Annotated in this window: 210 protein-coding genes and 2 pseudogenes (1 of these 212 running past the window's edge); 124 read left to right on the top strand and 88 right to left on the bottom strand. The window is 69.3% G+C overall.

Translation table 11 applies throughout. The features are described 5' to 3' along the window. Positions 1-262, bottom strand: the beginning of a protein-coding gene (locus ACFSVL_RS27175) for a hypothetical protein (RefSeq protein WP_378308399.1). The gene continues 1,976 nt to the left of window position 1, outside the view; 262 of the gene's 2,238 nt are visible here — the first part of the coding sequence; the start codon lies at positions 260-262; its stop codon lies off the left edge, out of view. A 128-nt stretch (positions 263-390) separates the two neighbouring features. Here ACFSVL_RS27175 and ahcY point away from each other — a divergent pair, with 128 nt between their 5' ends. Further along, positions 391-1,872, top strand: a complete 1,482-nt coding sequence (ahcY, locus tag ACFSVL_RS27170; protein ID WP_378308382.1) for an adenosylhomocysteinase — start codon at positions 391-393, stop codon at positions 1,870-1,872. Positions 1,873-1,924: 52 nt separating this feature from the next. On the opposite strand, the gene ACFSVL_RS27165 is transcribed toward ahcY, so the two are convergent. Continuing rightward, a complete protein-coding gene (locus ACFSVL_RS27165; RefSeq protein WP_378308381.1) occupies positions 1,925-2,467 on the bottom strand; it encodes a helix-turn-helix domain-containing protein in 543 nt (180 codons plus the stop codon). A gap of 45 nt (positions 2,468-2,512) precedes the next feature. On the opposite strand from ACFSVL_RS27165, the gene ACFSVL_RS27160 reads away from it, so the two are divergent. Further along, on the top strand, positions 2,513-2,977 hold the full coding sequence (locus ACFSVL_RS27160; protein ID WP_378308380.1) for a YbaK/EbsC family protein: 465 nt from the start codon (positions 2,513-2,515) through the stop codon (positions 2,975-2,977). A 3-nt stretch (positions 2,978-2,980) separates the two neighbouring features. Here ACFSVL_RS27160 and ACFSVL_RS27155 read toward each other — a convergent pair whose 3' ends face one another. Both ACFSVL_RS27155 and ACFSVL_RS27150 read right to left on the bottom strand, forming a co-directional pair. After that, a complete protein-coding gene (locus tag ACFSVL_RS27155; protein ID WP_378308379.1) occupies positions 2,981-3,235 on the bottom strand; it encodes a hypothetical protein in 255 nt (84 codons plus the stop codon). Then, positions 3,232-4,005 carry a glucose 1-dehydrogenase gene (locus ACFSVL_RS27150; RefSeq protein ID WP_378308378.1) on the bottom strand — a complete coding sequence of 258 codons (774 nt, stop codon included), beginning with the start codon at positions 4,003-4,005 and terminating at the stop codon, positions 3,232-3,234. The genes ACFSVL_RS27155 and ACFSVL_RS27150 overlap by 4 nt, the downstream gene beginning before the upstream one ends. 105 nt (positions 4,006-4,110) lie before the next feature. On the opposite strand from ACFSVL_RS27150, the gene ACFSVL_RS27145 reads away from it, so the two are divergent. Beyond that, complete coding sequence (locus ACFSVL_RS27145) at positions 4,111-4,743, top strand: TetR/AcrR family transcriptional regulator (protein ID WP_378308377.1); 633 nt, start codon at positions 4,111-4,113, stop codon at positions 4,741-4,743. A gap of 1 nt (position 4,744) precedes the next feature. On the opposite strand, the gene ACFSVL_RS27140 is transcribed toward ACFSVL_RS27145, so the two are convergent. Beyond that, positions 4,745-5,707, bottom strand: a complete 963-nt coding sequence (locus ACFSVL_RS27140) for a hypothetical protein (RefSeq protein WP_378308376.1) — start codon at positions 5,705-5,707, stop codon at positions 4,745-4,747. Between the two features lie 354 nt (positions 5,708-6,061). On the opposite strand from ACFSVL_RS27140, the gene ACFSVL_RS27135 reads away from it, so the two are divergent. Then, a complete protein-coding gene (locus ACFSVL_RS27135; RefSeq protein ID WP_378308375.1) occupies positions 6,062-6,319 on the top strand; it encodes a hypothetical protein in 258 nt (85 codons plus the stop codon). Positions 6,320-6,345: 26 nt separating this feature from the next. Then, on the top strand, positions 6,346-6,987 hold the full coding sequence (locus ACFSVL_RS27130; RefSeq protein WP_378308374.1) for a dTMP kinase: 642 nt from the start codon (positions 6,346-6,348) through the stop codon (positions 6,985-6,987). Here ACFSVL_RS27130 and ACFSVL_RS27125 read toward each other — a convergent pair. Further along, positions 6,984-7,556 (bottom strand): TetR/AcrR family transcriptional regulator, encoded by a 573-nt coding sequence (locus tag ACFSVL_RS27125; RefSeq protein WP_378308373.1) that lies wholly within the window; start codon positions 7,554-7,556, stop codon positions 6,984-6,986. The genes ACFSVL_RS27130 and ACFSVL_RS27125 overlap by 4 nt on opposite strands. 84 nt (positions 7,557-7,640) lie before the next feature. On the opposite strand from ACFSVL_RS27125, the gene ACFSVL_RS27120 reads away from it, so the two are divergent. Further along, entirely contained in the window at positions 7,641-8,543 is a 903-nt protein-coding gene (locus ACFSVL_RS27120) for an SDR family oxidoreductase (RefSeq protein ID WP_378308372.1), read from the top strand. Here ACFSVL_RS27120 and solA read toward each other — a convergent pair. From solA to ACFSVL_RS27105, 3 genes are all read right to left on the bottom strand, one after another. After that, positions 8,533-9,657 carry an N-methyl-L-tryptophan oxidase gene (gene solA, locus ACFSVL_RS27115; RefSeq protein WP_378308371.1) on the bottom strand — a complete coding sequence of 375 codons (1,125 nt, stop codon included), beginning with the start codon at positions 9,655-9,657 and terminating at the stop codon, positions 8,533-8,535. The genes ACFSVL_RS27120 and solA overlap by 11 nt on opposite strands. After that, entirely contained in the window at positions 9,654-11,888 is a 2,235-nt protein-coding gene (locus ACFSVL_RS27110) for an FAD-dependent oxidoreductase (protein ID WP_378308370.1), read from the bottom strand. The genes solA and ACFSVL_RS27110 overlap by 4 nt, the downstream gene beginning before the upstream one ends. A gap of 181 nt (positions 11,889-12,069) precedes the next feature. Next, positions 12,070-12,855 (bottom strand): IclR family transcriptional regulator, encoded by a 786-nt coding sequence (locus ACFSVL_RS27105; RefSeq protein WP_378308369.1) that lies wholly within the window; start codon positions 12,853-12,855, stop codon positions 12,070-12,072. Between the two features lie 173 nt (positions 12,856-13,028). On the opposite strand from ACFSVL_RS27105, the gene mtrA reads away from it, so the two are divergent. The 6 genes and pseudogenes from mtrA to secA form a co-directional block, all read left to right on the top strand. Further along, positions 13,029-13,706 (top strand): MtrAB system response regulator MtrA, encoded by a 678-nt coding sequence (mtrA, locus tag ACFSVL_RS27100; RefSeq protein ID WP_005150760.1) that lies wholly within the window; start codon positions 13,029-13,031, stop codon positions 13,704-13,706. A gap of 7 nt (positions 13,707-13,713) precedes the next feature. Further along, a complete protein-coding gene (gene mtrB, locus ACFSVL_RS27095; protein ID WP_378308368.1) occupies positions 13,714-15,444 on the top strand; it encodes an MtrAB system histidine kinase MtrB in 1,731 nt (576 codons plus the stop codon). Beyond that, on the top strand, positions 15,441-17,210 hold the full coding sequence (locus ACFSVL_RS27090; protein WP_378308367.1) for an LpqB family beta-propeller domain-containing protein: 1,770 nt from the start codon (positions 15,441-15,443) through the stop codon (positions 17,208-17,210). The genes mtrB and ACFSVL_RS27090 overlap by 4 nt, the downstream gene beginning before the upstream one ends. Before the next feature lie 62 nt (positions 17,211-17,272). Beyond that, positions 17,273-17,905: a ComF family protein gene (locus ACFSVL_RS27085; protein WP_378308366.1), complete on the top strand. Its 633-nt coding sequence runs from the start codon at positions 17,273-17,275 to the stop codon at positions 17,903-17,905. Between the two features lie 741 nt (positions 17,906-18,646). Beyond that, entirely contained in the window at positions 18,647-19,330 is a 684-nt protein-coding gene (gene hpf, locus ACFSVL_RS27080) for a ribosome hibernation-promoting factor, HPF/YfiA family (RefSeq protein ID WP_378308365.1), read from the top strand. A 265-nt stretch (positions 19,331-19,595) separates the two neighbouring features. Beyond that, a pseudogene (secA, locus tag ACFSVL_RS27075) lies at positions 19,596-22,167 on the top strand (preprotein translocase subunit SecA); the annotation flags it as partial. Between the two features lie 615 nt (positions 22,168-22,782). Here the strand turns inward: secA and ACFSVL_RS27070 are convergent. Beyond that, positions 22,783-23,262: an Rv3235 family protein gene (locus ACFSVL_RS27070; protein ID WP_378308363.1), complete on the bottom strand. Its 480-nt coding sequence runs from the start codon at positions 23,260-23,262 to the stop codon at positions 22,783-22,785. Positions 23,263-23,555: 293 nt separating this feature from the next. Here ACFSVL_RS27070 and ACFSVL_RS27065 point away from each other — a divergent pair, with 293 nt between their 5' ends. Then, the gene (locus ACFSVL_RS27065; RefSeq protein ID WP_378308362.1) at positions 23,556-23,939 is read left to right on the top strand and encodes an HAD-IA family hydrolase; all 384 of its coding nucleotides are present in this window, start codon (positions 23,556-23,558) and stop codon (positions 23,937-23,939) included. Here the strand turns inward: ACFSVL_RS27065 and ACFSVL_RS27060 are convergent. Then, complete coding sequence (locus ACFSVL_RS27060) at positions 23,932-24,696, bottom strand: TrmH family RNA methyltransferase (protein WP_378308361.1); 765 nt, start codon at positions 24,694-24,696, stop codon at positions 23,932-23,934. The two genes, ACFSVL_RS27065 and ACFSVL_RS27060, sit on opposite strands and share 8 nt — an antisense overlap. Before the next feature lie 34 nt (positions 24,697-24,730). Here ACFSVL_RS27060 and ACFSVL_RS27055 point away from each other — a divergent pair, with 34 nt between their 5' ends. Together ACFSVL_RS27055 and ACFSVL_RS27050 are read left to right on the top strand one after the other, a co-directional pair. After that, positions 24,731-26,128 carry a WS/DGAT/MGAT family O-acyltransferase gene (locus ACFSVL_RS27055; RefSeq protein WP_378308360.1) on the top strand — a complete coding sequence of 466 codons (1,398 nt, stop codon included), beginning with the start codon at positions 24,731-24,733 and terminating at the stop codon, positions 26,126-26,128. Continuing rightward, positions 26,125-26,616 carry a DUF6912 family protein gene (locus ACFSVL_RS27050; RefSeq protein WP_354750345.1) on the top strand — a complete coding sequence of 164 codons (492 nt, stop codon included), beginning with the start codon at positions 26,125-26,127 and terminating at the stop codon, positions 26,614-26,616. The genes ACFSVL_RS27055 and ACFSVL_RS27050 overlap by 4 nt, the downstream gene beginning before the upstream one ends. Positions 26,617-26,675: 59 nt before the next feature. Here ACFSVL_RS27050 and ACFSVL_RS27045 read toward each other — a convergent pair whose 3' ends face one another. The 3 genes from ACFSVL_RS27045 to rsgA all read right to left on the bottom strand — a co-directional run bounded on the left by ACFSVL_RS27045 (position 26,676) and on the right by rsgA (position 29,778). Beyond that, positions 26,676-27,476, bottom strand: coding sequence for a hypothetical protein (locus ACFSVL_RS27045; RefSeq protein WP_378308359.1), 801 nt, complete (start codon positions 27,474-27,476; stop codon positions 26,676-26,678). Positions 27,477-27,627: 151 nt separating this feature from the next. Further along, entirely contained in the window at positions 27,628-28,527 is a 900-nt protein-coding gene (locus tag ACFSVL_RS27040) for a hypothetical protein (protein ID WP_378308358.1), read from the bottom strand. A 231-nt stretch (positions 28,528-28,758) separates the two neighbouring features. Then, positions 28,759-29,778, bottom strand: coding sequence for a ribosome small subunit-dependent GTPase A (rsgA, locus tag ACFSVL_RS27035; RefSeq protein WP_378308398.1), 1,020 nt, complete (start codon positions 29,776-29,778; stop codon positions 28,759-28,761). A 112-nt stretch (positions 29,779-29,890) separates the two neighbouring features. Between rsgA and ACFSVL_RS27030 the strand changes: the two genes are divergently transcribed. The 3 genes from ACFSVL_RS27030 to ACFSVL_RS27020 all read left to right on the top strand — a co-directional run bounded on the left by ACFSVL_RS27030 (position 29,891) and on the right by ACFSVL_RS27020 (position 32,257). Further along, complete coding sequence (locus tag ACFSVL_RS27030) at positions 29,891-30,646, top strand: SOS response-associated peptidase (protein ID WP_378308357.1); 756 nt, start codon at positions 29,891-29,893, stop codon at positions 30,644-30,646. After that, complete coding sequence (locus ACFSVL_RS27025; RefSeq protein WP_378308356.1) at positions 30,643-31,251, top strand: alpha/beta hydrolase family protein; 609 nt, start codon at positions 30,643-30,645, stop codon at positions 31,249-31,251. Before ACFSVL_RS27030 ends, ACFSVL_RS27025 begins: the two co-directional genes overlap by 4 nt. Before the next feature lie 286 nt (positions 31,252-31,537). Then, positions 31,538-32,257, top strand: a complete 720-nt coding sequence (locus ACFSVL_RS27020) for a class I SAM-dependent methyltransferase (RefSeq protein WP_378308355.1) — start codon at positions 31,538-31,540, stop codon at positions 32,255-32,257. Between the two features lie 280 nt (positions 32,258-32,537). Here the strand turns inward: ACFSVL_RS27020 and ybaK are convergent, their stop codons facing one another. After that, positions 32,538-33,017: a Cys-tRNA(Pro) deacylase gene (gene ybaK, locus ACFSVL_RS27015; RefSeq protein ID WP_378308354.1), complete on the bottom strand. Its 480-nt coding sequence runs from the start codon at positions 33,015-33,017 to the stop codon at positions 32,538-32,540. Positions 33,018-33,206: 189 nt separating this feature from the next. Between ybaK and ACFSVL_RS27010 the strand changes: the two genes are divergently transcribed. Further along, the gene (locus ACFSVL_RS27010; protein WP_037355674.1) at positions 33,207-33,833 is read left to right on the top strand and encodes a sigma-70 family RNA polymerase sigma factor; all 627 of its coding nucleotides are present in this window, start codon (positions 33,207-33,209) and stop codon (positions 33,831-33,833) included. Then, on the top strand, positions 33,830-34,153 hold the full coding sequence (gene rsrA, locus ACFSVL_RS27005) for a mycothiol system anti-sigma-R factor (protein WP_378308353.1): 324 nt from the start codon (positions 33,830-33,832) through the stop codon (positions 34,151-34,153). Before ACFSVL_RS27010 ends, rsrA begins: the two co-directional genes overlap by 4 nt. Before the next feature lie 67 nt (positions 34,154-34,220). On the opposite strand, the gene ACFSVL_RS27000 is transcribed toward rsrA, so the two are convergent. Further along, complete coding sequence (locus ACFSVL_RS27000; RefSeq protein WP_098515123.1) at positions 34,221-34,295, bottom strand: 50S ribosomal protein bL37; 75 nt, start codon at positions 34,293-34,295, stop codon at positions 34,221-34,223. A 189-nt stretch (positions 34,296-34,484) separates the two neighbouring features. Between ACFSVL_RS27000 and ACFSVL_RS26995 the strand changes: the two genes are divergently transcribed. Then, positions 34,485-36,005 (top strand): sensor histidine kinase, encoded by a 1,521-nt coding sequence (locus ACFSVL_RS26995; RefSeq protein ID WP_378308352.1) that lies wholly within the window; start codon positions 34,485-34,487, stop codon positions 36,003-36,005. A gap of 44 nt (positions 36,006-36,049) precedes the next feature. Next, on the top strand, positions 36,050-37,009 hold the full coding sequence (locus tag ACFSVL_RS26990; protein WP_378308351.1) for a GNAT family N-acetyltransferase: 960 nt from the start codon (positions 36,050-36,052) through the stop codon (positions 37,007-37,009). A gap of 257 nt (positions 37,010-37,266) precedes the next feature. Here ACFSVL_RS26990 and ACFSVL_RS26985 read toward each other — a convergent pair whose 3' ends face one another. Both ACFSVL_RS26985 and ACFSVL_RS26980 read right to left on the bottom strand, forming a co-directional pair. Next, positions 37,267-37,521, bottom strand: a complete 255-nt coding sequence (locus tag ACFSVL_RS26985; RefSeq protein ID WP_009082948.1) for a WhiB family transcriptional regulator — start codon at positions 37,519-37,521, stop codon at positions 37,267-37,269. A gap of 271 nt (positions 37,522-37,792) precedes the next feature. Next, complete coding sequence (locus ACFSVL_RS26980) at positions 37,793-38,719, bottom strand: diacylglycerol/lipid kinase family protein (RefSeq protein WP_378308350.1); 927 nt, start codon at positions 38,717-38,719, stop codon at positions 37,793-37,795. Between the two features lie 355 nt (positions 38,720-39,074). On the opposite strand from ACFSVL_RS26980, the gene ACFSVL_RS26975 reads away from it, so the two are divergent. Together ACFSVL_RS26975 and ACFSVL_RS26970 are read left to right on the top strand one after the other, a co-directional pair. Further along, positions 39,075-39,557 (top strand): hypothetical protein, encoded by a 483-nt coding sequence (locus ACFSVL_RS26975; protein ID WP_378308349.1) that lies wholly within the window; start codon positions 39,075-39,077, stop codon positions 39,555-39,557. Positions 39,558-39,684: 127 nt separating this feature from the next. Then, positions 39,685-41,265 carry an alpha/beta hydrolase gene (locus ACFSVL_RS26970; protein WP_378308348.1) on the top strand — a complete coding sequence of 527 codons (1,581 nt, stop codon included), beginning with the start codon at positions 39,685-39,687 and terminating at the stop codon, positions 41,263-41,265. Between the two features lie 50 nt (positions 41,266-41,315). Here ACFSVL_RS26970 and ACFSVL_RS26965 read toward each other — a convergent pair whose 3' ends face one another. Then, complete coding sequence (locus ACFSVL_RS26965; RefSeq protein ID WP_378308347.1) at positions 41,316-41,798, bottom strand: GNAT family N-acetyltransferase; 483 nt, start codon at positions 41,796-41,798, stop codon at positions 41,316-41,318. A gap of 1 nt (position 41,799) precedes the next feature. Further along, positions 41,800-42,390, bottom strand: coding sequence for an acid phosphatase (locus tag ACFSVL_RS26960; protein ID WP_378308346.1), 591 nt, complete (start codon positions 42,388-42,390; stop codon positions 41,800-41,802). A gap of 86 nt (positions 42,391-42,476) precedes the next feature. On the opposite strand from ACFSVL_RS26960, the gene ACFSVL_RS26955 reads away from it, so the two are divergent. Next, positions 42,477-42,953: a hotdog fold domain-containing protein gene (locus ACFSVL_RS26955; RefSeq protein ID WP_378308397.1), complete on the top strand. Its 477-nt coding sequence runs from the start codon at positions 42,477-42,479 to the stop codon at positions 42,951-42,953. Between the two features lie 123 nt (positions 42,954-43,076). Next, on the top strand, positions 43,077-44,699 hold the full coding sequence (locus ACFSVL_RS26950) for a GMC oxidoreductase (RefSeq protein ID WP_378308345.1): 1,623 nt from the start codon (positions 43,077-43,079) through the stop codon (positions 44,697-44,699). Here the strand turns inward: ACFSVL_RS26950 and ACFSVL_RS26945 are convergent. Beyond that, positions 44,696-45,304 (bottom strand): dTDP-4-dehydrorhamnose 3,5-epimerase family protein, encoded by a 609-nt coding sequence (locus tag ACFSVL_RS26945; RefSeq protein WP_378308344.1) that lies wholly within the window; start codon positions 45,302-45,304, stop codon positions 44,696-44,698. The two genes, ACFSVL_RS26950 and ACFSVL_RS26945, sit on opposite strands and share 4 nt — an antisense overlap. Positions 45,305-45,676: 372 nt before the next feature. Here ACFSVL_RS26945 and ACFSVL_RS26940 point away from each other — a divergent pair, with 372 nt between their 5' ends. Both ACFSVL_RS26940 and ACFSVL_RS26935 read left to right on the top strand, forming a co-directional pair. Next, on the top strand, positions 45,677-46,858 hold the full coding sequence (locus ACFSVL_RS26940; protein ID WP_378308396.1) for an NAD(P)-dependent malic enzyme: 1,182 nt from the start codon (positions 45,677-45,679) through the stop codon (positions 46,856-46,858). 93 nt (positions 46,859-46,951) lie between these two features. Next, positions 46,952-47,827: a TIGR03620 family F420-dependent LLM class oxidoreductase gene (locus ACFSVL_RS26935; RefSeq protein WP_378308343.1), complete on the top strand. Its 876-nt coding sequence runs from the start codon at positions 46,952-46,954 to the stop codon at positions 47,825-47,827. A 535-nt stretch (positions 47,828-48,362) separates the two neighbouring features. On the opposite strand, the gene ACFSVL_RS26930 is transcribed toward ACFSVL_RS26935, so the two are convergent. Continuing rightward, positions 48,363-49,787: a bis-aminopropyl spermidine synthase family protein gene (locus ACFSVL_RS26930; RefSeq protein ID WP_378308342.1), complete on the bottom strand. Its 1,425-nt coding sequence runs from the start codon at positions 49,785-49,787 to the stop codon at positions 48,363-48,365. A gap of 96 nt (positions 49,788-49,883) precedes the next feature. Here ACFSVL_RS26930 and ACFSVL_RS26925 point away from each other — a divergent pair, with 96 nt between their 5' ends. From ACFSVL_RS26925 to ACFSVL_RS26910, 4 genes are read left to right on the top strand one after another with little or no spacing between them, the layout of a single operon-like run. Continuing rightward, a complete protein-coding gene (locus tag ACFSVL_RS26925) occupies positions 49,884-50,972 on the top strand; it encodes an ABC transporter ATP-binding protein (RefSeq protein WP_378308341.1) in 1,089 nt (362 codons plus the stop codon). After that, a complete protein-coding gene (locus tag ACFSVL_RS26920) occupies positions 50,972-51,664 on the top strand; it encodes an ABC transporter permease (protein WP_378308340.1) in 693 nt (230 codons plus the stop codon). Before ACFSVL_RS26925 ends, ACFSVL_RS26920 begins: the two co-directional genes overlap by 1 nt. After that, positions 51,661-52,365, top strand: a complete 705-nt coding sequence (locus ACFSVL_RS26915; RefSeq protein WP_378308339.1) for an ABC transporter permease — start codon at positions 51,661-51,663, stop codon at positions 52,363-52,365. Before ACFSVL_RS26920 ends, ACFSVL_RS26915 begins: the two co-directional genes overlap by 4 nt. After that, positions 52,362-53,255: an ABC transporter substrate-binding protein gene (locus tag ACFSVL_RS26910; protein ID WP_378308338.1), complete on the top strand. Its 894-nt coding sequence runs from the start codon at positions 52,362-52,364 to the stop codon at positions 53,253-53,255. The genes ACFSVL_RS26915 and ACFSVL_RS26910 overlap by 4 nt, the downstream gene beginning before the upstream one ends. Before the next feature lie 4 nt (positions 53,256-53,259). On the opposite strand, the gene ACFSVL_RS26905 is transcribed toward ACFSVL_RS26910, so the two are convergent. The 4 genes from ACFSVL_RS26905 to ACFSVL_RS26890 all read right to left on the bottom strand — a co-directional run bounded on the left by ACFSVL_RS26905 (position 53,260) and on the right by ACFSVL_RS26890 (position 56,984). Further along, complete coding sequence (locus ACFSVL_RS26905; RefSeq protein ID WP_378308337.1) at positions 53,260-53,856, bottom strand: hypothetical protein; 597 nt, start codon at positions 53,854-53,856, stop codon at positions 53,260-53,262. Between the two features lie 65 nt (positions 53,857-53,921). Continuing rightward, positions 53,922-54,449: a GNAT family N-acetyltransferase gene (locus ACFSVL_RS26900; RefSeq protein WP_378308336.1), complete on the bottom strand. Its 528-nt coding sequence runs from the start codon at positions 54,447-54,449 to the stop codon at positions 53,922-53,924. Between the two features lie 5 nt (positions 54,450-54,454). Then, a complete protein-coding gene (locus tag ACFSVL_RS26895) occupies positions 54,455-55,669 on the bottom strand; it encodes an MFS transporter (protein ID WP_378308335.1) in 1,215 nt (404 codons plus the stop codon). 76 nt (positions 55,670-55,745) lie between these two features. Next, positions 55,746-56,984 carry an FAD-dependent oxidoreductase gene (locus ACFSVL_RS26890; protein WP_378308334.1) on the bottom strand — a complete coding sequence of 413 codons (1,239 nt, stop codon included), beginning with the start codon at positions 56,982-56,984 and terminating at the stop codon, positions 55,746-55,748. 149 nt (positions 56,985-57,133) lie between these two features. Between ACFSVL_RS26890 and ACFSVL_RS26885 the strand changes: the two genes are divergently transcribed. Next, positions 57,134-57,598: a nitroreductase family deazaflavin-dependent oxidoreductase gene (locus tag ACFSVL_RS26885; protein WP_378308333.1), complete on the top strand. Its 465-nt coding sequence runs from the start codon at positions 57,134-57,136 to the stop codon at positions 57,596-57,598. An 81-nt stretch (positions 57,599-57,679) separates the two neighbouring features. Here ACFSVL_RS26885 and ACFSVL_RS26880 read toward each other — a convergent pair whose 3' ends face one another. Together ACFSVL_RS26880 and ACFSVL_RS26875 are read right to left on the bottom strand one after the other, a co-directional pair. Beyond that, a complete protein-coding gene (locus ACFSVL_RS26880) occupies positions 57,680-61,354 on the bottom strand; it encodes a multifunctional oxoglutarate decarboxylase/oxoglutarate dehydrogenase thiamine pyrophosphate-binding subunit/dihydrolipoyllysine-residue succinyltransferase subunit (protein ID WP_378308332.1) in 3,675 nt (1,224 codons plus the stop codon). Between the two features lie 253 nt (positions 61,355-61,607). After that, complete coding sequence (locus tag ACFSVL_RS26875; protein WP_378308331.1) at positions 61,608-63,122, bottom strand: FAD-dependent monooxygenase; 1,515 nt, start codon at positions 63,120-63,122, stop codon at positions 61,608-61,610. Between the two features lie 449 nt (positions 63,123-63,571). Here ACFSVL_RS26875 and ACFSVL_RS26870 point away from each other — a divergent pair, with 449 nt between their 5' ends. The 8 genes from ACFSVL_RS26870 to ACFSVL_RS26835 all read left to right on the top strand — a co-directional run bounded on the left by ACFSVL_RS26870 (position 63,572) and on the right by ACFSVL_RS26835 (position 73,763). After that, positions 63,572-64,594, top strand: coding sequence for a methyltransferase (locus tag ACFSVL_RS26870; protein WP_378308330.1), 1,023 nt, complete (start codon positions 63,572-63,574; stop codon positions 64,592-64,594). Then, complete coding sequence (locus ACFSVL_RS26865) at positions 64,591-66,141, top strand: FAD-dependent oxidoreductase (protein ID WP_378308329.1); 1,551 nt, start codon at positions 64,591-64,593, stop codon at positions 66,139-66,141. Before ACFSVL_RS26870 ends, ACFSVL_RS26865 begins: the two co-directional genes overlap by 4 nt. A gap of 92 nt (positions 66,142-66,233) precedes the next feature. After that, positions 66,234-66,989 carry an SDR family NAD(P)-dependent oxidoreductase gene (locus ACFSVL_RS26860; protein ID WP_378308328.1) on the top strand — a complete coding sequence of 252 codons (756 nt, stop codon included), beginning with the start codon at positions 66,234-66,236 and terminating at the stop codon, positions 66,987-66,989. Between the two features lie 122 nt (positions 66,990-67,111). Further along, positions 67,112-69,199: an AfsR/SARP family transcriptional regulator gene (locus ACFSVL_RS26855; RefSeq protein ID WP_378308327.1), complete on the top strand. Its 2,088-nt coding sequence runs from the start codon at positions 67,112-67,114 to the stop codon at positions 69,197-69,199. Positions 69,200-69,347: 148 nt separating this feature from the next. After that, positions 69,348-70,652 carry a beta-ketoacyl-[acyl-carrier-protein] synthase family protein gene (locus ACFSVL_RS26850; RefSeq protein WP_378308326.1) on the top strand — a complete coding sequence of 435 codons (1,305 nt, stop codon included), beginning with the start codon at positions 69,348-69,350 and terminating at the stop codon, positions 70,650-70,652. After that, positions 70,649-71,854 (top strand): ketosynthase chain-length factor, encoded by a 1,206-nt coding sequence (locus ACFSVL_RS26845; RefSeq protein ID WP_378308325.1) that lies wholly within the window; start codon positions 70,649-70,651, stop codon positions 71,852-71,854. Before ACFSVL_RS26850 ends, ACFSVL_RS26845 begins: the two co-directional genes overlap by 4 nt. An 86-nt stretch (positions 71,855-71,940) precedes the next feature. Continuing rightward, entirely contained in the window at positions 71,941-72,198 is a 258-nt protein-coding gene (locus ACFSVL_RS26840; RefSeq protein ID WP_378308324.1) for an acyl carrier protein, read from the top strand. 35 nt (positions 72,199-72,233) lie between these two features. Continuing rightward, positions 72,234-73,763 (top strand): MFS transporter, encoded by a 1,530-nt coding sequence (locus tag ACFSVL_RS26835; protein WP_378308323.1) that lies wholly within the window; start codon positions 72,234-72,236, stop codon positions 73,761-73,763. A gap of 23 nt (positions 73,764-73,786) precedes the next feature. Here the strand turns inward: ACFSVL_RS26835 and ACFSVL_RS26830 are convergent, their stop codons facing one another. After that, positions 73,787-74,809, bottom strand: a complete 1,023-nt coding sequence (locus ACFSVL_RS26830; RefSeq protein ID WP_378308322.1) for a methyltransferase — start codon at positions 74,807-74,809, stop codon at positions 73,787-73,789. 59 nt (positions 74,810-74,868) lie between these two features. Between ACFSVL_RS26830 and ACFSVL_RS26825 the strand changes: the two genes are divergently transcribed. Beyond that, entirely contained in the window at positions 74,869-75,735 is an 867-nt protein-coding gene (locus ACFSVL_RS26825) for an SDR family NAD(P)-dependent oxidoreductase (protein ID WP_378308321.1), read from the top strand. A gap of 577 nt (positions 75,736-76,312) precedes the next feature. Here the strand turns inward: ACFSVL_RS26825 and ACFSVL_RS26820 are convergent. Together ACFSVL_RS26820 and ACFSVL_RS26815 are read right to left on the bottom strand one after the other, a co-directional pair. After that, positions 76,313-76,735 carry a nuclear transport factor 2 family protein gene (locus tag ACFSVL_RS26820; RefSeq protein ID WP_378308320.1) on the bottom strand — a complete coding sequence of 141 codons (423 nt, stop codon included), beginning with the start codon at positions 76,733-76,735 and terminating at the stop codon, positions 76,313-76,315. Continuing rightward, a complete protein-coding gene (locus ACFSVL_RS26815) occupies positions 76,732-77,181 on the bottom strand; it encodes a nuclear transport factor 2 family protein (RefSeq protein ID WP_378308319.1) in 450 nt (149 codons plus the stop codon). The genes ACFSVL_RS26820 and ACFSVL_RS26815 overlap by 4 nt, the downstream gene beginning before the upstream one ends. Before the next feature lie 160 nt (positions 77,182-77,341). Here ACFSVL_RS26815 and ACFSVL_RS26810 point away from each other — a divergent pair, with 160 nt between their 5' ends. The 6 genes from ACFSVL_RS26810 to ACFSVL_RS26785 are packed head-to-tail and all read left to right on the top strand — an operon-like array spanning position 77,342 to position 83,715. After that, positions 77,342-78,577, top strand: a complete 1,236-nt coding sequence (locus tag ACFSVL_RS26810; RefSeq protein ID WP_378308318.1) for an FAD-dependent monooxygenase — start codon at positions 77,342-77,344, stop codon at positions 78,575-78,577. Continuing rightward, positions 78,574-79,359 (top strand): 3-oxoacyl-ACP reductase FabG, encoded by a 786-nt coding sequence (fabG, locus tag ACFSVL_RS26805; RefSeq protein ID WP_378308317.1) that lies wholly within the window; start codon positions 78,574-78,576, stop codon positions 79,357-79,359. The genes ACFSVL_RS26810 and fabG overlap by 4 nt, the downstream gene beginning before the upstream one ends. A 13-nt stretch (positions 79,360-79,372) precedes the next feature. Beyond that, positions 79,373-80,332 carry an aromatase/cyclase gene (locus tag ACFSVL_RS26800; RefSeq protein WP_378308316.1) on the top strand — a complete coding sequence of 320 codons (960 nt, stop codon included), beginning with the start codon at positions 79,373-79,375 and terminating at the stop codon, positions 80,330-80,332. Beyond that, positions 80,325-82,178 (top strand): AMP-binding protein, encoded by a 1,854-nt coding sequence (locus ACFSVL_RS26795; RefSeq protein ID WP_378308315.1) that lies wholly within the window; start codon positions 80,325-80,327, stop codon positions 82,176-82,178. Before ACFSVL_RS26800 ends, ACFSVL_RS26795 begins: the two co-directional genes overlap by 8 nt. Then, entirely contained in the window at positions 82,175-82,924 is a 750-nt protein-coding gene (locus tag ACFSVL_RS26790) for an SDR family oxidoreductase (protein WP_378308314.1), read from the top strand. Before ACFSVL_RS26795 ends, ACFSVL_RS26790 begins: the two co-directional genes overlap by 4 nt. 17 nt (positions 82,925-82,941) lie before the next feature. Continuing rightward, positions 82,942-83,715 (top strand): cyclase family protein, encoded by a 774-nt coding sequence (locus ACFSVL_RS26785; protein WP_378308313.1) that lies wholly within the window; start codon positions 82,942-82,944, stop codon positions 83,713-83,715. Positions 83,716-83,778: 63 nt separating this feature from the next. On the opposite strand, the gene ACFSVL_RS26780 is transcribed toward ACFSVL_RS26785, so the two are convergent. Beyond that, positions 83,779-84,813 carry a ketoacyl-ACP synthase III family protein gene (locus ACFSVL_RS26780; RefSeq protein WP_378308312.1) on the bottom strand — a complete coding sequence of 345 codons (1,035 nt, stop codon included), beginning with the start codon at positions 84,811-84,813 and terminating at the stop codon, positions 83,779-83,781. Between the two features lie 133 nt (positions 84,814-84,946). On the opposite strand from ACFSVL_RS26780, the gene ACFSVL_RS26775 reads away from it, so the two are divergent. The 6 genes from ACFSVL_RS26775 (at position 84,947) to ACFSVL_RS26750 (ending at position 88,979) form a co-directional block, all read left to right on the top strand. Next, on the top strand, positions 84,947-85,933 hold the full coding sequence (locus ACFSVL_RS26775; protein ID WP_378308311.1) for an acyltransferase domain-containing protein: 987 nt from the start codon (positions 84,947-84,949) through the stop codon (positions 85,931-85,933). Between the two features lie 345 nt (positions 85,934-86,278). Continuing rightward, positions 86,279-86,551 (top strand): hypothetical protein, encoded by a 273-nt coding sequence (locus ACFSVL_RS26770; RefSeq protein ID WP_378308310.1) that lies wholly within the window; start codon positions 86,279-86,281, stop codon positions 86,549-86,551. A gap of 188 nt (positions 86,552-86,739) precedes the next feature. Beyond that, a complete protein-coding gene (locus tag ACFSVL_RS26765; protein ID WP_378308309.1) occupies positions 86,740-87,081 on the top strand; it encodes a PadR family transcriptional regulator in 342 nt (113 codons plus the stop codon). Further along, positions 87,071-87,454, top strand: coding sequence for a DUF1048 domain-containing protein (locus tag ACFSVL_RS26760; protein WP_378308308.1), 384 nt, complete (start codon positions 87,071-87,073; stop codon positions 87,452-87,454). Before ACFSVL_RS26765 ends, ACFSVL_RS26760 begins: the two co-directional genes overlap by 11 nt. Further along, positions 87,451-88,221 carry an ABC transporter ATP-binding protein gene (locus ACFSVL_RS26755; protein ID WP_378308307.1) on the top strand — a complete coding sequence of 257 codons (771 nt, stop codon included), beginning with the start codon at positions 87,451-87,453 and terminating at the stop codon, positions 88,219-88,221. Before ACFSVL_RS26760 ends, ACFSVL_RS26755 begins: the two co-directional genes overlap by 4 nt. Next, the gene (locus ACFSVL_RS26750; RefSeq protein ID WP_378308306.1) at positions 88,218-88,979 is read left to right on the top strand and encodes an ABC transporter permease; all 762 of its coding nucleotides are present in this window, start codon (positions 88,218-88,220) and stop codon (positions 88,977-88,979) included. The genes ACFSVL_RS26755 and ACFSVL_RS26750 overlap by 4 nt, the downstream gene beginning before the upstream one ends. Before the next feature lies 1 nt (position 88,980). Here ACFSVL_RS26750 and ACFSVL_RS26745 read toward each other — a convergent pair whose 3' ends face one another. Together ACFSVL_RS26745 and ald are read right to left on the bottom strand one after the other, a co-directional pair. Continuing rightward, a complete protein-coding gene (locus ACFSVL_RS26745) occupies positions 88,981-92,697 on the bottom strand; it encodes an ABC transporter ATP-binding protein (RefSeq protein WP_449224388.1) in 3,717 nt (1,238 codons plus the stop codon). Between the two features lie 739 nt (positions 92,698-93,436). Beyond that, the gene (ald, locus tag ACFSVL_RS26740) at positions 93,437-94,552 is read right to left on the bottom strand and encodes an alanine dehydrogenase (protein ID WP_378308304.1); all 1,116 of its coding nucleotides are present in this window, start codon (positions 94,550-94,552) and stop codon (positions 93,437-93,439) included. A gap of 189 nt (positions 94,553-94,741) precedes the next feature. Here ald and ACFSVL_RS26735 point away from each other — a divergent pair, with 189 nt between their 5' ends. Next, positions 94,742-95,683 (top strand): zinc-binding dehydrogenase, encoded by a 942-nt coding sequence (locus ACFSVL_RS26735; protein WP_378308303.1) that lies wholly within the window; start codon positions 94,742-94,744, stop codon positions 95,681-95,683. Between the two features lie 366 nt (positions 95,684-96,049). Here the strand turns inward: ACFSVL_RS26735 and ACFSVL_RS26730 are convergent, their stop codons facing one another. Both ACFSVL_RS26730 and ACFSVL_RS26725 read right to left on the bottom strand, forming a co-directional pair. Continuing rightward, a complete protein-coding gene (locus ACFSVL_RS26730; protein ID WP_378308302.1) occupies positions 96,050-97,618 on the bottom strand; it encodes a PucR family transcriptional regulator in 1,569 nt (522 codons plus the stop codon). A 70-nt stretch (positions 97,619-97,688) separates the two neighbouring features. Further along, complete coding sequence (locus ACFSVL_RS26725) at positions 97,689-98,165, bottom strand: hypothetical protein (RefSeq protein WP_378308301.1); 477 nt, start codon at positions 98,163-98,165, stop codon at positions 97,689-97,691. Positions 98,166-98,348: 183 nt separating this feature from the next. Between ACFSVL_RS26725 and ACFSVL_RS26720 the strand changes: the two genes are divergently transcribed. Together ACFSVL_RS26720 and metX are read left to right on the top strand one after the other, a co-directional pair. Beyond that, positions 98,349-99,656 (top strand): bifunctional o-acetylhomoserine/o-acetylserine sulfhydrylase, encoded by a 1,308-nt coding sequence (locus ACFSVL_RS26720; protein WP_378308300.1) that lies wholly within the window; start codon positions 98,349-98,351, stop codon positions 99,654-99,656. Further along, a complete protein-coding gene (metX, locus tag ACFSVL_RS26715) occupies positions 99,653-100,780 on the top strand; it encodes a homoserine O-acetyltransferase MetX (RefSeq protein ID WP_378308299.1) in 1,128 nt (375 codons plus the stop codon). Before ACFSVL_RS26720 ends, metX begins: the two co-directional genes overlap by 4 nt. A 498-nt stretch (positions 100,781-101,278) precedes the next feature. Here the strand turns inward: metX and ACFSVL_RS26710 are convergent, their stop codons facing one another. Next, positions 101,279-102,049, bottom strand: a complete 771-nt coding sequence (locus ACFSVL_RS26710) for an SGNH/GDSL hydrolase family protein (protein ID WP_378308298.1) — start codon at positions 102,047-102,049, stop codon at positions 101,279-101,281. A gap of 192 nt (positions 102,050-102,241) precedes the next feature. On the opposite strand from ACFSVL_RS26710, the gene ACFSVL_RS26705 reads away from it, so the two are divergent. From ACFSVL_RS26705 to ACFSVL_RS26670, 8 genes are all read left to right on the top strand, one after another. Further along, complete coding sequence (locus ACFSVL_RS26705) at positions 102,242-102,832, top strand: SACE_7040 family transcriptional regulator (protein ID WP_378308297.1); 591 nt, start codon at positions 102,242-102,244, stop codon at positions 102,830-102,832. A gap of 52 nt (positions 102,833-102,884) precedes the next feature. Then, positions 102,885-103,382 carry a hypothetical protein gene (locus ACFSVL_RS26700; RefSeq protein WP_378308296.1) on the top strand — a complete coding sequence of 166 codons (498 nt, stop codon included), beginning with the start codon at positions 102,885-102,887 and terminating at the stop codon, positions 103,380-103,382. A 119-nt stretch (positions 103,383-103,501) separates the two neighbouring features. Then, positions 103,502-105,115, top strand: coding sequence for a carboxyl transferase domain-containing protein (locus ACFSVL_RS26695; protein WP_378308295.1), 1,614 nt, complete (start codon positions 103,502-103,504; stop codon positions 105,113-105,115). A gap of 6 nt (positions 105,116-105,121) precedes the next feature. Next, complete coding sequence (locus tag ACFSVL_RS26690; protein WP_378308294.1) at positions 105,122-107,122, top strand: acetyl/propionyl/methylcrotonyl-CoA carboxylase subunit alpha; 2,001 nt, start codon at positions 105,122-105,124, stop codon at positions 107,120-107,122. Beyond that, positions 107,119-108,276, top strand: a complete 1,158-nt coding sequence (locus ACFSVL_RS26685; protein WP_378308293.1) for an acyl-CoA dehydrogenase family protein — start codon at positions 107,119-107,121, stop codon at positions 108,274-108,276. Before ACFSVL_RS26690 ends, ACFSVL_RS26685 begins: the two co-directional genes overlap by 4 nt. 70 nt (positions 108,277-108,346) lie before the next feature. Further along, positions 108,347-108,856, top strand: a complete 510-nt coding sequence (locus tag ACFSVL_RS26680) for a GNAT family N-acetyltransferase (RefSeq protein WP_378308292.1) — start codon at positions 108,347-108,349, stop codon at positions 108,854-108,856. 60 nt (positions 108,857-108,916) lie between these two features. Continuing rightward, positions 108,917-109,780, top strand: a complete 864-nt coding sequence (locus ACFSVL_RS26675; RefSeq protein WP_378308291.1) for an SDR family oxidoreductase — start codon at positions 108,917-108,919, stop codon at positions 109,778-109,780. Between the two features lie 103 nt (positions 109,781-109,883). Continuing rightward, a complete protein-coding gene (locus ACFSVL_RS26670) occupies positions 109,884-110,939 on the top strand; it encodes an alpha/beta hydrolase (RefSeq protein ID WP_378308290.1) in 1,056 nt (351 codons plus the stop codon). Here the strand turns inward: ACFSVL_RS26670 and ACFSVL_RS26665 are convergent. Next, complete coding sequence (locus ACFSVL_RS26665) at positions 110,932-111,327, bottom strand: hypothetical protein (RefSeq protein WP_378308289.1); 396 nt, start codon at positions 111,325-111,327, stop codon at positions 110,932-110,934. The genes ACFSVL_RS26670 and ACFSVL_RS26665 overlap by 8 nt on opposite strands. Before the next feature lie 98 nt (positions 111,328-111,425). Here ACFSVL_RS26665 and ACFSVL_RS26660 point away from each other — a divergent pair, with 98 nt between their 5' ends. Continuing rightward, positions 111,426-112,373, top strand: coding sequence for an NADPH:quinone reductase (locus ACFSVL_RS26660; protein ID WP_378308288.1), 948 nt, complete (start codon positions 111,426-111,428; stop codon positions 112,371-112,373). Here the strand turns inward: ACFSVL_RS26660 and ACFSVL_RS26655 are convergent. Both ACFSVL_RS26655 and ACFSVL_RS26650 read right to left on the bottom strand, forming a co-directional pair. Beyond that, entirely contained in the window at positions 112,370-113,803 is a 1,434-nt protein-coding gene (locus ACFSVL_RS26655) for an alpha/beta hydrolase (RefSeq protein ID WP_378308287.1), read from the bottom strand. The two genes, ACFSVL_RS26660 and ACFSVL_RS26655, sit on opposite strands and share 4 nt — an antisense overlap. Positions 113,804-113,920: 117 nt before the next feature. After that, a pseudogene (locus ACFSVL_RS26650) lies at positions 113,921-114,043 on the bottom strand (zinc-binding dehydrogenase); the annotation flags it as partial. On the opposite strand from ACFSVL_RS26650, the gene ACFSVL_RS26645 reads away from it, so the two are divergent. Beyond that, complete coding sequence (locus ACFSVL_RS26645; RefSeq protein WP_378308395.1) at positions 114,008-114,187, top strand: winged helix-turn-helix transcriptional regulator; 180 nt, start codon at positions 114,008-114,010, stop codon at positions 114,185-114,187. The pseudogene ACFSVL_RS26650 and the gene ACFSVL_RS26645 overlap by 36 nt on opposite strands. A 195-nt stretch (positions 114,188-114,382) precedes the next feature. After that, positions 114,383-115,123, top strand: a complete 741-nt coding sequence (locus tag ACFSVL_RS26640) for a hypothetical protein (protein WP_378308286.1) — start codon at positions 114,383-114,385, stop codon at positions 115,121-115,123. Between the two features lie 40 nt (positions 115,124-115,163). On the opposite strand, the gene ACFSVL_RS26635 is transcribed toward ACFSVL_RS26640, so the two are convergent. From ACFSVL_RS26635 to ACFSVL_RS26625, 3 genes are all read right to left on the bottom strand, one after another. Further along, positions 115,164-116,375 carry an acyl-CoA dehydrogenase family protein gene (locus tag ACFSVL_RS26635; protein ID WP_378308285.1) on the bottom strand — a complete coding sequence of 404 codons (1,212 nt, stop codon included), beginning with the start codon at positions 116,373-116,375 and terminating at the stop codon, positions 115,164-115,166. 28 nt (positions 116,376-116,403) lie between these two features. Beyond that, the gene (locus ACFSVL_RS26630; RefSeq protein ID WP_378308394.1) at positions 116,404-117,699 is read right to left on the bottom strand and encodes an acyl-CoA dehydrogenase family protein; all 1,296 of its coding nucleotides are present in this window, start codon (positions 117,697-117,699) and stop codon (positions 116,404-116,406) included. 445 nt (positions 117,700-118,144) lie between these two features. Next, positions 118,145-119,326 (bottom strand): TetR/AcrR family transcriptional regulator, encoded by a 1,182-nt coding sequence (locus tag ACFSVL_RS26625; RefSeq protein WP_378308284.1) that lies wholly within the window; start codon positions 119,324-119,326, stop codon positions 118,145-118,147. Positions 119,327-119,485: 159 nt separating this feature from the next. Here ACFSVL_RS26625 and ACFSVL_RS26620 point away from each other — a divergent pair, with 159 nt between their 5' ends. Together ACFSVL_RS26620 and ACFSVL_RS26615 are read left to right on the top strand one after the other, a co-directional pair. Continuing rightward, positions 119,486-120,697 (top strand): acetyl-CoA C-acetyltransferase, encoded by a 1,212-nt coding sequence (locus tag ACFSVL_RS26620; protein WP_378308283.1) that lies wholly within the window; start codon positions 119,486-119,488, stop codon positions 120,695-120,697. Positions 120,698-120,705: 8 nt separating this feature from the next. Then, a complete protein-coding gene (locus ACFSVL_RS26615; RefSeq protein ID WP_378308282.1) occupies positions 120,706-122,892 on the top strand; it encodes a 3-hydroxyacyl-CoA dehydrogenase NAD-binding domain-containing protein in 2,187 nt (728 codons plus the stop codon). On the opposite strand, the gene ACFSVL_RS26610 is transcribed toward ACFSVL_RS26615, so the two are convergent. Next, positions 122,883-123,152: a hypothetical protein gene (locus ACFSVL_RS26610; protein ID WP_378308281.1), complete on the bottom strand. Its 270-nt coding sequence runs from the start codon at positions 123,150-123,152 to the stop codon at positions 122,883-122,885. The genes ACFSVL_RS26615 and ACFSVL_RS26610 overlap by 10 nt on opposite strands. Between ACFSVL_RS26610 and ACFSVL_RS26605 the strand changes: the two genes are divergently transcribed. The 3 genes from ACFSVL_RS26605 (at position 123,151) to ACFSVL_RS26595 (ending at position 129,931) form a co-directional block, all read left to right on the top strand. Next, the gene (locus ACFSVL_RS26605) at positions 123,151-125,964 is read left to right on the top strand and encodes a hypothetical protein (RefSeq protein ID WP_378308280.1); all 2,814 of its coding nucleotides are present in this window, start codon (positions 123,151-123,153) and stop codon (positions 125,962-125,964) included. The genes ACFSVL_RS26610 and ACFSVL_RS26605 overlap by 2 nt on opposite strands. Before the next feature lie 61 nt (positions 125,965-126,025). Beyond that, the gene (locus tag ACFSVL_RS26600; protein WP_378308279.1) at positions 126,026-128,377 is read left to right on the top strand and encodes a GH92 family glycosyl hydrolase; all 2,352 of its coding nucleotides are present in this window, start codon (positions 126,026-126,028) and stop codon (positions 128,375-128,377) included. A 75-nt stretch (positions 128,378-128,452) separates the two neighbouring features. Continuing rightward, complete coding sequence (locus ACFSVL_RS26595) at positions 128,453-129,931, top strand: MFS transporter (protein ID WP_378308393.1); 1,479 nt, start codon at positions 128,453-128,455, stop codon at positions 129,929-129,931. 49 nt (positions 129,932-129,980) lie between these two features. On the opposite strand, the gene ACFSVL_RS26590 is transcribed toward ACFSVL_RS26595, so the two are convergent. The 4 genes from ACFSVL_RS26590 to ACFSVL_RS26575 all read right to left on the bottom strand — a co-directional run bounded on the left by ACFSVL_RS26590 (position 129,981) and on the right by ACFSVL_RS26575 (position 135,480). After that, positions 129,981-131,543: an acetolactate synthase large subunit gene (locus tag ACFSVL_RS26590; protein ID WP_378308278.1), complete on the bottom strand. Its 1,563-nt coding sequence runs from the start codon at positions 131,541-131,543 to the stop codon at positions 129,981-129,983. A gap of 5 nt (positions 131,544-131,548) precedes the next feature. Next, positions 131,549-132,934: an FAD-binding oxidoreductase gene (locus ACFSVL_RS26585; protein WP_378308277.1), complete on the bottom strand. Its 1,386-nt coding sequence runs from the start codon at positions 132,932-132,934 to the stop codon at positions 131,549-131,551. A 785-nt stretch (positions 132,935-133,719) separates the two neighbouring features. Further along, positions 133,720-134,220, bottom strand: a complete 501-nt coding sequence (locus ACFSVL_RS26580) for a DUF3830 family protein (protein WP_378308276.1) — start codon at positions 134,218-134,220, stop codon at positions 133,720-133,722. Between the two features lie 3 nt (positions 134,221-134,223). Next, positions 134,224-135,480 carry an aspartate aminotransferase family protein gene (locus tag ACFSVL_RS26575; protein WP_378308275.1) on the bottom strand — a complete coding sequence of 419 codons (1,257 nt, stop codon included), beginning with the start codon at positions 135,478-135,480 and terminating at the stop codon, positions 134,224-134,226. A gap of 94 nt (positions 135,481-135,574) precedes the next feature. Here ACFSVL_RS26575 and ACFSVL_RS26570 point away from each other — a divergent pair, with 94 nt between their 5' ends. The 4 genes from ACFSVL_RS26570 (at position 135,575) to ACFSVL_RS26555 (ending at position 139,197) form a co-directional block, all read left to right on the top strand. Further along, positions 135,575-137,038, top strand: a complete 1,464-nt coding sequence (locus ACFSVL_RS26570) for an NAD-dependent succinate-semialdehyde dehydrogenase (RefSeq protein WP_378308274.1) — start codon at positions 135,575-135,577, stop codon at positions 137,036-137,038. After that, positions 137,035-138,090 (top strand): tartrate dehydrogenase, encoded by a 1,056-nt coding sequence (locus ACFSVL_RS26565; protein WP_378308273.1) that lies wholly within the window; start codon positions 137,035-137,037, stop codon positions 138,088-138,090. The genes ACFSVL_RS26570 and ACFSVL_RS26565 overlap by 4 nt, the downstream gene beginning before the upstream one ends. Before the next feature lie 70 nt (positions 138,091-138,160). After that, positions 138,161-138,646, top strand: a complete 486-nt coding sequence (locus tag ACFSVL_RS26560) for a DUF4262 domain-containing protein (protein WP_378308272.1) — start codon at positions 138,161-138,163, stop codon at positions 138,644-138,646. 53 nt (positions 138,647-138,699) lie between these two features. Beyond that, positions 138,700-139,197: a GNAT family N-acetyltransferase gene (locus ACFSVL_RS26555; protein WP_378308271.1), complete on the top strand. Its 498-nt coding sequence runs from the start codon at positions 138,700-138,702 to the stop codon at positions 139,195-139,197. 86 nt (positions 139,198-139,283) lie between these two features. Here the strand turns inward: ACFSVL_RS26555 and ACFSVL_RS26550 are convergent, their stop codons facing one another. From ACFSVL_RS26550 to ACFSVL_RS26540, 3 genes are read right to left on the bottom strand one after another with little or no spacing between them, the layout of a single operon-like run. After that, positions 139,284-139,970: a GntR family transcriptional regulator gene (locus ACFSVL_RS26550; protein ID WP_378308270.1), complete on the bottom strand. Its 687-nt coding sequence runs from the start codon at positions 139,968-139,970 to the stop codon at positions 139,284-139,286. Positions 139,971-139,973: 3 nt separating this feature from the next. After that, positions 139,974-140,699, bottom strand: a complete 726-nt coding sequence (locus ACFSVL_RS26545; protein ID WP_378308269.1) for a maleate cis-trans isomerase family protein — start codon at positions 140,697-140,699, stop codon at positions 139,974-139,976. A gap of 46 nt (positions 140,700-140,745) precedes the next feature. Beyond that, complete coding sequence (locus tag ACFSVL_RS26540; RefSeq protein WP_378308268.1) at positions 140,746-141,486, bottom strand: maleate cis-trans isomerase family protein; 741 nt, start codon at positions 141,484-141,486, stop codon at positions 140,746-140,748. 162 nt (positions 141,487-141,648) lie between these two features. On the opposite strand from ACFSVL_RS26540, the gene ACFSVL_RS26535 reads away from it, so the two are divergent. From ACFSVL_RS26535 to ACFSVL_RS26525, 3 genes are all read left to right on the top strand, one after another. Next, a complete protein-coding gene (locus ACFSVL_RS26535) occupies positions 141,649-142,596 on the top strand; it encodes a D-2-hydroxyacid dehydrogenase (RefSeq protein ID WP_378308267.1) in 948 nt (315 codons plus the stop codon). After that, positions 142,578-143,960 carry an amidase gene (locus ACFSVL_RS26530; protein WP_378308266.1) on the top strand — a complete coding sequence of 461 codons (1,383 nt, stop codon included), beginning with the start codon at positions 142,578-142,580 and terminating at the stop codon, positions 143,958-143,960. Before ACFSVL_RS26535 ends, ACFSVL_RS26530 begins: the two co-directional genes overlap by 19 nt. 91 nt (positions 143,961-144,051) lie before the next feature. Next, positions 144,052-144,537, top strand: coding sequence for a MaoC family dehydratase (locus ACFSVL_RS26525; RefSeq protein ID WP_378308265.1), 486 nt, complete (start codon positions 144,052-144,054; stop codon positions 144,535-144,537). Here the strand turns inward: ACFSVL_RS26525 and ACFSVL_RS26520 are convergent. Next, positions 144,494-145,723: an MFS transporter gene (locus ACFSVL_RS26520; RefSeq protein ID WP_378308264.1), complete on the bottom strand. Its 1,230-nt coding sequence runs from the start codon at positions 145,721-145,723 to the stop codon at positions 144,494-144,496. The two genes, ACFSVL_RS26525 and ACFSVL_RS26520, sit on opposite strands and share 44 nt — an antisense overlap. 86 nt (positions 145,724-145,809) lie before the next feature. Between ACFSVL_RS26520 and ACFSVL_RS26515 the strand changes: the two genes are divergently transcribed. Continuing rightward, positions 145,810-146,760: an aldo/keto reductase gene (locus ACFSVL_RS26515; RefSeq protein WP_378308263.1), complete on the top strand. Its 951-nt coding sequence runs from the start codon at positions 145,810-145,812 to the stop codon at positions 146,758-146,760. A gap of 16 nt (positions 146,761-146,776) precedes the next feature. Here the strand turns inward: ACFSVL_RS26515 and ACFSVL_RS26510 are convergent, their stop codons facing one another. Next, positions 146,777-148,144 (bottom strand): WS/DGAT/MGAT family O-acyltransferase, encoded by a 1,368-nt coding sequence (locus tag ACFSVL_RS26510; protein WP_378308262.1) that lies wholly within the window; start codon positions 148,142-148,144, stop codon positions 146,777-146,779. A 173-nt stretch (positions 148,145-148,317) separates the two neighbouring features. Here ACFSVL_RS26510 and ACFSVL_RS26505 point away from each other — a divergent pair, with 173 nt between their 5' ends. After that, complete coding sequence (locus ACFSVL_RS26505; protein WP_378308261.1) at positions 148,318-149,964, top strand: thiamine pyrophosphate-binding protein; 1,647 nt, start codon at positions 148,318-148,320, stop codon at positions 149,962-149,964. A gap of 1 nt (position 149,965) precedes the next feature. On the opposite strand, the gene ACFSVL_RS26500 is transcribed toward ACFSVL_RS26505, so the two are convergent. After that, positions 149,966-150,421, bottom strand: a complete 456-nt coding sequence (locus tag ACFSVL_RS26500; RefSeq protein ID WP_378308260.1) for a MarR family winged helix-turn-helix transcriptional regulator — start codon at positions 150,419-150,421, stop codon at positions 149,966-149,968. 62 nt (positions 150,422-150,483) lie between these two features. Here ACFSVL_RS26500 and ACFSVL_RS26495 point away from each other — a divergent pair, with 62 nt between their 5' ends. From ACFSVL_RS26495 to ACFSVL_RS26485, 3 genes are read left to right on the top strand one after another with little or no spacing between them, the layout of a single operon-like run. After that, the gene (locus ACFSVL_RS26495; protein WP_378308259.1) at positions 150,484-150,852 is read left to right on the top strand and encodes a VOC family protein; all 369 of its coding nucleotides are present in this window, start codon (positions 150,484-150,486) and stop codon (positions 150,850-150,852) included. Continuing rightward, entirely contained in the window at positions 150,845-151,702 is an 858-nt protein-coding gene (locus ACFSVL_RS26490; protein WP_378308258.1) for an NAD(P)H-binding protein, read from the top strand. Before ACFSVL_RS26495 ends, ACFSVL_RS26490 begins: the two co-directional genes overlap by 8 nt. After that, positions 151,699-152,127 carry an EVE domain-containing protein gene (locus tag ACFSVL_RS26485; RefSeq protein ID WP_378308257.1) on the top strand — a complete coding sequence of 143 codons (429 nt, stop codon included), beginning with the start codon at positions 151,699-151,701 and terminating at the stop codon, positions 152,125-152,127. The genes ACFSVL_RS26490 and ACFSVL_RS26485 overlap by 4 nt, the downstream gene beginning before the upstream one ends. Positions 152,128-152,134: 7 nt before the next feature. Here ACFSVL_RS26485 and ACFSVL_RS26480 read toward each other — a convergent pair whose 3' ends face one another. Then, complete coding sequence (locus ACFSVL_RS26480; protein ID WP_378308256.1) at positions 152,135-152,815, bottom strand: GntR family transcriptional regulator; 681 nt, start codon at positions 152,813-152,815, stop codon at positions 152,135-152,137. Positions 152,816-153,077: 262 nt separating this feature from the next. Here ACFSVL_RS26480 and ACFSVL_RS26475 point away from each other — a divergent pair, with 262 nt between their 5' ends. The 3 genes from ACFSVL_RS26475 to ACFSVL_RS26465 all read left to right on the top strand — a co-directional run bounded on the left by ACFSVL_RS26475 (position 153,078) and on the right by ACFSVL_RS26465 (position 156,045). Continuing rightward, entirely contained in the window at positions 153,078-154,406 is a 1,329-nt protein-coding gene (locus tag ACFSVL_RS26475; protein WP_378308255.1) for an MFS transporter, read from the top strand. A 13-nt stretch (positions 154,407-154,419) separates the two neighbouring features. Then, positions 154,420-154,704, top strand: coding sequence for a hypothetical protein (locus ACFSVL_RS26470; RefSeq protein WP_378308254.1), 285 nt, complete (start codon positions 154,420-154,422; stop codon positions 154,702-154,704). Between the two features lie 69 nt (positions 154,705-154,773). Next, positions 154,774-156,045 (top strand): aminotransferase family protein, encoded by a 1,272-nt coding sequence (locus tag ACFSVL_RS26465; RefSeq protein ID WP_378308253.1) that lies wholly within the window; start codon positions 154,774-154,776, stop codon positions 156,043-156,045. A 75-nt stretch (positions 156,046-156,120) separates the two neighbouring features. Here the strand turns inward: ACFSVL_RS26465 and ACFSVL_RS26460 are convergent, their stop codons facing one another. Both ACFSVL_RS26460 and ACFSVL_RS26455 read right to left on the bottom strand, forming a co-directional pair. Next, complete coding sequence (locus ACFSVL_RS26460; protein ID WP_378308252.1) at positions 156,121-157,143, bottom strand: esterase-like activity of phytase family protein; 1,023 nt, start codon at positions 157,141-157,143, stop codon at positions 156,121-156,123. 505 nt (positions 157,144-157,648) lie between these two features. Next, entirely contained in the window at positions 157,649-157,846 is a 198-nt protein-coding gene (locus tag ACFSVL_RS26455) for a hypothetical protein (RefSeq protein WP_037361241.1), read from the bottom strand. Between the two features lie 222 nt (positions 157,847-158,068). Between ACFSVL_RS26455 and ACFSVL_RS26450 the strand changes: the two genes are divergently transcribed. Next, positions 158,069-158,641 carry an NADAR family protein gene (locus ACFSVL_RS26450; protein WP_378308251.1) on the top strand — a complete coding sequence of 191 codons (573 nt, stop codon included), beginning with the start codon at positions 158,069-158,071 and terminating at the stop codon, positions 158,639-158,641. A 38-nt stretch (positions 158,642-158,679) separates the two neighbouring features. Here ACFSVL_RS26450 and ACFSVL_RS26445 read toward each other — a convergent pair whose 3' ends face one another. From ACFSVL_RS26445 to ACFSVL_RS26430, 4 genes are all read right to left on the bottom strand, one after another. Further along, positions 158,680-159,177, bottom strand: coding sequence for a GNAT family N-acetyltransferase (locus tag ACFSVL_RS26445; protein WP_378308250.1), 498 nt, complete (start codon positions 159,175-159,177; stop codon positions 158,680-158,682). A gap of 16 nt (positions 159,178-159,193) precedes the next feature. Further along, positions 159,194-159,949, bottom strand: a complete 756-nt coding sequence (locus ACFSVL_RS26440; RefSeq protein ID WP_378308249.1) for an IclR family transcriptional regulator — start codon at positions 159,947-159,949, stop codon at positions 159,194-159,196. Between the two features lie 62 nt (positions 159,950-160,011). Beyond that, on the bottom strand, positions 160,012-161,535 hold the full coding sequence (locus ACFSVL_RS26435) for a PH domain-containing protein (protein ID WP_378308248.1): 1,524 nt from the start codon (positions 161,533-161,535) through the stop codon (positions 160,012-160,014). Further along, positions 161,532-162,044: a PH domain-containing protein gene (locus ACFSVL_RS26430; protein ID WP_378308247.1), complete on the bottom strand. Its 513-nt coding sequence runs from the start codon at positions 162,042-162,044 to the stop codon at positions 161,532-161,534. The genes ACFSVL_RS26435 and ACFSVL_RS26430 overlap by 4 nt, the downstream gene beginning before the upstream one ends. 174 nt (positions 162,045-162,218) lie before the next feature. Here ACFSVL_RS26430 and ACFSVL_RS26425 point away from each other — a divergent pair, with 174 nt between their 5' ends. Beyond that, positions 162,219-163,133 carry a proteasome assembly chaperone family protein gene (locus ACFSVL_RS26425; protein WP_378308246.1) on the top strand — a complete coding sequence of 305 codons (915 nt, stop codon included), beginning with the start codon at positions 162,219-162,221 and terminating at the stop codon, positions 163,131-163,133. A gap of 210 nt (positions 163,134-163,343) precedes the next feature. Here the strand turns inward: ACFSVL_RS26425 and ACFSVL_RS26420 are convergent, their stop codons facing one another. After that, positions 163,344-163,763: a MarR family winged helix-turn-helix transcriptional regulator gene (locus ACFSVL_RS26420; protein WP_378308245.1), complete on the bottom strand. Its 420-nt coding sequence runs from the start codon at positions 163,761-163,763 to the stop codon at positions 163,344-163,346. A gap of 83 nt (positions 163,764-163,846) precedes the next feature. Between ACFSVL_RS26420 and ACFSVL_RS26415 the strand changes: the two genes are divergently transcribed. Then, positions 163,847-164,266, top strand: coding sequence for a PaaI family thioesterase (locus ACFSVL_RS26415; RefSeq protein ID WP_378308244.1), 420 nt, complete (start codon positions 163,847-163,849; stop codon positions 164,264-164,266). 46 nt (positions 164,267-164,312) lie between these two features. Beyond that, positions 164,313-165,182 carry a class I SAM-dependent methyltransferase gene (locus ACFSVL_RS26410; RefSeq protein ID WP_378308243.1) on the top strand — a complete coding sequence of 290 codons (870 nt, stop codon included), beginning with the start codon at positions 164,313-164,315 and terminating at the stop codon, positions 165,180-165,182. Here ACFSVL_RS26410 and ACFSVL_RS26405 read toward each other — a convergent pair. Further along, positions 165,172-166,110: an MCE family protein gene (locus ACFSVL_RS26405; protein WP_378308242.1), complete on the bottom strand. Its 939-nt coding sequence runs from the start codon at positions 166,108-166,110 to the stop codon at positions 165,172-165,174. The genes ACFSVL_RS26410 and ACFSVL_RS26405 overlap by 11 nt on opposite strands. Before the next feature lie 302 nt (positions 166,111-166,412). On the opposite strand from ACFSVL_RS26405, the gene ACFSVL_RS26400 reads away from it, so the two are divergent. Both ACFSVL_RS26400 and ACFSVL_RS26395 read left to right on the top strand, forming a co-directional pair. Next, complete coding sequence (locus ACFSVL_RS26400; protein ID WP_378308241.1) at positions 166,413-166,607, top strand: hypothetical protein; 195 nt, start codon at positions 166,413-166,415, stop codon at positions 166,605-166,607. 1,240 nt (positions 166,608-167,847) lie between these two features. Then, the gene (locus ACFSVL_RS26395) at positions 167,848-168,303 is read left to right on the top strand and encodes a hypothetical protein (RefSeq protein WP_378308240.1); all 456 of its coding nucleotides are present in this window, start codon (positions 167,848-167,850) and stop codon (positions 168,301-168,303) included. Here ACFSVL_RS26395 and ACFSVL_RS26390 read toward each other — a convergent pair. Then, complete coding sequence (locus tag ACFSVL_RS26390) at positions 168,292-169,356, bottom strand: reverse transcriptase family protein (protein ID WP_378308239.1); 1,065 nt, start codon at positions 169,354-169,356, stop codon at positions 168,292-168,294. The genes ACFSVL_RS26395 and ACFSVL_RS26390 overlap by 12 nt on opposite strands. A gap of 228 nt (positions 169,357-169,584) precedes the next feature. On the opposite strand from ACFSVL_RS26390, the gene ACFSVL_RS26385 reads away from it, so the two are divergent. Next, positions 169,585-170,049 (top strand): MarR family winged helix-turn-helix transcriptional regulator, encoded by a 465-nt coding sequence (locus ACFSVL_RS26385; RefSeq protein ID WP_378308238.1) that lies wholly within the window; start codon positions 169,585-169,587, stop codon positions 170,047-170,049. Then, positions 170,046-171,644, top strand: a complete 1,599-nt coding sequence (locus tag ACFSVL_RS26380) for a chloride channel protein (RefSeq protein WP_378308237.1) — start codon at positions 170,046-170,048, stop codon at positions 171,642-171,644. The genes ACFSVL_RS26385 and ACFSVL_RS26380 overlap by 4 nt, the downstream gene beginning before the upstream one ends. Here the strand turns inward: ACFSVL_RS26380 and ACFSVL_RS26375 are convergent. Next, positions 171,634-172,962: a class I adenylate-forming enzyme family protein gene (locus tag ACFSVL_RS26375; protein ID WP_378308236.1), complete on the bottom strand. Its 1,329-nt coding sequence runs from the start codon at positions 172,960-172,962 to the stop codon at positions 171,634-171,636. The genes ACFSVL_RS26380 and ACFSVL_RS26375 overlap by 11 nt on opposite strands. Before the next feature lie 58 nt (positions 172,963-173,020). Between ACFSVL_RS26375 and wzm the strand changes: the two genes are divergently transcribed. The 5 genes from wzm (at position 173,021) to ACFSVL_RS26350 (ending at position 177,331) form a co-directional block, all read left to right on the top strand. Continuing rightward, positions 173,021-173,929, top strand: coding sequence for a galactan export ABC transporter permease subunit Wzm/RfbD (gene wzm / locus ACFSVL_RS26370; RefSeq protein ID WP_378308235.1), 909 nt, complete (start codon positions 173,021-173,023; stop codon positions 173,927-173,929). Between the two features lie 89 nt (positions 173,930-174,018). Then, the gene (locus ACFSVL_RS26365; RefSeq protein ID WP_378308234.1) at positions 174,019-175,098 is read left to right on the top strand and encodes a glycoside hydrolase family 3 N-terminal domain-containing protein; all 1,080 of its coding nucleotides are present in this window, start codon (positions 174,019-174,021) and stop codon (positions 175,096-175,098) included. A gap of 423 nt (positions 175,099-175,521) precedes the next feature. Then, the gene (locus ACFSVL_RS26360) at positions 175,522-175,815 is read left to right on the top strand and encodes a hypothetical protein (protein ID WP_378308233.1); all 294 of its coding nucleotides are present in this window, start codon (positions 175,522-175,524) and stop codon (positions 175,813-175,815) included. A 54-nt stretch (positions 175,816-175,869) separates the two neighbouring features. Next, on the top strand, positions 175,870-176,379 hold the full coding sequence (locus ACFSVL_RS26355) for an isochorismatase family protein (protein ID WP_378308232.1): 510 nt from the start codon (positions 175,870-175,872) through the stop codon (positions 176,377-176,379). Positions 176,380-177,073: 694 nt separating this feature from the next. Further along, positions 177,074-177,331 carry a hypothetical protein gene (locus tag ACFSVL_RS26350; protein ID WP_378308231.1) on the top strand — a complete coding sequence of 86 codons (258 nt, stop codon included), beginning with the start codon at positions 177,074-177,076 and terminating at the stop codon, positions 177,329-177,331. Here ACFSVL_RS26350 and ACFSVL_RS26345 read toward each other — a convergent pair. From ACFSVL_RS26345 to ACFSVL_RS26320, 6 genes are all read right to left on the bottom strand, one after another. Beyond that, positions 177,285-178,142, bottom strand: coding sequence for a LysR family transcriptional regulator (locus ACFSVL_RS26345; protein ID WP_378308230.1), 858 nt, complete (start codon positions 178,140-178,142; stop codon positions 177,285-177,287). The two genes, ACFSVL_RS26350 and ACFSVL_RS26345, sit on opposite strands and share 47 nt — an antisense overlap. 45 nt (positions 178,143-178,187) lie before the next feature. Then, complete coding sequence (locus tag ACFSVL_RS26340) at positions 178,188-178,937, bottom strand: SDR family NAD(P)-dependent oxidoreductase (protein WP_378308229.1); 750 nt, start codon at positions 178,935-178,937, stop codon at positions 178,188-178,190. Positions 178,938-179,037: 100 nt separating this feature from the next. Then, positions 179,038-180,006, bottom strand: coding sequence for a cutinase family protein (locus ACFSVL_RS26335; protein WP_378308228.1), 969 nt, complete (start codon positions 180,004-180,006; stop codon positions 179,038-179,040). Between the two features lie 173 nt (positions 180,007-180,179). Continuing rightward, complete coding sequence (locus ACFSVL_RS26330) at positions 180,180-183,008, bottom strand: AfsR/SARP family transcriptional regulator (RefSeq protein WP_378308227.1); 2,829 nt, start codon at positions 183,006-183,008, stop codon at positions 180,180-180,182. A 41-nt stretch (positions 183,009-183,049) separates the two neighbouring features. After that, entirely contained in the window at positions 183,050-183,334 is a 285-nt protein-coding gene (locus tag ACFSVL_RS26325) for a hypothetical protein (RefSeq protein ID WP_378308226.1), read from the bottom strand. Positions 183,335-183,534: 200 nt separating this feature from the next. Next, positions 183,535-184,776, bottom strand: a complete 1,242-nt coding sequence (locus tag ACFSVL_RS26320) for a PucR family transcriptional regulator (RefSeq protein WP_378308225.1) — start codon at positions 184,774-184,776, stop codon at positions 183,535-183,537. Positions 184,777-184,963: 187 nt separating this feature from the next. On the opposite strand from ACFSVL_RS26320, the gene ACFSVL_RS26315 reads away from it, so the two are divergent. The 3 genes from ACFSVL_RS26315 to ACFSVL_RS26305 all read left to right on the top strand — a co-directional run bounded on the left by ACFSVL_RS26315 (position 184,964) and on the right by ACFSVL_RS26305 (position 189,677). Next, positions 184,964-186,403 carry a class I adenylate-forming enzyme family protein gene (locus ACFSVL_RS26315; RefSeq protein WP_378308224.1) on the top strand — a complete coding sequence of 480 codons (1,440 nt, stop codon included), beginning with the start codon at positions 184,964-184,966 and terminating at the stop codon, positions 186,401-186,403. 77 nt (positions 186,404-186,480) lie between these two features. Further along, a complete protein-coding gene (locus tag ACFSVL_RS26310; protein WP_378308223.1) occupies positions 186,481-188,265 on the top strand; it encodes a DUF3556 domain-containing protein in 1,785 nt (594 codons plus the stop codon). Beyond that, a complete protein-coding gene (locus tag ACFSVL_RS26305) occupies positions 188,262-189,677 on the top strand; it encodes a phytoene desaturase family protein (RefSeq protein ID WP_378308222.1) in 1,416 nt (471 codons plus the stop codon). Before ACFSVL_RS26310 ends, ACFSVL_RS26305 begins: the two co-directional genes overlap by 4 nt. A gap of 4 nt (positions 189,678-189,681) precedes the next feature. On the opposite strand, the gene ACFSVL_RS26300 is transcribed toward ACFSVL_RS26305, so the two are convergent. Then, entirely contained in the window at positions 189,682-191,232 is a 1,551-nt protein-coding gene (locus tag ACFSVL_RS26300; protein ID WP_378308221.1) for an FAD-binding oxidoreductase, read from the bottom strand. Positions 191,233-191,300: 68 nt separating this feature from the next. On the opposite strand from ACFSVL_RS26300, the gene ACFSVL_RS26295 reads away from it, so the two are divergent. Then, positions 191,301-192,371 (top strand): DUF6670 family protein, encoded by a 1,071-nt coding sequence (locus tag ACFSVL_RS26295; RefSeq protein ID WP_378308220.1) that lies wholly within the window; start codon positions 191,301-191,303, stop codon positions 192,369-192,371. On the opposite strand, the gene ACFSVL_RS26290 is transcribed toward ACFSVL_RS26295, so the two are convergent. Beyond that, positions 192,352-192,945: a TetR/AcrR family transcriptional regulator gene (locus ACFSVL_RS26290; RefSeq protein ID WP_378308219.1), complete on the bottom strand. Its 594-nt coding sequence runs from the start codon at positions 192,943-192,945 to the stop codon at positions 192,352-192,354. The genes ACFSVL_RS26295 and ACFSVL_RS26290 overlap by 20 nt on opposite strands. 107 nt (positions 192,946-193,052) lie before the next feature. Between ACFSVL_RS26290 and ACFSVL_RS26285 the strand changes: the two genes are divergently transcribed. Both ACFSVL_RS26285 and ACFSVL_RS26280 read left to right on the top strand, forming a co-directional pair. Further along, the gene (locus tag ACFSVL_RS26285) at positions 193,053-193,919 is read left to right on the top strand and encodes an alpha/beta fold hydrolase (protein ID WP_378308218.1); all 867 of its coding nucleotides are present in this window, start codon (positions 193,053-193,055) and stop codon (positions 193,917-193,919) included. Positions 193,920-194,458: 539 nt separating this feature from the next. Next, positions 194,459-195,889, top strand: a complete 1,431-nt coding sequence (locus tag ACFSVL_RS26280) for an APC family permease (RefSeq protein ID WP_378308217.1) — start codon at positions 194,459-194,461, stop codon at positions 195,887-195,889. Between the two features lie 13 nt (positions 195,890-195,902). On the opposite strand, the gene ACFSVL_RS26275 is transcribed toward ACFSVL_RS26280, so the two are convergent. Further along, positions 195,903-196,133 carry a hypothetical protein gene (locus ACFSVL_RS26275; RefSeq protein ID WP_378308216.1) on the bottom strand — a complete coding sequence of 77 codons (231 nt, stop codon included), beginning with the start codon at positions 196,131-196,133 and terminating at the stop codon, positions 195,903-195,905. Positions 196,134-196,305: 172 nt separating this feature from the next. On the opposite strand from ACFSVL_RS26275, the gene ACFSVL_RS26270 reads away from it, so the two are divergent. The 4 genes from ACFSVL_RS26270 to ACFSVL_RS26255 all read left to right on the top strand — a co-directional run bounded on the left by ACFSVL_RS26270 (position 196,306) and on the right by ACFSVL_RS26255 (position 200,356). Continuing rightward, complete coding sequence (locus ACFSVL_RS26270; protein ID WP_378308215.1) at positions 196,306-197,484, top strand: sensor histidine kinase; 1,179 nt, start codon at positions 196,306-196,308, stop codon at positions 197,482-197,484. Next, entirely contained in the window at positions 197,485-198,150 is a 666-nt protein-coding gene (locus tag ACFSVL_RS26265) for a response regulator transcription factor (RefSeq protein WP_378308214.1), read from the top strand. It abuts the gene before it with no gap. A 320-nt stretch (positions 198,151-198,470) separates the two neighbouring features. Beyond that, on the top strand, positions 198,471-198,893 hold the full coding sequence (locus tag ACFSVL_RS26260) for a Fur family transcriptional regulator (RefSeq protein ID WP_378308213.1): 423 nt from the start codon (positions 198,471-198,473) through the stop codon (positions 198,891-198,893). Next, positions 198,890-200,356: a catalase gene (locus tag ACFSVL_RS26255; RefSeq protein ID WP_378308212.1), complete on the top strand. Its 1,467-nt coding sequence runs from the start codon at positions 198,890-198,892 to the stop codon at positions 200,354-200,356. The genes ACFSVL_RS26260 and ACFSVL_RS26255 overlap by 4 nt, the downstream gene beginning before the upstream one ends. Positions 200,357-200,425: 69 nt before the next feature. On the opposite strand, the gene ACFSVL_RS26250 is transcribed toward ACFSVL_RS26255, so the two are convergent. The 3 genes from ACFSVL_RS26250 to ACFSVL_RS26240 form a co-directional block, all read right to left on the bottom strand. Further along, positions 200,426-201,025, bottom strand: coding sequence for a MarR family winged helix-turn-helix transcriptional regulator (locus ACFSVL_RS26250; protein WP_378308211.1), 600 nt, complete (start codon positions 201,023-201,025; stop codon positions 200,426-200,428). 103 nt (positions 201,026-201,128) lie between these two features. After that, the gene (locus ACFSVL_RS26245) at positions 201,129-202,484 is read right to left on the bottom strand and encodes an aspartate aminotransferase family protein (protein ID WP_378308210.1); all 1,356 of its coding nucleotides are present in this window, start codon (positions 202,482-202,484) and stop codon (positions 201,129-201,131) included. Between the two features lie 13 nt (positions 202,485-202,497). After that, entirely contained in the window at positions 202,498-204,000 is a 1,503-nt protein-coding gene (locus ACFSVL_RS26240; protein ID WP_378308209.1) for a CoA-acylating methylmalonate-semialdehyde dehydrogenase, read from the bottom strand. Positions 204,001-204,121: 121 nt separating this feature from the next. Between ACFSVL_RS26240 and ACFSVL_RS26235 the strand changes: the two genes are divergently transcribed. Further along, a complete protein-coding gene (locus tag ACFSVL_RS26235; RefSeq protein WP_378308208.1) occupies positions 204,122-205,675 on the top strand; it encodes a PucR family transcriptional regulator in 1,554 nt (517 codons plus the stop codon). Here the strand turns inward: ACFSVL_RS26235 and ACFSVL_RS26230 are convergent. From ACFSVL_RS26230 to ACFSVL_RS26215, 4 genes are all read right to left on the bottom strand, one after another. Then, positions 205,649-206,383, bottom strand: coding sequence for a GntR family transcriptional regulator (locus ACFSVL_RS26230; RefSeq protein WP_378308207.1), 735 nt, complete (start codon positions 206,381-206,383; stop codon positions 205,649-205,651). The two genes, ACFSVL_RS26235 and ACFSVL_RS26230, sit on opposite strands and share 27 nt — an antisense overlap. A gap of 40 nt (positions 206,384-206,423) precedes the next feature. Then, the gene (gene trpA / locus ACFSVL_RS26225) at positions 206,424-207,140 is read right to left on the bottom strand and encodes a tryptophan synthase subunit alpha (protein WP_378308206.1); all 717 of its coding nucleotides are present in this window, start codon (positions 207,138-207,140) and stop codon (positions 206,424-206,426) included. Further along, positions 207,137-208,294, bottom strand: a complete 1,158-nt coding sequence (gene trpB / locus ACFSVL_RS26220) for a tryptophan synthase subunit beta (protein WP_378308205.1) — start codon at positions 208,292-208,294, stop codon at positions 207,137-207,139. Before trpB ends, trpA begins: the two co-directional genes overlap by 4 nt. Before the next feature lie 69 nt (positions 208,295-208,363). After that, positions 208,364-208,975: a maleylpyruvate isomerase family mycothiol-dependent enzyme gene (locus ACFSVL_RS26215; protein WP_378308204.1), complete on the bottom strand. Its 612-nt coding sequence runs from the start codon at positions 208,973-208,975 to the stop codon at positions 208,364-208,366. Between the two features lie 61 nt (positions 208,976-209,036). On the opposite strand from ACFSVL_RS26215, the gene ACFSVL_RS26210 reads away from it, so the two are divergent. Continuing rightward, complete coding sequence (locus ACFSVL_RS26210) at positions 209,037-210,002, top strand: sigma-70 family RNA polymerase sigma factor (protein WP_378308203.1); 966 nt, start codon at positions 209,037-209,039, stop codon at positions 210,000-210,002. Here ACFSVL_RS26210 and ACFSVL_RS26205 read toward each other — a convergent pair. Further along, positions 209,992-210,570, bottom strand: a complete 579-nt coding sequence (locus tag ACFSVL_RS26205) for an XRE family transcriptional regulator (protein ID WP_378308202.1) — start codon at positions 210,568-210,570, stop codon at positions 209,992-209,994. The two genes, ACFSVL_RS26210 and ACFSVL_RS26205, sit on opposite strands and share 11 nt — an antisense overlap. Positions 210,571-210,658: 88 nt before the next feature. Here ACFSVL_RS26205 and ACFSVL_RS26200 point away from each other — a divergent pair, with 88 nt between their 5' ends. From ACFSVL_RS26200 to ACFSVL_RS26175, 6 genes are all read left to right on the top strand, one after another. Next, positions 210,659-211,222 (top strand): class I SAM-dependent methyltransferase, encoded by a 564-nt coding sequence (locus ACFSVL_RS26200; protein ID WP_378308201.1) that lies wholly within the window; start codon positions 210,659-210,661, stop codon positions 211,220-211,222. A 40-nt stretch (positions 211,223-211,262) separates the two neighbouring features. Continuing rightward, a complete protein-coding gene (locus tag ACFSVL_RS26195) occupies positions 211,263-211,907 on the top strand; it encodes a class I SAM-dependent methyltransferase (RefSeq protein WP_378308200.1) in 645 nt (214 codons plus the stop codon). A gap of 168 nt (positions 211,908-212,075) precedes the next feature. After that, the gene (locus ACFSVL_RS26190) at positions 212,076-213,656 is read left to right on the top strand and encodes an ABC-F family ATP-binding cassette domain-containing protein (RefSeq protein ID WP_378308199.1); all 1,581 of its coding nucleotides are present in this window, start codon (positions 212,076-212,078) and stop codon (positions 213,654-213,656) included. 113 nt (positions 213,657-213,769) lie between these two features. Then, positions 213,770-214,225 (top strand): GNAT family N-acetyltransferase, encoded by a 456-nt coding sequence (locus ACFSVL_RS26185; RefSeq protein WP_378308198.1) that lies wholly within the window; start codon positions 213,770-213,772, stop codon positions 214,223-214,225. 64 nt (positions 214,226-214,289) lie between these two features. Then, positions 214,290-215,318: an NAD(P)/FAD-dependent oxidoreductase gene (locus ACFSVL_RS26180; protein ID WP_378308197.1), complete on the top strand. Its 1,029-nt coding sequence runs from the start codon at positions 214,290-214,292 to the stop codon at positions 215,316-215,318. Between the two features lie 11 nt (positions 215,319-215,329). Then, positions 215,330-216,187, top strand: a complete 858-nt coding sequence (locus ACFSVL_RS26175) for a sigma factor (protein ID WP_378308196.1) — start codon at positions 215,330-215,332, stop codon at positions 216,185-216,187. Here ACFSVL_RS26175 and ACFSVL_RS26170 read toward each other — a convergent pair. Continuing rightward, positions 216,174-216,824, bottom strand: a complete 651-nt coding sequence (locus ACFSVL_RS26170) for a TetR/AcrR family transcriptional regulator (protein WP_378308195.1) — start codon at positions 216,822-216,824, stop codon at positions 216,174-216,176. The genes ACFSVL_RS26175 and ACFSVL_RS26170 overlap by 14 nt on opposite strands. 80 nt (positions 216,825-216,904) lie before the next feature. On the opposite strand from ACFSVL_RS26170, the gene ACFSVL_RS26165 reads away from it, so the two are divergent. After that, positions 216,905-218,389 (top strand): flavin-containing monooxygenase, encoded by a 1,485-nt coding sequence (locus ACFSVL_RS26165; RefSeq protein WP_378308194.1) that lies wholly within the window; start codon positions 216,905-216,907, stop codon positions 218,387-218,389. Here the strand turns inward: ACFSVL_RS26165 and ACFSVL_RS26160 are convergent. Next, on the bottom strand, positions 218,386-219,138 hold the full coding sequence (locus tag ACFSVL_RS26160; protein ID WP_378308193.1) for an SDR family NAD(P)-dependent oxidoreductase: 753 nt from the start codon (positions 219,136-219,138) through the stop codon (positions 218,386-218,388). The genes ACFSVL_RS26165 and ACFSVL_RS26160 overlap by 4 nt on opposite strands. A 53-nt stretch (positions 219,139-219,191) precedes the next feature. On the opposite strand from ACFSVL_RS26160, the gene ACFSVL_RS26155 reads away from it, so the two are divergent. From ACFSVL_RS26155 to ACFSVL_RS26145, 3 genes are read left to right on the top strand one after another with little or no spacing between them, the layout of a single operon-like run. Further along, positions 219,192-219,536: an ArsR/SmtB family transcription factor gene (locus ACFSVL_RS26155; RefSeq protein ID WP_378308192.1), complete on the top strand. Its 345-nt coding sequence runs from the start codon at positions 219,192-219,194 to the stop codon at positions 219,534-219,536. A 50-nt stretch (positions 219,537-219,586) separates the two neighbouring features. Further along, complete coding sequence (locus tag ACFSVL_RS26150) at positions 219,587-220,120, top strand: hypothetical protein (RefSeq protein WP_378308191.1); 534 nt, start codon at positions 219,587-219,589, stop codon at positions 220,118-220,120. After that, positions 220,117-220,680, top strand: a complete 564-nt coding sequence (locus ACFSVL_RS26145) for a hypothetical protein (RefSeq protein ID WP_378308190.1) — start codon at positions 220,117-220,119, stop codon at positions 220,678-220,680. The genes ACFSVL_RS26150 and ACFSVL_RS26145 overlap by 4 nt, the downstream gene beginning before the upstream one ends. Here ACFSVL_RS26145 and ACFSVL_RS26140 read toward each other — a convergent pair. The 3 genes from ACFSVL_RS26140 to ACFSVL_RS26130 all read right to left on the bottom strand — a co-directional run bounded on the left by ACFSVL_RS26140 (position 220,677) and on the right by ACFSVL_RS26130 (position 222,869). Then, positions 220,677-221,411: an ABC transporter permease gene (locus ACFSVL_RS26140; RefSeq protein ID WP_378308189.1), complete on the bottom strand. Its 735-nt coding sequence runs from the start codon at positions 221,409-221,411 to the stop codon at positions 220,677-220,679. The genes ACFSVL_RS26145 and ACFSVL_RS26140 overlap by 4 nt on opposite strands. Continuing rightward, positions 221,408-222,121, bottom strand: coding sequence for an ABC transporter ATP-binding protein (locus ACFSVL_RS26135; protein WP_378308188.1), 714 nt, complete (start codon positions 222,119-222,121; stop codon positions 221,408-221,410). Before ACFSVL_RS26135 ends, ACFSVL_RS26140 begins: the two co-directional genes overlap by 4 nt. A 172-nt stretch (positions 222,122-222,293) precedes the next feature. After that, on the bottom strand, positions 222,294-222,869 hold the full coding sequence (locus tag ACFSVL_RS26130) for a TetR/AcrR family transcriptional regulator (RefSeq protein WP_378308187.1): 576 nt from the start codon (positions 222,867-222,869) through the stop codon (positions 222,294-222,296). Positions 222,870-223,018: 149 nt separating this feature from the next. On the opposite strand from ACFSVL_RS26130, the gene ACFSVL_RS26125 reads away from it, so the two are divergent. Next, positions 223,019-223,624, top strand: a complete 606-nt coding sequence (locus tag ACFSVL_RS26125) for a response regulator transcription factor (RefSeq protein ID WP_378308186.1) — start codon at positions 223,019-223,021, stop codon at positions 223,622-223,624. Between the two features lie 6 nt (positions 223,625-223,630). On the opposite strand, the gene ACFSVL_RS26120 is transcribed toward ACFSVL_RS26125, so the two are convergent. After that, positions 223,631-224,091, bottom strand: a 461-nt coding sequence (locus tag ACFSVL_RS26120) for a helix-turn-helix transcriptional regulator (RefSeq protein WP_378308185.1), incomplete at its 5' end; no start/stop codon positions are given.

The following is a 224,091-nucleotide window of genomic DNA, read 5'->3' as shown; positions in this document are numbered from 1 at the left end:
CGACGTTCGCCAGCGAGAACGGGAACAGCAGCGCCCACACGGCCTTCGCGACGCCGCCGGACGTCATGCCGCTCCACAGGTAGCCTTCGACGGTGCGCGGGATCGACCGGCCGAGCGCGGGCACCACCGGACCCGGTGCCGGGCGGCGCAGCCGGTCGGCCGGGCGCACCACGCGGCCGAGTCCGTCGCCGGCGACGTCGACGGTCTGGACCGTGTCGAGGAGCGTCTCGCCGCTCGTGCCCACGAGTCCGGACACCCTCATTTCGACGATGCGGGTGTCAGGGCCGGGGAGCGGGGCGGGCACGGTGGTTCTCTCCTCATCCGTTCGAGTCAGGGTCGAGCCGACAACGGTACTGTTCAGGTGCCATCAAACCTTGGAGGAACCGCACTATGACCCCCGAAAGCGTTGTCAAGCGGCACGACACCCGGGGCGGCCTCGAATTCGCCGTCGCCGATCTCGAGGCCGCTGAGTTCGGCCGGAAGGAAATCCGGCTCGCCGAGCACGAGATGCCCGGCCTGATGGCGCTGCGTCGCGAATACTCCGAGGTGTACCCGCTGCGTGGCGCGCGAATCGCCGGTTCGCTGCACATGACCGTGCAGACCGCGGTGCTGATCGAAACGCTGGTGGCGCTGGGCGCGGAGGTGCGCTGGGCTTCGTGCAACATTTTCTCCACGCAGGACCACGCCGCGGCCGCGGTCGTCGTCGGGCCGCACGGCACGGCCGAGGAGCCCAAGGGCGTCCCGGTGTTCGCGTGGAAGGGCGAAACGCTCGAGGAATACTGGTGGTGCACCGAGCGCATGCTCACGTGGGAGGGCGAAGGCCCGAACATGATCCTCGACGACGGCGGCGACGCCACCATGCTGGTGCACAAGGGTGCCGAGTACGAGAAGGCGGGCGTGGTCCCAGCCGCCGACGACGAGGACCCGGAGGAGTGGAAGGTCTTCCTGGAGCTGCTGCGTGCGTCGATTACGAGCACAGGGGCGGACTCCGGCAAGTGGACCGCCATCGGGCAGAGCGTCAAGGGCGTCACCGAGGAGACCACCACCGGCGTGTTGCGGCTGTACCAGCTGGCGGCCGCGGGTGAACTGCTGTTCCCGGCGATCAACGTGAACGACTCGGTGACCAAGTCGAAGTTCGACAACCGCTACGGCATCCGGCACTCGCTGATCGACGGCATCAACCGCGGCACCGACGTGCTGATCGGCGGCAAGGTCGCGGTGGTCTGCGGCTACGGCGACGTCGGCAAGGGCGCCGCGGAATCGCTGCGCGGCCAGGGCGCGCGGGTGATCATCACCGAGATCGACCCGATCTGCGCGCTGCAGGCGATGATGGACGGCTACGAGGTCAAGCGCCTGGAGACGGTGCTGGACGAGGGCGACATCTACGTGACCACGACGGGCAACAAGAACGTCGTGATGGTCGAGCACATGGCGCGGATGAAGCACCAGGCGATCGTCGGCAACATCGGCCACTTCGACAACGAACTGGACATGGCCGGCCTCGCCCGCTATCCCGGCGTGCGGCGGATCAACATCAAGCCGCAGGTCGACGAGTGGGTGTTCCCCGAGGGCAAGAGCATTCTCGTGCTGTCCGAGGGCCGGCTGCTGAACCTGGGCAACGCGACCGGGCATCCGAGCTTCGTGATGTCGAACAGCTTCGCGAACCAGGTCATCGCGCAGGTCGAACTCTTCACCAAGACCGAGGAGTACGACAAGGAGGTCTACCGCCTCCCGAAGAAGCTGGACGAAAAGGTGGCCCGGATCCACCTCGAGGCTTTGGGCGGCGAGCTGACGAAGCTGTCGAAGGAGCAGGCGGAATACATCGACGTGGATGTCGAGGGTCCGTTCAAGTCTGAGCACTACCGTTACTGATCGCTGACGCTTAAGCCGCCCCGGAATGCGTTTCGGGGCGGCTTTGGTGTTTCTAACGCGGATACCGCATCGTCAGCACCGCAGTAGCCGGTCCGCCAATTCCGCGGTAAATATGGTCCGTTTCCGCGATAAACGTATGCGTCCCGGCCGCCGAAACCGTCACCGGCGCGGAAACCGGCCCCACCTCCGCCGTTCCGGTCAGCACCGTCAGGACTTCCCGCACCCCCGCACTGTGCGGATGCGACACCTGCACTCGCTCGTGGATCGTCAGCCGGTAAACCTCGGTGACGCCGTCGGCGTCCTCCCAGCGGCCGAGCAGGGTCGCGGTCACGCTGTCGCCGTGGGCTTCGGCTACGCCGTCGTCGCCGAAGAGCAAGTCGCTCAACGGGATCGACAGCGCGGTGGCGATGGCGAACAGCGTGTCCAGCGTCGGGTTGCGGCGGCCGTTTTCCAGTTCCGACAGCGTTCCCTTGCCGAGGCCGCTGTCCGCGGCGAGCGTGGTCAGGCCGACGCCCGCGCGGGTGCGCAGGGTGCGGATGCGGGCGCCGACCGCGGCGGCGAGCGCGCGGCCGTCCGGGGCGGGTGACGTCGACACCCGGCCTAGTCTAGTGTTCTGTTTACAGAACAGCTGGAGGTGTGTATGTCGGCGATGCGAAATGTGCAGGACGCGCTCGACGAGGCGGGGGTCGCGGGGCAGGCGAGGGCGCTCCCGCAGTCCACGCGGACGGCGGCCGAGGCGGCGGACGCGCTGGGCTGTCCGGTCGGCGCGATCGCGAACAGCCTGGTGTTCATGGCCGACGACGCGCCGTTGCTGGTCTTGACCAGCGGTGCGCACCGGGTGGACGTCGAGGCGCTCGCCGCTCGGCTCGGGCGGGGCCGGATCCGCCGGGCCAAGCCGGACGAGGTGCGTGCGGCGACCGGGCAGGTGATCGGCGGGGTGTCGCCGGTCGGGCATCCGGCGCCGCTGGAGACGGTGGTGGACGAGGCGTTGCGGCAGTACGCCGAGGTGTGGGCCGCCGCGGGCACGCCGAACGCTGTGTTCCCGACGACGTTCGACGAGTTGGTGCGGATCACCAAGGGCACGCCGCGGCGAGTGGACGGGTAACGATCACGGCCGATGGCGGAAGCTGACGCGCATCAGCCGGCTGTCCGCCCAGTCTTCGAGCCGGGTCGGCCGGATGGTGCCGGGGTCGTGGGGCTGATTGAGATCCGCGACGATCTCCGCCAGCACGGCCTGACGTTCCGCTGGGCTGGTCACCGGCGTGGCCCGGGCGGGCAGATCCGCGCGGATCCCGTTCTTGAGGTGGAAGACGATGGCTCGCCGGACGTGGCTGGGCACATGGGTCGTGTCTGGAGTGCTCATGCGGCCTGAAGGGCGGGGCCGAGGAGGAGCCCGCCGTCGATGACGTACTCCGACCCCGTGATGAACGACGCGTCCGAGGACGTGAGGAACAGGAGCAGCCGGGTGACGTCGGCTGGCTCTCCGAGACGGGGGATGGCGAACGGCTCGGGCGAGTAGAAGTCGGCGATCGCCGCAGTGGCACCGGCTGCTGGTTCGTGGATGAAAGGGGTCGCGATCACGCCGGGGTGGATGGTGTTCACGCGGATGTGGTCGCGGCCGAGTTCGAGCGCTGCCGTTTGGGTGAGGCCTCGCACGGCCCACTTGCTGGCGACGTACGGCGCATAGTGCGCAGTGCCGCCCAGGCCCATGATCGAGGCGACATTGACGATGGCTCCCCCTCCTGCGCGGCGCAGGGCGGGGGTCGCGGTCTTGATGCCGAGGAAGATCCCGGTGAGGTTGACGTCGAGGATGCGCGACCACGTGGCCTGGTCCGTGTGCTCGATGGTGGCCGGCGGATTCTGTACGCCCGCGTTGTTGACGAGCACGTTTACGGCGCTGAAGGCACTCTCGGCGGCTAGTACGGCGGCGGACCACGAGCTTTCGTCGGTGACGTCGAGGCGGACGAAGCGAGCGCGGGGTCCGAGTTCATCGGCGAGAGCGGTGCCGCGTCGCGCGTCGATGCCGCCGATCACCACGTTCGCTCCCTCCGCGTGAAAGGCGCGTACGTGGCTTGAGCCCTGGCCGCCGGCTCCACCGGTCACGAGCACGGTCTGGTTGTCGAAGCGGGGCATCGAATGGTCCTTCGGTACATGGGTGGTGAGTCGGTCGACTCACCACCCATGACGCTAGGTCCCCGGCAGTGGCGAGTCAAGCCACTCACCTCGTATGCTCGGCCGATGAGCGGAGCCGTGCCGACGTATCACCAGCGCGTCGCCAAGGAAAAGCGCGCGCTGATCGTGGCGGCCGCGACCGCGCTGTTTCTCGAACTGGGCTACGACCGGACGTCGCTGGCGCGGATCGCGGAGTCCTCGGGCGTTTCTCGGGCCACCTTGTTCAAGCAGTTTCCGAGCAAAGCCGCCCTGTTCGACGCCATCGTGACCGAGTCATGGTCGACCGCCGACGAGGAGGACCCCCCGCCAGCGGGCAACGTCGTCGACGGGCTCGGCATCATCGGCCGCCGTTACGCGCAGCTGCTCGGCCGGGCCCAGATGACCGACCTGTTCCGGATCGTCATCGCGGAGCTGCCGCGGTTTCCCGAGCTGGCCCACGCGCAGTTCGCGCGCGGGAAGATGCCGTACTTCGAGTCCGTGCGCAGTTACCTGCTGGCCGAGCACGAGGCGGGAACGGTGCGGGTCGAGGACGCGGACCTCGCGGCCACCCAGTTCCTGGGCATGATCTCCAACTACGTCTTCTGGCCGACGCTCCTGGTGCCGGGCTGGGAGGTGAGCGCCGAACGCGTCGCTCAGGTAGTCGACGAGGCTGTCCGCACCATCGCCGCCCGGTACGCCGTGCATGGACCGGGGGCGTGAGTCAGTTCCATTCCACCGCGATGCCGGCCAGTCCCGGTCCGGTGTCGCGGAAATACCCGCTCGTGACGCCGCCGGTGTCGCACGGCAATTCCTCCGCCTCGACCGGCAGTGCGTCGTCGCGGGCGCGGACCTCCCGGGTGATCCTCGCGGGCATCGCGGTCGGCGCGAACTGCAGTTGCAGCAAATAGCTCGCGCATTGGTCGCGAAGCATCCGGTAGTACCCGGGGAACGTGACGGCGGAATTGTCGTGGATTTCAAAGCAGAATACGTGGATTTCGCCTTCGGCGAGCTTCCGGTCGAAAAGCAGTTCGGTCGCCATCGTCTCGCGCGCCGGGTGCCTGCGGATCCGGCCGACGCGGCAGCCTTCGGCGGTGATCAGCTCGACGTCGTCGATCCGGCAGCCGGGGTCGCCGTTGTAGACCGCCACGTACCGGTCCGGGCCGTGCCTGCGTGCCCGGGTGACCAGCCTGGTGCGGAATTTAACCTGATGTTTCTGCTCGTCGATGGTGATCTGGTCGTGCACCGACAGCATTTCCAGGTCGGAGTTGGACTGCCGGGACGCCGGTGCCGCGCCGAGGTCGCTCATCAGCTGTTCGACGATCGCGCCCATCTCGCCCGAGCGCAGGTCGTGGAACGACGCCGCCGCCTGGTGTCCGCGCGGACGGGCGGTGCGCGGGCCGATCAGCACCACCAGCGAGTCCGCCGGCAGTTGCAGCACCGACTCCAGCGCGCGGACCGCGGGCAGCGCCTTCGGCACCTCCGGCTGGCGGAGGCCGCGCTGCCAGTAGCTCAGCGTCGACTGTCCGATGTGGACGCCGCGAAGCGCGAGGTGCGCGCGCAGCCGGGCGAGCGACAGTCCGCGATGCGCGATCGCGAGCCGCAGCGCATGGTGGAACTCTCCGGAGCGCAGTGCTTCGCCAAGCTCGGGCGGCAGTTCACCCGCGCCGCGCCGGCCAGGTTCCATGATCAGTGGGCCATCCCCGTCTCGTGCCACCGCTGTCCCTTCAACGCCGCCCGTGCGCTGGGCGTGAATGCCGCGGAACGTTCACGTTAGCAGCGCGCGGTAACAGGTCCCGCCCCCGTTTGGTGTGCTTGGCCACGGAAGGGTAACCGTTCCGTGTTCCACCGCCGACCCGGAACACCCTCGTCGCCGGACAGGCATCTTGCTCCGCGTGATCGACCAGTTCACCGTTGTGACCACCACTGGCCACGTCTAGGCGGGAGGTGCGTCGTGGTGCTGGGGAAACCGAATCACGTGGGGAGCACTGCCGGGCGGGTCCGGCGGTCCTCGACCACTTGCCGAAGGCACGTTGGACGCTTGCTGCTCCTCGTGGCGTTCACGGGCCTGGCGTTGCCGGTGTCGGCTCCGGGCGCGGGCGCGGCGCAGCCCGCCGGCACCGGCAACGCCCACCTTGCGTCCGTGCCGCGCGGCGAGGTGGTGCCGAGGGACGGCCAAAGCACGCCGGCGCAGCCGCACGGCGACGACTGGATTCCGCTGCTCTGCCTCGCGGGGCTGCTGGTCGCGGTGCCGGTCGGCTACTTCGGCTACGTCCGCGCGCGCCGCGAGACGGCCTGAGGATCGCACCAAGTATCTTCGACCGCGTGGCGCGACTGGTCGTAATCGAAGGTCTGGACGGCGCGGGCAAGCGCACGCTGTCCGAGGGGCTCACTGCTGCGCTGGAAGAGGCGGGCGCGAGCGTCGGCAGCCTCGCCTTCCCTCGTTACGGCCGTAGCGTGCACGCCGATCTGGTGCGCGAAACGCTGCATCGCGGGCACGGTGACCTCGCCGATTCCGTGTACGGAATGGCGTTGCTCTACGCCCTCGACCGCAGCGGTGCGGCCGACGAGATCCGCGCGCTGCTCGACGCGAACGACGTCGTCCTGCTGGACCGCTACGTCGCCTCGAACGCCGCGTACGCCGCCGCGCGCCTGCGCGAACACGCCGATGGTGCTGTGGTGCAGTGGGTTTGGGACCTTGAGGTAGAGCGGTTCGGCCTGCCGCGACCGGACGCGCACCTGCTGCTCCGGGTGAGCCCGGAGGTCGCGGCCGAGCGGGCAGTGCGCCGGGCGGAGTCGGACGCGGACCGGGCGCGAGACGCGTTCGAGTCAGACGATTCGCTGCAACAGCGTTGCGCCGCGGTGTACGACGAACTGGCCGCGGCGTCGTGGCTCGCACCGTGGCATGTGCTGGACGGCGTGGCCGGCGTGGATCTGCCGATGCTGGCGAAGTCGCTGCTCGCTTAGCCCAGTGCGGCGGTGGCGGCGCGCAGTTCGTCCAGCGCTTCGACCGCCAGTTCGCCGAACTCCCGCCGGTTTCCTGCCTCGACCCATCGGTTGAACGCGATCCCGAACGCGAGGCAGCCCAATTCCGCCGCGACGGTCGCGGCCGGCTCTTCGACCGCGCGCGCGGCGAGTGCGTCGTGCATGGCCGCGACCAGCTTGGCGCGCTTGAGCAATTCGCGTTCGAGCAGATCGTTGTTCGCCGCCACGATCGGCTGCCGTTGCCGGGCCCGAGCCAGCCGCTCGCCGGTGAAATCCGCCGCCACGGCATCCAATGCCCCGGCGACCGCTTCGAACGGCGTCGCGTCCGCTGGCGTCCCGGCGACGCCTTCGGCGAACAGCTGGGCCAGTTCCTCCTGCCCGCCGAACAGCACCTCGCGTTTGTCGGCGAAATGGCGGAAGAACGTCCGCTTCGTGAGCCCGGCGCGTTCGGCGATTTCGGCGACCGTCGTTTCGTCGTAGCCGCGTTCGGTGAACAGGTCGAGCGCGGCTTCCGCCAAACGGTGGCGTGCGTTCGGTTCCCAGCGGCCCATGCCGTCCAGTCTAGGTGATGACACCCGATGACATCAGGCGTACAGTGATGGCACTAGGTGTCATCAACTGTGAAAGGACCGTCCATGCGGATTTTCGTCACCGGAGCCAGCGGCCACGTCGGCTCGGCGCTCGTCCCCGAACTCCTTTCCGCCGGGCACGAGGTCGTCGGCCTCGCCCGGTCGGACGCCTCCGCCGCGGCGCTCGCCGAACGCGGCGCGCGGGTGTGGCGCGGCGACCTCGACGATCTCGACGGCCTGCGCGCGGCGGCCGCCGAGGCGGACGGGGTCGTGCACCTGGCGTTCAAGCACGACCTGATGGCCAGCGGCCAGTTCGACGGCGCGGTCGAAGCGGATCTCGCCGCGCTGAAAGCGCTCGGCGAAACCCTCGCCGGCACCGGCAAGCCATTGGTCTCGACCTCGGGAACGATGATGTTCGCCGGGCTCGGCCGCACTCTCGCCGAGGACGACCGGCTCCCCGGCGGCGCGCGGGTCGACGCGGAGAACTACGTGTTCGGGCTCGCTGACCACGGGGTCCGGTCGTCAGTCGTGCGGCTGCCGCCGTCGGTGCACAGTTCGCTCGACAAGCACGGCTTCGTCCCGCTCATGATCGGTTTCGCCCGCGCGGCCGGGGTTTCGCCGTATGTCGGGGACGGGGCCAACCGCTGGTCCGCCGGCCACACGCTGGACGCGGCCCGGCTCTACCGGCTGGCGCTGGAGAAGGCTCCGGCTGGCGTCGCGCTGCACGCGGTCGGCGACGAGGGCATCTCGCTCTGGCAAATCGCCGAGACGATCGGCGCGCGGCTTGGTGTCCCGGCGAAGTCCATCACGCCGGAGGAAGCCGCGGCGCACTTCGCGTTCCTCGCACCGATGGTGCAGACCGGCGTCCCGGCCTCCGCCGCGCGCACTCGCGAACTGCTCGACTGGAAGCCGGAACACCCTGGCCTGCTTGAAGACCTGGCACAGGAGCACTACTTCGCTACCGCGTGAACCTCGCTGGATCGAACAGCGAGATCGGATGCCGCGTCGTGCCGTCGACGATCAGATCGGCGAGGATTTCCCCGATCACCGGCACGAACTTGAAGCCGTGTCCGGAAAAACCGCACGCCACCACTGCCCGGGGATGCTTCGGGTGCGGGGCGATGACGAAGTGCTCGTCCGGCGTGTTGGTGTAGAGGCAGGCCACTGCCCGGCGGAAGGTCGCCGGAAGCGTCGGCATCCGGGAGCCGACGACGGCCGCGACCGCGCTCACCTCGGAATCGTGCACGCGCCGGTCGATCGTGTCGGCAGTGCACGGCAGGCCGCCGATGTGTGAAGCGACTTTGACGCCTTGTGCGGTATGCGCGGGGAAACCGTAGAACTGGCCGCCGTCAGCCGTTTCCCAGATATACACGGGATGATCGGCGAACGCCCGGACGTCCGTCGGTTCGAACCAGTACTGGACCTGACGCTGCACCTCGAAGTCCACGCCTAGGTCGGCGAGCAGCACGGGTGCCCACGCGCCGGGACACAGCACGAGCCGTTCGGCGGTGTAGTAGCTCGAAGCGGTGCCGACGCGCACCCCGGTTTCCGTGCTGGTCCAGGTGAAAACCTGCTCCTCGTGGTGCAGTTCGGCGCCGTGGCGCGCGGCGAGTTGCAGATGCGCGGCGACGCTGCCTTCGGGCGACACGAAACCGGCACCTGGTTCCCACAGCGCCACCTCGTCCTCGGCCGGGGTGATGGTGGGGAACCGGTGCCGGATCTCGGGGGCGTCCAGGATTTCGTGCGGGATATCGAACTTCTCCGCGGAAAGCGTGCTGCCGGTGATGGTGCGCGACTCCGGCGGGCCGCCCATCACCGCGCCGCAGCGGGTGAACAGCGACCGTCCGGTGTCGCGTTCGAGTTCGTCCCACATCTCGTGCGCGCGAAGCAGCAGCGGTACGTAATCCGGACCTTCGAGGTAAGCCTGCCTCGTGATCCGCGAACCGCCGTGGCTCGAACCGAGGTTGTGCACCGGCGCGAACTGGTCGATCCCGAGCACCTTCTGGCCCCGTCGCGCCAGCCGGTAGGCAGCCGCGCTGCCCATGCCGCCGAGACCGATCACGATCACGTCGTAATGCGTCATTCACCGCTCCTCAACGGCTCCGCGGCCACCCGCGCCGCGAACCGTTCCCCGAAGTGCTCGATTTCCACCGGCGTGCGCGGCCGGGCGTCCTCGACGGGAAGCCAGGCGTGGGCCAGGTTTTTGTCGACGGTGTAGCCGTACGCGCCGCTCGTGACGTACCCCGCCGGACGGCCGTCGACGTACACCGGTTCCCGGCCCTGCAAGACGGAATGCGTGTCGTCGATGGTCAAACACACCAGTTTCCGGCGCACCGTTGCGCGAGAACGGTGGAGAAGCGTGTCGCGACCGAGGAAGTAGCCCTTGTCCATCCGCACCGCGAACCCGAGACCGGCCTCGTACGGATCGTGTTCAGTGGTCACGTCGATGCCGCATCTTCGGTGGCCTTCCTCCATCCGCAGGCTGCGCAGCGCGTCTTCACCGGCCGCGACGATCCCGTACGGCTGCCCGGCCGTCCAGAGCGCGTCCCACAGCGACCGGCCAAGGTCCGCACTGGTGTGCAGCTCCCAGCCGGGTTCGCCGACCTCCGACACGCGCAGCACCGTCACCGGCACGTCGCCGACGTACGTCCGCCAAGCCCGGGAGTCCGATGTGGACAGTTCGGGCAGCACCTGCGCGGCAAGCGGACCCCACAAGCCGAGACAGCAGGTGCCGCCGGTGGTCTCGCGCAGCTGGACCGACCCGTCGCCAGGCAGGTGCCGACGCAGCCAGGCGACATCCCGATGGTGCCGCGCGGCGACGTGGAACTGCTCCACGCCGAGCCGGGCCACGGTGAGATCGCTGCGGACCCCGCCGTCTTCGCCGAGCAGCAACGTGCCGGCGACCGACCCGGGCGGCCGGTCGAGCTGATTCGTGGTCATCGTCTGCAGGAACGGCAACGCGCCACGACCGGTGATCTCCAGCCGTCGCCGCGGGGTCAAGTCGAACAACGCCACCCGGCTGCGCGCCGCGACGGCCTCCGCGCGGCTGTCGGTGTACTGCTGCGGTCGCGCCCAGCCGTCTTCGTCGCGAAACTCCGCGCCCAGCGCGACTTCGCGTTCGTAGCAGGGCGTGGTCCGCAGCAGCTCCGTCGCTGGCCGCGGATGGCCCGCCGCCGTCAGGCTTCGTTCCCGCACGCGTCCGGGTGCGAGCTGCAGCCGGTCGAACCGTGCGAGGTCGACGGACTGCAGGTCGAGGTGCGCTTGCCCTTCGATCAGCCAACGCGCCAGCTCCCGCGCGACCCCGGCGGACCGCGCGCAGTCCACCGCCTCGGCGACCCAGAACCCGTCGAGGTCCGGGTGTTCGCCCAACAGCGGCAACCCGTCCGGCGTGCCCGGGACCAGCTGCCGGACGCCCTCCTCGACCTTCGCGTCCGCCAGCGCGGGCACCAATCCGAGCGCGGCCGTCCACGATTCCTCGAAGCCGGCTGGAGCGAACGCGGCATCGGTTTCGACCGGGCCCAGCGCGCTGATGCCCAGCCGGTCGACATGCTCGCGCAGCGACAGCCCGGCACCGCGCAAGATCGGTTTGTCCGCCTCGGTGAAGTGGTCGTTGTCCCCGGAGAGCTGCGCCAACGGCGTCGTGCGCGCGTGCTCGACGGCAATCGGCACCACCGGCACGGCGAGATCGACCATCCGGCCGAACTGCGGTCCGCGTACTCCAGCGCACGAGATGACCACGTCGGCACGGAACCGATCGGTCGCGGTTGCCACCGCGGTCACCCGGCCCGCGGTACGCACGATCTCGACAATCTCTTGTCCGGTAAGGAATTTCGCGCCCCGATCCTTGGCACGGCGGGCCTGGGCGAGCGCCGCGCGGACCGGTTTGACCAGTCCATCGCCAGGAATGTGCAGGCCGCCGAACACCTTCGCGGAGTCGAGCAGCGGGTGCAGCTGGGCGCATTCGCCCGGCTCGCGCAGATAGCCGCGCACCCCGGACGACGTCGCCCAGCCAAGCCGTTGCCGCAGCTGGCGAAGCTGCTCCGGCGTGGTCGCGAGTTCCAGGCTCCCGACGGGCTGGAAACACCAGCCGCCGTCGACCGTCAGCCCGCTGTACTTCTCCGCGGTGTACTTCGCGAACTCGGACGCCGTGCGGTCCTCGTGCGTGCGGAAGAGCAGCCCCGGCCCGGCGGAGGCGATCGCCGGTTCCGGTTCGAGCACGGTGACGTCCGTCCACCCGCGTTCGGTCAGCTCGTCGGCGACCGCGCAGCCGAGGAGCCCGGCGCCGATCACGACCACTCGCGGTCGCACTGCCATCGCGAGGTACCTCCTGCCTGCCGGCCGTCGCGCGGACGGCCCGGCTCGGGACGAGACAGGCATGCCGAACGGCCCGCCGGGGACGGGCGCGTTGCGGATGGAGATCGATGTTCCGTCTGCTGCAACTCACAAATTGCGGGATCGCGGGCGCGCTGTCAAGAGAGCCGCCGCGGCCGGGAGGTCACGCGGAAAAGTAGCCGAGCTGAGCGGAAAGCTCCCGCGCCGCGTCGGCCATCGGCGCGACGATCTGCCGGATGCGCTGCTTCGACAACCGGTAGGACGGGCCGGACGCGCTCATCGCCGCGACGACGTCGCCGCCGGGCCCGCGCACCGGCACCGCGACCGCGTGCATGCCGAGCTCCAGCTCCTCGAAGCAAGCCGCGTACCCGTCCTCGGCGACGCGGTCCAGCTCCGCCGCCAGCTCGTCCCGGTCGACCGTGGTGCGCGGCGTGTACTGCTCAAGCTCGTGCGCGAGCGCGCGCTTGCGCCCGGCGTCGTCCATCGCGGCCAGCAGCACCTTGCCACTGGAGGTGGCGTGCAGCGGCGTGCGCTGCCCGGTCCAGTTCTGCGTGGTGATCGCCGCCGACCCGCGGGCCTGGCTGATGTTGATCGCGACGCCGTCGTCGGCGATCGCGATGTTGACCGTCTCGCCCAGCTCCTCGGCGAGCGACTGGCAGGTCTGCCTGCCGAGCTTCGCCAGGTCCATCCGGCCGGTCGCGGCACCGGCCAGCCGGACCACGCCGAACCCGATCGCGTACTTGCCGCGTTCGCCGAGCTGCTCGACCATTCCGTGTGCTTCCAGGACACTGAGCAGCCGGGACGCGGTGGACTTGTGCACGCCCAGCTCGCCGGCGATCTCGGTGATGCCGGTTTCGCCGTTGCGAGCCAGCAGCTCCAGGACGGTGATCGCCCGGTCGACGGACTGCACCGCGCTTCCCGTTGCGTTTCCCGAGTCCTGGTTCCGCATAGCGCAACAGTAACCGCTCGGCTGCGATCTGTTCGGCTGAGCGGGCGAATCGGCCCTCCCCCGGACGCGGGACGCCGCCGGATGGCCCAACCGGGTCGGTGATCTTGATCTTTCCGGTGGTCAAACGCGCGGGTCGTGCGCGCGGGTGCGGGCGGTAGTGCGAACATGTGGTCATGAAGGCACGTGTCTTGGTGGTCGACGACGACCCGGCGCTGGCGGAGATGCTCACCATCGTCCTCCGCGGCGAGGGGTTCGACACCGCGGTGGTCGCGGACGGTTCGCGGGCGCTGCCCGCGCTGCGGGAGCTGAAACCGGACCTGGTCCTGCTCGACCTCATGCTGCCCGGCATGAACGGCATCGACGTGTGCAAGGCGATCCGCGCCGAGTCCGGCGTGCCGATCGTCATGCTCACCGCCAAGAGCGACACCGTCGACATCGTGCTCGGCCTCGAGTCCGGCGCCGACGACTACGTCGTCAAGCCGTTCAAGCCGAAGGAACTGGTCGCCCGCGTGCGCGCCCGGATGCGCCGCACCGAGGCCGAGCCCGCCGAATCGCTCACCATCGGCGATCTCGCGATCGACGTCCCCGGACACGAGGTCACCCGGGAGGGCAAGGCGATCCCGCTGACCCCGCTCGAATTCGACCTGCTCGTGGCGCTGGCCCGCAAGCCGCGCCAGGTGTTCACCCGCGAGGTGCTGCTCGAACAGGTCTGGGGCTACCGGCACGCGGCCGACACCCGGCTGGTGAACGTGCACGTCCAGCGCCTGCGCTCGAAGGTGGAGAAGGACCCGGAGCACCCCGAGGTGGTGCTGACGGTGCGCGGAGTCGGGTACAAGGCCGGCCCGCCGTGAGCGTGCGATGACCGGTTTCGCGGGGCGGCTTCGCGCCGCCGTCCGCGCCGCGGCCCGGCTGTCCGGCCGGGTCGTGGTTTTCGCCCGCCGCCGCGCGGTGGCGTTCAACGAGCTGTGGAAGCACTCGCTGCAGTTCCGCGTCACGATCTCGACGCTCGCGCTGTCCTCGGCCGTGGTGTTCGTGCTGGGCATGGTCCTGCAGAACCAGATCACCGAACGGCTGCTGGACACCAAGCGCCGCGCCGCGATCGAGCAGACCCAGGCGCTGGCCGACACCGCCGCCCGTGAGCTGGTCGGCGTCGGCGGCGAGTCCGCGGACGCGCTGCACACGCGATTGCAGAACGCGCTCAAGAAGATTTCGACCACGTCTTCGTCGCGCGCGGGTTCCACCGCGGGCACCTTCGATCCCGTGCTGGCCAGCGTCGGACGCGGCCAGTCCGACACCGACCCGGTGTTCGTCGGGCCGTTCGGCTCGGTGCCGGAGCGGCTGCGCCAGTTCGTCGAGGCCGATCACCTCGCCCGGCTCGAGCACACCGTCGACGAGAACGGCGCGCGGACCACGTACCTGATCGTCGGCACGCCGCTGCTGTCCGGGACCAGCCCGCTGCAGCTGTACCTGCTGTTCCCGCTCACCAGCGAGCAGACCACCGTCTCGACCGTGCAGAACACCTTGTTCGTGGCCGGCATCGTGCTGCTGCTGTTGCTCGCCGGCATCACGAACCTGGTGGTGCGGCAGGTGGTGCGGCCGGTCCGGCAGGCGGTCGCGGCGGCCGAGCAGTTCGCGGGCGGCGACCTCGACCAGCGGCTCGCCGTCGTGGGCGAGGACGACCTCGCCAAGCTCGCGGTTTCCTACAACAGCATGGCGGCCAGCATCCAGAACCAGATCCGCCAGCTCGAGGAATTCGGCGGGCTGCAGCGCCGGTTCACCTCCGACGTTTCGCACGAGCTGCGCACCCCGCTCACCACCGTGCGGATGGCCGCCGACGTGCTGCACGCGTCGCGCGAGCAGTTCCCGCCCGGCCTTGCCCGCTCTACTGAGCTGCTGGTCGACGAGCTGGACCGGTTCGAGGCGCTGCTCGGCGACCTGCTGGAGATCAGCAGGCTCGACGCGGGCGTCGAGGAGCTGTCGGCCGAGTACATCGACGTGCGGCCGATCGCGACCCGCGCGGTCGAGCAGGTGCGGGTGCTCGCCGGAACCGCGGGCAGCGCGGTCGAACTGGTGCTGCCGGACGAGGACACCTCGGCCGACGTGGACGCCCGCCGGATCGAGCGGATCCTGCGCAATCTGCTGGCCAACGCGGTCGACCACAGCGAGGGCAAACCGGTGGTGCTGACCGTCGCGGTGAACGAGACCGCGGTCGCGATCACCGTCCGGGACTACGGCGTCGGCCTGCGGGCGGGGGAGGCCGAGCTGGTGTTCAACCGGTTCTGGCGCGCCGACCCGTCGCGCAACCGGCGCACCGGCGGCACCGGGCTGGGGCTCGCGATCAGCCAGGAGGACGCGCGGCTGCACGGCGGCGTCCTCGACGCGTGGGGCGAACCGGGCCACGGCGCGTGCTTCCGGCTCGTGGTGCCGCGGCGGCAAGGCGTGCCGATCGCGGACAGCCCGCTGGTGCTGCCGCCGCCGGACGCCGTTTCGGAGATCACGCTGTCGCCGTCGTCGGTCGCCGAACTGCAGCCCGCGCCGGAAGCGATCCTGGCCGATCCGGCCCCGGACCGGGAGGAGGTCGGTCAGTGAGGCGAGTGCTTCTCCTTCTCGCCTGCGCGTTGGTGCTCGTGAGCTGCGCGAATGTGCCGCAGGAATCGCTGCCGGTCGTCGTGTCCGCGGAAAAGGCTCCGCAGCAGGCCAACAACGCGCCGGAGCCGCCGGCCAACGCCGAGCCCCTCGACATCGTGCGGCTGTTCATCAAGGCCAACGCCGATCCGCGGACCTACAACGCGGCCTCGAAGGCGTTCCTCGACGACAAACAGCGGGCCGCCTGGCGGCCGAACCGCTCGTTCACGATCATCGACAAGACGTTCAGCACGGTCTACGACACGGCCGCCACCTCCGGTCCCACCGCCACGCCAGCGCCGTCGTCGACCGCGCCGGATCCGAACGTCCGCACGGTCACCGTGCGCGGTTCGGTGCTCGGCACGCTGAGCGCGGACTCCGCGTTCATCCCCGGCAGCGGCCCGGCCGAGCAGACCTTCCAGGTGCGCAAGCAGGCCGACGGGCAATGGCGGATCTCCAGCCCGCCCCCGCCGGTGCTGCTGGTGACCGACGACGAGTTCGACGGCAACTACAACCAGGTCGCGGTGAGCTTCTACTCGCCGGGCTCCGGCACCTTCGTGCCGGACCTGCGCTATGTCCCGGCGAAACCGCAGTCGGGCATGCCGGGCCGGGTCATGGACCTGATCATGCAGGGCCCTTCGGCCGGGCTCACCGGCGCGGTGAAGAACCTGTTCGGCGACGGCGTGCAGCTTGAGAACAACGTGAAGAACAACGACGACGGCTCGCTCACCGTGCAGTTGAGCGGGCTCAGCGGGGCCAGCCCGGAGACACGGACGCTGATCGCCGCGCAGATCGTGCTGTCGATGCAGACCGTCACGTCCACCCGGATCCGGCTGCTCGCCGACGGCGGGCCGCTCGTGCCCGGCCACGAGTACTGGCGCGGCAGCGATGTGCCCGCGTACAACGCCGCTTCGTCGCCGAGTTCGGACTTGCTGGGCCTGATGACGATCGGCGGCCGCGTCCGTTCGCTCGGCGACGGCGCGCCGGTCGCGGGCGCGGTGGGCAACGGCGCGTACCAGGTGGTGAGCGCGGCCCAGTCGATCGACGGCAAGCGCCTCGCGGTGGTCGAGCAGGACGGCGAGCGGGTCCGGCTGCGCATCGGCGACCTCGGCCGCGACCTGCCGACAGTCGAGCTCGGCGGCGGTTCGCTGAGCCGTCCCACCTGGCGGCCGGCGCAGACCGGGGCCGGGCCGTCGAACGAGGTGTGGACGGTCGTCGACCATTCGATCATCGCGCGGATGGTCCTCGATCCGAACGGCCACTGGCTGCGCCAAAGCGTCAACGCGAACGACCTGCTGGCGCTGGGCCCGATCGGCGTCCTGCGGCTTTCCCGGGACGGTGCCCGCGTGGCCGCGACGGTGAACGGCCAGCTGGTCGTGGCGTCGGTGGTGCGCAGCGGCGACACGGTCACCTTGCGCGAGCCGCGGGTCCTGCAGCCGGGTGTGCTGACGGACGTCTCGGACGTGGACTGGGGTTCGACGCCGGACACCCTCGTCGCCGCGACTGCCTCGCCGTCGCAGCCGGTCCAGCGTCTGTCGGTCGACGGGCGGCGGATGGACGCCTACAACAGCTCGAACCTCACCGCTCCGGTGCGCGCGGTCGCGGCGGCTCCGAGCAGGCCGATCGTGGTCGCGGACGCCGGCGGGCTGTGGACGGCGACGGAGCTGGGCGAGGTGTGGCGGCCGCATTCGCACTCGATGCAGAACGCGGATCCGTTCTATCCGGGGTGATTTCCGGGCTCCCGGTCCGCGGCCGCCCGAAACTGTCGGTGGTCGGGTGCACACTCGGAGTCATGTCGCTGAACCTGATCCTGCCGACCGCTTGTGCCGGCTGTGAAACCCGCGGCGCGCCGGTGTGCGCCGCCTGCTCCTCGGCGTGGGGGTCCCCCACTGAGGTGTTTCGCCCGCCGCTGGCGGCGCTGGCCCCGGCCTATGCGCTGGCCCGCTATACGGGTGTCGCCAAGCGGATCCTGATCGCCTACAAGGAACGTCGTCGCCGCGATCTGGCTCCGTTTTTGGGCTGGGTGCTCGCGGTCGGCCTCATGGCGTTGCCGCTGGGCGGGCTGCTGGGCAGTCCGTGGTGCCTGGTTCCCGCTCCGAGCAGGCGGATTGCTTCGCGGGTTCGCGGCGGTCCGCACGTCCTCCGGATCGCGGCGGAAACCGCTCGGTGGACGGGTGCTTACGTCGCGCCTGCCCTGGTGCTGAAGGGCGGGCGGGACGCGGTCGGGTTGAACCGGGCGGAACGGGTCGCCAATCTGGCGGGCCGCCTCCGCTTCGCCGCGGCCGGGCGTCCGCCGCCGGGGACGCGGGTCGTGGTGGTGGACGACGTGATCACCACAGGGGCCACGTCCGCCGCATGCGTCACGGCGTTGAAAAACGCGGGCGTCCCGGTGGTGGCGGTACTCGCCCTGCTGGCGACAGTCTGAGAGGCAGTCCGTGTCCGAAACCCGAACGTGCCGTCCGCCGCTCGCGAATCCGCCGACATCCGAAACCGAAATCCGGTGCGCGCGTCCCGATCTCTCGCGCTGGCCGCGGCCAAACCGGAACGATTCCAAAAACCGTCCGCCGTACGGCTTTCGCCCACTTCCTTGTCCGGGAGGCAATTGACGCGCCACGCACCACTACCGCCAGGTGTCACCTACACGAGTGATGTCAAGAGGGAACCTCCGACTGCCGTCGCCCGTTGATCGGATATGAGGGCCAAGGCCGGAATCACTCCCGCAGCGGGGCAGTCCACCGAGGTGGCGGCTGTGCCGGGCGGGCCGGTCACCCTCGGCGTCCGAGGTGCCGCCGGGTTGCGCCGTCCGCGTGAAACCAGGGCACGCGCGCTCGGCCTTCCGGGCGGCGATTTCGGGCTGCGCACGCATGATTCACTGCGCCCCGTGACGGGTTCCCGGATCGTGACATCCCCCGGCTCGGGGGCTGTTGCGGACGGCGTGATGAAGCTAACGTGCTCCGCTATCAGCAATACCCGCAGGCAGGGAGGTGTGCAGCCCATGTCCCTGGCGCCGGCGGCCCGCTGAGTCCGCGTTCGCGCTACCGCCACGAGACGTCGTGATCCGGTCGCCGAATTCTTTATCAGCCCGCCGAACCGAGCAGTAACCGCTTCAGTACCGGTGCCGTGAGAACACAACAGCTCGCAGTTTCCTCAGCGAGGGAGGTCGTGTATGGACATCGTCGTTAAGGGCCGCAACGTGGAGGTGCCCGAGCATTACCGGGCGCTTGTCAGCGAAAAGCTGGCCCGCCTTGAGCGCTACGACAAGAAGGTCATCCGCTACGAAGTGGAACTCTTCCACGAACCCAACCGCAGGCAGGCCAAGAGCTGCCAGCGCGTCGAGATCACCGGGAAGGGCCGCGGTCCGGCTGTCCGCTCCGAAGCGAGCGCGGCCGACTTCTACGCAGCGCTCGACTCCGCCGTCACCAAGCTGGAAAACCGGCTCCGGCGGACACACGACCGCAGGCGCGTGCATTACGGACGCAGCCGTCCGGAGTCCGTCGCCGAGGCGACGTCGATGGCCGGCGGATCCGATGCCGTCGCCGGGCCCGCCATGGGCACGGCCGTACTGGACGCACCCGACGCGACCGAACCCATGGTGAACGGTTTCGCGGCGACGAGTGCGGGCGACATTCCCCGGCAGGGGCGCTGGGAAGACGAGGACCTGGGCCATCAGCCCGGCCGCGTCGTCCGCGAGAAGCAACACGCCGCGGACCCCATGACGGTGGACCAGGCTCTCTACGAGATGGAGCTGGTCGGCCACGACTTCTACCTGTTCAACGACTCCGAGGCCGGCCGGCCGAGTGTCGTCTACCGGCGAAAGGGCTTCGACTACGGCGTGATCCGGCTGGGCTGACTCCGGCCTGAGCACAACCTCGCAGGTACGGCCCGCACGCGAACGCGTGCGGGCCGTCCGCGTGCCCGGAGTGCGACCCGCGGCACGACCTTCGTCGGGACCTGTGCGAACCTGTCGTGACCTTCTGCGACGACGTGCGTGCGCGGACCAGCCCGCGTTCCCTACGATGGGGGAGACGGCGGCGGCGCACACGGGCGCCAGCCGCGGCGATTACTGCCCGGGACCGGCCTGGGCGCGATCATGATCAGCTAGTGAGGTCGACCGGATGGTGCTGAACCGCCTGCTCCGCGCGGGCGAGGGCAAGATGGTGAAGCGGCTGCGCAACATCGCCGATCACATCAACACCCTCGAAGACGACGTGAAGGACCTGTCGGACGCCGAACTGCGGGCCAAGACCGACGAGTTCCGCGAGCGGTACGGCAAGGGCGAATCACTGGACGAGCTGCTGCCGGAGGCGTTCGCCGTCGCCAGGGAAGCGGCGCACCGCGTGCTCGGCCAGCGGCCGTACGACGTCCAGCTGATGGGCGGGGCGGCGCTGCACCTCGGCCAGGTCGCCGAAATGAAGACCGGTGAGGGCAAGACGCTCACCTGCGTTCTCGCGGCCTACCTGAACGCGATCCCCGGGGACGGCGTGCACGTCGTCACCACCAACGACTACCTCGCCAAGCGCGACGCGGAGTGGATGGGCCGCATCCACCGCTTCCTCGGGCTCGAGGTCGGCGTCATCATCGCCGAACAGGACCCGCAGGAGCGTCGCAAGCACTACAACGCCGACGTCACCTACGGCACGAACAACGAGTTCGGCTTCGACTACCTGCGCGACAACATGACGTGGTCGCTCGACGAATGCGTGCAGCGCGGGCACAACTTCGCGATCGTCGACGAGGTCGACTCGATCCTCATCGACGAGGCGCGCACCCCGCTGATCATCTCCGGCCCCGCGGACCAGTCGTCGCGGTGGTACGTCGAATTCGCCCGGCTCGCGCCGCTGATGCAGGGCATCGACACCACCACCATGGGCACGCGCGAGCGGGTCGAGAAGGCCAACCTGATCAACTCGAAGTACCACTACGAGGTCGACGTCCGCAAGCGCACCGTCGCGGTCACCGAGAAGGGCGTCCGGTACGTCGAGGACCAGCTCGGCATCGAGAACCTCTACGAGGCGGCGAACACCCCGCTGGTCGGCTACTTGAACAACGCGCTCAAGGTCAAGGAGCTGTACCACAAGGACAAGGACTACATCGTCCGCGACGGCGAGGTCATGATCGTCGACGAGTTCACCGGGCGCATCCTGGTCGGCCGCCGCTACAACGAGGGCATGCACCAGGCGATCGAGGCCAAGGAAGGCGTCGAGATCAAGGCGGAGAACCAGACGCTCGCCACGATCACGTTGCAGAACTACTTCCGGCTGTACTCGAAGCTGTCCGGCATGACCGGTACCGCCGAGACCGAGGCCGCCGAGTTCCACCAGACCTACAAGCTCGGCGTGGTGCCGATTCCCACGAACCGGCCGATGGTCCGCGCCGACCGCGCCGACCTGATCTACAAGAACGAGCAGGCCAAGTTCGAGGCCGTCGCCGAGGACATCGCCGAGCGGCACGAAAAGGGCCAGCCGGTGCTGGTCGGCACCACGAGCGTGGAGAAGTCCGAGCACCTGTCGAAGCTGCTGCTCAAGCTGGGCGTGCCGCACGAGGTGCTGAACGCGAAGTACCACAACAAGGAAGCGCTGATCGTCGCGCGGGCGGGCAAGAAGGGCCAGGTCACGGTCGCCACGAACATGGCGGGCCGCGGTACCGACATCGTGCTCGGCGGCAACCCGGACATCATGGCCGACGAGGTGCTGCGCGAACGCGGTCTCGACCCGGTCGAGCACTCCGAGGAGTACGAGGCCGCGTGGCCGAAGGTGCTCGAGGAGATCAAGGAAGAGGCGCGAGTCGAGGCGGACGCCGTCCGCGAGGCGGGCGGGCTGTACGTGCTCGGCACCGAGCGGCACGAATCGCGGCGCATCGACAACCAGCTGCGCGGCCGTTCCGGACGGCAGGGCGACCCCGGCGAATCGCGGTTCTACCTGTCGCTGGGCGACGACCTGATGCGCCGGTTCAACGCGGTGCTGGTCGAACGCATCATGACCACCATGCGGCTGCCGGACGACGTGCCGATCGAGCACAAGATGGTCTCCAAGGCGATCAAGAGCGCGCAGACCCAGGTCGAGCAGCTCAACATGGAGACCCGCAAGAACGTCCTCAAGTACGACGAGGTCATGAACGAGCAGCGCAAGGTGATCTACGCCGAGCGGCTGCGCGTGCTCGGCGGCGAGGACCTGCGCGAGCAGATCGAGCACATGATCATCGACGTGGTGAAGGCGTACGCCGCGGGCGCGACGGCGCAGGGCTACGCCGAGGACTGGGACCACGAGCAGCTGTGGACCGCGCTGAAGACGCTGTACCCGGTGAGCCTCGACTGGGACGACCTGGTCGAAGACGGCGACCTCGACGCGGAAAGCCTTACCCAGGCACTGGTCGACGACGCACTCGCCGCGTACGCCAAGCGCGAGGCCGAGATCGACGAGCTGGTCGGCGAGGAAGGCTCGATGCGCCGCCTCGAGCGGCAGGTCATGCTCACCGTGCTGGACCGCAAGTGGCGCGAGCACCTCTACGAGATGGACTATCTCAAGGAGGGCATCGGCATGCGGGCGCTCGCCCAGCGCGACCCGCTGATCGAGTACCAGCGCGAGGGCTTCGACATGTTCCGCGCGATGCTCGACTCGCTGAAGGAGGAGGCCGTCGGCTTCCTGTTCAACCTGCAGGTCGAGCGCGCCGAACCGGAACCCGCGCACCAGCCGGAACCGTCGGCGCTCCCGGGCGGCGTCACGTCCGCGACCGCCGCGGCGGCCGGATCCTTCGGCGCCAAGGCCGAGGACGAGGGCAAGCACGCCCGCCCGGCCCCGCCGCAGCCGCCGGCCACCGACTCCGACTCGGTCCCGTCCGCCTTGCGCGGCAAGGGATTGGGCGGCGGTGTCCAATCCGGACTGACCATGTCCGGCCCGTCCGAGGGCGGCGGCGTCGAGTCCCATTCGGACAGCGCGAACGAGTCGGAAACAGGCGGCGCGAGCGGCGGCACCCGGCGGGAACGCCGGGCTGCCGAGCGGGCGCAGTCCAAGAAGGGCAAGAAGGGACCGCGGCGCTGACGCGTCCCTGGCTGTCCATTGTGGACGGCTGAGCACGGCGGAGAACGGCAGCACGGGCAATGCTCGTGCTGCCGTTCCGTCGTTTCCGGGGCGAGCCGGGGCCACAGTGGACTGACGCTCGATCAGGGGACGCTGGCTGGGTGGCAGATGGCCCGCTTGCCTGGCCGAGTTGATTGTCTGGCGCTGCGCTGCCCAAACTCTTGGGCCCGGATTTCCACCGATGCAGGATTGCTGTACCACAAGTCAGGACAGCTGTCCCACTTCGCTAGGCAACCGAAGGCCGATCAGGTCGTGCAGGCTCGGTTCGCGGTGCGAGCACGTGAAACCGGGTGCACACCCAGCCCGTCCGGGTGCGCTCGAACCGGGCCGCCAGTGCCAGCACTCGCGGTCCGGAGTGGATGATCGCGCTGGTTTCCAGCACGGTCTCGGCTGGACGGCAGACGTGCAGATCCCCGGCGACGTGGTGGCGGATGCCCGGCATCAGGGCCTGGCTGCTGAGCCGCGAGAACAGCGCTTCGTCCACGAGCGGCCGGATCTGGCCCGCCGCGCGACGGCCCGCGAGGACTTCGAGGATGGCGTTGAGCCGCTGGGTGAGTCGTCGTCCGGCGGGCGGGTCGGCGAGCCGCAGCAACCGGTGCCCGGCGGGCGGCAGGTCGTACGGCGACGGCCACGCGCCTCGGCGGTGCGTTCGCCTGCCCCTGACCTCCGCGACGGCAGCCAGCGGCCGGAGGCTGTGGTTCGTCATTGAAGTTCCTCCCCGAAACATGGACGTCCACCCGCGGTTTGGTGTGCGTCCGTTTCCAGCGACGGGACGGCGAGCGCCTGATCCGGCGAAAAGGGCGGAACTGGGCGGACCGGCTCCGGCTGATGCGCTAGTGCGCCTTGCCCAGCGGGCTGCGGTGGGCCGGTTACGGTGGGAGTCCGCAGCACGGGACTGCTGACGGGCGGGATGTTTCCGCTGAAGGCGCGGCGTTTGCCGAGATCTTGGGCGTTGTCGAACCGGAGTGCGCCCCGCGGAACAGCGGATACGCTGGCGGAGTGTTGAAAGGCTTGCTCATCGACTACGCCGGAGTGCTCACCGACCCGGACGCGGCGCTGCTCTACGACTACCTCCGCGATGCCCGGGCGAAAGGCACCAGCACCGCGCTGGTGTCGAACGCGCCCGGAGCCGCGCCGGGGGTGAAAACCGAGCTGTCGCAGTACTTTGACGCGCTCGTGTTCTCCGGTGAGGTCGGCGTCGCCAAACCGGATCGCGAGATCTATCTCGTCGCGGCCGAGCGGATCGGGCTGGCCGTGCCTCGGTGTGTCTTCATCGACGACGCCGAGCGGAATGTGCGCGGGGCCGTCGCGGCGGGGATGGTCGGGGTGCACCACCGCACGGTCGCCGGCACCCTCGACGAACTGGCGGCGTTGTTCAGCTGACCCCGCGCCGCACCAGTTCGAACGACAGCACGGCGGCCGCGGCGGAGACGTTCAGCGATTCGACGTCGCCGGGCATCGGGATGGACACCCACTCCGTCACCAGTTCGGCCACCGCCTCGCCCACACCTTCGGTTTCACCGCCCAGCACGAACGCCGACCGTTGCGGCAGTTCGACATCGAAGATCGACGTCGACGCCGAGGCACCGAGTGCGTACAGGCTGTATCCGGCCTCCACCAGCATTTCCGCCGCCTCGCGTGCTGATCCGCAGCGCAGCATCGGTGCCCGGAAGGCAACGCCCGCCGAGGATTTCACCACCATCGGATCCAGCGCGGCGACGCCACGGCGCGGCACGATCACGCCGGACAGCCCGGCGGCCGTCGCGGTGCGCAGGATCATTCCGACGTTGGCGGGGGTGGTGATGCCGTCGAGAAGCAGCAGCCGCGCGGGCGGGCGGCGGTCGTCCAGCGCTGCGGCGAGGGCGCGCATGCGCGGCGCGACGACGTCGGCCAGCACGCCCTGGTCCTGTTTTCCGTTACCGGCCAGTACTTTCACCCGGTGCGCGCTCGCCCGCTGCACCGGCACCCCGGCGGCTTTCGCGGCGCGCTGGATTTCCGCGGCGGCGGGGCCGCGCGCGGTGTCGGCGAGGATCACCTTGTCCACGCGCAGGTCCGGATCGCCCAGCGCCTCCAGCACGGGCTTGCGCCCGTAAACGGTCAGGAAGCGGTCTTTCGGCGAACCCGCCAGCTCATCACCCACACAGGCCAGTCTCGCATTGTGTAAGGATCGGCTCATGCCCGACCGCCTGTCCGCGCTGGACGCCTCGTTCCTGTACGTCGAGGACCAGACGACGCCGATGCACGTCGGGGGCGTGGCGATCTTCGAACGGCCGCCGTCCGGATTCACCTACGAGCAGGTGCTCGACCTCGTCGGCGCGCGGCTGGCGTTCCTGCCCCGCTACCGCCAGCGCGTGCTCGCGGTGCCGGGGCACCTCGCGCGCCCGGTGTGGGTGGACGACGTCGACTTCGACCTGAACTACCACGTCCGCCGCTCCGCGCTGCCCCAGCCGGGCAGCGACGACCAGCTGTTCGACCTGGTCGCGCGGCTGATGTCGCGGCGGCTCGCGCCGGAACGGCCGCTGTGGGAGGCGTATTTCGTCGAGGGGCTGGCCGGTGACCGGGTCGCGATGGTGACGAAAACACACCAGTCCGTTGTGGACGGTGTCGGCACGATCGACCTCGGCCAGCTGATCCTCGACGAGACCCCGGAAGCGCCCGAGCCGTTCGAGGACATGTGGGCGCCGCGGCGCGAGCCGAGCCGTACGCAACTGGTCCTCGACGCGATGAGCGAGACCGTGCAGCGGCCCGGCGAGCTGATCGAAAACGTGCGCTCGATCGCCGGTGACGCGGTGACCACGGTGAGCAAGGCTGTCGAGACGCTCGGTGGCGTCGCGGCGACGATCACGCGGCCCGCGCCGCCCGGGCCGCTGAACGTCCGGGTGTCCGGCGGCCGGGTGTTCTCGGTCGTGCGCACGCGGCTGGAGGATTTCCGCAAGATCCGCGCGGACCACGGCGGCACGGTCAACGACGTAATCCTGGCCGCGATCACCGGTGCGCTGCGGGAATGGCTGCTGTCGCGCGGGGAGAACCTCACCCCGACCGAAACCGTGCGCGCGCTCGTGCCGATGGCGGTCACCGACGTCGAAACCGCCGAGTTCGCCACGCCCGCGCTGGTCGGCAACCAGGTCGCGGCGTATCTGATCGACCTGCCGGTCGGCGAGCCGAGCGCGGGGCTGCGGCTGCAGCACATCGGGCACGCGATGGCCGAGCACCTGAATTCGGGAAGATCGGTGGCCGCGCGCGGGTTGCTGAAGGTGAGCGGGTTCGCGCCGGCGACGCTGCATTCGCTCGGCGCGCGGGCGGGCGGATCGCTGTCCGGGCGGATTTTCAACCTGATGATCACGAATTCGCCGGGGCCGCAGGTGCCGGTGTACGCCGGAGAGGCGAGACTGGTGGAGATGTTCCCCGTGATGCCGCTGATGCGCACGCAGGCGCTGGCGATCGGGGTCACCTCCTACCACGGCGGTGTCTACTTCGGACTCAACGGCGACCGCAAAGCCGCGTTCGACGTCGGGCTGCTCGGCGGGATGATCGAAGAAGCACTGGAAGAGCTGAAGGGTGCGCACTGGTGAGGGTTTATCTGCCTGCGACGATCGCGATGCTGCGCGACCTGGAGGCCAACGGCGAGTTCCGCGCTCGCAGCGGCACCGGGTTCGCGCTGACGCCCGCCCTGCGCGAGGCGTATGCGAGCGGTTCCGACGAGGAACTGGAATACGCGGCTTTACTGGACGCGGCCCGCGCTTCGCTGCGCCTGATCGCGGCTGAGGAAAAGGGCGAACCGCGGCGTGCGGTGGTGTCGGTGGACGTCGACGACGCGACCCTGCGCCCGGATCTCGACGCGGCTGTCGTGCGGCTGGCCGGTCCGGTGCCGAAGTCGCAGATCGCGGCGATCCACGTGGACTCGGCCGAGGCGGAGGACGCCGTGACGGCCGCGGCCGCGGTGATCGACGCAGCCGACCTTGGCGACGAGGACGCCGAGTTCACCCTTGGCGACGCCGAGGACCACGAGCTGGCCTGGTACGCCCTGCAGGAGCTGCCTTTCCTGCTCGAACTGCTCTAGCGGTCCGTGAAGGACTCCTTGAGGGAATCAGATTCCCTCAAGGAGTCCTTCACGGCACGTCAGCTGCCGCCGGTCATGGTGCCGATGTCGGCGGGGGCGGGCGCGTCGATCGTCACGGGGGAGTTCCAGTCCGTGTAGCGCGCTTTGACCGTGGCGGCACCGGTCTGGCCGGTCGCCTGCATGACCGGCGACAGGTCGAGGACCAGCTGCATCGGCCGGTGCTGCGGGTCCAGCCAGAGGTCGAACGGGACCGCCTTGCCCTGGTCGCCGAGTCGGGTCAGCGCTTCGGCGGGCAGGCCGCCGGGCAGCTCGGAGCCGAGTTTCCCCAGGTCGACGGTGAGGTGGTAGTGCTCGGCCGGGGCCCCGTCGAGGGTGGTCGCGTCGCTGGCGGCCACCGTCCCCGCCGTGCGGACCTGCGCCAGGGTGCGCGCCGGGTCGTTCTGCTCGGCCAGTTGCGCCAGGCTGCCGCCCAGCACCTGCGAGAGCGGATCGGTGCCGTCCGGCGACACCTTCACCCACGCTTTGTGGTCGCTGACCTGGTCACGAGCGCTTTCCGGGACCTTCGCGTACAGCGTCTTGGCGACCAGGCGCAGTTCGAGCGGTTCGCCGACGTAGTCCGTCGTCATCGACAGCGACGTTCCGGTGCTGTCGAATTTCGCCTGGCCTTGTCCGTGGGACACGAGGGTGCCGGTGGTGACGTCCGCGGTGAACTTCGCGGTATGGCCGGCCAGGGTCGCGGCCGACGCGGCGTCCGCGAGCGCGCGGGCGTCGGTGAAGCGCTGTGGTTCCGGGGTGCTGGAACAGCCTGCCGAAGCGACCGCCAGCAGCGCGGCGACCCCCGCCACGGCCGTCCTGCGCATCCGAAAACCCTCTCTGACCGGCCGTAAGTCCCTCAAGCCAAGCACAGCGGATTGGGCGGACCCGTTCGGGGGAACGCGTGCTACCGGCAGTAGCGCATAAAAAACGGGCCCCGAGCCGGAGTGGCTCGGGGCCCGCGAAAAGCGGCTGGGATCAGCGCCCCATCTTCTTCATCATCTCGCCGAAGTCGGCGACCTGGTCGGCGGGCGGAGCCGTCACGTCGACCGGCTTGCCCCAGTCGGTGTACTTGACGGTGATCTTGCCTGCGGCCCCGGCGTTCTGGCCCGCCGCGCCGCCGATCTGCTTCATCATCTCCGACTGGTCCATCGTGATCTGCACCGGAAGCTGGTCCTTGTCGATCCAGATCTCGGCCGGGATCTTGATGTTCTTGCCCTCGAGCATCTTCTTCATCTGGCTCTGGACCTCGGCGGGCATGCCCTTGGCGTTGGCCTCCATGGACTTGCTGACGTCCAGCTCAACCTTGTAGTGGTTGACCTTCTCGCCGTTCAGCTCGACCTGGTCGGCCCCGGTGATCTGGCCTGCCTTCGAGACCTGGTCGAGGATCTGGGTCGGGTCGCTCTGCTGGGTCGACTGCGCCATGGTCTTGCTGAACGTCTGGGACAGCGGGTCGGTGGCGTCCGGCGAGATCTTCAGCCACGGCTTGTCGCTGCCGAACTGCTTGGCCTGCGCGGCCGGGACCTTCATGTAGAGGGTCTTGTCGACGTAGCGCATCTCGGTGGCGCCCTGCGGGGAGTCCATCGTCATCGTCATGGCGGAGTTCTCGCCGTCGAAGCGCATCGAGCCTTCGGCCTTGCCCTGGCCCGCCATGTCCATCGACATCTTCGCCGACTTGGCCTTCTCGGCGCCCTGCTTGCTCGCGTCGGCCAGCTTCAGCGCGTCGCTGAACGGCGACGCGAGGCCGCCCGACCCGCCGTCCTTGCCCTGCTGCCCGGCCGGAGCCGCGGTGCCGGTCTCGGTGCTCGAGCCGCAGCCGGTCAGCACCAGTGCCAGCGCCGCACCGGCGGCGACGGCGAACGTCGTGGTCTTGCGCATGCTTCTCCCCCTAGGAAGGAATCGGTCTTTCACCCGCGTCGTCGCCGGTCGACCGTCGTGGTCGGCTCCTTGCGGTCCGGCGAGCGGGCCACTGGCGGGGTGACTCCGCGAGGTCGCTTCTGTGACGCCGCACGGGGGAAAAAGGTTCCCCCGTCCGGACAGAATTTCCTCCGGTTCGTCCCCTGCCGTCTTGCGTATCGCGGACGGCGGCGCGAGGTTACCGCTTTCAGGTCACGATTCGGCGCGAATTTCCCCGCCGCCCGCTCGCGACACCAGCAGCCTGCGCAGCGAGGCCAGCCGCTCCGCCCCGGCGTTGCCGCCGGCGACCACGGCGTCCAGCGCGCAGTCCGGGTCCTCGGGCGGGCCGAGGTGACCGCAGTTGGGCGGGCATTCCTCGGCGGCCTCGGCGAACTCCTCGAAGGCGTTGACGATGTCGTCCGCGGTCACGTGTGCGAGCCCGAACGAGCGGACGCCGGGGGTGTCGACCACCCAGCCCCCGTCGGCCAGCGGCAACGCGACCGCGGCCACCGAGGTGTGCCGTCCCTTGCCGACCGAGCTGACGTCGCCGGTCGCCAGTTCCGCGGCGGGCACCAGGCGGTTGACCAATGTCGATTTGCCGACTCCGGAGTGCCCGACGAGCGCGGTGACCCGGCCGTCGAGGCGTTCGCGCAGACCCTCGGGTTCCTCGTCGTGCCGGGTGACGATGGCCGGGACGTCGAGGCCCGCGTAGCCGGCGAGCAGCGAATCCGGGCTGGCGAGGTCGGATTTCGTGAGGCACAGCACGGGTTCCAGGCCGCCGGCGTAGCACGCGACGAGGCAGCGGTCGATGAATCCGGGCCGGGGAAGGGGATCGGCGAGCGAGGTGACGATCAGCAGCTGCGCGGCGTTCGCGACCACCACGCGTTCGTACGGGTCGGTGTCGTCGGCGGTGCGGCGCAGGACGCTGGTGCGCTCGTCCACGCGGACGATCCTGGCGAGCGTGTCCGGCCGTCCGGACACGTCGCCGACCAGCGCGACCATGTCGCCGACGACCACCGAGACCCGGCCCATTTCGCGGGCCCGCATGGCCGTCACGACCCGGTCCGGATCGGCGTCGACGGCGCAGGTCCAGCGGCCGCGGTCCTTGCCGATCACCATGGCGGTGACCGCGTCGGCGTGCTCGGGCCTGCGCTTGCTGCGTGGCCTGGTGCCTTTGCCTGGACGCACGCGCACGTCGGATTCGTCCAGCCGCCGCCAGTCGCCTCGCGCCAAGCCGCCCACGTCCTCCCGGTCACCCGTTGCCTGGTCGAATGATCCCATGCCAGTCGCGCCGGGCCCGGTTTGCGTGCGACGATGACCGCTGAGGCACCCCGAGGAGGTTGGCATGTGCGGCCGTTACGCCGCGACGAAAGACCCGGCGAAGCTGGTCGAGGAATTCGCCGCGGTCGACCTGACCGAGGGCCGGGCGCGAGCGGACCACAACGTCGCGCCGACCAAGAACGTCGTCACCGTCGTGCAGCGGCATCCCCGCGACGCCGACGGGCTCGTCCTGGAGGACGAACCGGCGGAGCGCTCGCTGCGGATCATGCGGTGGGGCCTGGTTCCGTTCTGGGCCAAGGATCCTTCGGCGGGTTCGCGGATGATCAACACCCGCGCGGAAACCGCGAAGGAGAAGCCCTCGTTCAAACGCGCCCTCGCGGCGCGGCGGTGCCTGGTCCCGGCCGACGGCTGGTTCGAGTGGCGGCGCACGGGAAAGGAGAAGGAGCCGTTCTACATGACGGATCCCTCCGGGGATTCGCTCGCGTTCGGCGGAATCTGGGAAACCTGGCGGCCCAAGGACGACAAGGACGCCGAACCGCTGATCACCTTCTCGATCCTGACCACGGACGCCGAGGGCCAGCTCACTGACGTCCACCACCGGATGCCGCTGATCGTGCCGCGCGACCACTGGGCGGGCTGGCTCGACCCGGACCGGTCCGAAGTGGACGAACTGATGGTGCCGACGTCGCCCGCGGTGGTCGAATCGCTGGAGCTGCGGCCGGTTTCGAGCCTGGTGAACAACGTCCGCAACAACGGCCCGGACCTGCTGCGGCGCGCGGAAACCGAGCAGCCCGTCGACTCGCTGTTCGATCAGCCATGACCACCCTCGAAATCGACACCGAACACGGCCCCGCGCGGGTCGAACTGCACTGCGCGCCCGACGGAGACGCGGTGCTGCTGCTGGGCCACGGGGCGGGCGGCGGCATCGGGGCGAAGGATCTCGTGGCGGTAGCCCAGGCGGCGAAGGCGGCCGGGATGCATGTCGCGCTGGTGGAACAGCCTTACCGAGTGGCTGGCCGCCGGGCTCCGGCACCGGCCAAGCAACTGGATACGGCGTGGCTGACGGTGGCGGACGAGATTTCCGCGCGGTTCGACGATTTGCCGTTGGTATTCGGCGGTCGTTCTTCGGGCGCTCGGGTCGCGTGCCGAACTGCTTCGGCTGGGCAGGCGGTCGCGGTGCTGTGCCTGGCGTTCCCGGAACATCCGCCGGGGCGGCCGGAGAAGTCCCGGCAGGCGGAGCTGGACGCGGTCGAGGTGCCGGCTTTGGTGATCCAGGGGGAGCGGGATCCGTTCGGGCGCCCTTCGGCGGCTCCGCATCATGAGGTCGTGATGGTGGACGGGGATCACACGCTGGCCGCAGATCTGGACTCGGTGGCGCGGGCCGCGGCGGAGTGGCTGGGGCGGGTCGTCCGGCCGCATCTGTGATGGGGACGCGGGCCGGATCGGTTGACTTCGCGGCGCGCTGATTCCGGTTGCTTGCCCAGGTCGGCTGTGGATAGTTCCAGGTAGAGTTTTTGCAGGTCAGCGCCTGTTGTTGCGGGTTATCCACAGCTTGGCGAACCTGTGGGCAACTGGTCGTGCGCCCGCTTTTGGACCGGTGGTGGCGGATAGACTGGGCAGGGGCAGCCCCCCGTGGAGGGCGGGGGTGCGCTCGTCGTGCGGGGTGCTCAGCGGCGGCGAGTTGCGGGGTGCCCGTGCCAGGGTGGATCGCATGACTGCCAACGCTTCCGACGAAGTCCTCGCCAATGACTACGACTCCTTCGGCGAGGCCTACGCGATCGAAACCGAGCACAGTCTCATCAACGCCTACTACACCCGCCCCGCGATTCTCGATCTTGCTGGCGACGTAGCCGGCCGGAGGATACTCGACGCGGGCTGCGGGGCTGGTCCGCTGTTTGCCTCGCTGCGGGACCGCGGCGCGCAGATGGCTGGCTTTGACTTCAGTGCCACCATGATCCGGCTCGCTCGGCAGAGACTTGGCGACGACGCGGATCTCCGGGTCGCCGATATCAGCCAGCCGCTGCCCTACACCGACGGTGCGTTCGACGACGTCATCGCGGCATTGGTGCTCCACTACCTGGAGGACTGGACTGCCCCGCTCGCCGAGTTGCGGCGGATCATCCGGCCTGGCGGGCGGTTGATCCTGGCGGTCAACCATCCGTATGTCTACAAAGCACTGCATCCCGACGGCAGTTACTTCGCTACCGAACAATGGTCTGAGGAGTACACGTTCAACGGCCAGAAGGGCGTGCTCGCGTACTGGCATCGTCCGCTGCACGCGATGACGGATGCCTTCGCCAAAGCCGGGTTCCGTACGTCGGTGATCAGCGAGCCGTATCCGGCAGAAGGGGCGCGGGAGAAGTTTCCCGAGGAGTTCGGGGACAAGGAAGCCTTCCTCTGCTTTCTGTTCTTCGTCCTCGAAGCGGCTTAAGCAGAGCTATGGCACGGGAAGCGGCGGAGTGCCGCTTGCCTTGCTGGAAGGCTAAGTCTGTGAGGGCCACCCTGAGGGAATCAGATTCCCTCAGGGTGCCCCTCACAGACGACACACCCAGCTCCCGCCATCCGCGTCGGCCCCGGCGCAAGCCAACCCGGCCCGTCAGCCGTGCAGGCCCGGGCGGACACGCCTCAGCCGCACCCATAACGCCGCTCGAAGTCCCTGGCGTGGGAATCCAAGGGACTGCTGGGATCACGCCACCACCGGAGACAGGCTGCTAGCCCGCCGCGATCCCGGCCACGACCGCGCCGGTCAGCTCGACCAGTTCGGCCGGGTCCAGTTCCACTTCCAGCCCGCGTCGGCCGCCGGAGCAGAACATCGTCGGGAAGTTCAGCGCGGAACCGTCCAGGACCACGGGCAGGCGGCTGCGGTGGCCGAGCGGCGAGATTCCGCCGAGGACGTAGCCGGTGGCTCGCTGGGCGGCGGCCGGGTCGGCCATTTTCGCTTTTTTGCCTCCGGCCGCCGCGGCGAGGGCCTTCAAGTCCAGTTGGCCGGTGACGGGCACCACGCCGACGACGAGCTTTCCGTCCACGTCCGCGACCAGGGTCTTGAACACCCGCCCGGGCTCCAGGCCCAGTGCTTCGACCGCCTCCAGGCCGAAGGACTCGGCACGGGGATCGTGGTCGTAGGTGTGCACGGTGTGCGCCACTTTCCGCTTCTGCAGCAGTGCCGTCGCCGGAGTGCCCTTGCCCGCCATGTGGGCGAGTCTACGAAACCGGCCGGGAATGCCCGGTCGGCACGCTCTGTTGAAGACAGCGTGACCACCACGCTCGCCACTCCCCGCCCCGGCAGGAGCCGTCCCGGGACCGGCTTCCCGAACCCCCGCGTAAACTCGGTGCTGCCGTATGCGCAGAAGCGCATCGACGCCGAACGGGAAGGGAACGGTTTGCCGAGCACCCCCAACTCCGCGCCGGAGACGGCGGCCGACGAACTGGAGCTCGCGGAGCGCTTCGAGCGCGACGCGATGCCCCTGCTCGACCAGCTTTACGCGGCCGCGATGCGGATGACCCGCAACCCGTCCGACGCCGAGGACCTGGTCCAGGAGACCTACCTGAAGGCGTACGCGGCGTTCGCGTCCTTCAAGGCAGGCACGAACCTCAAGGCGTGGATGTACCGCATCCTCACCAACACCTACATCAACGGCTACCGCAAACGTCAGCGGCAGCCGGTGCAGCAGCCCACGGACGAGATCAGCGACTGGCAGATCGCCAGGGCGGAAAGCCACACCTCGAGCGGCCTCCGCTCGGCCGAGGTCGAGGCGATGGACAATCTCCCCGACACCGACGTCAAGGCGGCCCTGCAGAAGCTCCCGGAGGAGTTCCGGCTCGCGGTCTACCTCGCCGACGTCGAGGGCTTCGCGTACAAGGAGATCGCCGAGATTATGGACACTCCGATCGGCACCGTGATGTCCAGGCTGCACCGCGGCCGCGCCCAGCTGCGCGACCTGCTGGCCGACGTCGCGCGCGAGCGCGGCTTCATCCGGGGGAACCGCGAGGAGGTGGCGAAGCGATGAGTTCGGAAGACGTGCCCGCGGAGAAGATGCCCTGCGAGGACGCGCTCGCGGAGATCTACCTGCTGCTGGACCGCGAATGCAGTCCGGAGCGGGACGCGGAACTGCGCAGGCACATCGAGGACTGCCCGCCGTGCCTCGAGGAGTACGGCATCGACGAGCACATCAAGCATCTGCTCGCCCGCAAATGCGGCGGCGACCTCGCCCCGGCGGAGCTGAAGAGCAGGCTGCGCGCGTCGATCCGGCAGACCGTCGCCACGCAGGGCGGCGTCACCGTGGAGCGCACCGAAATCACCGTGGAACAGCGCACCACCAGCGATTGACCACTCCTACGACAACGGCCCCCGTACCGAATCCGGTACGGGGGCCGTGTCAGGTCCGGGCGCGGACTCAGGCGTTGGGCTTCTTGCCGTGGTTGGCGCCGTTCTTCTTGCGGTCGCGACGCTTGCGGGCGCGCTTCGACATGTTCTCTCCTCGGTGTGCTGAGTGTCCCGGGGCGGGGTTAAACACACCGGCCGGGCACGGGTCAACTGGTCAAGTGTGTCATGCGGGCCCGGCGTGCTTCGGCGGCACCCGCCGTACGCTCTGGTTGGATGAACTCAGGAGGTGCGCAGGCATGAACGAACACACCGCACTCGAGGGCGGCCGGTAGCCGTGTCGACCCTTTCCGACCTGCTCGCCGAGAACACCGGCCTGCCCGGCGAGGCGGCGGACCACCTGCAGACCGTCGTCGCGGAGTGGCAGCTGCTCGCCGACCTTTCGTTCGCTGACTTCCTGCTGTGGGTTCCGGTTTCCGCGGAGCACCAGCCCGACGGCGGCGATTTCGTGTGCGTCGCGCACGCGCGGCCGACTACCGCGCCCACCGCGCATCCCGAGGACGTCGTCGGCACCCGGTTCACCGTGGACGAGCATCCGCAGCTGGCCAAGGCCATGCGCGAGGTGAAGATCTGCCGCGAGGAAGACCCGCATTGGTACCGCGACCTGCCGATGCGCCGCGAAGCGGTGCCGGTGAGCTTCGGCGGCGAGGTGATCGCCGTGCTGAGCCGCGAGACCAACCTCGCCGCGCCGCGCGTGCCGAGCCCGCTGGAGATCGCGTACCTCGGCAGTGCGGGCGACCTCTGCCAGATGATCGTGGACGGCACCTTCCCGCCGGCCGGCGGAAACCAGACCGACACGCACACCAGCCCGCGCGTCGGCGACGGTCTCGTCCGGCTCGACCAGGCGGGCACCGTCGTGTTCGCCAGCCCCAACGGCCTGTCCGCCTACCACCGGATGGGCCACGAATCCGACCTCGTCGGGCAGCGGCTGGCCCCGCTCACCCGGTCGCTGATCCGCGACCCGTTCGACGCCACCGAGGTGTCGCACCGGATCATCGAGGCCCTCGACGGCAAGCCGTCCACCCGCACCGAGGCCGACTCCAAGCGCGGCGCGGTCGTGCTCTTCCGTGCGCTGCCGCTGCGCCCGGCCGGGCAGCCCGCGGGCGCGCTGGTGCTGGTCCGCGACGTCACCGAGGTCAAGCGCCGCGACCGCGCGCTGATGTCGAAGGACGCCACGATCCGCGAGATCCACCACCGCGTGAAGAACAACCTGCAGACCGTCGCCGCGCTGCTGCGGCTGCAGTCGCGGCGCACCACGAGCGACGAGGCCCGGCTGGCGCTGGGCGAATCGGTGCGGCGGGTGTCGTCGATCGCGATGGTGCACGAGGCGCTGTCGATCTCCGTCGACGAGCGCGTGGACCTGGACAAGCTGCTCGACAACGTGCTGCCGATGGTCGGCGAGGTCGCCACCGCGGAATCGCAGGTCGGGCTCACCCGCAAGGGCTCGTTCGGTGTGGTCGTGGCCGAGATCGCGACGCCGCTGGTGATGGTGCTGGCCGAGCTGGTGCAGAACGCGATCGAGCACGCGTTCCCGCAGGGCAGGCCGGGCAAGGTCGAGCTGATCGTGGAGCGTTCCGCGCGCCGGCTGGACATCCTGATCCGCGACAACGGCCGCGGGCTGCCGTCCGGTTTCTCGCTGGAGCGCAGTGACGGGCTCGGGCTGCAGATCGTCCGGACGCTGGTGGAATCGGAGCTGCGCGGGTCGCTTTCGCTGCGCCAGGTCCGGACCGACGCGGCGGGCAACCGGGTGCCGGGCACCGAAGCGGCGCTGCGGATCCCGTTGTCCCGGCGGCTCTAGAAAACCCGGAGACAGCCCGAGTGTGCCGGATTACTGTCCGGCGCATGTCTGAAGTCACGTGGCGGCCGCTCACCAAGGCGGACGCCCAGTCGTCGGCCGATCTGCTCAACGCGATCGAGGCGGTCGACCAGATCGGCGAGAACTACACCGCCGACGACACTCTTCAAGAGCTGAACGACCCGTTCTCCGACCTCGAACGCGCGAGCCTTGCCGCGTTCGACGGCGACCGGATGATCGGCTACATGAAGACCCGGCACAAGCAGTACCCGGAGAAGATCCATCGGGTCTTTCTCGACGGCGGAGTCCATCCGGATTATCGCCGCCGCGGAATCGGCACCAGGCTGGTGGAAGCGGGAATCGCCGGGGCGAAGACGGTGCACGAACTGCACCATCCGACGCTGCGGCTCGCCGTCGACATCCACAAGGCCGAGCACATCGCCGGGACGGCAGAACTCTTTGGCGCGCGGGGTTTTTCGCCTGCGCGCTATTTCCAGCGCATGGAACGTCCACTCGGGACCGTCGAGGAAGCGGCGATTCCGGCGGGATTTCAGGCCGAACCGTGGTCGGCGGAGATCGACGAGGATTTCCGGCTTGTCCGCAACGAGTCCTATCGGGACCGCTGGGGCGCGACCCCGGTGGCGACGAACGCGTGGCAGAACAAATTCGCCAACCACACCCTGCGACCCGAGATCAGTTTTCTCCTGCGGGACAAGGCAACCGGCACTCCGGTGAGCCTCGTGCTGACCATGTCCTGGGAAGCCGACACCGCGACAACCGGCATTCTTGACGCGCATTTCATGCTGATCGGCACGATTCCCGGCTATCGGAAACGCGGCCTCGGCAGCACTGTTCTCGCGCACGCTTTGCGCGCGGCCGCGGAGCACGGCTACGACCAGGCCAGCCTGTCCGTTGATTCGGGTGGCCCGGCGGATTCGGCCGGGATTTTCGCGCGCGCCGGATTCACGCCGAAGCTGCGCTGCGTCCGCTGGGTGCGCGAAGCCTGAGGCGTCCACTTCGGACCCTGGACGCGTCGAAGGGCCGGTACCCGTGCAGCGGTACCGGCCCGTTCAACGTTCCGCGGGAGGACTTGGATAGTCCTGGGTGAGGCGGCACCCGGGTGCGGGGGAGCCAGCCTCGGTTGTTACGCTCAAACCGGGTATGTGTCGCCATGTGCGGCGCGGGCACGCGAGTGCCCGCCGGGCGAAAGTCCGGTCCGAGGTGGTGCTGGTGATGCTGGGTGCTGCAGCTGAGTCGTACCGACTCAGGCGGTGGTACGCGTGCCGATGTGCGTACGGCGGCGCTTGAGCGCGCGTCGCTCGTCTTCGCTCATTCCGCCCCAGACGCCGGCGTCCTGGCCGCTGGCCAGAGCCCAGGCCAGGCAGTCGGAAGCCGCGGGGCAGCGGTGGCACACGGCCTTCGCCTCGGAGACCTGCAACAGAGCCGGACCGCTGGTTCCCACCGGGAAGAACAGCTCGGGGTCCTCGTCTCGGCAGGCCGCGTCGTGGCGCCAGTCCATGTTCGTGAGCTCCTTCACAGTGACGCGGGGGGGCCGCGCCACAGTAGTGGCGGTCGTGTTTTTGGGTGCTTGTGAATGCTTTCACGAAGCACCGCGTTCGACAAGGGTTTCGACAAGATCGGTGAGTCAGCTCACCCGGCCGAGCTATGCCTCTGACCTGCGGTTTCGTTCGGAAAAGGTCCGCTCGCCGGAAGGCCGGTGCGGTGAACGGAGGGTTTGCGTCGCCGAGCGGCAGCACGCACTTTGCCGCGGGCGATCAGTGGTCAGCCGGTTACGCGACTACGGTGAGTGCATCCGGAACGCTCTGGAACTCGACCCGGGTGCGTTGCCCGACGAGGTCCCCGTCGACCTGGAAGTTGACCGGTTCAGCTGCGTCGATGCGGATCAGAGGCACATCGTCGCGGCGGAGCAGACGGCGGCCGTGCTGATCGCTCTCCGTGAGGAGAGCTTGCCGTACATGCGTGAACACGGTGGGCAATCGCAGACCGTTCAACGCGAACAGGCCCAATCCGGTCTCGAACGAGCAGCCGGGGTTGAGATGGACCGGACGTTCCCCGAGGTAAGTCCACGGATCGGTGTTGGACACGAACGCCGTCACCGCCTCGGCCGGTTCCTCGCCCGGGATCCGGACGGTCAGCGCGGGCCGCCCGAGCGGAGGGCGGAAGTAGGAGCGCACCGCGGCTCGGAGATAGAGGCTCGCGCTGGTTTGCTTGCCGCGCCGTTTCGCGACGCGGCCGACGACGTCGGCGTCCCAGCCGAGCCCGGCGTTGAAGGTGAACCAGTGCCCGTCGGCCAGCCCGAGGCCGATCCGCCGGGTCCGTTCGGTTTCCAGCGCGGTGAGCACCTGGTGGGTCGCCTCGACCGGATCGGCGGGAAGGCCGATCGCGCGCGCGAACACGTTGGCCGAGCCGCCCGGCACGACGCCGAGCATCGGCACGGACCCGGAGCGCCCGGGAGCGCCCGCGGAATCGGCGAGGAGACCGTTGACGACCTCGTTGACCGTGCCGTCGCCGCCGTGCGCCACGACCAGGTCGTAGCCGTCCCTCGCGGCCGAACGGGCCACCGCGAGCGCGTGCCCGCGGTAGTCGGTTTCGACGACGTCGAGCTTCACCTGGCTGGCCAGTGCGTGCGCCAGCACGTCCCGGCCACCCGCGGTGGTCGAGGTGGCCTGGGGGTTCACGACGAGGATGGCGCGCACTACCGCAGAGTAAGTGCTTTTCGCCCGGCGGGCGTACCTCCAGCGCCACATGGTGACGCGAAGCTCAGCCGCTTGCGCACGCCGTCCCGGCTCGGTGACCTGTGGCAACCCTGTGGCGGGCGGTCCTCCTCTGCAGACGGCGAAAACTCCGCGCGTCGTGACAAGTGCACCCGGGCCGACCGCCCGCTCATCCACGACTGCCCCGATTTTCTCGGGGCCGCCGCCCCGGGAAAACGGCCGACCGGGTGGCATACGATCGGTAGTGCTCACACACGGTCACTCGCGCTGGTCGGGCGGCCCGTGTCCCGGCAAGTTTCCCGCCAGGTTCCGCACCGCAGCTGAAAGGGCCGCGCCCGTGTCGCATCCCGAGAACCCGCCGCCCACCCCGTTCGAGGTCCGGCTCGCCGGCGTCCTGACCGGACTGCCCGGACTGGGCCTGCTGGTCTTCGGCGTGGTGGTGCTGGTGCACGGGCTGCAGCATCAGCCGATCCCCGGCAACAACGTCTGGGCCGAGTTCGGCACCTACGCGGTGCTGGCGCTGATCTTCCTGGCCGCCTCGGTGGGGCTGCTGCTCGGCCAGACCTGGGCCCGCTCGCCCGGCGTGGTCGTGGCGCTGCTGCTGATCGGGGTCGGCTGGTATCTGCTCGGGCCGTCCGCGCAGCCGGTGTGGGGCGTGCCGATCGGGCTGTGCGGGCTGGCGGCGCTGGTGCTGCTGTTCCGCCGTCCGTCGCGGGCCTGGGCGCTGGGGATGCACGACGACGAGACCGAAGAGGAGGCGGCCGAGCGCGGCGGCCTCGCGGGGCGGCGTGCCGAGCGGGAGCGCAACGAACAGGACTAGCACGCAATGACCGTCGAGCGGCAGTGACACCGTGTCATAGCGGCAGCTGACGCGGCGGCACTGGTCGAGGTACCCCTCTGCCGATGGAATCGGGACTGCGCAACCGAATTCCGAAGAGGGGAATCCCATGAGGAGACTGCGTCTCGTCGTGACCAGCTCAGCGGTTCTGTGCGGGGTGCTGGCCGGGGCGGTGCCCGCGGTGGCGAGTCCCGATGCCGCCACGGTCCCGGCCCGCTACACCGGGCAGGCACTGGACTGGCACGCCTGCGCCCCGGGCGAGCTGGCCGATCTGCCACCGGGCACCGACATCTCGGGGCTCGAATGCTCCGCCTATCGCACGCCCCGGGACTGGGACCGCCCGGCCGACGGGCAGTACCTGACCATCGCGATCAGCAGGCTCAAGTCCACCGGCCCGGCGACCGCGTCGGTGCTCACCAACCCGGGTGGCCCCGGCGGAGCCGGCCGCTGGTTCCCGGTCACGCTGCGCGGCCAGGAAAAGCTGCGCGAGCACCAGGAAATCATCGGCATCGACACCCGCGGCACCGGCCGCAGCACCAACGTCACCTGCGGCGGGGCGTTCGGCACCGGCGCGGACCTCGACCCGCGTGATCGCGATCCGCGCAACCTGAACCAGATCGTCGACGCGACCCGGTACATCGCGACGGCTTGCCACCAGGCCGCGGGCGAGCTGGGGGAGCTGATCAGCACCTTCCAGAACGTCCGGGACCTCGACCTGCTGCGGACGCTGCTCGGCCGGGAGCGGATCAACTGGATCGGGTACTCGGCGGGCACCTGGCTCGGCGCGCACTACGCGCAGCAGTTCCCGCAGCACACCGGCCGGTTCGTGCTGGACTCCTCGACCCAGTTCACCGGCAGTTGGCAGCAGTCGTTCGACTTCCAGCCGGCGGGTTACGAACGCCGGTGGCGGCAGGACTTCCTGCCGTGGATGGCGCGCTACGACGCCAAGTACCACTTCGGCACCAGCGGTGAGGCGGCCCGGCAGACCTACGAGAGCGTCCGGTACGCGCTGACCCGCGAGCCGGTCGAGGCCAACGGCACGAAGATCGGCGCGGTCGCGCTGGACTCCTTCATCGTCGGCGCGCTCAAGGCCAAGAGCCAGTTCCCGACGATCGCTTCGACGCTGGTCAAGGTCAAGACGCTGACCGACGCGCGGGCTTCGGCGGAAGCGAAGGGCGACGCTCGGGCGGCGCTCGGCAAGACGTTGTCGGAGGCGAAGAACGCCGATCCGCTGCGGACGGCCGGGGCGGACGACGCGATGGCGTCGACGTTGATCACGACCCTGTGCAACGACGGGCCGTGGACGGGCAATCGCCAGTCGATGATCCGCCGGTCGCAGGAGTACCTCGACCGGGGCGTGACTCTGCACAGTTCGTTGTGGATGGGGTTGCAGGTCTGCGCGTTCTGGCCGGGCCAGACCCGGCCGATGCCGGTGCTGGACGGCAAGGGGGTGCCGCCGGTGGTGATCGTCCAGTCCGAGCACGACCCGGCCACGCCGATCGAAGGGGCGCGGAAGGCGCACGCCGCGTTCCAGAACTCGCGGTTGCTGACTGTTGCCGGGGAGGGTGACCACGGGATTTACGGGATCGGCGGTAACCAGGCGGTGGATCGGGTGGTCGACGGGTATCTGGTGGACGGGGTGGTGCCGGAGGACCAGAGTCTGCCGGGGATGCCGTTGCCTAAGCCGTAAAGACCTCGTGAGTGCTGATCACGGTTCTAACCGTGATCAGCACTCACGACTCACGCTTCCTTGGCCAGCACCTTCAACGGCTCGTCCGTCAGCCGGTACACCGACCACTCGTCCTGCGGCAGTGCGCCCAGCGCCCGGTAGAACCCGACCGCCGGGTTCCAGTTGAGCACCGACCACTCCAGCCGGTGGTAGCCCTTGTCCACGCACTCCGCGGCCAGCGTCGCCAGCAGCACCTTGCCGAGGCCCGAGCCGCGCTGTTCCTCGCGGACGTACAGGTCTTCCAGGTAGATCCCGTGCGTGCCGCGCCAGGTGGAGAAGTTCAGGAACCACAAGGTGAATCCGGCGATCTCGCCGTCCACTTCGGCCACGTGGCCGAACAGCGCCGGCGCTTCGCCGAACAGCGCGCCGTGCAGCTGCTCGGAGGTGAGATGGCATTCCTGCGGGGCGCGTTCGTACTCGGCCAGCGCGTAGACGAGTGCCACGACGGCGTCGACGTCATCCGGCCGGATCCGCCGTACGCGGGGGTCGGTCACTTCATCCCTCCAGCGCGGGCAGCAGGTTCAGGTGCTCGATCTGCGGTTCGCCGCGTTCGTCGCCGAGCACCGCGAGACCGGCCGGGTCCAGTCCGAAGTGGACGCCCGAGGTGCCGGGAAGGCCGAGCCAGCGCGCGACGAGCACGCGGCTGAAGTGCCCGTGCCCGACCAGGACGACGTCGCCGTTCTCGATTTCGCGCCGGGCCCGGTCGAGGACCTTGTCCGCGCGCGCCTGCACGTCCTCCGCGCTTTCGCCGCCGGGGATCGGGCGGGTCCAGACGGTCCAATCCGGAACCGTTTCGCGGATCGTCGGCGTGGTGACGCCTTCGTAGTCGCCGTAGTCCCATTCGGCGAGGTCCTCGGTGACCTCGTCCACGCGCAGGCCGGCGAGCTCCGCGGTGCGCAGCGCGCGGCCGCGCGGGCTGGACAGGACCAGCCCTGGCCCGCCGAGCAGGGTCCGCAGGGTGCCGCCCGCCGCGCGCGCCTGGTCCTCGCCCGCCGGGGTCAGCGGGATGTCGGTGCGTCCGGTGTGCTTGCCGTTCGACGACCATTCGGTCTGGCCGTGCCGGAGAAGAAAGAGCCGATGTGCCACGCGGCCGAATATAGCCGGGGCGGGTTTGCCCGGCAGGCTCGTCGTGTGCTTCGCTACTCATGAGTAACTTCACCTGGGAGGTGCTGATGGGTTCGCCGTCGACGTACGGGCTGTGGCGCAAGCTGGCCGCCAAACCCGGCGGCAAGCAGCTGTTTTCCGCCGCGATGTGCCTGCGCGTGCCCTACTTCGGCACCGTGCTGCCGACCATCCGGGACATCCGTCCGGGCCACTGTTCGGTGACCGCGCCGAAGTGGTGGGGTGTGCACAACCACATCCGGACTTTCCACGCGATCGCCGCCTGCAACCTCGCCGAGATCGCGATGGGCATGCTGGCCGAGGCCACTGTCCCGGCCACGCACCGGTGGCTGCCCAAGGGCATGGAAGTGAGTTACGTCGCGAAAGCCGAAACCGGGTTGCGCGCGATCGCCGAATTGCCGGAGATTCCGGAGTTCGGCGACAAGGGATTCGATCTTCCGGTTCCGGTGCGGATCGTGGACGCGCGCGGGACCGAGGTGGTGACCGCGACGATCACGGTGTGGGTCACGCCCCGGAAAGCCGCCTGACCGGGAAACCTGTACTTCGCGTTACCCCGGCCGAGTGAAACTTAACACCGTTTACTGGGCAAATGCGAATAGCGTTCGTTTTGGCCTTGCCAGGGCGCTCGGGGGCAGGTCAGCATGCCGGGCATGGCCTCCCTCAACCGTCGCCGATTCCTCGGCCTCGCCGCGCTGAACTCCGCCGCGGCCCTCGGACTGACCAGCATTTCGGCGACGACCGCGCGTGCCGCGACCGTTGCGCCGCTGCCGGAGTACTCGCCCGCGGTGGTGATCGGCACCGGGTACGGCGCCGCGGTGACCGCGTTGCGGCTCGGCGAGGCGGGCGTGCCCACGGTGATGCTCGAAATGGGCCAGCTGTGGAACGAGCCGGGGCCGGACGGCAAGGTCTTCTGCGACATGCTGAAGCCGGACCGGCGGTCGATGTGGTTCAAGAAGCGCACGGAGGCGCCACTCGCGTCGTTCCTCTGGCTGGATATCGCGAACCACGACATCGATCCGTACGCCGGGGTGCTGGACCGGGTGAACTACGGCGGGATGTCGGTGTACGTCGGGCGTGGCGTCGGCGGCGGCTCGCTGGTGAACGGCGCGATGGCGGTGCAGCCGAAGCGGTCGTACTTCGAGGAAATCCTGCCGCGGGTGGACGCCGACGAGATGTACGGCAAGTACTACCCGCGCGCCAACGCGGGCCTCGGCGTGAACCACATCGACGAGGACTGGTTCGAGACCTGCAAGTCCTACCAGTTCGCCCGGGTTTCGCGGAAAGCCGCGCAGAAGACCGGGCTGAAGACCACATTCGTGCCGAGCGTCTACGACTTCGAGTACATGAAGAAGGAAGAGGCGGGCACAGTCGAGCGCTCGGCGCTGGCGTCCGAGGTCATCTACGGCAACAACGCCGGCAAGCGCTCGCTGGACAAGACGTATCTGGCCGCCGCGCTCGGCACCGGGCACGTGACGATCCAGACGCTGCACGAGGTCCGCGAGATCATCCAGCAGCAGGACGGCACGTACACGCTCGTCGTGCGCGAGTCCGACGCTCTCGGCAACGTGCTCGCCACCAAGCACCTCTCCACGAAGTACCTCTTCCTCGGCGCGGGCAGCCTCGGCTCCACTGAGCTGCTGGTGCGCGCCCGCGAGACCGGACGGCTGCCGCGGCTGTCCGAGGCGGTCGGGCAGGGCTGGGGCACCAACGGCAACGTGATGCTCGGCCGCGCTAACCACGTGTGGGACACGACCGGCAGCCTGGAGGCCGGGATGCCCGCGCTCGGCATCGACGACTGGGACAACCCCGCGAATCCGGTGTTCGCCGAGATCGCGCCGGTGCCCGCCGGGCTCGAAACGTGGGCGAGCCTCTATCTGGCGATCACCAAGAACCCCGAGCGCGGCCACTTCACCTACGACGCGGCCAGCGATTCGGCGAAACTGCAGTGGGCACCGGAGCAGGGGCAGCGCTCGATCGACGCGGCGAAGTCGTTGTTCGACCGGATCAACGAGGCGAACTCCACGATCTACCGCTACGACCTCTTCGGCGACACGCGGGCGTTCGAGAACCGGTTCACGTACCACCCGCTTGGCGGATTGGTGCTCGGCGAGGCGACCGACGACTACGGGCGCGTGAAGGGGTACCGGAACCTGTACGTGATGGACGGTTCGCTGATCCCGGGAAGCACCGGCGTGAACCCGTTCGTGACGATCACCGCGCTGGCCGAGCGCAATATCGAACGGGTCATCGCCGAGGACGGCGTGCGCGCCTAGCGGTGCGCTGACCGCAGCTTTTCGTAGTACGACACGCAATCCGCGTAGGACGGAAGCAGACCCTGGCCGAGCGCTTCGGCCAGGGTCGGCGCGGCTTTGTCCTTTTCGGACACAATGGGTGCCAGATCGGCGGGCCAGGGCAGGTCCAGTTCCGGGTCGAGCGGGTTGACGCCGTGCTCGCCTGCCGGGTTGTACGGCTCCGAGCAGAGGTACGCCATCACGGTGTTGTCTTCCAGCGCGATGAAGGCGTGCCCGATTCCCTCGGCCACGTAGACCGCGCGGAATTCGGTCGAATCGAGCCGTACCGAGTCCCATTCGCCGAACGTCGGCGAGCCGACGCGCAGGTCCACGACCACGTCCAGCAGCGAACCGCTCGGGCAGTAGACGTACTTCGCCTGCCCGGGCGGGGTGTCGGCGAAGTGCACGCCGCGAATCGAGCCCGCGCGGGAAACGCTGTGGTTCGTCTGCGCGACCCGCAGCGGATGCCCGGCCGCGCGGACGAGCGCCTCCTCCTGGAACGGCGCGACGAACAGCCCGCGTTCGTCGGGGAACACGCGCGGGACGAACTCGAAAGCGTCGGGGACCTTGAGCGGGCGGAAGTCCATGGCCGTCACCATATCGAGTGCGATTTCCGGACCCGGAACGGAACTGCTTCCGAAACCGGACGGACGTCTTGGGAATCGGGAATCTGTGACATGAACCGCACCGAGGGGTCGGGTGCGACCGGGGGCCTGTCATGATTGGCGGACCGCAGCGTCCGCGGCCATCGCCACACCCCACGGATCGGATGGCCGCCGAGACGCCTCGCCGACAGGCCGGCGCTACCGCGCTGGGCTGCCGTCCGGAGGACGAGTCCCACTCTCGACGGGTGCGTCTTCGCCCGTCGACAAGGTGGTCCCCCGCTCGCAGTCCCAGGAGTACGTTCGATGACCCAGACCCATCCGCCCGCTTCCGTCATCCGCACGACAGGAACCCCGATGACCGACCAGGCCAGCACCGTCGCGGCCGTGACCGACGCCGAGATCTTCACCGGGCACGAGGGCGGCAAGCTCTCCGTGGCGGCGACCCGGCCGATCTCCGACCCGCGCGACCTTTCGATCGCCTACACGCCCGGCGTGGCGAAGGTGAGCCGCGCGATCGCCGAGGACGCGGCCAAGGCGAAGCGGTACACCTGGGCGGACCGGCTCGTGGCAGTGGTCAGCGACGGCACCGCGGTGCTCGGCCTCGGCGACATCGGCGCGAGCGCCTCGCTGCCGGTCATGGAGGGCAAGTCGGTCCTGTTCAAGACCTTCGGCGGGCTGGACTCGATCCCGCTGGTGCTCGACACCACCGACGTCGACGAGATCGTCGAGACCCTGGTGCGGCTGCGCCCGTCGTTCGGCGCGGTCAACCTCGAGGACATTTCCGCGCCGCGCTGCTTCGAGCTGGAGGACAAGCTCAAGGAGGCGCTGGACTGCCCGGTCATGCACGACGACCAGCACGGCACCGCGATCGTCACGCTCGCCGCGCTGCGCGGGGCGAACCTGGTGCTCGACCGCGACATCGCCGGCGAGCGGGTCGTGGTGTCCGGGGCGGGCGCGGCCGGGGTGGCCTGCGCGAAGATCCTGCTCGCGGCGGGCGTCGCGGACGTGACGGTGCTCGACTCGCGCGGCATCGTGCACGCCGGGCGCGAGGACCTGAACCCGATCAAGCGGCAGCTGGTGGAGACCACGAACAAGGCCGGGCTCACCGGCGGTCTCGCCGAGGCGCTGCGCGGGGCGGACGTGTTCCTCGGGCTGTCCGGGGCGACGATTGACCCCTCGTTGCTGTCCACGATGGCGGATGACTCGATCGTGTTCGCGCTGTCCAATCCGGACCCGGAGGTGCACCCGGAGGTCGCGGCGCGGCACGCCGCGATCGTCGCGACCGGGCGGAGCGACTTCCCGAACCAGATCAACAACGTGCTGGCGTTCCCCGGGGTGTTCCGGGGCGCGCTGGACGCCGGGGCCCGGGCGATCACGGAGAACATGAAGCTGGCTGCCGCGGAGGCGATCGTGGCGGTGGCTTCGGACGACCTGGGGCGCGACCGGATCGTGCCGAGCCCGCTGGATCCGCGGGTGGCGCCTGAGGTGGCTGCCGCGGTCGCGAAGGCGGCTGAGCAGGACGGCGTGACCGGCTGACGGTTTTCGTTCGGATGGGCTCCCCGGCTTTGCTGCCGGGGAGCCTTTCTTTTTGGACTTGCTGGTCCATTTTTTGCGCGCCACGGTGGTCTGATGAAGATCGGATTGCGCGGGTACGGCGTGTGGCAGGTCGGGGCGTTTACTACCCCGGCGATGGCGGCGGAGATCGAGGAGCTGGGGTATTCCGGGCTGTGGCTCGGTGGGCCGGGGGTTGATCTGGCTGGGATTGACGAGCTTTTGGCGGCTACCGAGTCGTTGGTGGTGGGGTCGAGTGTCGTCAATGTGTGGCGGGGTGATCCTTCGGTGTTGGCGGCCTCGTATCAGCGGGTGACTTCGAGGTTTCCTGGGCGGTTTGTGCTCGGGATTGGAGCTGGGCATCGGGAGCAGTCGGTCGGGTATGAGCGGCCGATGGATGCGGTTCGGCGGTTCCTTGATGGGCTGGATGCGGGTGAGGTGCCGGTTTCGGGGCGGGTGTTGGCTGCGTTGGGGCCGAAGATGCTGGAGTTGGCTTCGGAGCGGGCTGGTGGGGTGGTGCCGTATTTGGTGCCGCCTGCGCATACGCGGGTTGCTCGGGAGGCGTTGGGGGCTTCGGGGTTTGTGGCGCCGGAGCAGAAGGTGGTGCTGGATGCGGATGTGGAGCGGGCTCGGGAGGTGGCTCGGCCTCGGGTGGAGCATCCGTATTTGGGGTTGGTGAATTACACGAGCAATTTGCGGCGGTTGGGGTATTCGGAGGCTGATCTGGCTGGGGCTGGGTCTGATCGGTTGATTGACGATCTGGTGGCGTTGGGGGATGTCGCTTCGGTTGTCCGGCGGCTGGGGGAGCATGCGACGGCTGGGGCGGATCATGTTGTGGTGCAGGTGGTTACGGGGAAGTACCAGATGCATCCTGCGTTGCCGGGGGTGCGGTTGCAGGTCTATGACGATGAGGTGAGGCGGGTTTACCGGGAGTTGGCTGGGGGGTTGTTTTAGGTCGGGCTCGTCGCCTGGCGGCGACATTGCGCCTCGTTTGGCGTGGGGGCACCCCGAAGCCAATTGTGATGACGGTCTGAGGGTGCTTGTCAAGGCGGGAAAGATGCCTTGACAAGCACCCTCAGACCGCATTGGGGCTTCGTATCGGGGTGCGGGGGTGGTGTGGGTGCACGGCTGGTTGGGTGCCTTGGCTGCCGGGTGCCTTGGCTGCCGGGTGGTCTGTGAGGGGAACCCTGGGGGAATCTGGGGCCAATGCCAGGGGCTTAAGCTGCGTGGCCGCACGCTGGCCGATGTGCCCGTTTTATGCCTGCATGACCATATCTGGAGGTCCGTGAGGGGAACCCTGAGGGAATCTGGGGCTGTGAGGGTTCCCCTCACGGACTCTGGCTGGCAGTGGAAGCTGTGCGTGGGGCTGTGTTGCGGGTAGGCGGGAGCGATTGCGCTGGTCGGGGGCGGTGACTGCGATTTGGCCGCTAGGGGGACTGCAATCTGGCCGCTCAGTGAGCTTCAATCTGGCCGCTCACCCGCTTGGGGGTTAGCCGGGGAGTAGTTCTGGCAGGCGGTGTCGGGGTACGTCCACCAGGCGCAGGTCTGCCAGGTCCGACGGGACGTTCAGTGCGGCGTTCGCCAGTCTTGCGTGGGCTCGGGTCAGCAGGTCGGACGGGTGGTCTACCAGGTCGGCGGCGACGATGGCGTGGCGGTTGTCGGGGGTGCTGCGGAGGAGGCGCAGGCGGTATTTGTCCGCTACCAGCGACGTCAGGGACGCTTGTGCGGCCGCGTCCGCTAGGTCGGGGTGGTTGTTCGGCAGCAGCAGCGCTAGGCGGCGGGCGTTGGTGCCCAGCAGGGTGCGCAGGAGCCAGGGGCCGGGGTCTGCGGTGAGGTCCATGGCGACCGCGTCGCCTTCTGGGGCGGAGGTGGCCCAGCCGACTGGGCGGGTTTCCAGGGCTAGGCCGCCTTCGGAGGCGATTTCCCGGGCGGCGGCCAGCAGGCCTGGTTTGGTGCCTGCCGACTCCACCGACTGTGGGCCGTGCGTGTAGATCGCCGAGCTTCCCTTGCGGGCGAAGGACTTTTTCGCTTTCGCGGTCGGCTGGCAGACATACAGGTCTGCTGCGCTGCCGATGGCTTGCGCGCCGGTGTAGCGGTTGAAGTCCGGGAGGATTGCCTCGTAGGTCAGGCCCAGGGTGGCGAGGGAGCGTTGCACCTGCGCGCCTAGGGCAGGGTGGCGTGGGCTGTAGCCGTAGGCCAGGAGGATTCGGCCTTCGGTGGGTTCGCGCAAGGCTTGCACGGCGCGTGCGGCGAAGAGGCCCATGCCTTCGGGGGTGTAGGGCGGATCGCTGAACACCAGGTCTGCCTTGCCGGTCAGGGCGGGTGGCAGGCCTACACGCAGGTCGGCGTGTGCGGTGAAGATGCTGCGTTCGCCGGTTGTGTCCAGGTAGGACAGAACGCGTTCGTCCAGGTCCACTACGGACAGTTCGGCTTCTGGGCACACGGCGCGCACGGCCAGGGACGTCAGGTCGTGGTCGCCTAGGAAGAGGACTTTGCTGCGGCGGAGGTCGTAGCGAGAGTTCAGCCACAATGCGCGGCGCAGCACGGTCTCCGGGGTTGCCTGCACGTGGTCCAGTGCGGCCAGCGGCGGCGGGACGGCGGCGATTCGTTCGGCCAGCATGGTGAGGAGGGCGGGCTGGGCGGCGACTGCGGCGTCTAGCGGGTCGGGCAGTGGGGGCAAGGAGTATGACGCGTAGGTGGCGCGTGATGCGGGGGCGATTCGGACGCCGGCCGGGGAGCGTTCTAGGTCTGGTTCCAGCGCCGCCAGTAGGTCTTCGACGCTTCGGCGCGGGGCAGCGGTGAGCCGTACTAGGTCGGCCAATTCATACGAGCCGTTGCGCAGCAGGACGAGCACTTCGTAGAGCGGGCGGACGGCGGCGCCGTGTGCGGCGAGGACGTCGTCTAGGGCGGTCACGGGGTCCGAGAGTAGTAGGCCACCCTGCGGGACGGGCTGCCAAGGCCGCGCGAGTGGGCTACCGTCGGACTCTGCACCGGACGTGGGGAGAAGTCTGTGACCATCGAATTCCGAGACGTCGTCAAACGCTATCCGGACGGCACGGTCGCGGTCGACGGCCTCTCGCTCACCGTGGAAGACGGCACGATCACGGTGTTCGTCGGTCCGTCCGGCTGCGGCAAGACGACCTCGCTGCGGATGATCAACCGGATGGTCGAGCCCACCTCCGGCGCGGTGCTGCTGGACGGCAAGGATGTCAGCGAAGGCGACCCGGCGGTGCTGCGCCGCGGCATCGGTTATGTGATCCAGCACGCCGGTCTCTTTCCGCACCGGACAGTGCTCGACAACATCGCCACCGTGCCGCTGCTGTCCGGATGGGACAAACGCAAAGCGCGCGCCCGGGCGAGTGAGCTGCTCGAAACGGTTGGCCTGCCGTCGGAGCTGGGCAAGCGGTATCCGGCACAGCTGTCGGGCGGGCAGCAGCAGCGCGTCGGGGTGGCGCGGGCGCTCGCCGCGGACTCGCCGGTATTGCTGATGGACGAACCGTTTTCCGCGGTCGACCCGGTGGTCCGGGAGGGGCTGCAGGACGAGCTGCTGCGGCTGCAATCCCAGCTGGGCAAGACAATCGTGTTCGTCACGCACGACATTGACGAGGCCGTGCGGCTCGGTGACAAGGTCGCGGTGCTGCGCGTCGGCGGGAAGCTGGCGCAGTACGGCACGCCGGCCGAGGTGCTGCGGCATCCGGTGGACGATTTCGTCGCGTCGTTCGTCGGCCGTGATCGCGGGTATCGCGGGCTTTCCTTCCTGCCGGCCAGCGGTGTCGAGGTGTCGCCTGCTCGGACGGTCGACCTCGGCAGCAAGATCGACGGTCCGTCGGAGGGCTGGCTGCTCGCGGTGAATGGCGAGAAACAACCGCGCGGCTGGCTGCCCCCGGGTTCCACTGTGGACGGTCCGCTGGCGGAAACCGACCTCGTGGCGGGCGGATCGCTGTACGTGCAGGGCACGCCGATCCGCGGGGCGCTCGACGCGGCGCTGTCGTCGCCGGCCAGCCTCGGAGTCGTGGTGGACGACGAGAACCGCGTGCTCGGGACGGTGGTCGCGCACCAGGTCTTGGATGTAATCGAGGCCTCCCCGCAGGCGTCCTGATGGGCGACTTCTTCGGCGAACTCGGCCGCTATCTGTCGAGCGCGAACAATCGCGGCGAAATCCTCGCCAACCTTCTCGACAACATTTATCTCGCGCTGGTGCCGCTGGTCGCGGGCATTGTGCTGGCGATCCTGTTCGGCTGGCTCGGACATCGCTGGCGGCCCGCGCGCAGTGTGCTGCTGGTGGTCGGGAATCTGCTGTACACGATTCCGTCGCTGGCGCTTTTCGTGGTGATTCCCGGCATTATCGGGACGAAGATTCTCGACAGCGTCAACGTGATCGTCGCGCTGACCATCTACACCACCGCGTTGCTGGTGCGGCCGGTGCTGGACGCGCTCGAAGCGGTGCCGCCGCACATCGTCGCTGCTGCCACGGCGATTGGATACCGTGCGCCGCGACGGTTCTTCAGCGTCGAACTGCCCCTCGCGGTGCCGGTGCTGGCGGCTGGGGTGCGGGTGGCGTCGGTGAGCAATATCAGCCTGGTCAGTGTCGGTGCGCTGATCGGTACCGGCGCGCTGGGCGTGTTGTTCACCGACGGATTCCAGCGGGAGTATTTCTCGCCGATCGTGGTCGGAATCGTGCTGACGATGCTGCTCGCGCTGATTGTCGATCTGCTGCTGGTGGTGCTGCGGAATCTGCTGACGCCCTGGGAGAGAGCGGGCCGCGCGCCCGTCGCGGAGGTGGCGGGATGATCGGCGACGTTTTCACCTGGTTCACCACCGCCGCGAACTGGCAGGGTTCGGGCGGCATTCTCGCCCGGCTGGCGCAGCACGTCGGCTACATCGCGCTGGCGCTGGTCATCGCGCTGGTGATCGCGATCCCGATTGGACTGTTCGTGGGCCACACCGGCCGCGGCGGCGTCGTGCTGGTGGGCGTCGGCAACGCGATCCGCGCGTTGCCGACGCTCGGGCTCGTGACGTTCCTGTTCCTGCTCTTCACCGAAAGCACGACGGCGACGATCATCGGCCTGGTGGTGCTGGCGATCCCGCCGGTGCTGGCGGGCACTTACGCCGGTCTGCAGGCAGCCGAGCACGATGTCGTCGACGCTGCCCAGGGCATCGGGATGACCGGCTGGCAGCGACTGTGGAAAGTGGAGGTGCCGATCGCGCTCCCCTTGGTGCTGGGCGGAGTTCGCAATGCGGTGCTGCAGCTGATCGCGACCGCCGCGGTGGCCGCGTACGTCGGTCTTGGCGGTCTCGGCCGGTTCCTGCTCGACGGACTGGCCATTTTGGACTACACCGAGGTCGTCGCGGGCGCGATTCTGACCGCACTGCTGGCGATCGTGGTCGACCTGCTGCTCGCCACGGTGCAGCGGGCCTTGGTGCCTAAGGGAGTACGGCTGGCGGCGCAGGCAGCGTCCGGCCGGGCGGTGGCTGCGGGAGGAACGGCGTGAAGCGGTGGGGGATCCTGGTGGCCGGTTTGGCGCTGCTGGCTTCGGCATGCGGAAACCCGCTGTCCGGCGGTGGTGAGGGCGGCAATACCGGCGACATCATCATCGGCGCGTCCGATGTCGGGGAAAGTTCTTTGCTGGCCCAGATTTATGCCGGGGCGTTGCGGAATGTCGGCGCGCACAACGTCACGGTGCGGCCGCCGGTCGGCAGTCGCGAAGTCGTGGTGAAGGCGTTGCAGGACAAGTCGTTGTCGGTGGTTCCGGATTACTCGGGGAACCTGCTGCGGTACTTCGACAAGAATACCGCGGCGACCACTTCGGAAGACGTTTACGCCCAGCTCAAGCAGAAGATTCCGGCCGGGTTCACCGTGCTCGACCAGTCGCCCGCGCAGGACAAGGATCTGCTCGTGGTGGGCAAGGAACTCGCGGCCACCGGGGTGAAGACGTTCTCCGATCTCGGGCCGCGCTGCAAGGACCTGGTGATGGGCGGGCCGGGGCAGTGGAGCAGCCGGTGGAAGGACCGGATCAAGCAGTTGTACGGGTGCGAGTTCAAGGAAATCCGCACGACGGACACCGGCGGGCCGGTGACGGTGGCGGCGTTGAAGTCGGGTGACGTGCAGGTGGCGGATTTGTTCAGCACGTCGGCGACTATCGCGTCCAATGGGTTTGTGCCGTTGGATGACGACAAGCATATGTTCCCGGCGCAGAATATCGTTCCGTTGGTGGCTAAGGGGACGTTGAACGATGCCGAGACCGCGGCGTTGAACCGGGTCTCGGCAGCGTTGACCACAGAGCAGTTAACCGAGTTGAATGTGCAATACACGGATGAGAAGCGGAATGCTAAGGACATCGCTGGGGAATTTTTGCAGCGGAATGGATTGCTGACGTCGTAAGCGGTCAGGCACCTGGACGCGGCGCGGAGCCTTCGATCCGTTCGACCAGCTCGTCGCGGTACTCCCGCACCGCCGGAAGCTCCGGCTCGTCGCCGTTCGCCCGCTTCAGCGCGCCTTCCAGGATCTTCAGCCCCTGGCGTTCGTCGCCGCGCGCATCCGCCTGCCGTGCGGCGTTTTCCAGTGCTTTCGCGAGCTTGGTCTGCGCTTCGGGTTCCTTGGCGGCCTTGTGGATCCGGATCCAGTTGCCGCCCGGATCGATGACGGTGAACCCGGTGTACCGGTCGTTGCGCAGCCGCGGCCGGGTCATCCGCGGGATGCCGGAGACGAGCACTTTCCCGTGCACGGACCGCATCCCCGCCGCGAAGGCCTCGAACAGTTCGCCGATGTCCGGCACGATGACCAGGCACGTGCTGTACGACTGCGCCGGGTCGTAGTCGTCCATTCCGAAGAAGTGCAGGTTGATGTCTTCCCGCCGCAGCGCGACGTGCGGGTTCGGCCGCGTCTGCCGGTAGGTGATCTCGAAGCCGAGCATCTCGTAGAACGACGCGATCTCGTCGATGGAGGGGCAGGGGAGGAGCGGGATGGTCAGTTCGTTCGCCATTGCCTGAACGTAAGCCCGGATCGGCTGAAACGACACGGAGGTATTTGCTTGTGTGAACGGAAAGTTCAGAGCCGGTCGAACGCCGCTGCGTAACGGAACGCGCCTCGGTTCGCCGGGTCGTACGCGGCTAGCCGCAGCGCCTGGAAGTGCGGGGCCCATTCCGGTACCGGCGGGGTGATGCCGAGCGTGTCGGCCAGTGCGAAGCCGAAGCGGGAGTAGTAGCCGGGGTCGCCTAGCAGGATGATCAGGCCGTAGCCCAGTGCGTTGGCCGCGCCGATCGTCGCGTGGACCAGGGCGGAGCCTGCGCCGCTGCGCTGGTGGTCGGGGTGCACGCCTAGCGGGCCGAAGCCGATGGCGGAATTGGGGTCGTCGCCGAGGCGGCCGGGGCTGGCGCAGGCGTGGCCGATGACCTCGCCGTCCTGGAGTGCGACTAGCGAGAGGGCGGGGAGCAGATCGCCGTCGGCGGTGAGTTCGGTGACTAGTTTCGCTTCGGGCATTTCGCCGGTGACGTTCGGGTTGTGGACGCGGAACGCGGCGGTGTGCACGGCGTGGATCGCGGGGGCGTCGTCCGCGGTGGACTGGCGAATCTGCATGGTGCTCAGTTTCCCTGAGGGGCGGGCTGTGCGGAAATTGATTTCGGGGCCGGGCGGTCGTCGCGCATGAAGAGGAGGACTGCCGCGCCTAGGACGGGGCCCGCGGCGAGGGTGAGGAACGCTGAGTAGAACGAGCCGGTCGCGTGGAAGACCGGGCCTACTACGGCGGGCACGATGACGCTGCCTAGTTGCCAGAACGCGTTCACCGCGCCCGCGGCGGAGCCGGCTAGGCCTGCGCCGGTCAGGGCGGGGATCATGGCGGCGGTGAGCGGGCTGTAGGCGTAGGCGCCGATGCCCAGGATCGGGGCTACCACTAGGAAAGCGCTGTAGCTGCTGAGAGATCCGAAGGTCAGCAGGGCGGCACCGAAGAGAATGAGGACGGCGATGATGGGGATTCGCCTGCCTAGGCCGATTTTGTCGGTGAGCCAGCCGATCAAGGGTTTGATGACTACTGCGGTGCCGGAGAAGATCACCAGGACTACGCCAGCGCGTACCGGGTCGATGTGTTCGCCGCGGATCATCAGGGTGTTGGACCACGTGACGAAGCCGTAGGTGCCCCACAGGCCGCCGAAACCGGCTAATCCCAGCAGCAGTAGGTCTCGGTTGCGGAAGAGCGGGCGTGGGTTGGGCAGGGAGCGTCGGGCGGGGGCGGTGGAGGGAGCGCCGTTGCGGATGAAGGCCAGGCACAGCAGGCCGAGGGCGATGGTGACGCCGCCGAAGAGGTGGTAGGAAACCGGCCAGCCGCTGGTTTTCACCAGGGTGGGGACGACGGCGTTCGCTACTACCGTGCCCAGTGAGGTCGCAGTCATGAAGATGCCGCTCGCCAGTCCATGCTCTGCTGGGCGGAACCACGAGGTGATCAGCTTCAAGCCCGCGGAGAAGTCGACGCCGGCGAACAGGCCCAGCAGGGCTTGCAGAGTCAGGCCCCAGGCGATGGACGTGGTGGAGCCGAAGAGAACCATCAGGACGCCGGCGACCAGTGAACTGACGCCCAGGACCGCGCGGCTGCCGATCCAGTCAGAGAGGAAGCCGCCCGCGGTGTTGGAGACGACGTAGCCGATGTAGTAGCAGGTGGCGAAGATCCCTAGTGCGGCGAGCGGGACGCCAAGGGAGTCGCTGACCGCTGACGACGCTGGGCCCCACGTCGACCGGTCGACCGAGGTCATCGTGAACACCGCCCAGCAGAGCAGCAGGACAACCCAGCGATAGCGGCTCGGCATGGGGGCTCCTTCCGGGGAATGGTTCCGGAAGGTTCTCGTTACCGGGCGTGGCGGGTCAAGCCGGGAGGGTGGCGGATCAGGCCAGTGCGTCCTGGCGGTGTAGTTCGGCGCGGATCGCGCGGATGTCGTGGGCTCGGCCGTCGACGTACTGTGCGGCGGCGATCCCGGCGGCGTGGCCGGTCGCGAAGGCGGTGCCCATGACCCGGACGGAGGCGTATGCGTCGTCGTCTGAGCTGGTCAGGCGGCCGGCGGCCCAGAGGTTCGAGGTGTCGGCGGAGCAGATCGCGCCATAAGGCAGGTCGTACCAGCCTCGGTTGGCGATCGGTTCGTAGCGGGTGATGCCGGGTCCCGCGTGGTCCTCGATCGGCCAGCCGCAGCGGCCGATGGACGCGTCTGGACGTTTGCGGGCGGTCAGGACGTCGCGGCCGGTGAGTTGTTCGCGGCCGACCAGGTGGCGTCCTTCGCGGATGCCTAGTTGCGGGCCGGTTTCCTCTAGGCGCGCTGACGACCAGCCGCGGAGGTGTTTGCGCAGTGCGTCGAGGTATCGCCAGGCTTGCTGGCGCGCGTTGGCTTCGTCGCGGCTGAGTGCGGCGGCGTCCAGGACGTCGGTCTGCTCGTCCACCAGGAGTGCGATTACGTTGCGGGTCAAGGGTAAGTGCACGGCGATGCCGTAGTCGCGGGCCAGCTGGACGCCGGTTTCCCGGTGGTACGCGGCGATCGCGGCGCGCAGGCCCTCGCGCGAAAGGTCGGCGTCGTCGGGGACGCCGGAGAACCGGCAGACCAGGGTGCAGGTCTGCCGGTCGCTCAGCGGGGTGATGCGGACGGCGGCGCCAGCGGCGGCCAGGAGTGCGCCGTCGCCGCTGGCGTCGATGAACGCGCCCGCGGTGACGCGTTCCAGGCCGCCGCGGTGGTGCAGTTCGACCTCGGTGACCACGCCGTGCGTCCGCTTCGCGCCGATGAGCTTGGTGTGCAGCAGGACGTCCACGCCGGCGTCGGCGACGAGTTCGTCGTAGACCACCTTGGTGGTTTCCAGGTCGAGCAAGACGATCTTGTTGCCGGTCCAGCCCATCGTCTTTTCCTCGTAGGCGCCGCGGTGCCGCAGCCGTCGCAGGACGTCCTCGCCGACGCCCGCGACGACCTGTTCCCCGGTTTGGTCGAAGAACCCGCACAGCGTCAGCACCGAGCTGATCGTCGCCGCGCCGCCCAGGTACGGGTACTGCTCGACCAGCAGCACCCGTGCCCCGGTTCGCGCCGCCCCGGCCGCGGAGGCGATACCCCCAGCACCGCCTCCGACCACGACGACGTCGTAGTGCACTTCTGCCCTCCTCAGGGTTTGTCAACCAGTGAACGCGGTCCGGCGGGGGTGTCGCCACTGCCGTTCTGGTACCCCGGGCATAACCAGAAGGTATGTCTATGAGTTCGAGAAAGTATGAAACTCGTATGAGTTGGCGTACGCTTGCGGCCATGGACACGAAGGCAGCCGGATACCGGCGCAAGGTCAACACGATCAACCGGTTCATCACCGCCCTGCAGCGCGCGGGGGTCGCGTTCGGGCCGATGGAACTGCTCACCGTTCCCGGGCGGCGCAGCGGCGAGCCGAGGACGTTTCCGTTGGCGGTATTGAAGATCCGGGGCGAGCAGTACCTGATTCAGGCGTTCCCGAAGGCGGCGTGGGTGGCGAATGTGCGGGCGGCCGGGGAAGGGACGTTGTCTCGCGGGCGGCGGTCGCGGCGGGTGCGGTTCGTTGAGTTGCCAGTCGCGGAGCGGGGGCCGGTGTTGCGCGAGGCGGTGGCGGCTGGGGCGGCGAGTGTGGGGAGGCGTTACGTGACCACGGGGCTGGCGGAGTCGCCTACGCCGGACGGGGTGGCGGCGGCCGCGGCTGCGGGGAGGATCGCGGTGTTTCGGGTCGTGAGTGGCGATGCCGGTTAGAACCGGGATCGCCACTCACGACCCCGCAACGCAAAAGGCCGCCGCGGAACGCTCCCGCGGCGGCCTTCAGCTAACCGAGACTCAGTCGAACGCCTTGGCGATCAGCGCCTTCTGCTCGACGTCGTGCACCTTGGACGAACCGGCCGACGGGGCGGCCATCGGGCGGCGCGCCGCCACGTCCAGCCCGGTGAAGAACTCCGGGAACTTCCGGGGCAGGTTGAGGCCGAAGAACGGCCACGCGCCCTGGTTTTCCGGCTCCTCCTGGACCCACATGATCTTCTGCGCGTTCGAGTAGCGCTCCACCGCGGCCAGCAGCTTCTTCTTCGGCAGCGGGTAGTACTGCTCGATCCGCACGATCGCGACGTCGTCCGCGCCGCGCTTCTCGCGCTCGGCCACCAGCTCCCAGTAGAGCTTGCCCGAGGTGAGCAGCACCTTGCGGATCTTCGCCGGGTCCTGCGTGGCGTCGTCGATCACCGACATGAACCGGCTCTGGCCGGTGAAGTCCTCGACCGTCGACGTGGCCGCCTTGTTCCGCAGCATCGACTTCGGGGTGAAGACGATCAGCGGACGCTGGATGCCGTCGAGGGCGTGCCGGCGCAGCAGGTGGAAGTAGTTCGCCGGGGTGGACGGCACCGCGACGGTCATCGACGCTTCCGCGCACAGCGACAGGAACCGCTCGATCCGGCCGGACGTGTGGTCCGGGCCCTGGCCCTCGTGGCCGTGCGGCAGCAGCAGCACGACGTCCGAGCGCTGGCCCCACTTGGCCTCGCCGGAGGAGATGTACTCGTCGATCACGGTCTGCGCGCCGTTGACGAAGTCGCCGAACTGCGCTTCCCACATCACCAGCGCGTCGGAGTTCGCCACCGAGTAGCCGTACTCGAAGCCGACGGCCGCGTACTCCGACAGCGCCGAGTCGTAGATCATCACGCGGCCCTGGCCGTCGGCCAGGTGCTGCAGCGGCGAGTACTCCTGGCCGTTCTTGCGGTCGATGAACACCGAGTGCCGCTGGGTGAAGGTGCCGCGCCGGGAGTCCTGGCCGGACAGCCGCACGAGACGGCCTTCCAGCGCCAGCGACCCGAACGCGAGCAGTTCGCCGAACGCCCAGTCGACGCCGCCCTCGCGGGACATCTTGTGCCGCCGCTCCATGACCGGCTTGACCCGCGGGTGCGGGGTGAAGCCCTCGGGCAGGTTGACGAACGCGTCGCCGATCTGCTGCACGACCTCGGGCGACACGGCGGTGGTGACCTTCGCCGGGATCTGCTGCTCGCCCTCGACCGACGGGCTCGCCTTCGCCGGGTGCTTCTCCAGTTCGCGCACCTCGTTGAAGACGTGCTCGAGCTGGCTGGAGAAGTCGCGCAGCGCGGCCTCGGCCTCCTCGACGGAGATGTCGCCGCGGCCGATCAGCGATTCGGTGTAGATCTTCCGGACCGAGCGCTTCGTGTCGATGATGTCGTACATCGCCGGCTGGGTCATCGAGGGGTCGTCGCCCTCGTTGTGGCCGCGGCGGCGGTAGCAGATCAGGTCGATCACGACGTCCTTGTGGAACGCCTGGCGGTAGTCGACCGCCAGCTTCGCGACCCAGTGCGCGGCCTCGGGGTCGTCGCCGTTCACGTGGAAGACCGGCGCGCCGATCATCTTCGCGACGTCGGTGGCGTACTGCGAGGAGCGCGAGTGCTCCGGCGCGGTGGTGAAGCCGACCTGGTTGTTGACGACGATGTGCACGGTGCCGCCGGTGCGGTAGCCGCGCAGCAGCGCCAGGTTCAGGGTTTCGGCCACGACGCCTTGGCCCGCGAAGGCCGCGTCGCCGTGCATCAGGACTGGCAGCACGGTGTAGCCCTCGCCGCCCTTGTCGAGGACGTCCTGCTTGGCGCGGACGATGCCCTCGAGCACCGGGTCGACGGTCTCCAGGTGCGACGGGTTGGACGCCAGCGACACCCGGGTCTCGCCGTCGCCGAACATCCGGAAGTACTTGCCCTCGGCGCCGAGGTGGTACTTCACGTCGCCGGAGCCGTGCGCCTGTCCCGGGTCGAGGTTGCCCTCGAACTCCTGGAAGATCTGGCTGATCGGCTTGCCGACGATGTTCGCCAGCACGTTCAGGCGGCCGCGGTGCGGCATGCCGATGACGACCTCGTCGAGTTCGGCCTCGGCGGCCTTGTCGAGCACCGTGTCCAGCAGCGGGACCAGGGTCTCGCCGCCTTCCAGCGAGAACCGCCGCTGGCCGACGTACTTGGTCTGCAGGAAGGTCTCGAACGCCTCGGCGGCGTTGAGCTTCGACAGGATGTACTTCTGCGCGGACGGCTCCGGCTTGCTGTGCCGGACCTCGACGCGCTCCTGGATCCAGCGCCGCTCCTCGGGGTCGAGGATGTGCGTGTACTCCACGCCGACCGTGCGGCAGTAGGAGTCGCGCAGCACGCCGAGGATGTCGCGCAGCTTCATCCGCTCGCGGCTGGAGAAGTCGCCGACGGCGAACTCGCGGTCCAGGTCCCACAGGGTCAGGCCGTGGCTGAGCACGTCGAGGTCGTGGTGGCTGCGCTGGCGGTAGTTCAGCGGGTCGGTGTCGGCCATCAGGTGGCCGCGCATCCGGAACGCCTCGATCAGCTCCATGACGCGCGCGGTCTTGTCGACCGGGCCGTCCGGGATGTCGGCGACCCAGCGGATCGGCTCGTACGGCAGCCGCAGGCTGGTGAAGACGTCGTCGTAGAAGCCGTCCTCGCCGAGCAGCAGCTCGTGGATCCGCTTCAGGAACTCGCCGGACTCCGCGCCCTGGATGATGCGGTGGTCGTAAGTCGAGGTCAGCGTCATGATCTTGCTGACCGCGAGGTCGACCAGGGTCTTCTCGCTGGTGCCTTCGAACGACGCCGGGTACTGCATCGCGCCGACGCCGATGATCGCGCCCTGCCCCGCCTGCAGCCGCGGCACCGAGTGGTTCGTGCCGATGCCGCCCGGGTTGGTGAGCGAGATGGTGGTGCCCGCGAAGTCGTCCGCGGTGAGCTTGTTCGTGCGGGCCTTCTTGACGATTTCCTCGTAGGCCTGCCAGAACTGCATGAACGTCATGTTCTCGGTGGCCTTGATGGAGGCCACGACGAGAGTGCGGGAGTCGTCCTTGCCCTTCATGTCGATGGCGAGGCCGAAGTTCACGTGTTCCGGCGTGATCGCGAACGGCTTCCCGTCGATCAGCTGGTAGTGCCGGTTCATGTTCGGGAAGTCCTTCAGCGCCCGCACCATGGCGTAGCCGATGAGGTGCGTGAAGGAGATCTTGCCGCCGCGGGTGCGCTTGAGGTGGTTGTTGATGACGATGCGGTTGTCCGCCATCAGCTTCGCCGGGACCGCGCGCACGCTGGTCGCGGTGGGCACGGACAGCGAGGCGTCCATGTTCTTGGCGATCGCCGCCGCGGCGCCGCGGAGCTGCTTGGACTCCGGCTCGGCGTCCTTCGCGGCGGGAGCGGACTTGGCCGGCGCGGGCTTCGCCGCCGGGGCGGGCTTGGCGGCCGGGGCCTTGGCCGCCGGGGCCGGAGCGGCCGGGGACTTGGCGGCGGGCGCGGGGGCGGGCTTCGCGGCGGGAGCCGGCGCGGCGGCCTTGGCTTCCCCGTTCCCTTCCGCCAGCGCGGAGTTGCCGCCCGGAGTGGGCTTGTAGTCGGCGAAGAAATCGTGCCAGGCGGCGTCTACCGACTGGGGGTCCGCGAGAAACCGCTCGTACATTTCTTCGACGAGCCACTCATTGGCACCGAACTGCGATGCGGGACTGCTGCTGGCCACGGCTGGCTCTCGCCTCTATCCATTCTCGATCCGATATCACAAGCATCTGCTGACCGCCAGGCTAGTCCTCTGCCGGTGGCCCGAAACACGCCACCTGGACGCTCGTGAGACAGGTCATTGTCTGGATCGGTTGAGAGGCCCGGCCGGACAGACAGCAGGGCCCACCGTACGCGTCGCAAGGGCCAAATGCCCTCACCTCGGCCGGTTTGAGGTGATCCCGGCCACAGGGCCTGCCCCTGCGACGCGGACCCGGTCAGCTCGCCGCGGCGGGCAGCGAGCGCACCGGCGCCGGTCCGAACCACGCGCGCAAAGCTTCGCGCAGGTCGGCGGGGTCGGTGTCGGGGCTTTCGGCGAGCCAGGCGACGTGCCCGTCCGGGCGGAGCAGGAACGCGGCGGGGACGTCGCTGGTGCACGGGGAGCCGGAAACGAGGTCGAGCCGGTCGAGCCACGGGGCGGCGGTGCGGGCCACCGCGGGCCCGTCGGTGAGGTCGACCAGCACGCCGCGGCCGGAGTGCAGCAGCTTCATCGTGGTGGTCGACTGGCCGTCCACGACGATCGACCACTCCGGCACCCGGGTGCCTGCCAGCGGGTGGTCCGAGGCGGGCTGGGTCGGGTAGCGCACGTCGAGTGCGGTGATCATCTCCGCGAGGTAGCGGTTGACCTCGTCGAACTCCATCAGCGTTCCGAACAGCTCGCGCAGCGGGCCGATCTCCGGACGCGGGTCCATCAGGGCCAGCTGGGCCTGGGTGTTGAAGCAGACGCGCGCACCGACCGGATGGCGTTCGTCGTGATAGGTGTCGAGCAGCGCGTCCGGGCCGCCGTTGACGACCGCGGCGAGCTTCCAGCCGAGGTTCACCACGTCCTGGATGCCGGTGTTGAGGCCCTGCCCGCCCGCCGGGAAGTGCACGTGCGCCGCGTCGCCGGCGAGCATGACGCGGCCCTTGCGGTACTGCGCGGCCTGGCGGGTCGCGTCGCCGAAGCGCGACAGCCACACCGGGTCGCGCATCTGGAGCTCTTGGTCGGTGACCCGCTTGACCGAGGCGGCGAGCTCCTCGAGGTCGACCGGGTCGTCGCGGTGCGCGGTCGGCGGGCGGAACTCGACCGACACGACGCGGTAGAGGTCGCCGCCGAGCGGCACGGTGCCGAAGACGCCGCCCTTGCAGCGGGCCAGGTGCGGTCCGTCGGGCACCTGGTCGAGGTGGACGTCGGCGAGCATCGCGTCGATGTTGGAGGCGGTGCCGGGGAAGTCGATGCCGGCCAGCTTGCGGATCAGGCTGCTGCCGCCGTCGCAGCCGACGAGGTAGCGGGACCGGATCTGGTACTCGCCGTCCGGGCCGTCGACGGTGGCGACCACGGCGTCGGGGCCGTTCTCCAGTTCGGTGAGCCGGTGCCCGCGGCGGATCTCGACGTTCAGTTCCCGTGCGCGCTCTTCGAGGATCGCCTCGGTGCGTGACTGCGGGACCATCAGCGCGTAGGTGTGCCGTCCGTTGAGCTTGCTGAGATCGAGCAGGCGCATGCCGGCGAAGTGGCCCTTCGGCCACACCGGCGCGCCTTCGCTGAAGCGCGGCAGCAGACCGCGCTGGTCGAGCACCTCGACGGTGCGCGAGTGCAGCCCGAGCGCACGGGACTGCCCGCTCGGTTCGGCGAGCCGTTCCAGCACCAGCACGCGGCCCGGTTGCAGCCCCAGCTCGCTCGCGAGCATCAGCCCGACCGGGCCGCCGCCCACGATCACCACGTCGAAGTCGACATCCATCCCGGTGCTCCCCATGTGTCCGTCCCTGTTGTCGGTCCGTCAAGCCTGGAGCACGGCTCCGGTTCGCGGCCATACGCGTTGTGCTGGGGATTCAGCGCTCGACGAGCGGTTTTGGACGGTGTGGCGGCGCTTGAGGCGGGTCTGCCCAGGCCGAAGGGGAAGGCGGGACTCAGGTTGGCGCGGTGTCGTCGCCGAGGCGCGGGGTTCTCGTCCGTGAGGGGAACCTTCACGGACTCTGATTCCCTCAGGGTTCCCTTCACGGACCTTCAGAAATGGTCATGCGGACATCAATCGGGCATTTCGGCGCTTCTGGCGTCCTTTGTGGACTGCCGGGAGCCCTGGCACGGGGGTCGAGAGCGCATCGAGGGGCCTTCGAGACCCGGGCGGAAGCATCGCCGAAAACGAGGGTTTCCGCGGCGGTCCTGCCCGCGGCCCACCGAAACGGAAGGCAGGTACGACCCGGGATGACTGCCCACACCACAGTGGACGCACAGGCGATCGCCCGCCTCAACATGCTGTTCACCCAGTCGAAGATCCTGCACAGCGCGGTCGAGCTGGGGGTGTTCGAACTGCTCGCCGCCGCGCCGCGGACGGCCGACGAGATCCGTGGGGAACTCGGCCTGCACGAACGGTTTACCGGCGATTTCCTCCACGCGCTGGCCGCGCTCGGCCTGCTGGAGCGCGACGGCGAGAAGTTCAGCAACGCGCCGGCGGCCGCGGAGGTGCTGGTTCCGGGCGCGCCCGGCGGCGGCTACCTCGGCGCGCGGGTCCGTACGACCGCGCAGCGGCACTACGCGATGTGGGGCAAGTTGTCCGAGGCCCTGCGCGACGGCGAGCCGAAGGCGGACATCGGCGGGCACGGCGCGTTCGCGAAGCTGTACGAGGATCCGGTGCGCGCCAAGGCTTTCCTGGTGCACATGGACGCGAACAACGCATTGGTCGCGCCGCAGCTGGCTGAGCACGTGGACTGGTCTGCGTACAAGAGCTTCGTCGACGTCGGCGGCGCGCGCGGCAACGTCGCGGCGCAGTTGTGCGTCGCGCACCCGCATCTGCACGGCGGCGTGTTCGAGTTGCCGCCGATCGAGCCGCACTTCGACGAGCTGATGACGGAGCTGGGCGTCGCGGACCGGGTCACGTTCCACCCCGGGGACTTCTTCGAGACGCCGCTGCCGGAGACCGACGTGGTCGTGTTCGGCCACGTGCTGCACGACTGGGACCCGCAACGCCGGGTGGAACTGTTGGTGCGGGCCAAGAACGCGATTCCGAGCGGGGGCGCGGTCGTGGTGTACGACCAGATCCTCGACGCCGAGAACCCGGACCTGCGCAGCCTGATCGGCAGCATCAACGTCGGCCTGATCACCGACGGCGGTTCCGAGTACACCGTGCCGCAGCTGCGGAAGTGGCTGGACGAGGCAGGGCTGGAGTTCCGGGCTGCCACGACTCTGCCGCGAGGCAACGACACCGTTGTGGTCGCGGTGAAACCGTGAGTGCGCAAGCCCTGGTGGTCGGCGCCGGGCCGGTCGGGCTGACCGCGGCGCACGAACTGGCCCGGCGCGGCGTGCGGGTGCGGATCGTGGACCGGGCGGCCGGGCCCGCGGTGACCAGCCGGGCGCTGGCCACGCATCCGCGTTCGCTGGAGATCTACGACCAGATGGGCGTGCTCGACGACCTGCTGCCGCGCGGGCAGCAGGTGCGCGCGTTCACGATTCACATGCGCGGCAAGCGAATGGTCGGCCTGCGGGCGGACTACTCGCGGCTGCCGACGCGGCTGCCGTTCACGTTGATGGTCGACCAGGTCATCACCGAGGAGGTGCTGCGGACCGCGCTGGCCAAGCAGGGCGTCGAGGTCGAATGGGGCGTCGCGCTGGCCGACTTCACCGATACCGGGGACGGGGTCAAGGTCCGGCTCGAACGCGACGGACAGGTCGAGGAGACCTCGGCGGACTGGCTGGTCGGCTGCGACGGCGGGCACAGCGTGGTGCGCAAGAAGCTGGGGCTGAAGCTCGAAGGCGATTCGTCGGAGACCTGGCTGATCGCCGACGCGCAGGCGGACACCGCGTTGCCGCGCGACAGCATCCATCTCATCCGGACCCCGGGCGGGTCGGTGATGATGGTGCCATTCCCGGACGAGGGCAAGTGGCGGCTGCTCGACACTCGAGACGTCGCGTACTCGGGCACCGGCGACGATGCGGCGGTGGCGCGGCGGTTCTCGGAGAAGGTGTCCGCGGCGACCGGCGTGCCGACCGTGGTTTCGCCGCCGACGTGGGTCTCGGTGTTCTCCATCCAGCAGCGGATGGTGCCGACCATGCGGTCCGGCCGCTGTCTGGTCGCCGGCGACGCCGCGCACGTGCACAGCCCGGCGTCCGGCCAGGGCATGAACACCGGGGTGCAGGACGCGTACAACCTCGCGTGGAAGCTGGCGATGGTCCTCGACGGCCACGCCGACGAGCAGCTGCTCGACACGTACTCGCGCGAGCGGGTGCCGGTGGGCGCGGAGCTGCTGCGCACCACGAAGAAGGCGACTTTCCTGGTACAGCTGAAAAACCCGTACGTCGCCGCGGTGCTGCCGGTGGCGTTCGGCGTGATGCGCAACGTTTCGGCGCTGCGCGGCAAGCTGGAGCGCAAGATCATGGGCGGGATGTCCGCGCTGGGACTGTCCTATGCGGACGGTGCCGCGGAAGCCGGTCCTGGACCGCGGGTGGGCGAACGGCTGTCGGTCGTCGCCGGTGCGGATGCGGAAACCCCGGCGTGGCAAGCGTTGCTGGCGCAGTTGCGCGAACCGGGTTGGACGCTGGTGCTCGGTCCGGAGGCGGCGCGCGACGACCTGCCGTCCGTGGGCGGGTGGGTGGTGCCGCAGGTGGCGGGTCCGGGCGGCGACCTGCCGGACGCCGACGGCGCGTTGCGGCGGGCGCTCGGTCTTTCGACGACGGGCTGGATCCTGGCGCGCCCGGACGGCTACGTGGCCGACCGCGGCGACCAGATGTCGGCCGCCGTCGTGCGCGCGGTGCTGCGGCACGCGCACATTTCTGTCTGAGGGCACGTGAGGTCCGTGAGGGGAACCCTGAGGGAATCAGAGTCCCTCAGGGTTCCCTTCACGGACGTGAAGACACGAGGTAAGGAGCGAAGGTGGATCTGGGGCTGACCGGCAAGGTCGTGCTGGTGACCGGTGGCAGCGGCGGGATCGGGGCCGAACTCGCGCGCACGTTCGCCGCGGAAGGGGCCAAGGTCGCGGTCACCTACCGGACCAACCGCGAGGCGGCCGAGGAGGTCGCGCGCGAGTGCGGTCCGGGCCAGGGGCTGGCCGTGCACTACGACCTGACGGATCTGGCCAGTGTGGACGCGGCGGTCGAGCGCGTCGAGGAGCACTGGGGCCCGGTGGACGTGCTGGTCGCGAATGCGATCAGTCCCGGTGCGCTGCGCAAACCGGGAAAATTGTTCGAGGAACTACCTACGGAGGATTGCGTTTCGTTCATCAATGTGAATATTGCTCCGGTACTGCATACCGTGGCGAAGGTGTTACCCGGGATGCGCGCGAAGAAATGGGGACGGATCGCATTTATCTCGTCGCGCGCCGCAACCGCGGGCAAGCCGGGGCGGGAGGCATATGGTGCGGTTAAGTCCGCATTGCACGGTTTTGCCACGAGTCTCGCCTGGGACGTCGGCCGTGACGGAGTGCTGGTCAACACCGTTCTCCCTGGCCTGACCGTTACTCCGCGTGTTGCGGAGGCGGTCCCGGAGGCGGTGCTGGAGCGCGAGCGAGCCATCACGCCCAGTGGCCGATTGAGCTGTCCGGGTGATGTCGCGCAACTCGCGGTGTTCCTCTGTTCGGCCGCCAACGGCAATACGAACGGGCAGTTCGCAGAAGTATCAGGTGGACGTTAAGTTTTTCCGGTCCGGGATCAGGAAGCCGTTTCTCTGCTAGCGTCGCTGGCGTCTCACTGGGGGAAAGCGAAGCACGCCGGCCGCTGCCTGGCGTGCTCTTTCGGCAGGTATCTGGGGGTCGGATGCAGATCGCAATATTGGGACCGCTGTCCGTGCGCGCGGACGGGGTGGGAAAGACGCCGTCCGCGCCCAAACTTCGTACGGTGCTGGCGATGCTGGCGCTCAATGCCAACCGGGCAGTGCACTTCGAGCAGTTCGTCGAGGAGTTGTGGGAGAACAACCCGCCGGCGAGCGCGGCGACGACGTTGCAGACTTACGTCTACCAGCTGCGCAAGTCGTTGCGGCTGGCCGGTTCGGCCGAGGACGGCGCGACGGTCCTGCTGACCCGCCCGCACGGCTACGAACTGCAGGTGCCGCGGGCGGACGTGGTCGACGCGGTGCGTTATTCGGCGCTGCTCGACCAGGCCCGCGACCGGCACGACGCGGGCGACCTCGAAGCGTGTGCCGAACTGGCCAGACAGGCGCTCGCGCTGTGGCGCGGGGCCGCGCTTTCCGATCTTCCGCTCGGCCCGACGCTGGCCGCGCGCGCGACACAGCTGGAAGAGAGCCGCAAAGCGGCGCTGGACCTGCGGTTCGAGGCTGAGCTGGCACTGGGACGGCACCGCCGCGTGGTCGACGAACTGGCCGGTGTGGTCAAGGCGAATCCCACGCACGAGGCGTACTCGGCGAAGCTGATGGTCGCGCTCTACCGCTGCGGCCGCCGGGTCGAGGCGCTCGACGTCTACCACCGGGTGCGCAGCGATTTCATCGCGCAGCTGGGCATCGAGCCGTCGGCGACGCTGCGTTCGGTGCATCAGCAGGTCCTGGTGGACGACCCCGCGCTCACCCTTCCGGCCCCGCGCGGCGGTGGTGTGAGTGAAACCACAATTGGTCTAGACAACGGGCAAATCGACCAGAACGGGCAAAACGCGCGAGCTACGGAAGCAGTCGTCCGGAGTATCGACGACAACGGCACCGTGACTGAGAGCAGTGCCATCGAAGTGGTTTCCGTCGTGCGCGCGGATGCGGAGGGTGACCTGGTTCCGCTGCGGCCCGCCGCGGCGGAGGCGCTCGGGCCGAACCACCTCCCGTCCGACGTGCCCGACTTCGTCGGCCGGGACGAGGAGATCCGCGAGCTGGTGCGGCGGTGCTGTGCGGCGCGCACCAAGCTGACCGGCGGCAGTGCCGTCGTGGAGATCACCGGCGGGCCGGGCGCGGGCAAGACCTCGCTGCTCGTGCACGTCGCGCACCGGGTCCGCGCGTCGTTCCCGGACGGGCAGATCTTCGTGCCGCTGGCTCCGGTGCAGCGCGGCGAGGAGACGATGGCCGACGTGCTGGCCGGCTGTCTGCGCGCGTGCGGCGTTCCGCTGTCGCCCGCGCCGTCGATGTCCGAGCTGGTGAACGTCTACCGGGACTACACCGCGACCCGGCGGCTGCTGGTGGTGGTGGACGACGCGGCCCGGTCGGCCGAAGTGGATCTGTTGCGCCCCAGCGGTTCCGGCAGTCTGCTGCTGGTCGCGAGCAGGCGGCGGCTGTACCTGCGCGGCGTGTGCGCCCCGGTGAGCCTGGCACCGCTGACGGTCAACGAATCGCTGGAGCTGCTCGGCCAGTTCATCGGGCGGCGGCGGATGCTGGAGGACCTCGACTGCGCCAGCGCGCTGGTCCGGATGTGCGGCAGGCTGCCGCTGGCGGTCGCGGCCGTGGGCGGGTACCTCTCGTACCGGCCGAACTGGTCGCTGCGCCGGATGCACGACCGGCTGTCCCGTGACCCGGGAGCAGTGCTCCGTCTGCCGTGCGGGGAAGGCACGGTGGACGCGAGCGTCCGGGCGAGTTACGGGACGCTGCGCGGGCCGGCGCAGGAGGCGTTCCGCAGGCTGGCGAGCATCGACGAGTTCACCGTGCCGGACGCGGTCAAGCTCCTCGGCAGGCCGGGGGAGCTGGTCCGAGAGGTGCTCGAGGACCTCGAATCCGCCGGGCTGGCCGAGGAAATCGGCGAACGCGGCGGCTCGGGACCGCACCGGTACCGGGACGTGGAGTCCAATGTAGACGTTCTGCGGCCGTCCACCTCGGACGTGGTGTATTGCGTACCCCGGCTTCCGTCGTTCGCGGGCCGCTTGCTGGCGAGGGAAGCCGAGCCCGCCGCGCGCGAGGCCGCGGTCGCCACCGGCTGAGCACCGGGCGGGGTCGAGCCGCTGTGGTGCCGGTCGAATCCGGCTGGAGCGCGTTCGACCCCGCTTCGATCCGTCTTGGACACCCCGGGCCCAGACTCGAAATCAGCGACGTCGGGCGCTCGGAGCGCGAAGGGCAGGTGCAGACGGAGTGAGTACGAGTGCAGGGCACCCCGGGGCGGCGGGAGGGCCGCGCCGCGCGGTGATCACCGGGATAGGTGTTGTCGCGCCGGGGAAACCGGGGCGCGAACCGTTCTGGGAGATGGTGTCGGGCGGGCGGACCGCCACCCGGCCGGTGTCGTTTTTCGACGCCTCCCAGTTCCGCTCGCGGATTGCCGCCGAATGCGACTTCGACCCGGAGGCGGCCGGGCTCGGCCCGCAGCAGGTGCGGCGGATGGACCGGGTCGCGCAGTTCGCGGTGGCGTGCACGCGGGAGGCGCTGGCCGACGCGGGTCTCACGCCGTCCGATGTGGACCCGTACCGGACTGGCGTGTCGATCGGCAGCGCGGTCGGGGCCACGATGAGCCTCGAACGCGAGTACGTCGTGGTGAGCGACGGCGGCCGGAAGTGGGAAGTGGACGCGGATTACGCGGTGCCGCATCTGTTCGACCAGTTCGTGCCGAGTTCGATGGCCAAGGAAGTGGCCTGGGAAGCGGGCGCGGAAGGTTCGGTTCAGGTCATCTCGACCGGCTGCACGTCCGGACTGGACTCGGTCGGGCACGCACGGGACCTGATCGCCGAGGGCAGCGCGGACGTGGTGCTCGCCGGCGGCTCGGACGCGCCGATCTCGCCGATCACCGTGGCGTGCTTCGACGCGATCAAAGCCACTTCGCCGCGCAATGACGAGGCGGCGACGGCTTCGCGGCCGTTCGACAACACTCGCAACGGGTTTGTGCTCGGCGAAGGCGCGGCGGTGTTCGTGGTGGAGGAACTGGGCCGGGCGCTCGCCCGCGGTGCCCGGATCTACGGCGAGATCGCCGGTTTCGCCACGCGGTGCAACGCCTACCACATGACCGGTCTGCGCGCGGACGGCGTGGAGATGACCGAGGCGATCCGCCAGGCGATGGGCCAGGCGCGGGTGACGCCGGAGGCGATCGGCTACGTCAACGCGCACGGCTCGGGCACGAAGCAGAACGACCGGCACGAGACGCAAGCGTTCAAGAACTCGTTGGGAGAACACGCCTATCGCGTGCCGGTGAGTTCGATCAAGTCGATGGTCGGGCATTCGCTCGGCGCGATCGGCTCGATCGAGATCGCCGCCAGCCTGCTCGCCATGCGCGACGGGCTGCTGCCGCCGACGGCCAATCTCACCGAACCGGACCCGGAGCTGGACTTGGACTACATTCCTTTGGTGGCACGAGAAGCCGCGACGGACACGGTGCTCACGGTGGGCAGCGGATTCGGCGGGTTCCAGAGCGCCATGGTGCTCACCAGCAACGTCGGCGGGGCGGCATGAACGCGGTGATCACCGGGCTCGGCGTGCTCGCGCCGACCGGCAGCGGCGTCAAGCAGTTCTGGGAGGCGACGCTCGAAGGGGCCAGCGGAATCGGCCCGGTGACCCGGTTCGACGCTTCGGGCTACCCGAGCACGCTCGCCGGCGAGGTCGTCGGCTTCAGCGCGAAGGGCATCCTGCCCAGCCGGTTGCTGCCGCAGACCGACCATTCCACCCGGATGTCGCTCGTGGGCGCGGAGTGGGCGCTTGCCGACGCGGGCGTCGACCCGGAGACGCACGACGGGTTCGACCTCGCGGTGATCACCGCCAGTTCGGCGGGCGGCTACGAGTTCGGGCAGCGCGAGCTGCAGAACATGTGGAGCAAGGGCGGCAAGTACGTCAGCGCGTACCAGTCCTTCGCGTGGTTCTACGCGGTCAACACCGGGCAGATCTCCATCCGGCACGGCATGCGCGGGCCGGGCGCGGTGGTGGTGTCCGAACAAGCCGGCGGGCTCGACGCGATCGGGAAGGCCCGGCGCGCGGTGCGTTCCGGGACCGCGGTCACGCTGACCGGCGGCATCGACAGCGCGCTGTGCCCGTGGGGCTGGGCGGCGATGCTGACGTCCGGCCGGATGAGCCGGGGCAGCGAGCCGGAGTCCGCGTATCTGCCGTTCGACCGGTCCGCCGCCGGGTATGTGCCCGGCGAGGGCGGGGCGGTGCTCGTGCTGGAATCGGCGGAGTCGTCGCGGGACCGGCAGCCGCCGTACGCGGAGATCGCCGGGTATGCGTCCACTTTCGACCCGAAGCCGGGCAGCGGCCGTCCGCCGGGACTGCGGCGGGCGATCGAACTCGCCTTGACGGATGCGGGCATTTCGGCCGCCGAGGTCGACGTTGTTTTTGCCGACGCGGCCGGAGATCTGACCCTCGACCGCGAGGAAGCCGAGGCGATCAGCGCGGTCTTTGGCGCCCGCGGGGTCCCGGTCACCGCGCCCAAGGCCGGGGTCGGCCGGTTGTCCGCGGGCGGTGCCGCGCTGGACGTCGCGTGTGCGGCTCTGGCGATCCGGCACGGCGTGGTGCCGCCGACGCCGAACGTCTCGGATCTGCTGCCGGAGCACGGGATCGACCTGGTCACCGGTGCCGCGCGGGAAACGCCGGTGCGGGTCGCGGTCGTGCTCGCCCGCGGCATCGGCGGGCACAACGCCGCACTGGTGTTGCGGGCTGTTTGAAGATCACCCGAACGGCCGAGTCAAAAAGCCTTGTCCAGCAAGAAGAACCCACCGATGGCCGCTTTCGCGCGGCAGGAGGAGCGATCATGCGCGAGCTGACCTACGACGACCTGATGGAGATCATCCGCCGCTGTGCCGGCGAGAGCGACGAAATGGCACAAACCACCGACGCGCGCGACATTCCGTTCGCCGAATTGGGCTATGACTCGCTCGCGCTGATGGAGACCGCGAGTATGCTCCAGCGCGACTACGGGGTCGAGCTGCCGGACGAAACGGTGGTCGACATCGACACGCCGCGCGCTCTGGTCGAGCTGGTGAACAGCAGGCTCGGTTCCGCGGTGTAAGGGGAAATCCGCTAAAGCCTTCCGAAGGAGGACAGGTGTCCGAGCCTGCCCTGAACCCGCGCCGCTGGGCGATCCTCGCGGTGCTGTTGACGTCCTTTTTGCTCACCGTGCTGGACGCGACGATCGTGACGGTCGCCTTCCGCGCCCTCGCCGATCCGGTCGACGGGCTCGGCGCGTCCGCGGACGAACTGCAGTGGGTGGTCAACGGGTTCACGCTCGTGTACGCCGGTTTGCTGCTGGCGTGGGGCGTACTGGGGGACCGGCTCGGGCACCGGAAGGTGCTCCTGGTCGGGCTCGTGGTGTTCGGCGTCTCCAGCGTGCTGGCGGCGTTCGCGCATTCGCCCGGCGAACTGGTGCTGTGGCGCGTCGTGATGGGCGCGGGCGGCGCGGCGATCCCGCCGACCACGCTCGCGACCATCTCGCACGTGTTCGGCGACAAGGAGCGCCCGCGCGCCATCGGGTACTGGGTGTCCGCCGCCGGCATCGCGGCGGTCATCGCGCCGGTGCTCGGCGGCGTGCTCATCCAGTTCGCTTGGTGGGGCTCGATTTTCCTGGTGAACGGCCCGATCGTGCTCGCCGCGATCGTGCTGACCGTGCTGATGGTCCCGGAGTCCACCTCGACCGCGCGCAAGCTCGACATCCCCGGGGTGGTGCTGTCGGTCGCGTGGAGTACGGCGCTGGTGTACGGCATCATCCAGGCGGGCAACCTCGCCACGGTCGCCGATCCCCGGGTGTATATCCCGCTGGTGCTCGGGGTGGTGCTGCTGGTCGTGTTCATCCTGGTGGAACTGCGGTCCGCGGCTCCCGCGCTGGACCTGCGGCTGGTGTCGGATCGCCGGGTCGCGGGCGCGACCAGCGCGGTGACGCTGGCGTTCTTCGTGAACTTCGGCGTGCCGTTCTTCCTGATCTTCTATCTGCAGAGCGTGCTCGGCATCAGCCCGCTGATGACCGGGGTGGCGATCCTCCCGCTGGCGCTGGCCCTGGCGGTGTTCTCGCCGCGCTCGGCGACGCTGTCGGCGAAGTTCGGGGCCAAGAACGTGCTCATCGGCGGCTTGCTGCTGCTGGCGGTCGGCGTGGCGGTTTTCGCGCTGCTGGACCAGAACAGCCCGCTGTGGCCGGTGTTCGTCGCGGACTTCCTGGTCGGCCTTGCGATGGCCAACGTGATGCCGCCCGCGACCACCACGATCATGTCGGCGGTCCCACGCGAGCGCGCGGGCGTCGGGTCGGCGCTTACGAACATGGGCCGAAGCATCGGCGGCGCGATCGGTATCGCGGTGCTGGGTTCGCTGCTGACTGTGGTGTACCGCAACGGGGTTGAGCCCGCGTTGTCAGTGCTGCCTGCTTCGTCGCGCGTCGCGGCGGGTGACTCGATCGAAGCCACGAAGGCCGCTGCAGACACCCTCGGCGGTAGCCAGGGAACCGACTTGTTCGCCGCGGGCGCGGATGCGTTCTCCGTCGCGATGCGGACGACTGCCCTGACTGCGGCCGGTGCCGCGGTGCTGGCGGCGATCGTGGTGCTCGTAGTGGTGCCGGCCCGGGAACGGCGGACGGCTGAGGTTTCCTGACACGTCCCCGGGCCTTTGCGCGGTTAGCTTCGGCGGATGGCGGAGATCAGCGAGAACTCCTGCGGCAGCGGAGTAATCGAGTCCAGCGCGAACCCGGCTTCCTCAAGGAGCCGGGTCACTTCCGCGCTGGAACGGATCCCGCCCCCGCCGAAGAGCACGTACATCAGGGTGTCGTGGGACAGCAGCAGTGCGTTGTCCACGCCGGGTCCAGACACCCGTTCCACCAGCAGTAACCGCGCACCCGGAGCGGCCGCCTCGGCGCAGTTCGCGAGGATCCGGGCACAGTCCTCGTCCGGCCAGTTCACCAGCACCCGGGCGAGCAGGTAGACGTCGCCGCCCTCAGGAACGGAATCCAGGAAGTCCCCGGACGCCACCTCGCACCGGTCGGCCACGCCAGCGTCCGCGATCGCCTTTTTCGCTGTCTCAGCGGACTGTTCGGCGTCGTAGACCACGCCGTGCAGCTCCTGGTGCGCGGCGAGCAGCCGGACTGCCAGTTCACCACTGCCGCCTCCGACGTCGACAAATCGCTCGTGCGCGCCGAAGCCGTACGCGTCCGGGATCGCGTCGAACAACGCCGTGTTGCCCGCCATCGCCCGGTCGAATAATTTTCCGCGTTCGGGGTTTGCGGAGAGGTACTCGAAGAAGCTAGACTGGAATGCGCCTTCGAAAGCATTTTGTCCGGTTCTCACGGCGGAGGCGATCCCGGTCCAGGCGCGATGGAATTCGGAGCCCGCGATGAGCGTGTACGGCCGCAGCGAGTCTTCCCGGTCGCTGCGCAACAGCTCGCCAAGCTCGGTCAGTGCGAAGGTGCCGTCCTCCTCGCGAAACACTCCGAGGGCGGACAGGTATTGCAGGAACCGTTGGGTGGCAACGGGATCGGTGTCAGAGTCGGCGGCCACCTGAGCCGCCGTACGCGGTCCGCTGGCGAGCCGGTCGGGCCAGCCAAGCTCGGCGGCCGCGTACACGGCGCGGGCTTTCCAATCGCCGATGATGAGGTTCATCAGTTCCAGCTGCGGCGTTTTAGCGCGCACGGGATCGTCGGACATCCGGGGTGTCTCCTCAGCCGAGTTGGGTAGTTTCCCGATGCTCGCTGCCGTCGTTCAAAATGTTCTCGAAGATCTCTGAAGGCGGTGTCGCGGCGGCCGTTTCAGCCGATAGATTGGCGGAAACGGCTGTCCGGGGAAGCCGGCGGCCCGGACTCGAGGAGCAGCGGGTGGAAGATCAGGTGCGCCGCGTCGCGGTGGTGACCGGGGCGGCACGCGGAATCGGCCGCGCGATCGCGGAACGGCTGGCCGCACGAGGCGACCGGGTGGTGATCAACTACCTGACGTCAAAGGAAGCCGCGGACGAGGCCGTCGCAGCCATCACCACGGCAGGCGGCGAGGCCATCGCAGTCAGCGCGGACATCCGCAACGAGGAGGGCGCGCGGTCGCTGGTGGCCGCCACCGTCGAGGCGTATGGCCGGGTGGACGCGCTGGTATGCAACGCGAACGTCGGCCTCGCACAGGGGCCGGTGGCGGAGATCCCCTGGGAAACGTTCTCCGCCAAGGTAAACGACGAACTGGCCGCGGCCTTCCACCCGACCCGAGCGGTGTGGCAGCACATGACGGACCAGGGCTACGGCCGAATCGTGTACCTGGGCGCGGAAGCGAGCAAGGGCCCGGTAGGCGCGGACGTGGTCGCACACGCGGCGGCGAAGAGCGCGCTGATCTCGTACGCGAAGTTCACCGCTCGTGAAGGTGCTCCGCAAGGCGTGGTGGCGAATGTGGTGTCCCCCGGCTTGACCCGGACGGACGCCCTGGGCGAAGCGCCGCCGGACTGGTTCTCGGCCTTCGAAAAGCGCATTCCCGCCGGCCGCGCTGCGGAACCGACCGACGTAGCAGCGATGGTGGCCTTCTTCACCAGCGAAGAAGCAGGCTACATCGCAGGCACGGTGGTCTCCGTCAACGGCGGCTCAGACATGACCCGCTAACACCCCCGTGAGGGGAACCCTCACAGCCCCAGATTCCAATGCCAGGGACTTAAGCCGGGTGCCGACCATCCATAAAGGACACCCGGGCCAGCGAAATACCCGATTAACACCTAAATGTCCGTTTCTTCAAGTCCGTGAGGGGAACCCTGAGGGACTCTGATTCCCTCAGGGTTCCCCTCACGACCCTCGGCTGCCCCGTGGCACCCCCGGCGTTCCATGAGGGGCCCCTTCACGGAATTAGATTCCCTCAAGGAGTCCTTCACGGACCGCCCCGCCCGCCGAAACGCCCCAATGTGGCATTGGGTGCATGCGATGCACCCAATGTGGCGTTGGTTGCGTCAGATGCATCCAATGCCACATTGGGGCGCTAGCCCCCACCCCGCCGAGAACCGCCACCGACGCACCCAACCAGCGGTGCACCCACACCACCCCCGCACCCCGATACGAAGCCAAAACGCGGTCTGGGGTGGCTTGTCAAGGCATCTTTCCCGCCTTGACAAGCCACCCCAGACCGTCGTCACAATCGGGCTTCGGGGTGCCCCACCGCAACCTTCTTCCCGGCCGAAGGCCGGACACCTCAACGAATATCGTCCCGGGAAACAGTCCGATATTCGACCTGCCAGCTATCCCCAACCCGCACAAGAACATCCTCGCAGAGCGTGCTGCAGTGAATCCGCGGCTCCCCACCCTTACGAGTAGCGATGATCAACGCATAACACCGGGTATGCAGCTTGTCCGCAGTCTCCCCAGGCTCAACAGTCAACATCCCCAGCCAATGCCGCCGCAACTCATGCACCTCAGCCAACTGCCGATGGGTCGCAGCCGACGCAGCAGCAATAGCCGACCGCCCCTTCACCGGCGCGGGCGCGGCATTAGCCTCAAAAACCCCATCCTCAGTAAATGTCTCCGCCCACTCATCAGTACGAGCCTGGTCGAGCAGCTGCATCTGCCACGCGTAATACTGCTGAATCTCCTGATACAACTCGCCCGACACAGTCATGCGCTCTCCTCCACGTCAACATCCTGAATATCGTCATGAGTCACCACACGCCGGGAGACCTGCCACCCATCAACCCCACGCACGAGCGTGTCCCGGCAAAACGTAGACCGCCACAGCCGCGCCTCGCCGCCAGCGGGAATCTCCGCGACCATCGCGTACAGCTGGGTCCGCACCCGATCGGCACTTTCCGAGTCCACCACCAGCATCCCCGTCCAATGCCGATGCTGAACCCCGCGCGATTCGACATCAGCAGCGAGCTTCCGAGCCACCTTCAAAATCAGCTCTCGCCCCGAAGCCGGTGCCGGATTGGCGTTGTTCGCGATAGTGGCGTCCGAAGTGAAGGTCTGCGCCCAAGGCTCCACTTCGCCGTCATCCATCAGCTGCATCTGCTTGGCGTAGAACGCCTGCACCTCTTGGTACAGCTGCATTCCCACGGTTGTCGCCACCGTGTCCTCCTCGTCGGCCGCGTGTTGTCCGACCGTCGCGTGCCCGGCTCAAAGTCCCCTCGTGGACCACTCGCGCGGGACGGCCGACTGGGCGTTGAGCCGTTTTGGACCGGCCCGCTAGAGGCTGTGGCGAAGCGGTGCGACGGGCGGGAGGAAGCGAGTGCGCGAGATCGAAGCGGACGTGTGCGTGTCCGGTGGCGGACCGGCGGGTCTGGTGCTGGCGCTGCTGCTCGCCCGGTCCGGGGTCGACGTCGTCGTCGCGGAGCGCAGTGCGTCGCTGGACCGCGAGTACCGCGGCGAGATCATCCAGCCCGGTGCGTTGCGCGCGCTTGACCAGCTCGGCGTCCTCGACGGGATCGGCGGCTACCCGATGCGCCATTTCCAGCTGGTACAGGGTGAGCGCACGCTGCTGGACATCGACTACGAGACGCTTCCCGCGCCGTACGACCATTTGCTCAGCCTTCCGCAGCGGCTCCTGCTGGAGCGCCTGCTCGACGAATGCAAGGCGACCCCGGGGTTCCGGCTCCTGAGCGGATGCTCGACCCGGGCGCTGCTCACCGAAAACGGCGCGGTGACCGGCATCCGCTGCGGCTCCGGCGACGGCGAGACCGAGGTACACGCCCGCTGGGTGGTCGCCGCGGACGGCCGTTACTCGAAGACGCGTTCGCTCGCCGGGATCGGCTACGACAAGTTCGAGAAGTTCGAGCACGACGTCGTGTGGTTCAAGCTCGTTGCTCCCGACCGGCGAACGGGCGCGGTCCGGATCCACCGGACCGCCGCCGATCCGGTGCTGGTGCACGATTCCTATCCCGACCGGGTCCAGATCGGCTGGACCCTGGCGAAGGGCAGCTACAAGACGGTGGCCGCCAAGGGCATCGAGTACGTCCGGGAGCAGCTGGCCGCCGCCGTCCCGCAGCACGCGGACCTGATCCGCGACCAGGTGACCGCGCTGTCCGAACTGTCGCCGCTGGACGTGTTTTCCGGCCGGGCGCAAGAATGGGTCCGGCCGGGCCTGGTGCTGATCGGCGACGCCTCGCACACGCACAGCCCGATCGGCGCGCAGGGCATCAACCTGGCCATCGCCGACGCCGTCGCGCTGCACCCCGAACTCGTCGCCGCGGTGACCGCCGGCGACAACCGAACCGCGGCGCTCGCCGGCTTTGAGGCCGAGCGGCGCGCGGCGGTGGACACCGTGTTCACGCTCCAGTCGAGGCAGAACAAGGGAATGCTGTCGTCCGGCCGGATCGTGGACGCCGTGCGGCCGGTGGTCGCGAAGCTGCTGCCGCACACCCCGATCTTCCGCAAGATCCTCAATCTCGTCGCGTTCGGCGCTCGTCCGCGCGACGTGCGCGTGGACCTGTTCCGTGCGCCGAGCAACCCAGGAGGGACACGATGACCGAACAGAGCCGGGGCGTAGCGCTGGTCACCGGCGGCACCAGCGGGATCGGGCTCGCGGTGACCCGAACGCTGGCCGGGCAGGGCTACCAGGTGTATTTCTGCGCCCGCACCAAGGAATCCGTCGACGAGACGGTGCGGGACCTGCGTGCCGAGGGACTGGACGTGGACGGCACCACCTGCGACGTCCGGGAGAAGGGCGACATCCAGGCGCTGGTCGCGGCCGCGGTGGACCGGTACGGCCCGCTCGACGTCCTGGTCAACAACGCCGGCCGCAGCGGCGGCGGGCCGACCGCGGAGATCGCCGACGAGCTGTGGTTCGACGTGATCAACACGAACCTCAACAGCGTCTTCCTGATGACCCGCGAGGCACTCACCAAGGGCGGCATGCTGGCCAAGGACAAGGGCCGGGTCATCAACATCGCCTCTACTGCGGGCAAACAGGGCGTGGTGCTCGGCGCGCCGTACTCGGCGTCGAAGCACGGCGTCGTCGGCTTCACCAAGGCGCTCGGGTTCGAGCTGGGCAAGACCGGCGTCACGGTCAACGCGGTGTGCCCCGGCTACGTGGAAACCCCGATGGCGCAGGCGATCCGCGGCCGGTACGCCGAGGCCTGGAACACCACCGAGGAAGCCATCCTGGAGAAGTTCACCGCGAAGATCCCGCTCGGCCGGTACTCCACCCCGGAGGAGGTGGCGGGCCTCGTCGGCTACCTCGTCACCGACACCGCGGCGTCCATGACCGGGCAGGCGATCAACGTCTGCGGCGGGCTTGGCAACTACTGAGAGGACCGAGCACGTGGCTGCACCACTGCGGATCTACGAGACCGAACACAAGATCGACGTCGCCGCGCCCGCCTCGGCCGTGTACGCGCTGCTCGCCGACGTCACCCGCTGGCCGGTCTACTTCGGACCGACGGTCCACGCGCGCCAGCTCGAACGCGACGGCACCACCGAGCGGATCCGCTTGTGGGCCACCGCGAACGACGAGCCCAAGACCTGGACCTCGCGCCGGGACCTGGACGAGGACGGCCTGCGCATCGACTTCCGCCAGGAGATTTCGCAGCATCCGGTCGCGTCGATGACCGGGGCGTGGAACATCCAGGCCGGCGGACCGGACTCGTGCACCGTCGTCCTGGAACACGCGTTCAGCGCGGTGCGCGACCTGCCGGAGAACGTCGAGTGGGTGAGCAAGGCAGTCGACCGCAACAGCGAGCACGAGCTGGAGAACCTCCGCGGCATCGCGGAAGGCCTTGCGGAGACTGAAGAACTCACCACGGTGTTCGCTGACAGCGTCGACATCAACGCGGACGCGGCATCGGTGTACGAGTTCCTCTACCGGTCGGACCTCTGGCCGGAACGGCTGCCGCACGTCCAGCGTCTCGACCTGACCGAGGAGACGCCCGGCCTGCAGGTCATGGAGATGGACACCAAGACCGCGACCGGGGCCGTGCACACCACGAAGTCGGTGCGCGTGTGCTTCGACGACGAGCACGCCATCGCGTACAAGCAGCAGGTGCTGCCCGCGCTGATGACCGTCCACAACGGACTTTGGACGATCGTGCCGAACGAGGACGGTGGCGTACGCGCGACCTCGGAGCACACCGTCGTGATCAAGCGCGCTGCGGTGGAGCAGATCCTCGGCGAAGGCAAGACCGTCGAGGACGCGAAGGCGTTCGTCCGGAATGCGTTGGGCACCAACAGCACCGCGACGCTGAACCTCGCCAAGGCTTGGGCGGAGGAGCGCGCCAATGGCTGACGGTGTCCTCCCGGTCGCTTCGCTGAACGACACTCCGTTGCTGCCGGACGCACTGCGCATCCTCGCGGAGAACAGTCCCAACCAGGTCGCGGTGCGGCTCGGCGAGACGGCTTTGACGTTCGCCGAACTCGACCGCGCCGCGTCCGGGTTCGCCGCCGCGCTGGCGGAGCGGATCGGTACCGCGGGTGCGGTCGTCGCGATGTCCTCGGTGCTGCACCCGGAATTCGCGGTCGCCTACTACGGCACTTTGCGCAGCGGAAACGTCGTGCTGCCGTTGAGCCCGTTGCTGCGGGAAGGCGATCTCGGGCGGGTGCTGACCGAGTCGTCCGCCGCTGCCGCGGTGCTGAACGACTCGATGACCACCGCGGTCGCCCGTGCTTCGGCGACGCCGGAACACCTGCTGTGCTTCGGAAATCCGGACCGGGCGAATTCGGTCGCCACGCTGGCGGCGGGCCCGGTCGGCGAGCCGGTGGCGCTGGAGCCGGACGCGGTCGCGTGCATCCACTTCACCAGCGGCACCACCGGACAGTCGAAGGGCGTGCGGCTTACCCACCGCAACGTCGCGATCAACGCGGTGCAGGTCGCCGAGGCTCATGGGGTCACCGGAAAGTCGGTGACGTTCAACCACCTTCCGAGCTACCACCCGATGCACCTGAACTCCGCGCTGATCGCTGGTGCCACCCAGGTGCTCTGCCTGGTGCCCGATCCGGTCGCCTCGATCGCCATCGCCGCCGGGGTGACGCACTACTACTCGATGCCGTTCCGCCTGGCCCGGCTCGCCACCGACGCCCGGCTCGCGGACCTGAAGCTGCCCGGCTGCGAGATCATCCTGTCCGGTGGCTCGGCGCTGTCGCCGGTGCACGCGGAAACCCTGCGCGCGCAGTTCGGCATCCCGGTCGTGCAGGGTTACGGCCTCGCCGAAACCGCGCCGCTGGTGCTGTCCGACGGCCCGGCCGCGCCGCGTCCCGGTTCGGTCGGCCAGGTCGTGCGCGACACCGAGGTGCGCGTTGTCGATCTGACGACCCGGCAACCGCTCCCGGAGGGCGAACGCGGCGAGGTCGAGGTGCGCGGCCCGCAGGTGATGCGCGGCTACCTCGGCCGCCAGGACGGTGATGGCATCGGCGCGGACGGCTGGCTGCCGACCGGCGACGTCGGCTGTCTCGACGAGGACGGGTACCTGTTCCTGGTCGACCGCATCAAGGACGTCTTCAAACGCGACAACTGGCTGGTCTCGCCCACCGAAATCGAGGCGGAGCTGCTGCGCCACCCCGGCGTGGCGGACTGCGCGGTGGTCGACCAGCCGGACGAGTTCGCCGGCGCGGTGGCGGCCGCGCTGATCGTCCCGGCAGGCGACGAGTGGGTGCCGCGCGCGGGCGAGATCGCGGCGGACGTCAACGCCGCCCAGCCGTATTACAAGCACCTCGAGCACGTCGAGCTGACCAGGGCGATCCCGCGGTCGCCCAACGGCAAGCTCGTCCGCCGCGAATTGCGTGAGGCGCTGTCCTCCGTGCGCGGCAGCCAGAATCCCGGAACCGCACTGCTAGGAGCCGATACCGTGGTCACGTTCATCAGCAAGTTCACCGTCAAGGGCGAGCCGGAAGAGTTCGAGAAGGTCTTCACCGAGCACGCGCAGTACATGGCCGAGCAGCCCGGCTTCGTCGCCTACCAGATGGTGCGGTCGCTGCGCGATCCCAAGGTGTACCTCAACATCGGCCAGTGGGTCGACGCGAACGCGCACAAGGCCGTCGTGACCAGCCCGGAGTTCCAGGCGCACGTGAAGAAGTTCGTCGAACTGGTCGACGTCGAGGCGGACCTGTACTCGACGGTGTCCGAGGCATCGGCATGAGCGATCTCGGCCTGGCCGGCCGCAGCGTCTTGGTGGTCGGCGCCACCAAGGGGCTGGGGCTGGCCATCGCGCACAAGTTCTGTGCGAGCGGCGCGCACGTGCTGCTCAACTACGCGCACGACGACGAAGCCGCCAAAGCCGCCCTCGCGAGCCTCGAAGGACTGCCCGGCTCGGCGTCCGTGGTCCGGGCCGATCCGTCGACCGAAGACGGCGCGGCACAGCTGATCGCCGCTGTCTCGGCGGCCGGTCGCGGGCTGGATATCTTGGTGCACAACGCCGCGTCATGGCATCCGATGCCCGCAGCCGGGGCTTCGGTCGCCGACTTGCACACCGACGTGACCGCCGCGCTGGATCCGTTGCTGCGCTTGGTGCCCGGGCTTCTCGAACACCTCAAGCCGGGGAGCCGGGTGCTCGCGGTGTCCAGCTCCGGCGCGCAGCGGGTCATCCCGCGTTACGTCGCGCTGGGCGTCGCCAAAGCCGCGCTCGAATCCTTGGTGCGCTACCTGGCGGTCGAGCTGGCTCCGCGCGGGATCACGGTCAACGCCGTCACGACCGCGAAGCTGGACAAGGGCGCGGAGACCACGCAGCCCGAGATGGTGCAGGTGCTGGCGGCCCGCACCCCGGCTGGCCGGCTGAGCACGCCCGCCGATGTCGCCGATGTCGTCGCGCTGCTGAGCGCGCCGGAAGCGGGCTGGATCCACGGCCAGGTCATCACCGCCGACGGCGGGCTCAGCCTGCGGTCTTGAGGATAAGGAGAAACTTCGTGCAGCTGATTGACCTGTCGTCCCCGATCGACCCGCAGGGGTGGGAGCCGGAGCCGCTGTCGCTGGTCACCATGTCCGCCCAGGACGGCGCCAAGCACCTGGTCTCGGAGATGCGCGAGCACTTCGGCATGGAGCTGGACCCGGAAGTCCTGCGGGACGCCGAATTCCTCACCAATGACACGGTGTCGCTGACCACGCACACCGGCACGCACATCGACGCACCCGCGCACTACGGCGACGCCACGTCGTACGGTTCGGCCCCGCGCACGATCGACCAGATGCCGGTCGAGTGGTTCCACCGCCCCGCCGTGGTCTTGGACTTCACCGGCCGCGAGCCGGGGGTCATCACGGCGGACGACGTGCGCGCTGAACTGTCCCGAGTGGACTATCAGCCGAAGGAGCTGGACATCGTCCTGCTTCACACCGGCGCCGACCAGCACGCCGGTACGCCGAAGTACTTCACCGAGTTCGTCGGCCTCGACCAGTCGGGGCTGGACCTGCTGCTGGACTTCGGGGTCCGCGTGATCGGCACGGACGCGTTCAGCCTCGACGCGCCGTTCACGCACATCATCGAGACCTACCAGCGCACCGGGGACAAGTCGGTGCTGTGGCCGGCGCACATGCGCGGCCGCGACCGCGAGTACTGCCAGATCGAACGGCTGGCGAATCTCGGGCAACTGCCGCGGGCGCACGGCTTCACGCTGTCGTGCTTCCCGGTGAAGCTCGCTGGCGCCGGAGCCGGTTGGGCTCGCGCCGTCGCTATCGTCGAGTAGCTTGTCGGTCCGTGAGGGGAACCCTGAGGGAATCTGATTCCCTCAGGGTTCCCTTCACGGCTTTTAGCTGGCCCAGTCCGGAGTCTCGAGCAACTCGATGACGGCGCTGCTCCACGTGAACCCCGCGCCGACGCCCATCAGCAGGCAGGTCTGCCCCGGCTGTAGTCCGCCGGTCCGCACCAGATGCTCCAGGCTGACGATGTGGTCGCCCGCCCCGAGGTGCCCGATCCGGCTGTCGAAGTCCCACGTCGTCCGTTCCAGCGGAACGTCCATGTGCCGCAGGTAGTTCGACACCAGCCGCCGCCGCCCGAAGTGCGGCAGCACCAGCCGGTCCACATCGGACAGTTCCAGTTCGGCGTCGCTCAGCGCGCGTTTCAACGCCTCGCGTTGCCCGTCGAGAATGGCCGCAAGCGTTTGCGACATCCCCGCCTCGGCGACGTAGGACCGTTTGTGCGCGTCCAGATCGACCAGCTGCCGGTCACGCATCTCGACCTCGCCGAACGCGGCCCCCGCCCGGTGCATGCCCTCCAGCTCCGGCCCGCCGACCACCGCCAGGCTGCGCAACCGCGCGAACCCGCCCGTGCTGGACAGCACCATCGCCGTCCCGCCGTCGGCATACGCCGTCCCCGGATCGCTGTGCCAGCGGTCGAAATCCGGCCCGTCGAAGCGATCCGCCGCCGTGATCAACGCTGCCTGCCGCGCCGGATCCGCCAGGAGGTAGCTGGCCGCGAGGTCGAGCGCCGCCATGCCCCCGTTGGACACCTGCCGCACCTCGATCGCCGGACAGGTCCCGCCGACCGCCGCCCGCTGGACGTACGCGGCCGGCGACCACAGGTCGTAGCCCTGATGGAACAACGTCGCGTGCAGCAGCACCGCGATGTCCCCGCGCGCCACGCCGGACCGCTCCAGCGCGACCCGCGCGGCCCGAGCCGCCATCTCCGGCGGCGCGATCCCGTCCGGCGCGACGAGGACCGATTCCATCTCGCTTTTCCGCGCCGTCTCGGCCGAGCATTGCCCGCTCCGCACCGCTTCGGCGGTCGTCGTCGCCGGAGGCAGCCAGCTCCCGAGCCCGGCGAGGTACAGCCCGTCGAATCTCATGGCCGCCAGCCTTCCGGCGGACTCTCGACGGTGTGTGGGAACGGGCTCGACCTGGCAGTCCAGCGGAGGTCGAGCAGCCGTCGACCGCGCTGTCCGACGATCCGGCTGCCGACGGATGAGGGGAGTTTCGACGATGACCGAGGTCGCACTGCTGTTCCCGGGCCAGGGCTCGCAGCACGTCCGCATGGCCGCCGGACTCTACGGCCAAGACGAGGCCTTCACCGACGCGGTGGACGAGGTCTTCGCCGCGCTGGGCCCCGACGGCCCCGCCATCCGCGCCGATTGGCTGACTGATTCGCCGGTGGTCCCGTTGGACCACGTGACCCGATCCCAAATCCTGCTGTTCACCGTCGGCCATGCCCTCGGCCGGATGATCCTCTCGTGGGGCGTGCGGCCGGTTGCCTTGCTGGGACACAGCGTCGGCGAGGTCGCCGCCGCGACCTTGGCCGGGGTTTTCGAAGTCCAGGCCGCCGCGGACCTGATGTGGCGCCGGGTGCAGGAACTGGCCGCCGCCCCCGCCGGTGGCATGCTCGCCGTGGCCGCGACGGTCGAGGATGTCACTCCGGTGCTCACGGACGAGGTCGTCATCGGGGCGATCAACGCTCCCCGGCAGCTGATCCTTTCCGGGCCGGAACAGCCGCTCGCGGAGGCGTCGGCCAAGTTGCGCGCCGCCGGACGGACGTGTCTCCGGGTTCCGGCTACCTCGGCCTTCCACAGCCCCGCCCTGGCCGATGCTGCCGCCCGATGTCTGCCGTCGGTGGCTGCGGCGCAGCCTTCGCCGCCGAAGATCCCGATGGTCTCGGGCTACACCGGCCGTTGCCTCACCGACACGGAGGCGACTGATCCGGCCTATTGGGCTTCGCATCCGGTCGAGCCGGTGCGGTTCTGGCCCGCGCTGGGGACGTTGCTGGGGCCGGACTCGCCGCTCGCCGCCGGTGGGGAGCGGGTGTTGCTGGAGACAGGGCCGTCGCAGCTGCTGGCTAAGGCCGCGCGGATGCATCCGGCGGTACGGGCCGGGGAGGCGAGGGTGGTGGGGATGCTGCCTGCGCGGGCTGGCGGTCCGGAGGCGGATCTTGCTGCGATGGCGGCTTGCCGGGAGGCGTTGGGCGCGGCTGGGTGAGGGCGTCGTGAGTGGCTATGCCGGTTCTAACCGGCATAGCCACTCACGAGGCTGTGGTGCCGGGGTTGCGTGGCGGTCATGCGCCCCAATGTGGCATTGGGTGCATCTGACGCACCCAATGCCACATTGGGGCCGCTCGCCCCGCAGACAGCCAATTCGGTATCCGCTCTAACCGGGATTAACACTCACGACCGCTCGGGCCGTGCGGCGCGGGGTCGTTCGCGCCTGTTCTGGCTGAGTTGGGCTCGGCGTAGCGGGTCGTTCACTGTGCGGTGTTGTGCTGTCGAAAGGCTGCGGCCTTACTCGGGCGCGGCGAGTTCCGACGCACGAGGCGGTGGTGAAGCGATGTGGCTGGTCGAATGTCCGTCGTTCTGGGATCAGGGGCTGATTCGCCCGCTCGTCACCGAGCACGGCAAGGTCGTGCTGATGTGCGATTCCTGCACCGCGGTGTGGCGGACCCCGGCCAGCATCGAGGATTTCGAGCACGTCGAGCCGGAAGCGCCGGAGTGGTCGATCGGCTCGGACACGCACGTCCGGCCCGGGACGACGCGCTGGGCTGAGCTGGCCGACGTCGCCTCGGCTGGGTGGGGCGATCTCCGGTGGCGCGAGCTGCCCTGAGCCGCACCTGATTTCTCCGGCCGCGCTGGCAGGACTGTCGCGGCTCGAATTGTGCTGCGTGCCAACGGAACCTGATCGCTTGGCATGCCTTGTTTCGCCGTGCCCGTTCCCTGGCCGACCCCTGCCCTTGCTAGTCAGTGTTACTATGTACCGGTACTCAGCGACACTGACTAGCTGAAGGGCGTTCGATGGGCAAGCAGGCGACGGAGATGCTCAAGGGGACCTTGGAGGGCATCGTCCTCGCGATTCTTGCCGGGCGGGCCGCGTACGGGTACGAGATCACCTCGTGGTTGCGCGAGCGGGGGTTCACCGATCTCGCCGAGGGGACCGTTTACGCGCTGCTCGTGCGGATCGAGCAGCGCGGGCTCGTCGACGTCGAGAAAGTGCCGTCCGAGAAAGGGCCGCCGCGCAAGGTTTATTCGCTGAACGCGCCCGGGCGGGCGAGTCTTGAGGAGTTCTGGCGGAACTGGCGGTTTCTCTCGGACCGGCTCGAGCAGCTGCGCAAGGAGGGAATCACTCATGGGGAATGAAGCGAAAAGCTGGTACCAGCATTACTTAGAGGTGGTCATAGGGCCACTGGAGGACAAGAAGCGGTACCGGCGTTACAAGGCGCGCGTTGAGGAGTTGCCGCCGGATTACCGGGCGGCGGCCAAGGCTCTGCACCGGTACCTGCAGTATTTCGGGCCGGGGACGTCGGAGGGGCATGTGCGGATGCTGGACGACCTCATCGACCTGTTCGAGCAGAGTCTCGCCAACGGGACGTCCGTGCGGGGAATCGTCGGGGACGAGCCGGTGGAGTTCGCGGAGGAGTTTCTGCGGAGTTATCCCGAGGGGAGCTGGATTTCCCGGGAGCGGACGCGGTTGACCGAATCCATCGATCGTGCCGTCGGCGGTGCGGAATGACGGCGCCGGCGATTCGCGTACGCGGGCTGCGGAAGTCGTACGGGAAACTGGAAGTGTTGCGCGGGGTTGATTTCGACGTGGCGCGCGGCAGCATCTTCGCGTTGCTCGGGTCGAACGGCGCGGGCAAGACCACGGTGGTGCGGATTTTGTCCACCTTGCTCAAGGCGGACGCGGGCGAGGCGGAGGTCAACGGGTTCGCGGTCGCGAGCCAGGGGGCGGACGTGCGCGAGTCGATCAGTCTCACCGGGCAGTTCGCGGCGGTCGACGAAATCCTTACCGGGCGCGAGAATCTGGTGCTGGTCGCCAAGCTGCGGCACCTCAAGAAGCCGGGCGCGATCGCGGACGAGCTGCTGGAGCGGTTCTCGTTGGCCGACGCTGGCGCGCGGAAGGTCTCGACGTATTCCGGGGGCATGCGCCGTCGCCTCGACATCGCGATGAGCCTGATCGGGGACCCGCAGGTCATCTTCCTCGACGAGCCGACGACCGGACTCGATCCGCAGGCGCGCAACGACGTCTGGCGGGCCGTCGAGGAACTCGCCGAGCAGGGGGCCACGGTCCTGCTCACCACGCAGTACCTGGACGAGGCCGAACACCTCGCCGACCGGATCGCGATCCTGCACGAGGGGCGGGTGCTCGTGAACGGGACGCTCGCCGAACTCAAGCAGCTGCTTCCGCCGGCCAAGGTCGAGTACGTCGAGAAGCAGCCGACGCTCGAAGACGTCTTCTTTTCCCTGGTCGGCGCGGGAAGCAAGGGGGAAGGGCGATGAGCAACCACTTCGCCGGCGACAGCGCTGTCCTGTTAGGACGGTCGCTGCGGCACATCATCCGCAGCGTGGACACGATCATCACGACCACGCTCACGCCGATCGCGATGCTGCTGCTGTTCACCTACGTCTTCGGCGGCGCGATCAACTCCGGCTCCGAGTCGTACGTGACCTACCTGCTGCCGGGCATCCTCCTGATCACCATCGCCTCCGGCATCGCGTACACCGCCTTCCGGCTCTTCCTGGACATGAAGGGCGGCATCTTCGAACGCTTCCAGTCCATGCCGATCGCGCGGTCGGCGGTGCTGTGGGCGCACGTGCTGACGTCGGTGATCGCGAACCTGATCTCGGTCGCGGTCGTCGTGCTGGTCGCGTTCGCGATGGGCTTCCGCACCAGCGCGGGACCGCTGGCCTGGCTCGCGGTGCTCGGCATCCTGGTGCTGTTCACCCTGGCGCTGACCTGGATCGCGGTGATCCCCGGCCTCACCGCCAAATCCGCGGACGGCGCGAGCGCGTTCTCCTACCCGCTCGTCTTCCTGCCGTTCGTCAGCTCGGCCTTCGTGCCCACCGGCACCATGCCGGGACCGGTGCGCGCGTTCGCCGAACACCAGCCGGTGACGTCGATCGTCAACACCATCCGCGACCTGTTCGCCGAGCGTCCGGTCGGCAGCGGCATCTGGACCGCGCTGGCGTGGTGCGTGGGGATTCTGGTGGTGGCGTACTTCTTCGCCAACGTGATTTATCGTCGCAAGATCTCCTGACTCATCCCAGCGCCCACAGCCGCGCGTAGTGGCCGTCCGCCGCGACCAGTTCGGGGTGCGTGCCCTGCTCGACGATGCGGCCGTGATCGAGCACCACGATCCTGTCCGCCTTCGCGGCGGTTGCCAGCCGGTGTGCGACGACGAAGGTGGTGCGCCGCCGGGCGAGGTGTTCGGTGGCGCGCAGGACGGTCGCCTCGGTGGCCGGGTCCAGGGCGGCGGTGGCTTCGTCCAGCAGGAGCACGTCCGGGTCGACCAGTTCGGCCCTGGCCAGCGCGACGAGCTGCCGCTGCCCGGCGGACAGCGAACGGCCGCGTTCGCCCACTGGCTGCCGGAAACCGGCGGGCAGCGCGGCCACTCCGTCCAACGCGCCGACCGCGCGTACGGCGGCCTCGACCTCCGCGTCGGTAGCTTCCGGACGGCCATACCGCACGTTGTCCGCGACCGTGCCGGAGAACAGATGCGCCTCCTGCGGCACCACGCCCATCCGAGCGCGCAACGCGGGCAGGTCATACTCGCGGACGTCGACCCCGTCGATCAGCACCGCGCCGCCCGTGGCGTCGTAGTAGCGCGCGACGAGCTTCACCGCGGTGGACTTGCCCGCCCCGGTCGCGCCGACCAGTGCGACGGTTTCGCCAGCCGCGACATCGAGCGTCAGGTTCTCCAGTGCGGGCTTTTCCGCTCCGGTGTAAGAGAAATCGACGTCCTTGAACCGCACCTCGCCGGACAGGTGCGCGGGCAGTTCGACCGGCTGTTCAGCCGGGGGCACCGACGTCGGCGTGCGCAGCAGATCGCCGATGCGGCTCAGGCCGACGCGGGCCTGCTGGTAGCCGTCGAACACCGACGACAGCTGCTGGATCGGCGAGAAGAACTGCTGCAGGTACAACAGGAATCCCAGCAGCACCCCGGCTTCGAGCGTGCCGCCCGCGACGCGGTGCGCGCCGACGACCAGCACCGTGGTGGTCGCCAGGTCCGACAGCAGCGAGACCAGCGGGAAGTACGTCGCGATGTATCGCTGCGCGCGCAGCCGCGACCGGCGGTAGTCGTCACTGCGCGACGCGAACACCTCCGCCGAACGCTCCTCACGCGTGTACGCCTGAGCCACGCGCAGACCGCTGACGTTCTCCTGCATGTCCGCGTTGACGACGCTCACCTTCTCGCGCGCCTCGGTGTACGCGCGCGAAGCGACCCGCCGGAACACCAGCGTGGCCACCAGCAGGATCGGCAGCATGGCCAGCGCGTATACGGCCAGCGCGGCATCGGTGACCAGCAGCGCGACCGTGATGCCCACCAACGTGAGCGCACTGACCACCGCGGTGGCGAGCCCGGTCTGCAGGAACGTGGACAACGCGTCGACGTCCGTGGTCATCCGGGTCATGATCTTCCCGGACAGCTCACGCTCGTAATAGTCCAGCCCGAGCCGTTGCAGATGCGCGTAACTGCGCACGCGCAGCGAGTACAGCACCGTCTCGCCGACCCGCGCGGTGAGCCGCGTCTGCCAGCGCACCACGAACCAGTCGGCCGCGACCACCAGCGCGCCGATCCCGGCCAGCAGCCACACCACGCTCACCACGCCCGGCAGCACGCCGTGGTCGACCCCGCGCTGGTACAGCGACGGCAGCGCGAGCGAGGCCAGCGCGTCCGCCGCGACCAGGCCGACCACCCCGGCGAGCGGCCACCGCACCGGCCGCAGGATCCGGGACAGCCGGAAGCCGGGGTCCGGGGCCGTGACGTCCACATCGGACAGCCGGGGCCGGTCCGTCGCCGGCGGCAACCGGCGGACGCCTTCCAGCAGTTCGGGGGTCGGCGGCACGTCCGCGCCGCCGCTGCCCGCGAACCCGCTCCCGCCGCCGGGTGCCCCGCCCCGGGACTGCGCGGCTGCGGCGAGAGCGTCGACCTCGTCGCGTTCGTCGTGCGGCCACAGCACCGCCGTGGTGCCGTCCGCGCCGGGCTCAAGGTTTTCGCAACGGTGCGGTTTCTCGACGTCGTCGCCCGGCCCGGCGACCAGCTCACGGAACAACGGGCACCGCGCCAGCAGCTCGTCCTCGGTGCCGACGTCGACCACCCGGCCCTGGTCCAGCACCGCGATCCGGTCGGCCAGCTGCAGCGTGGACCGCCGGTGCGCGATGAGCAACGTGGTGCGCTCGGCGGTGACCGCGCGCAGCGTGTCGTGGATCGCGGCTTCGGTGACAGTGTCGATCGCGGACGTCGCGTCGTCCAGGATCAGCACGCGCGGATCGGTGAGCAGCGCGCGAGCGAGCCCGAGCCGTTGCCGCTGCCCGCCGGACAGCGTGAGCCCGCGCTCGCCGACCTCGGTGGCGTATCCATCGGGAAGCGCGCGGATGAACTCGTCCGCCTCCGCCGCGCGGGCGGCCGCGAACACCTCCTCGTCGCTCGCGTCCGGGCGGCCGTACGCGATGTTGTCCCGTACCGACGTGGAAAACAGGAACGCTTCCTCGAAGACCACGCCGATCGCCTGCCGCAGGTCCTTCAACGGCACGTCGCGCACGTCCAGCCCGCCGACCCGCACCGAACCCGAATGCACGTCGTAAAACCGGGGCAGCAGCATGGAAATCGTGGACTTCCCGGACCCCGCCGTGCCCACCAGCGCGAGCGTTTCGCCAGGGCGTGCTTCCAGGGTGAGCCCGTCGAGCACCGGATCGCTGCGGGTGTAGCCGAACTTCACGTCGGACAGCTCCACGCCCAGCGTGCCGGGCGGCAGCGGACGCGCGTCCGGGCTGTCGGCGACCTCCGGCTGCGCGTCGATCAGCTCGTAGACCCGCTCCGCGCCGGCGCGGGTGAGCTGCGCCTGCACCACCAGCCCGGACAGGAACCGCGCCGGGCCGATCAACGCGGCGAGATACGTGGCGAACGCGAGGAACGTGCCGAGACTGATCTGCCCGTTCAACGCCAGCACGCCGCCGATCGCCAGCACCGCGACCTGACCCGCGGCAGGCAGTGCCGACGTGGTCGCTGTCGGCAACGCGGACAGCCTCGCCGCGCGCAACCGCTCCGCGAACAGCTTCCGCGCCGTGCGTTCCAGCCGGGCGACCTCGCGCGCCTCCTGCCCGAAACCCTTCACCACGCGCACGCCGGTGACGGTTTCCTCGACGTGCTGCGCCACATCCGCCGCGCGCTGCTGCGCCGACCAGGTCGCCGGGAACAACCGCCGCCTGCTCATCGCCACGACAATCCCGACCGCGGGCGCGACCACCAGCGCGATGAGCGTGAGCAGCGGCGACATCCACAGCATCGCGCCCAGCGCCAGCACCGCGAAAATCACCGACCCCGCCGACAGCGGGACCTGCATCAGCAACCCGGTGACCAGCTGCAAATCCGAAATCGCGCGCGACACGACCTGCCCGGTGCGCAACGCGTCCTGCTTCCCGCCGTCCAGCCGCGACACCGCGCCGAACACCCGGTTCCGCAGATCGTGCTGCACGTCGAGTGCCAGCCGCCCGCCGACATACCGCCGCAGGAACGCCGACCCGAACGCCACGACCTGCAACGCCACCAGCCCCGTCGCGAGCCCGGCCAGCTGTGACGTGTGCCCCGCCACCGCGTCGTCCACCGCCGACCGCACGAGCAACGGGGTCGCCGCCTGCACGCCCACGCTCAGGATCGCCGCCGTCATCGCGAGCACGACGACGCCGCGGTGCTCCCAGCAGGCAGCGGACAACCGGCGCACCCAGCCGACCGGTGGGGGCACCGTCTCAGCAATCGGACGGTCTTGACGCGCGGGCGTCGCAGTGGTGGTCACATCACAAGGTTAGGGAGCGGCACCGACAATTTATTCCCGCGACCGCCGCCCGCCCGGACCAAACGGGCACAACCGGCGCGGCCGGACGCCGAGGTGACGAACGGCACGCCAGCGGGCTCCGAAGGACCCTGGAAGCGGCGTGGAGCAGGGAAACCCCGTCCCTGCCAGCAAAGGTGAAAGGTTGAACGTTCACCTGGTCACCGGGAAGAACCCCGGCGAATTCCACCCCCGGACGAGCGCTCCCGCTCTTTATTCTTTAAGCTAGTACCCGGCGACCCGCTCCCAGTGACCCCCAGGCTGGTTGAGCGGGTCGCCCCTTCTTCCCTTCCTGTGCTCGCGCGTGGCCGCGCTTCGCCCAGGAAGGGGCGTCGTGCCGACCCGGGGGGCCGAGCCCCCCGGACCCCCACGGTGCTGTTGGTGGCGGTTGGGTGGGTGGTTGTTTTTTGCGGCGGGCTTGGTGGGGCGGGCGCGGGTTTTGTTACGGGGTATGGCTCATGGGCGGCGTTGGTCGGTTGCTTGGCGGGGGTGCTTGGGGGCTGAAGCGGTGTGGGGCCTGGCTGTCGCTGTGAGCCGCGACGTAATTTGTGCGCCTGGTGCTGTCGGCGGGTTCGGCTGGGCTTTGGGTGCAGAAAATGCTGGGGCATAAGGAAAAGCGGCGAGGAGTCGGGTGGGGTCCTCGCCGCTTTTCTTATGCGGGTGGTCAGGCCAGTGCGGTTTCCACGGGGGTGTGGGGGAGGCCGTGGGCGGTGGCGACCGGGGCGTTGGTCAGGGCGCCCGCGTGGGTGTTCAGGCCGAGCGCCAGGGCCGGGTCTGCCGACAGGGCGGCCTTCCAGCCCTTGTCCGCCAGCTGCACCGCGTAGGGGAGGGTCACGTTGGTGAGGCCGTAGGTGCTCGTGCGCGGGACCGCGCCGGGCATGTTGGCCACGCAGTAGAAGACCGAGTTGTGGACCGTGTAGGTCGGGTCGTCGTGGGTGGTCGGGCGGGAGTCGGCGAAGCAGCCGCCCTGGTCGATGGCGATGTCCACCAGGACGCTGCCCGGCTTCATGCGGGAGACCAGGTCGTTGGAGACCAGCTTCGGAGCCTTCGCGCCGGGCACCAGTACCGCGCCGATGACCATGTCCGCTTCCAGGACCGACTCCTCCACCGACAGGCGGTTGGAGGTCACGGTGCGGATGCGGCCGCCGAAGTCGTTGTCGATCTGGCGAAGGCGGTCGACGTTGGTGTCCAGGATTTCGACGTCCGAGCCGAGGCCCAGCGCGACGCGGGCGGCGTTCAGACCGGCGACGCCGCCGCCGATGACCACGACTCGCGCCGGGTGCACGCCGGGGATGCCGCCGGGCAGGACGCCGCGGCCGCCGCTCGGCTTCATCAGGGCGTAGGCCCCGACCTGCGGGGCGAGGCGGCCGGCGACCTCCGACATCGGGGCAAGCAGCGGCAGCGCGCCGTTCGGCTTCTGCACCGTCTCGTAGGCGATCGCGGTGGTGCCCGCGGCCAGCAGCGCGTCGGTCAGCGGACGGTCCGCGGCGATGTGCAGGTAGGTGAACAGCACCAGGTCCTTGCGCAGGCGCGGGTACTCCTCGGCGATCGGCTCCTTCACCTTCAGCACGAGTTCGCCCTCGGACCACGTCTCCTCCGCCGTGGCGAGCACCTTCGCACCCGCCGCGACGTACTCCTCGTCCGTGATGGACGACCCGGTCCCGGCACCCGTCTCGACGAAGACGTCGTGCCCGCGACCGACCAGCTCGTGCACGCCGGCCGGGGTCAACGCGACCCGGTACTCGTGCTTCTTGATCTCACGGGGAACGGCGATGCGCACTGCTTGCCTCCTGGCGGCGGTTCTGTCGAAGGTGTTGCCACTCACGGTGATCTACCCGGACGGCGGTGTCATCATCCCGTCGGCACAGTCTTGCGCGGGGTTGGTAGTGCTGTGGGGACAACGCACTTGACCTCGACTCCACTAGAGGTAGTTGGCTGGCAGCTGGCGGAGACTTGAGGAAGGGCATACATGCGAGCGGTGTGGCTGCGGGAGTTCGGCGGGCCGGCGGTGCTGCAGGCGGGGGACGCCCCCGATCCGGCTCCCGGACCGGGGCAGGTGCTGATCGAGGTGGCGTTCGCGAACGTCACGTTCGTGGAGACGCAGTTCCGGGCGACCGGGACGGGGCCGTTCGCGGGCGCGCTGCCGATGGTGCCCGGCAACGGCGTCGGGGGTGTGATCAGCCGCGCCGGGGAGGGCGTGGATCCGGCGCTGGTCGGGAAACGCGTGGTGACGTCGACCGGCGGCAGCGGCGGTTACGCCCAGCGCGTGGTCGTGGACGCGGAGTTGGTGTTCCCGGTGCCGCACGCGCTGAGCCTCGACGCGGCCGTCGCGCTGCTGGCCGACGGCCGCACGGCGACCGGCTTGGTGCACGCGACCGAGGTGGTGCCGGGGGACCGGGTGCTCGTCGAGGCTGCCGCGGGAGGGGTCGGCAGCCTCTTGGTGCAGCTGGCGAAGGCCGCGGGCGCGGAGGTCGTCGCGGCCGCGGGCGGGCCGGAAAAGCTTGCCCGGGCCCGGGAATTGGGTGCTGATCTGGCGGTCGACTACAACGACCCGCGGTGGACTGAGGAGGCCGGTGAGGTCGACGTGGTCTTCGACGGCGTGGGAGGCGCGGTCGGCACTGCGGCGTTCAGCTTGGTACGGCCTGGTGGCCGGATGGCGATTTACGGTCTGGCTAGCGGGTCGTGGACGGAAGTGTCCGAAGAGGACGCTGCCGCGCGCGGGGTCAGGCTGGTCCGGTCGATCGGTGATGCGGCGGCGATGCGTGGTTACACCGAATCGGCGCTGGCGGCGGCTGCGGCTGGGCAGATCACTCCGGTGATTGGGCAGCGGTTTCCGTTGGAGCGTGCGGCTGATGCGCATGCGGCGATTGAGTCGCGGGGGACTATTGGGAAGACGCTGCTGGTGGCGTGATGCGGTTTCGCCGCGGTTTTCGGTGCGGTGGGGGCACCCCGAAGCCCGATTGTGACTACGGCGCGGGGGTGTTTGTCAAGGCGGGAAAGATGCCTTGACAAACACCCCCGCGCCGCGTTTTGGCTTCGTATCGGGGTGCGGGGGTGGTGTGGGTGCACCGGTGGTTGGCTGCGTTGGCTGCGGTTCGCGGGTGCGGGGTCCGTGAGGGGAACCCTGAGGGACTCTGATTCCCTCAGGGTTCCCCTCACGGACTTCTGGGGGAGGGAGCTGCGCGGTCCGGTTGCGGCTGCGGAGAAACCTCCGTGCGGGTCCGGATGAAGCCGGAATCGTTGCGGGCCAAGGATCTCAGCTACGAGGCCAGCGAGATCAGCTCCAGCGAAGCGCGATCAGCTGGGTGAGCAAAGCAAGCCGGACATCGGGATCGTCGAGGTTCAGCGGGACGAGTTCCAGCAGCCGTTTCATCCGGTACCGCAACGTGTTCGGGTGAATTCGCAGCCGTTCCGCGGCGGCGCGGGGGTCGCCGGGGTTGCGGAGCCATTCGTAGAGAGTGTCGACGTATCCGGCGTTGCTCGTCTCGTCGTGTGCGCGCAGCACGCCGAGCGGGCCGAGTTCCGACACCTGCGCCGCCGCTGCTCCGGCGGCGGCGCGGTGCAGGACCAGCGCGGTCCACGCTTCGTCGTAAGCCACGACGCGGCCCTCCACCAGTCCTGCTCGCAGCAGTCCGAGCGCTTCGTCCGCCTGGGCTCGTGACGCGGCTAGCGCGGTCGGATCGCCCGGTGCGCCCGCGGCCGCGCGTGGCAAGCCGCCTCGGCGGGACGCGGGTTGGGAGAGCAGGGCGTCCCGCAGTTCCGGCCAGCCGCCTTCGCCAGCGCGGTCCGGCACCACGACGTACAGCAATCCGCCCAGCTCAGCTGCGACTGGACGGCGTCCGAAACCCTGCGAAATCCGTTCCAGCAACGCCAGCAACAGCCCCTCGGCGTCCCGGCTGTCGCCGCCGCTGACGTCCACGACGACGACTCGGTGCGGTTCGTCGGACAGGTCCAGTTCGGCGACCACCCGGCGCGGCGGGACCTGTCCTTCCAAGACCGCTCGCAACAGTTCCGCGGAAGCCCGGCGTTGCGCGTCCGTGTGCGCGCGCCGCCGCAGCAGGTGCAGCGCGACGACTGGGGCCGCGTCCGCGAAAGCCGCCGCGCGTTCCTCCGAAACCGGGCCCGGGACGACCGCCCACATCGAACCCAGCAGCTCGCCGCCCATCCGGATCGGCACGATCAGCCGCGGGAGGGTGCCGTCGCGCTGGGCCGGGACGAAGATCGTTTGCCTGCCACGGGAAAGCTCGCGGAACACGCCGCGCGAGCGGAACCGGGCGAGCACGTCGTCCGGGATGCGGCGGCCCATGATCGTCGCGACGCGCGCCGGGTCGGTGAGGTCCTGGCGTGCGGAGTAGGCGAGGACGCGCGAGTTGGTGTCCTCGATCGTCACCGACGCGTCGACCACCGCGGCCACGGCGTCGGCGAGCCGGAAGAGGTCGCCGGAACCTGGGTCGCCGCCTTCTTCGAGCGCTTCGGATTCGTCGGCGAGCGCGTCCAAAACCGTGCGCAACAGCCAGACCAGCTGTGCCCACGACGTCGCCGCGTGCACTTGGATCAGCGCGATCCCGGCTGCCTTCGCCGCCCGCCGCACCGACTGTTTCGCGGCCAGCGGCGGCTTCAGCAACACCGCGGCCGCACCCCGCCCCGCACTCACCCGGACGAGTTCCGCGGCATCAGCCGACTCGATCGTGGCGACGCCGAGCACCAGGTCACCCGCGGCGATGGCGGACTCCGCACCCGGCTCGGCGATCACCACGTCGCCTACCGCGGGACAGTCCTCCGGCACGAGAAGCGCGTGGAGCAGCGTCGGACCGACCCGGTCCACGACGCTGCGTACCGAGACCACAGCTACCTCCAGCGCTTCTGACGTATAGCTGGAACGGTAGAAGACTGCCCGGGTTTCGCCACCCGCGGCACTAGTTAGCGCGACCGACCTTCGGCCACGGCTTGAAGTAGGACACCAGCGTCGCCAGCAACAGGAGCGTCAGCCCGACGCTCATCGCACCGGTCCCCGACACCGCGCTCGCGTCGACGATCTCCCCGCGCGCCGCCTGCTCGCCGTGCGCGATGAAACCCGGGACCACCAGCAGGTTTCCGCCGGTGAACAGGGCGAGCGTGGCCAGCAGTTTCCACAGCACCCAGTGGTAGCGGACCAGCTTCCACTTCGTGCCGAGCCCGAGGACGACCCCGGTCGCCAGCGCGAGCAGGCTGGCCGGGAAATAGAGGGTGCCGGCGAGCACCCCGGCGATGACGTTCGCGCTGCGCGTGGTCACCGGATCGAAGCCGGCCACCGCGAGCACGCTGCACAGCAGCACCGCGATCTCGGCTCCGATCCAGCCGACCGACGTGACGACGTGGCCGAACAGAACCCACTTCCGGGTCGTCGGCCGCATTCTCCAATCCATGCGGTTGAGCGTGCGCCGCGAGGGCGGGTCGCGTCGTCCGTCAGCGCACGGCACTTGTTCCTACGTCCGGGTGCGTAGGCCTCTCATCTCGTGAGAGCGGTTGGGCGGCTCGTCCGGCGTGATTACCGTCTGCGCCCAGCCGACCCGTTTTCGACCGCTAGGAGCGCGCACATGCCGGAAGACACCTCGAGCTGGTCCTTCGAGACCAAGCAGATCCACGCGGGGGCGGCGCCCGACCCGACCACCGGCGCCCGCGCCACGCCGATCTACCAGACCACCTCGTACGTCTTCCGCGACACTCAGCACGGGGCCGATCTGTTCAGCCTCGCCGAGCCGGGCCACATCTACACGCGGATCAACAACCCGACCCAGGACGTGCTGGAGCAGCGCGTCGCCACCCTCGAAGGCGGGGTCGCCGCCCTCGCGTTCGCCTCCGGTTCAGCCGCGGTCACCGCCGCGATCCTGACCCTGGCCAGCTCCGGCGACCACTTCGTCACCAGCCCGTCGCTGTACGGCGGCACCTACAACCTGTTCCACTACACGCTGCCGAAGCTCGGCATCGAGGTCACGTTCATCGACGACCAGGACGACGCGGAGCAGTGGCGGGCCGCGGTCCGGCCGAACACCAAGCTGTTCTTCGCCGAGACGCTCGCCAACCCGAGCAGCGCCGTGCTGGACATCCGGAAGGTCGCCGACGTCGCGCACGAAGCCGGTGTTCCGCTGGTCGTGGACAACACCGTGCCGACGCCGTACCTGGTCCGCCCGATCGAGCACGGCGCGGACATCGTCGTGCACTCCGCGACGAAGTACCTCGGCGGCCACGGCACGGCGGTCGCCGGCGTCCTGGTCGACGGAGGCACGTTCGACTTCGGCAAGGACCCGTCCCGCTTCCCCGGCTTCACCGAGCCCGACCCGAGCTACCACGGTCTCAAGTACTGGGAGGCTCTCGGCCCGGGCGCATTCGCGGCCAAGGCACGCGTGCAGGTGCTGCGCGACACCGGCGCGGCGATCGCTCCGCTGAACAGCTTCCTCATCCTGCAGGGCATCGAAACGCTGTCACTGCGCGTGGAACGGCACGCGAACAACGCGCAGGCGCTGGCGGAATGGCTGGAAGAGCGCGACGAAGTCGAGAAGGTGTACTACGCCGGGCTGCCGTCGAGCCCTTACCACGCGGCCGCGCAGAAGTACCTGCCGCGAGGCGTCGGCGCCGTGCTGTCGTTCGAGCTGCGCGGTGGCGTCGAGGCTGGCCGGAAGTTCGTCGACGGCACTGAATTGCACAGCCAGCTGGTGAACCTCGGCGACGTGCGCAGCCTGATCGTGCACCCGGCGTCGACCACGCACAGCCAGCTCGGCCCCGAGGAGCAGGTCGCCGCCGGCGTCACGCCGGGCCTGGTGCGGCTCGCCGTCGGCCTGGAAGGAATCGAGGACCTGAAGGCCGACCTCGAGGCGGGCTTCCGAGCCGCCAAGGCGGCGCTGTGACCGATCCCGGCGCGAGTCTCCCGCCCGTCACCGGCGCGTGGCGGGCGGGAGACCCACCCGGCGACCGGCAGTGGTTCACCGCCTCCCGCGCACTCGCGCTGGAGGCCGGTGCGACCCTGCCCGGCTACACCCTCGCGTACGAAACGTGGGGAACGCTCAATTCCGACGCCTCCAACGCCGTCCTCATCGAGCACGCCCTCACCGGCGACAGCCACGCCGCCGGCCCCGCCGGACCCGGCCACCCGGGTCCCGGATGGTGGGACGGACTCATCGGCTCCGGCAAGGCTTTCGACACCGACGAACTGTTCGTCGTAGCCCCTAACGTCCTTGGCGGCTGTCAGGGGTCGACCGGTCCGTCCTCGTCCGCTCCCGACGGCGAGGCGTGGGGCAGCCGGTTCCCGACGTTGACCGTACGAGACCAGGTCAACGCCGAATCCGCGCTGGCCGACGCCCTTGGCATCGAACGCTGGGCCGCGGTCGCCGGCGGTTCCATGGGCGGAATGCGGGCGCTGGAATGGGCGGTAAGTCAACCCGAACGGGTCGCCTCCGCCCTCGTGCTGGCTTCGACGGCCCGCGCCTCAGCCGAGCAAATCGCCTGGGCCGCCCCGCAACTGCACGCGATCCGAGGCGACCTGGCCTGGCGCGGCGGCGACTACTACACCGCCGCTGAAGGCCCTTACCGCGGATTGGGCGTGGCCCGGCGGATCGCCCACGTCACCTATCGCTGCGAACCCGAACTGGAGACGCGTTTCGGGAACCGCCCGCAGCAGGACGAAGACCCACTGACCGGCGGGCGATTCGCGGTCGAGTCCTATCTGGACCACCACGCGGACAAGCTCGTCCGCCGCTTCGACGCGGGTTCCTACGTGGTGCTCACCGAGTCCATGAACACCCACGACGTAGGCCGCGACCGGGGCGGAGTCGCCGCCGCGTTGGCCCGGGTCACCGCGCGGACCGTGGTCGCCGCGGTGGACAGCGATCGGCTCTACCCCGCGTACCAGTCTCACGAGATCGCAGCGGGAGTCGGCGGCGAGGCCGCGGTGCTGGCTTCGCCGTACGGCCACGACTCGTTCCTCATCGAGACCGAGCAGATCGCCGCCTTGGTCAAGACCCTGCTGGGCTGACCCCTGCTCGCTCGCGAAGGTCCGTGAAGGACTCCTTCACGGACTCTGCTGCGGGCACTGCGGGCACGGTTGAGGCGAGGTCGCCCAGGTTCGAAGCGACTCACCCGGCCCCCGGCTGGCTCGTCGGCCGCCGCGAGATTTGCCGTCTGTGAGGGGAACCCTGAGGGAATCTGATTCCCTCAGGGTTCCCCTCACAGACCTACAAAAACGGTCGAAGGATAATAGACCGGTCATTTCGCGCCACCTGGCGTCCTTTGTGGACGAACGCGGGCCGCGAAGCTCCTGGCCTGAAACCCGGATTCTCTCAAGGAGTCCTTCACGGACCACCCAGCCGACCGCGCTGACGCACTCAACCAAGCCGGGCAGCCACACCCCCCGCACCCCGATACGAAGCCAAAACACGGGCGGAGGGTGCTTGTCAAGGCATCTTTCCCGCCTTGACAAGCACCCTCCGCCCGTAGTCACACTCAGGCTTCGGGGTGCCCCAGCAACCCCAGCTCAGCCGATCGCCGAAGACAGCGGCGAGTAATACCCGCCCCGCTGCCCAGCGGCAGTCGGGTGGTACGACTCGTCCACCGGCCAGGTCAGGCTATGCAGGTAGTCGCTGGCCGAAGAGCAGATGTTGTGCCCCACGAACGCCGACCGGACGTCGACGAACTTCCCGCCGGCAGCCGAAACCCGCGAAGACAGCACCGACGCCAGCGTGTCCGCCCCAGAGTTGATCGCCGACCGCTTCGTGTCGCTCAGCCCCACGTTGCACGACCCGGGCACGGTGTAGAAGCGCGGATAAGAGAGCACGACCAGCGAAGCCCCAGGTGCCTTGCTCTTGGCCGCCGAGTAGACCTTGTCCAGCAGCCCGGGCAGGGTGTTCTGGACATACGTCTTGGCGGTGTTGACCCGATCCACGCAGGTCTGGTCGCTTCCCAGCGTGCAGGTCTTGATCACGTCGGTGAACCCGGCGTCGTTGCCGCCGACGGTGAGCGTGATCAAGGTGGCGTTGGACGGCATCGAGCTGATCTGCTTCAGCACGTCGCCGGTCTTCGCGCCCGAGCAGGCGAGGAAGGTGAAATTGGTGCCGGAGTGGGCGTTGGCCCACAGCTGGCCGTACGCGTTGGCGCTGCGTTTGCAGCCGCCGGAATCGCCGTAGCTCCCGGCACCCACTCCGGAGGAGTAGGAGTCGCCGAGCGCGACGTAGTTTTGCGACGCAGCACTCGCAGCGGACGCGAGCCCGAGCGAGGTAGCGAGAGCGACCCCCAGGGCCGCGCACATCCGAAGGATGCGTCGTGATGGACGGGTGTTTGCAGCCATAGGTCACTCCTGTCGTGACAGCTTGACGCGGTAAAGCTTTACCAGGTGCAATCCCCACGAGACACCCCTCAAATCCGGGTGCCTCCACTTGGCTCAAGCAGGAAGTAGGACCGGAAGTTAGCGTTCGCTAACCGCGGGACCTACTATGTGCGGATGTCGGCGAATTCCCTCCCACTGGTGAACGGCGCGAAGCCGAACAGACGGGAACAGATCCTCTCCGCCGCCGCCGAGCTGTTCGCCCACCACGGTTTCCACGGCGTCGGGATCGACGACATCGGCGCGGCCGTCGGCATCTCCGGTCCCGCGCTGTACCGGCATTTCCGCAGCAAGGACGCCATTCTCGGGGAAATGCTCAACTCGATCAGCCACTACCTGCTCGAGGGCGGCACCAAGCGCGCCGCCGCGGGCGGGACGCCGGACGAACTGCTGGCCGCGCTCGTGCGGTTCCACGTCGACTTCGCGCTCGACCATCCGGCGCTCATCACCGTGCAGGAGCGCAACCTCGCGAATCTCACCGACGGTGACCGCAAGCAGGTGCGCGCGCTGCAGCGGCAGTACGTCGAGGTGTGGGTGCGGGCGATTCGCGAAGCGGTGCCCGGCCTCGGCGAACGTCAGGCGCGGTCGGCGGCACACGCCGTGTTCGGCTTGATCAACTCGACGCCCTACAACCGCCATCTCGGTGACGGTGCGCTCGCCGATCTGCTCTGCCGGCTAGCGCTGGGTGCGCTTTCGGCGGCGACCTGAGCCCCAGATCCGGGGTATCCCGCCGACCGCCGGTCTGGTGTTTGATAGGCACGTGACCGCGGACCGGAGCGAGGGCGAGCAGCGGCTCGTCGAGAAGGCACAGCGCGCGCTCGTCGCCATCAGCCTTGGCGAGGACACGGAGGCGCTGGAAGAGGTCACGCCCTCGTCCGAGGAGCCGGGCGAACGCGACGAGGAGACCAAAGAGCTGATGCTGCTGCTCTTCGGCGAGTGCAGCGCGATGGTGTCCACGCTCGGTGACGGCGGCACCGCCCCGGTCAAGGTGCAGGTTTTCGACGAAGCGGGCGAAGAGGTTTCGATCGACCAGGCCGACCCGCCGGTGCGCACCGCGGTCCGCACGCTGCTCGCCGAGGTGCACGGCAATACCGCCGCCGCTCGCGAACAGGTCGAGATCGCGTTGGCCAGCGCCGCCCCGAACGAGGTCGACAGCCTCCTGCTGCAGGCGCTGCGCTGGACGATCCGGCTGTCGGTCGAATGCCTCGAACGGGATCTGCCGGTGGCAGGCTGGATCTCCGACGCCGTCGCGGGCTGAGTGTTTCCTATTTCACCCGGTCGCGTGGCCGGGGGCTTCGAGCTGGGCTGGACACGGCGGTTAACGAGCACTAACATCTCAGGCGGAGTTAACGACCGCTAACGTCTCGACGGAGAGTCATGGACACGCCGGTACTGCGCAGTTCCGCGGATCGCGGCAGCGACACGTTCACCCGTAGCGTCACTTCGCACGGCGAATTGGTCGAGGATCTGCACAAGCGGCTCGCGGCCGCCCGCCTCGGCGGGCCGGAGAAGTCGCGCGCCCGCCATGTGGAACGCGGCAAACTGCTGCCCCGCGACCGGGTGGACACGCTGCTCGACCCGGGTTCGCCGTTTCTCGAGCTTTCGCCGCTCGCGGCGACCGGGCTGTACGACGACGAGGCTCCGTCCGCGGGCATCATCACCGGCATCGGGCGGGTGTCCGGCCGCGAATGCGTGATCGTCGCCAACGACGCCACGGTCAAGGGCGGCACCTATTACCCGATGACGGTGAAGAAGCACCTGCGGGCACAGGAAGTCGCACTGCACAACAACCTGCCGTGCATTTACCTGGTCGACTCGGGCGGTGCGTTCCTGCCGCGCCAGGACGAGGTCTTCCCGGACCGCGAGCACTTCGGCCGGATCTTCTACAACCAGGCCACCATGTCCGCGCGCGGCATCCCGCAGATCGCCGCCGTGCTCGGCTCGTGCACCGCGGGCGGCGCGTACGTCCCGGCGATGAGCGACGAAGCGGTCATCGTGCGCAATCAGGGCACCATTTTCCTCGGCGGCCCGCCGCTGGTGAAGGCCGCGACCGGCGAGGTCGTCACCGCGGAAGAACTGGGCGGCGGCGATGTGCACGCGCGCCAGTCCGGGGTCACCGACCACCTCGCGGACGACGACGCGCACGCGCTGCGCATCGTCCGCGACATCGTGTCCACGCTCGGCCCGCGCACGCCGCGGCCGTGGGATGTCAAGGCGATCGAGCCGCCCGCGGTGGACGAACGCGAGCTGTACGGTGTGGTGCCGACGGATTCGCGCACCCCGTACGACGTGCGCGAGGTGATCGCCCGCGTCGTCGATGGCAGCCGGTTCGCGGAGTTCAAAAAGGAATACGGCTCGACGCTGGTCACCGGCTTCGCGCACATCCACGGCCACCCGGTCGGCATCATCGCGAACAACGGCGTGCTGTTCGCCGAGTCCGCGATGAAGGGCGCGCACTTCATCGAGCTGTGCGACCGGCGCTCGATTCCGTTGGTGTTCCTGCAGAACATCACCGGCTTCATGGTCGGGCGCGCGTACGAGGCGGGCGGCATCGCCAAGCACGGCGCGAAAATGGTCACCGCGGTGGCCTGTGCGCGGGTGCCGAAGTTCACCGTGATCATCGGCGGCTCCTTCGGCGCGGGCAACTACTCCATGTGCGGCCGGGCGTATTCGCCGCGGTTCCTGTGGATGTGGCCGAACGCGCGGATTTCCGTGATGGGCGGCGAGCAGGCGGCGTCGGTGCTGTCGACGGTGCGCCGCGACGCGATCGAGGGCCGCGGCGGCGAATGGTCCACTGAGGACGAAGAGACCTTCAAGGACCCGATCCGCGAGCAGTACGAGGAACAGGGCAGCCCGTACTACTCCACCGCGCGGCTGTGGGACGACGGCGTGATCGACCCGGGCGACACCCGTACGGTGCTCGGCCTCGCGCTGTCGGCGGCGGCCAACGCACCCTTGCCCGAGGTCAACTACGGCGTCTTCCGGATGTGATAGGGCATGTTCGAGGGTTCTCTATTTAACACTGTTCTGGTCGCCAACCGCGGTGAGATCGCGGTTCGCGTAATCCGGTCCCTGCGTGCGCTCGGGATCCGTTCGGTCGCGGTGTACAGCGACGCGGACGCCGACGCCCGGCACGTGCGCGAGGCCGACACCGCGGTGCGCCTCGGCCCCGCCGAAGCGGCGAAGAGCTACCTGTCGATCCCGGCGATTATCGCGGCGGCAACGGAAACCGGCGCGCAGGCGGTGCACCCCGGGTACGGCTTCCTCGCCGAGAACACCGCGTTCGCGCGGGCCTGTGCGGAGGCCGGGCTGGTGTTCATCGGCCCGCCGCCGGAAGCGATCGACAAGATGGGCGACAAGATCCGGGCGAAGGCCACGGTGTCCGCGGCCGGCGTGCCGGTGGTGCCCGGTGCGTCCGATGTGGACATTCCGGAGGGCGGCTTCGCCGAAGCCGCGGCGAAGGTCGGCTATCCGCTGCTGCTGAAGCCGTCCGCAGGCGGTGGCGGCAAGGGCATGCGCCTGGTGCACGAAGAGTCCGAATTGGACGCCGCGATCGAGTCCGCGCGCCGGGAAGCCAAAAGTTCCTTCGGCGACGACACGCTGCTGATGGAGCGATTCGTCACCACTCCCCGGCACATCGAGATCCAGGTGCTGGCCGACACGCACGGCACGGTGCTGCACCTCGGCGAACGCGAGTGCAGCCTGCAGCGGCGGCACCAGAAGATCATCGAAGAAGCGCCGTCGGTGCTGCTGGACGAGGCCACCCGGGCAAAGATGGGCGCGGCGGCCGCGGAAGCCGCGCGGTCAGTCGGGTACGTCGGCGCGGGCACGGTCGAGTTCATCATGTCCGCGCACAACCCGGACGAGTTCTTCTTCATGGAGATGAACACCCGGCTGCAGGTGGAGCACCCGGTCACGGAGATGGTGACCGGCCTCGACCTGGTGTCCTGGCAGGTGCGGGTGGCGGCAGGGGAGCCACTCGGCCTGACCCAGGACGACGTGCGCCTCGACGGGCACGCGGTCGAGGCCCGGGTCTACGCCGAGGATCCGGCGCGCGGCTTCATCCCGACCGGCGGCACGGTGCTGGCCGTGCACGAGCCCTCCGCCGACGGCGTGCGGGTGGACTCGTGGATGTCGGTCGGCGCGGTGGTCGGCTCCAACTACGACCCGATGCTGGCGAAGATCATCGCGCACGGTCCGGACCGGGCGTCGGCGCTGCAGAAACTGGACCGGGCGCTCGCCGACACCGCGTTGCTCGGCCTCGGCACGAACATCGCGTTCCTGCGCGGTTTGCTGGCCGACGACGACGTCCGCGCCGGACGGCTGGACACCGAACTGGTGGACCGGCGACTGTCCGAATTGGTCTCCTCGGAGGTCCCGGCGGGGTTTTTCGTCGCCGCGGCGATGGACCGGCTGCTCTCGCTGCAGCCGACGGGCGCGGTCGTGGACCCGTGGGACATCCCGAACGGCTGGCGGCTCAGCGGTCCCGGCGGAGTCACTTTCCGCTTGCGCACCGGGGAAAACCAGGCCGTGGTGCGCGTCGAAGGCACCCCGTCGGACGCGACGGTGCGGGTGGACGACGCCGAGCCGGTGCGCGTTTCCGCCCGCCGCGAAGGCGATCTGCTCGAGGTGCGCCGGGCCAACGGCGTGGAGCGGTACCGCTGCGCCGACGGTCCACAACGGACAGTGTGGCTGGCCCGGGAGGGCAAGTCGTTCGCGTTCGCCGACCAGGAAGTCACGTTGTCCTCGCGCGGCGAGGCGGCGGGCGCCGGTCCGGTGAAGAGCCCGATGCCGGGAACGGTGCTGGTGGTCAAGGCCGCCGAAGGCGACGTGGTGAGCGCCGGGACGCCGCTGCTGGTCGTCGAGGCGATGAAGATGGAACACACCGTGACCGCGCCGATCGATGGTGTGGTGACCGAGCTTTCGATGCGGGTCGGCCAACAGGTCGCGCTCGACGAGACGCTGGCCGTGGTGAGCGCAGCAGAGGAGAAGCAGTGATCGACTTCCGGCTGGACGAGGAATACGAAGCGCTCCGCAAGACGGTCGAGGACTTCGCGCAGGCGGAGGTCGCGCCGGTGATCGGCCCGCTGTACGAGAAGGAGGAATTCCCGTACCAGCTGGTCGCGAAGATGGGCGAGATGGGCCTGTTCGGCCTGCCGTTCCCGGAGGAGTTCGGCGGCATGGGCGGGGACTACTTCGCGCTGTGCCTCGCGCTGGAGGAACTGGCGCGGGTCGATTCCTCGGTCGCGATCACGCTGGAGGCGGGGGTTTCGCTCGGCGCGATGCCGATCTACCGCTTCGGCACCCAGGAGCAGAAGGAAACCTGGCTGCCGAAGCTGACCACGGCCGAGGCGCTCGGCGGATTCGGCCTCACCGAACCCGGCGGCGGCTCGGACGCGGGGGCCACCCGCACGCGCGCCCGGCTCGACGGCGACGAGTGGATCATCAACGGCAGCAAGGCGTTCATCACCAACTCCGGCACCGACATCACCCGGCTGGTCACGGTCACCGCGGTCACCGACGTGATGGAGAACGGCCGCAAGGAGATCTCGGCGATCATCGTCCCGTCCGGCACGCCGGGCTTCGCGGTGGCCCCGAAGTACTCGAAGGTCGGCTGGAACTGCTCGGACACCCACGAACTGTCCTTTTCGGACGTCCGGGTGCCCGCGGAGAACCTGGTCGGCAAGCGGGGCCGCGGCTACGCCCAGTTCCTGTCCATTTTGGACGAGGGCCGGGTGGCGATCGCCGCGCTGAGCGTCGGTCTCGCACAGGGCTGCGTGGACGAATGCCTGAAATACGCGAAGGACCGCGTCGCGTTCGGCCACCGGATCGGCGAATACCAGGCGATCCAGTTCAAAATCGCGGACATGGAAGTGCGTGCGCACACCGCCCGGCTGGCGTATTACCAGGCGGCGTCGAAGATGCTGCGCGGCGAACCGTTCAAGAAGGAAGCGTCGATCGCGAAACTGGTCGCGTCGAACGCGGCGATGGACAACGCCCGTGACGCGACGCAGATCTACGGCGGATACGGCTTCATGAACGAATTCCCGGTCAGCCGCTTCTACCGCGACGCGAAGATCCTGGAAATCGGCGAGGGCACCAGCGAGGTCCAGCGGATGCTCATCGCGCGCCACCTCGGGGTCGGCGCCTGAGACCCAGCGCCGCCGGGGCGTCCGGGCGGAGTCCCGGCGGCGCTGCTTCGAAGATCCCTATTGTGGGGTCATGGAGTTCACCATCCGGCCTGGGGTTGCCGGAGACGCAGACGTGGTGCTGGGGTTTTTCGACGAGGCCGTCGAGTGGCTGGTCGCGCGGGGCAGCGCGGGCCAATGGGGCACCGAGCCGTGGAGCAAGATCCCGAAACGGGCCGAGCGGGTGCGCGAGTACGCGGCCGATCCGGAGTTCCGGATGGCGGAGATCGACGGGAAGCCCGCCGGCGCGCTGATCCTCGGGCAGGCCATGCCGTACGCCCCGCAGGTCGACGAGCCCGAACTGTACGTGCGGCTGCTCATCACCTCCCGCCGGTTCGCCGGGCACCGGGTCGGCTCGCGGCTGCTGGAACACGCGGTGGCCGAGGCTAAACGGCGCGGGGTCGACCTCGTGCGCGTCGACTGCTGGGCGGGCGGCGACGGCGATCTGCCGCGCTACTACCAGCGCCAGGGCTTCACGCCGACCGAGCAGTTCACCGTCGACGGCTGGCTCGGCCAGGTCCTTGAGCAACGGGTTGGGGGATAGCGGCCCCGGCCGATCCGGAGGACGATATTGGCTAAGTGTCAATAGACCGAGGAGTCCGCCATGGCCAGGCAGTCGCTCTCCGGGAAGGTCGTCGTCGTGACGGGCGGCGCGCAGGGCATCGGGGCGGCCACCGCCGCCGCGCTGCACCGGCGCGGAGCCCGGCTCGCGCTCGGCGACCTCGACCGGGTCCGCGCCGAGAAAACCGCTGGTGAGCTGGGTCCGGACGTGGTCGCGGCACCGCTGGACGTCACCGACACGGCGGCCTTCACCGCGTTCCTGGACGACGTCGAACGCACCCTCGGGCCGATCGACGTGCTGATCAACAACGCCGGCATCATGCCGCTCTCTCCGCTGGACGAGGAGGACGACGCGGCCACGCGGCGGCTGCTGGAGATCAACGTCCACGCGGTCGTGCACGGCACCCGCGAGGCCGTGAAGCGGATGAAGCCACGCGGTCGTGGCCACATCGTGAACGTGGCGTCGATGGCCGGAAAGTCCGGATTCGCCGGGGCGGCCACATACTGCGCGACGAAACACGCCGTGGTCGGGCTGTCCGAGGCGGTGCGGCTGGAGCTGCGCGGCACCGGCGTCGAGGTGTCGTGCGTGATGCCCGCGGTGGTGCGCACGGAACTCGCGTCCGGGCTGGGCGAAGCGCGGTTCATCAAGTCCGTCGGGCCGGAAGACGTCGCGGCGGCGATCGTCGCCGCGCTGGAACGCCCGAGGTTCGACGTTTTCGTGCCGAAATCGCTCGATCTGACCGGCCGGATCACCCGGCTGTTCCCGCGCGCGTTCGGCGAATGGCTGGTCCGCGCGCTCGGCGGCGACCAATTGCTGGCGTCCGCCGCGCATTCGCCCGAGCGAGCCGAGTACGAGGGCCGGGCCGCCCGCAGCGCGCCGTCCATCCCGCCTGGTGGGAGCGTCTGAGGCGGACGTGCGCTTGCCGGGTGCTTGCGGGAGTGGCGTGTTGATGCCGCGCCCGCGCGCACGGCAAGATGCCCCGCAGACGACGAGTTCCAGGAGGCGCTGAATGGTTTCCCCACCGGCCCGGTTGGCTGCTGCGGCGGCCAACGTCGTGGGCAAGGTGTTCCAAGGTGGGGTCGCCGATCTGCGGCCGATGCCGAGGGTGCTGATCGACCAGGGCCCCAACCGCTCGGTGTACCGGATGACGCACGGTTCGGCCGAGACCTCCGGCCCGCCGGTGCTGCTGGTGCCGCCGCTGGCCGCGCCCGCGCTGTGCTTCGACCTGCGCCGCGGCTGCAGCCTCATCGAGCACCTGGTGGAGGGCGGACGGCCCACCTACCTCGTGGACTACGGCATGGTCGCGTTCTCCGACCGCCGCCTCGGCATCGAGCACTGGATCGACGAGGTGCTGCCGAGGGCGATCCGGAAGGTCAGCCAGGACGCCGGCGGACAGGGCGTGCACCTGGTGTCGTGGTCGCTCGGCGGGATCTTCTCCATGCTGGTGAGCGCGGACCAGCCGGACCTGCCGATCGAATCGATCACCGCGGTCGGCTCGCCCGTCGACTTCACCGCGATCCCGATCGTCGCGCCGTTCCGCCCGCTCGTGGACCTCACCGGCGGGCACCTGCTCACGCCGGTGTACCGGGTGTTCGGCGGCGCACCGTCCTATTTGGTCACCCGGGTGTTCAGGGCCACCGGGATCTCCAAGGAAATCACGAAACCGCTGGCGATCCTGAAAAATCTCGACGACCGCGACTATCTCGCGCAGATCGAGGCGGTGGACCATTTCATGGGCAACATGTACGCCTACCCCGGGCGCACGTTCGGCCAGCTGTACCACCGCCTGTTCCGCACGAACGACCTCGCCGAGGGCACCGTCGACCTGAACGGGCGCAAGATCAGCCTGTCCGACGTGAAGACGCCGATGCTGGTGGTGGCGGGCGAAACCGACACCATCGCGCCGCGCGCGTCGGTGGAACGCGTGGTGCAGCTGCTGGAAAACGCGCCGGAGGTCCGGTTCCGCACCGCGCCCGGCGGGCACCTCGGCGTGCTCACCGGCCGCCGCGCCCGGGGCACGACCTGGCGTTACCTCGACGAATTCCTGGACGAGCGGGTCAGCTGACCGAAGGCTGCGGCGGGAAGAACCAGGTCCGGACGTCGCGGGTGAGCAGCGTGCGCAGCGCGAGGCCGGCGAAAATCAGCGGCAGAATGCCGGGCAGGCCCTTGCTGAGCAGTGTGATCAGGCTGTTGAGCGCCAGCAGTCCTTCGATGACCGCGGCGGTCACGTAGGCCCATTGCTGGCGTTTCGGCAATACGACCGCGCACACCGCGAGCGCGATCGCCGTCGCGTAGGTGATCACGATGTAGAGCTGGGCGAGGCTGATCACCTCGGCCAGCGAAACGCCGGCCGCCCCGGCCAGCAGCAGGGGCCCGATCGAGCTCAGCACAACCTGGATCCACATGAAGATGCGGGCCTGTTTGAGGTCGGCCGGCGCCACCGGAGCGGTCATGCCGGGCAGATTAGGGCATTTTCGCGCTTTTTCCTCGGGCGGAGATCAATCCGATATCCGCGCGAAGCCAGTGAAAAACCGGCGGTACCGTTGGCCGGGTGATCGCTGCATACGTGACGTCCCTCGGCGGCAGTTCCGAGATCAAGGTCGGCCCGCTGCCGGATCCCTCTCCCGGCCCGCGCGAGGTGCTGGTGAAAGTCTCCGCGGTGGCGGTGAACCACGTCGACACTTTCGTCCGCTCCGGCGCGTACCGCACCGATCTCTCGTTCCCGTTCGTCATCGGCCGGGACCTGGTGGGCACCGTCGTCTCGTCGCCGGTCGACCGCTTCGCCCCCGGCGATCGCGTGTGGTGCAACAGCCTCGGCCACGACGGACGGCAGGGTTCCTTCTCCGAGTACTGCGCGGTGCCCGCGGACCGGCTGTATCCCTTGCCGGACGGGGTTTCCGACGACGCGGTCGCCGTACTGCACCCCGCCGCCACCGCTTATCTCGGCCTCTTCGAGCACGCCGACGCCGGCTACGGCGAGACGATCGTGGTGCTCGGCGCGGGCGGCGGCGTCGGCAGCGCGGTCGTCCAACTTGCTTCCACCGCGGGAATGCGCGTGATCGCGACCGCCCGCGCCGCCGACGCGGAATGGTGCCGGGAATGCGGCGCGGACGAGGTTTTCGACTACGCCGACCCGGATCTCTACGAAAAGCTCCCCGCCGCGGATGTGCTGTGGGACAACGCGGGCCGCCACGACCTGATCTCGGCGGTGCCGCTGCTGGCTCGCGGCGGCCGCATCGTGGCGATGGCCGGAATGCAGTCGATGCCGACCTTGCCCATCGGCGAGCTGTACACGCGCGACGCCAGCATCCGCGGTTTCGCGATCAGCAACGCCGGGGTCGCCGCACTGGGTGCCGCCGCCCGCGTGGTGAACCGCGGGCTGTCCACCGGAATCCTGCGTGCCCGGATCGGCGCTCGCCTTCCTCTTTCGGCGGCCGCCGAGGCGCACCGGGCACAGGAGGAAGGCGAGGCGCGAGGCCGGATCGTGCTTGAGATTTAAGCCGCGCAGAAAGTGTCCGTCGCGGGCCGCTTCCCGGTGGCGAGAAAATCGTTCACCGCGTTGTTGCCGCATTTATTGGGCGCGAACACATACACCCCGTGCCCGCCCTGGTCGACGGTCACCATCCGGGCCCGGTCACCGAACGCCGCACGCAGCTTGCGCGCGTTGGCCAGCGGCGTGCCCGGGTCCCGGGTGTTCTGCACCATCAGCACATTCGCCGGTCCGCCGTCGGTGATCCGCACCTTCGGCTCGACCGGCGCGGGCCAGTACGCGCACGCCGCGATGTTCGCCTCGCCCGCCCCGATCAGCGGATACCGGATCCGGTCGACCGCCACGTTCGCCTGGTAGGCCCCGATCGATTTCGGCCAGCTCGAATCGCCGCAAATCACCGCGAATCGCGAGGCGAACATGTTTTCGCTCGGCGCCGGACCTTCCGGAGCAGGTTCCTTGCCTTGATCGAGATCGTGCATCATCGCCGCCAGCGTCTTGAGCTGAAATTCGCCGTACAGCATCCCAAACGCCGCGCCGCGCAGGAGCCCGCCGGTGATGCCAGCGACCGGATGCCGGTCCAGTCGGGCGACCAGGTCGTAAAACTTAGCCGTGACCTGCGCCGGGGTGATGCCGAGACCATACTGCGGATTCGCCGCGGCGTACTTCGCGAAATCCGGGAACCGGTCCTCCATGCCACGGCCGAACCCGTGCATCGCGTCGATGTCGTAGCCGCCGGGACCGAGGTTGCTGTCGAGCACGATCCGGTCGCTGCGCTGCGGATACATCGTGGTGTACACCGCGCCGAGATAAGTCCCGTAGGACGCGCCAAGGTAGGAGATCTTCTCCTCGCCCAGCGCCGCGCGGATCTGGTCCATGTCGCGCGCGGTGTTCGCTGTGGTGATGTACGGCAGCATCCAGCCGGTCTTGGCGTCAGCGCACTGCTTGGCCTCCTTCTTCGCGACGGCCGCCTGCTTCACCACATCGGCCGGACCGTTGGCGTACGGGAGATTCCCGAGCGCCATCTGCTCCGGCGTGAGGTCGCAGGTGACCGGCGAACTGTGCCCGACTCCACGCGGGTCGAACCCGATGAGGTCGTAGCCTTCGAGCACGTCCTTCGGCATCGGCGACGGCATTCCCGGCAGCGACAGCACGCTGGGATACCCCAGCCCCTCGCCGCCCGGACCGCCCGGGTTGAGCAGCAACACGCCGCGCCGTTTCGCCGGATTCGCACTGGGCAACCGGGAAACCGCCAGCTCGATCTTCGGCCCGTTCGGGTCCTGGTAGTTCACCGGCACCTGGAGCGTCGCGCATTGCAGCCCTGGCCCCGGATGTGCGTCCGCCGGACACGCTCCCCACTTGATCGCCGTGGCCGCTGACGCCGCCGGTGCCGTGCTCGCCGCGATCGCGGCGACGGCGGCGATCAGTAAGACTTTCCGCATCGGATCCCCTTTCCTCCTCCCGATTCCATCGGGACCCGAGCCCAGCGGCCAGTGCCGCCGCGTCACGGCTCCGGCGTGACATTCCTGCCCGCGAAGCCATGACGCGGCGTCACTTGCCTAGACGGTGAGGACCACCTTGCCCTGAAGATGCCCGCCGTCCAGCAGCCGATGCGCGTCGGCGATGCGGTCGAACGGGAACGTTTCCTGCACCTGGACGCGGAGCTTGCCCTGCTCGACGAGGCATACGCCGAGGTTCCGCCTAGAGTGGAGTATGAGCTGACCCCGCTCGGAGCGACGCTGACTGCCCCGATCCACGCGCTGACGGAATGGGCGAAGACGAACGGCGACGCGGTTCTGGCCGCCCTCGACGCCGACCACAGCTGAGCCGGGACGGAATCTCTACGATTTCAATGGCTAAGTCCCAAAAATACTGCACTTTTAGTAATCAAGGTGCGCTGCTGGTGTTGTCACGATTCGGGTTCAGGACGGCGACGGCTGATGCCGGTGCGCAACAACGGCGCGTCCGCGAGCGACCCGCAGTGAGCAAGCAGCTACGCGACTCGATCAAACGGAAATACCATGAGCGTTCCCGAAGATGGCAGCGTTGTTGAGTTCGAGGAACCCGACCAGCGGGACGGCCGGTTGAGACGGCGAATGGAGCTGGAGTTCATCGACAGCGGGCTCGACAGCTCCTCGCTGGAGATGCAGTCCGTTGACGAACTCCGCTCGTCGCTGGACCGGCTCGACGCGGTAATCGCCCGCCAGCGGAAGAAACTCGCGCTGCACAAGGAAGCGCTGGCGACGGAGAACGGGACGAAAGGGCGTTCGGACGCCCTCCGCAAGGTGAACGCCAACCGCAGTGCCTTGAAGCTTTCTCTGGAGCGGCGTGAGCAGATCCTCGAACTGATCAACGGATTGACCGTCGGACAGGAGATCGGCAAGCTCAGAAACGCGGTGTCCGGGGTCGACGACGCCGGAACCAAGGAGGAATTCCACCGGCTGCTCGGCGAGTTCGAGAGCAAGACCGACGAGATCGACGGCGAGCTGAAGGAAACGAGCCGGAAGATCGCCGAGGTCGAGGCCGCGGCGATGGCGACGGAAATCGACAAATACGAGCGAAAAGCCAAGGTGTGGCAGAACTTCCTGGCCAAGGAATCCGTCGCGACCTATGTCGGGGCGGCGATTCTGCTGATCATGTGCCTCGCCGTGGTGGCCGCGATGTTCGCCGCGGTGGAGATCAACCAGGTGCTGTCCAGCGCGTTCCTGCTGGTGCTTGGCTACTTCTTCGGGCAATCCACCGGGAAGAAACAGGCGGAGTAGCCCGCTCGGCCCGCTTCCCGGAGGCGGGCCGAGCGGCAGGTCACTTCAGCTGCGCCGAGGTCTTCCCCAGCACCCGCCGGGCCACGATGAGCTGCTGGATCTGCTGCGTGCCCTCGAAGATGTCCAGGATCTTGGCATCCCGGGACCACTTCTCCAGCAACGATTCCTCGGTGTACCCGTACGCCCCGGCGAGTTCGACGCACTTGAGCGTCACATCGACCACCGTCCGGCCGGCCTTGGCCTTCGCCATGGAAGCCTGCAGGGAGTTCGGCTGACGGTTGTCCGCCATCCACGCCGACTCCAGCGTCAGCAGGTAGGCCGCCTCGTAGTCCGCCTCCAACTGCAGGAAAGTCGCAGCTGCGGCGTGCTGCGTCAAGGCCGGGCGGTCGTAGTCGATGACGACACCGGCCTCGGTCAGGACGCGCCGGGTCTCGTCCAGCGCCGCGCGGGCGACGCCGATCGCCATCGCGGCCACCAGCGGGCGGGTGTTGTCGAAGGTCTGCATGACCCCGGCAAAGCCCTTCGCCGTGTCGATTTCCGGCGTGCCCAGCAGGTTTTCCCGGGGGACGCGGCAGTTTTCGAAGCGCAGCACGGCGGTGTCGGACGCGCGGATGCCCAGTTTGTGCTCCACGCGCACGACCTCGAAACCAGGCGTGCCCTTCTCCACCACGAACGATTTGATCGCCGCGCGGCCCTTCGTGCGGTCCAGCGTCGCCCACACGACGACGGCGTCGGCGCGCTGGCCGGACGTCACGAAGATCTTCTCGCCGTTGAGGAGGTAGTCGTCGCCGTCCGCGGTGGCCGTCGTGGTGATGGCGGCGGAGTCCGAACCGCAGCCAGGTTCGGTGATCGCCATCGCGGCCCACAGGCCCTTGAAACGCTCAAGCTGCTCGTCGGTCGCCACGGAGCCGATCGCCGCGTTGCCGAGGCCCTGGCGCGGCATGGACAGCAGCAGGCCGACGTCGCCCCAGCACATTTCGATCGTGCCGAGCACCACGTTCAGGTTGGCGCCGTTGCGGTTTCCCTTGTCGCCGTCGTCCTTTCCGGACCGGCGCACGCCCGCCGCGCCCGCGCCGCCTTCGCCGGAGGAGTTGAGGCCGTCCAGCAGCGCGGCGAACATGTCCAATTCGGACGGATAGGTGTGCTCGGCGCGGTCGTACTTGCGCGAGATCGGCCGGAACACCTCGGCCGCGGCCTGGTACGCCTGGTTGATCAGCGCGCCGGCCTTTTTGGGGGCTTCCAGGTTGATCATGAGTTGCCTTTCGGAGCAAGGAAAAGGATCAGAGGAGGACGGCGCCTTCCATCACGCCGATCGCCCGCAGGTCGCGGTACCAGCGCTCCACCGGGTGCTCCTTCACGAACCCGTGCCCGCCAAGCAGTTGCACGCCGGCGTTGCCGATCTGCATGCCCTTGTCCGTCGCGAGCTTCCGGGCGAGAGCCGCTTCCCGCGCGTATTCCTTGCCCTGCTCGGCACGGGCGGCCGCGCGCAGCGTGACCAGGCGCAGCCCTTCCAGCTCGATCGCGATGTCCGCCACCGAGAACGCGACCGCCTGCCGGTGGCTGATCGGCTCGCCGAACGCGGTGCGCTCGTTGACGTAAGGCACGACGTAGTCCAGCACCGCCTTGCCGACGCCAGCGGCGAGCGCCGCCCAGCCGAGCCGCGAAAGCCGTACCACCTCAGTGAAAACGTCCGCCTTGCCACCACCGAGCAGCGCGCCCGCGGGCAGCGAAACCTTCTCCAGGTGCAGCTTCCCGGTGGCCGCGCCACGCAGGCCCATGGCGGGTTCGGACTCGATCGTCACGCCCGTGCTGGACGATTCGACGAGGAACAACGCCGGTCCGCGGCCTTCGAGATCGGCCGAGACGAGGAACAGCTCCGCCTCCACCGCGCGCGGGACGAGCGACTTCACGCCGTCGAGTTGGTAGCCCTTCGGAGTGCGCTTCGCCTTGGTGGCGGGCTTGAACGGGTCGAACAACGGCGTCCGCTCCAGCAGCGCGAGCGCGGCGGCAGGCACCTGCTCGCCGGTAAACGCGGGCACGTAATCGGCCTGCTGCTGCTCGTCGCCCCACGCGACCAGCGCGGTGCTCACCGCCGACGGGGCCAGCACGGCCACCGCCAGCCCGAGGTCGCCGTGCGCGAGCGCCTCCGCGACCAGCGCGTTCGTGACGACCGAGCGTTCGGTGCCCGCGCCGCCCAGCTCCTCCGGGATCCCGACGAGGCTGATGCCCAGTTCGGCCGCGCGGCTCAGCAGCCCCTCCGGCGCGGCGAGCTTCTCGTCGGCGTCCGCGGCGGCCGGGCGCAGCTGCTCGGCGGCGAACTCGCCGACCGTCTCGACGATGAGCTGCTGGTCCTCGTCCGGCGTGAGATCGAAGAGCCCGCGGTCGTCCGGCTTGGCCAGCCGGGCGGGTTTGCCCAGCCGCTGGACCGAGGTGAACGACCTGGTCGCCGCCCCCGCCGCACGGAAACCGCTCCGGGTCCCCGTCTTGACCAGGTTCTGCACCGGCCCGCGCAGCCCGACCCGGTCGATCGCCTTGCTCCCGGCCAACCGGGTGAGCGCGGCCAGGCCGAGGCCCATCGCGTCTCGTTTCCTTGGCGCAGCCATGCAGCATCTCCCTCGCGTTACCTACTCACGAGTAGGTTAACGTGGCGACGCGGAATCCGCCAGTGCGGCCCGGGTCACCCGTTTGGCCAGCGCTGTGGCTGCGTGATGGCGCAGACGAAGAGTCGGGTCGAAGAAAAGCTCGATGGTCGTGACGCGGTGGCCTTCGTCCGTGCGAACCAGATGCAACGGTCTCGTGGGCGGCAGCTGCTTACCCGGACGGGAGCCGGAAGGGGTGGTTTCGCGGAGAGTGCGGGGCCTCACCGAGTCGAGCCGAGTCGGACCTCGCGAGGTTCTCCTCTCTCAAGAGTTGTGACTTCACTACTGAAGTACTTCACTGCTGAAGTCACAACTCAAAACAGAAAACCACTTTCAAAGCCCTCCGGCCGTCAAGCCCGCCAGCCTCGAGCGGCGAAGATCCTCAGCCGAGCCCGAGAACCGTGTGCAGCACCGCCGTCAGCTCCGTCTGCAGCTGCGGCCTGCTCTTGACCCGCCCGGTCCGGCTCAGGTCGTTCGCGATGGTCAGCGCGGCATGTACCCGGATCCGTGCCTCGCGCGCCGGAAGCTCCGGAAACACCGCGCACAGCAACGAAACCCACTGATCCACATAGTCCCGCTGCACCCGCCGCAGATCGGCCTTGTCCCGCTCCGGCATGGTCACGCGGTCCGCCGTGAACGACACCAGAAGCTCCGGCGTCCGCAGCAGAATGTGCACGTACGACGCGGCGAGCCGGCCGAGCGCGGACCGTTCGTCGGGGGCCTGCAGTGCCTGCTCGGCGGCGAGCGCGAGCCGGTCGGCGGCGCGGTGTCCGATCGCGACCATCAGCGCGGCCTTGCTGGGGAAGTGCCGGTACACGCTGGGTCCGGCGATCCCCGCCGCCGCGCCGATGTCCTCCATGCTCACCGTGTGGAAGCCGCGTTCGGCGAACAGGCTGGTCGCGGCCGTCAGCACCTGCTCGCGGCGGGACGGCGTGCCGAGGCTGCTCGCGACCGGGGCCGTGGGCTCGGCCGGAACCGGCAGCGAGACGTCGAGCACCGACAACGCCAGTTCGACCAGCAGCGGCACGAACCGTTTGCGCGCCACCGACGTGTGGTGCACCGCGACGCTCCCGAATACCGACAGCGCGGCCCAGCACAACAGCTCAGCCTCGTCCGCGGACAGCTCCGGACGCAGCGTGAGCAGGGCTTTCGTCCACGCGTCGAGCACCGCGCCGGACCGGCGGCGGATCTCCCGGCGCTGTTCGCGCGGCAGATGCGGCCCCTCCCAGCGCCACAGCGCGGCGATCTCCCGGCGCTCGACCGCCTGCGTCGCGAGGCCGGTGAGCAGCGAGTTCAGCTGGGAAAGCGGCGGCTCGGAATCGGCGAGCGCGGCCGCGGTGGCCGTCTCCATGTCGTCGATCCCGGCCAGTACGACGTAGGCGAGGATCGCCTGCTTGTCGGCGAAATGCCGGTACAGCGCGGGCCCGGTCACGCCCGCCGCCGCGGCGATGTCGTTGATGCCGACCCCGTGGAACCCCCGCGCGCGAAACAGCTCGGCCGCGACGGCGGCGAGCTGGGCCTTGCGGTCGCGAGGCCGCGTGCCGCGTGCGGGAGTGGTACTCATGGTGAACTGACCATAGCGCGTATCGAAACTACGGCAACCCATTGACACCATGGGGTTCATCGGGCTTATGTTAATGGCCATTAGCACCTACTGGCCGGTATAGTCGGCGGCGAGATACACCGCAGTGTCCAACCATGCCGCTTCGCGGAGGAGTGTTCAGTGAGTAGCGAGGCCTACATCTACGAGGCGTTGCGCACGCCCCGGGGCAAGAACAAGGGCGGTGCCCTGCACGGCACCAAGCCGGTCGACCTGGTGGTCGGCCTCATCCAGGAGCTGAAGGTCCGCCACCCGAACCTCGATCCGCAGGAGATCGACGACATCGTGCTCGGCGTCGTGTCCCCGGTGGGCGAGCAGGGCGCGGACATCGCGCGCACCGCGGCGCTCGTCGCGGGCCTGCCGCAGACGGTCGCGGGCGTGCAGCTCAACCGGTTCTGCGCGTCCGGCCTCGAGGCCACGAACGTCGCGGCGCAGAAGGTCCGCTCCGGCTGGGACCAGCTGGTCATCGCGGGCGGCGTGGAGTCGATGTCGCGGGTGCCGATGGGCTCCGACGGCGGCGCGCTGTTCATGGACCCGGCCACCGCGTACGACCACTACATCGCCCCGCAGGGCATCGGCGCGGACCTGATCGCGACGATGGAGGGCTTCTCTCGCGAGGACGTCGACGCCTTCGCGGTCCGCTCGCAGGAGAAGGCTGAGGCGGCCTGGTCCGGCGGCTACTTCGCGAAGTCCGTGGTGCCGGTGAAGGACATGAACGGCGTCACCATCCTCGACCACGACGAGCACCGCCGTCCGGGGTCCACTGTGGAGGGCCTGGCGAAGCTCAAGCCTGCCTTCACCACGATCGGCGAGATGGGCGGCTTCGACGCCGTCGCGCTCCAGAAGTACCACCAGGTCGAGAAGATCGACCACGTGCACACCGGCGGCAACTCGTCCGGCATCGTCGACGGGTCGGCCATCGTCCTGGTCGGCAGCGAAGAAGCGGGCAAGCGGGCCGGTCTCACGCCGCGGGCGCGCATCGTCGCCACCGCCTCGATCGGCTCCGAGCCCACGATCATGCTGACCGGTCCGACGCCTGCCACCGAAAAGGTCTTGAAGACCGCGGGCCTGACCCCGGACGACATCGACCTGTGGGAGCTGAACGAGGCGTTCGCGTCCGTCGTGCTCAAGTGGCAGAAGGACCTGAACCTCCCGGACGAGAAGATCAACGTCAACGGCGGCGCGATCGCCATGGGCCACCCGCTCGGCGCCACCGGCGCGATGCTGGTCGGCACGGTGGTCGACGAGCTGGAACGCCGCGAGGCGCGCCGGGCGCTGGTGACCCTGTGCATCGGCGGCGGCATGGGTGTGGCGACCATCATCGAGCGGGTGTGAGGACTACCGTGTCAGACAACAAGACGACCGAGAGCAAAACCATCCGTTGGGACAAGGATTCCGACGGCATCGTCACGCTGACCCTGGACGACCCGGACCAGTCGGCCAACACGATGAACACGGCCTTCCGCGAGTCGCTCGCCGCGACCGTGGAACGGCTTGAAGCGGAGAAGGACGACATCACCGGCGTCGTGCTCACCTCGGCGAAGAAGACCTTCTTCGCCGGCGGAGACCTGCGCGACCTGATCCAGGCGCAGCCGGAGCACGCGGCGGAGATCACCGCCTCCAGCGGCGCGATGAAGAGCCAGATGCGCAGGCTCGAACAGCTCGGCAAGCCGGTCGTCGCGGCCATCAACGGCGCGGCGCTCGGCGGCGGCCTCGAAATCGCGCTCGCGACGCACCACCGCATCGCGGCCGACGTCAAGGGCAGCCAGATCGGCCTGCCCGAGGTCACCCTGGGTCTGCTGCCCGGCGGTGGCGGCGTGGTCCGCACCGTGCGGCTGCTCGGCATCCAGAGCGCGCTGCTGAACGTGCTGCTGCAGGGCCAGCGGCTCAAGCCGCGCAAGGCGCTGGAGCTGGGCCTGGTGCACGAGGTCGTGGACACCGTCGAGGAGCTGGTGCCCGCCGCGAAGGCGTGGATCAAGGCCAACCCCGAGGGCGGCGTGCAGCCGTGGGACGTCAAGGGCTACAAGATCCCGGGCGGCACCCCGTCGAACCCGAGCTTCGCGGCGAACCTGCCCGCGTTCCCGGCGAACCTGCGCAAGCAGCTCAAGGGCGCGCCGATGCCCGCGCCGCGCGCGATCCTCGCCGCCGCGATCGAGGGTTCGCAGGTCGACTTCGACACCGCGATCCAGGTCGAGACGCGGTACTTCGTCAGCCTGGCCACCGGGCAGGTTTCGAAGAACATGACCAAGGCGTTCTTCTTCGACCTGCAGACGATCAACTCCGGCGGTTCGCGTCCGGACGGGTTCGAGAAGTACACCGCCAAGAAGGTCGGCGTGCTCGGCGCCGGGATGATGGGCGCCGCGATCGCTTACGTGTCCGCCAAGGCGGGCATCGACGTCGTGCTCAAGGACGTCTCGCAGGAGGCGGCCGAGAAGGGCAAGGGCTACGCGGTCAAGCTTGAGGAGAAGGCGCTCTCGCGCGGCAAGACCACGCAGGAGAAGTCGGACGCGCTGCTGGCGCGGATCAAGCCGACCGCCGACCCGGCCGACTTCGCGGGCGTCGACTTCGTGATCGAGGCCGTGTTCGAGAGCGTCGAGCTGAAGCACAAGGTGTTCGGCGAGATCGAGAACATCGTCAACGCGGACGCGGTGCTCGGCTCCAACACCTCGACCCTGCCGATCACCGCGCTCGCCGAGGGCGTGCAGCGGACCGAGGACTTCATCGGGATCCACTTCTTCTCGCCGGTGGACAAGATGCCGCTGGTCGAGATCATCTGCGGCGAGAAGACGTCGCCGGCCACGCTGGCCAAGGTCTTCGACTACACGCTGCAGATCCGCAAGACCCCGATCGTCGTCAACGACAGCCGCGGCTTCTTCACCTCGCGGGTCATCGGCACCTTCATCAACGAGGCGGTCGCCGCCCTGGGCGAGGGCGTCGAGCCGGCGTCGATCGAGCAGGCGGGTTCGCAGGCCGGGTACCCGGCTCCGCCGCTGCAGCTGATGGACGAGCTGACCCTGACGCTGCCGCGCAAGATCCGCGCGGAAACCCGCGCCGCGATCGAGGCGGCGGGCGGCACCTGGACTGCGCACGCGTCCGAGGCCGTCATCGACACGATGCTCGACAAGTACGACCGCAAGGGCCGCAGCAGCGGGGCGGGCTTCTACGAGTACGACGAGAACGGCAAGCGCACCGGTCTGTGGCCGGGCCTGCGCGAGGCGTTCGGCTCGGGTTCGGCGGACGTGCCGTTCGAGGACCTCAAGGAGCGCATGCTCTTCGCCGAGGCGCTGGAAACGGTGAAGTGCTTCGACGAGGGCGTCCTGACCTCGGTCGCGGACGCCAACATCGGGTCCATCTTCGGCATCGGCTACCCGGCCTGGACCGGCGGCGTGATCCAGTACATCAACCAGTACCAGGGCGGCCTGCAGGGCTTCGTCGACCGGGCCCGCGAACTGGCGGCGCGGTACGGCAGCCACTTCGAGCCGCCGCAGTCGCTGGTGGAGAAGGCCGCCAAGGGCGAGATCTACGAATAAAGCTGAATATTCTTTTCGCGGCGGGGCCGCTCCGGGGTTTTCCCGGGGTGGCCCCGTTTTTCGTATTCATTTCGGTTTCTTTCCGCTGTTTCCGTAATTTGATCATCGGAATTCCCGGAGGGGTAGCTCAGCGCAATCGCGCCTCCGGCGAACGGCTGAACCGCCACCACCCGAATGGCCGTCATGCAGGCCGGAAACCCTTGCCGTGACGGCACAAATCCCGAAGCCTTGCTCATCCGGCACATGGGATACTTCGGCATGGATCAGACGGTGGCCGTCGCGGGGGAGCAGCTCGCGTTCGCTGGTGCGGATCGGCTTGTCAAGCTCATCGGGGCGCTTTATCAGCGGCCCCGGGCAGGCGATCGCCCGCGGGATTTGCAGGATGACGGCGAATGGCGGCCCGGTTATCACCGGGAGCGGGCCGGGCGGCGCGGGCTGCCCATGGTGTGCCTCGTCGGCGACGCGCGCGAGGGCGTGCTCGAAGAGCTGGGCTCCCGGTTGCAGAACGCGAAACCGGCGGGCACGGTGCGTTCGGTCTACCTCTCGCTCGCCGACCGGCCGGACACCGACGCTCCCGGCGAGGCGACCGGGGCGAGCGTCGAGGCCGTGCGCGACATTCTGTGGCGCGTCCGGAACACCCTCGTCCGCAGCGCGCGCACGCGCGAAAGCCGGTTGCGGTTCCGGCTGTTCACGCTGGTCGACCAGCTCATGGCGAAGAAGTTCCCGGACGACGAAACCGAGCCCGAGCACATCCTGCTGCGCGAGTTGCAGGAGAACGGCCTGCTGGTGCGTTTCCGCTCGGCCATCGACAGCGTCAGCCGCGAGCTGGTGCCGCAGCATCCGGCGTGGCGGTTTCCGTTGCTGCTCCTGCGGTTGCTGACGCTCGGCACCTTCCGGCTCGCCGTCACCGGGCGCGTGCCGGGGCTGTCCGGACGGTACCGGTGGTTCCTGCGCCAGCCGCATCTCGCGCCGGAGATGTCCGGCAGCTTCGTCCGCTTCGCGCTGCGGCTCACCGACGGCGAATGGCAGAAGGAATCGCCGGAGTTCGTCGCGCGGCTGCTGGTCAACGCATTCCTGGAGGACCTGCGCCGCGAGTACCGGCTGCGGCCGTGGCAGTTCTGGCGGCGGCGCCGGATGACCTACCCGGTGCTGCTGCTAGACGAGGTCGGTCCCGCCAACGGCGGCTACCGGCTGCTGGAGCTGATCAACGACGTCCGCAACCAGGTCGGCCTCTTCGACCCGCTGCTCGTGGTGAGCGCGAGCCAGGCGCCTCCGCCGGACGCCGCGCCGAGCGAGGACCGGCCGAAGTACCACGCCGCCGATGCCGCCGGTGCGTACCGGGTGTGGCAGAACCGGCTCAGCGCGGACCGGCGCGCGCGCCGCCCGACCGCGTGGTACCTGCCGATCGGGCTCGACACCCCGCAGACCGAGGGCGAGAAAACCGAGGTGCGCAAGCGAATGCTGGCCCTCGGTGAGCATTACGACCTGGCAGGCGGACGCGGGCGGTCGGCGTGGTGGACGACGCGCTGGATCCGGGCCGGGGTGCCCGCGGTGGTGCTCGCGCTGGTCGCCGGGTTCGCGATCGTGCGTTATCAGTCCTTTCTGGACAGTCACTGCGGCACGTCGAGCGAATGGCTGACCCGGGTGGGCGACCAGTGCGTCGGGATCTCCGACGGCACCTTCACGCTGTTCTCCCCGGTCGACAAGGAGGGGACGATCCAGCAGGTCGAAGCCGTGATCGCGGACCAGAACCGGCGGGCGGCGGAACTGCATCAGCAGCATCCGGAACGGCCGTACATCACGCTGGTCGACCTGGAGGCGCTGACGTCGTCGAACGGCACCGCCGAAGGGCTTACCGCGGAACGGGAATCGCTGGAGGGCTTCGCCGTCGCACAGTCGCGCCAACTCGACGCGACCGCCGCGGCCGAGCCAATCGTCCGCATGCTGATCGCCAACGGCGGCAAGGGAATGCATCAGGGCGCGCAGGTCGCGCAGATGCTGCTGGAGATGGCGAAACAGGACCCCAGCATCGTCGGTGTGGTCGGCCTCGACATGAGCAGCGAACCGACGTCCGACACGATCCGCGCACTCGGCGACGCGGGCATCCCGGTGGTCGCCGCGACCCTCACCGCCGACCGTCTCGCCGACCAGAACCCGATCTACTTCCAGGTCGCGCCCCAAAACCGCCGGGAGGCCGCGGTAGCCGCCGCGTTCGCCGCCCAGCAGCCCGGACCGCGCGCGCTGCGCGTCTACTACTCCGACGACGACACGGATTTCTACAGCACGAACCTCCGCGACGACGTCCTGAAATCCTTCCAGGACAAGGGCTTCACCGTGGAAGCGCGCGCGTTCGACCCGGACGGAGGCCCCGTCGGACGGACCGCCCACGGGCGATACGGCGACCGCACCGTGGGCAACGCAGGCGCCGCCGGACGGGACAGCTGCTCCTACAACGGCTTCGCGTTCTTCGCCGGCCGCGGAGTCCCGGACTTCGGCGCATTCCTGGCCGGAGCCGCCCAATGCGGCAGCACCGCGACGATCATCGGAGACGACGACGTCTCCCGTTACGTCGCGGATTCCGTTGCGCGAGAACGCAATCGCGCACTTCCGTACTACTACCTTGCACTCGCGAGCGCACCGGCGACGGCGACGAAAGGCCTCGCGCGCGACTTCTACACCACGCTCAACGCCAAGTTCAACTTCGAACGCACCGACAAGGGCCGGTCGTTCGACGGCCACGCCGCGCTGTCCTACGACGCCGCGCTGGTGATGATCACCGCGACCGCGTACCTGCGGGAGACGTCGTCAAAGGTCCCGGTAACCCCCGGCGCGGTGTGGCGCGAGATCGCCGCGATCCACACCTCGCGGCCGGACGCGAACCAGACCAACAAGTACATCGAGGGAGTCAGCGGAACCATCGACTACGGCGGCGACATCAGCAGGCATGTCCCGCAGGACAAACCACTCGCGGTACTGCGGGTCCAGAACGGCGAAGTCGAGGAGGAACTGCAGGGTTTCTGCGGCAAGGCAGTCGTCCGCGCCCCGGACCCGTGGTGCCCGGCGGACGGCTGAACGGCGCGGGCGTTCGGCCCGAATTCTCCCGGATGTCACCGATCGCGGCTAAGGTCGCGCCATGCGCCGTCGTGTCACGGTGGTTCTCGCCACCGTTCTGCTGACCTCCGCCACTGTGCCGACAACGTTGTCATCGGCCAGTCCGCTCGACCCGGCCGCCGTCGCCGATCCGCTGATCGGCTCAAAGGGCGACGGCAACACCTACCCGGGCGCGACCGCGCCGTTCGGGATGCTGGCGTGGAGCCCGACGAGCACGCGCGGCGATCAGACCAGCACCGGCGCGGCCAACGGCTACCAGTACGACACCACGCGGCTGCGCGGGTTCAGCCTCACGCATGTCAACGGCGCGGGCTGCAATCCGGGTGCGGCGGGCGATGTGCCGATCCTGCCGTACACCGGGGACGTCACGTCGTCGCCGACCGCGGACACCAAGGACGCGGTGTACGCCAGCGACTTCAGCCACGCCGACGAGAAGGCGACGCCCGGACGGTACCGGCTCGGTCTCGCGAACGGCGCGACCACGGACTTCGCCGCGGCTGAGCGCTCCGCCGCCGGACGCGTGGAGTTCCCGGCGGGCAAACCGGCGAACCTGTTGTTCCGCACGTCGAATTCGCTCAACGGCAGCGAGGACGCGGAAACGCACATCGACCCGGCCCGCCGCGAGGTCACCGGCTCGGTGCTCACCGGCGCGTTCTGCGGCCGTCGCGCCAACGGCGGGGTGAACAACCGCAAGACCTATTACCGGCTGCACTTCACCGCGCGGTTCGACCAGCCGTTCACCAGCACCGGCACCTGGCGTGACAGCACACTGCGGCCGGGCGGGCTCGACCAGACCGGCGGCGAGGGGTACGCGACCGGCAAGGACCGCGCCGGCCGCGGCTCCGGCGGCTGGGTCGGTTTCGCGCCGGGCAGCAAGGTCACGATGCGGATCGCGATCTCGTACGTCTCCCTCGCCGGAGCCGAGCGGAATCTGCGCGCGGAGCAACCACCGTGGTCCACCGTGGACTCGATTGCCGCGGCGACCCGCCGGGAGTGGAACGCCAAGCTGAACCGGGTCCGGATCGGCGGCGGAACTCTGGCACAGCGCACGGTTTTCTACACCGCGCTGTATCACTCGCTGCAGCAGCCGAATCTGGTCAGCGACATCGACGGCCAGTACCTCGGGATGGACCGCGCACCGCATCGCGTCGAACGCGGCCAGGACGCGCAATACAGCAACTTCTCCGGCTGGGACCAGTATCGCGCGCAGATTCAGCTGCTGGCTCTGCTGGAGCCACGGGTCGCCGGCGACTTCGCGCAGTCGTTGTTCAACTATGCCAAGCAAAACGACGGCGCCTGGGACCGCTGGGTGCACGTGAACGGTGCGACGCACGTGATGACCGGCGACCCGGCCGCCGCGACGCTCGCGACCTTCTACGCCATGGGCGTGCGCAACTTCGACTACCGCGGTGCCTTCGATTCGCTGTACGCACAGGCGACCGTGCCGCGGCCGGAAGGCTTGCAGGACGCGGGTTGCCCGGGGCAATGCGTCGGCCAGCGGCCGAATCTCGCGCAATATCTCCAATCCCACTATGCGCCCAACGACGTCTGCCACTGCTGGGGCGGCGGTGCGGAGACATTGGAAGACTCGATCGCGGACTTCGCACTCGGCCAGTGGGCCGCTCAGCTCGGGCGGAAGAAAGAGGCAGCGGAGCTGGCTGCGCGCGGCGGGTACTGGCGCAACGTTTTCAATCCCGCCACCGGCTACATGCAGGGGCGCAATGCGGACGGTTCCTGGGTGACGCCGTTCGACCCGGCCAGCGACCGCGGTTTCGCGCAGGGCAGCGCCGCCGCGTACACGTGGCTGGTGCCGCAGGACGTCACCGGTCTGGCGGAAGTCATGGGCGGCAAGGAAACCGCCGCGAAACGGCTGGACGGGTTCTTCCACGACGCGGCCGGAAACTGGCAGCTGCGCGGCGGCGGCCCGCTGAAGTACGACCCGACGAACGAGCCGGACATCCACGCGCCGTGGCTGTACAACGAACTCGGCAGGCCGTGGCAGACGCAGGAGACCGTGCGGCAGATCGTGGACACGGTCTACACCACCGGCCCGTCCGGGCTGCCGGGCAACGACGACCTCGGCACGATGTCCGCCTGGTATGTCTTCGGTGCGCTCGGGATCTACCCGCGCACGCCGGGCTCGGGCGAGATGGTGCTGTCGAGCCCGCTGTTCCCGCGAGCGGTGGTGCGCTCCGGCAGCGGCGCGGTGCTGACGATCACCGGGGTTGGGTCAGGGAAGTACGTGCGGTCGGCCTGGCGGAACGGCCTGCCGCAACGCGACTGGAAGGCACCCGCTTCGCTGACTCAGTACGGCGGGCGGCTCGACTTCGTGCTCTCTCCGTCACCGACCGAGTGGGCTGCGCACTCGCGGTAACCACGGCGGCGTCCGGCACCGGCTCTGAACCAACCAAGCGCTGGGCCGAACGGCCTAGTCCGGTAAGTCGGATCGATCACGAACCGCCCGTTCCACCCGTCCCGCCCGGTAGCGTGCGAATCCGGTACGGCATACGGAACGGGGGACGTGGTGGCACGGGCAGGCGCGCGGCCGATCATCGTGGTGCTCGCCTCGTGCGGGCTGGTGGCTTCGTTCATGCAGACGCTGGTCATCCCGTTGATCCCGGCGTTCCCCAGACTGCTGAACACCACGCCGACGGACGCGTCGTGGGTCGTCACCGTCACGCTGCTCGCGGCGGCGGTCTGCACCCCGGTCGCCGGGCGGCTCGGGGATCTTTACGGCAAGCGCCGCGTGCTGCTCGTGAGCCTGGCGGTGCTGATCGCCGGGTCCGTGGTCTCGGCGCTCACCAGCTCGCTCGCGCTGATGATCGTCGGCCGCGGGCTGCAGGGCTGCGCGATGGGTGTCATCCCGCTCGGCATCAGCATCATGCGCGACGAACTGCCCGCCGAACGCGTCAGCGGCGCGATTTCGCTGATGAGCGCGACGCTCGGCGTCGGCGGCGCGATCGGCCTTCCGGTCGCGGCGATCGTGGCCGAGCACGCGGACTGGCACGTCCTTTTCTGGGGCGCGGCCGGCCTCGGGCTCGGCTGTGCGCTGCTGATCCTGCGGTTCGTCCCGGAATCGCCGGTCCGCGCGCCCGCGCCGTTCGATTTCCTCGGCACGCTCGGGTTGATCGTCGGCCTCACGAGCCTGTTGCTGCCGATCGTCAAGGGCGGCGAGTGGGGCTGGGGCAGCCCGGCGACGCTCGGGTTCGCCGCGACGGCGGTGGTCGTTCTCGCCGCCTGGGGCTGGTATCAGCTGCGCCGCCGCGACCCGCTCGTCGACCTGCGCGTTTCGGCCCGGCGGCCGGTGCTGTTCACGAACCTGGCGTCGATTCTCGTCGGCTTCGCGATGTACGCGATGTCGCTGTCGTTCCCGCAGCTGCTGCAGGCACCTTCGGCGACCGGCTACGGACTCGGCCTCACCATGGTGCAAGCCGGTCTGTGCCTCGCGCCGAACGGCCTGGTGATGATGGCGCTGTCCCCGGTCTCCGCACGCCTCACCAACCGCTACGGCGCCCGCGTCACGCTCATGACCGGCGCGATCGTGATCGCGGTCGGCTATCTCTTCGCGATTTTCCTGATGGCCAACGCGGTCGAGCTGATCATCGCGTCGGTGATCATCGGCGCGGGCGTCGGAATCGCTTACGCCGCGATGCCCGCGCTGATCATGAGCGCGGTCCCGGTCACCGAGACGGCCTCGGCGAACGGGCTCAACTCGCTGATGCGCTCCGTCGGCACCTCGACGTCGAGCGCCGTCATGGCCACGATGCTGGCCCACCTGACGATCACCGTCGGCTCGTTCACCGTGCCGTCGCTCGCCGGTTTCCGTGCCACGTTCGCGGTCGCCGCCGTCGCGGCGGTGGCCGGGCTGGCGTTGACCGCGGTGGTGCCGCGGGTCCGTGCCGCCAGCCCGGAACTCGCCCGGGTCTAGAGCCTCGTGAGTGGCAATCCCGGTTAGAACCGGGATTGCCACTCACGAGCTAGAGGAGCGGCGGCACACTCGCGTCAATCAAGTGCGGCCCCGGCTCAGCCACTGCGCGCCGGAACTGCTCAGCCAGCTCCTCCGCCGTCGTCGCCCGGGACGCCGGAACGCCCATGCCCTCGGCGATCTTCACGAAGTCCAGGTCCGGACGCCCGATGTCCAGCAGCTCCTTCGCGCGCGGCCCGTCGCCGGACGCGCCGACGCGCTGCAGCTCCATCCGCAGGATCGCGTACGCGTTGTTGTTGAGCACCACCGTGGTCACGTCGAGGTTCTCGCGGGCTTGCGTCCACAGCGCGGAGATCGTGTACATCGCGCTGCCGTCGGATTCGAGGTTGATCACCGGCCGCTTCGGAGCCGCGATCGCCGCGCCGACGGCCACCGGCATGCCGTAGCCGATCGCGCCGCCGGTCAGGGTCAGCACGTCGTGCCGCGGCGCGCCCGCGGTCGCGGCGGGCAGCAGGAGACCGGACGTGTTCGCCTCGTCCACGATGATCGCGTTCTCCGGCAGCAGCGCGCCGATCACGTCGACCCAGTTCTGCACGGTGAGCGGACCGCTCGGCAGCTCCGGCCGTCCGGCTTCCTGCAGGACCGGCTCGGTGTCCGCGGCTACCAACGCGGCGACTGCTTCCAGCGCGGCGGCGACGTCCTGGCCGACCGTCGCGAGCACGTGGACGTCCGCGCCTTCCGGGGTCAGCTCGCTCGGCATGCCCGGATAGGCGAAGAACGACACCGGGGCCTTCGTGCCCGCGACGATCAGGTGCTTGATGCCGTCCAGCTGGTACTTGGCCTGCTCGGCGAGGTACCCGAGCCGTTCGATGTTCGGCAGTCCGGCGCCGCGCTCCAGCCGTGCCGGGAACGTCTCGGCGAGCGCCTTCGCTCCGGTCGCCGTGGCGATCCGGCTGGTCGCGCGCAAACCGGCTTCGTGGCAAGCAGATCCGCCGACCAGCAACGCCACCGGTTCACCGCTGCGCAGCACGTCCGCGATCTTCTGCACGGTCGTCGCGTCGACGGTCTGCGGCATGCGCGGCGGAATCGGCGCGCACGTTTCGCCGCCCTCGCCCCACGACGCGTCGGCGGGCAGGATCAGCGTCGCGACCCGGCCCGGCGCGTCCTGCGCCGCCGCGACCGCCGCCGCCGCGTCCGCGCCGACGTCCTTGGTGTGTCCCGACCGGCGCACCCAGCCTTCAAGCGAGCCCGCGATGGCGTCGATGTCCGATTCCAGCGGGGCGTCGTACTGCTTGTGATAGGTGGCGTGGTCGCCGATCACGTTGACCACCGGCGTGTGCGCGCGCCGCGCGTTGTGCAGGTTCGCCAGGCCGTTGCCCAGCCCGGGCCCGAGGTGCAGCAGCGTCGCCGCGGGCTTGCCGGCGACCCGCGCGTACCCGTCCGCGGCACCGGTCACGACGCCCTCGAACAGCGCGAGGACGCCGCGCATCTCCGGCACCGAATCGAGCGCGGCGACGAAGTGCATCTCCGACGTGCCGGGGTTGGAGAAGCACACGTCGACCCCGCTGTCGACGAGCGTGCGGATGAGGGACTGGGCGCCGTTGAGCGTGCTCACTGTGCTCACTTTCCGGTTTGCGCGAACAGAACGCCGGGGTTGAGGATCCCGGCCGGGTCGAAGCTTTCCTTGACCCGGCGCAGCAGATCGAGCTTCGCCGGGTCTTCGAGCTTGGCGTAGTACTTCGTCTTGGTGCGGCCGAGCCCGTGCTCGCCGGAGATCGCGCCGCCCAGCTCGTACGCGTAACCGAAGATGTCGGTCAGCAGCTGCGAGCGCGTGTCCGGGTCCTTGCAGAAGATCGCCAGGTGGACGTTGCCGTCACCGGCGTGCCCGCAGCCGAGCGCGCCGCCGCCGGTGGCCATCGCCAGCTCGCGGGCTTTTGCCATGAACTGCGGCATCGCGGTCCGCGGCACCACCACGTCGATGATGTCGTCCGCTCCCGCGGCTTTGGCGTTCCAGAAGGCCTTCTCTCGGGCTTCGATGAGCTTGCGCGCGGCATTGCCTTCGAGCACGTACGCGTCGGTCGCGCCGAGTTCGACCAGCAGTTCGCCGAGTGTCTCGACGTCCTCGCCGAGCCGGTCGGCCACGCGGTTTTCCAGCGCCACGGCCAGATACGCCTGGGTCCGGTCGCGGATTTCCGCCGGGACGCCCAGTTCGAGCTTGTCGTTGTAGACCATCGCGGCCATCGTCATGTTGTCGATGTACTCGAGGATCTGCGGGGCGAGACCGCTCGCGGCGATCTTCGGCACCGCCGCCATGACCTGCTCGAAATCGTCGAACGGGGCGAGCACCGTAGCGCCGTGCGGCAGCCGCGGCTGCAGCTTCACGATCACCTCGGTCACCAGCGCGAGCGTGCCCTCCGAGCCGATGATCAGCTGGGTGAGGTCGTAGCCGCTGGAGATTTTCGACATCCGGCCGCCGACACGGATGATCTCGCCGGTCGCGAGCACCGCCTGCAGACCCGAGACGTTGCCGCGGGTGATGCCGTAGCGGATCGCGCGCATGCCGCCGGCGTTGGTGCCGACGGTGCCGCCGACGCTCGCGCTCAGTTCTCCGGGGTAGACGGGGTAGGTGAGGTCGTGCTCGGCGGTCTTCGCGTCGAGTTCGGCCAGCGTGACGCCCGGCTGGACCACGGCGACGTGGTTGCCGGTGTCGATCTCGAGCACCGAGTTCATCCGCTCGAACGAAACGAGCAGCCCGCCTTCGACCGGCCGGGCCGCGGCCGACAGCCCGCTGCCGGACCCCCGCGCGGTCACCGGGATGCCCTCGGCGGCGGCGATCTTCACCAGCGCGGAGACCTCTTCGGCGGTGGCCGGCTTCGCGACGTACGCGGGTTTCTGACCCGGCGTGCTGAGCGCCTCGTCGTGCGCGTAGTCGTCGGAAATCGCGTCACCGGTCAGCAGGTTCCCCGCTCCGACGGCACCTGCCAGCTGTGTTGCGATCTCGCCCATGCCACTCCCTCGTGCGCGCGTACGTCTGGCCGAAGCCTAGCCGTTCTGCTGCTCGACTGGCCATGAATAGTTTTCACGTTAGCCGACGCGGACACGAAAAAGGCCACGCCGCGCGCGTGGCCAGGAAGGGGGGGAGAACCACAGCAGGGACCGGCCCGCGCCAACAGGCCGGCCCCTGGGTTAATCCTCGGTGCCGGTCAGACGAGCCAGCCGAGCACGTGCGCCAGGTGCGCGAGCAGACCCGAGATCAGGTCGTGGCCGTGGTGCACGTGCTGGGTGAACATCTGCATTGAGGGGCTCCTTGTTCGGATTGTTCTTCTGTGGTGCTCTCGCGAGGAGCCAACGCAGATTTCCATCGGTGCGCTCACGGTGTCAAAACGCGGTTTTCCCAGTGCTGGCAACGGATCGGCGGCCGGGGAATCTTCCCATGTTAAACATGTAAGGCTTTCGGGTTTGCCGCCGGGGGTGCACTGTGGACTCTTCGCCACGGTTCGTAGCGAAGGCTGCGTCCGATCACCCTGGGTAGCAGACGTGCGTTGCGGCAACCGGGCGGCGTGGCCCCTCGAACCGGTGAACGTGAAGCCACGATTGGTGAGTTGCCGAGGTTCACACCGCCGGGTGATCATCGGGCCCGGATCCCTTGTCCGGCAGCGATTCCCGGCCCGGGTTCATGATCGCGGAGGGTTAACCCGGCCTCACTCCGGAGAGACAATCTGGCCCGATCGGGACTACGAAAAAGGCCAGCCCCTCCGTAGCGGAGGAACCGGCCCTTGCCGGGTGACGCGTCAGTCGGCGCGGGCGAACGACAGCGTCTCGCCTTCCACGCCGCGCAGCCACAGATCCTGCGCGGCCGCGGCCATCTCGGACAGGCCTTCCTCGATCGTCGCGAACACGTTGCCGGGCACCCAGCCGGCGTCGCCGTTGATCAGGAGGTTGTTGCGGCCGTAGAAAATGGCGAGATCCGTGGCACCCTGGTCGCTGTGCGCCTCGCTGCCCTCGTCGTAGCCGTACGCCGGATTGCCGATTTCCCATGCCTCGAAGCCGAAGTAGACGACGTCGCCCGGAATCGGGGTAATGGTCGGGTTCTCGCGGCCCGGCTTGGGTTCCGCGAAGGGCGGCACGAGCGTGTAGACCTCGTTGCGCGCGTACTTCGCGTGGTACGCCGAACTGCTCTGCGGAAGCGCGTCCCACACCGCCTTGCAGGTGCGCGGTGCTTCTTCGTCGAGCAGCCGGGCACGACAGGTGACGCCGCGCTTGTCGAGGCTGATGGTGATGTAGCGCGCCATGGCTCAGCTCCCCGTGACCGAAGTGACGACCTCGCCCCAGATGCGCAATGCGTCGTCCACCTGTTCCGCATTGACGACCAGGGGCGGCACCATGCGCACGACGTTCGAGTACGCACCACAGGTGAGCAACAACAGTCCGCTCTTGGCGGCCGCCTGCTGCGCGGCCTGCGCGGTGGCCGTGTCCGGTTCGCCGTCCGCAGTAGTGAACTCAGTGCCCACGAGAAGCCCGAGACCGCGTACGTCGCCGATAGCCGGCGTCTTGTCCGCGATGACGCGCGCGCCCTCCAGGAGCTGACGGCCGCGCTCCGCGGCGTTCTCGACCAAGCCTTCGTCCTGAATGACGTCGAGTGTCGCGATCGCTGCCGCGCACGACACCGCGTTGCCGCCGTACGTGCCGCCTTGCGAACCTGGGTACGCCTTCGCCATCAGCTCTTCCGAAGCGGCGATGCCGGACAGCGGGAAGCCGCTGGCGAGGCCCTTCGCGATCAGCACCACGTCCGGGCGGACGTCGAAGTGGTCGTGGCCCCAGAACTTGCCGGTGCGGCCGAACCCGGCCTGCACCTCGTCGAGCACCAGCAGGATGCCGTGCCGGTCGGCGCGCTCGCGCAGCCCGGCCATGAACGCGGTGTTGGCCGGAACGTAGCCGCCCTCGCCGAGCACCGGTTCGATGAAGAACGCGGCCGTCTCGTTCGGCGCGGAGACGGTCTGGAAGAGGTAGTCCAGCTCGCGCAGGGCGAACTTCGTCGCGGTCTCCTCGTCCCAGCCGTAGTGGTACGCGTACGGGAACGGCGCGACGTGCACGCCGGACATCAGCGGCGAGATGCCCGCGCTGAACCGCGTGCCGGAGGTGGTCATGGTGGCGGCGGCGACCGTGCGGCCGTGGAATCCGCCCTGGAACACGATGACGTTCGGCCGCTTCGTCGCCTGCCGGGCCAGCCGCAGCGCGGCCTCGACGGCTTCGCTGCCGGAGTTCGCGTAGAAGAGCGAATCGAGCCCGGACGGCAGCACGTCGCCGAGCTTGCGGGTCAGTTCGAGCAGCGGTTTGTGCATGACCGTCGTGTACTGGCCGTGCACGAGCTTGCCGATCTGCTCGCGCGCGGCCTCGACCACGCGCGGGTGGCAGTGCCCGGTGCTGGTCACCCCGATGCCCGCGGTGAAGTCGAGATGACGTTTCCCGTCCACGTCGTAGAGGTAAACCCCTTCACCGTGGTCGACGACGACGGGCGTTGCCTGCTTGAGCAGCGGGGAAAGCTGGGCCATCCGGCGCCCTCCTTGGATGCGGGTGGAGACGGTTGTCGATTGTTGACAATATCCATAGCATGAGTTCGGGACAACAGGAACAGGAGCAACCTGGATGAGCGGGATCACCGAGAACGGCGTCGTGGGCGCGGTCGGCAAGGAACTCTTCATCGGCGGCAAGTGGGTCGCCGCGCGCAGCGGGAAGACCTTCGACGTGCAGGACCCTTCCACCGGCAAGGTGCTGTGCCAGGTCGCGGACGCCGGGCAGGAAGACGGCTTCGCGGCGCTCGACGCGGCCGTTTCGGCGCAGGCCGGCTGGGCGGCGGTGGCGCCTCGGGAACGCGGTGAAATCCTGCGCCGCGCGTACGACAAGCTCATCGAGCGCCGCGACGAACTGGCGCTGCTGATGACCCTGGAGATGGGCAAGCCGCTGGCCGAGGCCGCCGGGGAAATCACCTACGCCGCCGAGTTCTTCCGCTGGTTCGCCGAGGAGGCGGTGCGGATCGACGGCGGCTACGCGGTGGCCCCGAACGGCTCGGGCCGGTTCCTGATCGCCCGCCAGCCGGTGGGCCCGACGCTGCTGATCACGCCGTGGAACTTCCCGATGGCGATGGGCACGCGCAAGATCGGCCCTGCGGTCGCCGCGGGCTGCACGATGGTGATCAAGCCCGCCGCGCAGACGCCGCTGTCGATGCTCGCGCTCGCGCAGATCCTCGCCGACGCCGGGTTGCCCGAAGGCGTGCTGAACGTCGTCACCACCAAGGACGCGGGCGGCGTGATGGAGCCGCTGATCCGCGACGGACGCGCGCGCAAGCTGTCCTTCACCGGCTCGACCGGGGTCGGCCGCAAGCTGCTGGAGCAGTGCGCGGAGAAGGTGCTGCGCACGTCGATGGAGCTGGGCGGCAACGCGCCGTTCGTCGTGTTCGACGACGCGGATCTGGACGCCGCGGTCGAGGGCGCGATGCAGGCCAAGATGCGCAACATCGGCGAGGCGTGCACCGCGGCCAACCGGTTCTACGTGCAGCGCGGCGTCGCCGAGGAGTTCTCCCGCCGGCTCACCGAGCGGATGCAGGCGCTGCCGATGGGCCGCGGCACCGACGAGGGCGTCGTGGTCGGCCCGCTCATCGACGAGGCCGCGGTGAACAAGGTGACCGAGCTGGTCAAGGACGCCACCGACAAGGGCGCGCGGGTGCTCACCGGCGGATCGCGGGTCGACGGCCCTGGGCACTTCTACCCGGCGACGGTGCTCACCGACGTCCCGGTGGACGCCCGGCTGGCCAGCGAGGAAATCTTCGGCCCGGTCGCGCCGATCACGCCGTTCGACACCGAGGACGAGGCGGTCGCGAAGGCCAACGACACCGAGTTCGGCCTGGTGTCCTACCTGTTCACCAGCGACCTGAAGCGCGCGCTGCGGGTGTCGGAACGCTTGGAGGCCGGGATGATCGGCCTCAACCAGGGCATCGTGTCCAACCCGGCGGCTCCGTTCGGCGGGGTCAAGCAGTCCGGGCTCGGCCGCGAGGGCGGCACGGTCGGCATCGACGAGTTCCTGGAGACCAAGTACATCGCGGTGAGCCTGTGACACACCGGATTGCCAGCATCCCGGGCGACGGGATCGGGGTCGACGTCACGATCGAAGCGCGCCGGGTCCTCGACGCGGCCGCGGCGAAGTACGGATTCTCCTTGGAGTGGACCGAATTCGACTGGAGCTGCGAGCGGTACGCGAAGACCGGCGCGATGATGCCCGACGACGGGGTCGAGCAGCTGTCGGGCTTCGACGGCATCCTGCTCGGCGCGGTCGGCTTCCCCGGCGTGGCCGACCACGTTTCTTTGTGGGGCCTGCTGATCCCGTTGCGGCGGGCGTTCCAGCAATACGTCAACCTGCGGCCGGTCCGGCTGCTTCCGGGCACCACCTCGGTGCTGGCCGGGCGGAAGGCGGACGAGCTGGAAATGGTGATCGTCCGGGAGAACTCCGAGGGCGAGTACTCGGCGATCGGCGGACGGCACAACGCCGGTCGGCCGGACGAGTTCGTGCTGCAGGAATCGGTGTTCACGCGGGTCGGGGTGGAACGGATCATCCGGTACGCCTTCGAACTCGCGCGCACGCGTTCTCAACACGTCACCTCGGCGACGAAGTCCAACGGGCTGATCCACTCGATGCCTTACTGGGACGAGATTTTCGCCGAGGTCGCGGCGAAGTACCCGGACGTCCGCGCGGAACAGTGCCATGTGGACGCTCTGGTCGCGCGGATGGTGCAGGCTCCGGACCGGCTCGACGTGGTGGTGGCGTCGAACCTGTTCGGCGACATCCTGAGCGATCTCGCGGCCGCGATCACCGGCGGACTAGGCATGGCCCCGTCGGGAAACATCAACCCATCAGGTGAGTTTCCGTCGATGTTCGAGGCGGTCCACGGGAGTGCTCCGGACATCGCCGGACAGGGCATCGCGAACCCGGTCGCGCAGATCCTCGCCGGGGCGATGCTGCTCGACCACCTCGGGGAAACCGTTGCCGCGCAAGCGATCCGAGCTTCGGTCGACGAGGTGCTGACGGCGGGCGAAACGCTCACCCCCGACCTCGGCGGAACCGCTACCACAACCGCGCTCGGCGCCGCGGTGGCCGCTTCGCTCCGCTGATTTTTTGTCGGTGCCGCGCGCTTGACTCTCCTCGTGACCCGCCGACGGGTCCCGAGGGGAGGAGGCACCCATGTGCCAGATGTGCGAGGAGCCGGAAAGATCCGGGCCGCAGTACCTGATCGAGCCGCTGTACTTGACCGAGGCGCTGGACCAGATCCGGGAGTACGGGTGGTGCGTCCAGGGCGTGCTGGGAACGGGTTCCCGGCCGTCCTGGGCGTACACCGCGGGCCTGACCGCGCAAGGCATGCCCGAGCTGGCCGTCACCGGATTGCCGCCGTACCAAGCGGTGTATCTGCTCGACGTCGCGGCCGAACACGCGCTGCAGACCGGCCCGCCGATACCCGGGCAGCAGTGGCTGCTGCCCCGGCTGCCGCGAGTGGAAGCCGTGCGGATCAGCACCCCCGCCGTGCACCTGGACGTCGCGGTTTCCTGCTATGGCGAGGAAATCCAGGCGGTACAGCTCGTCTACGCGGACCCGGAGGGGCGGTTCCCGTGGTCGCCGCACTACAACCTCGGCCTCGGCGGACAGCCCGTGCTGGGGGTGCGCGATGCCTGAGTTCTTCTTGCCGCGAAAGAGTTTCCCGCGCTTTCGACCGGTAGAATCGGATCATGCCCGAACTTCTGGCACCCACGGTCCGCCTGCACCGCGCCTGGCTGGAAGTGCACGCCGAATGGGGTCCAGGCCTCCACGAGGACGGTTTCGGCCTGTCCGCCGCCGCCTCGGCCGAGGTCGGCTCGCCAGCGGGATTCGCCGCCTGGGTAACGGAATTGACGCAGGGGTGCGCCGTCTACCGCTGGTTGGTCGAGGGCGGCCAGGTGCTGGGCGGGATCGCCTTGCGTTCTGGGCCAGCCGAGTATGTGCGGTGGGCTGGGCACATCGGCTTCGGCATCCGTCCCTCGGCGCGTGGCCGTGGCCTCGGCTCCTGGGCACTGCGCCAGATGCTGGACGAAGCGCGGAGCCGGGGCCTGTCTCGCGTGCTCCTGGTGTGCGCGGCGGAGAACCTGGCCTCCGCCAAGACGATCGAACACGCCGGCGGGGTGCTGGAAGAACTTCGCCAGACCGACCACGGACCGGTGCGGCGGTACTGGATCTCGCTGTCGGCCTGAGCTGTTCAGCGGGCGCGTTCCGTCGCCGCAGCGCAAGGGCTCGTGAGTGCTTTCGCCGGTTAGCACCGGCGTGGCCACTCACGACCTCACTCAGCCGCGACGACGCCGTCCTTCAGGCTCCGCCCCGGCAGCAACCGGCTGATCGCGTCATCCATGTGCGCGTCCAGCAAGTGCAGCGCGGTCTCCTCGTCGCCCGAGCGCAGGGCTTCGATGATCCGTGTGTGCTCCTCCAGCCGATCCTCCACGCCCTGATACGTGCTCTGCAGCAACGTCAGGCACATCCGCGTCTCGATCAGCAGCGTCCGGGCCATGCGCACCAGCCGTTTGCTGCCGGAGGCGTTGATCAGCGCCTCGTGGAACCGGAGGTCCGCCTCGGACAGCGCGGCCGGATCGTCCGCGGCCGCCGCCATGTCGGCCACGTTCTGTTCCAGTGTCGCGGCCACCGCGTCGCGGTCGCCGCGGAAGGCGCACAGGAGGGCGGCTCTTTCCACGGCCGAACGGGCGAGGTAGATGTCGAGCACGTCCGCCGGTTCGAGGTCGATCACGAACAGGCCGCGGTGGCGTTCGCTGCGCAGCAAGCCCTCAGACACGAGGTGCTGCATCGCCTCGCGCAGCGGGCCGCGCGACACCTGGAAGCGGGCGGCCAGGTCGGTCTCGCCGAGCTGGGTGCCCGGCGGCAGCGCGCCGGTCATGATCGCGTCGCGCAGCTGGCGGGCGATCACGGCGGCGGTCGATTCCCGGCTCACCGGCTCTATGTCAGGCAGTGCGACCACGGCTCAGCCCTTCGTCCGGAACAACGCGCCCAGCGAACGCACCAGCCTGTTCGTGCCGGTCAGCCGCAGGCCCTCCCACACGGTCACCTGGTTGGCGGTCAGCACCGGCTTGCCGAGTTTCTCCTCGATGGCGGTGATCTCGCCGAGCGTGCGCATCGCGGTGTCGGGCACGAGGACCGCGTCGGCGTCCGGGTGGTCGTGGCTCACCGCGAGGTCCACCACGGCCTCGGGCGCGAGCTGGCCCACCTCGGCGGCGGTGTCGATGTCCGCGCTGGACATCGAGAGCACCTCGACGCCGCCGGCGGCGAGGAAGTCCACGAACAGCCGGGCGACGTCGTCGGGGTAGCTCGCGGCCACCGCGACGCGTTGCACGCCAAGGGCTTTCGCCGCGTGCACGAAGGCGAACGACGTGCTCGAAGCGGGCACTCCGGCGGCCTTGGCGAGCTGGTCGGCCTGGTTCCGCGCGCCGTCCCAGCCGTACACGAAGCTGCCGGACGTGCAAGCCCACACGACGGCCTCCGGCTGGTGCTTCGCGAGCAGCCGGGCGCCTTCGGCGAGCCGGGTTTCGCTGCCGAGGTCGAGCAGTTCCGGCACCGCGTGCAGGTCGGTGCCGTAGATGTGCGCGACCGGCAGGCTGATGTCGCCGTCGGCGCCGCCGAGAAGCTGTTCCGCGAGCGGGTAGTCGTCCTCGGCCGCGTGGTCGGGGTAGATGAAGCCGATCGTGGTCACGAAACCTCCGGGATGCGCAAATTGTCGACAATGTTAGCGGGACGGGTCAAGACACCTCCCGCAGCCACTGGCCGGGGCCCACGATCGGCAGCCGCATCCGCCGCAGGCACGCCCACATGGTCAGCTGGTTGGCGGTCAGCACGGGTTTGCCGAGTGCCTTCTCCAGCGGTTCGATCAGGTCGAATGTGGGGAGGTTGGTGCAGCTGACGAAAATCGCCTCGGCGTCGCGGTGGTCCGCGGCCAGGATCCGCTCGGCGATGGTGCGGTAGCTGACCTTCCAGATGCCGCCGCCCAGCCCGAGGTGGTCGCTGGACACGGTGTCCACGCCGACCTCGGCGAGGAAGTCGTGGAGTTTGCCGGTGAGGTCCGCGTCGTACGGCGTGAGCACCGAGACGCGGTGCAGGTCGAGCTGGTGCAGCACCTCGACGAGGGCACCGGAGGTGGTGACCGCGTCCGGCGCGCCCGCGTCGCAGATCGCCTTGGTGAGGGAGCGTTCGTAGTCGATGCCGTTCACGAAGCTGCCTGAGGTGCACAGGTACGCGACCACCTCGGGCTCGACGTGCAGCACGTCGCGGGTGGCCGTGGCGAGGTGCCTGCTGTCGCTCACCAGCTGTGCCATCTCCATGCTCACCGGGACGGGTTCGTACGGGGTGCGGGCGAGATGCAGCGACACCTCCATCGGCACCCAGCGCCACAGTTCGCGCTCGAGCGCGAGGTCGAACGGCGCGATCACGCCGATGCCGCGCTGGGCGAGCGGGCCCTCGAACGCGAGGAAGTCCAGATCCAAGGTTCAGCCTCCGGAATACGCCTGTGCCGATGCCCGTCCGGTGCTCCGGGGGTGGTCCTCGGATTGTTGACAATCATACGAGCCACTTTTACCGTGTCAATCGTGAATGCCCCGGAAACCCCCGTTCTGGCAGTGCTCTGCGGGGCAGACCAACCACCGGACATGGCCGCTATCGAAGACGCGGCGGTAGTTCGTTACACCGACGAGCGCGGACTCGCCGGCGCGCTCGCCGGCGCCGACGCGCTGTTCGTCTACGACTTCCTGTCCGGGGCCGTCCCCGGGGCCTGGCCCGCGGCGGACCGGTTGCGGTGGCTGCACATCGCGAGCGCGGGCGTCGATCCGGTGCTGTTCCCCGGGCTGCGCGAGAGCGACGTCGTGCTCACGAACTCGCGCGGGGTGTTCGACGACGCCATCGCGGAGTACGTGCTCGGCGTCGTGCTGTCGTTCGCCAAGGACTTCGCGCGGTCGCTCGACCTGCAGCGCGCCGGGACGTGGCAGCACCGCGAGACCGAGCGGATCGCCGGGCGGGAGGTGCTCGTGGTGGGCACCGGGCCGATCGGCCGGGCCATCGCGCGGATGCTGCGCGCGGCCGGGATGCGCGTGTCCGGGGCCGGACGGCGGGCCCGCGTCGGGGATCCGGATTTCGGGGTGGTGCACGAGTCGGCCGAGCTGACGCGGCTTCTACCCGGCTTCGACTACGTCGTCGCGGTCGCGCCGCTCACCGGCCAGACCAAGGGCATGTTCGACGCCGCCGCGTTCGCCGCGATGAAACCGTCCGCGCGGTTCGTGAACGTCGGCCGCGGCGAACTGGTGGTCACCTCCGATCTGATCGCGGCGTTGCGGGCCGGGGAGATCGCCGGGGCCGCGCTCGACGTGTTCGAAACCGAGCCGCTGCCCGCCGAAAGTCCACTGTGGACCATGCCGGACGTGCTGCTGTCCCCGCACATGTCGGGCGATTTCCACGGCTGGCGGCGGACCCTGGTCGAGGTGTTCGCGGGGAACTTCCGGCGCTGGCTCGCCGGGGAGCCGCTGTGGAACGTCGTGGACAAACGGCTCGGGTATGTGCCGTCCGAATCGCAGGGAGGCGCCGGATGGGCGACCGGGAACTGACCGCCAGCGAGCTCGTCGCCGCCTACGCCACCGGCGAGCTGTCGCCGGTCGAGGCGACGAAGAGCGCCCTGCAGAACATCGAGGACCGGGACGGCGAGATCAACGCCTACTGCCTGGTCGACGCCGACCGCGCGCTCGAACAGGCGAAGGCGGCCGAAGTCCGCTGGCGCGACGGGAATCCGATCGGCTGGCTCGACGGCGTTCCCGCGTCGATCAAGGACATCTTCCTCACCCAGGGCTGGCCGACGCTGCGCGGTTCCACGAGCATCCCGGCCGACCAGCCGTGGGAGGTCGACAGCCCGGTGATGGCGCGGATGCGCGAGGCGGGCCTGGTCGTGCTGGGCAAGACGACCACGCCGGAGATCGCGTGGAAGGGCGTCACCGACAGCGCGCTCGCGGGCGTCACGCGCAATCCGGTGAACCCGCGGATGACCGCGGGCGGGTCCAGCGGTGGCAGCGCGGCGGCGGTCGCGGCGGCGATGGGCGAGCTGTCCGTCGGCACCGACGGCGGCGGCTCGGTGCGGATTCCCGCGTCGTTCTGCGGAATCGTCGGGATGAAGCCGACCCACGGCCGGATCCCGCTGTTCCCGGCGAGCCCGTTCGGCCCGCTCGCGCACGCCGGTCCGATGGCGCGCAGCGTGGACGACACCGCGCTGCTGCTGGACGCCCTCGCGATGCCGGACCATCGCGACCCGACCGCGCTCGAACCGCCGATCAGCGCGTACCGCGAGGCCGTGCGGCGCGACGTGCGCGGGCTGATCGCGGCCTTCTCGCCGACGCTGGGTTTTGTCGACGTGGACCCGGAAGTCGCGGCGATCGTCGCGTCGGCGGTGCAGTCGCTCGCCGATGCCGGGCTGCAGGTAGAGCAGGCCGACCCCGGGTTCGGCGACCCGAAGGACGCCTTCGACGTGCTGTGGTGCGCGGGTGCGGCGAAGTCGCTTGACGCGTTCCCGCCGGGCAGCGAGCCGCGGGTCGACCCTGGCCTGCGTCGCGTGTGGGAAAAGGGCCGTACTTACTCGGCGGGCGATTACCTCGACGCGACCGCGGAACGCGCCGCGCTCGGCATCCGGATGGGCGAGTTCCACACCCGCTACGACGTGCTGCTCACGCCGACCGTCCCGATCCCGCCGTTCGAGGCCGGGCACGACGTGCCGCCGGGCAGCGGGATGACCGAATGGCCGGAGTGGACGCCGTTCACCTACCCGTTCAACATGACGCAGCAGCCGGCGATCAGCGTTCCGGCCGGGCGCACCGAATCCGGCCTCCCGGTGGGGCTGCAGATCGTGGGCCCGCGGCATTCGGACGACCTGGTGCTGGCCGTGGCCAAGCTGCTGGAGGAGGTCCGGCCCTGGGCCGCGCCGTGACGCCCGCCAGCGAGATTCCCGCCAGCGCCACTCCAGCCAGCGAGATTCTTGGCACGTTTCCGGCGCGTCCCGCTGTGGCAGGCTGTCCGGCATGACCGAGTTCACCGCGCCCATCGACGACCGCTGGTTCGAGGACTATCCCGAGGGGTCGGTGTACGAGTTCGGCGACACGAGCGTCACCGAAGCGGAGATCATCGAGTTCGCCGGGAAGTACGACCCGCAGAGCTTCCACACCGACCCGGTGGCGGCGAAGGAGGGCCCGTTCGGCGGGCTGATCGCGAGCGGATGGCACACGTCCAGCCTGATGATGCGGATGTTCGCCGACCACTACCTGTCGTCGGTCGCGAGCCTCGGCAGCCCCGGCATCGACGAACTGCGCTGGCCGCGTCCGGTGCGGCCGGGGGACCGGCTGCGGATGCGGGCGACCGTCACCGAGGCGCGGCGGTCGAAGTCGAAGCCGGACCGCGGACTCATCCGCACCCGGATGGAAGTGTTCAACGGCGACGGCGAGCTGGTGTTCAGCGCGAGCGCGGTCAACTTCCTGTCGGTGCGACCGGAGCCGCCTGCCGGTTCGTGAGCTGCCGGATCTCGCGGCTGCACAGCGCGAGCCCGGTCGAGACGAGAATCAGCACCCCGCACGTGACGAGCACCGGTTCGCGGCCCAAGTGCCGCACGAGGGGACCCGCCGCGATCTGCCCGAGCGGCATCGCGGCGAGTGAACCCAGCATGTCGTAGGAGTACACGCGGGCGAGCCGGTCGGGCGGGATGTGTTCCTGCAGCGAAACGTCCCAGGCGACGCTGAACTGCTCCATCGCCAGCCCGGCCAGCAGCATCGCGATCAGCAGCGGGACGAGCGACGGCCACCAGCCGAGCGTCAGCACCGGCAACGCTTCCACCATCACCAGCAGCACCCCGGCGAACAACGCGCGCCGAGGCTGCCAATGCGCGGCGACGATCCCGCCGAGCAGCGCGCCCGCCGTCTGCATCGCCAGCGCCAGTCCCCATCCAGAGCGTCCGAACGTCTCGTCCGCGACGACCGGCCCGATGACCAGAAGCATGCCGATGCCTGCGCCGTTGACGAAGGCGAACTGCGCCACCACGGCCCACACCCAGGTGCGCGAACGGAACTCGTGCCATCCGGCGATCAGGTCGGCGATCGGCCGTGCGCCGGAAGTTCGCTCGGTCCGCGGCAGCCGGACGGCGTGATAGGCGAGCGCGGCGGCGAAGAACACCAGCGCGTTCACCGCCAGCGCCCAGCCGGATCCGGCCGCCGCCACCGCGACCCCGGCGGCCCCGGCCCCGGCGATGCGACCGCTGTTGATCAGCAGCCGCAGCAGCGCGTTCGCCGGGGTCAGCAGCTCCCTCGGCACGGTCTGCGGAGTGATCGCCCCCGCGGCGGGCAGCGACATCGCCGCGACCGCCCCGTTGACCACGCTCAGCGAGACCAGGAACGGCACCGAGCCGAATCCACAAAGGACACTCGCGGCGATCAACGCCTGGCTGAGCCCGGCCGCGATCTCGGTGCCCTGCAGGATCACCGCGCGCGGCAGCCGGTCCGCGAGCACCCCGCCGAAAAGCAGCAGCAGCACGTTCGCCAGCGACCGAGCCCCGACCACCAGCCCGAGGTCGACCGCCGAGCCGGTGCGGTCGAGCACCGCGAACGCGAGCGCGACCGGAGCGACCGAATTGCCGAAGACGCCGAGCGTCCTCCCGGCGGCGAGGGCGCGAAAACTGCGGTGCCGCAACGGCTCCAGAAGGCTCACTTCGCGAGCATCCTCGGACTGTCAACCGAATAATCAGCAGCTGGGACCGCTCGCCGAGGGCAAGCGAGGAGTGCTGTGCTCGGCTCATGCGGACGACGATTCTTGGCCGCAGCGGCCTCGAAGTGTCCCGGATCGCCTTCGGCACCGGCGGATTCGGCGGGCAGTGGGGCGGCTTCGACGAGGACACCGCGGTCGCCGCGATCCGGCGCGCGCACGAACTCGGCATCACCCTCTTCGACACCGCACGGGCTTACGGCACCGCCGAAGCGCTCCTGGGCAAAGCGCTGCGCAGTGAGCTGGACCATCGCCGCGACGGCGTCGTCATCGCCACCAAAGGCGGGACGCACCCCGGTTCCGACCGGATCCGCGATTCGCGTCGAGCGTGGCTTACCCAAGGGGTGGACGAGAGCCTGCGCGCGCTCGGCGTCGATCACCTCGACCTCTACCAGATCCATTGGCCAGACCCGCGCACGCCAGCCGCGGAGGTCGCCGGGACGCTGCAAGAGTTCGTGGACGCGGGCAAGATCCGCCACGCCGGAGTGTCGAATTACGACGCCACGCAGCTCAGCGCGTTGAACGAGACGGTGGAAACCGTGCAGGTGCCCTACCACCTGTTCCGGCGCGGTGCCGAAGCCGATCCGCTCCCGTACGCCCGCGCGCACAACGTCGGTGTGCTCGCCTACAGCGCGCTCGGCAGCGGTCTGCTCACCGGCTCGCTGATCGCCGACACGGTGTTCGACCCGTCGGACTGGCGGTCGCGTTCGTCCGCTTTCCGCGGCGACCCGTTGCGGCACAACCTGAAGATCGTCGACCGGCTTACCGCGTTCGCCGAGGAGCGTGGCGGGACGGTGAGCCAGCTGGCCATCGCGTGGACGCTGGCGAAGGCCGACGTCGCCATCGTCGGCGCCCGCCGCCCCGCCAGCATCGAGAAGAGCGCGGCCGGCTTCCCGCTCACCCCGGCCGACCTCGCCGAGATCGACCGGATCAGCGCCGATGCCGTGCCGGTCGGCGGGGCCAGCCCGGAAGGCATCGACTGACCGGCTGACTGACCGGCTACGACCGGGTCGCGAATTCCAGCTCGGCGAGCGCCGTGTCCAGGTGCGTCAGGATCCGCTGCAGGTGCGGGACGCTGCGCCGGCAGCCGGTGATGCCGAAGTCGAGATTGTCCCCGTTGCTGGTCAGCGTGATGTTCAAGGCCTGCCCGTCGAGCAGCACGGACGCCGGGTAGATGCCGTCGAGCGCCGCGCCGTTCCAGTACATCTGCTTGCGCGGGCCGGGGACGTTCGAGATCACCAGGTTGAATGGCGGCCGCGTGTTGCCGACGACACCGGGGATCGGCGACGCGCCGAGCTGGGCCACGTTGATCCCGGACAGCAGCAGCGTCTGCAGCGGCGACAGCTGCGAGAACAGCTTCTTGCCGTTCGACATCGACTCGGAGATCGCGGCCAGCCGCCGCGCCGGGTCGGTCTCGTCGGTGGCCAGGTTGCAGAGCAGCGCGCCGATGTTGTTGCCGGTCGCGTCGCCGGAGTCGCGGCGGCGCAGCGACACCGGGACCATCGCGACCAGCGGCGCGTCCGGCAGCGCGCTCTGCTCGATGAGGTAGTCGCGCAGCGCGCCGGAACACATCGCGAGCACGACGTCGTTGCGGGACACGCCCGCGGCGGTCGCGACCTCGCGCACCCGCTCGAGCGGCCAGGACTGCGCGGCGAACCGGCGCGCGCCGCCGATCGGCACGTTCAGCATCGTCTTCGGCGCCTGCATCGGCAGCGTGAGCCGGTGCTCGCGGAACGCCTCGCGCGCCACCTTCGCCGCGGCCGGCGCGATGCCCGCGACCTGCTCGAACGTCTTGCCCACCAGGGCGAACGGCGACGCGGACGAGTGGCCGTTCCGGTTCGCGGCGGGCTTCTCCCGTGATCCCCACGGCGGCGGGCAGTCCAGGTCGGCGGGGTCGTCCGACAGCGTGCCCTGCAGGTGCCGCAGCGCGGAGACGCCGTCCATCAGCGCGTGATGAATTTTCGAGTACACCGCGAACCGGCCGTCGCGCAGTCCCTCGATGAGGTGCGTTTCCCACAGCGGCCGGTGCCGGTCGAGCAGCGTGCTGTGCCAGCGCGAGGTGAGTTCGAGCAGTTCGCGGATCCGGCCCGGCTGCGGCAGCGCGGAATGCCGGAAGTGGTAGTCGAGCTCCAGATCGGTGTCCCGCGACCAGCGCACGTGCCCGACCGTGTTCACCGGACGGCTCGGCCGCATCCGGAACACGCCGCGCATGTTGTCCGATTCCAGCAGGCTTCGGCGGAGATCGCGCAGATAGTCCTCGCCCGCGCCGTCGGGTTTGCGGAACAGCTGGAGCCCGCCGACGTGCATCGGGTGCTCGCGGGTCTCGACCATCAGGAACATCGAGTCGGTCACCGGCATCAACGGCATTCGGCCACCCCTTTCCGCGGCGCCGGGAACCTCGGCGTGCCCGGCCCCCGGAGTGTACGCACGAAAAAGGCGGCGGCTCGCCCCTCGCGCGGCCAGGTGGGGGACAAGCGATGACAAACCCTGTCCGGTGCCGTGTCGGCGGCTGCTTACCGGAGGCGGATACCATCGCTGGCGTGGCAGGACGGACTGGAGCTCAGCAGCTGGGGGACGCGCTCACGGCTCTCGGGACCGAGGTGGTGTTCGGCCTGCCGGGAGTACACAACCTGCCGCTGTGGGAGGCGTTGGCGGACACCGGGATCCGGCTCGTCAACGTCCGGCACGAACAGACCGCGGGCTACGCGGCCGACGGTTATGCCCGCAGGACGGGAAAACTCGGCGTCGCTCTCGTGACCACCGGTCCCGGCGCGGCGAACACGCTCGGCGCGGTCGGCGAAGCGATGGCGTCCGCGGCCCCGGTGCTCGTGATCGCCACGGACATTCCGTCGACGCTGCGCCGTCCGGGTGTGGTGCGCGGGGTGCTGCACGAAACTTCCGACCAGCAGGCGATGTTCGCGCCGGTGACCAAGGCCGGATTCACCGTGCACCGCGCGGACCAGATCGGCACGACGCTGCACCGTGCCGCCCGGCTCGCGCTGATGCCGCAAAGCGGTCCGGTGTATTTGGGCATTCCGACCGATTTCCTCCGCGAGACCACCCCGCCGCGCGAACCGCCCGCGCCGCCCGCCGAGCGCGTCCTCGACCTGCCGGACCTGCCGCGTGCGGCGGACCTGCTGGCGTCCGCGCGCCGTCCGCTGATCTGGGCGGGCGGCGGTGCGCTGCGTGCCGAAGCGGGCGAAGCGATCGGGCATCTCGCCGAGCGATTGGCCGCGCCGGTGCTCACCACGTTCGGCGCGCGCGGCCTGCTTCCGCTCGATCATCCTTGCCTGGCCCCGAATCCGGTGCACGCGCCGGAGGTCGGGCAGCTGTGGGACGAGGCCGACGTGGTGCTCGCGATCGGCACCGACTTCGACGGCCTGATGACGCAGAACTGGAACATGCCCGCGCCGCCGAAGCTGATCGCGATCAACGTCGACGCCGGCGACGCGGCGAAGAACTACCGGCCGGACGTCACCCTGGTCGGCGACGCCCGCCGCGTCGTCGAGTCCCTGCACCCGGAACCGCGGCCGGGGCTGGAGGAGCTGACCGCGCGGCTGGCTGGCATCGGCCGCCGGGTGCGCAGGCGCATCCGCGACGAGGAACCGCAGGCCGCCGACTTTCTGTCCACTTTGGAGGAAGTGCTCCCCGCGGACGGCACGATCGTCACGGACATGTGCGTCGCCGGATACTGGATCGGCGGCTTCCACCGGGTCCGCGCCCCGCGCCGGCTGGCTTACCCGATGGGCTGGGGCACGCTCGGCTACGGCTTCCCGGCGTCGCTCGGCGCGGGTGCGGCAGCTGAGGCAGTCGGCGGCGGACGCGTCCTGTGCGTCACCGGTGACGGCGGTTTCCTTTACGCGGTAGGAGATCTGGCGACGCTCGCCGAGGAACAGCTGCCGGTCACCGTCGTGGTGGTGGACGACGGCGGCTACGGCATGCTGCGTTTCGATCAGGACCAGGAAGGCCTGCCGCACCGCGGGGTCGACTGGGACAGCCCGGATTTCGTCGGACTGGCCCGCTCGTTCGGCGTGCACGCGGACCGCGTGTCCGGTTTCGGCCGCGCGTTTCGCCGCCTGCTGAGCGAGTTCGTGGAATCGGACGAGCCGAACGTCCTGGTCGTGCGCGCGAAGCTGAAGCCGCCGCTGAACACTTCGCCGCGGTGGTACCGGAAACCGCGCAGCTGAGCTAGGCGGGTTCTTCGGGGTCTTCGCGCAGGGAATCGATCATGCTCCGCAGGCTCCGGAAGGCAGCCGCCTGCTCGGCCTCGGTCATCCCGGACAGCATCCTGACCTCGACGGACCGGACCGCCGCGGTCGCCTTCTCCAGGCTCCGCCGCCCGCGCGGGGTGAGCCGCGCGGGAAGGGCCTTCCCGACCGGCGCTTCCGTCGGCCTGGTCACGTAGCCGTCCCGCTCCAGGGCCTGGAGCAGCACGTTCATCGTCTGCCGGGTCACGAACGCGCCCCGCGCGAGTTCGGAGTTCGACAGGCCAGGGCGCTGGGCCAGCAGTTCGAGGCAGGAGTAGTGCGTCACGTTCATCCCGAGCGGCCGCAGCACCTCCTCCATCGCCGTGCGCAGGACGCTGGAGGCTTCCTTCAGCAGATAGCCCAGTGACGTGTTCAGATCCACCCCGCCTTGACTCATGTCAGGATTCTGACATACATTGGGCTATGTCAGAAGACTGACACGAAGAAAGGAACAGCTTCATGCCCGCCACCGGCCCCGACTTCCTCTCGCTGCAAGCGCGCGACCTGAGCGCTTCGCAGGCGTTCTACGAGCAGTACCTCGGCCTCGTCCGCTCGCCGGCCGGGCCGCCGCACGCCGTCGTCTTCGAGACGAAGCCGATCGCGTTCGCGCTCCGCGAGGTCATTTCCGGCACCGATCTCGCGTCCGCCGCCCAGCCCGGCATCGGCGTCGCGATCTGGCTCCACGCGACCGACGTCCAGTCCATTCACGACGCTCTCGCCGCCGACGGCCACCGCATCGTCTCCGCGCCGATCGACGGTCCCTTCGGCCGGACGTTCACCTTCGCCGACCCCGACGGCTACCACGTCACCCTCCACGACCGTGGCTGAGGCGAGCGCCCTGGTTTTCGGGGCTACCGGAGCACTCGGCCGCCACGCCCTGAACGCGCTGGTGGCCAGGGGAATTGACCCCGCAACGATCACCGCGGCCGGCCGGAACCACGCGCGTCTCGGGGAGCTTGCTTCCGCCGGGTTCGCCACCGCGGCCGTCGATCTGTCGGATTCCGCCGACGTCGCGGAACTCGTGGCCAGGCACCGCGAAGTCGTGTTGATCTCAGGCCGGGACCCGAACCGGCTGGCGCAGCACGAGTCGGTCATCGAGGCCGCGAAGAACGCGAACGTCCAGCACGTCTACTACACGAGCGGCGTCCGAGCCGACGACGACCGGTTCGAGATCAATGCGGACCACCGGGCGACTGAGGAAGCTCTCGTCGCTTCCGGTGTGCCGTACACGATCCTGCGGAACACCTGGTACATCGAGAACTTCCAGCAGTCGCTGGCTGGCCCTCGCTTCACCGGCGTTCTCGCTGCCGCGACTGGTGACGCGGTCGTCGCGGCAGCCAGCCGGAAGGACCTGGCGGAGGCCTTGGCGGTCGTGGTCACCACAGCTGGGCACGACAACGTCACTTACAGCCTTTCCGGGGACACGGACTTCACCTACGCCGACATTGCCAAAGCGATGTCAGTCGTGCTGGAACGAGAAGTCGAGTATCGGCCGGTCGCTCCCGAAGAATTGCGGGCACTGCTCCTCAAGTCGGGAATGGACGACGGGCTGGCCAGCTTCCTGGTCAGTCTCGACGAAACCATTGCCGCCGGGGTTTTCGCCCGGGTCGGCAACGATCTCTCCCGGCTCCTGGGCAGGCCGACGACCGGCCTTGTCGAGGGTTTGACGGCACAGTGAACAGCCCCGACCAGCGGTTCTGGATCAACACCGTCACCCTGGACCACGTCGAAGCGGCCATCGAGGGCGGCTTCACGCAGGCGGATCACGGGGCTGGCAAACGGCTTCGCCAGCCCCGTCCCGGCGACGAGATGATCTTTTACTCGCCGCGCACGAGCTTGCAGGGAGGAAAACCGGTCCGGCAGTTCACCGCGTGGGCCACCATTACCGGCGACCAGCCTTATCAGGCTTACGTCAGCGAGAACTTCCAGCCATGGCGGCTCGCGGTCACCTTTCATGCCTGCGAACGAGTGGACGCGAAACCGCTTGTCGAGCAGTTGTCCTTTATCGCCGACCCCACTCATTGGGGTTTGCCGTTTCGCCGCGGGTTGTTTCAGATTCCGCAGCGGGATTTCTCGACGATCGTCGCGCACCTGGCCGCGTGAAGGTGCCTCAGCTGGGGTGCGCGTCCGCTTCCCAGCTGAGGAACGCGTCCAGCGTCGCCGACCGGTGTGCCCGCGCGCAGTGCTCGATCCATTCGGGACCGGAGCGGGCGCGGATCAGGTCGAGCAGCTGGTCGTGTTCGGCGACCGAGGCGAGCGCGCGGGCGGGCACGAAGGAGAACGTCGAATCGCGGATCGTGGCCAGCTGCGCCCAGCCCTTCTTGACCAGGTCGACCAGGCTGGGATTCGGGCAGCGGGAGTAGAGCACCTCGTGGAACTCGTGGTTGAGCCGGGTGAATTCGACCGGTTCGAGCTGGTCGAGGCCGATGCGCATCCGGTCGTTGAGTTCCGTCGCCTCGGCGAGGTCGTCCTCGGTCAGATGCGGCGAGGCGAGGGCGGTGGCCGCGCTTTCGACGATCGCGAGCATCTGCATCGTGTGCTCGTAGCCGACCGGGTCGATCGCCGCGACGGTCGCGCCGACGTTGCGTTCGAAGTGGACCAGCCCCTCGGCCTGCAGCAGCCGCACCGCCTCCCGCACCGGGACCGTGCTCACGTCGAATTCCTTGGCCAGCGAGCCGAGGACCAGCCGGTGTCCCGCCGGGTACGCGCCCGCGGTGATCCGGGATTTCAGCACTTGATAGGTGTGCTGGCTCTTGCTGAGCCCGCCATTCCGTTCATCCGCTGTGGACATCCCTGTCGCCTCCCCTTCGCAGCCCCGCCGGGGCGGGGTTGTCCAGGCCACGGTAACCGGTCCGTTCGCCGTGCTAAATAATATACAGTCGACAGCCGTGTTGCGCCGCGTGAAAGAGGCGCTCACGCTGCGGATGGGGCGTACTAAAGGGCAACGGGCCTGGTCAGTTACCGCATTGAGGCTTGTCGGGGCGACGACTGATTATATACGATCTGCCACGGCTGTTATGTCCTAGAGCACCGTCCGCAGCAGGGGAGGCGCGATGCCGCGCACGACCGGGATCAGTCCAGAGCACCGCCGGGTCGTATTGGCGGCCATGGTCGGCACGACGATCGAATGGTTCGACTTCTTCATCTACGCGATCTGTGCCGGACTGGTCTTCGCGACGCAGTACTTCGCGGTGCTCGGCAAGGACGCGCTGATCCTGTCGTTCGCGACGGTCGGCATCAGCTTCTTCTTCCGCCCGATCGGCGCGGTGATCGCCGGGCATCTCGGCGACCGGCTCGGCAGGCGCGCGATGCTGATCCTCACCCTGCTGCTGATGGGCATCTCGACGGTGCTGATCGGCCTGGTGCCGAACACCGCGTCGATCGGCGTGTGGGCGCCGATCCTCCTGGTGCTGCTGCGCATCGTGCAGGGGCTGTCGGCGGGCGGCGAATGGGGCGGCGCGGCGCTGCTCGCGGTCGAGCACGCCCCCGCTGACCGGCGTGGCCTGTACGGCGCGTTTCCGCAGATCGGCGTGCCGATCGGGCTGCTGCTGGCCAACGGCGTCCTCGCGCTGGTCACCGCGCTGACGACGCCGGAGCAGTTCCTCGCGTGGGGCTGGCGGATCCCGTTCCTGCTGAGTGTCGTGCTGATCGTCGCCGGCCTGATGATCCGGTCGCGGGTCGCGGAGAGCCCGGTGTTCGAGGAGGTCCGCGAGAAGAAGGCGCGGTCGAGCATGCCGCTGGTGCAGTTGTTCCGGCACCACTGGAAGCTGGTGATCGCGGGCGCGCTGCTGTTCGCGGCCAACAACGCCGTCGGGTACATGACCACCGGCGGATACGTGCAGTCGTACGCGACCAAATCGCTGCACCTCGACCGGTCGATCGTCCTGATCGCGGTGATGATCTCCGCGGTCGCCTGGCTGATCAGCACGCTCGCCGGCGGCTGGCTGGCCGACCGGATCGGCCGCGTGCGCACCTACCAGATCGGCTTCGTGCTGCAGCTGGTCTGGATGTTCCCGTTCTTCGCGCTGGTCAACACGGGAAGCGTCGGGCTGCTGGTGCTCGCGCTGGTGTTTTTCTCGGTCGGGCTCGGGCTCACCTACGGCCCGCAGTCGGCGCTGTACTCGGAGATGTACCCGACGTCGGTCCGCTACAGCGGCGCGGCGATCTCGTACGCGATCGGCGCGGTGCTCGGCGGGGCGTTCGCGCCGACCATCGCCGAGGCATTGCAGACCCGCACCGGAACGGTCTACGCGGTCGGCGGCTACCTCGCCGTGGTGACCGTGATCGGTCTGATCACGAGCTTCTTCGTCAAGGACCGGCGGGGCGCGTCGCTCAGTTCGGCTCCCGACGGCGCCCAGGTCGCCACCACCGAAAACGTCTGAGCGGGGGCGCGCGATGCGGACCCAGACCCGGAACGACTACTGCGCGTGGCTCGACGCGGCCGCCCGCGACGCGCACGACGCCATCAACCGGATCCACGTCGAGGCTTACGCCGATCTGGTCCGCTCCGCCGAGCTGTACAAGGGCGAGTTGGCGTGCTTCCGTCCGGCGCGGCGGTCCGCGCCCAGTCTGCCCGGCCGGGGACAGCGCCATCGGAGCCATCGGGACGCCGGGCTGCGGAGTTCCGCGATGGCGCGCGTCGAGGGGTCGCGGTTCGCCGATCCCCGGCCGGGCGGGTAGAAAGGGCGGCGGCGGCCGGTCGCCGCTCCCCGCGGCGCCGGCCGGTTGAGCCGACCCCGAGGAGGAGCAATGCCGGACCAGCAGCCGAACCCGCTGTGGCACCCGTTCGCGGACATGGGCGCGGTCGACGGGAACCGGTTCGTGGTGACCCGCGGCGAGGGGTCCTACGTGTGGGACGACGCGGGCCGTCGCTACTTCGACGCCTCCGCTTCGCTGTGGTACTCGAACCTCGGCCACGGCCGTCCCGAGATCACCCGCGCGGTCACCGAGCAGCTGGAGAAGCTCGACGCGTACAACCTGTTCGGCGGCGTCGCGAACGAGCCGGCGCTGAAGCTGGCGTCGCGGCTGTCCGAACTGGCTCCGGTGCCGGGGTCGAAGGTGTTCCTCGGTTCGGGCGGCGGGGACATGGTGGACACCGCGGTGAAGATCGCGCGGTCCTACTTCGTCCACACTGGACGCCCGGACAAGACCCACGTCATCAGCCGGACCCAGGGCTACCACGGCACGCACGGATTCGGCACCGCCGCGGCAGGCATCCCGGTGAACGCGGAGGGCTGGGGTCCGCCCGCCGCTGATTTCTCGCAGGTGCCGTACGACAACGCGGCGGCGCTGGAGGAGGAAATCCTCCGCGTGGGGCCGGAGCGGGTGGCCGCGTTCTTCTGCGAACCGGTGATCGGCGCGGGCGGCGTGCTGCTTCCGCCGGACGGCTACATCGAGGAGGTGGCGGCGATCTGCCGCCGCCACGAGGTGCTGTTCGTCGCGGACTGCGTGATCTGCGCGTGGGGCAGGCTCGGCACCTGGTACGGCATCGACCGCTGGCCGGTGCAGCCGGACCTGGTGACCACGGCGAAGGGCGTGACGAGCGGGACGATCCCGCTGGGCGTGCTGCTGGTCGCGCCGCACGTGGCGGAGCCGTTCTTCACCGGCAGCCCGGGCGCGCCGATCCTGCGCCACGGCGCGACGTACGCCGGGCACCCGGTCGCCTGCGCCGCGGCGAACGCGACGCTGGACATCTACGAGCGCGACGACATCATCCCGCGCGGCAAGGCACTGGAAAAGCCGCTCGCGGACGCCCTTTCCGGCGCGGTCGGACATCCGGCGGTCGCGGAAGTCCGGGCCGGGCTGGGATTCCTGGCCGCGGTGGAACTGGCTCCCGACCTGCTGGCCGCGGACCCGGGCGCACCCGGCCGGCTGCACAAGTTCCTGCTGGAGGAGGGCGTGATCGTGCGCTCGCTCGGCAAGGGGATGGCGGTGTCGCCGCCGCTGGTGGCGGACGAGACGGAACTGGACCTGCTGGCGTCGGCCGTTCCGAAGGCGCTGGACCGGTTGCTGAAGAACTGACTCTTGACGGCACTCTCTTGACGACACTGCGGCGGCACCGGGTCATCGGTGCCGCCGCAGTCTGTCTGCGAAGGACTACTTACAGGCGAGCGTCCCGGTGCGCAGCGCGTGGTTGTTGTCGTTGTCGTCGTCGGACCACACGACCTGCTTGCTCCCGTTCGCGCAGGCCGGGGAGATCGCGAAACCCTCGTTGTTGTAGTTCGACATCCCGGACGGCCGGTCGTACTGCGCGGTGACCGCGAACGCGCCGTCGGCGTTGACGTCGAGCGTGCTGGTGCGGCCCTTGCAATTGTTGTCGCATTCGGCCCACAGGTGCCCGGTCGACGGTTCGTACTCGAGGTCCATCACCGCCGGAAACCCGCTGTCGAACGCGGCGACGCGGGTGTACTTGCCGCTGGACTGGTCGAGCGCGTACGCGTAGACCTTCCCGTTGTCCTCGAGCCCGACGAAGTACAGGCCGGTCCCGTGGTTCGGATAGCTCGCCGGGTTGTAAGCGGCTTTCGTGTGCTGGTCCCGGAATTTGTGCGCGGTGAGCGCCGAATCCGGCACCCAGGAGATCGCCTCGAGCCCCTTGTTCGGCTCGACGGACGGCAGATCCGAGGTGAGATCCCACTCGCCGGTCGCGTTCAGCGACCCGCCCGAGCCGGAGGCGTCGTACCGGAGGATGGCGGGCTTGCTGGTGTCGCCGTCGTCGTTGTCGCGCTCAGTGGCGGTGAAGACGCCGTCCGGGGTGAAGACGACCCCTTCGGCGTCCGGATCGCCGCTGCCGTCGGAGTAGTGCATGGCCTTGCCCTCGCCCCAGCCGCTGGCGGGCTTCCACTTGTTCCCGTCCGGCACCAGCCGGTACAGGGTGCTCGGGCCGTTCTTCACCGCCCACAGCACGGTAGGCGATTCGTACGAGACGCCGCTGAGATTGGTGCCGAAAACCCCGGCGTCGTCGGCGATGGCCACCTTCGACCCACCGGGCCACGCGGTGGCCTTCGGGCTTTTCGTCGCCGCGTGGGCCGCACCGGCCCCGACCGCGAGCGCGAGCACCGACAACGCGACGGTGACCCGGATTTTTCCACGACGATGTGTTCCACGCTGGTGCGCAAGCAAGGAGCCGCTCCTTCTGTCCGTCTGGCACGGATGCAGAACCGTGCCCAGGTGGTCGCTGCTGACAAGCGGCGGCCCCGCCTGTCGCGGGACTTACAGCAGTGGGTGATCGACAGTGGAGCACACGGCGTGGGCGGTAAGCAACAAACAGCAGGTGACGTTGTTCCGGTGATCGGCATGGGTTCACGCTGGCTGGGGCTGGGCAGCGGCTCACGCTCGCGGCTATTGGCGGGCGGTCCGCAGGCGGCGACGCACACCGATCGGCACCCGGCGGCCACCGTTGCTCGCGGTCACCGAGCGGCAGCCCGCACCGGCGGCTCTCGGACGGCGGTCCGCAGGCGGGGAGCCGCATCGGCTATCGCGAGGCGGCCGCACTCGCCGACGGTTACCGGACAACGGCCCGCACCGGCGCTCGCCAGACGGCCCGCACCAGACAACCGCCCGCACCGGCCTTCACCGAACAACGGCCCGCACCGGCGACCACCCCCGCCCGCGGCCCGCCCGGCCGCTATCGCGCGGCGGTCCGCCACACCGGCACGTTGACCACCGCCGCCGGCATCCCGGGAGCCCCGCTGTCCCCGGGCACGATCGTGAACCGCCACTTGTCCACTCCGCCGCCCATGATTTCGGCATAGCGGCGGGCACCGTCCGCGTTCGCGAAGCGGACCTGCTGACCACTGGCGAGGTGGGTGATCTTGACCGCCACACTGCCTCCTGGGGATCGATCGACGGACATGTTTTGCCTGGGTGCCGGCCCGCGGAGCTTCCCCCTCCGGGGCCGGCCCACCCAGTAGAACACGTGTTCGATTCGCGGGGCAATTCAGGTCCCCCTCCCGAGCGACCCGAGCGCGTGCCAGCCGGTCGGGCCCGCGGGGCGGCGGCCGAAATCAGTTCATGGACGGGGCTCGGCGCTGGAAGACTGCGCCTCATGGAGGAGAATCCGCGGGATGTTGCCGAGTTGGCCAGCCGGATGCGCCACGGGCAGCGAGTCAAGTTCCTGTTCTTCTGGGGACATCGGCCGGAGCGCGACGGAAGCGCCGGGCGGGGCTGCCTGAGCCAGTGGTGGCCGGCGTCCTTCGCCGTGGACGGCCGGACGTTCGCCACGGCCGAGCACTACATGATGTGGCGGAAGGCTTTGCTGTTCGGCGACGAAGCGAATGCCGAGAGGATCCTGCAAGTCAAGCATCCGCGACAGGCCAAAGAGCTGGGACGCGGTGTCGCGGGCTTCGACCAGGATCGGTGGGAGGCCTGCCGCAGCGAGATCGTGCTCGCCGGGAGCCTCGCCAAGTTCGGGCAGCACCCGGATTTGCTGCGTTTTCTGCTGAGCACGGGGAAACGGGTGCTGGTGGAGGCGAGCCCGCTTGATCGAGTGTGGGGCATCGGGCTGGCCGCAGATGACCCGGACGCGGAGAATCCGGAGCGGTGGCGCGGGTTGAACCTGCTGGGCTTCGCGCTGACACGGGCACGCGCGGTCCTGGCGACGCAGATTGAACGACCGTGAAATCGCTTACGCGTCAACGGCAAGCCAAGGCGGCCTCACTAAGCCCGGACCATCGCCACCCGAGGCCACCGGTCCAGCCCCCGCGCGATCTCCGCCCGCCGGATTTCCCGCAGCCTCGGACCCTGCTCCTCCTCGGCCAGCACCCGGAACCCGAGCCGCTCGTAGTAGGGCGCGTTCCACGGCACCTCGGCGAACGTCGTCAGCGTCAGCCCGGACAGCCGCCGCTCGGCCGCCCATTCGCCGACCGTCTCGATCAGCGCCCGCCCTAATCCGCGGCGTGCGTGGCTCGGCAGCAGCGAAACCTGTTCCACATGCCCGAAACCGTCGACTTCCTCGGCGAGCACGTACGCGGCGACAGTCCCGTCGTCGTCCCAGACCCAGCAGCGGCCCGCGGACTGGAACACCGCTAGCTCCTCGACCGTAGGCGGTGCGTCGTCGGCGATCTCGGCCATGCCGAAGGTCCGGAACGGTTCGCCGGCGGCGCGTTCGAGGTCGGGCAGCACAGCGAGGTCGGCGGGGGCCGCGAGACGGATCACTGGCCCGATTTTACGGCTACACGGAGTACTCGGAAATCGCTTTTCCGATCTGCGCGGCGTACTCGCGCAACGCCGTGATGGCCCGTTCGCGCTCCACGTCGCCGACGCGCGTGGCCGGTCCGACGAGGCTCAGCACGCTCGGCCGGAGCCGGTCCGCGTCGACCGGTACCGAGCACGCCCACACGCCGTCCTCGATCTCGCCCCAGCTTTGCGCGTAGCGGTTGGCCAGCGCGTGCTTGAGGTCGTCGCGCACCTCGGCGCCGCGTTCGCTGGCGATCCGCGCGACCTGGCGTTCGCGTTCGCCGTCGGGCAGCAGGGCGAGCAGCATCTTCCCGGTCGCGCCGACGCCGAGCGGGATGGAATGCCCCGGCTGGAACGTGAACCGCATCGCGCGGTCGCATTCCACCCGGTCGCTGCACACCGCGAAGTCGCCGAAGTGCTGGAACAGCAGGATCGTCTCGCCGAGTTCGCGCGCGGCCTCCTCCATCGTCGGCCGCGCGAGCCGGGCCAGGTCGTTCGCGAGCCGGGCGGCGCGCGCGAGCGGCATGACGCGGCTGGTGACGTGGTAGCGCCCGGACCGCGATTCCTCGAGCAGCTGCAGTTCTTTCAGCAGCTGCACGTAGCGGTAGGTGGTGGCGACCGGGCTCCCGATCACCCCGGCCAGTTCCGCCACGCTGGCTTCCCAGCGCTGTTCGGTGAACGACAACAGCAATTGGAGCACTTTCCGGGAACTGTTGGCCCCGGCCGTGCGACGGAGCCCGGGTTCCGACATCCTGAAACCTCTTCGCGAGAGCACCGAATTCAGTCACGAACGCGTCGGTAAATTACCACAACTCACGCTTTGCCCGGCACGGCGAGAAACGGCGTCAGCAATCCGGGCACGGCCGTGTCGGCGAGCGCGAGCCCGGCGCCTTCCTCGACGTCCAGCACGCGATAGTGGCCGCTTCCGGCGGCGACCGGCGCGATGACGGTCACCAGCCCGGCCCGTCGCTGAAACAGCGACTGGCGCACGACGATCCCGGTGAGCCGGTCCCGCTGGACCGCGACCGTCGCCCTGGCCAGCGACCCGGAACGGGTCACGAGGTACCGGCCGGTGATCGCGTGGCCGAGCGTGCGGTACCGGTCGACACCGACCAGTACCGCGAACGGCAGCAGCACGAGCGCGGCCTGCCACGGCCATTCCGGCAGCACCTCGAGCCAGGCCAGCGCGAACAACGCGGCCGACAGCGCCAGCACGGCGAAGACGGCCCGGGTGATCCGGCGGGTCAGCGCGCGCCGGGAATGCCGCACGAGGGGGACATTCGCGACGTCCTCGCCGAGCACCTCGCTCGCGATCTCCCTGGCTTTCGCGGCCGGGGCGGGCGGCAGCAGCAGGCCGCCGCCGCGGTCCGCGCCCTTGCCCTCGCGCAGTCCGGCCGCGACCGCGACGCATTTCGCGCCGCCGACCATCCGCAGCGGCAACGGTTCCTTGATCTCGACGCCGCGCAACCGGTCTTCCTCGATCGACACCGACCGCGTCGTGATCAGCCCGCGCCGGATGTGCAGCGTGCCGCCCGGTTCGCGGGTGAGCCGGAAGTTCCAGAACGACAGCACGTACCCGCCGATCGACAGCACCGACACCAGCACGAGCAGCCCGGCCGCCGCCAGCACGACAGTGAGCCACACCGGCTGTTCGAGCGCGCGGGCCGTGAGGTCGCGCACCGGCCCGAAGCTCGTCGGATCGAAGTGCAGTTCGTGGGCGAAGTGGTAGACCGTGCCGAGGATCGCGGCGACCACGGCGATCCCGGACAGCGTGAACGGCGCGTACCGCACCCATCGCTTGTCGACCTCGGCGACGAGCGACTCCGGCGGCGCTTCCGTTTCCACCGGTTTCCGGTGCAGGAACAGGGTCCGCAGCCGCTGGGCTTCGGCGCGGGTGACCGCGTCGAGCACGAGCTGGTCCTTGCCGGGGCCTTTTCCGTGATCGTGCCGTCCGGTACCGATTCGTACTGCGGACAACGAGAAAAGCCGATGTTTCGGTTCCGAAAGCACGTCAACGGTACGGATTCGATCGCGCGGGATGGCGCGTTGTTTGCGCAGCAGCAACCCGGTGTGCCATTCGATCTGGGTCGCGGTGACGCGATAGCGCGAGGTGAGACAGTGCGAAATGCCGACCCCGATCGTCACCGCGGTGGCGGCGAGACCGATCCACTGCCAGTAATTGCCGTGGCCGAGCACCAGCGCGCCCACCAGCACCGGCAGCGACTTCACCAGGTCGAGGACCGGGCGGATCAGCAGCATGCGGCGGTCGAGCCGGTGCCAGGGCGCGTCGCCGGCGCCTTCGGCGGCGACCGGAACGGACGGCGCGGCGGCGTTCACGTCGCGTCCCCGCGCACGGCTTGGGTGGTGCGGGTCAGCTCGTCGGCCAGCGCGACCGCGACCTCCCGGTCGAGACCGGAGATGCGCAGCGGCCCGGCGGCGGACGCGGTGGTGACGGTGAGCCGCGCCAGCCCGAACAGCTGCTCCAGCGGACCGCGTTCGACGTCCACCGTCTGGATCCGCGAGATCGGCGCGATCCGCCACTCCTGCTTCAGCCAGCCGGACTGGGTGTAGACGGCCTCGCCGGTCACTTCCCAGCGGTGCACGCGGTAGCGCCACTGCGGCATGACGAGCAGATGCAGCGGAGTCAGCACGCAGGAGAGCACCAGCGTCACCGTGAGCCACGACGGCGGGTCGTCCGCGGTCGCGACCACCACCGCCTGCACCGCGAGCACGAGCAGCCAGCCTGCCCCCGCCGACGCCGCCCAATGGCCGATCGCCCGCCGGCTCACCCGGTGTTCGGGCGGGCGCAACCGCAGTTCAAGCGTGGTGGATTCTTCGGTGTTCACCCGCTCAGAGTGCCCGAACGGCCGGGTAACTGCCCACGACAAGTGTCACGATGCCCCGATCCGGGGTGGCCGGCGGATGCGGGGCGTTACTATTTCCGCCGCGCGCGGGATGGATTCGCAGCCGGGCCGCGTTGTACCGCGTACGTCCGTGCAAGCGAGCAGCAGGAGGATCCGGTGGGACTCGATCCCGAGGAACTGTACGAGGTGGACTCGGACGTCCCCGACCTGGACGGAGCTGTGCTCCTGCACTTCTTCGAAGGTTTCATGGACGCGGGCTCGGCCGGGCAGCTGGTCACCGACCACCTCGCCGGCGAGGTCGAGAACCGCGTCATCGCGCGGTTCGACGTCGACCGGCTCATCGACTACCGGTCGCGCCGCCCGTCGATGATCTACGCGGTCGACCACTGGGAGGAATACGAGGCCCCCGAGCTGGTCGTGCGCCTGCTGCACGACGACGACGGCATCCCGTTCCTGCTGCTGTCCGGCCCCGAGCCGGACCGCGAATGGGAGCTGTTCGCCGCCGCCGTGCGCCAGCTCGTGGAACGCTGGGGAGTGCGGCTCACCGTGGGCTACCACGGGATTCCGATGGGCGCCCCGCACACGCGCCCGCTCGGTGTCACCGCGCACGCGACCCGCGAGCACCTGATCGGCGAGCACCAGCCGCTGCCCAACCGGATGCAGGTGCCGGGCAGCGCCGCCGCGATGCTGGAGTACCGGTTCGGCGAATGGGGCCACGACGCGATGGGCTTCGCCGCGCACGTGCCGCATTACCTCGCGCAGTCGACCTATCCGGCCGCCGCGCTGACGATCCTCGACTCGATCGGGAAGGCCACCGGCCTGCGCCTTCCGGACGGCGAACTGCGGACCGCGGCCGAGGTGGCCAAGGCCGAAATCGACCGCCAGGTCGCGGAATCCGACGAATCCGCCGACGTGGTGCGCGCGCTGGAACGTCAGTACGACACGTTCACCGAAGCGTCCGGGCACAGCCTGCTCGCCGAATCGCAGGAACACATGCCGACGGCGGACGAACTGGGCTCGCAGTTCGAGCGGTTCCTCGCGGAACAGGGCGGGGACGGCTCCGAACGCTGAGCCGAGAGATAGGCAACACCCGCGGATCGGACCGTCTGCCAGGCCCACCAGAGCCGGGCTGTCATGATCGCCACGCCGGACATGGTGCGGCCCGCACGTTGCCGGGAGGCGGCGGGGGCGGGTGTGGTGGGTGACATCTCGGTTCAGGCTAGTCGGTCCCGTTCCGGCGGCACCCGGAAGAGCCGCGGTTCTGGGGTCCCCGTCCCAGGGTCAGCCCGGCCACCCCGCCAGATACCGCAGCGCCTCGCTGGTCGGGCCGAACGCGTCCCCAAGCAGCGCGTGCAGTTCGCCGTTGAACGACGCGATCACCGGCCGCAGCCGGACGAGCGTCGACTTCCCCTCGGGAGTCAGGTCCAGCACCAGCGCCCGGTGCTGTTCGGGATGCTGCTCCCGGACGATCAGCCCGGCCTCGACGAGCCGGGCCGTCATCGCGGTGATCGCGGATTCTCGCTGGCCCAGCGCCGTGGCCAGTTCGCGCTGGGTGAGTCCTGGCTGATCGTGCACCGCGAGCAGCGCGCCGAGTTGCGCGGTCGTCACGCCGCCCGCGGCGAGGCATCGCCGGTCGCCCTCGACGCGTAGCCGGTGCGCCGCGCTCTGCAGCAGGAAGAAAAGACGTTCGTCGGCGACCATGCGGGGATCTTGACAGTGTTCTTCTCGCACCGCCATCCTCACTTCACTACTGAAGTACTTCACTGCTGAAGTGAGGACCGAAAGTGCACTTAGACTTCGCGCGCGCCGGGCTCGCCGCGCAACCGTTCAGCGTCCTGCTCGGCGCGCGGGTCGAGGAGTTCGGCGACGGCCGCGCGGTGCTGGAGCTGGACATCCGCGACGACCTCCGCCAACAGAACGGCTACCTCCACGGCGGCGTTCTCGCCTACGCCGCGGACAACGCGCTCACCTTCGCCGCCGGAACCGTGCTCGGCCCGCAGTTGCTCACGAGCGGTTTCTCCATCGACTACCTCGTGCCCGCCGACGGGGTGCTGCTGCGTGCCGAAGCGACGGTCGTCCAAGCGAGCCGTTCGCGGGCCACGTGCCGCTGCGATCTGTACACAGTGGACGGAGAGGGAAACTCGAAATTATGCGCGGCCGCACAGGGATCCGCGGTGGTCCGGCGCTCGGCTACTCCCGGGTAAACCGGGCAGTTCGGGGCGGCGTCCGGTGGTCGGCTATCGTCCCGGGATGAACCAGGAAAGCCAAGATCGGCTGACGACAAGGACTTTGGGCCCTGCGCTGCGCCGGAAGGCCGGCCTGGTGCTGCGCCGGGCCGCGGCCCGGTTGCACGACCCGCAGACCGCGCAGCTCGAAGAACTGCGCGCGGAACTGGAGCGGACGCGGGAGGATCTGCGGGCGGAGATCGTCCGGCAGGGGGATCGGCTGCTGGACCGGGTGGTCGAGTTCGAGATCCGCAGCCGCCGCGACATCGTGTACGCCGGCGATCAGGACGCGGCGCTGGAGAGCAACGTCTTCGCGCGCGAAAGCCTGGTCGGGGCGCGGCATTTCGGCAGCCCGAAGGAAACGCTGAAGTACGCGCTTTCCCTCGCGCCCACCGGCGGGATGGCGCTGGAGTTCGGCGTCGCGTCGGGCAACACGCTGCGCACCATCACCGCCGCGCGCGAGGCGACCGAGGTGTACGGCTTCGATTCGTTCGACGGCCTGCCCGAGGCGTGGCTCAATGGCATGCCCGCCGGTGCCTTCGCCCGCGACGATCTGCCGGACGTGCCGGGTGCCGAACTGGTCGTCGGCCTGTTCTCGGACAGCCTGCCAGGGTTCCTGGAGAAGCACCCCGGCCCGGTCGATTTCCTGCACGTCGACGGCGATCTCTACAGCTCGGCGAAGACAGTGCTGGACAACGTCGGCCCGCGGCTGCGGGTCGGCAGCATCGTGCACTTCGACGAGTTTTTCAACTTCCCCGGCTGGAAACGGCACGAGTACCGGGCGTGGACCGAGCACGTCGAGAAGACCGGCGTCGAGTTCACCTACGAGGCCTACACCTACAACGACAACCAGGTCACCGTGCGGATCACCGGCGGTCCGGGGCTCATGGCGTGAAACAGCCGTGCTCGTTGAGCGGTCCGATCGCGGGGAAGATCAGGCCGCACAGGTAACCGTCGATCCAGCGGCCGTTGCCGGTGAGATTCGCGGCGAGACGGACGAGCGGGGCCAGTTTCCGGATCCCCTCGCCGAGGGAGGCGCGGTTTCGTTCGAGCAACGCGGTGAGCCGGTCGAGCTGGGTGAGCACCGGGCCGAGTTCGCGATCGTTGTCGGCGACGAGCCCGGAGACTTCCGTGCCCAGCTGACGGGCCCCGTCCAGCAGCGAGTGGATGGCGGACTCTCGTTTCTGTACTTCGGCCAGCAGCTGGTTGCCGTCGGCGAGAAGCCGGGTCAGCTGCGTGTCGCGGTCGGCGAGAGTGGCGGAAACCGTTCGGGTGCCCGCTAAAAGGTGAGCCAGTTTCGCGTCACGGGCGGAGAGTGAATCGGACAGCCGCGACAGTCCGGTCAGCGTGGCGCGGACGTTGGCCGGGGTGTGCGCGAAGGTGTCGGAAATGGCGCGGAAGCTGTGCGCCAACTGGGTGGTGTCGATGGCGTCGACGGTCGTGGCCAGCTGCCGGAACGCGGGCAGCACGTCGTAGGGAACGGTGGTCCGGCTGCGCGGAATCGGCGTGTCCGGATCGAGCGAGCCGGCCCCGACCGGGTCGAGCGCGAGATACTTCTGGCCGAGCACCGTTTTGATCCGGATCGCGGCCGACGTCCGGTCCCCGAGCCACGCCCCCGACACCCGGAAGGACACCCGGACGGACGCGCCGTCGAGCGAAACCTCCGACACCCGGCCGATTTTCACCCCTGCGACCCGGACGTCATTGCCCGTCTCAAGCCCCGCGGCCTCGCTGAACTCGGCGGCGTACGCGGTGCCGTCGCCGATGATCGGCAGATTGGGTGCCTGCAACGCAGTGAGGACGCCGAGGACGAGCACAGTCATCCCGATGAGAGCAGTGCGCACAGGGCGCCGGTGGGGATGCACAGCGTGGATGGTGACTCGCCCAGCCGGGTGAGTCCACCCACGCCACCCGAATGGGCGCTTTCGCGTTAAGTCCACTTAGGACGATGGTCGCTCTTGCCCTGCGCCGGCCCCGTTTCCCGGCCGCTCTTCGCGGCTGCCGTCCGCGCATGGCCTGCCGACGTGATCGGAGTCATCGGAACATCCGGCGCGGTTCGGCCGTTGAAGGGGTGTGCAGCGAGCGCGGGAAGGCCCGCGCTCACGCCGATCGGGGAGGAGCCACCATGCGAGACCTGACCACCGGATTGCACCCGGCGCCAGACCTCGTGGACGACACGGACGCGGCCCGGCAGGAGGAACGCCGCCGCAAGGCAGCGCTGGCCGTCGCGTCGCGGGCCAAGGACGCCGAGGAATGCGCCCTGCTGCTGGACATGCTGGGACTGCACGCTCCCGGCGGCAGCCGGACCGAGGTCGCCTGAGGTATTTCGGTTTCCAGCCGGGGAGTCCCGGTTGAATGCCCGCCGCCGGTGTGCGGACCGGAGGCGGGAGGGGTTACGCCAGACCGCGCCGGTCCGGCCCTGGGGAGGGTCGGGCCGGTCGCGGCTGATGGCGGGTTGTGGCCTGGCTGTGGGGACGGCTGGGTTGGCTGTGGCTGATGGCCGGTTGGGCCTGGCTCTGGGGAGGGCAGAGTCGGCTGTGGCTGATGGCGGGGTTGGGGTTTGGCCGTGGGGACGGCTGGCCAGTTGAGGCTGACGGCGGGTTAGGACCTGGCTAAGGGACGGGCCGAGTCGGCTGTGGCTGATGGCGGTGTGAGGCCTGGCTGTCGGATGGCTGGGTTGATTGGGGTGGGCGGTTTTGGTTGCGGTGAGCTGGGAAAGCTTGATCTGACTTGGCGGCTGCGCGGCTTGGCGCGGGGAGCCGGGATTCGGCTGGGTGGCCGAGCGATTCGGCGTGGGGAGCCGGGATGTGGCTGGGCACGTGGGGACAGCCTGGCCGCGCAACCGGGCGTCACGGCTTAGCAGATCGGTTGCGTGATTCGGGGTGGGGCGCTGGGCTTTCGGCGGGGCGGGAAATCCTGGACTGCGGGGTCAGCCGGACGTTTCGGCGTGGGGCAGCCGGTCTGCCGATCGGCATGCCCAAGCTGGTCGATGACTGACCCGTCGCCGCGGTGCCCATCCTGCTTCGCGTGCTCGTGTCCTCTCGGCCGTTGAGCCGGTCACCCGAGAGCAGCCTGCCCGCCTCAATCCACCGCGCCTGATTAGGCCAAACGGGTGAAATCGTCGCCAGAATCCACATCGGGAAACCACGCAGATCGGCAAAATCGAAGCCCCGACCGCCCGGAGGGCTGCTCCGTTTAGGCGCAAGAACCCCTTGGTATGAAAGGGATTCGCAACCACCACCCCTGGCGACCGTGAGGTGTCCACAGAGGTCAGTCGCCCGGGATGCGGATTCCGCAGCCACCCACCCCATCCACCTCCGCAACATCACCCGGGCGGCCGGTCGGATGCGGATCCCGACCCATGCCAAGAACCCCGTCCCAGCCCCGATTCCTTCGCCAGGACAAGAATTCCCGGGTTTGCGCGGTCGGGTACTGTCGATGCCCCTGGGTGATATTTTGCTCCGAACGGCTGAGTGTCGCCGATGTATCTGTCACCCTGGTGGAGCATCCTGTACCGGGAAGCGGCCTGGGTCGGGACCGGGCGCAGGGGAGGAAACGCTGTGCAGTACCTGCGGGAAGACGAATATCTCACTCGGCAGCAGCGCGCGCTGGCGGAAATGGTGCGCCGGGGGCGGCGGAAGCGCAGTTTTCAGCTCGCGGAACATCTGGCGGCGGAGGGTGGGGTGCACCGGTCGGACGTCCTTGCCGTGACCGCGCTTTTCCTTGCCTGCCAGGCGGTTCGGCGGGGTGACACCGTCGCCGTGCAAAGATTTGCGAGTGCGTTTCGCAGTTGTGACCGAAGCAGCGTGGATCTCGCTCGGCAGCTGATGCGTTTGGAAGCGGGCCGGGAACAGGGGTGGCTTCCGCGGGCGCATTATGACGAGCTTTTTTCCTACGCGTGGCGAGAAAACCGGCCCGATATTCTGGTCAAAGCCTCGTTGATTCAGCCGCGCGATGTTCCGGCGGCTGGATGGTGGGCGGAGATGGAGCGGAATCTGTGCCTGTTATCCGTCTGAACGCGGCCACTCGATCCGGGCGAACTGCGCGCGCAATTTCGCCCCGCGCGTCGCGTTGGTGGCGCTGATCCACGCTATCCGGCCCAGCAGGTGCGCGCGGAAGTCCGGGTGCCCGGCGTGGTTCTGGAGCGAGGGGCCGGTGCGGGCGCAGTTGTGCAGCACGGCCCGCAGCTCGTCGTACTCGGCGCGGGCGACGGCTGGTGCGGCGTTCACCACCAGGCCCGCGACGCGTTGCTGCCGGTAAGCCGGTTTCACCGACGTCTTGTCGTCGCGCAGGCGGAAGCCCTCGTCGGTCACGATCCGTCGGACGCCGGGCAGCAGCCGGTGCAGCGGAAGGGTCGCGTCGCCGGAGAAAGCGAGGTCGTCGGCGTAGCGGGTGTAGTTCGCGCCCAGTACGGCGGCGAGGCCGGAGAGCCGACGATCGAGATGGTGGGTGACCGCGTTCGCCACTGAGGGCGACGACGGCGCGCCTTGCGGGAGATGCGTCCCGGCGAGATGGTTCAGCAGGGTCGACCGGGCGGGCGCGGCGCGCAGGACGTCGACCGGGGTGCGGGTGGTGAGCAGGCCGGCGATGGCGGCGGCGACCGCCTGCGGATAGCCAGCCAGATCCAGCAGTGATCGGATGCGGGACGCGGAGACGGTCGGGAAGAAGCCGGCCAGGTCCAGCCGCACCACCAGGTCTTGCCCGGCGTGCGGGAGGGCGCAGGTGTGGATCGAGCGGCCGCGGCGGAAACCGTGCGCGGCCTCGTGGACCGGCAACGCGTCGAGCACGTGCCTGCGGATGCGGCGCTGCACCTCGGCCAGGCGCGGCTTCGGCTGTTCGATCAGCCGGACGCCGCCGGTGGACGTGGGGATCCAGCGGTAGCGGTAGTGCCGGAGCAGCGGACGGGACCGGCGGTGCCAGCCGCGTTCGTCGGCGAACCAGGCCAGTTCGCCGGGGGTGAGGTCGAGGGCGGCGGCGCATTCGTCGAACGTCGTCCACCGCGCGACCGGCCAGCGCCACACCGGCATCGGGCCGGGCAGCGACGCGGAGGCGACTCGTTCTCCGTTCATCCGCGCTGTCTTGTACGCGGAGCGTGCCGCCGCTGCGCGGGGCGCTGAGGGTACGTGTCGTGCTGCTCCCCGGGGTTGCCCCGGAGTGGGTGGTCCTCCACCGGCTCACCTCCGCGTCGCTGAACCCCACCCTAATGAAGATCACCGACAAAAACCGGCGGCCGGGGAAAGAGCCCGTGATCGAGCCCACCCTTGACCCGGAGCGTTGTCTATAGCAACTTTTGCACTATGCAAGGTTTGCCGGACGACGTGGCCGGTCTCGAGCGGCTGACTCGCGTGCTCGTGGCCGTGGCCTGGGACAGCGCGCACGCCGCCCCGCGCGGCGTCACCTTTCCGCAGGTGCGCTTGCTCGTGGTGCTCGACAGCCTCGGCCGCGTGCCGTGTTCGCGGCTCGCTGAGGCGATGGGCGTGAACGCGTCCTCCGTCACGCGGCTGGCGGACAAGCTTGAGGCGCACGGGTACGTCGTGCGCGGCGAGGACGAGCACCGCCGCACGGTGGTGACGATCGAGGTCACGGCTGCCGGGCGCGAGGTCGTCGCGGGTGTGGTGGAGCGACGGCACCACGCGCTCTCCGAGCTGCTGGCGGAGCTGCCGGCCGAGCGGAGCCAGGCGGTCGCCATGGCGGTCCGCGACCTGGTCGCGGCGGCGGAAGCGGCACCGGGAGTGCCCACGGCCGGGCCTGGTCGGCTGTGAAGATCCCGGCGCGGGCCGCGCACCTCGGCGACTTCGCGGTCAATCCGCGGATGCTGTTGATCACCTTGATCGCGCTGCCGGTGGGCGGCGCGGCGGCGGTGGCGGCGTTCGCGCTGCTCAAGCTCATCGGCTTGATCACCAACCTGGTCTTCTACCAACGCGTCGCCACGGATCTCGTCGCGCCGGGCGCGCAGCAGCATCCGTGGTGGCTGGTGCTGCTCGCGCCGGTCGTCGGCGGGCTCGTGATCGGCCTGATGGCTCGCTACGGCTCGGAGAAAATCCGCGGGCACGGCATGCCGGAGGCGATCGAGGCGATCCTCACCGGCGGCAGCCGGGTGGCTCCGCGCGTCGCGGTGCTGAAGCCGGTGTCGGCGGCGGTCAGCATCGGCACCGGCGGCCCGTTCGGTGCCGAGGGGCCGATCATCATGACCGGCGGCGCGGTCGGTTCGATCCTCGCGCAGCTGCTGAAACTGTCCGCCGACGAACGTAAGACGCTGCTCGTCGCCGGGGCCGCGGGCGGGATGGCGGCGACCTTCAACGCGCCGCTCGCGTCCGTCTTGCTGGCGGTCGAACTGCTGCTGTTCGAATGGCGGCCGCGCAGCCTCGTGCCGGTGGCTGCGGCGGTGTCGGTGGCGACGGTGTGCCGCGGCTTTCTGCTCGGCACTGGACCGGTTTTCGGGGTTCCGCTGCTGGGTGCCAGCCCCGGCCCGGCTGCGGACGGTCTCGCGCTCATTCCCGGCCTCACCGGCGGGTTGCTGGCCATCGGCGCGACCGCGCTCGTCTACTTCGCCGAGGACCTGTTCGGGCGGCTGCCGGTGCATTGGATGTGGTGGCCCGCGATCGGTGGCCTGGTGATCGGTGTCGGCGGACTGATCGAACCGCACGCGCTCGGCGTCGGCTACGACGTGATCGACGCGCTGCTCACCGGGCACGCGACCGCGTCGCTGATCGTCGGAATCCTGGTGGTGAAGACGCTGATTTGGGCGCTGTCGCTGGGATCCGGGACTTCTGGCGGCGTGCTGGCGCCGGTGTTCATGATCGGTGCCGCGCTGGGCGCCGCGGAAGGCGGGCTGCTGCCGCACGTCGCGCCTGGGTTCTGGGCGACGTGCGGGCTGGCCGCCGTGGTCGGCGGGGTGATGCGGTCGCCGTTTACCGGCATTGTGTTCACTTTGGAGCTGACGCACGCGTGGAGTTATCTGCTGCCGCTTGTCGTCGCGTCATTCTCGGCGTACGCGCTTTCGGTGTTGCTGCTCAAGCGTTCTGTGTTGACGGAGAAGATCGCGCGGCGACGGTTGCATCTCACTCGCGAGTACACCACTGATCCACTTGAGACGTTCTTCGTGCATGAAGTGATGACGCACCAACCAGATCTGCAGATGTCCGGTGCGGTCGTTGTGTACGCGGACGACACTTTGCGCGATGTCGCGAACGAATTGGCGCTCGGGCACACCACGCAGGCGTTGGTGGTCGACCGGCACGATCCTTCGCAGGTTCTCGGCAAGGTGACGCTGGCGCAACTCCTGCACGCTCGACGGCGGGATCTGCACGAGGAGCACCACCGGGAACGGTTGCTGGGCCGGTCAGTCAGCGCCTGAGTTGCTGTTTGTCCACTTTGCCCACTGGGGTGAGCGGCAGTGCTGCGCGGAACTCCACAGTGGACGGTACGAAGTGCTTGCCGCCGAGTTCTTCCCGGACCTGGCGGCGCAGCTCTTCCACAGTGACTTCTTGGGCAACGATCACTGCGTGCAGGAGGGTTCCGTCCGGTCCGGCGGCGGGGACCACGGCGGCGGCTTTTACCTTGGGATGGCGGAGAAGTGCGTGCTCCACAGTGGTCGAGGAGACCTTCGTGCCGTGTTCTCCGGTGACGATCACGTCGTCGATCCTGTCCTCTAGATAGAGGTAGCCGTCTTCGTCGAAGCAGCCGAGGTCGCCGGTGTGCAGCCAGCCGTCGCCGATCGGCGGTTGCCCGTGGTAGCCGTCCATCATGGACAGTCCGCGGACGAGCACCTCGCCGTTCTCGATCCGGGCCTCCATTCCTGGCACGATGCGGCCGACGGACCCAAGAAGTTCTGGCCGGGCAAGGACTTCGTCCGCGGAGATGCTGGCGATCATCGGTGCTTCGGTGAGTCCGTAGCCCTGACCGACGACCGGGCCGAACACCTTGAGCGCCTCCGCCAACCGGCGAGGCGGCAGCGGCGCGGCACCGAGGGAGAGCTGTTGCACGCTGGATACGTCCGTAGTGGACAGTGTCGGATGGTCGAGCACCGCGGCGAGCCTGGGTGGGGTAAGGGAAAGCGTTGTGATGCGATACCGTTCCAGGTCGGCGATGAGCTTTTCGGCGTTAAATTCCCGGTGCAGCACCACGGTATTGCCGCAGCAGAGTGCGCCAAGGACGGCGGCGTTTCCGGTCATGTGCGTGAGCGGTGCGGTGACGAGGGCGGTTTTGGTGCCGTCTGGCTGGAAAATGTGCGCCACGCCGTTGTAGATGCCGCTGTGCCGGATCAGTTTCGGATCGCCGGTGGTGCCGCCGCTGGGGAAGATCGCGGTGACTGTGTCCGGTAACGAGTCTGGAGTGGACGGACGGGCGGCGGCGAGCGTGTCGAGATCGGCGTCGGTGAGCAAGGTCGCGCCGGTAGCTGCCAAGGTCGCCGCTCGCGCCGGACGGCTCGCGGACGCGGCGATCAGCACGACTTCCAGTCCCCGCAGCTGCGCGGCAAGCTGGGTGAGCACCACTTCCGGCCGGTTCGCGGCGTCGATCGCGATCATGCCGCGTGTCTCGGCAAGCCCGCCGTACAGTCGCGACAGCAGCTCTGCTGCCGCTCGGTACGTCATCGTGGTGTCGTCGTGGTGGAACAGCACGGTGTCGCCGCCGTCGCGGAGCGCCGAAAGGACGCGGGACAGGAAAAAGCTCACCCGGCACACCGTAGTCGTGTGTTGGCCGAGAACTGCGATCGCGGCTAGGTTCGTGGTCATGACCGCTCCGCCCGCGATCGACGCGGCATCGAGAAGTTGGCGTCGCGCTCTCGCCGACCTGCAGGCGGGGCTGCGTGCCCGGGAACTGTGGGCGTTGCTCGCGTGGCAGGACATCAAACAGCGCTACCGTCGTTCGTCGCTGGGCCCGTTGTGGATCACCGTCGGAATGGCGGTCACCGCGCTCGCGCTCGGCGTGGTGAACTCCGCCCTGTTCGGCAGTTCCATCTCGACTTTGCTGCCGAGCATCACCACCGGGCTCATTCTGTGGAACTTCATGAACGGCTGCATCGTTGAGGGTTCCGAGACGTTCATCGCGAACGAAGGGATGATCAAACAGCTGCCGGCTCCGGTGTCGGTGTATGCGCTGCGCACGGTGTGGCGGCAGGCGTTGTACCTGGCGCACAACCTCGTCGTGTACGTGGTGGTGCTGGCGGTCTTCTTCGGCAAGCTCTCGGAGCCGTACCGTTTGGTGGACAAGGCGGGCGCGTTGCTGCACCCCGGGCTTGGCTGGGGAATGCTGCTCGCCGTGCCCGCGCTGATGCTGGTCCTGCTGAACGGGGCGTGGGTGGTGCTGCTGTTCGGGGTGGTGTCCACGCGGTTCCGCGACATCCCGCCGGTGATCCAGAGCTTCATCACGATGCTCTTCTACGCGACGCCGATCATGTGGTCGATGGACCAGGTGCGGGTGATGAACCAGGACTCGCACGAAGGATTCGGCTCCCTCGCGGTGAATCTGCTGCAGCTCAACCCGGTGTACCACTTCGTGGAGATCGTGCGCGCGCCGCTGGTCGGGCAACAGCAGAGCTGGACGCATTGGCTCGTGGTCGGCGTGGTGACCGTGGTCGGCTGGGCGCTGGCGCTGCTGGTCTTGCGCAATTACCGGGCGCGGGTGGCGTACTGGGTCTGATGTCCATTTAGGACGGTTCTGCCGGGCGAGCGCGGATGGCCCCAGGGGGCTAGCGTTGTCGTAAAGACTCGCGCGCGAACGGAGGTCACATGAAGCGTCGGAAGGCATTGCAGGCGCTCGGAGTCGCGGTGCTCGCGATGAGCACGGTCGCCGCGACCCCGGCGGGACTCACGCCACGACAGCTCGCCGGACAGCGGGTGATCTACTCCTATCCCGGCCTGACCCCGCCCGCCTCGTTGCTGCAACGGATCCGCGCCGGGGAAGCGGCGGGCGTGATCTTCTTCGGGGAGAACGTTTCCAGCTCGCAGCAGATCGCCGACGTCGTACGGCAATTGCGGGAAGCGAACGCGCAAAGCCCGGTGCATCGCCCGCTGCTGCTGATGACGGATCAGGAAGGCGGCAAAGTCCGCCGGTTGCCCGGCGAGCCCGTTCTGTCGGCGAAACAGGTGGCGGAATCCGCGGACCCTTCCGCGGCGGCCAAAGCCACTGGCACTGGCGCCGGGCAGAACCTCGCCGGGGTCGGGATGAACGTGAACCTCGCGCCGGTGCTGGATGTCTACCGCCAACCGGGGAATTTCATCGACAAGTACGGCCGTTCCTACAGCCGCGATCCGCAGGTCGCCGGCGCACTCGGCCGGGATTTCGTCACGGCCCAGCAGGCGACGGGCGTCGCGGCGACGGCCAAGCACTTCCCTGGCCTTGGCGCCGTCCCGGCCGGAAGCAACACGGATATCGGCCCGGTCACCCTGGACATCCCGCTGCCCGAACTGCGTGCGACGGACGAGTCTCCGTATCAGCCGGTCGTGGACGCTGGGGTGAAGCTGGTGATGCTCTCGTGGGCGGTGTATCCCGCGCTAGACGCCACCCGGCCTGCTGGGCTTTCACCTGCGGTGGTGCAGGAACTCCGGAACGGCACGAAGTTCTCCGGGGTGACGGTGACGGATGCTTTGGAGGCTGGCGCGCTGAAGCCCTATGGCGGGGCGGGGAACCGCGCGGTGCTGGCGGCTGAGGCGGGGATGGATCTGATCTTGGCCTCGGCTCGGGACGTGGCTCAGGGAGACGATGCGGCGTCGGCTCTTGCGGCGGGGTTGTCGAATGGGTCGCTGCCGAGTGGGGAGTTCGCGGCGGCGGTGGACCGGGTTTCGGCGCTGCGGGATGGGGTGAAGTGAGGCTTTCGGCGGTGGGGTTGGGGGCGGTTTGCTGAGATGCTGGGTTTGACGGGTTTGGTTGTGGGGTGAGGTTGTCGCTGGTGGGCTTTGTCGCGCGATGAGGTTGTTGGTGGTGCGCTTAGCCGGACGGTGAGGTCGGTGCTGGTGAGGTTTGCCGTGCGGGCGAGTTTGCTGCCGGTGCGTCTCGTTGCGCGGTGAGGCTGGCACTGGTGCGCCTCGCTGCGCGATGACTCGTCGCGCTGCTTCTGGGCCCGCTGTCTTTCCCGGCTCGCGTCGTTCCGCCGGACCTGCGCGGCGCCCGCTCCAACCGTGATTATCCAGCAAACTACCCCCGTTCCGGTGACACCCGGCGGTGTGGACATCGCGCTGCCGCCGGGTCGAACGGGCACCCTTGCGTGCGACCCACCCACGACGGGAGGACGAATGCAAGCTTGGTGGCTCTTGGTGGCCGTCGCCGCGGTGTTCGTGGTGCTGGCCGTGGTGTTCCTGCGCCGTGCCGCCCGGCGTCGCCCTGCTGTGCCGCCGCCTCCCGCCGCCCCGCCGGATGATGCGGCGCGCCGGTGGGTCTCCCCGTCGGACGACGTGCCCCGCCGCGCCCGCCATCGGCTCGACGAGGCGCATCCGCTGGCTCGCTACCCGGTTGCCCGGCAACGTCCGATGCCGCATCCACGACCGTCCGGCAGCCAGGATGCCGGGCGGGAACGCCGCGACTCATAACCCTGGGTTGGCCGAGCCGCGTTTTTTGTCGGTGGTGGCTGAGATGCTTTTGGCATGGTTCCCGCGCTGCTTCTCATCGATGTCCAGAACAACATGCTTCTCCCGCCCAACCCCGTGCCCGATGCCGACCGGGTCGCCGCCGTGATCTCGCGCGTCCTCGAACGGGCGCGGGCTGCGGGCGCCCAGGTAGTGCACATCCGGAACAACGGCACCGGCGACGATCCCGACGTACCCGGTACCTCCGGCTGGGAACTGGTGCACGAGGTCCGCCCGGGCGAGCACGTAGTCGACAAACAGACACCCGATGCGTTCGCCGATACCCAGCTGGGTTCCTTGCTGCCGGATTCGGTGCCGTTGGTGGTGGCCGGGATGCAGAGCGACTTCTGCGTCCGGGCTACCGCCTTGGCCGCCCTTGCGCGGGGGCATGAGGTCACGCTGGTGCAAGACGCCCACGCCACTTACGACGACGAACTCTCCGCCGCGGAGGAGAGCGCCCGGGTGGACGCGGAACTGTCGGCGGCGGGTGTGAAGCTGGCCGGGAGCGGGGAGGTGGTCTTCGGCTGATTCTCGATGCCGTCGAGTCGACGGCTGCTGCTTGGCCGGCGGGCCTTCGTTCCGGCGATCGATTTCATCGCTGAATCGCAGCGAAAACAGACGTTGGACTGGACGGTTGGTGCGGGCCAATACTCAGCCCATGACGTCTGCGCCTGGCGATTCCGGCGAGGGTTCCGGTCGGAGGGATGACGGCCGGTGCTCCGAACCTGGCCTCGACGGTTTCCTCGACCGTGCGGGGTCGGCGGACCGGTCCGCCGATGCTGGGACGACGGCTGGGGCTGATGGCTTGACTCCGCCGACGCTCGGGGCTGAGGGTCCGGTGCGGTCGACGCTCGGGACTGGCGACTCGGTGCGGTCGACGCCTGGGGCTGATGATGGTGTGACCTTAGGTGCGGGGGAATCCTCTGGCCGGGCTGGCTCGGCTGACTTTGCCGCCTGGGCTGCGGAACTCGGGCTTGGTGGAGCCGCTTCGGGCTGGTCTGATGGGCGTCGCCCTGAGACGGGGGCGAGCGCGCGCGGGTCCGCGCCAGGCGATGGTGTTGTCGGTGGGATCGTGGAGGATGGTGGTGCCTTCAGCACTGCTGCACCCAACGCCGGAGCTACCGGACCCATCGGACCTGCCGAGGCCACTGGACCCGCCGCGACTGCCGGACCCGCCGAGGCCACTGGACCCGTCGGGCCCACGGTGCCCACCGGACCCGGTGTGCCCACCGGACCCACCGGACTCGGTGCGCCCACCGGGCCCACCGCGGACCAGGTCGATCAGCCCACCCGGGATCTGGTCCGGCTGCTGCGGAGATTCGGCTGGCGGGCGTTCGCGCTGGCGTTCGTAGCCGGGCTTACCGGGCTGACCACCGTCGCGATGGTGCTCGCGCTGGTTGGGTTCGCCTTGATCCTCGCGCCAGTCCGCGGGGTCAGGCGAGGAGGTGTGCCAGCAGTGCCCGAGCGGCCGGGTTGGTGAGGTTTGGCGAGCGGCCGGTCAGGTAGATCGTGCGGGCCAGCGGTGGCTGGGTTAGCTGGGCGAACGGCAGTCCGGAACGTGCGGCGACCTGTTCCGGGACCACGGTGACGCCCAAGCCCGCGGCGACCAGGTCTACTAGCAGGGGGACGTTGGTTGCCTCGCAGACCTGGTCCCGGCGGGCACCGGCCTCGGTGAAGGCTCGGTCTACCAGTGCTTGCAGGCCGCTGCCGGTGAAGTCTACGAAGGGTTCGCCGTCCAATTCCGCCAGCCGCACTCGGCGGCGGGTGGACAGGCGGTGGCCGGGGTGGGTGAGCAGGACCAGATTCTGTTGCCAGCTCGCGAATTCGGTCAGGTCCTCCGGCAGTGGACCGCCCACATAGGACAGATCCAGTTCTCCGTCTGACACCGCTGCGGTTAGGCCGGGGATCGTGCCTTCTCGCACGCGTAGGCGGATTCCTGGGTAACTAGCACGGAATTCGCCTAGTTTCGCGGGCAGGTCGATGACGGTCAGGGTTTGGATGGTGCCGATCGACACCCTGCCGCGGGCCAGGCCGGTTACCGCGGCTACTTCTCCTCGGGCGGCGTCTACTTCCGTGGCTATCCGGTGTGCCAGCGGGAGCAGGGCCTCGCCGGCGGGGGTGAGGGTGACTCGGCGGGTCGTGCGGTCGAACAGTTCCGCGCCCAGGTCGGCTTCCAGTTTCCGGATGGAAGCGCTGAGCGCGGACTGCACGACGTGCACGTCCTGGGCGGCGCGGGTGAAATTGCGGTGCCGCACTACGGCGAGGAAGTGTTCGACCTGCCTCAGTTCCATCGGGCTCGCCTCCGTCTCGCCACGAACGTACCGCGCGAGCGAGGCCTACTGCGCCGTGAAACCGCCGTCTGCCAGGATTTCTACTCCGGTCACGTAGGAAGATTCCGCGGAAGCCAGGAACAGGATCACATCGGCGACCTCCTGGACCTCGCCGGCGCGGCCCATCGGGATGCCTTCGATCTGCTTCGCTCGCCACACCGGGTCGGTGGAGCCGCGGGAGGTGCGCATCGGCGGCAGCACGCCGGGGGCGACCGCGTTGACCCGGATGCCGTCCCTCGCGTAGTGCACCGACGCGGTGGTGGTCATCGACTTAATGGCGGCCTTGGAAGCGCCGTATCCTAAGTGGACACCGGGCTGGCCGATCGAGGCCGAGATCGACGTCAGGTTCACGATCGAGCCGCCTCGGCCGGACATTGCCGCAGCGCCGTGTTTGATGCCCAGGAACACTCCGCGGGCGTTGACCTGCATCAACCGGTCGTAAAACTCGGTGCTGGTGAGGTCCGGGTCGAAGGTGCCGCTGATGCCGGCGTTGTTGACCAGCACGTCGAGTTTTCCGTACCGCTCCAGGACGTCGGCGATCGCGGCAGTCCAGGAGGCCTCGTCGGTGACGTCAAGGCGGCGGTATTCGGCTTGGCCGCCGGTGGCGCGGATTTCTTCGGCTACGGCGGTGCCGTCGGCGTCTTCGACGTCGGTCACGACGACAGTCGCGCCTTCGCGGGCGAAGGTGTGGGCGGCCGCGCGGCCCATTCCGCTCGAAGCGCCGGTGATCAGGGTGACCTTGTCGGCCAATCGCATGTCGGGTGCCCTTTCGCTGGTGGGGCACCCAGTCTGCGCGATCGGGCGAGCGGTGCCGCGCGCGGCACCCGGCGGAAGCGGGTGCCGCGCGCGGAGCAGGTCACCAGTATTTGCCCGCGGCTTCGAGCGCGGCGATCATCTCGTGGATCACCTGGTCGCCGGGAAGGCCGAAGGAGTTGAGCACGTTCGCCCAGTCCAGGGTGTCCCCGGACTTGCTGAGCCCGTCGATCACGCCCTGGTAGACGGGGTTGGAGTTCAGCACGTCCCGCGGCATGGGAGCGGGGAAAGCGGGGCCGCCCCAGGTGATCGGGGCCGACGGGGCGAGCATGAGGTCGCCGGAGTTCTCGAAGGCGGCGGGGTTGTGCCACGGGCTGCGGTTGGGGTCCGGGTCGCCGTAGGCGGTGTGTGCGGTGTTGAAGCGCTGCATTTCGCCGATGAAGCCCTGCGCGTTGGAGACCGGGTTGACCGCGTTGCAGATGATGTCGTCGTGCCGGCAGATGTTCGCGACCCTGATGTCGCCGAAGTTTCGCGGGCCGGTGGTGTGCATGCCGGGACCGTCCGGGGCGACCGACATGATGCCGCCGGCCGGGCCTTCGACGCCGCTCGTGTGCACGGCGTGCCGCGGGTCCGCGATCAGCACGGCGTTGAGCAGGTTGTGCGGTACGGCGTTCTTGCTCGCGAGGCTCGCGACGACGTTGCCGGAGATCAGCGCGCCGAACGAGTAGCCGACGAGCGTGATCGGCGTGCCGGGGCAGGACTGGTGGAAGTCGGTGACCTTCTTCTCCAGCGCGGGGCCCGCGTACTTCTGCGTGGTGTCGAGGTCGTGCGGTTCGACGACCGGGATGATGCCGTCGTCGTAAAGGAACTTCTCCAGATGCGCCCCGGGCGGCGCGACGGTGCGGTTCGCGTCCCAGGTGCCGCCGGTGGTGCCGTTGAGGTGCCCGTCGGTGAGGATGTACACGTGGCTGCAGTCGGCGGCCGACGCCGGGGTGCTCGCCCCGAGAACGGTCACGCCCGCCGCGGTCACCGCCCCGGCGAGGAGCAGGCAGGCTTTCTTCAGAAGTCGCAAGAGCTGGTCCCTCCAGTGGTCCCGGGCGCGGCTGCCCGGGGCGTGCCAGCAGTTTCCGGGCGCGGTGATCACCTGGTCAAGAGGGGGTGATGGGGGTAAATCACTGGCAGTCGTCGATTTCATCCAGATTCCATCTCGTGAGTGCTCATCACGGTTAGAACCGGGATAGACACTCACGAGCAGCGGGACAGACCGGCCAGTGCGCGGGTGCGGGCTACCGGGTTCGGGGCTTGGCTGGTCAGCGTCAGCACGGTGGTGAACTGGGCAGCGGCATCGGTGTCGCGGCGGGCGGCGAGGTACGCCTCACCCAGGTGGGTGCGGAGCATGATCATCGTTTCGAGCGCGTCCGCGTCGACCATGTCCAGCGCGGCCAGCTGGTGGCGGATCGCGGTGTCCGGGTCGCCCTGCCGCAACGAGACCGCGCCCAGTTCGGTGAGCGCCTGTGCGTGCACCCGGACGTTTCCGGTGCGCTGCGCCAGATCGACGGTGTCGGTGAGGACCTGCGCGGCTTCCGCCAGGTCGCCGGAATCGCGCAGGAGTTCGCCGAGGTGACCCAGCATGGCGCAGTGCCGGCGGCTGTCGCCGATTTCGGCGGCCAGCTCCACTGCGGTGCGCGCGTGCTCCAGCGCCAGGTCGTAGCGGCCGTTCTGCTCGTGGACCATCGCGAGGTTCGGCAGCACGGTGAACATCGGCGTCGAGTATTCGAGTCGGTTGGCTTCCGCGAGTGCACGTTCCAGGTATCCGGCGGCCTCGCGGTATCGGCCCAACGCGCGTGCGGCGGCACCGAGACCGGCCAGCGCGCGCGTTACGCCCTTTTCATCGCCGCTGCGAGAGAAGCCTTTCTCCGCACGGATGAAACAGTCCCACGCCTGCTGGTACGCGCCGCGCATGCCGTGGACGTGCGCCAGGTTCATCCACAATGGAGCGTCGTCGGCCGGATCGGCGGCGAGGACGCATTCGTGGATGCGGCGGGCGTCGCTGAACCAGGCGTGCATGGTGAACAGTTCGGCGACGGCCGCGGCGATCCGGGCGGCGGCGCCGAGCCGGTGGTTCGCGACGGCGTATTCGACCAGTTCCACCAGCGCGATCCGGTTGGCGGTCAGCCACGCGTTCGCTCCGGGGAGGTCGCCGTCGCCGGTCAGCTGTGCGTGCGCGTCCCGGGCGGCGGATTCGTAGTAGGCCAGGACCCGGTCCAGCGCTTGCGGATCCGGGGTTTCGGCGGCGAGCCTGCGGGCGTAGTCGGTGGCCAGGTCGTGCAGGCGGTACCGGTCGAGCGCGACGAGGTCGAGCAGGCTCGCGTCGACGATGTTCTCCAGCAGTTCTTCGGCTTCGGTCGCGGAGATGGCGGCTAGCGCGGCCACGCAGTGTTTGTCCAGTGCCACGCCGGGGATTTCGCCCAGCAGGCGGAATACGCGTTGTTCGGCCGAGGGTAAGCGTTGGAAGGAAAGGGAAAACGCGGCCTCGATGCTGCGTGGACCGTCGGCTAGTTCGTGCAGGCGACGCTCGGACAAGCGGGCAGCGAGATGCGCGAAGGTCCATTGTGGACGACTGCGCATCCGAGCGGCGACGATCCGCAGCGCTAGCGGGAGGCCGCCGCACAGCCGGGCGACGGCGGAGACCTCGGCGGGTTCGGCGGCGGCGCGGGTGTCGTTGATCAACGCGGTCAGCAGTTCGACGGCCACGGTCTCCGGCAGGGCGTCGAGGGTGAGCTGTGTGTCGGGGTCAAGGCCCGCGAGGCGGCCGCGGCTGCTGACCAGGACCGCGTTGCCGCTGCCGCCGGGCAGGAGCAGCCGGACTTGCTCGGCGGACGCGGCGTTGTCGAGGACGAGCAGGAGCCGCGCGTCGGCGGTCCGGGCTCGCCAGACCGCGGCGCGTTCGTCCAGGTCATCGGGCACTTCGCGGTCTGTCACGCCGACGGTGCGCAGGAGCCGGCCGAGTGCGTCGGACGGGCTCAGCGGGGTGCGTCCGGCGGTGTAGCCGTGGAGGTCGAGGAAGAGCGCGCCGTCCGGATACGCGGGGTGCAGCCGGTGTGCGAGGTGGATGACCACCGCGGATTTGCCGACTCCGGCGATCCCGTCGACCGCGGCGAGCCGGGGTGCGTCGCCGGGGTGTGGTGCCAGCGAAGCGGCGATGGCGTCGACAACCGCGTCCCGTCCGGCGAGGTTCGCGATGTCGGGTGGCAGCTCGTTTCTGCGCGGGGTTTCGACGGCTGAAGCATCGTCGCGGAGGATCGCTTCGTGCAGCGCGCGGATCGGGTGGCTTGGCTCGACGCCCAGGTCGGTGATCAGGCGACGGCGCAGGTCGCGGTAGTCGCGCAGGGCGTCGGACGCCCAGCCGCCGCGGTAGCGGGCGCGCATGAGGAGCGCGACCAGTGGCTCGTCGTGCGGATGGGCGGCGACGAGTTTGGTCAGCGCGTCGATGGCAGGCGTGAGCCGGTTCTCGTGGATCCACAGTTCGGCCAGCTGCCGCCAGGCGGTGAGGCCGCGGTTCGCGAGCCGTTCGCGTTCCGCTGCCGCGTGGTCGCCGGGCAGCCCGGCCAGCGGTTCGCCGCCGAGCAGCGCGGTGGCCTTGGTGAGGGCGGCTTCCGCGTCGTCTGGGCGGGCTGACGCTGTTTCGAGCAGTTCGTCCAGGTGGGCGGCGTCGAGGTAGGCGTCAGCGACGAAGCGGTATCCGGCGGATCCGCTGCTGATCACCTCGCCCGGCACGCCGGCCGCGCGGAAGGCGGCGCGGAGCCGGTAGAGGTAGACCGAGACCAGGTTGGTCTTGCTGGACGGCGGGGCGCCGCCCCAGATCGTGCGCAGCAGGTCGTCCGCGGTGCGGGCGCGATCGCGGTCGAGCAGGAGGACGGCCAGCACGGCCTGCTGGCGGACCGGGCCGAGCGCGACCGGCTGGTCGCCGTACCAGGCGCGGACCGGTCCGAGCACGGCGAACCGCAACGCCGGACCCGACTCGTCGCCGCCGATGACTGCCCCCGCGTGCCGGATCACCCGCGAGGGTGACACTGCTGGTACGGATGATCATTCTAAGTCACCGCCGCAAGGGGTCAGGCCAGCTCCGCGGAGACGACCGACGGCAGGTCGCGCAGGGCGTCCAGCAGCGGGTCGAGCGCGTCCGGGCGGATCAGGACGGTGCTGACCATGCTGCTTTCCCGGACGCCCTCGCGGACGTCGACGGACAGCTCGTGGATCAGCTTGCCGTGCTCGGTCAGCGTGGCGACGAGACCGGAAATCTGGTCGATGCCGCCGACGAAATAGGTCGCGACGCGGCGGCGGACCAGCATGGCCGGGGCGGAGGTGTACGGGGCGGACGAAAAGGTGCTCAGCGACATGGCATTTCTCCGGGAAAGAGGGTCTGGCGGGAAATGGGGCCAGGTCCCGAAGAAGATGGCGTACGCCGGCATTGCGCGCCGGCAGCCTGGTTCAGCCGGCGCGCTGGGTTACGAGTCGCTCGGACGTCAGTAGGCGCAGCACGGCGTCAGGCTAACACGGCGGCGCGAGAAGGCAAACCAATCCACAATGGACGGACGGGTCAGCCGGGTTCGTTCCATGGCAGCCGCTTGCGCAGCAAAGTGGCCGCACGCAGGGCGACCTCCACTTCCAGCCGGTGCTCCGAAAGCGGCCGCCCGCACAGTTCCTCGGCCTTGCGGACGCGATAGTGGACGGTGTTCTTGTGCAGGTGCAGCCGGGCTGCGGCGTGCGTGTAGCTGCCGTCGGTGTCGAGGAAGACCCGGAGCGTCTCGCGCAGTTGCTCGGTGCCGGGATCGTCGGCGACGAGGTCTCCGAGTACGCGCGCGATCCAGCGGTACACGTCGTCGGACTGTTCGGTCAGCAGCGCGGCGATCGCGACATCGTCGAACAGCACGACGCTCTGGCTCTGGTCCTCGTCGGTCTCCGCGACGGCTCGCGCCCGCACCGCCTCGCGCAGCGACCCGCGGAACCCGGCCAGCCCGTAGCCCGGCGCGCCTAACGCCAGCCGCAGGCCGCCGCCGATGTCTGCCACTCCCGTGCGGAGCCGGTCGACCTCGACGTCGGCACGTTCCGTGCTGACTGTCCAGCTCCACAGCGTTCGGTCGTCGGCGAGCATGGTGAGCGCCGGGCCGCGTCCGCACACCTCCTGCAGCAGCCGGGCCGCGGCCTGCAGTTCGCCCGCGCCCTCGGCGGGCAGCCAGGCGACCGCCGCGCGGTGCCACTGCCGCATCGGGAAGCTGAGCAGTTGCTGCGCGGAGTCCTCGGTGAGCGTGTCCGATTCGAGCACCAGCCGGATCTGCGCCGCCCGGGCCGCGCCGGTGCGGCTGCTCCAGCGTCGGCGTTCGGTCTCGAAGATGTCGATGAGCCCCTCGATGACCTGGTCGATGTAGCGGTTGGTGCGCCGCGACAGCTCAGCGAGCACGCCGAGCGCGACCTGGGCGCTGATGTCCGGCTGCCGCCCCAGCGCCTCGATCGCCCACTGCTCGAACCGGTGCTCGCCGAGCCGGTACGCGCGCAGCAGCGCCTCCAAGGACAGCTCGTGCTGGGCGAACCGGCGCGCGTACTCGGCCGCCGCGGGCGGGACGGTGATCCGGTCGAGCGGGATGGAATGCGACAGCATGTCGAGGATCGCGACCAGATTCGCCGACGTGCTGGCGATCATGAGCTTGCGGACCGTCTCGTCGTGCCGGAACTCCGGGATCACCTCGATGAACCAGTCGGTGAGTTCGGTGGTGCGCGCGGCGAGATCGGCGTCGATGGCGTGCGCGATCTCGGCCACGACGGCGTCGACGGCGTCGGACATGGCGGTCAGGGTAGCCACCGGAGCGTCCCGGCGACAGGCGAGCGGCGCCGTTCACCCCCTCGGTGCAGGCGGTTGTGACCCCGGCACAACGACCCGCGCCACCTTCGGTGCTACGGCCTATGGCCCAGGTCACGGCCCGTCCTTACCGTCATTTCCCACTAAGCGGCCCTGGGAAAGGACTTCGACGATGCACCTCGCGGCGCTGCCTGAAGAACGGGCCCGGCGGAACCCGAACCTGCCTTGTCTCAGCGACGAACACGGCGAACTCGGCAACGCTGGTTTCGCGGTTCGGGTGCGCGGCGCGGCAGCCGCGTTACGGGCCAGGGGAGTCGGCTCGGGCGACGTCGTCGCGGTGCTGCTGCCGAACCGGGTCGAGTTCGCGGTGGTGTTGTTCGCGGCCTGGCGGCTGGGTGCCGCGGTCACGCCGGTGAATCCGGAGCTGACCGACGGCGAAGCCTCGTTCCAGATCGCCGACGCGGGCGCGAAAGTCGTGGTGGGACAGGGTGATTCGGATCTGGTGACGCTGCGGCTGGCGGAACTGGCGACAGCCGCGCCGGACGAGGGACCGGTAGCCGACGACGACCACGCGGTCGCGTTGCTCATCTACACCAGCGGCACCACGGGGCGGCCGAAAGGCGTGGTGCTCGATCACGCGAATGTGCGGGCGATGACGGAAATGATCGCCGATGCGCTCGAACTCGGTCCCGCGGATCACAGTTTGCTGATTCTGCCGCTGTTTCATGTCAACGGGATCGTGGTGGGCGTGCTCGCGCCGCTGCTCGCCGGTGGCCGTTCGACGATCACCGCGAGATTCCGCGCCGACGATTTCTTCGGAGTGGTCGAACGTGTCCGTCCGACGTATTTCTCCGCGGTGCCAGCGATTTACGCGCGGCTGGCCGGGCTTCCGGAGACGGTGCGGCCGGACACTTCGTCGCTGCGGCTGGTGGTATGCGGGGCCGCGCCGATGCCCGCCGAGCTGATCGAGCGGGTCGAGAAACGGTTCGGGGTGGTGGTGGTCGAGGGGTACGGGCTGTCCGAAGGAAGCTGCGCTTCGACGCTGAATCCGCTGGCCGGGCCGCGTAAACCGGGTACCGTCGGGCGTCCGCTGCCCGGCCAGGAGGTCGCGCTGATGGATCCACAAGGCCGGCTGACCGACGGTCCCGGCGAGGTGGTGGTGCGCGGGCCGAACGTGATGCGCGGCTACCTGAACCGGCCCGAGGACACCGCCGCGACGATCGTCGGCGGCTGGCTGCACACCGGTGACGTCGGGCGGTTCGACGAGGACGGCTACCTCGTCCTGGTCGACCGCATCAAGGACATGATCATCCGGGGCGGGGAGAACCTCTACCCCAAGGAGATCGAGAACGCGCTGCACGCACATCCGGCGGTGCTGGAGGCCGCGGTGGTCGGGGCGCCCCATCCGGTGCTCGGCGAACTGCCGGTCGCGACCGTGACGTTGTATCCCTCGGCGGTGGTGGGCGAGGACGAACTGCTTGACCACTGCCGGGCCCGGCTGACGCGGGTGAAGGTGCCGGTGCGGATCGACATCGTGCCCGCGCTGCCGCGGAACCCGGTCGGCAAGATCGACAAACCCGCGCTGCGCCGCGAACTCGCCGCGGCCGGCTGATTCCTCGCTGCTGAAAGAAAAATCCGTGCCCGTATTCGCGGGTCCGGTCGATGCTGCCCGGAGAAAGGCGGAGAACAATGGGGTTCAAGACAGGGGACTTTCCCCCGGTCGATCCGGAAACTTTCCTGCGGAAGCCACTGTTTGAACGGACCAAGGCGCTCGCGCTGCACTGGGTCCAGTTCGGCTTCGGCTCGCCCAAGATGATTCCGGCGACGTACGTGGTGAAGCTGCTCTTCCTGTACGTGCTGGCCGGAGTGGCGATTGCCACCGCGACGTCCGGCGTCGGTCCGTTCTGGGACGTCGCCGCGTGGTGGCACGAGCCAGTGGTTTACCAAAAGCTCGTGCTGTGGACGGTATTGCTGGAAGCGGTCGGTGTCGCCGGTTCCTGGGGGCCGATCGCGGGCAAGTTCAAGCCGATGACCGGCGGGATCCTGTTCTGGGCGCGGCCCGGCACGATCCGGCTGCGGCCGTGGAAGCGCGTGCCGTTCACCAAGGGCGACCGCCGGAGCGGCTTCGATGTGCTGCTGTACCTGGCTTTTCTCGCCTCGCTGCTGACCGCGATCGTCCTGCCAGGGGTCCCGGACGCGGCCTTGTCGGCCGCGCTGGCCGGCAACACCTCGGGTCTGGTTCGCCCGGCGTTGCTGATCGCGCCGATCGTGCTGTACGTGCTGAATGGCCTGCGGGACAAGACGATTTTCCTCGCCGCTCGCGGTGAACAGTATCTGCCCGCGCTGGTGTTCTTCGCCTTCCTGCCGTTCGTGAACATGATCATCGCGGCGAAGCTGCTGATCTGCGTCGTGTGGATCGGCGCGGGCGTTTCGAAATTCGGCAAGCACTTCACGAACGTGGTGCCGCCCATGGTGTCCAACAGCCCGTGCGTTCCGTTCAAATGGTTGAAGCGGGCGCATTACCGCGACTTCCCGAACGACATCCGGCCGTCGAAGCTCGCGTCGTTCATGGCGCACGTCGGCGGGACCACGGTGGAAATCATCACGCCGCTGGTGCTGCTGTTCTCCGCCAATCACTGGGTCACGCTCGCCGGGGTCGTGCTGATGGTGGTGTTCCACCTGTTCATCACGTCCACCTTTCCGCTTGCCGTGCCGCTGGAGTGGAACATTCTCTTCGGCTACCTCGCGATCTTCCTGTTCCTCGGCTTCCCGGCGAGCGCTGGATACGGCGTTGGCGACCTGACCCCTGGCTGGCTCGGCGTCGTGATCGCGGCCGCGCTGCTGTTCTTCCCGGTGCTCGGCAACCTGCGGCCGGATCTGGTGTCGTTCCTGCCGTCGATGCGGCAGTACGCGGGCAACTGGGCGTCGGCGCTGTGGGCGTTCGCGCCGGGTGCCGAGGCGAAGCTGAACACGCTGCCGCACCGGCCGGCGAAGAACCAGGTCGACCAGTTGCGGGCGATGGGCTACCCGGCCGAGATCGCGGAAATCACCATGCAGCAGACGATCGCGTGGCGGTCGATGCACAGCCAGGGCCGCGGGCTGTTCTCCGTGCTCGCGAAGACCCTGCCGGATCTTGAGACGCGGACCGTCCGGGAGGCCGAATTCGGGTGCAACTCGATCCTCGGGTTCAATTTCGGCGACGGGCACCTGCACGGCCTCGACTTCGTCACCGCGGTGCAGAAGCGGGTCGGCTTCGCGCCCGGCGAGTGGATCGTGGTGTGGGTCGAGTCGCAGGCCATCCACTCGAAGGTGCAGCATTACCAGGTGATTGACGCGGCGCTGGGGGTGGTCGAGCGCGGGCACTGGACCGTGGCCGACGCGGTGCACGAACAGCCGTGGCTGCCGAACGGCCCGATTCCGCTCACCGTCACCTGGACCGCGAGCCAGGCCAAGACCAGCAGCGTGCCGGCATGACCACGGCGGTGGTGGTCGGCAGCGGACCCAACGGGCTCGCCGCGGCGGCTGTGCTGGCGCGCGCCGGGGTCGACGTGACGGTGCTGGAGGCCGCCGACGAGATCGGCGGCGGCACCCGCACCTACGAGGCGATCGTCCCCGGCCTGCGCCACGACCACTGTTCCGCGACGCATCCGATGGCGGTCGGCTCGCCGGTGCTGACCAGCCTCGGGCTCGAGCGGTACGGCCTGCGCTGGCGGCTGCCGGAGATCGACTGCGTGCACCCGCTCGACGACGGCACGGCCGGAGTCCTGCGGACCTCGGTCGCCGACACCGCCGCCGGACTCGGCCCGGACGAGCGTCGCTGGGCTGCGCTGTTTTCCTCTCCCGCGCAGAACTACGACGCGTTGAGCGAGGACATTCTCGGCCCGCTGCTGCGGCTGCCGAAACATCCGTTGCTGCTGGGCCGGTTCGGTCTGCCGACGCTCGCGCCGGCGACCGTGCTGGCCCGGTACTTCCGCACCGAGCAGGCGCGTGCGCTGTGGCTCGGGGTGGCGGCGCACGCGTTCCGTCCGCTGGACCGGCCGTTGTCGTCGGCGATCGGGCTCGGCATTCTCACCGCTGGGCACCGGCACGGCTGGGCGGTCGCCGAAGGTGGCTCACAGGCGATCAGCGACGCGTTGGCCGCGTTGGTGGCCGACTTCGGCGGGAAGGTCGAGACCGGGGTGGTGGTGCAGTCGGTTTCGCAGCTGCCGCGCGCGGACGTGGTGGTGTGGGATGTCGGGCCTCGTGCACTGGCTTCGGTGCTCGGTGACCGCTTGCCGCCGCGCGTCCGGCGCGCGTACGAGCGGTTCCGCTACGGTCCTGGTGCGTTCAAAGTGGACTTCGCGGTGCAGGACGGAATTCCGTGGCGCTCGCCGGAAGCGCGGGCGGCCGGAACCGTCCACTTGGGAGGGTCGGCGGCGGAAGTCGCTGCCGGCGAGTGGGAAGTCCACAACGGACGGATGCCGGAGCGGCCGTTTGTGTTGCTGGGACAGCAGTATCTGGCCGATCCGTCCCGTTCGGTCGGTGAGGTGCATCCGGTGTGGGCGTACGCGCATGTGCCGCACGGCTACGCCGGCGACGCGACCGATGCGATCACCGCGCAGATCGAACGGTTCGCGCCCGGGTTCCGGGAGCGGGTGATCGGTTCGGTGACTACGTCGTCGGCGGAATTCGCCGCGGGGAACCCGAACTTCGTCGGCGGGAACATCCTCACTGGAGCGAAGGACGTGCGGCAGCTGGTGTTCGGGCCGCGTGCGACCTTGCAGCCGTATGATGTCGGCGTTCCGGGGCACTTCGTGTGTTCCGCGGCCACGCCGCCGGGACCGGGCGCGCACGGGATGTGCGGCAGTCACGCGGCGGCACGGGCGTTGCGGTATCTGCGGCGTTGATGGGCTACCGGAGCAGGACGCCCGGGTTCAGCACGCCCGCCGGGTCTAGCGCGTTCTTCGCCGCGGACAGGGCGGCGGCGAACGGGTCCGGGCGCTGCCGGTCGTACCACGGGCGGTGGTCGCGGCCGACCGAGTGATGGTGGGTGATCGTGCCGCCGTTGGCCAGAAGTGCTTCGGACACCGCGGTTTTCAGCTCGTCCCACTGCGCGACAGTGCTGCCCCAGCGGCCGGTGGCATAGATGCCGTAGTACGGCGCGGGGCCGTCGGGATAGACGTGGGTGAACCGGCAGGTCACCACGCCCGCGCCGCAGATTTCGGCGATCGCCGCGTTCGCGGCCGTCGTGACTGCCTCGTGGAGGGACTCGAACGCGTCCCAGGTACAAGCGGTCTCGAAGGTCTCCACCACCATCGACCGGCGGGCGAGCGCGTCGCGCTGGTACGGCATGCGCAGGAACGACGATCGCCACGTCGAACCGGATTCGCCGCTGCGGGCGGTGACCGTGCCGCCGTGGTCCGCGGTCAGTTCGAGTGCACGGTCCAGCCAGGCGTCCACGGGGTGGTCGGCGGACTCGAAGGCGAGCAGCAGCAAGCCGTCCGTCTGGACGCCGGTGTTGAGAAACGCTTCAGCGGCGTCGAGGAGCCGACAGTTCGCCGGGTACAGACCGGACTGGGCGACTGCCCGGGTCGCTCGTACTGCGTCGGCGTACTTGGTGAAGCTCACCGACGCTTTCGCCTGCCAGCGCGGACGTTCCTGCAGGCGCATCCAGGCTTCGGTGATCACGCCCAGTGCGCCTTCCGAGCCGAGGAACAACCGATCCGGCGACGGTCCGGCCCCCGAACCGGGCAGCCGGCGCGATTCGCTGACGCCCGCCGGAGTCACGACGCGCAGGGATTCGGTGAGGTCGTCGATGTGTGTGGCCAGCGTGGCGAAGTGGCCGCCGGCGCGGGTCGCGAGCCAGCCGCCCAGCGTGGAGTGCGTGAACGACTGGGGATAGTGCCGCAGCGTCAGCCCGTGCGGGCGCAGTTGGTCCTCCAGCGCGGGGCCGTACACCCCGGCCTGGATCCGCGCGGTGCGGCTCGTCCGCTCGATCTCCGCGACCTGGTCGAGGCGTTCGAGATCCATCGACACCGCGGGGGCGGGGAACCGGGGCTCGATGCCGCCGACGACAGAACTTCCGCCGCCGTAAGGGATTACCGGCGTGCCGCTGACCGAGCACCAGTCCAGAAGGTCGAGGACGTCCTGCTCGGTCTCCGGCCGCGCGACGACGTCCGGCACCGCTTCGACCCGCCCTTCCAGGTTCCGCACGACGTCGCGGAACGCCTTGCCGCGCGCGTGCGACAGCCGGTCGACCGGATCGGTCGAGCACAGCCGGGCCAGCGCGGCGGGCGGGCGGAGGTGCGGCCGGGGCACCGGCAGGTCATCCGGTGATGGCGGGGCGTGGTCGGTGAAGTCGTGCGCGGGAAGGAACGCGGACGTGCGGGCGACCAGCGCTTCCGACTCTTCGGTGGTCAGCGCTTCCTCCGTGTCGCCCCAACCCCACCAGGACCGTGTCATCCGACTGCTCCCTTCCGAAGTGACTCTAGAGTAACTTACTCTAGGGTAATAGGCACTGAGGAGGAAAGATGAGCCTGCTGACCGCCGCCGCGCCGTTCGTGGTGAACCGGGTGCTGCCCCGCTTCGACCAGCGGATCGAGGAATCCGCGAAACCGTTCGGCCGGCCTGAGCTGCTGCGGCCGCATCCGGGCTCGCGGACCTGGGCGTGGACGCACTACGGCATCTTCGTGCCGGAGCTGCCCCGGCCGTTCCGCTACCTCAACACCATGACCCTGATCGGCAGCACCGGCGCGGTCTGCTTCGACAACGACTACCTCGCGACCTCGGACGCCCGCCGCACCACGACTGTGCTCTCGTCCACGGCAGCGCCGGGGCACCATCACTACCGGGCCTACGATTCCCGCACCGAATGCCGCTTCGCCGAGGACGGTTCGCGGCTGGAATGGGACTCCGACCTCGCGATCGAAGCGGCGCATCCGTCGTACCAGGTGCACGCGCGTTACGACGGCTTCTCGGCGGACCTGGAGATCACCGCGACCCCGCAGGTGTCGTGGTTTGTGCGCAATCCGGCGTACGACCACTTGAGCCTGCTCGCCACCTTCACCGGCATGATCACCGATGACACCGGTGAGACCGAGATCGGCGGCCTCTGCACGGTCGAGTACGCGCGATCGCTGTCCCCGCAAGCACTTCGTCGTACGCCGTTGCCACTGCGGTTCAAGCTTCCGATCGACTTCTTTACCTACCAGATCATCAATCTGGACGACCGGACTCAGCTGTTGCTCACCGATGTTCGCGCGGCCGGGGCGACTGCGTGCCGTCTCGCGCATTTGCGCACGCTCGACGGTTCCGCGGTGGCGTTCCGGGAGGTCCAGGTCGAGGTTGAGCACCGTGCTGAGCCGGAGGTCGATCCGCGGGGGCGCGAGATGCGGGTGCCGGAGCGGTTTCGCTGGACGGTCCGGGACGGTGCGGATGAGGTGGTCGCGCTGGAGGCCGTTGTGGACAGTCCACTGCGGTATGGCCACGGGCGCGGTTATGTCGGTGCTTACACGTATTCCGGCACTTTTTGGCAGCAGCCGGTATCGGGGACTGGGTATTTCGAGTGGGTCGACTGCGAAGTCAGCCGCGCAGCGAGTTGAGGATCCGGGCGCAGCGCTGGGTGGTGATTTCGGCGGGCTCCTCCGGGTGCTCCAGCCACCAGTTGACGGTGGCGGCGACCGCGCCGTACCAGATGCGGGCGAACAGCGACGCGTCGGCGGGGTCGGCGAAACCGGCTGAGGACAAGGCTTCCTTCGTGCCTTCCGCGCCGAGGGAGGACAGTTTCCGGCGGTAGGAGCGGGCTGCTTCGGCGACCGCGGAGCCTGGCGGGAGGGTGGGGTCCCACAGGACTGCCCAGTCCAGGCGGCGGGGTTCGAGGGTGCGGAAGATGGCCTCCAGCGTGCCTAGCGCGCGGGAGAGGCCGGTGCCGGACTGGGCTTCGGTGACGGCGTCGACCAGCGGGGCCGCGCCGCGGTGCAGGCAGGCCAGGTAGAGGCCGTCCTTGGACTCGAAATAGCCGTATACCAACGGTTTGGAAATTTCCGCCCGGCGGGCGATGGCGGCTACCGAGGCGTGCGCGTAGCCCTGCGTGCCGAACTCCTGGACGGCGGCGTCGAGGATCAGCCGCTCCCGCTCGGGGCGCGGCATTCCCTTGCTGCCTGCCGGATTCGTCACCTGGCCAGCATAGCCGAACGGGTGCGGCGGTGCTGCGGTCCACAATGGACCTAGCGGGGCGATGGTCGGGTAGGCTGCTCTTCTTCATCGGACAGGGGAGGTTCGTTATGCCTGCATACCATCTTGCGACTGACGGTGCGGACATCGTCTATGACGTGCAGAACCAGCCGGTTTCGGACGGGGTCCGGCCGCTCTTGATGATCGGGCAGCCGATGGATGCCAGTGGGTTCAGTGCGCTGGCGCCGTTGTTTCCGGAGCAGACGGTGGTCACCTATGACCCGCGCGGGATCGGGCGTAGTACGCGGTCTGATGGCAGTACGGAGAATCGGCCCGAGGTGCAGGCCGGGGACGTGCATGCGGTGATCGAGGCGCTCGGGGCCGGGCCGGTTGATTTGTTCGCCAGTAGCGGTGGGGCGGTTACCGCGCTGGCGTTGGTGGCGGCTTATCCGGACGATGTCGTGACGCTGGTGGCGCATGAGCCGCCGGTGATTTCGGCGTTGCCGGATGCGGCGGCTGCTGCGCGGGCTTGTGATGCGATGACGGAGGTGTATCTGTCCCGGGGGTGGGGGTATGGGATGGCTGCGTTTATCGCGATGACTAGCTGGGTTGGGGAGTTTACGGAGGAGTTCTTCGGGTTGCCGGTCGCGGAGCCGGGGCAGTTCGGGCTGCCCGCGGAGGATGACGGGCGGCGGGATGATCCGTTGTTGTCTGAGCGGTCGCGGCCGGTGATTGATTATGTGCCGGATGTGGCGGCGTTGAACGCGGCTCGGACGCGGGTTGTGGTGGGGGTGGGGGAGGAGACCGGGGATACGTTTACTGCGCGGACTGCTCGGGGGGTTGCTGCTCAGCTTGGGTCTGGGGTGGTGATGTTTCCCAGTCATCATGGGGGGTTCTTGGGGGAGGGGAGCGGGTATGCGGGGCAGCCGGAGGCGTTTGCTCGTCGCCTGGCGGCGAGCTTGCAGGCGGGTGGTTGAGGGGCACCCCGAAGCTCGATTGTGACTACGGTCTGCGGGTGCTTGTCAAGGCGGGAAAGATGCCTTGACAAGCACCCTCAGACCGCGTTTTGGCTTCGTATCGGGGTGCGGGGGTGGTGTGGGTGCCTCGCTGGGTGGGTGCATCGGCGGCGGTTGGTGGCGGGGCGGGGCTAGCGCCCCAATGTGGCATTGGGTGCATCTGACGCAACCAACGCCACATTGGGTGCATGCGACGCACCCAATGCCACATTGGGGCGATCCCGGCGGGCGGGCGGCGAAGGTCCGTGAAGGACTCCTTGAGGGAATCTAAGTCCGTGAAGGGGCCCCTCACGGACTTCGCCGGTGCCAGTGGGACGTGAGGGGAACCCTGAGGGAATCTGGGGCTGTGAAGGTGGCCCTCACGGAACTTGCCTCGGCGAGGGCGGGGGTGCGCGGATTGCCAAGACCTCTGCCTGCGACGACAAGGGGCGAGGCCGCCTCGGCTAGCACACTGGGACGCCTCGGGGCAGGAGCGCCCGGAGCGGATCGGGAGGGCATTGATGCCACAGCAGTCGTCGCCGGAGGCTGTCGAAGGGCGGCTTCGCGCTAATGCGCTCGGTACGGGCGGGATCGCGTTCCTCGTGCTCGCCGCCGTCGCGCCGTTGACTGGCATGGTCGTGATCGCGGGGCTCGGGATCGCGCTGGGCAATGGCGGCGGGATGCCCGCGTCGTTCCTGATCGCCGGGGTCGTGTTGTTGCTGTTCGGCGTGGGGTATGCGCGGATGAGCCGGTACGTCTCGAACGCGGGTGGCTTCTACGCCTACTTGACCGCCGCGCTCGGGCGGCCGGCTGGGTTGTCGGGGGCGTTTGTCGCGTTGGCGGGGTACAACTGCTTCGTCGCGGGGGCCGTGGGGACCTCGGGGGCGTTGACGGGGGGTGTGGTCAACCGGGTCTTTCACCTTGACTTGCCGTGGGAGGTTTGGGCGGGACTGTCGGTGGCCGCCGTTTTCCTGTTGAGCCGGCGTGGGGTGGACGTTTCGGCGAAGGTGCTGGCTGTTTCGCTGATCCTCGAGGTCAGCATTTTGGTGGTGTTCGATGTCGCGGTGCTGGTGCAGTCCGGGTATTCGTTCAGTGCGTTGTCGCCCGCGGTGGTGACGTCCGGGTCGATCGGGCTTGGATTGTTGTTCGCTGCCACGTGTTTTATCGGGTTTGAGGCAACCGCGTTGTTCAGCGAGGAAGCGCGGGATCCGAATCGGTCGGTGCCGCGTGCTACCTATATCGCGGTGATCGCGATTGGGGTGTTCGCGGCGGTGACGTCGCTCGCGTTGGTGAGCTCGATTGGCGTGGAGAACGCGAAATCGGTGGCGCAGGAACATCTTGCGGCTGGCGATCTGTTGCTCGCTACCTCGCAGGACGTTCTTGGCACTGCGCTCACCGACGTCATGCAACTGCTGCTGGTGGTCAGTCTGTTCGCGGCCTTGCTGGCGTTGCACAACTCCGCGAGCCGCTACGTTTACGCGCTCGCCCGGGACGGGGTGCTGCCGAAGGCGTTGGGGCGCACCGTTTCCGGTACGCCCCGTAACGCCAGTGCCGCGCAGATCGGGTTCGCTACCGTGGTCGCGGCGATTTTCGCGGTGCTCGGGCTGGATCCGGTCGCGTTCCTGACGTCGTCGATGACCGGGTTCGGGACGTTGGCGATTCTGGTGCTGCAGGCGATGGCGTCGATCGCGGTGGTGGTGTTCTTCCGGCAGCGGCGTGATCCGCATTGGTGGAGCACGTTCATCGCGCCGGGGCTCGGCGGGGCCGGGCTGATCGCGGTGATCGTGCTGGCGGTGCTGAACTTTCCGACGATGGCCGGGTCCGACGCGGCGTGGATCGGGTTGCTGCCGTGGCTGTTGCCGGTCCTGATCGTCGCGGGGCTTCTGTTCGCGGCCTACCTGCGCAGGCGGCGGCCGGAGACGTATGCGGCGCTCGGGCCGGAGGTGCATTGAGTCCGGAAAGGACTCAGCTGTTCGCCTTGGCCCGGTCGTGCGCCCAGCCGGCGAGCACCATTCCGGCCAGCGTCAGGATCAGCAGCGCGACCAGTTGCCCGCCCCATCCGCCGGGGACCCAGTCGAAGGCTCCCCACAGCTGGCGCGCGTCGTGGTCGAAGAAACTGCGGATCGCGGCCTGCGCGCATACGACGGTGATCACCATGCCGGCGATCTGCACTGCCGAGTAGCCGCCCTTGCTCATCTGCTCTCCTCGAGTTCGTGGTGCACTCAGTGTGACGGCCACGGCCGCCACGGGCATCGGACCTGCGGAGTGAAACGGGGCCGACCAAAGTCGAGGGTTACGACTTTGGTCTAGGGCGCGGTCTGTGCCGCGGGCGGCTGCACGGCCGGGGCGGATCGGCGAAGATGGGCGGGTGATCGTCGCGCAGGCCAAGCTCAAGGCGTGGCAGCAGGGGTGGCGGCTGGTCGTGGCCGCGCTGCTCGGCGTGTTCGCCTGGCTGGCAGTCGCCGCGCAGCTGCCGGAGGGATCCGAGGACCCGCGGATCGGGTGGCTGATCTTCGGCGACCCGATCATCGGCCTCGGCTGCCTCGTCGTGTCCCTGTGGCGGCGGAAGTATCCGCTCTCGATCGCGACGGGAGTGGTGACCGTCTCGGCGGTGTCGACGTCCGCCGGGGGTGCCGCGCTGCTCGTGCTCGGCTCGCTCGCGACCCGGCGTCGTCCGCTTGAGATCACGTTCATCGGGTTCGCGTGCGTCGCGACCGCGGCGATCACCGAAGAGCTCTACCCGCGCGGCGAGGACCCGGACCCGTGGTGGTTGTCGCTTTCGTTCATCGTGCTGATCACCGGCATCGTCGTCGCGATCGGGGCGGCGATCGGGGCGCGGCGCGAGGAGCTGCAGTCGCTGCGGGACCGGGCGGAGAGCGCCGAACGCGAGCAGGTCGCGCGGGCGGCGGAGGCGCGGATTGTCGAACGGCACCGGATCGCGCGCGAGATGCACGACGTCCTCGCGCATCGGGTTTCGCTGGTCGCGATGCAGGCAGGGGTGCTCGGGCATCGCACTGACCTGCCGGCTGATCAGGTGTCGCTGCTGGCCAAGGGGATCGCCGACGGCGCGCATCAGGCGCTGGAGGAGCTGCGGGAGGTGCTCGGGGTGCTGCGGGCCAGCCCGGGCGGGCTTGAGCCGCCGCAGCCGTCGCTCGCGAATCTGCCCGCGCTGGTCGCCGATGCCCGGGCGCTCGGCGTCCACGTCGAATACACCCCGGATTCCGTCGGCACCCCGCCGGATCTGCTCGCGCGGACGGTGTACCGGATTGTCCAGGAAGGACTGACCAATGCCGGGAAACACGCCCCCGGCGCCGAGGTGCGCGTTACCGTCACCGGTGGGGAGGGCGACGGGCTCCGGGTGACCGTGCGGGATTCCGGCGCGGCGCGGGGTACGGCACCGCCGCCGTCGGCCGGGTTCGGCTTGCTGGGCCTGTCCGAACGGGTGGAGCTGGCGGGTGGTGAACTTGACCATCACGCGGACCCGGACGGCGGGTTCGTGCTGACCGCGTGGCTGCCGTGGCCTGCCCGCGGCGAAGGGAGCGAGTGAGTGGACCGGGTGCGGGTCGTGATCGTCGACGACGATCAGCTGGTGCGGATGTCGTTGCGGCTCATGCTCGACGGCGAAGCCGACCTGGAGGTCGCCGGCGAGGCCGCGGACGGCGACGCCGCGATCACCGAGGTCCGCCGGCTGCGCCCGGACGTCGTGCTGATGGACGTGCGGATGCCCGGCCGCGACGGGCTGAGCGCGACCGAAGCCATCCTCGGCTGGCCGGATCCGCCGCGCATCCTGGTGCTGACCACCTTCGACTCCGACGAGATGGTGCTCGGCGCGCTGCGGGCAGGCGCGCTCGGGTTCGTGCTCAAGGACACCCCGCCGCCGGACATCCTGGCCGCGGTGCGCTCGGTCGCCGACGGGAATCCCGCGCTCTCCCCGGCGGCCACCAGCCGGTTGATCAGCGCGGCGATGGGCCCGCAGTCGTCGGAGACCCGGCGCGCGGCACGGGAGACGGCGCGTGCCCGGCTGTCCGCGTTGACCGAGCGCGAGCGGGACACCGCGCGGGCGATCGCAGACGGGTTGTCGAACGCCGAGGTCGGGGCGCGGCTGCACATCAGCGTGGCGACGGTGAAGGCGCATACGAGCAGCCTGTTCGCGAAGCTGGGCGTGGTGAACCGGGTGCAGATCGCGCTGGTGGTGCGCGACAGCGAGGACTGACCGGAAATCCTCAGCGCCATCCAGTTTTGACGAAGGTATTCGAAAACAAGTGCGCATTCGTCGACGGAATGCGAATCAAGTGGGCCAATTGGCGCACCGAGAATAACGCGGCGGCATTTTAAGCTGTTTGTCGGAGTGAACCGTCTCCGTGCTTCGGTACGATCTTGTCGCCGAAGTCCGCCCAGGGGAACCCCTTCGGGTGCTTTTCTGGAATCGATCCGGATTTCCCTTGTGCCGCCGCGGACGGCCTGCCACACTACCGCTAGGAGTCCTAACTAGTTGCCTGGCTGGTTCTCCGTGCCGGGGTGGGAGGAACCGTCGTGCAGGCTGCGGATGCGGTCGCCGCGCTCCGCGGTGTTTCGCTGCGGATCACCAAACAGCGGATCGCGGTGCTGGAGGTGCTGGGAAGCAGGCCGCACGCCGGGTTCGAGCACATCCGCGACGAGGTCCGCGGGAAGCTCGGGTCCGTTTCCGCGCAAGCGGTTTACGACGTGCTGGCCGCGCTGCTCGCGGCCGGTCTGGTGCGGAGGCTCGAACTGCCCGGCTCGCGCGCCCGGTTCGAACTGCGCACCGACGATCACGACCACGTCGCGTGCCGGGTGTGCGGGGCGGTGGCGGACGTCGAGCGCGTCGACCTCCCGCCCGCGGAGGAAAACGGCTACCGCATCGACGCGGCCGAGGTGACGTATTGGGGCACCTGCCCGTCCTGTCTGTCCGCACCGCCGAGAAAAGAGGAGCAATGACTTTCGCTGACAACACCGACCCGCTGACCACCGCGGCGGGGGCCCCGGTCGCCGACAACCAGAACAGCCTTACCGCGGGCGCGCGCGGCCCGCTCCTGCTCCAGGACCTCTGGCTGGTGGAGAAGCTCGCGCACTTCGACCGCGAGGTCATCCCGGAACGGCGGATGCACGCCAAGGGGTCCGGTGCTTTCGGCAAGTTCACCGTCACCCACGACATCAGCCGCTACACCAAGGCCGCGCTGTTCAGCAAGGTCGGCAACGAGGTCGAGACGTTCGCGCGGTTCTCCACCGTCGCGGGCGAACGCGGCGCGGCGGACGCCGAACGCGACATCCGCGGGTTCGCCGTCCGCTTCTACACCTCGCAGGGCAACTGGGACGTGGTCGGCAACAACACGCCGGTCTTCTTCCACCGCGACCCGCTGAAGTTCCCCGACCTGAACCACGCGGTGAAGCGCGACCCGCGGACGAACCTGCGCAGCCCGGAGAACAACTGGGGCTTCTGGACGAACCTGCCCGAGGCGCTGCACCAGGTCACCATCGTGATGAGCGACCGCGGCATCCCGAAGTCCTACCGGCACATGCACGGCTTCGGCTCGCACACGTTCAGCCTGATCAACGCCGCGGGCGAGCGGCACTGGGTCAAGTTCCACTTCCGCACGAAGCAGGGGATCGAGAATCTCACCGACGCGGACGCGACCGAGCTGATCGGCCAGGACCGCGAATCGCACCAGCGCGACCTGTACGAGGCGATCGAACAGGGCGACTATCCTAAGTGGACGCTGTACGTGCAGGTGATGCCCGAGGCGGACGCGGCGACGTACCGGTTCCACCCGTTCGACCTCACGAAGGTGTGGAGCAAGAAGGACTATCCGCTCATCGAGGTGGGCGAGCTGGAGCTGAACCGCAACCCGGAGAACTACTTCGCCGACGTCGAGCAGGCCGCGTTCACCCCGGCCAACCTGGTGCCGGGGATCTCGGTCAGCCCGGACAAGATGCTGCAGGGCAGGCTCTTCTCCTACGGCGACGCGACCCGCTACCGGCTCGGCGTGAACCACCACCAGATCCCGGTCAACTGCCCGCACGCGGCGACGCTGGTGAACAGCTACCACCGCGACGGAGCGATGCGCGTGGACGGCAACAAGGGCGGGGTGCCGGGCGTGCAGCCGAACACCTACGGACGGTGGGCCGAGCAGCCGCAGTACGCCGAGCCCGCGGAGGCGGCGGGCGCGGTCGCGGACCGGTTCGACTTCCGCGAGGACGACGACAACTACTTCGAGCAGCCCGGCAACCTCTTCCGGCTGATGACCGAGGACGAGCGGCAGCGGCTGTTCGAGAACACGGCGCGGGCGATCAAGGGCGCTCGCAAGGAGACGGTCGAACTGCACATCGAGAACTGCGGCAAGGCAGACCCGGCTTACGGCGCGGGAGTGCGGAAGGCGTGCGAGGAGATCGGGGCGCTGTGACGCTGGTCTAGCTGTCCGTGAGGGGAACCCTGAGGGAATCTGATTCCCTCAGGGTTCCCCTCACGGACGTCAGGCGGTCGCTTGCTCGTGTTCGGGGCAGTCGGTGCGCAAGTCGGTCAGCGCCAAGGGCTGTCGCAGCAGGTGGCAGTGATGGGGCGCGCGAGGGTCCGGGTGGGTGTCCGGGCCGAAGAACCGGCAGGTCGTGCACACCCGGGCCACGCTGATCGCCCCGGTGGCCTGCAGGTCCGCGATCACCCGCAACAGCGTGTGCAGCGTCGTGGCCCGGTCCGCCTCCGGACGGGCGGCCAGCGAGCGCACCAGCTGCTCGTCCCAGTCCGCCAGTTCGGCGGCGACCTCGTGGCCGCGGTCGGTCAGGGTGAGCAGGCGGCGGCGTCCGTCCGAGCCCGGTGAGCGGGTGAGGAGCTCCTTGCGTTCCAGCGCGCTGACCGCGTCGGACATCGTCGGGGTGGTCACGTCGAACGCGGCGGCCAGCGCGTTCACCTCGCGCCGGGCCGCGGGTTGCCGGGCAAGGGACAGCACGGCTTGCTGCTGTAACGGCGAAAGGCCCTGCGTGCGGGCGCTGTGCTGGGACAGCGAACGGAGGCCGTTGCCGAGCCGTTCGATGGCGTCGGCCAGCCGCCGGTCGAGGCTGGGTTCGGGCTCGGGCATGCGCACCGCCTCGCGGCTAGGACTCCTTCCGATCCATGATAATCGACGGCACGGAAGAAGGCCGGGACACGGCTGGTCCCGGCCTCCTCCCTCGCCAGTTGGCTCAGACGAGCTTCTGCGCTTCGAGCAGCGCGTCCCGCAGGATCTGCTCCATTTCGTCGAATTCCGCCTGCCCCGCGATCAGCGGCGGCGCGAACTGGACGACCACGTCGCCCCGGTCGTCCGGGCGGCAGTAGAGGCCGCGGTCGAACAGCGCGCCGGGCAGGAAGCCGCGGACGAGGCGTTCCCGCTCCTCGGCGTTGAACGTCTCCCTGGTCGCCTTGTCCTTGACCAGTTCCACCGCCCAGAAGTAGCCGTCGCCGCGGACGTCGCCGACGATCGGCAGGTCCAGCAGCTTGCCCAGGGTCGCCTCGAACGCGTCCTGGTTGTCCAGTACGCGCTGGTTGAGGCCCTCCCGCTCCATCAGGTCGAGGTTCGCGAGCGCGACCGCGGCCGACACCGGGTGCCCGCCGAAGGTGTACCCGTGCGGGAAGCCGACCCCTTGCCTGAGGAACGGCTCCATTACGCGGTCCGACGCGATCAGCGCGGCGATCGGGCTGTAGCCGGAGCTGAGGCCCTTCGCGCAGGTCAGCAGGTCCGGCTGGAGGCCGAACTTCTCGCTGGCGAACGTCGCGCCGTGCCTGCCGAACGCGCAGATCACCTCGTCGGCGACCAGGAGCACGTCGTGCCGGTCGCAGATTTCCCGCACCCGCTCGAAGTATCCGGGCGGCGGCGTGAGGCAGCCGCCGGAGTTCTGCACCGGTTCGAGCACGACCGCGGCGACCGTGTCCGCGCCCTCGAACAGGATCGCCTCCTCGATCCGGTCCGCGGCCCAGCGGCCGAACGCTTCGAGGTCGCCGGCGAACTCCGGATGCCGGTACAGGTTGGTGTTCGGCACGCGGAAACCGCCCGGCGCGAGCGGTTCGAAGTCCTTCTTCATCGCGGGCAGGCCGGTGATCGCGAGCGCGCCGTGCGGGGTGCCGTGGTAGGCCACCGCGCGGCTGATCACCTTGTGCTTGCCGGGTTTCCCGGTCAGCTTGAAGTACTGCTTCGCGACCTTCCACGCGGACTCGACGGCCTCGCCGCCGCCGGTGGTGAAGAAGACGCGGTTGAGGTCGCCGGGCGCGAGGTGGGCGAGCCGTTCGGCCAGCGCCGCGGCGGGTTTCGTGGCATAGCCCCAAATCGGGAAGTACGCCAGCTCGTTCGCCTGCTGCGCGGCGACCTCCACGAGTTCCCGGCGGCCGTGCCCGGCCTGCACGACGAAGAGCCCGGCCAGCCCGTCGAGGATCCGGCGGCCGCGGTCGTCCCACACGTGCACGCCCTCGCCGCGGGTGATCACCGGGACCGGCGAGTCCGGGTAGTTGCCCATGCGGGAGAAGTGCATCCAGAGATGCCGGGCCGCTGCCGACTGCGTGTCCATCGCTGATCCCCTCTCAGACGTTCTGCGGGAAGCCGAGGTCGAGCCCGCCCTGCTCCGGGCCGGGCCAGCGGGTGGTGACGACCTTGGCGCGGGTGAAGAAGTGCACGCCCTCGCCGCCGTGCGCGTGGGTGTCGCCGAACAGCGAGTTCTTCCGGCCGCCGAATGAGTGGTAGGCCACCGGGACCGGCACCGGGACGTTCACGCCGACCATGCCCGCCTCGACGTCGGCGGAGAACCGGCGGGCGGCGCCGCCGTCGTTGGTGAAGATCGCCGCGCCGTTGCCGTACGGTCCGGCGTTGATCAGCTCGATCGCGTCGGCGAACGTCTCCACGCGCACCACCGAAAGCACCGGGCCGAAGATCTCGTCGGTGTAGATCGGCATGTCCGGGCGGACGTGGTCGAACACCGTCGGGCCGACGAAGAAGCCCTCGCCGTCCGCGTCGAACTCGCCCTCGCGGCCGTCCAGCACCAGAGTCGCGCCCGCCTCGGCGCCGGCGGCGATGTAGCCGGACACCCGGTCCTTCGCGGCGGCCGTGACGAGCGGGCCCATGTCGCACGAGCGGGTGCCGTCGCCGGTGACCAGCGTCTTCGCGCGGTCTGCGATGCGCGGGACCAGCGCGTCGGCGACGTCGCCCACCGCGACCACCACGGACACCGCCATGCAGCGTTCGCCCGCGGACCCGAAACCGGCGCTGACGGCTTGGTCGGCGACCAGGTCGAGGTCGGCGTCCGGCAGTACCACCATGTGGTTCTTCGCGCCGCCGAGCGCCTGGACGCGCTTGCCGTTCGCGGTGCCGGTTTCGTAGACGTACTGCGCGATCGGCGTCGAGCCGACGAACGAAACCGCCTCGATGTCCGGGCTGTGCAGGAGCGCGTCGACCGCGGTTTTGTTGCCGTGCAACACGTTGAACACGCCTTCGGGGAGACCGGCTTCGCGCCACAGCTCGGCCAGCCAGTTCGCCGCGGTCGGCACCTTCTCCGACGGCTTCAGCACCACGGTGTTCCCGGCCGCGATCGCGATCGGGAAGAACCACATCGGGACCATGGCGGGGAAGTTGAACGGCGAGATGATCGCGACCGGGCCGAGCGGCTCGCGCAGCGAGGTGACGTCGATGTCGGTCGACGCGTTGGCCGTCGCCGCGCCCTTGAGCAATTGCGGGATCCCGCAGGCGAATTCGACGACCTCCAGGCCACGCGCGACCTCGCCTGCCGCGTCGGAAAGCACCTTGCCGTGTTCGGCGGTGATGATCTTCGCGAGTTCGGGGGCCCGTGCGTCGAGCAGTTCGCGGAACCGGAACAGCACCCGGCTGCGCTTCGCCAGAGAGGTCTTGCGCCAGGCGGGGAACGCGGCCTTCGCGGCGGCGATCGCGGCCTCGGCGTCCGCGGCCGAGCCGAGCGGCACGCGTGCGGTGATCTTTCCGGTCGCCGGGTTCGTGACGTCCCCGTAGCCGTCCGGCGCACCTGCTGCTTCACCGCCGGCGATCCACTGGGACAGCGTCGGCACGGAATCGCTCATCGAGCCACCTTTCTCCTGGTATTCGCCCTCTGAGGGTCCCTCCCCGGCCGGTCCCGGGTAACCGACGAAGCGTCGGTTTGACCCGGCCTTGCTTTACAGATCGTCGGGTTATGCTGACGTCGTGCACCTGACCTTGCGAGACGTCCTCGAACTGCCCGTGATGGCCGCCGGGTCGCCGGTGGTGCGCTCGGCGGCGGACGCGATCGACGTGCCGGTGCGGTCGGTGCACGTGAGCGAGCTGAGCGACGTCGCCGGGACGCTGACCAGCGACGTTCTGGTGCTCTCGATCGGAAGGGCCTTCACCGAGCCGGGCTTCGACGCGGTGGCCTACGTGCGGTCGTTGCGCGACGCCGGAGCGATCGGGCTGGTCGTGGAGCCGGGCCAGCATCTGAAGGCGGTGCCCGACGCCTTGGTGCAGGCCGCGCGTGCCGCCCGGTTTCCGCTGGTGGAGCTGCGCAGCACGGTCCGGTTCATCGAGGTGACAGAGATCGTGCACGCGCGGATCGTCAACGCGCACTACGAGCGGTTGCGGTTGGCCGAGCGTGCGCACGAGGCGTTCAGCACGGTTGGTTCGGCGTCGCAGGCACCGGACGCGGTCCTTGCGCACGCGGCGGACTTGATCGGGTTGCCGGTGGTGCTGGAGGACCGGACGCATCGGGCGCTCGCGTTCGCCGGGGTCGGCTCGGCGGAGGCGCTGCTGCGCGATTGGCCCGCCCGGTCGCGCCGGGTGCCGTTCTCCGCCGCGACCGAGGTGGGCGGTCCGGAGAGCTGGATGTGCACGCCGGTCGGGCCGCCGCGCGAACGCTGGGGCCGGCTGGTCGTGCCCGCGAGGTCGGCGGAGCAGCCGGCGGCGTGGATGGTGCTCGAACGCGCGGCGGAGGCGCTGACCGTCGGGAAGTTGCTGGAACGCTCGCCGCTGTCGGTGGAGATCGAAGCGCAGGGCGATTTGCTGCGGGACCTGCTGCACGGCGCGGACGAGGGTTCGGTTCGCGCACGAGCCCGGGCGCTGGGGCTGGCTTCGGCGGCGTACTACGCGGTGCTGGTGTGCCGTCCGGCGCGGGCGGGGCAGGAGCGGGCGCTGCTGGACGCGGTGCTGACCAGCGACGGGATCGGCGGCGTGCTGGCGGAAGGCCGGGTCGCGGCGGTGTTCCCGTGTTCTTCGGTGGCGGCGGAGAAGGCGTTGCTGGAGCGGGTGGTCGCCGGAGTTCCGACGGGCCTGGCGGCGGCGTTCGGTGCGGCTGGACCGGTTCGGCGGCTCGGGGAATTACCGGCGGCGCTGCAGGAGGCGGTGCACGTCGTGGACGTCGAATCGCCTGGCACGCCTGGACTTCGGCGGGCTGGCGACTTGGGCGTGCGCGGATTGTTGTGGTGGCTGAGGGAACATCCTCGGCTGCACGAGTTCACGGAGGCGCAGCTGCGGCCGTTGCTGACGCTGCCGGAACCGCGTGCCAGCCGGGCGTTCGCGACGTTGCGGGCGTTTGTCGAGTCGGGGTATTCGATGACGGAGTTCGCGAAGGCGTTGAACCTGAGCCGTCCGGCGGCGTATTCGCGGTTGGCGACGATTGAGCGGGCGCTCGGAGTTGATCTGTCCAATCCGGACACTCGGCTTTCTTTGCACCTGGCCGTTTTGGCGCACGGCCACCGCGATTCAGCTTCCGGTACCCCAGCGCAGTGAGAGCCGGTCGGCGGCGCGTTCGGTGCTGATGTGCATCATGCTGCCGAGAATGGTCGCACGGTCGATGACGACAATGGTGCCGTCTGGGGTGCTGGTGGTGCGTTCGCTAACCAGGACCGGGGTGTTGACGGGTTCGTCGAGGAGGCGGGCGAGCTTGTCGTCGAGGGCGTCCGGGCGGATGGTCTCGGCGGCTCGGTCCACCGTTACGTCCAGTTCGGACAGTGCGGTGTAGAGCGAGACTGTGGTGAAATCGGTGTCCCGCAAGCGTTCCCCGTGCGGGGGAGCGACCCAGGACACCTGGTGGATCGCCCGGCGGCCGCCGAACTCGCGCACCCGTTCCAGGCGCAGGCCGGAATCGGTGGCCCGCGCCTGCAGCCGCGCCGCGACGCGGGCCGGCAGCCGTCGTACCGCTTGGCTGACGACTTCGGTGCGCACGACGTAACCCTGATCGCGCAGGTCCTCGGTGAAGCTGCGCAAAGAGCCCAGCTGGTACGAGGCCGGCGTTGGCGCCACGAAGGTGCCGCGGCCGGGTTGTTGCACGATCAGGGCTTCGTCGCTGAGTTCGCGCAGCGCCTGGCGGAGCGTCATGAGCGTGACGCCGTAGGACGCGCTGAGTTCCCGTTGCGGCGGCAAGGCCTCGCCGGGCGCGTACTCCCCGGCGCGGATCTTCGCGGCGAGATCCGCGGCGATCGCTCGGTATCGGGCCATGCGCGTCCGTTCTGGTCCGGTTCGGGTAGACCAGCGGATTCTAGTCCAGCGCGGCTCGCAGCGTCGCGACGTACTCGCCGACCTCCGCCGGACCGGCGCCGTCGAGCACTTGCCGCATGATCGCCGCGCCCACGATCACGCCGTCGGCCACCCGGGCGGCCTCCGCGGCGTGTGCCGGTTGGGAGATGCCGAAGCCGACCAGGATCGGCAGGTCGGTGGCACCCTTCAGCCGGGTGGCCAGCTCGATCGCGGAGGCGGGGAGGTGATCACGTTCGCCGGTGGTGCTCATGGACGAGACGGCGTAAACGAAACCTCGGCTCTGCGCGGCGATCTCGCGAGCGCGGTCGGCTGGCGTCGCGGGCGAGACGAGCAGCGCCAACTCGATCCCCGACTGCTCGATCGCGGGGACTTCCTCCAGCGGCAGGTCCGGCACGATCAAGCCGTCGACTCCGGCCTCTTTCAGCTGAGCGCAGAAACCCTTGCGGACCGCCAAGTTGGCGTACGTGCTCACGATGATCGGAACGTCCACTGTGGTCTCTTTTAGTGCATTAAGGACACTCAGCGGCGTCGTTCCGCGGGCGAGCGCGACGTTCGACGCTTCCTGGATCGTCACGCCGTCCAGCGTCGGGTCGGAGAACGGGATGCCGACTTCGATCGCGTCCGCGCCTGCGGCGACCAGTGTCGGGAGGTAGTCCGTCCAGTGTGGACTGATTCCGCCCGTGACATACGGCATCAAGATCTTGCGGTCGGTTTTCATGCGGTGGCCTCTTCGGAACGGGCGATGAGCGTGGCGATGTCCTTGTCGCCACGGCCGGACAGGGTGAGCAAGACCGTCGAACCGGCCGGAAGATCCGGCGTGCCAGCGGCTTCGGCCACCCAAGCGAGCGCGTGCGCCGATTCGAGCGCCGGAATGATCCCTTCCGTACGCGCCAATTGCGCGGCCGCCGCGACCGCTGCCTCGTCATTGACCGCGACGTACCGAGCCCGTCCGAGATCCCGCAGATGCGCGTGTTCCGGGCCGACTCCGGGGTAATCCAGTCCCGCCGCGATCGAGTGCGCTTCGAGGATCTGCCCGTGCTCGTCCTGCAGGAACAACGACTGCGAACCATGCAGCACGCCAGCCTGGCCGAACGTCGCGCCGGACCCGCCGATCGCCTCCACCCCGACCAGCCGCGCGCTGGTGTCGGCAAACCCCGCGAAAGTGCCCGCCGCATTGGACCCGCCGCCGACACACGCGACGACGAAATCGGGCACCGCCGCGTACTGCTCGCGGGCTTCCTCGCCGATCACGCGCTGGAATTCCCGCACCATCCACGGGTACGGATGCGGCCCGACGACCGAGCCGAGGCAGTAGTGCGCCTCCTCGGTCGCGCTGACCCAGTGCCGCATCGCCTCGCTGGTCGCGTCCTTGAGCGTGCGACTGCCGCTGCGGACCGGGACGACCTCCGCGCCGAGATAGCGCATGCGAAACACGTTGTGCGACTGGCGTTCCACGTCCTGTTCGCCCATGAACACGGTGACCGGCAGATCGAGCAACGCGCCCGCCGTGGCCGTCGCGACGCCGTGCATTCCGGCCCCGGTCTCGGCGATCAGCCGCTTTTTGCCCATTCGCCGCGCGAGCAGCGCCTGACCGACGGCGTTGTTGATCTTGTGCGACCCGGTGTGCGTGAGGTCTTCCCGCTTCAGCACGACGGTCACGCCGAGTTCGGCGGACAACCGCTCCGCAGGCGTCAACGGCGTGGGCCGGCCGACGTGCCGGGCGAGCATCGTCTGGAGCTGCTCGCGGAAACCGGCGTCGATCCAGGCGTCCTCGAACGCGTCCGCGACTTCGAGGCAGGCGGGCACCAGCGATTCCGGCACCCAGCGCCCGCCGTACTCCCCGAAGCGTCCTTCCTGGGTCAGGGTGCGCATGAGCATCTCCTTAGAGTTCTATAACTGTCTCCACTGTTATAGAACTCTTGGCGGCGGAGTGCAAGTCCGTCAGCGGTGCCGCAGCACCTCGACACCCTCGCCGGTCAGGTCGTCGAGGCATCGGGAGCGCCCGGTCATCGCCATGATCAGCGCGAGCGTCGGGCCGGACACGAGGGGTCCCGAGCCACCGGAAAAGTCACTGTCAGTCGCGGCGAGCGAGAGGCCGCGGACGCGTCCCTTGGCGAGTACGACGAGGTCGGAGCCGAGGTAGTACCGGGCCACCGTGGTGAGCGTTTCGAGCGGATAGTCGTGGCGGATCCCGAGCGGACGACGGATGTCCTCGCTGTGCACGACCGTCTCGCCGAGCATCGCGACGACCGGCAGCGGCGGTTTCGTCCTGCTCCCGATGACCTGGCGGAAGCGGGCCAACGTGTCGGCGGGGTGGCCGCCGAGGTGCTCGGCCAGCCGCATCGCGACCTGCCGGTCGAAGTCGAAACGGCAGCGGAGCACGCCCGCCATCCAGCGCAACGGCGTGAGCGATGCCGCTGCGGTGAGGTGGGCCAGCACCTCCCGGACGGAGAGCCCGGCGCACAGCGAAGGCGTGCGCCATTGAGCGTCGGACAGGGTGGCGAGGTCTTCGGCCAGCGCGGCGCGTTCGGCGTGGATCTGTGGCCAGGTCATCCGGTTCTCCTCGGTAGTCGTTCTTAGGTGAGACCGGCTGGATGCGGCAGAATCGTCGGTCGTGGGGGAGTTTTCTTCGGAAGCCGAGTTCACCCGTGCGGTGGCCCCGTTGCGTGCGGAATTGCGTGCGCACTGTTACCGCATGCTCGGCTCGATCCACGACGCCGACGACGCCGTGCAGGAGGCGTTGCTGCGCGCGTGGCGCGGGCTGCCGGGCTTCGAGGGTCGCAGTGCGCTGCGCACCTGGCTGTACACGGTCGCCACGCGCACCTGCCTCGACCTCATCGACCAGCGTGGCCGTCGCGCGCTGCCGATCGACCTGGGGCCGTCGAGCGAGCAGGTGGTGCTGGACTCAGCTCCGCGCACCGACGTGGCCTGGCTGGGCCCGTATCCCGATCCGCCCGCCGGCAGCTACGAACAACGCGAAGCAGTCGAACTCGCTTTCGTCGCCGCGTGCCGTCACCTGCCGGGCAACCAGCGGGCGGCGTTGCTGCTGTTCGACGTCCTCGGGTTCTCCGCCGCCGAGATCGCCACGATGATGGAAACGTCGGTGACCTCGGTGAACTCCGCACTGGCCCGCGCTCGCCGGACCGTCTCGGCGCACGTCCCCGCCCGCACGCAACAGCAGACCCTCCGCGCCCTCGACGACGCCCGGCTCCACGAACTGGCCACCGGTTTCGCGACGGCCCTCGCCGAAGGCGATGTCGACCGCCTGGTGGACCTGCTGACCGAGGACGTCACCTGGTCGATGCCGCCGCTGCCGCACTGGTACCGCGGCCGCGCCGCCGTGATCGAGTTCGCCTTCGCGGTCCCGATGACGCGCTGCCCGAGCTGGCGCTTCCGGCTGACCAGCGCGAATGCTCAGCCAGCGGTGGCGTTCTACCTCGGCGGTTCGGCGGCCGTCCCGCACGAGGCGTGGTCCGTCACCGTCCTGACCCTGCGCGACGATCGGATCTGCGATCTCACGTCGTTCCTCGGCGCGGAACACTTCCCGGCCTTCGGACTCCCCGCCTCGGTCACGCCTTAGGCGCGGCCCGCACGTGCGCGCGCTGCCCCTGCCGCCCGATCAAGCACAGGTACTCGACCGGCTCCGCCGTTGCCGCGTCGAACCAGTGCGGTACCCGGGTGTCGAATTCCGCTGCCTCGCCGGGCGAAAGCGTCATGTCGTGTTCGCCGAGCACCAGCCTTAACTGTCCATTGAGGACATAAGTCCACTCATAACCCTCGTGTGTCTTGGGATCGGGCTCCTGCTTTTCCGGTTGTCCCGGCAGAATGAACTTGTACGCCTGGATCCCGCCGGGGCGGCGCGTCAGCGGCAGGATCGTCACGCCGTCGGCGCAGCTGATCGGGCGGAGGTGGATGCGCGGGTCGCCGGTTTGCGGGGCGTCGACCAGTTCGTCGAGGGTCACGCCGTGCGCGCGGGCCAGCGGCAGGAGCTGTTCCAGGGTGGGCCGCCGGTTGCCGGACTCCAGCCGGGACAGGGTGCTGGTCGCGATGCCGGTGCGCGCGGACAGTTCGGCCAGCGTGATCTCCCGCTTCCGGCGCAGTTCGCGCAGCCGGGGGCCGACTGCGTCCAAGGCGCGTTCGTCGTCCATCAGTCGAGTTTGACATATTGGCAACGTTTCTTGCCAGGTCTGCTGGACGGTTTGCAAGGTAGAGGGAGGAATCAGGAAAGGGGCCGTTGTGCCGCACGCATTCGATCAGTCCTATTGGGACGAGCACTGGACCGCAGCCGCCGGGCACGCTCAGCTTGGACCGCATCCGCAGCTGGTCAAGGAGGCGGGGAAGCTCACGCCGGGGCGGGCGCTGGACGCTGGCTGCGGCGAGGGCACGGAGGCCGTCTGGCTCGCCGAAAACGGCTGGCGGGTGACGGCGGTCGACCTGTCGGAGGAGGTGCTGCGGCACGCGCGCGAACGGTCGAGCGCGGTCGAGTGGGTGTGCGCTGACCTGCTGAGCTGGACCCCGCCGGGGCAGTTTGACCTGGTCGCCACCCACTACGTGCACGCTGCGGGCCCGTTGTTCGAGCGGCTCGCGGAGTGGGTCGCGCCGGGTGGCACGTTGCTGGTGGTCGGGCACTCGCACGGGGAGCTGCATCCGCCGGAGTCGACGATCACGGTCGAGGACGTCGGGCTGGACGCTGGGCAGTGGGTGATCACTCTCGCCGAGAGCCGCACGCGGGAGGTGCCCGGCGGGGAGCTGCACGACACGATTCTGAGCGCTCGCAAGGTTTCTTCGCCCAGCGCGTAATCGGTGGCGGCGCGGGCCGATTCGGCGGTGCAATGGGGTGATGGCCGCCTATGACGAGATCGCGGATTGGTACGAGGAGGAGTTTCTTCGCGCCCAGCCGGTGAATCCGGGTACGGGTGCGTTGCGTGAGCTGCTCGGCCGCGGAAGTGGCGTGTGCCTGGAGGTCGGCTGCGGCACCGGGGTACACGCGGAGGCGGTGCGTGAGCTGGGCTGGACTCCGGTCGGCGTCGACCTGTCCAGCGGGATGCTGCGTCACGCCCGCGGCCGGCTGCCGATCGCGCGGGCGGACGCCGAGCGGTTGCCGGTGCGGGACAACAGCGTCGGAGCGGTCATCGCGATGCTGGTGCACACAGACATGCCCGCGTATTTCTCCGTGCTGCGCGAGGTGGCCAGGGTGCTGCGGCCGGGCGGGGTGTTCGTGCACGTCGGGGTCCATCCGTGCTTCTGCGGCGGGTTCGCCGATCGCAGCGACCCGGCCGCGGTGGTCGTCCGGGCTGGGTATCTCGACGGGCACTGGACCAAGGAATCGTGGACGGACCAGGGGATTCGCGACAAGCTCGGGGCCACGCACTGGCCGTTGCCGCAGCTGCTGAACGCGTTCCTCGACGCCGGTCTCGCTCCGGACCGGTTCGCCGAATCCGGGACTCCGCTGCCGATCGTGCTGGCGGTGCGGGCCCGCGCGTGATCCGCCGCAAATTCGGATGCGCGGCGCCGCGCGGGTCTTTACCCTGATGATCGTGATACAGCACCAGTTCTACCTCTGAGGGATTACCGCCTCCACCGGTCCGCGCGCGTTCGCGGCACCGGCCCTCGTCCTTGCTGTTCATCACGTTTCTTCGGAGGCATTTCCCTCATGTCATCTCCGCTTTCGCCTGCGCTCGTGCGTACGGCGCACGTCCGCCTGTCCGATGTCCACGTCAGCTTCGGCGGCCGTCCGGTGCTCGCCGGGGTCGATCTGGTCGCGGCGGCCGGGGACCGGGTCGCCATCGTTGGCGAGAACGGGCGCGGCAAAACCACCCTTCTTCGCGTGCTCGCCGGGACCCAGCCGGTCGATCAGGGCGAGGTCGTCCGCGCGGGTTCCATCGGTGTCGCCGACCAGCAGATTCCCTTGGGAGACAGCGAAACTGTCGGCGACCTGATCGATCTCGAACTGGCCGCCGTACGCTCCGCGTTAGCCAATCTGGAAGCCGCGACCACCGCGCTCGCCGAAAGCAAGCCCGGCGCGGACGACGCGTTCGCCGCAGCGCTGGCGGACGCCGAAGCGCTCGACGCGTGGGACGCGGACCGGCGCGTCGAGGTCTCGCTGGCCGCCCTGAACGCCGTCGACGATCGAAGCCGGACCCTCGGCACGTTATCGGTCGGGCAACGACATCGGGTCCGGTTGGCCTGCCTGCTCGGCGCGGGACATTCCGTGCTGCTGCTGGACGAACCGACCAACCACCTCGACGCGTCCGGCCTCGCGCACCTCACCGAGCGGCTGCGCGCGTACTCGGGGGTGGTCGTGCTGGTCAGCCACGATCGCGCGTTGCTCGCCGACATCGCCACGACCGTGCTGGATCTCGACCCGTCGAGCGACGGCCGCCCGCGCGGTTACGGCGGCGGCTACGCGGCGTACGTCGAGGCGCGGCAAGCCGAACGGGCCCGCTGGGAGGCGCTGCACGCCGAGCAACTCGCCGAACGGCAGCGGCTGGTGGACGACCTTTCCGCCGCGCAGAACCGATTGCGCGACAACTGGCGTCCGGAAAAGGGCCACGGCAAGCACACCCGCGCGACGCGGGCGCCCGGTTTGGTCCGCGCCGTCCACCGGCGGCAGGAGGATTTGCGCGCGCACGTGGTGGCCGTCCCGCCGCCGCCCGCTCGGTTTGTCATGCCGGAATTGCCGCAGCACCAAGGAACTGTCGCGCTGCGGGCCGCCGGGGTGACCGTCGCCGGACGGCTGGACCACCCGGTCGACCTGACGCTCGGCGGCGCGGACCGGCTCGTCGTCACCGGCCCGAACGGAGCGGGAAAGTCGACGCTCCTGACGGTGCTGGCCGGGATGCTGGAACCGACCGCGGGCACGGTCACGCGGGCCCGCTCGGTGCGGATCGGCTGGCTGGGCCAGGAATCCGACCTCCCTGCCCGGCGCACCGCCGCCGAACTGCTCGAGCAACGGTTCCCCGGCTCGGCCGACCCCGGCCTGCTCAGCGGCTACGACCGGCACCGCCCGATCGCCGAGCTGTCGACCGGAGCCCGGCGACGGCTGGACCTGGCGCTGGTCCTGGCCGCGCGCCCGCAGGTCCTGCTGCTGGACGAGCCGACGAACCACCTGTCCGCGACGCTGGTCGACGAGCTGACCGCCGCCCTCGCCTCGACTCCGGCCGCGGTGGTGGTGGCCACGCACGACCGGCAGTTGTTGCGAGACACGGCTTCCTGGCCGCGATTAGCGCTGTAGCCCGGACCGCCCCAATGTGGCATTGGGTGCGTGTGACGCACCCAATGCCACATTGGGGCGCTTGAGCCGCACGTGGCAACAACCGCGAAACATCCGCAGGGCAGCCTGAACCCATGCTGATCGACCGAGCCGACTTCTCCGACCCGCGACTCCAGCGCTTCCTCCAAGCGCACCTGGACGACCTAGCCCCGACCGCACCGGCGGAGAGCCAGCATGCCCTCGATCTGGCCGCGCTCCAGCGTCCCAACGTCCGGCTCTGGACTGTCCAGGACGACGGACACATCGTCGGCACCGCGGCCCTGGCAGCGCTGGAACCACGGCATGAGGAACTGAAAAGCATGCGCACCGACCCAGCGCGCCGCGGCCAAGGCATCGCCCGCTCCCTGCTGGACCACCTGCTCCAGGACGCCAAAGACCGCGGCATCGAACGCATCTCGCTGGAGACCGGCAGCATGGAGTTCTTCGCCCCGGCCCGCGCTCTATACGCCCGGGCGGGCTTCACGCTGTGCGCGCCGTTCGGCAGCTATCGCGACGATCCGAACAGCACTTACCTGTCTCGCCGGCTCTGATCGTCACAGATTTCCCGCGGCCGGTGTCCATCCGCTGAAAGACCCGAAAGCGGAGGAGGACAGCATGACGACAACGGTGCTCGGCGCGGGATACGCCGGGGTCATGGCCGCGAACCGGCTCGCCGGACGAGGCGAAGAGGTGGTGCTGGTCACCCCGGAGCCATGGTTCGTCGAACGCATCCGGCTGCACCGTGTGGCGACCGGTCTCCGGGAAAACGCCCGGCTCGACCTCAAGACCGTGCTGAACCCCGCCGTCGAGGTCATCGAAGGCACCGCGACCAAGATCGGCGACGGCAAGGTCCAGCTCGCCTCCGGCGAGAACCTGCCCTACGACACCCTGCTCTACGCGATCGGCTCCGGGGCCAGCGCGAGCAACGGCAGCTACCGGATCGTCTCCGAGCGCGAGACCGAACGGCTCCGGGATGCGCTCGCCGAGGCTCCGGAAGCGCCCGTCACCGTCGTCGGCGCGGGCCTGACCGGGGTCGAGCTGGCCGGGGCGCTCCGCGAGGCAGGCCGCGAAGTCAAGCTCATCACGGCCGCTACCCCAGAACGTCGCGCGATCCAGGCGCACCTGCGGTTCCTCGCCAAACACGGGGTGGAGATCGAGTTCGCACGCGTCGATCCAGCCGAGATCGAGGGGATCGTCGTGGACACCACCGGGTTCACCGTGCCGAGCCTCGCCGCCGATTCGGGCCTGCCGGTCGACGAATCCGGGCGGCTGCTGGTCGACGAGCAGCTGACCGTGCCGGGCCACCCGAACATCCTCGGCGCGGGCGACGCGGTGCACAGCTCGTTCCGCGCCGCGTGCGCGACCGCGTTGCCGATGGGGGCGCACGCCGCCGACGTCATCATCGAACGCCGCCAAGGCCAGTCCGGGAAACCGTTCCGGATGGGATACGTGCTCCAGTGCACCGATCTCGGCGGCGGACGCGGCCGGGTCCAGTTCCTGCATCCCGACGACACCGAGCGCGCGATCGCGATCGACGGGCGGGCAGGCGGGCTCGTCAAGGAGACGATCTGCCGGATGACCGTGCGATGGCTGACCCAGGAGCGGGATCGCGCGGGTCGCTACTCGTGGCCGGCCGGCGCCTAGACTTGGTCAACATGGATCACGGCGACGTCTTCACCGCGCATCGTTCGACGATGCTCGCCGCCGCCTTCCACATCACCGGATCGCGTTACGACGCGGAGGACGTCGTGCAGGACGCGTGGGAGACCTGGTCTCGCGTCGATCTCGACACCGTCCGCACCCCGCACGCGTTTCTGTCGGTGATGGTGTCGCGGCTGGCGCTCAACGCGGTCCGCGCGCAGCGGCGCCGGCGCGAGAACTACCCCGGTCCGTGGCTGCCGGAACCGGTGGTCGAGGGGGATTCGCCGGAGTGGGAGGTGCTGCATCGCGACGGTCTCGGCCAGGCGCTCGACTTCGTGCTGAGCACGCTGACCCCCGAGCAGGCGGCGGCGTACGTGCTGCGGAAGGTGCTCGACGTCGACTACCCGTCCGTCGCCGAGGTGCTGGAGACCACGCCCGCGGCGGCCCGCCAGCTCGTCTCGCGCGCGCAACGGGCGGTGACCTCGGCGATCGGCGAGTCCTTGCCAGATCAGGGAAATCGCGACGCCGAGGCGCTGGCGACGCTCGCCGGAGCGGTGCTGTCCGGCGACATCGGCAAGGTGGCCGCGCTGATCGCGCCGGACGCGGTGCTGTACTCCGACGGCGGCGGCAAGGTACTGGCCGCCCGCAAACCGTTGTTCGGCCGCGACCGGATCGCGCAGTTCCTCATGGGCATCTCCACGATGGAGGAGGTCACGATCGTGCCGGCGATCATCAACGGCGGGGCCGGCGCGGTCTTCCTGCAGGACGGCAAAGCGACGACCACCGTCACCGTCCGAGCTGGCGCGGAGGGCGTGTCGACGCTGTGCTTCGTGCGCAACCCGGACAAGCTGGCCGGCGTCACGCTCCCTTAGCCGCCGAGATCCCGTCGTACATCATCCGCCGCACCGCCTCGCTCAGCCGGCGCTGCTCGTCGGGATCCGGGTTGCGCAGCGAGGCGATCGCCGACGCCAGGATCATCCCGTTGATCGCCCGCGCGCTGTTGTCGACGTCGAGATCCGCGCGCAGGTACCCGAGTTCCACGCCGTGCGACAGATACGCCGCGGTCAGCTCCGTGGCCAGCTCGAAGAAGTCCAGCACCCGGGCCGCCATCGCTTTGTCGATTCCGGCCGCCTCGAACAGCAGCAGCCGCGGTACGCGCGGGTCCTCGCCGAAGATCTGCGCCAGCGCGTCGCCGATCCGGGCGGTCTGCTCGCGGTAGGCGTCCAACGTGGACACCGCGTCCGGCGCGTTCTCCGCGGTGAGCGCCGTGACGATGCGGGCGACCAGGTCGTCGATGACATGGTCGACGATGTCGCGCTTGTTCTCGAAGTAGCGGTAGAAGGTGCCGTGCCCGATGCCGAGCTTCGTGGCGATGTCGGAGATGCCGGTGGCGTGGTAGCCGAGGTCGGCGAAGCAATCGAAGGCCGCGTCGATGATCTCGCGGCGCAATTCCTGCTTCTTGCGCTCGGCTCGGGTGAGGCGGGCGCTCTCCTGGGACTCAGCTGTCACACCGTGCAGTGTATTGCCAAGCTCCGAGAAGTGACATACCGTTCCGTTACTGACAGGTAATTCCGGATGAGAGGTCGGACATGGACGCGCAGTACGACGCAGTCATCGTCGGCGCGGGCTTCGGCGGCATGGGGGCGGCGATCCAGCTCCGCCGCCTCGGCTACCGCGACCTGCTGATTCTCGACCGCGAGGACGACCTCGGCGGGACCTGGCACGTGAACCGCTACCCGGGACTGGCCGTCGACATCCCGTCGTCCACCTACTCGTACTCCTTCGAGCCCAATCCGTACTGGTCGCGGCTCTTCGCGCCGGGCGCGGAGCTGAAGAAGTACGCCGAGCACGTCGCGGACAAGTACGGCCTGCGCGCCTCGATGCGCTTCGGCACCGTGGTGACCGGCGCGACCTGGGACGGCTCCAGCTGGCGGGTCAGCATCGAAGGCGGCGAGACGGTCACCGCGAAATACCTGCTCACCGCCACCGGCTTCCTCTCGCAGCCGAAGATGCCGGACATCGAGGGCATCGAGAAGTTCGCCGGCAAGGTCATCCACACCACCAAGTGGGACGACAGCTACGACCTCGCCGGCAAACGCGCGGCGGTGATCGGCACCGGCGCGACGGCCGTCCAGCTCATCCCGGAGATCGCCAAGGTCGCCGCGGAACTGACCGTCTACCAGCGCACGCCGATCTGGGTCAGCCCGAAGCCGGACTACGCCGTGCCGAAGCCGCTGCAGCAGGCGTTCGCGAAGCTGCCGCTGGTGCAGCGCGCCGTGCGGATGGCGGGCAGCTCGATCCTGGAGCTGATGATGATCTCCGGCGTCGTGCAGTACCGGCAGTTCCGCGGCGCCAACCGGATCGCCGAACGCTGGTGCCGCGCGCACCTCTACCGACAGGTCCGCGACCCGCAGCTGCGCCGCAAGCTCACCCCGGACTACTCGTTCGGCTGCAAGCGGCCGACGTTCTCCAACGACTACTTCCCGTCCTTCACCCGCCCGCATGTGCACCTCGAAACGAACAGCATCGAGCGGATCGACGAGACCGGGATCGTGACCGCCGACGGCAAGCGCACCGAGATCGACACGCTCGTGCTGGCCACCGGCTTCAACCTGTGGGACACGAACTTCCCGGCGATCGAGATCATCGGCCGGGACGGCAAGAACCTCGGGAAATGGTGGCGGGACAACCGGTTCCAGGCGTACGAGGGCGTGACCGTGCCCGGGTTCCCGAACCTGGTTTCGCTCAACAGCCCGTATTCCTACAGCGGCTTGTCGTACTTCACCACCATCGAATGCCAGATGAAGCACCTCGACCGGCTGTTCAAGGGGATGCGCGCCCGCGGTTCGGACGTGTTCGAGGTGACCCAGCGGGCGAACGACGAGTTCCTCGACCGGATGAAGCACAAGGTCGGGCACTCGGTGTTCGCGCTCGGCCAGTGCGCGACCGCCAACAGCTACTACTTCAACCAGCACGGCGAGGCGACCCTGCTGCGGCCGACGTCGACGATCAGCGCGCACCGGGAAGCGGCGCGGTTCCCGTTGGAGGACTACAGCTTTGCCCGAGCGGTTTAGAGCAGTTCGAGGCCGCCGTCGACGGTGAGGATCTGCCCGGTGACCCAGGTGTCGGCGGGGTCGGCGAGGCGCAGCAGCCAGGTGGCCAGTTCACCAGGTTCGCCGCGTCGTCCCAAGGGAATCCGGCTCGCTTCGTCCTGCTTGATCTGGTTCACCGTCGCGTCCGGCAGGCCGGATGCGGTGAGAGCTTCGCTTTCGGTCGGGCCGGGAGCCAAGGCGTTGACCCGGATGTGGTCCGGGGCGAGTTCCAGCGCCCAGCTTCGGGTGAGGTGTTCGATCGCGCTCTTGGTAGCGGCGTAGTGCGAGGCACCGGGCAGCGGCCGGTGGCCGTAGGTGCTGGAGACGTTCACGATCGCGCCGCGGGTCCGGCGCAGGTGGGGCAGCGCGGCGCGGGCGAGCAGGCTGGGCGCGGTGACGTTGAGCCGGAACAGGTCGTCGATACGGGGGCCGGTCGCCTCGGCCAGCGGCATGATCGCGGTGGCACCGGCGTTGTTCACCAGCACGTCGACGCCGCCCCAGCGATCGACCGCCGCCTGCACGACGTCTTCTGGCGCGCCGTCGGTGGTGAGGTCCGCAGCGAACACGGCGATGCCCGGGTGCTGGCGGGCGGTTTCGGCCAGGGCTTCCCGACGGCGGCCGACGCCGAGAACGTGTGCCCCGGCCTGGGCGAACGCGAGCGCGGTGGCGCGCCCGATACCCGAACCCGCCCCGGTGACGACCACGACCCGGTCAGTGAACTCCGCGGCCATCCCGCTCCTTCGTTCGAAGATCGTAGAACATCGAACAAGGTAGCATGGCCGGCATGAAGCAGGCACGGCATCCGGATGCCGACGAGATGGAACTCGTCGCGGTCATGGCGGCGCTGAGCGATCCGATCCGGGTCGGGGTGGCCCGGGTGCTCGCCGACGGCCGGGAGCGCGGCTGGGGCGAGTTGCGGGTGCCGGTGGCGAAGTCGACGCTCAGCCATCACCTGCGGGTGCTGCGGGACGCCGGGATCACCCGCACCCGCCAGGAGGGCACCCGGTGTTACGTCACCCTGCGCCGGGACGACCTCCAGGACCGGTTCCCGGGTCTGCTGGACGCGGTGCTGGACGCGGCCGGCGCCGACAACGTCGGACAGCACGTGGAGCTGGTCGCCGACGCGTGAAGTACGCCGGTCAGGGGAACCTCGCGGCCCCGGCTGGCGTCGGGGATGGCGTGAACTCTGAGCATGCTGTCCTGGCGCGTCTTCGCACGCAGGCGGAACCCGTTCTCGGCAAGGACGTGGCGGCGCGGATCCGTGCGTTCGGCAACGGCGACCTGTACGTCGAGGCGCGCACCGGTGCCACGATCTGGGCCTGGCTGGTCGACTTCCTCCTGGTGACCGGCCTCTCCGCGGCCGCGGCGGTGGCGTACTACGTCAAGGCGTCCACCGTGGACGCCGCGGTCGGCGCGAGTGTGATCGGGGTAGCGGGGCTGATCGTGGTGCCGCTGCTGTACGGCTGGTTCTACGGCAACGGCCGAGGTCTCGGCGCGCTGTGCAACGGGATCCGCTTGGTCCGGCTCCGCGACGGCGGCCGGATCGGGCTCTGGAAGGCGGGATGGGCGATGCTGATCCGCACGCTCGGCTTCGTGATCATCGCGCTCGGCGTGCTGAACGGCGACGCCACGGTGGGAAACGGGGTGCGGGCGAGCATCGACGTGCGTGAGACCGACCGGCTCCGCGCGGCTGGCTTCGTCCGGCGGCCGTGAGCGGGTATCAGGTTCGCGCGGTCGCGGACACTCCCGAGCAACGGCTGCGCGACTACACCGCGCGGCTGCAGGCGATCGTCACCGCGCGGCGGGTATATCGGGTGATGACGGCCAGCCTCGCCGGGCTCTTCGGTGTCGCCGGAATCGGGCTCGGGCCGCACTCGGCTGCGGCAGGTTTCGGGCTGGCGGGCGGCGGGATTTTCTTCGCGGTGCTGTGGCTCGGCGGAACGTTGATCTGGCGTGCCCGGCCCGCGACCGAACGGGCGCTGAACCCGGGTTCGCACCCGCCAGTTGGCCGTACGCCGGGGAATGTGCGCGGAGCTTTCTTTGCCGCAGCGGGAATGGGCGGCTTGGCCGCTGTCGTTAGTGGACTGTCCTTTATGGCCCATCCGCCGCCGGACGCTGAACTGAAGCTGGCGATCATCGGACTCGGCACGTTCGCGGTGTTCGCTGTTTTGTTCGTTCCGCCGGGCTACGTCTACGCCAAGTCGGACCAGTACTTCGAGAAATGGCTCAACCGCAACCGTGCGGCCTACGAGGCTGCGGCGAGCCGCCTTTAAGGCGTTCGACGCCGCAATGTCGCCGCCCCAAGACCCAGCGCCAGCACCGCGCAGCCCAGCACGATGAGGATGTTGCGGGTCAACGTCATCGTCCAGTCCGAGCTGCGGGTGACCTGGGTGAGCGCCTCGACGGCGTAAGACAGCGGCATCACGTCCGACAGCCAGTGCAGCACCCAGCCCATCTCGTCGCGCGGCTGGAAAAGCCCGCACAGCAACGCTTGCGGCAGCACGAACAGCGGCATGAACTGCACCGCCTGGAACTCGCTCGTCGCGAACGCGCTCACGAACAGGCCCAGCGCCATGCCCAGCAGCGCGTCGAGCGCGGTGATCAGCAGCAGCGACCACACCGAACCGGCCACCGACAGGCCGAGCCACCACAGGCTGACCGCCGTCGCCACCGCTACCTGCAGCACCGCGACCAGACCGAACGCCAGCGCGTACCCGGCCAGCAGGTCAAATTTCCCGAGCGGCAGCGTCATCAGCCGTTCCAGGGTGCCCGCGGTGCGTTCGCGCAGGGTGGTGATCGAGGCGATCAGGAACATGATCACGAACGGGAAAACGCCGAGCAGCGCGGGCGCGGTCCGGCTGAACGTCGCGGCCGAGTTGAAGACGAAGCGCAGCAACACCATCAGCAGCGTCGGCACGAGGATCAGCATCACGACGGTGCGCGGATCGTGCCGCAGTTGGGCGAGGATCCGGCGGGTGGTGGCGAGGGTGATCGAGACAGTCATCGCTGGGCCTTCACCAGGTGCAGGAACGCGCGTTCGAGGTCTTGTTCGCCGGTGGCCGCGCGCAGGGCGTCCGGCGAATCGTCGGCGAGCAGTGCGCCGTCGCGCATCAGCAGCAGCCGGGTGCAGCGTGCGGCTTCGTCCATGACGTGGCTGGACACGAGAAGCGTGGTGCCTTCCGCGGCGAGGCGGTGGAAAACGTTCCACAAATGCTCGCGCAGCAACGGATCCAGCCCGACGGTCGGTTCGTCGAGCACGAGCAGCTCGGGACTGCCGAGCAGCGCGACGGCGAGACTTGCCCGGCTCCGCTGACCGCCGGAGAGCCGGCCGACCAGCGCGTCCGCGTGCGAACCGAGGCCGACCTGCTCGATCGCGTCGGCCACCGACCGCGACGGCGCGCCGAGTACGGAGGCGAAGTAACGCAAGGATTCGGTGACGGTGAGGTCGGCGTAGACCGCCGGCGCCTGCGTGGCGTACCCGATCCGCTTGCGCAGCCGGCGGCTTCCGGCCGGTTCGCCGAGCACGGTGACCGCGCCGCCGTGCGTCACCTGCACGCCGACGACGGCGCGCATCAGCGTGGTCTTCCCGCAGCCACTCGGCCCGAGCAGCCCGGTGACCGAACCGGGCTCGACGCGGAAGCTCACGTCGCGCAGCACTTCCCGGCCACCGCGGACGACCCGCAGACCGTCGATGACCACCGCGAAATTAGCCATGCGTTTAATTCTGCGCGCGCGGAATTTCCCTGTCAAGAGCGTCGGCCGAGGTCAGTCGCGCCCCAATGTGGCATTGGGTGCATCTGACGCACCCAATGTGGCGTTCGGTGCGTGGGACGCACCCAATGCCACATTGGGGCGGACGGAACCCGGGGGTGTGGTGGGTGCCGGGTCAGTCGCGGTCGACGTACTGCTGCACGGCGGGCGCGATCAACGCGACCACGTCCTCGTGCGCCGCCCCGGCGAGGGGTTCGACCTGGACGACATACCGGACCATCGCGAGCCCGACGAGCTGGGCGGCGATGCCGGTGACCCGCAGCGGCGGGATGTCGAGGGCGCCGGCGATCTTGTCCAGCAGCGCGCCTTGGATGAAGCCGCGCAGCATGTCCGCGGCCTGTTCGGTGGTGGAGACCGAGCGCAGCACACCGAAGAACGCGTCGCGCGAGGCCGGGGTTTCCCAGAGGGCCAGGAAGAGCCGCACGAGCCGTTCGCCCACGCCGGAACGCGGGCCGTCGAGGATCGCGGTCACGACGACGCCGGGGTCGGCCGGGAGGCGCAGCGCGGTCGCGAAAACCTGGTCCTTGCTGCCGAAGAAATGGTGCACGAGAGCGGGATTCACGCCCGCTTCGGCGGCGATCGCGCGGATTGTCGCGCCCTCGTACCCGTTCCGGCCGAACAGGTCCCGCGCGGCGGCCAGAATGGCCTCCCGCGTTTCGGTCTGCCCGGGGCGGCGTCCCGTCCGTGCCATCGGCGTCCTTTCGTCCGCTCCAGTATCGCGGGACCATGGGCGGTACAGCTGGCTGTACCTGATCTTTACCCCGCGCGGGATCGCCCGTCGTCCCGCGGCGGCCGTAAGTTCGGAAAACCTCGGGAGGAACGGGCGGCAGGGGGAGTGGGATGGACGAATCGGTTCGGGTGCTGATTCAGGCGCCGGATCCGCTGACGGACACCGGCATCCGAAGCTGGCTGCAGGCGAGACCGGAGTTTACCGTGGTATCCGACGAGGTTGACGTGATCGTCGTGGCGGCCGAGCTGCTGTCGGTCGAGGTGGCGTCCACGTTGCGCGTGCTGAAGGCCACTGTGGACGCTCCGGTCGTCCTGCTCGTCGACGAGGAGGCGGCGGGCGCGGCGGTGCTGACCGCGGTGGAGTGCAACGTGGTCGCCCTGCTGAACCGCGAGCGCACGTCGAGTGAGCAGCTGGCCGCCGCGGTGCTGACTGCTTCCCGCGGCGGCGGGATCCTGCCGCCAGCCGCGCTGGGGACGCTGCTCAGCCACTTCCGCCGCCCGGTGGAACCCCGTCCGAAGCACAGTTCCGGGCTGACCCAACGGGAAATCGACGTGCTGCGCCTGCTGGCCGACGGTCTCGACACCGCGGAGACGGCGGAGAAAATCAACTTCTCCGAACGCGCGGTGAAGAAGGTCATCCACGATCTGTCGCAGCGGTTGGAACTGCGCAACCGGACGCACGCGGTCGCCTACGCGCTCCGGAAGGGCGCGATCTGAGCCGGCTCAGATGATGCCGGTGCGCAGCGCGTACGCGACCGCGTGCGAGCGGTTCCGCAGATCGAACCGCACCAGCAGCGTGCTGATGATGTTCTTGATCGTCCGCTCCGAATACGCCATCCGGTCGGCGATTTCGACCGTGCCGAAGCCGTCCGCGAGCAGGCCGAGGATCTCCACCTCGCGGCTCTGCAGCCGGTGCCGGTCGAGGAAACCACGCGGATAACGGGCTTCCGCCTCGCTGGCGTGGAACTCGCTGGTGAGCCGCGTCGCGCGCGCCTCCTCCGGCTCGGCCGAGGGCACCCGGGCGGACAGCGCGCCCAGTATCCGGTCGCGCGTCGCGGAACCGCGGTACAGCACCGCGGCCAGCCCGAAGCCGCCGAGCCTGCTCAGCTCGGCCTGGTCGATCCGGTCGGCGACCAGCACGACGCGCACGTCCGGCACGAGCGCCGTCCGGCGGATCCGGGCCA

It is taken from the genome of Amycolatopsis silviterrae, assembly GCF_042684085.1.
Classification (GTDB): Bacteria; Actinomycetota; Actinomycetes; order Mycobacteriales; family Pseudonocardiaceae; genus Amycolatopsis; species Amycolatopsis silviterrae.
Note: the sequence above shows the minus strand (reverse complement) of the source record. Positions and strands in the feature narration are given on the sequence as shown.

What these genes read in the sequence shown, in the direction of transcription:
- ACFSVL_RS26775 (WP_378308311.1), top strand. Translation starts at nt 84,947, where the DNA reads ATGACCGAGGTCGCACTGCTGTTCCCGGGCCAGGGCTCGCAGCACGTC.
- ACFSVL_RS26990 (WP_378308351.1), top strand. Translation starts at nt 36,050, where the DNA reads ATGTCTGAAGTCACGTGGCGGCCGCTCACCAAGGCGGACGCCCAGTCG.
- ACFSVL_RS27105 (WP_378308369.1), bottom strand. Translation starts at nt 12,855, where the DNA reads ATGCGGAACCAGGACTCGGGAAACGCAACGGGAAGCGCGGTGCAGTCC.
- ACFSVL_RS26770 (WP_378308310.1), top strand. Translation starts at nt 86,279, where the DNA reads ATGTGGCTGGTCGAATGTCCGTCGTTCTGGGATCAGGGGCTGATTCGC.
- ACFSVL_RS26950 (WP_378308345.1), top strand. Translation starts at nt 43,077, where the DNA reads ATGGCCTCCCTCAACCGTCGCCGATTCCTCGGCCTCGCCGCGCTGAAC.
- ACFSVL_RS26885 (WP_378308333.1), top strand. Translation starts at nt 57,134, where the DNA reads ATGGACACGAAGGCAGCCGGATACCGGCGCAAGGTCAACACGATCAAC.
- ACFSVL_RS26855 (WP_378308327.1), top strand. Translation starts at nt 67,112, where the DNA reads ATGCAGATCGCAATATTGGGACCGCTGTCCGTGCGCGCGGACGGGGTG.
- ACFSVL_RS26360 (WP_378308233.1), top strand. Translation starts at nt 175,522, where the DNA reads ATGCAAGCTTGGTGGCTCTTGGTGGCCGTCGCCGCGGTGTTCGTGGTG.
- ACFSVL_RS26630 (WP_378308394.1), bottom strand. Translation starts at nt 117,699, where the DNA reads ATGGGCCTCGGCCTGGCCGCGCTCACCCGGTTGGCCGGGAGCAAGGCG.
- ACFSVL_RS26920 (WP_378308340.1), top strand. Translation starts at nt 50,972, where the DNA reads ATGGGCGACTTCTTCGGCGAACTCGGCCGCTATCTGTCGAGCGCGAAC.
- ACFSVL_RS26515 (WP_378308263.1), top strand. Translation starts at nt 145,810, where the DNA reads ATGCGGACGACGATTCTTGGCCGCAGCGGCCTCGAAGTGTCCCGGATC.
- ACFSVL_RS26475 (WP_378308255.1), top strand. Translation starts at nt 153,078, where the DNA reads ATGCCGCGCACGACCGGGATCAGTCCAGAGCACCGCCGGGTCGTATTG.
- ACFSVL_RS26390 (WP_378308239.1), bottom strand. Translation starts at nt 169,356, where the DNA reads ATGAACGGAGAACGAGTCGCCTCCGCGTCGCTGCCCGGCCCGATGCCG.
- ACFSVL_RS26825 (WP_378308321.1), top strand. Translation starts at nt 74,869, where the DNA reads ATGTTCTCGAAGATCTCTGAAGGCGGTGTCGCGGCGGCCGTTTCAGCC.
- ACFSVL_RS26610 (WP_378308281.1), bottom strand. Translation starts at nt 123,152, where the DNA reads ATGCCGAAGTATCCCATGTGCCGGATGAGCAAGGCTTCGGGATTTGTG.
- ahcY (WP_378308382.1), top strand. Translation starts at nt 391, where the DNA reads ATGACCCCCGAAAGCGTTGTCAAGCGGCACGACACCCGGGGCGGCCTC.
- ACFSVL_RS26720 (WP_378308300.1), top strand. Translation starts at nt 98,349, where the DNA reads ATGCCGGAAGACACCTCGAGCTGGTCCTTCGAGACCAAGCAGATCCAC.
- ybaK (WP_378308354.1), bottom strand. Translation starts at nt 33,017, where the DNA reads ATGGCGGGCAAGGGCACTCCGGCGACGGCACTGCTGCAGAAGCGGAAA.
- ACFSVL_RS27155 (WP_378308379.1), bottom strand. Translation starts at nt 3,235, where the DNA reads ATGAGCACTCCAGACACGACCCATGTGCCCAGCCACGTCCGGCGAGCC.
- ACFSVL_RS26760 (WP_378308308.1), top strand. Translation starts at nt 87,071, where the DNA reads ATGGGGAATGAAGCGAAAAGCTGGTACCAGCATTACTTAGAGGTGGTC.
- ACFSVL_RS27020 (WP_378308355.1), top strand. Translation starts at nt 31,538, where the DNA reads ATGACTGCCAACGCTTCCGACGAAGTCCTCGCCAATGACTACGACTCC.
- ACFSVL_RS27055 (WP_378308360.1), top strand. Translation starts at nt 24,731, where the DNA reads ATGCCCGACCGCCTGTCCGCGCTGGACGCCTCGTTCCTGTACGTCGAG.
- ACFSVL_RS26585 (WP_378308277.1), bottom strand. Translation starts at nt 132,934, where the DNA reads ATGGGCGAGATCGCAACACAGCTGGCAGGTGCCGTCGGAGCGGGGAAC.
- ACFSVL_RS26465 (WP_378308253.1), top strand. Translation starts at nt 154,774, where the DNA reads ATGCCGGACCAGCAGCCGAACCCGCTGTGGCACCCGTTCGCGGACATG.
- ACFSVL_RS26400 (WP_378308241.1), top strand. Translation starts at nt 166,413, where the DNA reads ATGCGAGACCTGACCACCGGATTGCACCCGGCGCCAGACCTCGTGGAC.
- ACFSVL_RS26680 (WP_378308292.1), top strand. Translation starts at nt 108,347, where the DNA reads ATGGAGTTCACCATCCGGCCTGGGGTTGCCGGAGACGCAGACGTGGTG.
- ACFSVL_RS26315 (WP_378308224.1), top strand. Translation starts at nt 184,964, where the DNA reads ATGCACCTCGCGGCGCTGCCTGAAGAACGGGCCCGGCGGAACCCGAAC.
- ACFSVL_RS27125 (WP_378308373.1), bottom strand. Translation starts at nt 7,556, where the DNA reads ATGGGCCGCTGGGAACCGAACGCACGCCACCGTTTGGCGGAAGCCGCG.
- ACFSVL_RS27070 (WP_378308363.1), bottom strand. Translation starts at nt 23,262, where the DNA reads ATGACGAACCACAGCCTCCGGCCGCTGGCTGCCGTCGCGGAGGTCAGG.
- solA (WP_378308371.1), bottom strand. Translation starts at nt 9,657, where the DNA reads ATGACGCATTACGACGTGATCGTGATCGGTCTCGGCGGCATGGGCAGC.
- ACFSVL_RS26140 (WP_378308189.1), bottom strand. Translation starts at nt 221,411, where the DNA reads ATGACTGTCTCGATCACCCTCGCCACCACCCGCCGGATCCTCGCCCAA.
- ACFSVL_RS26755 (WP_378308307.1), top strand. Translation starts at nt 87,451, where the DNA reads ATGACGGCGCCGGCGATTCGCGTACGCGGGCTGCGGAAGTCGTACGGG.
- ACFSVL_RS26410 (WP_378308243.1), top strand. Translation starts at nt 164,313, where the DNA reads ATGAACCAGGAAAGCCAAGATCGGCTGACGACAAGGACTTTGGGCCCT.
- ACFSVL_RS26325 (WP_378308226.1), bottom strand. Translation starts at nt 183,334, where the DNA reads ATGTCGCTGAGCACCTTTTCGTCCGCCCCGTACACCTCCGCCCCGGCC.
- ACFSVL_RS26580 (WP_378308276.1), bottom strand. Translation starts at nt 134,220, where the DNA reads ATGGCGCGCTACATCACCATCAGCCTCGACAAGCGCGGCGTCACCTGT.
- ACFSVL_RS26870 (WP_378308330.1), top strand. Translation starts at nt 63,572, where the DNA reads ATGACTGCCCACACCACAGTGGACGCACAGGCGATCGCCCGCCTCAAC.
- ACFSVL_RS26840 (WP_378308324.1), top strand. Translation starts at nt 71,941, where the DNA reads ATGCGCGAGCTGACCTACGACGACCTGATGGAGATCATCCGCCGCTGT.
- ACFSVL_RS26385 (WP_378308238.1), top strand. Translation starts at nt 169,585, where the DNA reads ATGCAAGGTTTGCCGGACGACGTGGCCGGTCTCGAGCGGCTGACTCGC.
- ACFSVL_RS26440 (WP_378308249.1), bottom strand. Translation starts at nt 159,949, where the DNA reads ATGTCGGAACCCGGGCTCCGTCGCACGGCCGGGGCCAACAGTTCCCGG.
- ACFSVL_RS26340 (WP_378308229.1), bottom strand. Translation starts at nt 178,937, where the DNA reads ATGCGATTGGCCGACAAGGTCACCCTGATCACCGGCGCTTCGAGCGGA.
- ACFSVL_RS26690 (WP_378308294.1), top strand. Translation starts at nt 105,122, where the DNA reads ATGTTCGAGGGTTCTCTATTTAACACTGTTCTGGTCGCCAACCGCGGT.
- ACFSVL_RS26470 (WP_378308254.1), top strand. Translation starts at nt 154,420, where the DNA reads ATGCGGACCCAGACCCGGAACGACTACTGCGCGTGGCTCGACGCGGCC.
- ACFSVL_RS26310 (WP_378308223.1), top strand. Translation starts at nt 186,481, where the DNA reads ATGGGGTTCAAGACAGGGGACTTTCCCCCGGTCGATCCGGAAACTTTC.
- ACFSVL_RS26205 (WP_378308202.1), bottom strand. Translation starts at nt 210,570, where the DNA reads ATGGACGACGAACGCGCCTTGGACGCAGTCGGCCCCCGGCTGCGCGAA.
- ACFSVL_RS26940 (WP_378308396.1), top strand. Translation starts at nt 45,677, where the DNA reads ATGACCGACCAGGCCAGCACCGTCGCGGCCGTGACCGACGCCGAGATC.
- ACFSVL_RS26695 (WP_378308295.1), top strand. Translation starts at nt 103,502, where the DNA reads ATGGACACGCCGGTACTGCGCAGTTCCGCGGATCGCGGCAGCGACACG.
- ACFSVL_RS27150 (WP_378308378.1), bottom strand. Translation starts at nt 4,005, where the DNA reads ATGCCCCGCTTCGACAACCAGACCGTGCTCGTGACCGGTGGAGCCGGC.
- ACFSVL_RS26275 (WP_378308216.1), bottom strand. Translation starts at nt 196,133, where the DNA reads ATGAGCAAGGGCGGCTACTCGGCAGTGCAGATCGCCGGCATGGTGATC.
- ACFSVL_RS26765 (WP_378308309.1), top strand. Translation starts at nt 86,740, where the DNA reads ATGGGCAAGCAGGCGACGGAGATGCTCAAGGGGACCTTGGAGGGCATC.
- ACFSVL_RS26535 (WP_378308267.1), top strand. Translation starts at nt 141,649, where the DNA reads ATGGCCGCTATCGAAGACGCGGCGGTAGTTCGTTACACCGACGAGCGC.
- trpA (WP_378308206.1), bottom strand. Translation starts at nt 207,140, where the DNA reads ATGAAAACCGACCGCAAGATCTTGATGCCGTATGTCACGGGCGGAATC.
- ACFSVL_RS26510 (WP_378308262.1), bottom strand. Translation starts at nt 148,144, where the DNA reads ATGCCGTTGATGCCGGTGACCGACTCGATGTTCCTGATGGTCGAGACC.
- ACFSVL_RS27025 (WP_378308356.1), top strand. Translation starts at nt 30,643, where the DNA reads ATGACCACCCTCGAAATCGACACCGAACACGGCCCCGCGCGGGTCGAA.
- mtrB (WP_378308368.1), top strand. Translation starts at nt 13,714, where the DNA reads ATGACCGGTTTCGCGGGGCGGCTTCGCGCCGCCGTCCGCGCCGCGGCC.
- ACFSVL_RS26830 (WP_378308322.1), bottom strand. Translation starts at nt 74,809, where the DNA reads ATGTCCGACGATCCCGTGCGCGCTAAAACGCCGCAGCTGGAACTGATG.
- trpB (WP_378308205.1), bottom strand. Translation starts at nt 208,294, where the DNA reads ATGCGCACCCTGACCCAGGAAGGACGCTTCGGGGAGTACGGCGGGCGC.
- ACFSVL_RS26895 (WP_378308335.1), bottom strand. Translation starts at nt 55,669, where the DNA reads ATGCCGAGCCGCTATCGCTGGGTTGTCCTGCTGCTCTGCTGGGCGGTG.
- ACFSVL_RS26180 (WP_378308197.1), top strand. Translation starts at nt 214,290, where the DNA reads ATGACGACAACGGTGCTCGGCGCGGGATACGCCGGGGTCATGGCCGCG.
- ACFSVL_RS26725 (WP_378308301.1), bottom strand. Translation starts at nt 98,165, where the DNA reads ATGCGGCCGACGACCCGGAAGTGGGTTCTGTTCGGCCACGTCGTCACG.
- ACFSVL_RS26555 (WP_378308271.1), top strand. Translation starts at nt 138,700, where the DNA reads ATGCCCGAACTTCTGGCACCCACGGTCCGCCTGCACCGCGCCTGGCTG.
- ACFSVL_RS26795 (WP_378308315.1), top strand. Translation starts at nt 80,325, where the DNA reads ATGGCTGACGGTGTCCTCCCGGTCGCTTCGCTGAACGACACTCCGTTG.
- ACFSVL_RS26230 (WP_378308207.1), bottom strand. Translation starts at nt 206,383, where the DNA reads ATGGCCCGATACCGAGCGATCGCCGCGGATCTCGCCGCGAAGATCCGC.
- ACFSVL_RS26195 (WP_378308200.1), top strand. Translation starts at nt 211,263, where the DNA reads ATGGCCGCCTATGACGAGATCGCGGATTGGTACGAGGAGGAGTTTCTT.
- ACFSVL_RS27145 (WP_378308377.1), top strand. Translation starts at nt 4,111, where the DNA reads ATGAGCGGAGCCGTGCCGACGTATCACCAGCGCGTCGCCAAGGAAAAG.
- ACFSVL_RS26175 (WP_378308196.1), top strand. Translation starts at nt 215,330, where the DNA reads ATGGATCACGGCGACGTCTTCACCGCGCATCGTTCGACGATGCTCGCC.
- ACFSVL_RS26190 (WP_378308199.1), top strand. Translation starts at nt 212,076, where the DNA reads ATGTCATCTCCGCTTTCGCCTGCGCTCGTGCGTACGGCGCACGTCCGC.
- ACFSVL_RS26625 (WP_378308284.1), bottom strand. Translation starts at nt 119,326, where the DNA reads ATGAGTACCACTCCCGCACGCGGCACGCGGCCTCGCGACCGCAAGGCC.
- ACFSVL_RS26420 (WP_378308245.1), bottom strand. Translation starts at nt 163,763, where the DNA reads ATGGTCGCCGACGAACGTCTTTTCTTCCTGCTGCAGAGCGCGGCGCAC.
- ACFSVL_RS27120 (WP_378308372.1), top strand. Translation starts at nt 7,641, where the DNA reads ATGCGGATTTTCGTCACCGGAGCCAGCGGCCACGTCGGCTCGGCGCTC.
- ACFSVL_RS26500 (WP_378308260.1), bottom strand. Translation starts at nt 150,421, where the DNA reads ATGAGTCAAGGCGGGGTGGATCTGAACACGTCACTGGGCTATCTGCTG.
- ACFSVL_RS26165 (WP_378308194.1), top strand. Translation starts at nt 216,905, where the DNA reads ATGGACGCGCAGTACGACGCAGTCATCGTCGGCGCGGGCTTCGGCGGC.
- ACFSVL_RS26820 (WP_378308320.1), bottom strand. Translation starts at nt 76,735, where the DNA reads ATGACTGTGTCGGGCGAGTTGTATCAGGAGATTCAGCAGTATTACGCG.
- ACFSVL_RS26345 (WP_378308230.1), bottom strand. Translation starts at nt 178,142, where the DNA reads ATGGAACTGAGGCAGGTCGAACACTTCCTCGCCGTAGTGCGGCACCGC.
- ACFSVL_RS26130 (WP_378308187.1), bottom strand. Translation starts at nt 222,869, where the DNA reads ATGGCACGGACGGGACGCCGCCCCGGGCAGACCGAAACGCGGGAGGCC.
- ACFSVL_RS26480 (WP_378308256.1), bottom strand. Translation starts at nt 152,815, where the DNA reads ATGTCCACAGCGGATGAACGGAATGGCGGGCTCAGCAAGAGCCAGCAC.
- ACFSVL_RS26570 (WP_378308274.1), top strand. Translation starts at nt 135,575, where the DNA reads ATGAGCGGGATCACCGAGAACGGCGTCGTGGGCGCGGTCGGCAAGGAA.
- ACFSVL_RS26575 (WP_378308275.1), bottom strand. Translation starts at nt 135,480, where the DNA reads ATGGCCCAGCTTTCCCCGCTGCTCAAGCAGGCAACGCCCGTCGTCGTC.
- ACFSVL_RS26365 (WP_378308234.1), top strand. Translation starts at nt 174,019, where the DNA reads ATGAAGCGTCGGAAGGCATTGCAGGCGCTCGGAGTCGCGGTGCTCGCG.
- ACFSVL_RS26985 (WP_009082948.1), bottom strand. Translation starts at nt 37,521, where the DNA reads ATGGACTGGCGCCACGACGCGGCCTGCCGAGACGAGGACCCCGAGCTG.
- ACFSVL_RS26900 (WP_378308336.1), bottom strand. Translation starts at nt 54,449, where the DNA reads ATGCAGATTCGCCAGTCCACCGCGGACGACGCCCCCGCGATCCACGCC.
- ACFSVL_RS26125 (WP_378308186.1), top strand. Translation starts at nt 223,019, where the DNA reads ATGGACGAATCGGTTCGGGTGCTGATTCAGGCGCCGGATCCGCTGACG.
- ACFSVL_RS26655 (WP_378308287.1), bottom strand. Translation starts at nt 113,803, where the DNA reads ATGCGGAAAGTCTTACTGATCGCCGCCGTCGCCGCGATCGCGGCGAGC.
- ACFSVL_RS26135 (WP_378308188.1), bottom strand. Translation starts at nt 222,121, where the DNA reads ATGGCTAATTTCGCGGTGGTCATCGACGGTCTGCGGGTCGTCCGCGGT.
- ACFSVL_RS27085 (WP_378308366.1), top strand. Translation starts at nt 17,273, where the DNA reads ATGTCGCTGAACCTGATCCTGCCGACCGCTTGTGCCGGCTGTGAAACC.
- ACFSVL_RS26670 (WP_378308290.1), top strand. Translation starts at nt 109,884, where the DNA reads ATGGTTTCCCCACCGGCCCGGTTGGCTGCTGCGGCGGCCAACGTCGTG.
- ACFSVL_RS26665 (WP_378308289.1), bottom strand. Translation starts at nt 111,327, where the DNA reads ATGACCGCTCCGGTGGCGCCGGCCGACCTCAAACAGGCCCGCATCTTC.
- ACFSVL_RS26530 (WP_378308266.1), top strand. Translation starts at nt 142,578, where the DNA reads ATGGGCGACCGGGAACTGACCGCCAGCGAGCTCGTCGCCGCCTACGCC.
- ACFSVL_RS26405 (WP_378308242.1), bottom strand. Translation starts at nt 166,110, where the DNA reads ATGACTGTGCTCGTCCTCGGCGTCCTCACTGCGTTGCAGGCACCCAAT.
- ACFSVL_RS26945 (WP_378308344.1), bottom strand. Translation starts at nt 45,304, where the DNA reads ATGGACTTCCGCCCGCTCAAGGTCCCCGACGCTTTCGAGTTCGTCCCG.
- ACFSVL_RS26305 (WP_378308222.1), top strand. Translation starts at nt 188,262, where the DNA reads ATGACCACGGCGGTGGTGGTCGGCAGCGGACCCAACGGGCTCGCCGCG.
- ACFSVL_RS26675 (WP_378308291.1), top strand. Translation starts at nt 108,917, where the DNA reads ATGGCCAGGCAGTCGCTCTCCGGGAAGGTCGTCGTCGTGACGGGCGGC.
- ACFSVL_RS26300 (WP_378308221.1), bottom strand. Translation starts at nt 191,232, where the DNA reads ATGACACGGTCCTGGTGGGGTTGGGGCGACACGGAGGAAGCGCTGACC.
- mtrA (WP_005150760.1), top strand. Translation starts at nt 13,029, where the DNA reads ATGAAGGCACGTGTCTTGGTGGTCGACGACGACCCGGCGCTGGCGGAG.
- ACFSVL_RS27040 (WP_378308358.1), bottom strand. Translation starts at nt 28,527, where the DNA reads ATGCGCAAGACCACGACGTTCGCCGTCGCCGCCGGTGCGGCGCTGGCA.
- ACFSVL_RS26245 (WP_378308210.1), bottom strand. Translation starts at nt 202,484, where the DNA reads ATGGACACGCAGTCGGCAGCGGCCCGGCATCTCTGGATGCACTTCTCC.
- ACFSVL_RS26560 (WP_378308272.1), top strand. Translation starts at nt 138,161, where the DNA reads ATGTGCCAGATGTGCGAGGAGCCGGAAAGATCCGGGCCGCAGTACCTG.
- ACFSVL_RS27140 (WP_378308376.1), bottom strand. Translation starts at nt 5,707, where the DNA reads ATGGAACCTGGCCGGCGCGGCGCGGGTGAACTGCCGCCCGAGCTTGGC.
- hpf (WP_378308365.1), top strand. Translation starts at nt 18,647, where the DNA reads ATGGACATCGTCGTTAAGGGCCGCAACGTGGAGGTGCCCGAGCATTAC.
- ACFSVL_RS27045 (WP_378308359.1), bottom strand. Translation starts at nt 27,476, where the DNA reads ATGCGCAGGACGGCCGTGGCGGGGGTCGCCGCGCTGCTGGCGGTCGCT.
- ACFSVL_RS26295 (WP_378308220.1), top strand. Translation starts at nt 191,301, where the DNA reads ATGAGCCTGCTGACCGCCGCCGCGCCGTTCGTGGTGAACCGGGTGCTG.
- ACFSVL_RS26710 (WP_378308298.1), bottom strand. Translation starts at nt 102,049, where the DNA reads ATGTGCGCGGCCCTGGGGGTCGCTCTCGCTACCTCGCTCGGGCTCGCG.
- fabG (WP_378308317.1), top strand. Translation starts at nt 78,574, where the DNA reads ATGACCGAACAGAGCCGGGGCGTAGCGCTGGTCACCGGCGGCACCAGC.
- ACFSVL_RS26525 (WP_378308265.1), top strand. Translation starts at nt 144,052, where the DNA reads ATGACCGAGTTCACCGCGCCCATCGACGACCGCTGGTTCGAGGACTAT.
- ACFSVL_RS26955 (WP_378308397.1), top strand. Translation starts at nt 42,477, where the DNA reads ATGGGTTCGCCGTCGACGTACGGGCTGTGGCGCAAGCTGGCCGCCAAA.
- ACFSVL_RS26750 (WP_378308306.1), top strand. Translation starts at nt 88,218, where the DNA reads ATGAGCAACCACTTCGCCGGCGACAGCGCTGTCCTGTTAGGACGGTCG.
- ACFSVL_RS26845 (WP_378308325.1), top strand. Translation starts at nt 70,649, where the DNA reads ATGAACGCGGTGATCACCGGGCTCGGCGTGCTCGCGCCGACCGGCAGC.
- ACFSVL_RS26185 (WP_378308198.1), top strand. Translation starts at nt 213,770, where the DNA reads ATGCTGATCGACCGAGCCGACTTCTCCGACCCGCGACTCCAGCGCTTC.
- ACFSVL_RS26215 (WP_378308204.1), bottom strand. Translation starts at nt 208,975, where the DNA reads ATGACCTGGCCACAGATCCACGCCGAACGCGCCGCGCTGGCCGAAGAC.
- ACFSVL_RS26780 (WP_378308312.1), bottom strand. Translation starts at nt 84,813, where the DNA reads ATGAGATTCGACGGGCTGTACCTCGCCGGGCTCGGGAGCTGGCTGCCT.
- ACFSVL_RS27030 (WP_378308357.1), top strand. Translation starts at nt 29,891, where the DNA reads ATGTGCGGCCGTTACGCCGCGACGAAAGACCCGGCGAAGCTGGTCGAG.
- ACFSVL_RS26355 (WP_378308232.1), top strand. Translation starts at nt 175,870, where the DNA reads ATGGTTCCCGCGCTGCTTCTCATCGATGTCCAGAACAACATGCTTCTC.
- ACFSVL_RS26735 (WP_378308303.1), top strand. Translation starts at nt 94,742, where the DNA reads ATGCGAGCGGTGTGGCTGCGGGAGTTCGGCGGGCCGGCGGTGCTGCAG.
- ACFSVL_RS26280 (WP_378308217.1), top strand. Translation starts at nt 194,459, where the DNA reads ATGCCACAGCAGTCGTCGCCGGAGGCTGTCGAAGGGCGGCTTCGCGCT.
- ACFSVL_RS26640 (WP_378308286.1), top strand. Translation starts at nt 114,383, where the DNA reads ATGAGCGTTCCCGAAGATGGCAGCGTTGTTGAGTTCGAGGAACCCGAC.
- ACFSVL_RS26970 (WP_378308348.1), top strand. Translation starts at nt 39,685, where the DNA reads ATGAGGAGACTGCGTCTCGTCGTGACCAGCTCAGCGGTTCTGTGCGGG.
- ACFSVL_RS27110 (WP_378308370.1), bottom strand. Translation starts at nt 11,888, where the DNA reads ATGGCAGTGCGACCGCGAGTGGTCGTGATCGGCGCCGGGCTCCTCGGC.
- ACFSVL_RS26160 (WP_378308193.1), bottom strand. Translation starts at nt 219,138, where the DNA reads ATGGCCGCGGAGTTCACTGACCGGGTCGTGGTCGTCACCGGGGCGGGT.
- ACFSVL_RS26705 (WP_378308297.1), top strand. Translation starts at nt 102,242, where the DNA reads ATGTCGGCGAATTCCCTCCCACTGGTGAACGGCGCGAAGCCGAACAGA.
- wzm (WP_378308235.1), top strand. Translation starts at nt 173,021, where the DNA reads ATGACCGCTCCGCCCGCGATCGACGCGGCATCGAGAAGTTGGCGTCGC.
- ACFSVL_RS26155 (WP_378308192.1), top strand. Translation starts at nt 219,192, where the DNA reads ATGAAGCAGGCACGGCATCCGGATGCCGACGAGATGGAACTCGTCGCG.
- ACFSVL_RS27160 (WP_378308380.1), top strand. Translation starts at nt 2,513, where the DNA reads ATGTCGGCGATGCGAAATGTGCAGGACGCGCTCGACGAGGCGGGGGTC.
- ACFSVL_RS26875 (WP_378308331.1), bottom strand. Translation starts at nt 63,122, where the DNA reads ATGGGGAGCACCGGGATGGATGTCGACTTCGACGTGGTGATCGTGGGC.
- ACFSVL_RS26790 (WP_378308314.1), top strand. Translation starts at nt 82,175, where the DNA reads ATGAGCGATCTCGGCCTGGCCGGCCGCAGCGTCTTGGTGGTCGGCGCC.
- ACFSVL_RS26905 (WP_378308337.1), bottom strand. Translation starts at nt 53,856, where the DNA reads ATGGCGAACGAACTGACCATCCCGCTCCTCCCCTGCCCCTCCATCGAC.
- ACFSVL_RS26250 (WP_378308211.1), bottom strand. Translation starts at nt 201,025, where the DNA reads ATGCCCGAGCCCGAACCCAGCCTCGACCGGCGGCTGGCCGACGCCATC.
- ACFSVL_RS26285 (WP_378308218.1), top strand. Translation starts at nt 193,053, where the DNA reads ATGCCTGCATACCATCTTGCGACTGACGGTGCGGACATCGTCTATGAC.
- ACFSVL_RS26450 (WP_378308251.1), top strand. Translation starts at nt 158,069, where the DNA reads ATGGAGGAGAATCCGCGGGATGTTGCCGAGTTGGCCAGCCGGATGCGC.
- ACFSVL_RS26320 (WP_378308225.1), bottom strand. Translation starts at nt 184,776, where the DNA reads ATGTCCGACGCCGTCGACGCCGTCGTGGCCGAGATCGCGCACGCCATC.
- ACFSVL_RS26935 (WP_378308343.1), top strand. Translation starts at nt 46,952, where the DNA reads ATGAAGATCGGATTGCGCGGGTACGGCGTGTGGCAGGTCGGGGCGTTT.
- ACFSVL_RS26605 (WP_378308280.1), top strand. Translation starts at nt 123,151, where the DNA reads ATGGATCAGACGGTGGCCGTCGCGGGGGAGCAGCTCGCGTTCGCTGGT.
- ACFSVL_RS26240 (WP_378308209.1), bottom strand. Translation starts at nt 204,000, where the DNA reads ATGAGCGATTCCGTGCCGACGCTGTCCCAGTGGATCGCCGGCGGTGAA.
- ACFSVL_RS26635 (WP_378308285.1), bottom strand. Translation starts at nt 116,375, where the DNA reads ATGATCAACCTGGAAGCCCCCAAAAAGGCCGGCGCGCTGATCAACCAG.
- ACFSVL_RS26495 (WP_378308259.1), top strand. Translation starts at nt 150,484, where the DNA reads ATGCCCGCCACCGGCCCCGACTTCCTCTCGCTGCAAGCGCGCGACCTG.
- rsrA (WP_378308353.1), top strand. Translation starts at nt 33,830, where the DNA reads ATGAGTTCGGAAGACGTGCCCGCGGAGAAGATGCCCTGCGAGGACGCG.
- ACFSVL_RS26915 (WP_378308339.1), top strand. Translation starts at nt 51,661, where the DNA reads ATGATCGGCGACGTTTTCACCTGGTTCACCACCGCCGCGAACTGGCAG.
- ACFSVL_RS26600 (WP_378308279.1), top strand. Translation starts at nt 126,026, where the DNA reads ATGCGCCGTCGTGTCACGGTGGTTCTCGCCACCGTTCTGCTGACCTCC.
- ACFSVL_RS26255 (WP_378308212.1), top strand. Translation starts at nt 198,890, where the DNA reads ATGACTTTCGCTGACAACACCGACCCGCTGACCACCGCGGCGGGGGCC.